This is a genomic window from Modestobacter sp. VKM Ac-2982 (assembly GCF_026967935.1).
Taxonomy (GTDB): Bacteria; Actinomycetota; Actinomycetes; order Mycobacteriales; family Geodermatophilaceae; genus Modestobacter.
In genome coordinates this window covers 312,337-494,560 of the sequence record NZ_JAPVBL010000005.1, presented here as the reverse complement: position 1 = coordinate 494,560, position 182,224 = coordinate 312,337, and the positions used below count along the sequence as shown (strand labels likewise).

171 protein-coding genes, 2 tRNA genes and 1 other RNA gene (1 of these 174 cut by a window edge) are annotated in these 182,224 nt (G+C 73.4%); 100 read left to right on the top strand and 74 right to left on the bottom strand.

The window, feature by feature from the left end:
* Positions 1–97 precede the first annotated feature (97 nt).
* The 3 genes from O2W20_RS19750 to O2W20_RS19740 are packed head-to-tail and all read right to left on the bottom strand — an operon-like array spanning position 98 to position 2,777.
* A complete protein-coding gene (locus O2W20_RS19750) occupies positions 98–916 on the bottom strand; it encodes an SDR family NAD(P)-dependent oxidoreductase (RefSeq protein ID WP_269171477.1) in 819 nt (272 codons plus the stop codon).
* Positions 913–1,974, bottom strand: coding sequence for a zinc-binding dehydrogenase (locus tag O2W20_RS19745; protein WP_269171478.1), 1,062 nt, complete (start codon positions 1,972–1,974; stop codon positions 913–915). The genes O2W20_RS19750 and O2W20_RS19745 overlap by 4 nt, the downstream gene beginning before the upstream one ends.
* On the bottom strand, positions 1,971–2,777 hold the full coding sequence (locus O2W20_RS19740) for an alpha/beta fold hydrolase (protein ID WP_269171479.1): 807 nt from the start codon (positions 2,775–2,777) through the stop codon (positions 1,971–1,973). The genes O2W20_RS19745 and O2W20_RS19740 overlap by 4 nt, the downstream gene beginning before the upstream one ends.
* A 446-nt stretch (positions 2,778–3,223) precedes the next feature.
* On the opposite strand from O2W20_RS19740, the gene O2W20_RS19735 reads away from it, so the two are divergent.
* From O2W20_RS19735 to O2W20_RS19705, 7 genes are all read left to right on the top strand, one after another.
* On the top strand, positions 3,224–4,273 hold the full coding sequence (locus O2W20_RS19735) for a sugar ABC transporter substrate-binding protein (protein ID WP_269171480.1): 1,050 nt from the start codon (positions 3,224–3,226) through the stop codon (positions 4,271–4,273).
* 112 nt (positions 4,274–4,385) lie between these two features.
* On the top strand, positions 4,386–6,014 hold the full coding sequence (locus O2W20_RS19730; protein WP_269171482.1) for a sugar ABC transporter ATP-binding protein: 1,629 nt from the start codon (positions 4,386–4,388) through the stop codon (positions 6,012–6,014).
* The gene (locus O2W20_RS19725; protein ID WP_036341542.1) at positions 6,011–7,018 is read left to right on the top strand and encodes an ABC transporter permease; all 1,008 of its coding nucleotides are present in this window, start codon (positions 6,011–6,013) and stop codon (positions 7,016–7,018) included. The genes O2W20_RS19730 and O2W20_RS19725 overlap by 4 nt, the downstream gene beginning before the upstream one ends.
* A 41-nt stretch (positions 7,019–7,059) precedes the next feature.
* Complete coding sequence (locus tag O2W20_RS19720) at positions 7,060–7,662, top strand: VOC family protein (RefSeq protein WP_269171483.1); 603 nt, start codon at positions 7,060–7,062, stop codon at positions 7,660–7,662.
* Complete coding sequence (locus O2W20_RS19715; RefSeq protein WP_269171484.1) at positions 7,659–8,159, top strand: flavin reductase family protein; 501 nt, start codon at positions 7,659–7,661, stop codon at positions 8,157–8,159. Before O2W20_RS19720 ends, O2W20_RS19715 begins: the two co-directional genes overlap by 4 nt.
* Positions 8,156–9,394: a bifunctional 3,4-dihydroxy-2-butanone-4-phosphate synthase/GTP cyclohydrolase II gene (locus O2W20_RS19710; RefSeq protein WP_269171485.1), complete on the top strand. Its 1,239-nt coding sequence runs from the start codon at positions 8,156–8,158 to the stop codon at positions 9,392–9,394. Before O2W20_RS19715 ends, O2W20_RS19710 begins: the two co-directional genes overlap by 4 nt.
* Positions 9,395–9,482: 88 nt before the next feature.
* Positions 9,483–11,279 (top strand): FAD-dependent oxidoreductase, encoded by a 1,797-nt coding sequence (locus O2W20_RS19705; RefSeq protein WP_269171486.1) that lies wholly within the window; start codon positions 9,483–9,485, stop codon positions 11,277–11,279.
* Between the two features lie 64 nt (positions 11,280–11,343).
* Here the strand turns inward: O2W20_RS19705 and ctlX are convergent, their stop codons facing one another.
* Positions 11,344–12,336 carry a citrulline utilization hydrolase CtlX gene (gene ctlX, locus O2W20_RS19700; RefSeq protein WP_269171487.1) on the bottom strand — a complete coding sequence of 331 codons (993 nt, stop codon included), beginning with the start codon at positions 12,334–12,336 and terminating at the stop codon, positions 11,344–11,346.
* A 205-nt stretch (positions 12,337–12,541) separates the two neighbouring features.
* Between ctlX and O2W20_RS19695 the strand changes: the two genes are divergently transcribed.
* On the top strand, positions 12,542–12,973 hold the full coding sequence (locus O2W20_RS19695) for an Lrp/AsnC family transcriptional regulator (RefSeq protein WP_269171488.1): 432 nt from the start codon (positions 12,542–12,544) through the stop codon (positions 12,971–12,973).
* Positions 12,974–12,988: 15 nt separating this feature from the next.
* Here O2W20_RS19695 and O2W20_RS19690 read toward each other — a convergent pair whose 3' ends face one another.
* Positions 12,989–14,599 carry a glycoside hydrolase family 13 protein gene (locus tag O2W20_RS19690; protein ID WP_269171489.1) on the bottom strand — a complete coding sequence of 537 codons (1,611 nt, stop codon included), beginning with the start codon at positions 14,597–14,599 and terminating at the stop codon, positions 12,989–12,991.
* A gap of 133 nt (positions 14,600–14,732) precedes the next feature.
* Positions 14,733–15,026, bottom strand: coding sequence for a hypothetical protein (locus O2W20_RS19685; protein ID WP_269171490.1), 294 nt, complete (start codon positions 15,024–15,026; stop codon positions 14,733–14,735).
* Positions 15,027–15,133: 107 nt separating this feature from the next.
* Here O2W20_RS19685 and O2W20_RS19680 point away from each other — a divergent pair, with 107 nt between their 5' ends.
* The gene (locus O2W20_RS19680) at positions 15,134–15,388 is read left to right on the top strand and encodes a hypothetical protein (protein WP_269171491.1); all 255 of its coding nucleotides are present in this window, start codon (positions 15,134–15,136) and stop codon (positions 15,386–15,388) included.
* A gap of 9 nt (positions 15,389–15,397) precedes the next feature.
* Here the strand turns inward: O2W20_RS19680 and O2W20_RS19675 are convergent, their stop codons facing one another.
* Positions 15,398–15,688, bottom strand: a complete 291-nt coding sequence (locus tag O2W20_RS19675; RefSeq protein ID WP_269171492.1) for a hypothetical protein — start codon at positions 15,686–15,688, stop codon at positions 15,398–15,400.
* A 233-nt stretch (positions 15,689–15,921) separates the two neighbouring features.
* Positions 15,922–16,119: a hypothetical protein gene (locus O2W20_RS19670; RefSeq protein WP_269171493.1), complete on the bottom strand. Its 198-nt coding sequence runs from the start codon at positions 16,117–16,119 to the stop codon at positions 15,922–15,924.
* A 188-nt stretch (positions 16,120–16,307) separates the two neighbouring features.
* On the opposite strand from O2W20_RS19670, the gene O2W20_RS19665 reads away from it, so the two are divergent.
* The gene (locus O2W20_RS19665) at positions 16,308–17,138 is read left to right on the top strand and encodes a helix-turn-helix transcriptional regulator (protein WP_269171494.1); all 831 of its coding nucleotides are present in this window, start codon (positions 16,308–16,310) and stop codon (positions 17,136–17,138) included.
* On the opposite strand, the gene O2W20_RS19660 is transcribed toward O2W20_RS19665, so the two are convergent.
* Together O2W20_RS19660 and O2W20_RS19655 are read right to left on the bottom strand one after the other, a co-directional pair.
* Positions 17,077–18,300 carry an acyl-CoA dehydrogenase family protein gene (locus O2W20_RS19660; RefSeq protein ID WP_269171495.1) on the bottom strand — a complete coding sequence of 408 codons (1,224 nt, stop codon included), beginning with the start codon at positions 18,298–18,300 and terminating at the stop codon, positions 17,077–17,079. The two genes, O2W20_RS19665 and O2W20_RS19660, sit on opposite strands and share 62 nt — an antisense overlap.
* A 41-nt stretch (positions 18,301–18,341) precedes the next feature.
* On the bottom strand, positions 18,342–18,851 hold the full coding sequence (locus tag O2W20_RS19655; protein ID WP_269171496.1) for a mycothiol transferase: 510 nt from the start codon (positions 18,849–18,851) through the stop codon (positions 18,342–18,344).
* A 212-nt stretch (positions 18,852–19,063) separates the two neighbouring features.
* Between O2W20_RS19655 and O2W20_RS19650 the strand changes: the two genes are divergently transcribed.
* From O2W20_RS19650 to O2W20_RS19640, 3 genes are all read left to right on the top strand, one after another.
* Positions 19,064–20,095 carry a potassium channel family protein gene (locus O2W20_RS19650; RefSeq protein WP_269171497.1) on the top strand — a complete coding sequence of 344 codons (1,032 nt, stop codon included), beginning with the start codon at positions 19,064–19,066 and terminating at the stop codon, positions 20,093–20,095.
* A gap of 75 nt (positions 20,096–20,170) precedes the next feature.
* A complete protein-coding gene (locus O2W20_RS19645) occupies positions 20,171–21,685 on the top strand; it encodes an MFS transporter (protein WP_269171498.1) in 1,515 nt (504 codons plus the stop codon).
* Positions 21,682–23,118 carry a M20/M25/M40 family metallo-hydrolase gene (locus tag O2W20_RS19640; protein WP_269171499.1) on the top strand — a complete coding sequence of 479 codons (1,437 nt, stop codon included), beginning with the start codon at positions 21,682–21,684 and terminating at the stop codon, positions 23,116–23,118. The genes O2W20_RS19645 and O2W20_RS19640 overlap by 4 nt, the downstream gene beginning before the upstream one ends.
* Here the strand turns inward: O2W20_RS19640 and O2W20_RS19635 are convergent.
* Both O2W20_RS19635 and O2W20_RS19630 read right to left on the bottom strand, forming a co-directional pair.
* The gene (locus tag O2W20_RS19635) at positions 23,057–23,416 is read right to left on the bottom strand and encodes a hypothetical protein (protein WP_269185521.1); all 360 of its coding nucleotides are present in this window, start codon (positions 23,414–23,416) and stop codon (positions 23,057–23,059) included. The two genes, O2W20_RS19640 and O2W20_RS19635, sit on opposite strands and share 62 nt — an antisense overlap.
* Positions 23,417–23,520: 104 nt before the next feature.
* Positions 23,521–25,317: a carbon starvation CstA family protein gene (locus O2W20_RS19630; protein ID WP_269171924.1), complete on the bottom strand. Its 1,797-nt coding sequence runs from the start codon at positions 25,315–25,317 to the stop codon at positions 23,521–23,523.
* A gap of 62 nt (positions 25,318–25,379) precedes the next feature.
* On the opposite strand from O2W20_RS19630, the gene O2W20_RS19625 reads away from it, so the two are divergent.
* A complete protein-coding gene (locus O2W20_RS19625) occupies positions 25,380–26,162 on the top strand; it encodes a hypothetical protein (RefSeq protein WP_269171501.1) in 783 nt (260 codons plus the stop codon).
* A 15-nt stretch (positions 26,163–26,177) separates the two neighbouring features.
* Here O2W20_RS19625 and O2W20_RS19620 read toward each other — a convergent pair whose 3' ends face one another.
* A complete protein-coding gene (locus O2W20_RS19620) occupies positions 26,178–26,660 on the bottom strand; it encodes a GAF domain-containing protein (protein ID WP_269171502.1) in 483 nt (160 codons plus the stop codon).
* A 143-nt stretch (positions 26,661–26,803) separates the two neighbouring features.
* Here O2W20_RS19620 and O2W20_RS19615 point away from each other — a divergent pair, with 143 nt between their 5' ends.
* The gene (locus tag O2W20_RS19615) at positions 26,804–27,262 is read left to right on the top strand and encodes a DUF5313 family protein (protein WP_269171503.1); all 459 of its coding nucleotides are present in this window, start codon (positions 26,804–26,806) and stop codon (positions 27,260–27,262) included.
* On the opposite strand, the gene O2W20_RS19610 is transcribed toward O2W20_RS19615, so the two are convergent.
* The 3 genes from O2W20_RS19610 to O2W20_RS19600 all read right to left on the bottom strand — a co-directional run bounded on the left by O2W20_RS19610 (position 27,250) and on the right by O2W20_RS19600 (position 28,665).
* Positions 27,250–27,645 (bottom strand): hypothetical protein, encoded by a 396-nt coding sequence (locus O2W20_RS19610; RefSeq protein WP_269171504.1) that lies wholly within the window; start codon positions 27,643–27,645, stop codon positions 27,250–27,252. The two genes, O2W20_RS19615 and O2W20_RS19610, sit on opposite strands and share 13 nt — an antisense overlap.
* 49 nt (positions 27,646–27,694) lie before the next feature.
* The gene (locus O2W20_RS19605) at positions 27,695–28,087 is read right to left on the bottom strand and encodes a hypothetical protein (RefSeq protein WP_269171505.1); all 393 of its coding nucleotides are present in this window, start codon (positions 28,085–28,087) and stop codon (positions 27,695–27,697) included.
* Between the two features lie 98 nt (positions 28,088–28,185).
* On the bottom strand, positions 28,186–28,665 hold the full coding sequence (locus O2W20_RS19600) for a DUF2505 domain-containing protein (RefSeq protein ID WP_269171506.1): 480 nt from the start codon (positions 28,663–28,665) through the stop codon (positions 28,186–28,188).
* Positions 28,666–28,822: 157 nt separating this feature from the next.
* On the opposite strand from O2W20_RS19600, the gene O2W20_RS19595 reads away from it, so the two are divergent.
* From O2W20_RS19595 to O2W20_RS19580, 4 genes are read left to right on the top strand one after another with little or no spacing between them, the layout of a single operon-like run.
* Positions 28,823–29,848 carry an iron-siderophore ABC transporter substrate-binding protein gene (locus O2W20_RS19595; protein WP_269171507.1) on the top strand — a complete coding sequence of 342 codons (1,026 nt, stop codon included), beginning with the start codon at positions 28,823–28,825 and terminating at the stop codon, positions 29,846–29,848.
* Positions 29,845–30,888: a FecCD family ABC transporter permease gene (locus O2W20_RS19590; protein WP_269171508.1), complete on the top strand. Its 1,044-nt coding sequence runs from the start codon at positions 29,845–29,847 to the stop codon at positions 30,886–30,888. The genes O2W20_RS19595 and O2W20_RS19590 overlap by 4 nt, the downstream gene beginning before the upstream one ends.
* Positions 30,885–31,937 carry a FecCD family ABC transporter permease gene (locus O2W20_RS19585; protein ID WP_269171509.1) on the top strand — a complete coding sequence of 351 codons (1,053 nt, stop codon included), beginning with the start codon at positions 30,885–30,887 and terminating at the stop codon, positions 31,935–31,937. Before O2W20_RS19590 ends, O2W20_RS19585 begins: the two co-directional genes overlap by 4 nt.
* Positions 31,934–32,770, top strand: a complete 837-nt coding sequence (locus O2W20_RS19580; protein WP_269171510.1) for an ABC transporter ATP-binding protein — start codon at positions 31,934–31,936, stop codon at positions 32,768–32,770. The genes O2W20_RS19585 and O2W20_RS19580 overlap by 4 nt, the downstream gene beginning before the upstream one ends.
* 36 nt (positions 32,771–32,806) lie before the next feature.
* Here O2W20_RS19580 and O2W20_RS19575 read toward each other — a convergent pair whose 3' ends face one another.
* Entirely contained in the window at positions 32,807–33,898 is a 1,092-nt protein-coding gene (locus tag O2W20_RS19575; protein WP_269171511.1) for a heparin lyase I family protein, read from the bottom strand.
* Between the two features lie 633 nt (positions 33,899–34,531).
* On the opposite strand from O2W20_RS19575, the gene O2W20_RS19570 reads away from it, so the two are divergent.
* Positions 34,532–35,023: an SRPBCC family protein gene (locus O2W20_RS19570; protein ID WP_269171512.1), complete on the top strand. Its 492-nt coding sequence runs from the start codon at positions 34,532–34,534 to the stop codon at positions 35,021–35,023.
* Between the two features lie 189 nt (positions 35,024–35,212).
* On the opposite strand, the gene O2W20_RS19565 is transcribed toward O2W20_RS19570, so the two are convergent.
* A tRNA-Ile gene (locus tag O2W20_RS19565) sits at positions 35,213–35,289 on the bottom strand.
* 25 nt (positions 35,290–35,314) lie between these two features.
* Positions 35,315–36,790: an arylsulfotransferase family protein gene (locus O2W20_RS19560; protein ID WP_269171513.1), complete on the bottom strand. Its 1,476-nt coding sequence runs from the start codon at positions 36,788–36,790 to the stop codon at positions 35,315–35,317.
* 315 nt (positions 36,791–37,105) lie between these two features.
* Between O2W20_RS19560 and O2W20_RS19555 the strand changes: the two genes are divergently transcribed.
* Positions 37,106–37,606 (top strand): DUF3145 domain-containing protein, encoded by a 501-nt coding sequence (locus O2W20_RS19555; protein ID WP_269171514.1) that lies wholly within the window; start codon positions 37,106–37,108, stop codon positions 37,604–37,606.
* Positions 37,607–37,796: 190 nt separating this feature from the next.
* Here O2W20_RS19555 and O2W20_RS19550 read toward each other — a convergent pair whose 3' ends face one another.
* From O2W20_RS19550 to O2W20_RS19525, 6 genes are all read right to left on the bottom strand, one after another.
* Positions 37,797–39,212, bottom strand: a complete 1,416-nt coding sequence (locus O2W20_RS19550; protein WP_269171515.1) for an acyl-CoA carboxylase subunit beta — start codon at positions 39,210–39,212, stop codon at positions 37,797–37,799.
* 85 nt (positions 39,213–39,297) lie between these two features.
* A complete protein-coding gene (locus O2W20_RS19545) occupies positions 39,298–40,539 on the bottom strand; it encodes a beta-ketoacyl-[acyl-carrier-protein] synthase family protein (protein WP_269171516.1) in 1,242 nt (413 codons plus the stop codon).
* A 65-nt stretch (positions 40,540–40,604) separates the two neighbouring features.
* Positions 40,605–40,850, bottom strand: a complete 246-nt coding sequence (locus O2W20_RS19540) for an acyl carrier protein (RefSeq protein ID WP_166757665.1) — start codon at positions 40,848–40,850, stop codon at positions 40,605–40,607.
* A gap of 100 nt (positions 40,851–40,950) precedes the next feature.
* Entirely contained in the window at positions 40,951–41,919 is a 969-nt protein-coding gene (locus tag O2W20_RS19535) for a beta-ketoacyl-ACP synthase III (RefSeq protein WP_269171517.1), read from the bottom strand.
* Complete coding sequence (locus O2W20_RS19530) at positions 41,916–43,118, bottom strand: acyltransferase domain-containing protein (protein WP_269171518.1); 1,203 nt, start codon at positions 43,116–43,118, stop codon at positions 41,916–41,918. Before O2W20_RS19530 ends, O2W20_RS19535 begins: the two co-directional genes overlap by 4 nt.
* A 149-nt stretch (positions 43,119–43,267) precedes the next feature.
* Positions 43,268–44,434, bottom strand: a complete 1,167-nt coding sequence (locus O2W20_RS19525) for a PucR family transcriptional regulator (protein ID WP_269171519.1) — start codon at positions 44,432–44,434, stop codon at positions 43,268–43,270.
* Between the two features lie 117 nt (positions 44,435–44,551).
* Between O2W20_RS19525 and O2W20_RS19520 the strand changes: the two genes are divergently transcribed.
* Positions 44,552–45,082, top strand: coding sequence for a pirin family protein (locus tag O2W20_RS19520; protein ID WP_269171520.1), 531 nt, complete (start codon positions 44,552–44,554; stop codon positions 45,080–45,082).
* A 38-nt stretch (positions 45,083–45,120) separates the two neighbouring features.
* Positions 45,121–46,335 carry a M20 metallopeptidase family protein gene (locus O2W20_RS19515; RefSeq protein WP_269171521.1) on the top strand — a complete coding sequence of 405 codons (1,215 nt, stop codon included), beginning with the start codon at positions 45,121–45,123 and terminating at the stop codon, positions 46,333–46,335.
* 105 nt (positions 46,336–46,440) lie between these two features.
* Here O2W20_RS19515 and O2W20_RS19510 read toward each other — a convergent pair whose 3' ends face one another.
* Together O2W20_RS19510 and aceE are read right to left on the bottom strand one after the other, a co-directional pair.
* Positions 46,441–47,454, bottom strand: coding sequence for a type IV toxin-antitoxin system AbiEi family antitoxin domain-containing protein (locus O2W20_RS19510; RefSeq protein ID WP_269171523.1), 1,014 nt, complete (start codon positions 47,452–47,454; stop codon positions 46,441–46,443).
* A 228-nt stretch (positions 47,455–47,682) separates the two neighbouring features.
* Positions 47,683–50,496, bottom strand: coding sequence for a pyruvate dehydrogenase (acetyl-transferring), homodimeric type (gene aceE, locus O2W20_RS19505; protein ID WP_269171524.1), 2,814 nt, complete (start codon positions 50,494–50,496; stop codon positions 47,683–47,685).
* A 397-nt stretch (positions 50,497–50,893) separates the two neighbouring features.
* On the opposite strand from aceE, the gene O2W20_RS19500 reads away from it, so the two are divergent.
* From O2W20_RS19500 to O2W20_RS19485, 4 genes are all read left to right on the top strand, one after another.
* Positions 50,894–51,319 carry a DUF3052 domain-containing protein gene (locus O2W20_RS19500; protein WP_164699990.1) on the top strand — a complete coding sequence of 142 codons (426 nt, stop codon included), beginning with the start codon at positions 50,894–50,896 and terminating at the stop codon, positions 51,317–51,319.
* A gap of 14 nt (positions 51,320–51,333) precedes the next feature.
* Positions 51,334–51,798, top strand: a complete 465-nt coding sequence (locus tag O2W20_RS19495; protein ID WP_269171525.1) for a peroxiredoxin — start codon at positions 51,334–51,336, stop codon at positions 51,796–51,798.
* Positions 51,799–51,865: 67 nt separating this feature from the next.
* Positions 51,866–51,937 (top strand) — tRNA-Val (locus O2W20_RS19490).
* Positions 51,938–52,064: 127 nt separating this feature from the next.
* Entirely contained in the window at positions 52,065–54,686 is a 2,622-nt protein-coding gene (locus O2W20_RS19485) for a putative bifunctional diguanylate cyclase/phosphodiesterase (protein ID WP_269171527.1), read from the top strand.
* Positions 54,687–54,698: 12 nt separating this feature from the next.
* Here O2W20_RS19485 and O2W20_RS19480 read toward each other — a convergent pair whose 3' ends face one another.
* The gene (locus O2W20_RS19480) at positions 54,699–56,657 is read right to left on the bottom strand and encodes an FUSC family protein (protein WP_269171528.1); all 1,959 of its coding nucleotides are present in this window, start codon (positions 56,655–56,657) and stop codon (positions 54,699–54,701) included.
* A gap of 103 nt (positions 56,658–56,760) precedes the next feature.
* Here O2W20_RS19480 and O2W20_RS19475 point away from each other — a divergent pair, with 103 nt between their 5' ends.
* From O2W20_RS19475 to nadA, 7 genes are all read left to right on the top strand, one after another.
* Positions 56,761–60,522: an ABC transporter ATP-binding protein gene (locus O2W20_RS19475; protein WP_269171529.1), complete on the top strand. Its 3,762-nt coding sequence runs from the start codon at positions 56,761–56,763 to the stop codon at positions 60,520–60,522.
* 143 nt (positions 60,523–60,665) lie between these two features.
* Positions 60,666–61,160 carry a GNAT family N-acetyltransferase gene (locus O2W20_RS19470; protein WP_269171530.1) on the top strand — a complete coding sequence of 165 codons (495 nt, stop codon included), beginning with the start codon at positions 60,666–60,668 and terminating at the stop codon, positions 61,158–61,160.
* A gap of 36 nt (positions 61,161–61,196) precedes the next feature.
* Positions 61,197–62,315: an L-dopachrome tautomerase-related protein gene (locus O2W20_RS19465; RefSeq protein ID WP_269171531.1), complete on the top strand. Its 1,119-nt coding sequence runs from the start codon at positions 61,197–61,199 to the stop codon at positions 62,313–62,315.
* Between the two features lie 68 nt (positions 62,316–62,383).
* Positions 62,384–63,241 (top strand): Nif3-like dinuclear metal center hexameric protein, encoded by an 858-nt coding sequence (locus tag O2W20_RS19460; RefSeq protein WP_269171532.1) that lies wholly within the window; start codon positions 62,384–62,386, stop codon positions 63,239–63,241.
* A 78-nt stretch (positions 63,242–63,319) separates the two neighbouring features.
* Positions 63,320–64,060: a zinc ribbon domain-containing protein gene (locus O2W20_RS19455; RefSeq protein WP_269171533.1), complete on the top strand. Its 741-nt coding sequence runs from the start codon at positions 63,320–63,322 to the stop codon at positions 64,058–64,060.
* Positions 64,057–65,151: a bifunctional RNase H/acid phosphatase gene (locus tag O2W20_RS19450; RefSeq protein ID WP_269171534.1), complete on the top strand. Its 1,095-nt coding sequence runs from the start codon at positions 64,057–64,059 to the stop codon at positions 65,149–65,151. The genes O2W20_RS19455 and O2W20_RS19450 overlap by 4 nt, the downstream gene beginning before the upstream one ends.
* Before the next feature lie 72 nt (positions 65,152–65,223).
* Positions 65,224–66,255 (top strand): quinolinate synthase NadA, encoded by a 1,032-nt coding sequence (gene nadA / locus O2W20_RS19445; RefSeq protein WP_269171535.1) that lies wholly within the window; start codon positions 65,224–65,226, stop codon positions 66,253–66,255.
* An 86-nt stretch (positions 66,256–66,341) separates the two neighbouring features.
* On the opposite strand, the gene O2W20_RS19440 is transcribed toward nadA, so the two are convergent.
* Positions 66,342–67,097 (bottom strand): sulfite exporter TauE/SafE family protein, encoded by a 756-nt coding sequence (locus tag O2W20_RS19440; protein ID WP_269171536.1) that lies wholly within the window; start codon positions 67,095–67,097, stop codon positions 66,342–66,344.
* Positions 67,098–67,122: 25 nt separating this feature from the next.
* Here O2W20_RS19440 and O2W20_RS19435 point away from each other — a divergent pair, with 25 nt between their 5' ends.
* Complete coding sequence (locus O2W20_RS19435) at positions 67,123–67,497, top strand: DoxX family protein (RefSeq protein ID WP_269171537.1); 375 nt, start codon at positions 67,123–67,125, stop codon at positions 67,495–67,497.
* Positions 67,498–67,586: 89 nt separating this feature from the next.
* On the opposite strand, the gene O2W20_RS19430 is transcribed toward O2W20_RS19435, so the two are convergent.
* Entirely contained in the window at positions 67,587–68,585 is a 999-nt protein-coding gene (locus O2W20_RS19430) for an Lrp/AsnC family transcriptional regulator (RefSeq protein WP_269171538.1), read from the bottom strand.
* A 97-nt stretch (positions 68,586–68,682) separates the two neighbouring features.
* On the opposite strand from O2W20_RS19430, the gene O2W20_RS19425 reads away from it, so the two are divergent.
* The 14 genes from O2W20_RS19425 to O2W20_RS19360 all read left to right on the top strand — a co-directional run bounded on the left by O2W20_RS19425 (position 68,683) and on the right by O2W20_RS19360 (position 84,431).
* On the top strand, positions 68,683–70,203 hold the full coding sequence (locus O2W20_RS19425; RefSeq protein ID WP_269171539.1) for an MFS transporter: 1,521 nt from the start codon (positions 68,683–68,685) through the stop codon (positions 70,201–70,203).
* A 17-nt stretch (positions 70,204–70,220) separates the two neighbouring features.
* Positions 70,221–70,949 (top strand): PIG-L deacetylase family protein, encoded by a 729-nt coding sequence (locus O2W20_RS19420; protein WP_269171540.1) that lies wholly within the window; start codon positions 70,221–70,223, stop codon positions 70,947–70,949.
* A gap of 46 nt (positions 70,950–70,995) precedes the next feature.
* Positions 70,996–71,396: RNase P RNA component class A (gene rnpB / locus O2W20_RS19415), an RNA gene on the top strand.
* 261 nt (positions 71,397–71,657) lie between these two features.
* Complete coding sequence (locus O2W20_RS19410) at positions 71,658–73,367, top strand: GspE/PulE family protein (RefSeq protein WP_269171541.1); 1,710 nt, start codon at positions 71,658–71,660, stop codon at positions 73,365–73,367.
* A 76-nt stretch (positions 73,368–73,443) separates the two neighbouring features.
* Complete coding sequence (locus O2W20_RS19405; protein WP_269171542.1) at positions 73,444–74,610, top strand: type IV pilus twitching motility protein PilT; 1,167 nt, start codon at positions 73,444–73,446, stop codon at positions 74,608–74,610.
* A gap of 20 nt (positions 74,611–74,630) precedes the next feature.
* Positions 74,631–75,878: a type II secretion system F family protein gene (locus tag O2W20_RS19400; RefSeq protein WP_269171543.1), complete on the top strand. Its 1,248-nt coding sequence runs from the start codon at positions 74,631–74,633 to the stop codon at positions 75,876–75,878.
* Between the two features lie 170 nt (positions 75,879–76,048).
* Positions 76,049–76,456, top strand: coding sequence for a type II secretion system protein (locus tag O2W20_RS22700; protein ID WP_331254127.1), 408 nt, complete (start codon positions 76,049–76,051; stop codon positions 76,454–76,456).
* 101 nt (positions 76,457–76,557) lie between these two features.
* Complete coding sequence (locus O2W20_RS19390; RefSeq protein ID WP_269171544.1) at positions 76,558–78,477, top strand: type II secretion system protein; 1,920 nt, start codon at positions 76,558–76,560, stop codon at positions 78,475–78,477.
* Positions 78,474–79,217, top strand: coding sequence for a PulJ/GspJ family protein (locus O2W20_RS19385; RefSeq protein WP_269171545.1), 744 nt, complete (start codon positions 78,474–78,476; stop codon positions 79,215–79,217). The genes O2W20_RS19390 and O2W20_RS19385 overlap by 4 nt, the downstream gene beginning before the upstream one ends.
* Entirely contained in the window at positions 79,214–81,121 is a 1,908-nt protein-coding gene (locus O2W20_RS19380) for a hypothetical protein (RefSeq protein WP_269171546.1), read from the top strand. The genes O2W20_RS19385 and O2W20_RS19380 overlap by 4 nt, the downstream gene beginning before the upstream one ends.
* Positions 81,118–81,897 (top strand): prepilin peptidase, encoded by a 780-nt coding sequence (locus O2W20_RS19375; RefSeq protein WP_269171548.1) that lies wholly within the window; start codon positions 81,118–81,120, stop codon positions 81,895–81,897. The genes O2W20_RS19380 and O2W20_RS19375 overlap by 4 nt, the downstream gene beginning before the upstream one ends.
* A 137-nt stretch (positions 81,898–82,034) precedes the next feature.
* On the top strand, positions 82,035–83,087 hold the full coding sequence (gene pilM, locus O2W20_RS19370) for a type IV pilus assembly protein PilM (protein WP_269171549.1): 1,053 nt from the start codon (positions 82,035–82,037) through the stop codon (positions 83,085–83,087).
* Positions 83,084–83,752, top strand: a complete 669-nt coding sequence (locus O2W20_RS19365) for a PilN domain-containing protein (protein WP_269171551.1) — start codon at positions 83,084–83,086, stop codon at positions 83,750–83,752. Before pilM ends, O2W20_RS19365 begins: the two co-directional genes overlap by 4 nt.
* A 1-nt stretch (position 83,753) precedes the next feature.
* Positions 83,754–84,431, top strand: a complete 678-nt coding sequence (locus O2W20_RS19360) for a hypothetical protein (protein ID WP_269171552.1) — start codon at positions 83,754–83,756, stop codon at positions 84,429–84,431.
* Between the two features lie 173 nt (positions 84,432–84,604).
* On the opposite strand, the gene O2W20_RS19355 is transcribed toward O2W20_RS19360, so the two are convergent.
* On the bottom strand, positions 84,605–84,811 hold the full coding sequence (locus tag O2W20_RS19355; protein ID WP_269171553.1) for a hypothetical protein: 207 nt from the start codon (positions 84,809–84,811) through the stop codon (positions 84,605–84,607).
* 157 nt (positions 84,812–84,968) lie between these two features.
* Here O2W20_RS19355 and O2W20_RS19350 point away from each other — a divergent pair, with 157 nt between their 5' ends.
* The 11 genes from O2W20_RS19350 (at position 84,969) to O2W20_RS19300 (ending at position 92,928) form a co-directional block, all read left to right on the top strand.
* Entirely contained in the window at positions 84,969–85,388 is a 420-nt protein-coding gene (locus O2W20_RS19350; RefSeq protein WP_269171554.1) for a YkvA family protein, read from the top strand.
* A gap of 79 nt (positions 85,389–85,467) precedes the next feature.
* Positions 85,468–85,671 (top strand): hypothetical protein, encoded by a 204-nt coding sequence (locus tag O2W20_RS19345; protein ID WP_269171555.1) that lies wholly within the window; start codon positions 85,468–85,470, stop codon positions 85,669–85,671.
* Complete coding sequence (locus O2W20_RS19340; RefSeq protein ID WP_269171556.1) at positions 85,644–85,859, top strand: hypothetical protein; 216 nt, start codon at positions 85,644–85,646, stop codon at positions 85,857–85,859. The genes O2W20_RS19345 and O2W20_RS19340 overlap by 28 nt, the downstream gene beginning before the upstream one ends.
* A 196-nt stretch (positions 85,860–86,055) precedes the next feature.
* Positions 86,056–86,268 carry a Flp family type IVb pilin gene (locus O2W20_RS19335; protein WP_269171557.1) on the top strand — a complete coding sequence of 71 codons (213 nt, stop codon included), beginning with the start codon at positions 86,056–86,058 and terminating at the stop codon, positions 86,266–86,268.
* A gap of 110 nt (positions 86,269–86,378) precedes the next feature.
* Positions 86,379–86,783: a TadE/TadG family type IV pilus assembly protein gene (locus O2W20_RS19330; RefSeq protein ID WP_269171558.1), complete on the top strand. Its 405-nt coding sequence runs from the start codon at positions 86,379–86,381 to the stop codon at positions 86,781–86,783.
* Positions 86,771–87,745 carry a Tad domain-containing protein gene (locus tag O2W20_RS19325; protein ID WP_269171559.1) on the top strand — a complete coding sequence of 325 codons (975 nt, stop codon included), beginning with the start codon at positions 86,771–86,773 and terminating at the stop codon, positions 87,743–87,745. The genes O2W20_RS19330 and O2W20_RS19325 overlap by 13 nt, the downstream gene beginning before the upstream one ends.
* Positions 87,746–87,754: 9 nt before the next feature.
* Positions 87,755–88,495, top strand: a complete 741-nt coding sequence (cpaB, locus tag O2W20_RS19320; RefSeq protein ID WP_269171560.1) for a Flp pilus assembly protein CpaB — start codon at positions 87,755–87,757, stop codon at positions 88,493–88,495.
* A complete protein-coding gene (locus tag O2W20_RS19315) occupies positions 88,492–89,682 on the top strand; it encodes an AAA family ATPase (protein ID WP_269171561.1) in 1,191 nt (396 codons plus the stop codon). Before cpaB ends, O2W20_RS19315 begins: the two co-directional genes overlap by 4 nt.
* Positions 89,682–91,094, top strand: a complete 1,413-nt coding sequence (locus O2W20_RS19310) for a CpaF family protein (protein ID WP_269171562.1) — start codon at positions 89,682–89,684, stop codon at positions 91,092–91,094. Before O2W20_RS19315 ends, O2W20_RS19310 begins: the two co-directional genes overlap by 1 nt.
* A complete protein-coding gene (locus tag O2W20_RS19305; protein ID WP_269171563.1) occupies positions 91,094–92,035 on the top strand; it encodes a type II secretion system F family protein in 942 nt (313 codons plus the stop codon). Before O2W20_RS19310 ends, O2W20_RS19305 begins: the two co-directional genes overlap by 1 nt.
* 2 nt (positions 92,036–92,037) lie before the next feature.
* Positions 92,038–92,928: a type II secretion system F family protein gene (locus O2W20_RS19300; RefSeq protein ID WP_269171564.1), complete on the top strand. Its 891-nt coding sequence runs from the start codon at positions 92,038–92,040 to the stop codon at positions 92,926–92,928.
* Positions 92,929–92,989: 61 nt separating this feature from the next.
* On the opposite strand, the gene O2W20_RS19295 is transcribed toward O2W20_RS19300, so the two are convergent.
* Entirely contained in the window at positions 92,990–93,334 is a 345-nt protein-coding gene (locus O2W20_RS19295) for a hypothetical protein (protein WP_269171565.1), read from the bottom strand.
* A 175-nt stretch (positions 93,335–93,509) separates the two neighbouring features.
* Here O2W20_RS19295 and O2W20_RS19290 point away from each other — a divergent pair, with 175 nt between their 5' ends.
* From O2W20_RS19290 to O2W20_RS19280, 3 genes are all read left to right on the top strand, one after another.
* Positions 93,510–94,637, top strand: coding sequence for a baeRF2 domain-containing protein (locus O2W20_RS19290; protein WP_269171566.1), 1,128 nt, complete (start codon positions 93,510–93,512; stop codon positions 94,635–94,637).
* Between the two features lie 58 nt (positions 94,638–94,695).
* On the top strand, positions 94,696–94,953 hold the full coding sequence (locus tag O2W20_RS19285) for a DUF2795 domain-containing protein (RefSeq protein ID WP_269171567.1): 258 nt from the start codon (positions 94,696–94,698) through the stop codon (positions 94,951–94,953).
* 64 nt (positions 94,954–95,017) lie between these two features.
* Positions 95,018–95,269, top strand: a complete 252-nt coding sequence (locus O2W20_RS19280; RefSeq protein WP_269171568.1) for a hypothetical protein — start codon at positions 95,018–95,020, stop codon at positions 95,267–95,269.
* 12 nt (positions 95,270–95,281) lie between these two features.
* On the opposite strand, the gene O2W20_RS19275 is transcribed toward O2W20_RS19280, so the two are convergent.
* On the bottom strand, positions 95,282–96,301 hold the full coding sequence (locus O2W20_RS19275; RefSeq protein ID WP_269171569.1) for a LacI family DNA-binding transcriptional regulator: 1,020 nt from the start codon (positions 96,299–96,301) through the stop codon (positions 95,282–95,284).
* A gap of 171 nt (positions 96,302–96,472) precedes the next feature.
* Between O2W20_RS19275 and O2W20_RS19270 the strand changes: the two genes are divergently transcribed.
* The 3 genes from O2W20_RS19270 to O2W20_RS19260 all read left to right on the top strand — a co-directional run bounded on the left by O2W20_RS19270 (position 96,473) and on the right by O2W20_RS19260 (position 99,011).
* On the top strand, positions 96,473–97,657 hold the full coding sequence (locus O2W20_RS19270; protein WP_269171570.1) for an endo-1,4-beta-xylanase: 1,185 nt from the start codon (positions 96,473–96,475) through the stop codon (positions 97,655–97,657).
* A gap of 103 nt (positions 97,658–97,760) precedes the next feature.
* Positions 97,761–98,183, top strand: coding sequence for a ChaB family protein (locus tag O2W20_RS19265; RefSeq protein ID WP_269171571.1), 423 nt, complete (start codon positions 97,761–97,763; stop codon positions 98,181–98,183).
* An 18-nt stretch (positions 98,184–98,201) separates the two neighbouring features.
* On the top strand, positions 98,202–99,011 hold the full coding sequence (locus O2W20_RS19260) for a potassium channel family protein (RefSeq protein WP_269171572.1): 810 nt from the start codon (positions 98,202–98,204) through the stop codon (positions 99,009–99,011).
* Here O2W20_RS19260 and O2W20_RS19255 read toward each other — a convergent pair.
* Complete coding sequence (locus O2W20_RS19255) at positions 98,944–100,266, bottom strand: M24 family metallopeptidase (protein WP_269171573.1); 1,323 nt, start codon at positions 100,264–100,266, stop codon at positions 98,944–98,946. The two genes, O2W20_RS19260 and O2W20_RS19255, sit on opposite strands and share 68 nt — an antisense overlap.
* Before the next feature lie 61 nt (positions 100,267–100,327).
* On the bottom strand, positions 100,328–101,491 hold the full coding sequence (locus O2W20_RS19250; RefSeq protein WP_269171574.1) for a GGDEF domain-containing protein: 1,164 nt from the start codon (positions 101,489–101,491) through the stop codon (positions 100,328–100,330).
* A gap of 189 nt (positions 101,492–101,680) precedes the next feature.
* Here O2W20_RS19250 and O2W20_RS19245 point away from each other — a divergent pair, with 189 nt between their 5' ends.
* Together O2W20_RS19245 and npdG are read left to right on the top strand one after the other, a co-directional pair.
* Positions 101,681–101,869 (top strand): hypothetical protein, encoded by a 189-nt coding sequence (locus tag O2W20_RS19245; protein ID WP_269171575.1) that lies wholly within the window; start codon positions 101,681–101,683, stop codon positions 101,867–101,869.
* 85 nt (positions 101,870–101,954) lie between these two features.
* A complete protein-coding gene (gene npdG / locus O2W20_RS19240) occupies positions 101,955–102,650 on the top strand; it encodes an NADPH-dependent F420 reductase (protein ID WP_269171576.1) in 696 nt (231 codons plus the stop codon).
* A 72-nt stretch (positions 102,651–102,722) separates the two neighbouring features.
* Here npdG and panB read toward each other — a convergent pair whose 3' ends face one another.
* Positions 102,723–103,553, bottom strand: coding sequence for a 3-methyl-2-oxobutanoate hydroxymethyltransferase (panB, locus tag O2W20_RS19235; protein ID WP_269171577.1), 831 nt, complete (start codon positions 103,551–103,553; stop codon positions 102,723–102,725).
* Positions 103,550–105,403, bottom strand: a complete 1,854-nt coding sequence (locus O2W20_RS19230; RefSeq protein WP_269171578.1) for an NAD+ synthase — start codon at positions 105,401–105,403, stop codon at positions 103,550–103,552. Before O2W20_RS19230 ends, panB begins: the two co-directional genes overlap by 4 nt.
* Before the next feature lie 188 nt (positions 105,404–105,591).
* Between O2W20_RS19230 and glnA (O2W20_RS19225) the strand changes: the two genes are divergently transcribed.
* The 5 genes from glnA (O2W20_RS19225) to O2W20_RS19205 all read left to right on the top strand — a co-directional run bounded on the left by glnA (O2W20_RS19225) (position 105,592) and on the right by O2W20_RS19205 (position 112,641).
* Positions 105,592–106,941 (top strand): type I glutamate--ammonia ligase, encoded by a 1,350-nt coding sequence (gene glnA / locus O2W20_RS19225; RefSeq protein ID WP_269171579.1) that lies wholly within the window; start codon positions 105,592–105,594, stop codon positions 106,939–106,941.
* 65 nt (positions 106,942–107,006) lie between these two features.
* Positions 107,007–107,738: a type 1 glutamine amidotransferase gene (locus tag O2W20_RS19220; protein WP_269171580.1), complete on the top strand. Its 732-nt coding sequence runs from the start codon at positions 107,007–107,009 to the stop codon at positions 107,736–107,738.
* 2 nt (positions 107,739–107,740) lie between these two features.
* The gene (locus tag O2W20_RS19215; protein ID WP_269171581.1) at positions 107,741–110,842 is read left to right on the top strand and encodes a bifunctional [glutamine synthetase] adenylyltransferase/[glutamine synthetase]-adenylyl-L-tyrosine phosphorylase; all 3,102 of its coding nucleotides are present in this window, start codon (positions 107,741–107,743) and stop codon (positions 110,840–110,842) included.
* A 67-nt stretch (positions 110,843–110,909) separates the two neighbouring features.
* The gene (locus O2W20_RS19210; RefSeq protein ID WP_269171582.1) at positions 110,910–111,272 is read left to right on the top strand and encodes a CDGSH iron-sulfur domain-containing protein; all 363 of its coding nucleotides are present in this window, start codon (positions 110,910–110,912) and stop codon (positions 111,270–111,272) included.
* A 106-nt stretch (positions 111,273–111,378) separates the two neighbouring features.
* A complete protein-coding gene (locus O2W20_RS19205; protein WP_269171583.1) occupies positions 111,379–112,641 on the top strand; it encodes a hypothetical protein in 1,263 nt (420 codons plus the stop codon).
* Between the two features lie 74 nt (positions 112,642–112,715).
* Here O2W20_RS19205 and O2W20_RS19200 read toward each other — a convergent pair whose 3' ends face one another.
* Complete coding sequence (locus O2W20_RS19200; RefSeq protein ID WP_269171584.1) at positions 112,716–113,729, bottom strand: iron-containing redox enzyme family protein; 1,014 nt, start codon at positions 113,727–113,729, stop codon at positions 112,716–112,718.
* Positions 113,730–113,847: 118 nt separating this feature from the next.
* The gene (locus tag O2W20_RS19195) at positions 113,848–114,903 is read right to left on the bottom strand and encodes a methyl-accepting chemotaxis protein (RefSeq protein ID WP_269171585.1); all 1,056 of its coding nucleotides are present in this window, start codon (positions 114,901–114,903) and stop codon (positions 113,848–113,850) included.
* 262 nt (positions 114,904–115,165) lie between these two features.
* Here O2W20_RS19195 and O2W20_RS19190 point away from each other — a divergent pair, with 262 nt between their 5' ends.
* Entirely contained in the window at positions 115,166–116,725 is a 1,560-nt protein-coding gene (locus tag O2W20_RS19190; RefSeq protein WP_269171586.1) for an AMIN-like domain-containing (lipo)protein, read from the top strand.
* Positions 116,726–116,799: 74 nt separating this feature from the next.
* Here O2W20_RS19190 and O2W20_RS19185 read toward each other — a convergent pair whose 3' ends face one another.
* Positions 116,800–117,633, bottom strand: coding sequence for an alpha/beta fold hydrolase (locus O2W20_RS19185; protein WP_269171587.1), 834 nt, complete (start codon positions 117,631–117,633; stop codon positions 116,800–116,802).
* A 106-nt stretch (positions 117,634–117,739) separates the two neighbouring features.
* Between O2W20_RS19185 and O2W20_RS19180 the strand changes: the two genes are divergently transcribed.
* Complete coding sequence (locus tag O2W20_RS19180; protein WP_269171588.1) at positions 117,740–118,966, top strand: EAL domain-containing protein; 1,227 nt, start codon at positions 117,740–117,742, stop codon at positions 118,964–118,966.
* A gap of 98 nt (positions 118,967–119,064) precedes the next feature.
* On the opposite strand, the gene glnA (O2W20_RS19175) is transcribed toward O2W20_RS19180, so the two are convergent.
* Positions 119,065–120,498 carry a type I glutamate--ammonia ligase gene (glnA, locus tag O2W20_RS19175; RefSeq protein ID WP_269157068.1) on the bottom strand — a complete coding sequence of 478 codons (1,434 nt, stop codon included), beginning with the start codon at positions 120,496–120,498 and terminating at the stop codon, positions 119,065–119,067.
* 181 nt (positions 120,499–120,679) lie between these two features.
* Between glnA (O2W20_RS19175) and O2W20_RS19170 the strand changes: the two genes are divergently transcribed.
* Positions 120,680–121,102: an RDD family protein gene (locus O2W20_RS19170; RefSeq protein ID WP_269171589.1), complete on the top strand. Its 423-nt coding sequence runs from the start codon at positions 120,680–120,682 to the stop codon at positions 121,100–121,102.
* Between the two features lie 4 nt (positions 121,103–121,106).
* On the opposite strand, the gene O2W20_RS19165 is transcribed toward O2W20_RS19170, so the two are convergent.
* From O2W20_RS19165 to O2W20_RS19145, 5 genes are all read right to left on the bottom strand, one after another.
* The gene (locus O2W20_RS19165) at positions 121,107–121,904 is read right to left on the bottom strand and encodes a helix-turn-helix domain-containing protein (protein WP_269171590.1); all 798 of its coding nucleotides are present in this window, start codon (positions 121,902–121,904) and stop codon (positions 121,107–121,109) included.
* 67 nt (positions 121,905–121,971) lie between these two features.
* On the bottom strand, positions 121,972–122,367 hold the full coding sequence (locus tag O2W20_RS19160; RefSeq protein WP_269185520.1) for a hypothetical protein: 396 nt from the start codon (positions 122,365–122,367) through the stop codon (positions 121,972–121,974).
* 187 nt (positions 122,368–122,554) lie between these two features.
* Positions 122,555–123,418: a DUF4191 domain-containing protein gene (locus tag O2W20_RS19155; protein ID WP_269171592.1), complete on the bottom strand. Its 864-nt coding sequence runs from the start codon at positions 123,416–123,418 to the stop codon at positions 122,555–122,557.
* 86 nt (positions 123,419–123,504) lie between these two features.
* Positions 123,505–124,503 carry a lipoyl synthase gene (gene lipA / locus O2W20_RS19150; RefSeq protein ID WP_269171593.1) on the bottom strand — a complete coding sequence of 333 codons (999 nt, stop codon included), beginning with the start codon at positions 124,501–124,503 and terminating at the stop codon, positions 123,505–123,507.
* A gap of 99 nt (positions 124,504–124,602) precedes the next feature.
* Complete coding sequence (locus O2W20_RS19145) at positions 124,603–125,871, bottom strand: hypothetical protein (RefSeq protein WP_269171594.1); 1,269 nt, start codon at positions 125,869–125,871, stop codon at positions 124,603–124,605.
* 162 nt (positions 125,872–126,033) lie between these two features.
* Here O2W20_RS19145 and O2W20_RS19140 point away from each other — a divergent pair, with 162 nt between their 5' ends.
* Positions 126,034–126,963, top strand: coding sequence for an LLM class F420-dependent oxidoreductase (locus O2W20_RS19140; RefSeq protein WP_269171595.1), 930 nt, complete (start codon positions 126,034–126,036; stop codon positions 126,961–126,963).
* Between the two features lie 49 nt (positions 126,964–127,012).
* On the opposite strand, the gene O2W20_RS19135 is transcribed toward O2W20_RS19140, so the two are convergent.
* The gene (locus O2W20_RS19135) at positions 127,013–127,834 is read right to left on the bottom strand and encodes a phosphocholine cytidylyltransferase family protein (protein WP_269171596.1); all 822 of its coding nucleotides are present in this window, start codon (positions 127,832–127,834) and stop codon (positions 127,013–127,015) included.
* A 2-nt stretch (positions 127,835–127,836) separates the two neighbouring features.
* Entirely contained in the window at positions 127,837–128,964 is a 1,128-nt protein-coding gene (locus O2W20_RS19130) for a CDP-glycerol glycerophosphotransferase family protein (RefSeq protein ID WP_269171597.1), read from the bottom strand.
* A 615-nt stretch (positions 128,965–129,579) separates the two neighbouring features.
* On the opposite strand from O2W20_RS19130, the gene leuS reads away from it, so the two are divergent.
* A complete protein-coding gene (gene leuS, locus O2W20_RS19125; RefSeq protein WP_269171598.1) occupies positions 129,580–132,489 on the top strand; it encodes a leucine--tRNA ligase in 2,910 nt (969 codons plus the stop codon).
* 14 nt (positions 132,490–132,503) lie between these two features.
* Here leuS and O2W20_RS19120 read toward each other — a convergent pair whose 3' ends face one another.
* The 3 genes from O2W20_RS19120 to O2W20_RS19110 are packed head-to-tail and all read right to left on the bottom strand — an operon-like array spanning position 132,504 to position 134,858.
* Positions 132,504–132,890, bottom strand: coding sequence for a PPOX class F420-dependent oxidoreductase (locus O2W20_RS19120; protein ID WP_269171599.1), 387 nt, complete (start codon positions 132,888–132,890; stop codon positions 132,504–132,506).
* Positions 132,887–133,528 carry a lipoyl(octanoyl) transferase LipB gene (lipB, locus tag O2W20_RS19115; RefSeq protein WP_269171600.1) on the bottom strand — a complete coding sequence of 214 codons (642 nt, stop codon included), beginning with the start codon at positions 133,526–133,528 and terminating at the stop codon, positions 132,887–132,889. The genes O2W20_RS19120 and lipB overlap by 4 nt, the downstream gene beginning before the upstream one ends.
* 55 nt (positions 133,529–133,583) lie before the next feature.
* On the bottom strand, positions 133,584–134,858 hold the full coding sequence (locus tag O2W20_RS19110) for a protoporphyrinogen/coproporphyrinogen oxidase (protein ID WP_269171601.1): 1,275 nt from the start codon (positions 134,856–134,858) through the stop codon (positions 133,584–133,586).
* A 118-nt stretch (positions 134,859–134,976) separates the two neighbouring features.
* On the opposite strand from O2W20_RS19110, the gene O2W20_RS19105 reads away from it, so the two are divergent.
* Positions 134,977–136,647 carry a serine/threonine-protein kinase gene (locus O2W20_RS19105; RefSeq protein ID WP_269171602.1) on the top strand — a complete coding sequence of 557 codons (1,671 nt, stop codon included), beginning with the start codon at positions 134,977–134,979 and terminating at the stop codon, positions 136,645–136,647.
* Between the two features lie 2 nt (positions 136,648–136,649).
* On the opposite strand, the gene O2W20_RS19100 is transcribed toward O2W20_RS19105, so the two are convergent.
* From O2W20_RS19100 to lpdA, 3 genes are all read right to left on the bottom strand, one after another.
* Positions 136,650–137,555, bottom strand: coding sequence for a TIGR01777 family oxidoreductase (locus O2W20_RS19100; RefSeq protein ID WP_269171603.1), 906 nt, complete (start codon positions 137,553–137,555; stop codon positions 136,650–136,652).
* 86 nt (positions 137,556–137,641) lie between these two features.
* Complete coding sequence (sucB, locus tag O2W20_RS19095; protein ID WP_269171604.1) at positions 137,642–139,510, bottom strand: 2-oxoglutarate dehydrogenase, E2 component, dihydrolipoamide succinyltransferase; 1,869 nt, start codon at positions 139,508–139,510, stop codon at positions 137,642–137,644.
* 89 nt (positions 139,511–139,599) lie between these two features.
* Complete coding sequence (gene lpdA, locus O2W20_RS19090) at positions 139,600–140,982, bottom strand: dihydrolipoyl dehydrogenase (RefSeq protein WP_269171605.1); 1,383 nt, start codon at positions 140,980–140,982, stop codon at positions 139,600–139,602.
* 159 nt (positions 140,983–141,141) lie between these two features.
* Here lpdA and O2W20_RS19085 point away from each other — a divergent pair, with 159 nt between their 5' ends.
* Positions 141,142–141,504, top strand: a complete 363-nt coding sequence (locus O2W20_RS19085; protein WP_269157052.1) for an oxidoreductase — start codon at positions 141,142–141,144, stop codon at positions 141,502–141,504.
* A 42-nt stretch (positions 141,505–141,546) separates the two neighbouring features.
* Here O2W20_RS19085 and O2W20_RS19080 read toward each other — a convergent pair whose 3' ends face one another.
* Entirely contained in the window at positions 141,547–143,061 is a 1,515-nt protein-coding gene (locus tag O2W20_RS19080; protein WP_269171606.1) for a leucyl aminopeptidase, read from the bottom strand.
* A gap of 69 nt (positions 143,062–143,130) precedes the next feature.
* Between O2W20_RS19080 and gcvT the strand changes: the two genes are divergently transcribed.
* Positions 143,131–144,249: a glycine cleavage system aminomethyltransferase GcvT gene (gene gcvT, locus O2W20_RS19075; RefSeq protein WP_269171607.1), complete on the top strand. Its 1,119-nt coding sequence runs from the start codon at positions 143,131–143,133 to the stop codon at positions 144,247–144,249.
* A gap of 16 nt (positions 144,250–144,265) precedes the next feature.
* Here gcvT and O2W20_RS19070 read toward each other — a convergent pair whose 3' ends face one another.
* From O2W20_RS19070 to O2W20_RS19060, 3 genes are all read right to left on the bottom strand, one after another.
* Positions 144,266–145,423, bottom strand: coding sequence for a YihY/virulence factor BrkB family protein (locus O2W20_RS19070; RefSeq protein ID WP_269171608.1), 1,158 nt, complete (start codon positions 145,421–145,423; stop codon positions 144,266–144,268).
* 71 nt (positions 145,424–145,494) lie between these two features.
* Positions 145,495–146,169 (bottom strand): DUF3618 domain-containing protein, encoded by a 675-nt coding sequence (locus tag O2W20_RS19065; RefSeq protein ID WP_269171609.1) that lies wholly within the window; start codon positions 146,167–146,169, stop codon positions 145,495–145,497.
* Entirely contained in the window at positions 146,166–146,609 is a 444-nt protein-coding gene (locus O2W20_RS19060) for a phage holin family protein (RefSeq protein ID WP_269171610.1), read from the bottom strand. Before O2W20_RS19060 ends, O2W20_RS19065 begins: the two co-directional genes overlap by 4 nt.
* A gap of 155 nt (positions 146,610–146,764) precedes the next feature.
* On the opposite strand from O2W20_RS19060, the gene O2W20_RS19055 reads away from it, so the two are divergent.
* The gene (locus O2W20_RS19055; protein WP_269157046.1) at positions 146,765–146,977 is read left to right on the top strand and encodes a hypothetical protein; all 213 of its coding nucleotides are present in this window, start codon (positions 146,765–146,767) and stop codon (positions 146,975–146,977) included.
* Positions 146,978–147,054: 77 nt separating this feature from the next.
* On the opposite strand, the gene O2W20_RS19050 is transcribed toward O2W20_RS19055, so the two are convergent.
* Entirely contained in the window at positions 147,055–148,038 is a 984-nt protein-coding gene (locus O2W20_RS19050) for an aldo/keto reductase family protein (protein WP_269171611.1), read from the bottom strand.
* A gap of 51 nt (positions 148,039–148,089) precedes the next feature.
* Positions 148,090–148,704, bottom strand: coding sequence for a DUF3043 domain-containing protein (locus tag O2W20_RS19045; protein WP_269171612.1), 615 nt, complete (start codon positions 148,702–148,704; stop codon positions 148,090–148,092).
* A gap of 203 nt (positions 148,705–148,907) precedes the next feature.
* On the opposite strand from O2W20_RS19045, the gene O2W20_RS19040 reads away from it, so the two are divergent.
* Entirely contained in the window at positions 148,908–149,264 is a 357-nt protein-coding gene (locus tag O2W20_RS19040) for a HesB/IscA family protein (protein WP_036334939.1), read from the top strand.
* Positions 149,265–149,368: 104 nt separating this feature from the next.
* Here the strand turns inward: O2W20_RS19040 and asnB are convergent, their stop codons facing one another.
* From asnB to O2W20_RS19025, 3 genes are read right to left on the bottom strand one after another with little or no spacing between them, the layout of a single operon-like run.
* The gene (asnB, locus tag O2W20_RS19035; protein WP_269171613.1) at positions 149,369–151,303 is read right to left on the bottom strand and encodes an asparagine synthase (glutamine-hydrolyzing); all 1,935 of its coding nucleotides are present in this window, start codon (positions 151,301–151,303) and stop codon (positions 149,369–149,371) included.
* A gap of 52 nt (positions 151,304–151,355) precedes the next feature.
* Complete coding sequence (locus O2W20_RS19030) at positions 151,356–151,730, bottom strand: DUF3817 domain-containing protein (RefSeq protein WP_269171614.1); 375 nt, start codon at positions 151,728–151,730, stop codon at positions 151,356–151,358.
* A complete protein-coding gene (locus O2W20_RS19025; RefSeq protein ID WP_269157040.1) occupies positions 151,720–152,085 on the bottom strand; it encodes a metalloprotease in 366 nt (121 codons plus the stop codon). Before O2W20_RS19025 ends, O2W20_RS19030 begins: the two co-directional genes overlap by 11 nt.
* A 308-nt stretch (positions 152,086–152,393) precedes the next feature.
* Between O2W20_RS19025 and ctaC the strand changes: the two genes are divergently transcribed.
* Complete coding sequence (ctaC, locus tag O2W20_RS19020) at positions 152,394–153,266, top strand: aa3-type cytochrome oxidase subunit II (RefSeq protein WP_269171615.1); 873 nt, start codon at positions 152,394–152,396, stop codon at positions 153,264–153,266.
* A 33-nt stretch (positions 153,267–153,299) separates the two neighbouring features.
* Positions 153,300–153,701, top strand: a complete 402-nt coding sequence (locus O2W20_RS19015; RefSeq protein WP_269171616.1) for a cytochrome c oxidase subunit 4 — start codon at positions 153,300–153,302, stop codon at positions 153,699–153,701.
* 941 nt (positions 153,702–154,642) lie between these two features.
* Here the strand turns inward: O2W20_RS19015 and qcrB are convergent.
* From qcrB to ctaE, 4 genes are read right to left on the bottom strand one after another with little or no spacing between them, the layout of a single operon-like run.
* Positions 154,643–156,325: a cytochrome bc1 complex cytochrome b subunit gene (qcrB, locus tag O2W20_RS19010; protein ID WP_269171617.1), complete on the bottom strand. Its 1,683-nt coding sequence runs from the start codon at positions 156,323–156,325 to the stop codon at positions 154,643–154,645.
* Entirely contained in the window at positions 156,325–157,437 is a 1,113-nt protein-coding gene (qcrA, locus tag O2W20_RS19005; RefSeq protein ID WP_269171618.1) for a cytochrome bc1 complex Rieske iron-sulfur subunit, read from the bottom strand. The genes qcrB and qcrA overlap by 1 nt, the downstream gene beginning before the upstream one ends.
* On the bottom strand, positions 157,434–158,315 hold the full coding sequence (qcrC, locus tag O2W20_RS19000; RefSeq protein WP_269171619.1) for a cytochrome bc1 complex diheme cytochrome c subunit: 882 nt from the start codon (positions 158,313–158,315) through the stop codon (positions 157,434–157,436). The genes qcrA and qcrC overlap by 4 nt, the downstream gene beginning before the upstream one ends.
* An 8-nt stretch (positions 158,316–158,323) precedes the next feature.
* Positions 158,324–158,938 (bottom strand): aa3-type cytochrome oxidase subunit III, encoded by a 615-nt coding sequence (gene ctaE, locus O2W20_RS18995; protein WP_331253722.1) that lies wholly within the window; start codon positions 158,936–158,938, stop codon positions 158,324–158,326.
* A gap of 135 nt (positions 158,939–159,073) precedes the next feature.
* Here ctaE and O2W20_RS18990 point away from each other — a divergent pair, with 135 nt between their 5' ends.
* Positions 159,074–159,496 carry a hypothetical protein gene (locus O2W20_RS18990; protein WP_269171620.1) on the top strand — a complete coding sequence of 141 codons (423 nt, stop codon included), beginning with the start codon at positions 159,074–159,076 and terminating at the stop codon, positions 159,494–159,496.
* A 4-nt stretch (positions 159,497–159,500) separates the two neighbouring features.
* Positions 159,501–160,547: an anthranilate phosphoribosyltransferase gene (trpD, locus tag O2W20_RS18985; protein ID WP_269171621.1), complete on the top strand. Its 1,047-nt coding sequence runs from the start codon at positions 159,501–159,503 to the stop codon at positions 160,545–160,547.
* A gap of 69 nt (positions 160,548–160,616) precedes the next feature.
* On the opposite strand, the gene O2W20_RS18980 is transcribed toward trpD, so the two are convergent.
* A complete protein-coding gene (locus tag O2W20_RS18980; RefSeq protein WP_269157032.1) occupies positions 160,617–160,907 on the bottom strand; it encodes an Lrp/AsnC family transcriptional regulator in 291 nt (96 codons plus the stop codon).
* Positions 160,904–162,766, bottom strand: a complete 1,863-nt coding sequence (locus O2W20_RS18975; protein WP_269171622.1) for a DEDD exonuclease domain-containing protein — start codon at positions 162,764–162,766, stop codon at positions 160,904–160,906. The genes O2W20_RS18980 and O2W20_RS18975 overlap by 4 nt, the downstream gene beginning before the upstream one ends.
* A gap of 347 nt (positions 162,767–163,113) precedes the next feature.
* Between O2W20_RS18975 and O2W20_RS18970 the strand changes: the two genes are divergently transcribed.
* The 4 genes from O2W20_RS18970 (at position 163,114) to O2W20_RS18955 (ending at position 167,392) form a co-directional block, all read left to right on the top strand.
* Positions 163,114–163,485, top strand: coding sequence for a hypothetical protein (locus tag O2W20_RS18970; protein ID WP_331254126.1), 372 nt, complete (start codon positions 163,114–163,116; stop codon positions 163,483–163,485).
* Positions 163,486–163,793: 308 nt separating this feature from the next.
* Positions 163,794–164,891, top strand: a complete 1,098-nt coding sequence (locus O2W20_RS18965) for a C40 family peptidase (RefSeq protein WP_269171623.1) — start codon at positions 163,794–163,796, stop codon at positions 164,889–164,891.
* Between the two features lie 87 nt (positions 164,892–164,978).
* Positions 164,979–166,262 carry a M48 family metallopeptidase gene (locus O2W20_RS18960; RefSeq protein ID WP_269171624.1) on the top strand — a complete coding sequence of 428 codons (1,284 nt, stop codon included), beginning with the start codon at positions 164,979–164,981 and terminating at the stop codon, positions 166,260–166,262.
* Entirely contained in the window at positions 166,259–167,392 is a 1,134-nt protein-coding gene (locus O2W20_RS18955) for a glycosyltransferase family 4 protein (RefSeq protein WP_269171625.1), read from the top strand. The genes O2W20_RS18960 and O2W20_RS18955 overlap by 4 nt, the downstream gene beginning before the upstream one ends.
* A gap of 31 nt (positions 167,393–167,423) precedes the next feature.
* Here O2W20_RS18955 and O2W20_RS18950 read toward each other — a convergent pair whose 3' ends face one another.
* Positions 167,424–169,157, bottom strand: coding sequence for an AMP-dependent synthetase/ligase (locus O2W20_RS18950; RefSeq protein ID WP_269171626.1), 1,734 nt, complete (start codon positions 169,155–169,157; stop codon positions 167,424–167,426).
* Positions 169,158–169,391: 234 nt separating this feature from the next.
* Here O2W20_RS18950 and O2W20_RS18945 point away from each other — a divergent pair, with 234 nt between their 5' ends.
* The 4 genes from O2W20_RS18945 to O2W20_RS18930 are packed head-to-tail and all read left to right on the top strand — an operon-like array spanning position 169,392 to position 172,505.
* Positions 169,392–169,823: an SRPBCC family protein gene (locus O2W20_RS18945; protein ID WP_269171627.1), complete on the top strand. Its 432-nt coding sequence runs from the start codon at positions 169,392–169,394 to the stop codon at positions 169,821–169,823.
* Positions 169,823–171,004 (top strand): ArsA family ATPase, encoded by a 1,182-nt coding sequence (locus O2W20_RS18940; RefSeq protein WP_269171628.1) that lies wholly within the window; start codon positions 169,823–169,825, stop codon positions 171,002–171,004. The genes O2W20_RS18945 and O2W20_RS18940 overlap by 1 nt, the downstream gene beginning before the upstream one ends.
* Complete coding sequence (locus O2W20_RS18935; protein WP_269171629.1) at positions 171,001–171,474, top strand: hypothetical protein; 474 nt, start codon at positions 171,001–171,003, stop codon at positions 171,472–171,474. Before O2W20_RS18940 ends, O2W20_RS18935 begins: the two co-directional genes overlap by 4 nt.
* Positions 171,471–172,505, top strand: coding sequence for an ROK family glucokinase (locus tag O2W20_RS18930; protein WP_269171630.1), 1,035 nt, complete (start codon positions 171,471–171,473; stop codon positions 172,503–172,505). Before O2W20_RS18935 ends, O2W20_RS18930 begins: the two co-directional genes overlap by 4 nt.
* Before the next feature lie 68 nt (positions 172,506–172,573).
* Here the strand turns inward: O2W20_RS18930 and O2W20_RS18925 are convergent, their stop codons facing one another.
* From O2W20_RS18925 to O2W20_RS18915, 3 genes are all read right to left on the bottom strand, one after another.
* Entirely contained in the window at positions 172,574–173,812 is a 1,239-nt protein-coding gene (locus tag O2W20_RS18925; protein WP_269171631.1) for an ornithine cyclodeaminase, read from the bottom strand.
* Between the two features lie 70 nt (positions 173,813–173,882).
* Positions 173,883–174,575 (bottom strand): hypothetical protein, encoded by a 693-nt coding sequence (locus tag O2W20_RS18920; protein ID WP_269171632.1) that lies wholly within the window; start codon positions 174,573–174,575, stop codon positions 173,883–173,885.
* Positions 174,572–175,363, bottom strand: a complete 792-nt coding sequence (locus O2W20_RS18915; RefSeq protein ID WP_269171633.1) for an alpha/beta hydrolase — start codon at positions 175,361–175,363, stop codon at positions 174,572–174,574. Before O2W20_RS18915 ends, O2W20_RS18920 begins: the two co-directional genes overlap by 4 nt.
* Positions 175,364–175,458: 95 nt before the next feature.
* Here O2W20_RS18915 and O2W20_RS18910 point away from each other — a divergent pair, with 95 nt between their 5' ends.
* The 5 genes from O2W20_RS18910 (at position 175,459) to O2W20_RS18890 (ending at position 180,271) form a co-directional block, all read left to right on the top strand.
* Positions 175,459–176,241 (top strand): lysophospholipid acyltransferase family protein, encoded by a 783-nt coding sequence (locus tag O2W20_RS18910; RefSeq protein ID WP_269171634.1) that lies wholly within the window; start codon positions 175,459–175,461, stop codon positions 176,239–176,241.
* 161 nt (positions 176,242–176,402) lie between these two features.
* Positions 176,403–177,692, top strand: a complete 1,290-nt coding sequence (locus O2W20_RS18905) for a cation:proton antiporter domain-containing protein (RefSeq protein ID WP_269171635.1) — start codon at positions 176,403–176,405, stop codon at positions 177,690–177,692.
* Between the two features lie 35 nt (positions 177,693–177,727).
* Complete coding sequence (locus O2W20_RS18900) at positions 177,728–178,234, top strand: polyadenylate-specific 3'-exoribonuclease AS (RefSeq protein WP_269171636.1); 507 nt, start codon at positions 177,728–177,730, stop codon at positions 178,232–178,234.
* A gap of 27 nt (positions 178,235–178,261) precedes the next feature.
* Positions 178,262–179,473: a PucR family transcriptional regulator gene (locus O2W20_RS18895; RefSeq protein WP_269171637.1), complete on the top strand. Its 1,212-nt coding sequence runs from the start codon at positions 178,262–178,264 to the stop codon at positions 179,471–179,473.
* Between the two features lie 150 nt (positions 179,474–179,623).
* On the top strand, positions 179,624–180,271 hold the full coding sequence (locus O2W20_RS18890) for a hypothetical protein (RefSeq protein WP_269171638.1): 648 nt from the start codon (positions 179,624–179,626) through the stop codon (positions 180,269–180,271).
* Positions 180,272–180,367: 96 nt separating this feature from the next.
* Here the strand turns inward: O2W20_RS18890 and O2W20_RS18885 are convergent, their stop codons facing one another.
* Positions 180,368–182,224 carry the 3' portion of a methyl-accepting chemotaxis protein gene (locus O2W20_RS18885; RefSeq protein ID WP_269171639.1) on the bottom strand. 234 nt of this gene lie beyond the right edge of the window, so only the last 1,857 of its 2,091 coding nucleotides appear in the window; its start codon lies off the right edge, out of view; the stop codon is at positions 180,368–180,370.

Below are 182,224 nucleotides of genomic sequence, written 5' to 3'. Positions count from 1 at the left end.
CAGCCGGGGGTCGAGACCGTCACCCGCCTGCAGGAGGTACAACAGGCGCAGCTCTCGGAAGGCATCGCCGTCGTCGTTCTTCGGCGTGACCGACGGGTCAGAACGCCCCGGCGAGCGCACCCCCGTCGACCGGGTAGACGGTGCCGGTCATGAAGGACGACGCGTCCGATGCCAGCAGGAGGGCCATGCCCTGCAGCTCCTGCCGGACGGCCATCCGCCCGAGCAGCACCGTGTCGGCCCAGGCCTGCTCGATGGCCGGGTCGATCGGGCCACGGCCGCCGATGTTGGTGTGGAAGGGACCCGGGGCGATGCCGTTGACGCGGATCCCGTCCGGAGCGAGGTCGACGGCGGCCTGGCGGACCAGGTTGGCCAGCGCGCCCTTGGAGGCGCTGTAGCCGTAGCCGACCATCGAGTCCGCACGCAGCCCCGCGGTCGACACCGTGACCACGATGCTGCCCCGGCCGACCGGGCGCATGGCCGACGCGGCCGCGCGGACGGTGGCCAGGGTGCCCACCAGGTTGACCGCAAGGGCCGCGTCGAACGCTGCCCAGTCCAGGTCGTAGACCCGGCCCTCGGGGGTGTTGACACCCGGGCCACCGGCGATGCCGGCGTTGGCGAACACCGCGTCCAGCGGGCGCTCCGCGGCGGCGGCCGTGACGACGGCGTGCACCTCGTCGGCCCGGGAGACGTCGCACACCCGCGTCGTCACCGATCCGCCCGCGGAGTCCAGGGTGGCTGCGCTCCGCGCCAGCTCGTCGGCGTCGATGTCCAGCATGGTGACCGAGGCCCCGCACTGCAGGAGGCCCTCCACGATCCCGAGGCCCAGCCCGCTCGCGGCGCCGGTGACGAGGACGTGCCGGTCGTCCATCCGCAGTCGTTCGGGCAGGGACCGGGTGTCGCCGGTGGAGCCGGTCATGCGGGATCTCCTGGATCGTCGGGTGCGGGGGAGGGGCGGAGGTCGATGAGCACCTTGAAGGCCTCGTCGGGACGTTCCTCGAGCAGCTGGACCGCGGCAGCGGCCTCGGCCAGCGGGAGCAGGTGGCTGACCATGGCGTCGGCGGCGGCGGTGTTGCGGGCCACGAGGTCGGCGGCCGCGGCGAACTCCGCCAAGGTGCAGCAGCTGACCCCCAGGACGTCGAGCTCCTTGACGGGCAGCAGCCCCGGGCTGGTCGGTGCCGACTGCGAGGTCATCCCGACCACGACCACACGGCCGCCGTGACCGGCCATCTCCAGTGCGGTCGCGAGGACGGCGGCCCGGCCGGTCGTGTCGACGACCACGTCGGCGCCGTCCGGCCCGGTGTGCGCGGCCAGCAGCGCGGGGAGGTCGGCCGCGTCCGGCGCGGCGGTGCTGAAGCCGAGTGCGGTCAGCAGGTCCCGGCGGGAGGGGACGGGGTCCAGCGCCAGCACCGTGGCTCCCCGGTCCCGGGCGGCCAGGGCGGTGGACACGCCGATGGGGCCGCCACCGAGGACGACGACCGACTCCCCGGGCGCCACCCGCCCGCGGTGCACCGAGTGGACGGCGATGGACACCGGCTCGACCAGGGCGGTCTGGGTCGCAGTGAGGCCGGGCGTCGGCACCAGCGCGGAGGTCTCGGTCTCCAGGTGCTCCTGGAGTGCTCCGTCCCGGTGGACCCCGAGCAGCTGGAGGTGGCGGCACACGTTCTCCCGGCCGGCCCGGCAGGGTCGGCAGGCGCCGCAGGGACGGACCGGCCAGACGGCGACCCGGGTGCCGGCGGCCGGGCCGTTGCCGGTGGGGTCGGCGGCGGCCACGACCGCGGAGAACTCGTGGCCCTGCACGCGGGGGAGGAGCCCGTCGTGCGAGGGCCCCAGGTCGGCCCGGAAGAGGTGGAGGTCGGAGCCGCAGATCCCGACCGTCTCCACCCGCAGCAACGTGCGGCCCGGCCCCGGAGGGCCCGGTTCCGGCCGGTCGTGCAACCGGATGGTGCCGGGACCCTCCGTGACCGCTGCCCTCATCGGGCGCTGGGCCCCGAGGCGGTCAGGAAGCCGATGACCTCGTCGGCGACTGCATCGGGACGCTCGTGGTACAGCCCGTGCGCCGTGCGGGGCACCTCGCGCAGCGTGGAACCGCTGATCGCCTCCGCGTAGGCCTCGCTGTGCGGTCGGGGGATGATCTCGTCCACCTCGGCGGTCAGCACCAGCGTCGATGCCGTGATCTTCGGCAGCCGGTCGGGCAGCTCCGGGTCGTGCAGGAAGGGGTCGCGGGCGAACCGGCCGAACGCGGTCATGTCCCGCTCGTTCTGCGCGATGGCCTCCGGCGTCGGCGGTGCCGAGAGCGCGGCCGTCACGACGGCGTCGTCGTAGAACAGTGCCCGGACCAGCTGTTCCGGGCCCATCTCGAACAGGTTCGCCGGCGGGGCGTCGGGGACGTGCAGCCCGGCGGGGGCCATCAGGACGAGGTGCTCGACCCGGTCGGGGATGGTCGTCGCGAGCTCCGCGGCGATCCAGCCGCCGAACGAGGCGCCGACGACGTCGAGCCGGTCGATGCCGAGCTCGTCCAGCAGTCGCACGTAGTGGGCGGCGATGTCCTGGACGGTGGCGACCTCGGGGAGCTCGTCGCTGAGCCCGAAGCCGGGGTGGTCCGGCGCGATCACGTCGAAGTGCTGGGACAGCTGCTCCAGGTAGGGGTTCCAGGCCCCCGCCCCGCCGGCGGCGTGCAGGACCAGGACCGGGCGCCCGGACCCCTGTCGGAAGAAGTTGACCTCACCGGACCCCATGGGCACTCGGGTCGGGGTCGGGCCGGCACCTGGATCACTCACGCTGAACTCCTGACTCGAGGCCTTCGGACACTTGTCCGCCATCTCGGCTCACCGTGACCCATGCCACGGTGGCTGTCAACGGACTCCTGGCCGGCAGGGTCGCCTACGTCCCTCTGGCGCCATCCGCGGGCGGGTCCTGAGGAGGCGTGGGGCGTCGGACTCCCGGCAGCGGACATCCGTACGCCTGACGGTTGACAACGGTTGCGCGGCGCTGCCAGTGTTCCCTGCGTCACGTTGCGCAGGTCACACAAGGCCGCTCTGCCGACACGTGCCGTCCCATCCAATGACGAAGAGGACGACAGATGTCTCATCGACTTCCCCGCGCCGGACGAGCCCCGCGCTTCGCACCCCTGGCAGCGCTCGCGGTCGCCGGACTGGCGATCGCCGGGTGCGCACCCAGCGAGACCGACACGGGATCGCCGGCTGGTGCAGAAGCCGAAGCAGTCGTGTCGGAGGACGTGCTCGCCGATCTGGAGACCGAGGTCCAGGAGGCCATGGCCGTCCCCGAGTGGGAGTCGCCCGGACCGGCCTTCTCCGTCGCGGGGCTGGCGGGCAAGAAGATCCTGTCGATGCCGGTGAGCAGCCAGCTCGAGGGCTGCGACCGGATGGCGCGCACCGTCGTCGACATCGCCAAGAGCGTCGGCATGACCGACAGCACGTACTTCCAGAACGACGGTGGCCCGCAGGCCTGGGTCCAGGGCATGAACCTGGCGATCAACCAGGGGTACGACGGCGTCGCGCTCGTCTGCGGCATCGACCCGGCAGCGCTGGCCCCGCAGATGGAGGCCGCCCGCGAGGCGGGCATCGAGGTGGTGGACATGCACCTGGCCGACGTGGAGGACCCGGCGAGCGACCTCATCGCCGCCCAGACGAACGGCCAGTTCAACCGGTCGATGGAGCTGGGCGTGGACGCCGCGCTCCTCGAGTCCGAGGGCCGGCCCATCGACGCCCTGGTGATCACGTCGAACGAGAACCCGCCGTCGATCGGGATGGAACAGGCCGTCCGGGACGAGTTCGAGGAACTCTGCGGGGACGAGTGCGAGGTGCAGGCGATCAACATCCCGATCACCGACTACGCCACCGAGCTGACCAGCGCAGTCTCCTCGGCGCTGGTGGCCAACCCCGACATCCGCGCCGTCTTCACCGTCTTCGACGCGCAGACGCCGTTCGTCCTGCCGGCCATCCAGTCCTCCGGTGTCGACGCGAAGACCTACGCCTTCGGCGCCGACCGCACCTTCATCGAGCTGATGAAGGACCCGGCGAACCCGATGGGGACCGACATGGGCCCGAACTTCGACTGGATGGCCTACACCGGCGCCGACCAGCTGTTCCGGGTGCTCAGCGACCAGGAGCCGATCCCGTCCGAAGAGGCCTTCTCGCCCTACCGGTTGTGGGCCCCGGAGAACGCCGAGGAGCTGCAGCCGCCGGACTACGGCTTCGGTGACGCCTACGTGGAGGGCTACCGCGGTCTCTGGCAGGACGCGCCCGCCGCCTGATGGGCCGGGGGGCCTCCGGATCTCCGGAGGCCCCCGCAGCCCCGTTCCACCCAGACCAGCAGGGGTACGGCGTCCGGCCACCCCGCTCCGGCCCAGCTAGGGGAACCGTCGGATGGCGACCACCGCTCTGGAGCTCCACCACATCTCGAAGACCTTCGGCGCCACCAAGGCCCTGCAGGACGTCTCCCTGACCGTCCAGCGCGGGGAGGTGCTCGCGCTCCTCGGCGAGAACGGCTGCGGGAAGTCGACCCTGGTCAAGGTCATGGCCGGCGTCTACGACCCCGAGCCCGGCGGCCGGATGGTCGTCGACGGCAAGGACGTCCCGCTGCCGCTGCACGGGGACGCCGCCCGGCACCTGGGGCTCAGCTTCGTCCACCAGGACCTGGGGCTGGCCCGCCCGCTCACCGTCCTGGAGAACCTGCTCGGCGGTGTCGCCGAGCGGTCCGGGTCACGCACCCGCATCCACTGGCGGGCGGAGGCCCGCAAGGCCGGCGAGATGCTGCGCTCCTACGGGGTCGACGTCGACCCCCTGGCGGTCGTCAACCAGCTGCCGCCGGTGGAGCAGGCGCTGGTGGCCATCGCCCGGGCGGCGGAGGAGCTCAAGCAGCACCGGGAACGCACCGGTGCCTCCTCCTCGGTGCTCGTCCTGGACGAACCGACGGTCTTCCTGCCCGAGGAGGAGGTGCGGTTCCTCTTCGACCTGATCCGGACCATCGTGGCCTCGGGCGCCAGCGTGGTGTTCATCTCCCACGACCTGCCGGCCGTCCGCGCCATCGCCGACCGGGTCACCGTGCTGCGGGACGGGAAGCTCGCCGCGAACGCCCGGATGAGCGACGTCACGGACGCCGAGGTCGTGGAGATGATCGTCGGCCCTGCGGCCGCCGGCCTCAGCAGCCCGAAGCACGGCCAGGCCCACGGTGCCCACCGGCCGGACGCGGAGGAGCCGCGGTCCTTCGACCGCGCACCCGAGGCGGGGCTGCACGTCACCGGCCTCCGCGGTGGCCAGACCAGCGGGCTCGAGCTGCACGTGGCCCCGGGGGAGATCGTCGGCCTCGCCGGACTGCTGGGATCCGGTGCCGAGGAGGTCCCCTACCTCCTCTTCGGTGCGAAGCAGGCCTCCGGCGGTGAGCTCACCCTGCGCGGCCGGAGCGTGCCGTTGACCAAGCAGCACCCCGGCCAGGCGGTCGGCATGGGCCTCGCGCTGATCCCGGCCGACCGCCGTCGGGACGCCATCGCCCCGGCGGTCTCGGTCGCCGAGAACATGATGCTGCTGGTGGTGCGCCGGTTCTCCCGGGGTGGGCGGCTGCGCAACGCGCTGCTGCGCAGCACTGCCGACGAGCGGGCTGGTGCACTCGACGTCCGCCCGCGGCGCACCGACCTGCCGCTGGGCACCCTCAGCGGCGGGAACGCGCAGAAGGTCGTCGTCGGCAAGTGGCTGGAGATCGGCCCGGAGGTCCTCCTGCTGCACGAGCCCACCCAGGGTGTGGACATCGCGGCCCGCGCCGAGATCTACCGGGCCATCAAGCGGGCCACGGAGACCGGCATGGCCGTCGTCTGGGTCTCCAGCGACTTCGACGAGCTGGCCACCGTCTGCGACCGCGTCGTCGTGGTGAGCGGCGGGGTCGCCGTCACCGAGATCGTCGGGCAGGGCATCTCGCCCGCCGCGATCACCGCAAGCGTCTACGGGGCCGACCCGGGCGCGACTCCGAACACCCGCATCGTCGAACAGGTGGCACCATGAGCGCGACGGAGACCGTCGAGACCACGGACCCGCAGCCCGCCCCGAGCGTGGCCCAGGGGAGCGGATCGGTCCGCGGCCGGTGGGGGGAGAAGGCCGCCCTCCCGGTCGCCTGGCTGGTGCTGTTCATCGTCTTCGCCGCCCTGGCGCCGGAGACGTTCCTCTCCATGGGGAACCTGTCCAACATCCTCGGTTCCCAGTCGATCCTGTTCATGCTCGCGCTGGCTGCGCTGCTGCCGACGCGCTCGGGGGACCTGGACCTGTCGCTGGGCAGCATCGGGGGCCTGTCGGCGATCATCGTCGCGGTCCTCAACGTCAACCACGGGGTGTCCGTCCCGGTGGCCTGCCTGGTCGCCGTCGGCGTCGGCGGGCTCTGCGGTGCCTTCAACGGGTTGTTCGTCGTCAAGTTCAAGACCGAGCCCTTCATCATGACCCTGGGGACGGGCACGCTGTTCGGTGGTCTGGTCTTCTGGATCGCCAACTCCACCACCATCGTGGGGGTCGACCGCAGCCTGTCGATGTGGACCTACCTGCGCCAGATCGGCGGCGTGCCGGTGCAGTTCTTCTACTGCCTGCTGGTCATGCTCGTGATCTGGTACGTCATGAACCACACGCCCCTCGGTGTACGGAACCTCTTCGTCGGGCAGTCGCGCGAGGTGGCCGTGCTCAGCGGCATCAACGCCGACCGGATCCGCTTCGGCGCCTTCACGCTCGCCGGGGTCATCGCCGCGCTGGCCGGCGTCCTCTACGTCGGCACCACGGGTTCGGCCGGCCCCACCTCGGTGGAGACCTTCCTGCTCCCGGCCTACGCGGCCGTCTTCCTCGGCGCCACGACGATCCAGCCCGGCCGGTTCAACGCCCTGGGCACCGGGGTGGCCGTGCTGTTCCTGGCCACCGGCACCGCCGGGCTGCAGCTGCTCGGCGCCCAGGACTACGCCCAGCAGCTCTTCTACGGCGGGGCGCTCGTGCTGGCCGTCGCCATCTCCCGCTACCTGCGGCGGAACTGACCGCGGGTGCCACCGCTCCCCGTGCTGTGGAAGGAGAGAACGTGAGAGAGCTCGGCTTCGGCCAGCCGCGTGACGGCATCATCCAGATGGCCTACGTCGTGGCGGACGTCCAGGCGGCCATCGAGCAGTGGACCAGTGAGCTCCGGGTCGGCCCGTGGTTCCTGCTGGACTCCTTCACCGGGGTCGACCCGGTCTACCGGGGGCAGCCCAGCCGCGCCGACGTCGCGATCGCCATGGCCTTCGCCGGGCACATGCAGATCGAGCTCATCCAGCCGAAGGACGAGCACCCGTCGGTCTACCGCGAGGTGATCGAGCAGCGGGGCCACGGCTTCCACCACTTCGGCGTCGTCACCGACGACATCGCCGCCGGGATCGCCGAACTCGAGGCCCGTGGACACGTGCTCGCGTACCGGGCCGGTGTGCCCACGGGCGGCGAGGTCGCCTACCTGGACGGTGGTCACGACCGCCCGGGCATGGTGGAGCTGATCGAGTACGGACCGGGCATGGACGCCGCGTTCACCGCCTTCTGGCGCGCCTCCCTCGACTGGGACGGCACCGACCCGATCCGGCCGTTCGCGGCTCCACCTCCACCCACCAGCGTCCCCGGCTCCGGGCCGGCCCTCCAGGAGGAGACACCCCGATGACCGCTTCCGTCGACCCCGACCTGCAGACCCGGTTCCGCGAGGTGATGGCAGGCGTGCCCACGCCGGTCTCGGTGATCACCTGCCTGGGCGACGGGCTGCCGCACGGCACGACCGTGAGCGCCTTCGCCTCTCTGTCGATGACCCCGCCGATGGTGCTGGTCTCCCTCGACCGCGGCTCGGACCTGCTGGTCATGGTGCGCGAGACCCGGCGCTTCGGCGTCAACGTGCTCGGCTCCCACCAGGCCGCGACGGCCCTGGCGTTCGCGCGCAAGGGCGGCACCGGGAAGTTCAACGGGGTCCGCTGGGAGGTCGACAACGACCTGCCGCGGCTCCCGGGGGCTCCCGGCTGGCTGGCCTGCGAGGTCGAGGCGCTGGTCGACGGCGGGGACCACGTCGTCGCCCTGGGCCTGGTGACCGCGGCCGACACGACCGAGGGGCGGCCGTTGACCTACCACGGCCGCGTCTTCGGGACCCACGCCGCGCTGGAGACCGAGTGAGCCCCCGCCGCACGCCCGCGGAGTCGGTCCAGCGGGTGCTGGCGGCCCTCGCCGCGGGCCAGCTGGTCGTCGTCGTGGACGACGAGGACCGGGAGGACGAGGGCGACCTCGTCGTCGCCGCCGAGCTCGTCACCGAGGAGCAGATGGCCTTCCTGGTGCGGCACACGACCGGGATCATCTGCGCCCCGATGCCGGCCGCCCGCACGGAGGAGCTGCGGCTGCCGCAGATGGTGGCCGAGAACGGCGACTCCCACGGGACGGCGTTCACGGTGAGCGTCGACCACGTCAGCACCGGGACGGGGGTGTCGGCCGCCGATCGCGCCCGCACCGTCCGAGCCCTCGCCGACGGGGCCACCGGGCCGTCGGAGCTCCGGCGGCCCGGGCACGTCTTCCCGCTGCGCGCACGCGCCGGGGGCGTCCTGGTGCGCGCCGGGCACACCGAGGCGGCCGTGGACCTCACCACGATGTGCGGGTTGTCCGGGGTCGGGGTGATCGGGGAGATCGTCGACGACGACGGCTCGATGCGCCGGGGCGAGTCGCTGACCCGGTTCGCGGCAGAGCACGGGCTGCCCGTCCTGGCCATCGCCGACCTCGTCCGGTACCGGCGGGCCACCGAGCAGCTCGTCGAACTGGTCGCCAGCTCCACGATGCCGACCGAGTTCGGCGACTTCCGGGCGATGGCCTACCGCAGCACGGTCGACGGCACCGAGCACCTGGCCCTGGTGATGGGCGACGTGGCCGCCGCCGGGGCTGCGGAGGCCGGCGCACTCGTCCGGGTGCACTCGGAGTGCCTGACCGGCGACATCCTCGGTTCGCTGCGCTGCGACTGCGGAGGGCAGCTGGAGCAGGCGCTGCGCGCGGTCGCCGAGGAGGGCGTCGGCGCCGTGGTCTACCTGCGCGGTCACGAGGGGCGGGGGATCGGCCTGGGCCACAAGATCCGTGCGTACGCCCTCCAGGAGGAGGGGCTGGACACGGTGGACGCCAACACCGCCCAGGGCCTCCCCGCAGACGCCCGGAGCTATGGCGTCGGTGCGCAGATCCTGGGTGATCTAGGGATCAGTCGGCTGAGGTTGATCACGAACAACCCGGCCAAGTACGGGGGCCTCGACGGTTACGGTCTGACGATCGTGGGGCGGGTGGCGCTCCCTGCGGTGGTGACCCCGCACAACGTCCGGTACCTACGGACCAAGCGTGACCGGATGGGCCACCTGGCCCCGCCGGCCGTCGAGGGCTGACAGCTGGCCGGTCGGCGCACCGTTGGACCCCTGAGATGACCCGACCACGTGCGGACCGTCGTCCGCTCGCATCCGAAAGAGGTACTCGATGACCCAGTCCACGCCGGATGGTTCGATCCCCGCTCAGCCCGCCGTGACCACCGACGTCCTGGTGGTGGGCTCCGGCCCGGCCGGGGCGTCGGCAGCGCTGCTCCTCGCCAGCTACGGGACGTCGACGCTGCTGGTCACCAAGTACGGCCGGCTGTCCGACACCCCGCGAGCGCACATCACCAACCAGCGCACGATGGAGGTGATGCGGGACATGGGCCTGGAAGAGCGGCTCATGCAGGAGGCGACGCCCTGGGAGTTCATGGGGAACACGACCTTCTGCACCAGTCTCGCGGGGGAGGAGCTCGGCCGGATCCCCTCCTGGGGCACCGACACCGTGCGGCACGCCGACTACGAGCTGCAGAGCCCGACCTCGATGCTGGACGCGCCGCAGACGATCACCGAGCCGATCCTGGTCCAGGCTGCGCAGGAGCGCGGGGCGCGAGTCCGGTTCGACACCAGCTACGTCAGCCACGTCCAGGACGACGACGGCGTCACGACCACGCTGCAGGACCGGCTGACCGGCGCCCAGTACACGGTCCGGTCCAAGTACCTGATCGGTGCCGACGGCGCGCGCAGCCAGGTGGCCGCGGACCTCGACCTTCCCTATGAGGGCCCGGGCGCGGTCGGTGGCGCGCTGAGCATCGTCTTCGAGGCCGACCTCTCCCGGTTCGTGGCGCACCGGCCCTCGGTCCTCTACTGGATGCTGCAGCCGGGGGCAGAGCGCGAGGGCGTCGGGCTGGGCGTGCTCCGCATGATCAAGCCCTGGAACGAGTGGATGCTCATGTGGGGCTACGAGGTCGCCGGCGGTCCGCCCGACCTCAGCGACGAGGTGGTCCGGGAGCTCGCCGTCGCCCTGGTCGGCAGTGACGACTTCGAGATGCGGGTGAAGTCGCGGTCCCCGTGGACGGTGAACCACCACTTCGCCACCACGATCGCCCGCGGCCGGGTCTTCTGCGCCGGCGACGCGATCCACCGGCACCCGCCGACCAACGGCCTGGGCTCGAACACCTCCATCCAGGACTCCTACAACCTGGCCTGGAAGCTGGCCCACGTGGTGGCCGGGACGGCCGACCCGTCGCTGCTGGACAGCTACGACGCCGAGCGGGCACCGATCGCCCGGCAGGTCGTCGAGCGGGCCAACCAGAGCATCGCGGACACCGGCCGGATCCTCAGCGCGCTCGACCTGGAACACACCGAGGCGGAGGCGCTGGACCGTCAGCTCGCGCTGTGGAAGGCGCCGGGCCCGGAGGGGGAGAAGATCCGCACGGCGCTCCGGGAGGCGATCGCCTACAAGGCGCACGAGTTCGACGCCCACGGGGTCGAGCACAACCAGCGCTACGCCAGCTCGGCGGTCGTCGGCGACGGGACGCCGATGCCGGAGTACCGCCGCGACCCGGTGCTCTACGCCCAGCCGACCACCTGGCCCGGCGCCAAGCTCCCGCACACCTGGGTCACGCAGGGCGGGCACCGGACCTCCACCCTCGACCTGGTCGGCCGGGGACGGTTCAGCGTGGTGACCGGCATCGGCGGGGAGGCCTGGCTGGCGGCCGCCCGGAGCCTCGGCGAGGAGCTCGGCCTGTCGATCACCACCGTCTCGATCGGGCCGGGTCAGCCCGTCGAGGACCCGTACGGCACCTGGGCCGACCTGCGGGAGATCGAGGACGGCGGCGTCCTGCTCGTCCGGCCGGACGGGTACGTCGCCGCCCGCTACCCGTCCACGCCGCCGTCGGAGCAGCAGGCCTCCGACTGGCTGGCGGGTGCGCTGCGCGCCGTCCTCGGCCGCCAGGAGGGCTGAACCCGGCGCGTGCCCCGGTCGTCCGCAGGAGCAACGAGCCTGCGGACGACCGGGGCAGGCGGGGTCAGGGGGCGACGGGCACCCGCACCAGGTCCGGGAGCGAGCCGAACAGCGGCACGCGGGTGAGGTCCGCCGCCCGCGGCGCGAGGTGCACCCCGGCGATCATGCAGCGCACCGACCCGCCCGCCAGCTCGACGGTCGGCACGGCCACCGGCAGCAGCCGGGTGGTCGCCTCGATCCGCCGGCGCTGGGCCGGGGTGAGGCTGGCGGCGGCCCGCGCGGAGAGCGCGAGCACGGGTCCGTCGCGGCCGGTCAGCTCGATGGCGTTGCCGGCGAACTCGCGGACCTGGTGCTCGGAGAGCTCGATGACGTCCCGCCCCGTCGCCGCGAGCCGGTCGACCACCCGGGCGCGGTCGGCGGGCGTGCTGATCATCCCGAGTCCGACGAGCGCCACCGCGCTGCCGACCGACATGAGCACGTTGGTGTGGTAGACCGCCCTGCCCTCGGCGTCGGCCGTGTCGAACAGGAGTGCCTCGTAGCCGAAGGTCGCGCAGAACTGCGCCAGCGCCCGGGGGTGTGCGCGGTGGGAACGGGATACGTAGGCGACCCGATCCTGGTGGTCGAGCACCATGGCGCCGGTCGACTCGAGGAACAGCCCGTCCCGCTCCATGTCGGAGAAGTCCACGACCTGCGTCACGCGGTAGCGGTCCTTGAGCAGCTGGACGACGTCGGCGCGTCGTTCGCTGCGCCGGTTGACGGCGAACATCGGGTAGAGGGCCACCCGCCCGTCGGGGTGGGTCGACAGCCAGTTGTTCGGGAAGACGCTGTCCGGGCGGTCGTGCGCGTGGTCGTCGAAGAGGTGCACGACCACCCCCGCCGCCTCCAGCGCCTCGGCCAGCCGGGTCACCTCGTCCCGCGCCCGGGCGGCGACACCGGCGGCGTCCGGCCCGGCGGGCAGCGACTGGAAGGCGTTGTCGACCCGGGTCAGCTCGTTGGGACGGAAGTGGTGCGGGCGGATGAGCACGACGGCACCCGGTGCCTGTGCGGGCGCTGCCATCAGGCTCCGACCGGGACGACGACGGCGATCGGTGCGGCGAAGAGCCGGCGGATCGTGGTGTGGACGTCGACGAGCGCAGTCATCCGAGCCTTCCTGTCAGCGGTACCTCAAGGCTAGGAACGGACGATGTGCACCCGCAACGAACGAACAGCGCGATCCTGTCTGCTCAGATGAGCACAATTGACGCTGCGATTAGCCTTTCTGCATGGCTACGCTCACCGACCTCGATCGCCGGCTGCTCGCCGTCCTGCGCGAGGACGGTCGGGCGCCCGTCGCGGAGATCGCCCGCCGGCTCGGGGTCACCCGGGCCACGGTGACCAGCCGGATGGACCGATTGGTGGGCGAGGGCGTCATCGTCGGCTTCACCGTGCGGGTGCGGGAGGACGCGGTCGCCGGTGAGGTGCGGGCCGTCACGCTGATCGAGGTGGAGGGCCGCTCGACGGACGCGGTGATCCGGCGGCTGCGGGGCTTCACCGAGATCGACGCGCTGCACTCCACGAACGGGGGCTGGGACCTCGTCGCGGAGCTCCGCACCCGTGACCTGATGGAGTTCGACCGGCTCCTCGGCCGCATCCGGTCGATCGACGGCGTCCTCAACAGCGAGACCAGCCTGCTGCTGTCCTCCGTGCTGCGCTGACCCCGGCCGGCGGCATCAGTCCTCGGTCAGCCAGACGGCGGTGTTCGGCGGCAGGGCGATGCTGCCGGCCGAGGCGTGCACCCGGGTGGTGGAGGCGAGCAGCACCTGACCGCGGGAGCGGACCAGCACCGTGGTCGAGCCCATGTTCACCACGCAGCGCACCGTCTCCTCGTCCCCGACACAGCGGACGGTGAGGACGTCGCCGCGGGTGCTCACCGTCGCCTCACCCGAGCCCAGCGCCGGGTGGGCGGCACGGAGGGCGAGCGCCCGGCGGTAGAGGGTCAGCATCGAGCCGCCGTCCCGGGTCTGGCCGGAGACGGCGTAGTCGCTCCACTCGGCCGGGATCGGCAGCCAGGGCTGGGCCGCGCCGTCGGGGGAGAAGCCGACGCCGGTGGAGTCGTTCCACGGCATCGGCACCCGGCAGCCGTCGCGGCCGGCGCGCTCGCCGCCGCTGCGGAAGAAGATCGGGTCGGTCTTCGCCTCGTCGGGCACCACGGCCTGGGGCAGGCCCAGCTCGTCGCCGGCGTACAGGTAGGCCGACCCGGGCAGCGCCAGCATGAGCAGCGCCGCGGCCCGGGCCCGGGCGGTGCCCAGGGCGCCGCCACCGAACCGGGTGACCTGCCGGTCCTTGTCGTGGTTGCCCAGCACCCAGGAGACCGGGGCCCCCACCTGGCCGAAGGCGTCGAGTGCGGTCTGCACGCCGTCGGCGAACGCGGCGGTGTCCCACGGCGACTTGAGCAGCCGGAAGGAGAAGGACTGGTGCATCTCGTCGGGCCGGGAGTACAGCGCGACCTCCTCCAGGTCGGCCAGGCAGACCTCGCCGACCAGCATGGTGTCGGGGTACTCGTCGCAGACCGACCGCCACTGGCGCCACACGTCGTGCACCTCGGGCTGGTTCCAGGTCATCGCCTGCTCGGGTCCGTGGCCGAACAGGGTGGGGGAGTAGGCGCCCGGGTTGTCTCGCAGGTCGGCGTCCTTGAACAGGCCGTAGGCGACGTCCACGCGGAACCCGCTGACCCCGCGGTCGAGCCAGAACCGCAGCGTCTTCTCGAAGTCGGCGGCCACCGCCGGGTCCCGCCAGTTGAGGTCGGGCTGCTCGGGGGCGAACAGGTGCAGGTACCAGCGGCCGTCCGGGGTCCGCGACCAGGCGGGGCCGCCGAAGAGCGAGCGCCAGTTGTTCGGCGGCTCCTCCGACGGCGGGGCGAAGTGGTAGCGGGCGGCCTCGGGGGAGTCGGGGTCGGCGAGCGCGGCCTGGAACCACGGGTGCTGGTCGGAGGTGTGGTTCGGGACGACGTCGAGGACGACGCGCAGCCCGAGCTGCCGGGCGTCGGCGACCAGGGCCTCCAGGTCGGTGACGTCGCCGTATTCGGGGTCGACCGCCCGGTAGTCGCAGATGTCGTAGCCGCCGTCGGCCCCACCGGAGGGGTAGTGCGGGTTGATCCAGAGGGCGTCGACGCCCAGCCAGGACAGGTAGGGCAACCGGGAGCGCAGGCCGGCCAGGTCACCGATCCCGTCACCGTTGCCGTCGGCGAAGGACCGCAGGTAGACCTGGTAGACCACGGCCGACCGCCACCAGGGCGACGGGGACCGCTGGGCCGCGACCTGCTGCTCGGTCGAGGTCCGCATCGTTGCGAGCCGACGTGACATGTCCTCAACATCGGCAGCTCAGCCGGCGAACTGTGTGGCGCGCGTCACGAACGGCCACCACGGTTTCTGGCGGATCTCGCCAAGTCGGCGCGCCGGGGCCGGTCGGGAGGGCTCAGTCCGACGGGGGGAGCAGGCGAGGGGCGAAGACCTCGTCGATCGGCCGCGGGCCGATGTACTGGCGGCAGCTGCAGGCGACCCAGGTGTGCCCGGCCCACTTGCCGCGCTTGGTGTAGGCGTCCCGGGCGATCTCGGAGTGGCAGGTGCCCTGCTCCGGGTCGTGCTGGCTCAGCGGGTGACCGCAGGCGCACACGGCCTGGGGAACCGACGGGCCAGTCGGACGGCGACGCCCCAGCCGGCCGGCCGCGAAACCGACGGCGATCAGCAGTGCACCCACACCCAGGCTCACCGGGTCCACCTGGACACCCCCTCCAGTCGCCGTCGACGGTAGCGCGGGAGCCGGGGCGACGGGACACCCCATGATTGGCCGAGTGTGGCGTGGGGCACAGGACGAGGGTGGACAGCTACGCCGTCGGATTCGCCCGGCCGGATCGTCGATCCTGGGCCCAGCCGGTCGACCAGCCCAAGTCCTGGCACGCCGTCGAGGCGCACCGGCCCGCCGACGAGCTCGACGGGGAGGTGGAGCTCGCCGTGTGCGGGGCGATCGTGCAGATCTGGGGGTCGCAGCAGTGGCAGCGGATGAGCAGGGGCCGCGACACCTGTGCCGAGTGCCAGCAGCGGACCGCGCCCGCTCTCCGCCGGGTGGGCTGAGCCGGCCGGTCAGTCCGCCGGCACCAGGACCAGGGCCTCCGCGTCACCGCCGCACTCGGTCTGCCGAGTACCGACCGGTCGGTACTCGACGGGCGTGCGGTGCCGAAGGGCCACGGCGCCGCCGACCCGCTCGGTCACCACGATGTCGACCGCGGGTGGGCGGAGCACCGTGGTGATCGTCACCGATGAGTCGGCCGACCCGGTCGCCGGACCGTCCAGGAAGCCACACTCGCTGTCGGCCGGGCAGCTGATGGTGACCAGCAGGTCTCCGGCGGACGGCGGGACCGGCTGGAGGCTCACGTGGATCACCGCCGGGAAGGTCGTGGAGGGGCACAGCGTCCGGTCGCACCCGCCGCACGTGGCGGCCGCCGCGCAGAGACAGCTGAGGGCGCACGCCCAGCTGGGTCGGCGCCGGTGCGCGATCGTCGGCATGACGCTCTCCCGTCGAGGAGTTCCGAGCATGACACCGGTGCGGTGACGGCGGAACGGGGAGCGCCTCCCGGTCGGGGCGACGCGGGAGACGCTCCCGGAGTTCAGCAGGCGCTGCGCGGCATGGCGCCGGCGCAGGTGTCGTAGAAGTACGGCGCGCTCGGGGTCGCGGCGGGGGAGTCGCGTGCGATCAGGGCGACGACCAGGACGAGGGCGGCGACGAAGGCCATCGTCAGGGCGAACACCAGGAAGCGGTGGGTGGCTGCCCAGGCACTGCCCGGGACATGTGCGATGGCGGACATCGGGGGTCCTTCCGGCCGCCGGACGCGGCCACGGTGAGTGGGGTGTGCGTTGCGGTCCGGAGGACCGGCGCACCACCAGGCTGTCGCCGGGGCGGCGGTCGCGGTATTCGCCCTCGGGCGTATTCCGGCGGCGGTCACTCGGGCCTACCGTCGTCCTGGCGGGCCTCGTGCGGCCGCGAGGAGGGGCCATGTCGACGAGCGAGCTGTACGTCGCGGACGTCGAGGCGCTGGTGGGCGTCCTGGACGACGCCCGCACCGACGCCCCAGGCCCGGCGATGCCCTGGGCGTTGCTCGAGGACCTCCAGCGGTTGATCCCGTGCGACCTCGGCGTGAGCTTCCAGCACCACGAGCCCCGGGCGAGCAGGTCGCTGCTCATCCAGGGCGTGGAGGTCGGCGGAGAGCGAGCCGACGTGATGGGGCCGACCCCGGAGGAGCCCGACGACCCGTTCTGGCGGTACTGGTGGCAGAGCCTGTGCGCCTGGCCGCAGCGCACTGGCGACCTGCGGCGCGTCATCCAGACCCGGGACTTCCTGCTCACCGAGCGCGACCGGCTGGCCGACCCGGTGACAGAGGTCCTGCCGGAGCTCCGGGAGACGATGGTCCTCTCGCTGCCCGCCGCGCCCGGAGAGGTGCGACGCATCTGCTTCATGCGGCACGACGGGCCGTCGTTCACCGAGCGGGACAGGCAGCTGGCAACGCTCCTCCGGCCACACGTCCAGGAGATCTGGCTGGACGCCGAGCGGCGCCGTGCCGGGGTGCCGCAGCTGACCGCGCGGGAGTGGGAGGTGCTCGCGCTCGCCGCGTCCGGGATGCCCTACGCCGTCATCGCCGACCAGCTGTTCATCTCCGTCGGCACGGTGCGCAAGCACATGGAGCACGTCCGGGAGAGGCTGGGCGTGCACAGCATCTCGGCCGCCGCGGCCAGGGCGATGCCGCACGCCCCCGGCCACCTGCGGACTAGATCGACTGCGGCGGCTCCGCCGGCTTCTCCTGGGCGCGGGGAGTCCGCCGGCCGGTGATCGCCGAGATGCCGGTGATGTCCCGGCCCACGATGAGCGCCTGCACGTGGTCGGTGCCCTCGAACGTGTAGATCGCCTCGATGTCGGCGTGGTGGCGGGCGATGTGGTGCTCGAGCAGGATGCCGTCGCCGCCGAACAGGTCGCGGGCGTCGGCCACGATCTGCCGGGCCTTCTTGCAGTTGTTCATCTTCGCCATCGAGGCCATCGCCGCGGTCATCCGACCCTCGTCGGCGAGCTTGCTCAGCCGCCAGCTCAGCAGCTGCATGCTGGTGATCTCGGCCAGCATCCGGGCCAGCTTCTCCTGCACCAGCTGGTAGCCGGCGATCGGCTGGCCGAACTGCTCGCGCTGCATCGTGTGCTTCAGCGCCAGCTCGTAGGCGGCCTCGGCGATGCCCAGCGCCCGCCAGGCCACCGTGTACCGGGTGCGGTCCAGGACCACCGAGACGTCCTTGAACGAGCGGCAGTTGGCCAGCTTGTTCTCCGCCGGCACCCGCACGTCCTCCAGGGTGATCTCGGCCTGCCACACCGCCCGCAGCGCGGTCTTGCCGGTCATCCGGGTGGCGGTCCAGCCGATCGACCCCTTGGGGACGACGTACCCGCCGACCGCGCCCTCGGAGTCCCGGGCCCAGATGAGCACCAGGTCCGCGATCGTGCCGTTGCCGATCCACTTCTTGGCGCCGTTCAGCACCCACTCGTCGCCGTCCCGGCGGGCGCTGGTCTCCAGGGCGACGGCGTCCGAGCCGTGCTGCGGCTCGGTCAGCCCGAACGCGCCGATCAGCTCCATCCGGGCCATCGCGGGCAGCCACCGCTCGCGCTGCTCCTCATCGCCCAGGAGCGCGATCGACTGCATGGCCAGGAAGCTGTGCACCCCGTAGAAGGTGCCCAGGCTGCCGTCGGCGCGGGCCCACTCGGCGGCGACCAGCCCGGCGGACACCGCGCTCATGCCGGCCGAGCCGTACCCGGCGACCGTGCCGCCGGCCACGCCCAGCTCGGCCATCTTCGGGATGAGCTCGAACGGGAACTCCGCCCGCTCCCAGTAGTCGTTGATGATCGGCGTGACCTCGCGCGTGCAGAAGTCGCGGACCCGGTCCCGCAGCTCGATCTCCTCCGGCTCCAGGAGGTCGTCGAGGGCGTAGAAGTCAGGGGAAGCGTCGTTGCTCACCGTTGCGAAGCTACTCGCGAGTGGCACTAGGTGCCGTGTGCTCAGCGCCGCTCCAGGGAGCCGCGCAGGAGGGCTGCCTGCCCAGCGTGCTGGAGGTCGTCACCGACGACGCTGAGCAGCCGGACGCCGAGGGTCACCGGCGGGTCCCAGCGCTCGTCGACGACCCGGTCGAGGTCCGCGGCGGTCAGCGTGCCCACGAACTCGGCGGTCCGGCGGTGCACGTCGGCGTGGTAGCCGAGGAGCAGCTGCGGGTCGGTGACCTGGGTGCGTCCGACGTCGGTGCTGCTGAACCCGTAGCCGATGGCACCCGGGTCGAACGGCAGCCCGAACCGGTCGTGCCACCCGGCGTCGGTGTAGGCCTGGGCGCTGCCGGCCACCTCGGCGACGTGGTCGTCCTGCACCCGGGTCAGGTGCCAGACCAGCCAGGCGATCGTGTTCGCCTCCGGGTCGATCCGTGCGGTCAGCAGCTCCGGGTCGATCCCCTCGACCGCCCCGCGGACGGCCTCCTCGACGTTGTCGAACGCGGTCAGCAACAGGTCCCGGCTCTCCATGATCGCCGGGCTACCCGTGCCCCCGCCGGATCACTCGCCGGGCGGCTCGCTGGCCTCCTCCAGGTCCTCGACCTGCTCGGGGGTGGCCTGCTCCAGGGCGATGTCCCGGGGCTCGGGGAGGTCGTCGTCGGTCGGCGTCGTCATGACGACACCCTGACCCCACTCCGACGCGCACGCTAGGTTGCTCGGGACCTCGACCCGGCAGGAGACCCGTGTTCGGCTTGTTCTCGCGCTTCTCGCGGGTGGTCCAGTCGCGGCTGCGCGGCTGGCGGCTGCCGCTGGCCGTGATGGTCTTCGTGTTCCTGACCAGTTGGCCGGCGATGGCCCTGGTGGAGGGCGTCGACAGCGACATCGTCGCGCCGGCCAACTACTGGTGGTACTTCGTCGTCACCGCCGCCACCGTGGGCTACGGCGACTTCTTCCCGGCCTCGGCCGGTGGGCACGTCGTCGGGGCCTACGTGATCATCGGTGGCATCGTCACGCTGACGTTGCTGTTCACGCGGCTGGCCGACTACCTGCAGTCGGTCCGCAGCAGGCGCCTGAAGGGTGTGGAAGAGCTGGACCTGACCGATCACGTCGTCGTGCTGGGGTACTTCCCCGGCCGCACCGAGCGGCTGCTGGCCGAGCTGGCGGTCGAGGGCCGCACCCGGGTCGCGCTGTGTGCCTGGGAGGACGTGCCGGAGGACCCGGTGCCGGAGCGCACGGAGGTGTCCTTCGTCCGCGGCGACCTCAGCCACAGCGACGTCATGACCCGGGCCAACGTGGCCGCCGCCCGCGTGGTGGTGATCGACGGGCGGGACGACAACGAGACGCTGGCGATCGCGGTGGCGGTCCACCACGCCGCCCCCGACGTGCACAAGGTCGCCGCGCTGCGCGACCTGGACCGCCGGGACAACCTCCGCTACGTCGACTCCCGGATCGCCTGCGTGCAGTGGCACATGCCCTTCCTGATCACCGAGGAGGCGCTGGACCCCGGGCTCACCGAGGTGTACGGCGACCTGATGAGCAGCCACGGCCACGGCAACACCTACTCCGTCCGGCTGCCCGCCGGGCACCGGCTGGGCACCTTCGGTGACTGCCAGATGCGCTTCGGGCAGGCCTTCGGCGCGACGGTGCTGGCGCTGCGCGGGCCCGACGGCCTGACGGTCAGCCCGGCCTGGGAGACCCCGGTGGCCGATGGGACGACGCTCTACTACGTCGGCCGCCGCCGGATCGACGCCGGAGAACTGTTCGCCGCCCGCTGAACCGGCTGTTTGCGTCGGCCGAGCACCTCGTCGATGCTGGCCGCCCCGGACCCACCACAGCGAGGAGCGGGCTCGATGCAGCAGTCGGCGACGCAGCCCAGCGGCAGCCGGGCGGGGCGGTGGCAGGCCCGGATGACGGCCGGCGTCGTCGGATACCTGGTGTTCGTCGAGTTCACCAGCGGCGTCCTGCAGGGCTACTACATCCCGCTGCTCACCGACATCGCCCGGCACCTGGGGATTAACGACGCCGACGTCAACTGGCTCGAGGCCGGCCAGCTGATGCTGTCCGCGATCGCCGTCCCGGTGCTGGCCAAGCTCGGTGACCTGCACGGGCACCGCCGGATGCTGCTCTGGTCGGCGGTCGTCGTCGCGGTGGCCACCATCGTGCTGGCGTTCGCCCAGACCTTCCCGGTGTTCCTGCTGGCCTGGGCCGTGCAGGGCGTCTACGCGGCCTGGCTCCCGCTGCAGGTGGCGCTGATCTACAGCCGGTCCCGCGGGCTGCCGGACACCGCGGCTCGTACCCGGCGGGCCACCGGCCTCATCGTCGCCGCGCTGCAGCTGGGCGCCATCGTGGGCGCGCTCAGCGGCGGGGTGATCGGCGACCTCCTCGGAGACGCGCTCTGGTTGGTGCTGCTGGCTCCCGGCGTGCTGGTCGTGGGGGTGGTCGTGGTCGTCTGGAGGCTGGTGCCCGAGGGGACCGACCGGATGCAGGGGGTCGTCGACTCCGGCGGCGCCGCGCTGCTGACCGCGATCCTGCTGGTGGTCACCGGGGGGCTGACGTTCGTCCGGCTCAACGGAGCGGAGCAGGCCTGGCCGTGGCTGGTGGTCGCAGCCGGACTCCTCCTGGTGTGGCCGTTCGTGCGCTACGAGCTGCGGCAGCCCGACCCGCTGGTCGACTTCCGCGTGCTGCGCAGCTCGGCGATGTGGCCGGTCCAGCTGACCGCGGGGCTGTTCGGGGTCAGCGTGCTGGGCGCGCAGGGGCCGCTGTCGACGTTCGCCCGCACCGACCCGGACGTCTACGGCTACGGCCTCGGGCTGTCGACCAGCTCGGTGTCCCTGGTCATCGGTGCCTACGTGATCTCGATGCTGGTCGGCGCCAGCCAGTTCGCCCGGGCCTCGCGGCTCACCACGCCACGGCTGACCCTGATCGGTGCCGCGGCCCTGGTCGCCACCGGCTACCTGCTGCTGGTGCCCTTCCACGACCAGCTCGGTCAGGTGCTGGCCGGCATGACGGTGGCCGGGGTGGGGTCGGGGGCACTCGTCGCGGCCCTGCCCGCCGCAGCAGCCGCGGCCGCACCGGCCGGCCGCACCGCCGTCGCCACCGGGCTGACCAACACGACCAAGGTCATCGGCGGCATGTTCGCGTCGTCGGTGTTCGCCCTCGCCCTCGCCGCCGGTGCGCCGGTGCTGGCCGGCGGGGTCGAGGGCACCGCCGGATCGCTCACCGGCTACGTGACCGTGTGGACCACCTGCGGCACCACGGCGCTGGTCGCCGCTGTCGCGCTCGTGTTCGTCCCGCGGCTGGCCTTCGCCGACCCCGCACAGACCGAGGACCGCACCGTCGCGGCCCGGGAGGAGACAACTGGATGAAGCGGACCCTGCTGACCACCGGAGCCGCCGTGGGAGCCGGCGCGGCCCTCACCCGGGTGCGCCGCTTCCGGCCGCCGGCCAGCCCCGACGTGCCGCACGCGGACGTCGGGGCGGTCGACGCCTGCCGGGCTGCCGACCACCTCGCGCAGCTGATCCGGATCCCGACGGTCTCCCGGCGCGACCCCGAGCAGGTCGACCAGTCGGTCTTCAGCGCCTTCCGGGACCGCCTCGGCGAGCTCTACCCGCACACCCACCGGGAGCTGGAGCTGGAGCTGCTGGGCACCGGGGCGATGCTGTTCCACTGGCGCAGCGGCAGCGACGCACCGCCCCTGGTGCTGATGGCGCACTACGACGTCGTCCCGGCCGACGGCCAGGCGTGGACGCACGACCCGTTCGCGGGGGAGGTCATCGACGGCGTCGTGCACGGCCGGGGCGCCATCGACGACAAGGGCGCCCTGGTCGCCGTCCTGGAGGCGGTGGAGTCCCTGCTGGCCGAGGGGTTCCGGCCGGCCCGGGACGTGTACCTCTCCTTCGGCAACGACGAGGAGGTGGCCGGCACCGGGGCTCGGACGGCGGCCGAGACCCTCGCCGCACGGGGCATCACCCCCTGGGCGGTCGTCGACGAGGGCGGCGCCGTGGTCACCGGGGTGTTCCCCGGTGTCCCGGGGCCGATCGCCGTCGTCGGCATCGCCGAGAAGGGGGTCGTCGACCTCGAGCTGACCACCGAGGACGCCGGTGGGCACGCGTCGTCGCCGGTCCGCGGCGGCGCGACCGCACGGCTGGCCCGGGCACTGGTCCGCCTCGACGAGGACCCGTTCCCGGCGCGGGTCAGCGACGTGGTGCTCGCCCTGGTCGACACCATCGGCCGGCACGCCCCGGCCGGGCACCGCGCGGTGTACGCGCACGCGGCGTTGCTGCGGCCGGTGCTGGCCGGCCTGCTGTCCCGGGCCGGTCGGGAGGCCAGCGCCCTGGTCCGGACGACGGTGGCGATCACCCAGCTGGAGGGCAGCCGGGCACCCAACGTGCTCGCGACCCGGGCCCGGGCGGTGGCCAACGTCCGGGTGGTGCTCGGGGAGACGGCCGAGTCGGCGATCGACCGCATCCGCCGGGTCGTCGACGACCCGAGCGTGCGGCTGGAGGCGACCCGGGCCGACGACCCGTCGCCGGTGTCCCGGACCGACAACGAGGCCTGGGCGACCCTGACCGCGGCGATCCGGGCGGCCCACCCGGGGGCCACGGTGACCCCGTACCTGATGGTGCAGGCCAGCGACGCCCGGCACTTCGCGAAGATCAGCGACAGCGTCTACCGGTTCATGCCCTTCGACCTCAGCTCGGCGCAGCTCGCGTCCCTGCACGCCGCCGACGAGCACCTCACGGTGGCGGCGCTGGCGCGCGGGGTGGCGTTCTACCGCGAGCTGCTGCAGCGGTCGTGACGTGCTCCAGCTCGGCCACGGCCAGCTCGGCCTCCACGGCGGCGACCGCGGCGGCCGGGGCGGGCAGCCAGCCCGAGGCCAGCACCGCCCCGTCGCAGATCAGCGACTCGACCACGATCCCGGCCCGCACCGAGCGCGACAGCGCCGCACCCCGCAGCCCGCGGCGGCGCCCGTCGGCCACCAGGGCCGGGACCAGCCACACCCAGTTCGTCGGCGACACGACCTCGACGGCGACGTCGCGGGGGAGGGCCGCGCGCAGCGCCCGGTAGACCGCGCCGACGTCGTCGACCGGGGGCACGTGCCGGTGCCCGCCGCCCTCGTCGAAGGGACGGGTGGCGCCGCTGCAGCAACCGCCTCCACCCGCGGCGGCGCGCGGTCCCCGGACGAGGACGACCCGGTGCCTCACTGCGGTTCGTCGCGCGAGGTCTGGCCCAGCTCCGTCTCGTCGGTGGGGGACGTCGGGTTGGCCCGGGCGACGGCCGGATCGGAGGTGGGCCGCGCCTCGGCGCCGGGCTGCGGACGCTCCCGGAACGCGGTGCGCAGCGCCATGGCGGCCTCGACCATCAGCCAGATCGCCAGCAGGAAGATGAGCGCGTCCAGCGGGGCGAGCACCCAGTTGTCGGCCTCGATGAAGCGCTGCAGGTTGACGATCAGGGCCCAGGAGGTCATCGCCAGCAGGAACACGAGCGGGATCAGGATGGCCAGCGGGTTGCGGCCCCGGCGGGTCACCCACACCGCGAGGACCGACAACGCCAGCCCCGCGGTGAGCTGGTTCGTCGTCCCGAACAGCTGCCACAGGACGCCGAAGGTGTAACCGGCCTCCCCGCCGCCGGGCAGCAGCGCCATCGCCAGCGGGATCAGCACCGCGACGGTGGTGGCGAGGGTGAGGTTCCGGGCCAGCGCCCGGACCTTGATGATCTCGCCGATCTCCTGCACGACGTAGCGCTGCAGCCGCACGCCGGTGTCCATCGTGGTCGCGGCGAAGCTGATCACCACGACCGCGGCGAAGATGGTGGCCAGGTCCAGCGGGACGCCGATGTTGTTGGCGAACACCGCGACGCCGTTGACGAAGTTGCTGGTGGCGCCCCCGGAGGCGGTGGCGAAGTCGGGGTAGAGCGCCTGCCACTCGGCCTGGGAGGCGGCCACGCCCGCGGTGGCGGCGAGCACGGCGCCGGTGGCCAGGGAGCCCTCGCCGACCGCGCCCATGTAGCCCACGTAGCGGGCGTCAGGTTCGGTGTCGAGCTGCTTGGACGTCGTCCCCGAGGAGACCAGGGAGTGGAACCCGGAGATCGCGCCGCACGCGATGGTGATGAAGAGGAACGGGAAGAAGCTGGGCGCACCCTCCGGGACGTCGTTCACCAGTGGCGCCTGGATGGTGTTCATCCCGACGATCACGCCGACCGCGATGACGGCCAGGGCGATGAAGAGCTGGTGGCTGTTGATGTAGTCGCGGGGCTGCAGCAGCACCCACACCGGGATGCGCGACGCGATCCAGGTGTAGGCGAACAGCAGCACGACCCAGACGTTGCGGGTCTGCTCGACGCCGAGGGCCTCGGCCAGGCCGTCGAGCTCGATCGGGAAGGCGTTGCCGACCAGGATCAGTGCGTACAGCACGATCACGCCGGCGATCGAGGGGATCAACGCCGACGAGCGGGTCCGGTAGATGTACTGGCCGATCGCCATGGCCAGCGGGATCTCGACCACGATCGGGATGACCGCGCCGGGGTTGGCCACGAACAGGTTGCCGATGACCACCGCGAAGACGGCGTTCACCAGGGTCAGCAGGAAGAAGATGATCGCCAGGAAGAGCATCCGGGCCCGGCCGTTGACCACCTCGCCGGCCAGCGTCCCGATGCTCTTGGCCTTGTGCCGCACCGACACCACGAGCGACCCGAAGTCGTGCACGCCGGCGGCGAAGATCGTGCCGAGCACGATCCAGGCCAGCGCCGGGCCCCAGCCCCAGAACACCGCGATCGCCGGGCCGACGATCGGTGCGGCGCCGGCGACGGAGGTGAAGTGGTGGCCGAACAGCACGTGCTTGTTGGTCGGCACGTAGTCGACGCCGTCGTTGAACTCGTGCGCCGGGGTGACGAAGGCCGGGTCGAGGACGTAGACCTTGCGGGCCAGATAGCTCGAGTAGTACCGGTAGCCGAGGAAGAACAGCACCCCGACGACGGCGGCCACGGCGAATGCGGGCACGGGCAACCCCCCACGTCCTGGGCGGCCGGACAGCCGCCGCAGGCGAAGAGTAGACAGTTGCCGTGACCGGCACCACAACACCGAGCGCCGAGGTCCGGGCCGCCGGCGTGGCCGAGCTCCTCTGGCGGCGCGGCGACCAGCCACCCGGCGCCCTCGGGGTGGTGCCGCTGCTGCTGGGGGAGCTGCCGGCGGTCGCGCTGCCCTGGGCGCAGGTCGAGGCGGCGCGCGCGGCCGCCGCGGGTGGCGAGGCCGCGCTGGTGCTGTCGGACCCGCGGCTGGCCGGGCCGGGCTGGCAGCCGCTGGTGGTCACCGGCCGGCTGACCCTGGTGGAGGACGGCGACGGCAGCCTGTTCACCGAGCAGCTGCTGGACCAGGAGCTGCGCAAGCACCCGCCGTCGCGGGCCCTTGCGGACTCACCGATGCTGCGCCGGGAGCACTGGTGGTACCTGCCGCGGCTGGTCCTGCTGCTCGACCCCGTCGACGTCGTCCCCGGTGGGCGGCGCGACGGACCGGCCGACGCGGTGCTGGCGGTCGACGACGACGGGCTGCACGTGCGCACCGTCCGGGTCGCTGACTGGGACGCCGACCCGCTGGAGGTGCGCGGCGCACCGCCCGGCGTCCGCGGGCCCGCCGTGCTGGTCGGTCAGGAGATCTCCGTGCCCGACGCCGAGCGGTGGACCGTGCACGTGACCAGCGGCTCCTGTGCCGACGGCCGGCTCACCGGGGTGCGGCCGGCCGAGCGCCGGGCGCTGGAGCCGGTGCCGGGCCTGCGTGCGCGGGTGCAGCGGCAGCGGGCGCTGGAACGCGGCTGCGTCCAGGCGCTCCGGGCGGCCGGCCACCGGTGACCATCGATCCGGCAGTCAGTCGGTCGGGGCCTCCGGCGCCGGGTCGGGCAGCAGGCTGCTGAGCATCCGCGCGCTCATCTCGACCAGCGGCAGGTGCCGGGTCAGGGTGCGGGGCTGCGCGCGGGAGGCCACGCCGCAGAGGGTGCCGAACACCGCGCCGTCCCGGGTGACCAGCGGGACGCCGATGTAGGCGGCGACCCGCTCGGCGTGCCCGGTCATCAGGTCGCGGTAGGCCGGGGTGGCGGCGGCGACCGTGGCGACCCGGGGGCCGACGCCGCTGACCATCGAGTGGCAGAAGCTCTGCTCCCAGGGCACCACCGTGCCCTGGGGGATGACTTCCTGGGGGTGCGAGTACAGCACCACCTGCGCCGGTTCCTGGAGGTGGGTGATCATCCAGACGTCCAGGCCGACGGTGCGGTGCAGGAAGGCGAGGGAGGCGCGGGCGGCCGCCGTCCAGTCCTCGAAGGGGACGACGTCGTCCACGACGAACTGGACCATGCCCCGATGATCCGCCACGTCCAGCAGGCGTCCAACGTGCACAGACGGTGTCGATCCGGTACCGGGCGATCCCACCTCTCCGTGTTCCCTCGATCACGCCAAGCGACATCCGGGGGAGCTGTGGTGTCGGTACCGTGCAGGCCATGGCCACGAGCAGGTCCGGTGGGCCTGAGACCGCCGATGAGCCGATCCGGCCCGGTCTCCTGCGCTGGCTCTGGTACGCGATGGGCGGCGCGCTGCCCGCGCGGCACGCCGGCTGGGTGCTGCACGACACCACGACCGCGAGCTGGGGCTGGCGGCACGTGCTCCGGGCGGGGGTGCAGATGGCCGTGCCGATCGCGCTGGTCCTCCTGTTCGTCCCCGGCCCGTTCTGGATCCGTGGCATGACCGCCCTCGGCGGGCTGCTGCTCGGGCTGATCTTCTCCCTCGCCTACATGACCGAGACGACCGAGAACCGGGTGAAGCAGGCCGGGTACCCGGTCGGCACCGCCCAGACGGTCCGCGACCGGGCGCAGGTCGGCCGGGACGCCCAGCAGGCCGCGCGGCGGCGGGCGGCCGCGGAGAAGCGGGCCGCCCGGTACCGGGAGCGTCAGGGCCGCTGAGCCCCCGGGGCGTCGAACCAGGCGACCTGCTCGGGCACCGCGGTGAACGGGTTCGCCCACTCCGAGGGGGTGCCGGTGATCGGCTGTGCGTCGGTGACCACGATGAACGGCGTCCCCGGGTAGACGGCGAGCACCCGGGTGGGGGAGGAGAGCTCCTCGGTGCGCTCGATGAGCTCGCCGCGGCGCAGCTGCTGGGTGGTGCGGCGGCCGCGCAGCTCCTCACCGACGGCGGCGACCCACTCGGTGCCGTCCTGGGTGAACGCGATCCACCGCACGCGCTGCCCGGGCGGCGCCGGTTCGCAGCCGGCGAACTCGGCCAGCGCGTCGTAGAGCCGCTCGGCCTGCTCGTCGTCGCTGGCTCGCGGGAGGAAGAAGGCCACCATGGCCGCCATCTTCGCGGCGGGCCCCGACAGTCTCCCGCCGTGGCCCCGGTCAGCCTCCTCCGCTGCTCCGGAGCACGTCGAGGTCGCCGGCCCGAGCCGCCTCGAGGCGGAGGCGCTCGAGCTCGGCCTGCACCGAGGACAGCTCGGCGGAGGACCGCAGCAGCTGGATGAGCGCACCGGCGCTGTCCGCCCGGGCCGCGCGGGCGAGGGAGTCGATGAGCTCGCGCAGCGAGCCGCTGCGCTCACCGTGGTCGAGCAGGCGCGCGACGCCGTTGACCGTGGTGCGCACGTCCTGGACGAGGAACGGCAGCTGGCGCACCGTGTAGCCGATCAGCACGAGCAGGTCGAACGGGAGGCGGACGAGCGCGACGACGGCCGGGATCAGGCCGAACGTCGGTGGCGGGGGCCGGTCGGCCGGACCGAGGTCGTCATCGGGTGTCATGGCTCGCTCCCGTGTGGTCGGGGTGCGGCGTGCGCTGAGCCGGCACCTGGCGGGGATGCCAGGGAGGAGCCACCGGCCCCGCACCCTCGTTCGCCGGGCTACCCCAGTCGCTGCCGGAGCAGCTCGTCCTCCCGGCGCAGCACCACGGCGACCAGCTCCCGGACCGCCCCTTCCGCCTGTCGGCCGATCAGCGGCGCGTCGACCGTGGCATCGCCGGTGACCGTCGAGCGGGTGCCCGTGCCCTCGGGGAGCAGCCGTCGCTCACCGGTGACCTGGACCGTCCGGCCGAAGACCTCGGCCCGCACGTCCAAGTCGGTGCGGTGGCCGCCGGCGCCGTCCGGGGCCCAGTCGCTCTGCTCGACGACCGAGACCGACGAGCCGACGAAGCGGGCGAACACCGGTGGGATGCCCTCGGTGGGGGCGGCGAGCCGCGTGGTGGTGCTCGTGCCGGTCACGGTCAGCTCCTGGACCTGGGCCCCCAGGGCGGCGGCACGGTCGCGCAGGAACTGCTCGTCGGTGAGGAGCGCGAGGACGGCGTCCGGGGTAGCGGGATGGGTGCTGGTGGAGTCGATGGGCACGCCTCCCATCGTCGACGGTGCGCGCCGTCCGCGCCCTGTGACCCCCCGGTGATCGACATCCGACCAAGCACACCCTAAGTTGTGTTAGCCAAGCCTCAGTTGCTCGGCCCGCCCGGACGTCGTCGGGCGAGCACTGCACCACCACCGGAAGGACCCCATGCGCCGCGCCTCGAGACTGGTCGCAGTCTCCACAGCAACCCTGCTCGCCGGCGGCCTCGCCGCCTGCTCGTCGTCCTCGTCCGGCGACGAGGCCGAGGCCGCCGCCGCCGACTTCACCCCGATCACCGTCGAGCACGCCTTCGGGACGACGACGATCGACTCCGAGCCCGAGCGGGTGGCCACGGTCAACTGGGCGAACCACGAGGTGCCGCTGGCCCTCGGCGTCGTCCCGGTCGGCATGGCCGCCGCAAACTTCGGTGACGACGACGGCGACGGCATGCTGCCGTGGGTCTCCGAGCGGCTCGAGGAGCTGGGTGGCGAGACCCCGGTGCTGTTCGACGAGACCGACGGGATCGACTTCGAGGCGGTCGCCGACACCGACCCCGACGTCATCCTCGCCGCCTACTCGGGGCTGACCCAGGAGGACTACGACACGCTGAGCGAGATCGCTCCGGTCGTGGCCTACCCGGAGGCCCCGTGGGCGACCCCGTGGCGGGAGATGATCGAGGTCAACGCCGCGGGCATGGGCATGGCCGAGGAGGGCGAGGAGCTCATCGGCGACATCGAGCAGGACATCGCCGACACCGTCGCCGAGCACCCCGAGCTCGAGGGCAAGTCGACGATGTTCCTCACCCACGTGGACACCGCGGACCTGAGCGAGGTCAGCTACTACACGCCCTACGACACCCGCAGCGCCTTCTTCGAGGACCTCGGGCTGTCCACCCCGTCCAGCGTGGCAGCGGCCTCCACCGACAGCGAGCAGTTCTCCGGGACGGTCAGCGCCGAGCAGGTCGACGTCTTCGACGACGTCGACATCATCGTGACCTACGGCGGCCAGGAGCTGGTCGACGCGCTGAACGCCGACCCGCTGCTGTCGCAGATCCCGGCGGTCGCGAACGGGGCGATCGTGCTGCTCCCCGACACCCCGCTGGGCACGGCGGCGAACCCGACGCCGCTGGCCATCTCCTGGGTGCTCGAGGACTACGTCGCCATGCTCGCCGAGGCTGCTGACAAGGCAGCATGACCTCGGTCCGGCCTGCCCCGGCCCTGGACGCCGCCCCCGTGCGGCGCCCGGGGCCGGTCCGGTTCCTCTGGCTGCTGGTCGTGCTCGGGCTGCTGGTCGCCCTCATGGGCGCCTCCGTCGCGATCGGCTCCCGGGACGTCGGCTGGTCGGAGATCCTGGCGGCCCTCGGTGGCTCCGCGGAGACCATGGGCGAGGCCGCGGTGACCAAGCGGATCCCGCGCACGGTGCTGGCGGTCGTCGTCGGCGCCGCACTGGGGCTGTCCGGTGCGGTCATGCAGGGCGTCACCCGCAACCCGCTGGCCGACCCCGGGGTGCTCGGGATCAACATGGGCGCCTCCCTCGCGGTGGTCGCCGGCATCGCCTGGTTCGGCCTGTTCTCCGCGACCAGCATCGTCTGGGCGGCGATCACCGGCGCCGCCGTCGCCGCCGTGTTCGTCTACGCCGTCGGCTCGCTGGGCCGGGGCGGGGCGACCCCGCTCAAGCTGGCCCTGGCCGGGGCGGCCACGTCGGCCGCGCTCACCTCCTTCATCACCGCCATCGCCCTGCCCCGCGGCGACATCGTGGAGAACGTCGTGTCCTGGGAGATCGGCGGTGTCGGTGGCGCCACCTTCACCGGCATCGGCACCGTGGCGCCGTTCCTCGTCGTGGGGTTCGCCGTGAGCCTGGTGTCCGCCCGCAGCCTGAACTCCCTCGCGCTGGGTGACGAGCTCGCCGCCGGCCTGGGGGAGCGGGTGGCGCTGGCCCGGGGCGTGGCCGCGCTGGGCTCCGTCCTGCTCTGCGGCGCCGCCACCGCGGTCGCCGGGCCGATCGGGTTCGTCGGGCTCGTCGTCCCGCACCTGTGCCGGCTGCTGGTGGGCGTGGACCACCGGTGGCTGCTGCCCTTCTCCGCGATCGTCGGCGCCTGCCTGCTGACCGGCGCCGACGTGCTCGGCCGCATCGTGGCCCGCCCGACCGAGCTGGACGTCGGCATCCTCACCGCCCTCATCGGGGCTCCGTTCTTCATCGCGATCGTCCGCCGGCAGAAGGTGCGCGAACTGTGACCGCCGTCGTCTCGCCACCGCCCTCGACCGTCGACACCGTCGCCCGCGGGCGGGTCCGCCGTGCCTCTCGCCGGCGCCTGGTGATCACCGTGCTCGCGCTCGCCGTCGTCGTCGCCTTCGCGGTGACGCTGATGGTGGGGCGGACCTTCTACCCGCCGGGGGACGTGCTCCGCGTCGTCCTGGGCTCCGACGTGCCCGGCGCCTCCTTCACGGTCGGGCGGCTGCGGCTGCCGCGCGCCGTCCTGGCGGTGGTGGCCGGGCTCAGCTTCGGCCTGGCCGGCGTCACGTTCCAGACGATGCTGCGCAACCCGCTGGCCAGCCCCGACGTCATCGGCATCACCTCCGGCGCGAGCGCAGCGGCGGCCTTCGCGATCGTGATCCTGGGCTGGTCCGGCACGGCGGTGTCGGTCACCGCGATCGTGGCGGCGCTCGGGGTGGCGCTGCTGATCTACACGCTGGCGTTCAAGGACGGCGTCGCTGGGACGCGGCTGATCCTGATCGGCATCGGCGTCGCCGCCATGTGCAAGAGCATCACCTCCTACGTGCTGTCGAAGGCCGGTGCCTGGGACTTCGCGGAGGCGCTGCGCTGGCTGACCGGCAGCCTCAACGGCAGCACCTGGGAGGCCACCGTGCCGACCCTGGTCGCGCTGCTGGTGTTCGGGCCGGTGCTGCTCGGGCAGACCCGGAACCTCTCCGCGCTGCAGCTCGGTGACGACACCGCCTCCGCGCTTGGGGTCCGCGTGGAGCGCACCCGGGTCATCGCGATCGTCGCCGCGGTGGGCCTGATCGCCTTCGCCACCGCCGCCTGTGGTCCGATCGCGTTCGTGTCGTTCCTGGCGGGCCCGATCGCGGCCCGGCTCGTGGGGCCGAACGGCTCCCTGCTGGTGCCGGCCGCGCTGGTGGGGGCGCTGCTCGTGCTCGTGGCCGACCTGTGCGGCCAGTACGCGTTCGGCACCCGCTATCCGGTCGGCGTGATCACCGGGGTGCTCGGAGCGCCGTACCTCATCTACCTGATCATCCGCAGCAACCGCACCGGAGGCTCCCTGTGACCGCCACCCACTCGCTGGCAGCCGAGGACCTCACGCTCGCCTACGGCGACCGGACCGTCATCGAGGGCCTGGACCTGCTCGTGCCCCCGGGGCGGATCACCGCGGTCGTCGGCGCCAACGCCTGCGGGAAGTCGACGCTGCTGCGGTCGATGTCGCGGCTGCTGTCGCCGCGCAGCGGGCGGGTGCTGCTCGACGGCAAGGCGGTGCACCGGCTGCCGGCCAAGGAGCTGGCGCGCACGCTGGGCCTGCTGCCGCAGTCGCCGATCGCGCCGGAGGGGATCACGGTCGCCGACCTCGTCGGCCGGGGACGGCACCCGCACCAGCGGGTGTTCTCCCGGTGGAGCAAGGAGGACGACGCCGCGGTGGCGGCCGCCCTGGACGCCACGGAGACGACGCCGCTGGCCGACCGGGCGGTGGACGAGCTCTCCGGCGGCCAGCGCCAGCGGGTGTGGATCGCGATGGCGCTGGCCCAGCAGACCGACGTGCTGCTGCTGGACGAGCCGACCACGTTCCTCGACGTGGCGCACCAGATCGAGGTGCTCGACCTGCTGACCGACCTCAACCGGACCCGCGGGACGACGATCGTGATGGTGCTGCACGACCTGAACCTGGCCGCCCGCTACGCCGACCACCTGGTCGCGCTGTCCGGCGGCCGCATCCACGCTGCCGGTGAGCCGGCGGATGTGCTGACGGAGGAGTGCGTGCGTGCGGTGTTCGGCCTGGACAGCCAGGTGATCGTCGACCCGACCTCGGGCAAGCCGCTGATGCTGCCGATGGGCCGCCACCACACCGCCCCGCGGGCCGACGTCCTGCAGGGCACGTCCGGCAGCTGACCCGCCGGGCTCGTCGGTGGGCAGGGGCGGCGGTCGTCAGCGGTTGGTGGAGAGCACGACGTCGTCGACGTAGGTGATGCCGGTGGCGGCCTGCGAGTCGCGGTACTGGCCGATCTTCAGGTAGGACCCGGAGTCCATCATCGTGCGGCCGTACTGCCAGCCGGCCCGCTGCACGCCGTCGACCCAGGCCTCCGCCCCGCCCGTGGCCGGGTCGTTGGACATCACGAAGTGCACGTTCACGTCGAACCACTCGCCGAGCTGGAACTCGCCGGCGGGCACCAGGACCTGGCTCTTGCCCTCCATGCCGACGCGGAGCAGCAGGTCGTTGGCGTCGGACAGGCCGAGGGTGATGGCGGGGGAGGAGATCCCGGTGTGCCACTGGGTCAGGATGTAGAACCGGCCGTTCTGCTCCTGCTGCATGGACGGGTCGACCATGAGCCGCTGCTGGAACCAGCCCTCGAAGCCCTCGGTGAGGGCGGTGGCTGACTTGTCGGCAGAGGAGGGGGACAGCTCGGAGCGCTCGCCGCCGGCGGACCGGTCGCCCTGGCGCAGCTCGAACCGGGCGACCCGGTTGCCGTCGATCGTGGGGAACGTCGTGCGGGTGGGCGAGCCCTCGGCTGCCCACCCGGGGCACAGGCTGGACGACGCCGCGGTCTCGTGGTTCTGGACGTGCACCCAGACGCCGCAGTCCAGGCCGCTCTCGAAGTCGTCGGACCACAGCACGGTGTTTCCTGCCGGGCCACGCCCGGCGGCGACCGGCTCCGGCTCCGGCTCCGCAGTCGGTTCCGCAGTCGGCTCGGGTGCTGGCGTGGGTGCCGGTGCCGGTGCCGGTGCCGGCTCCGGCTCCGGTGCCGCGGTGGGTGTGGCGGTGGGCGCCGGGGTCGTGGTGGTCGGAGGCTGCTCATCCACGGGTGCGCTGGTGGTGGGCGCGGGCGGCTCGGTGGCCTTGGGCTTCTTGTTGGCTTGGCCGCGCGAGGCCGCGGGGGTGACCTGGACGTCGGACTCAGCGCTGGTGACGGCGGTCGGGCGGTCCTCGCGGGCCGCGTTCGCGACGGTGGCGCCGGTGAGGAGGGTGGCCAGCGCGAGCGCGCCGACGGCGGCAGCCCGGCGGGTGCGGGGAAGTGGCATGGGGATCCTGTTCAGGGCATGGGGGTGGCCACGCCCGGAACGGGTGGCGCTAGGTACATCGGCGGGGTCGGGCAGGAACCGGAGTGCTCGTCAGGGGGAGACGGCGATGGACGCGGGAGCTCACTCGGTGCTGATCCACGCGGTGACGAGGGCCGGGCGCACGTAGGTGCCGGCCTCACGTTCGGCCTGCGGCCAGGGCGAGGTGCCCGCCTGGCCTGGGACGCCGCCGATCTCATCCCGGCCTCGTCGGGCGGGTGGGGTTCGAATCCAGGACGCACGGCGTGGGCGGACCTGCCCTCGGGCCTCGACTGGGCTCACACCCGGTCCCGACCGCACTCCAGCGCCTTGGCACGACAGCGGACCCATGGCCTGGTCAACGCCCGCGGCTCACGGCGTTGCGTCGTGCGGTCCAGCTACGGCAGCCTGGGCCGCCCGAGGGAACCCCCTCGCTGGGCTGCGTGGCTGGCTCGCACCGTCCGACCTGACATCGTCGCTGCAATGGGTTGACCAGCATTCCTGGCGCCCGTACCGCCCACGAGATCGGCAATCGCGAGCCGGATCTCAGAACTCTCCGTCGAGGAGCAGGACGAGCAGCACAACAGCATGTACTCCCACACCTGAGGATCGCGCGCCATGAAGTTCACCAACTCGATCGAGATCGCCCTGCCGCGGGAAGGCGTGGCCCAGCTGCTCGCCGACCCGGCACATTTCAGGAAGTGGCTGCGGGGCCTGGAGGTGCACGAGCCGCTGAGTGGGACACACGGGCAGCTCGGCACCACGTCGCGGGTCGTGATGCAGTCGGGGAAGCGGAAGATCGAACTCACCGAGACGATCACACGCCGGGATCCGGCAGACCTGCAGGAGATCCCCACAGGGATCGTCGTTCGCTTCGACCGCGAGATCGTCGGCGCGGGCATGTGGAGCGCCGTGCGCGATCGGCTGATCGAAGCCGATCCAGAGACGACGCTCTGGACGAGCGAGAGCGAGTACCGGTTCAGCGGCCTGCTGATGCGACTGGTCGGGCTTCTCATGCCCAGTGCTTTCCACAAGCAGTCGCAACAGCACATGCAGGACTTCAAGGAGTTCGCCGAACAGGGGAAGGACGTCCGCGAAGGGCAGAACTGATCTGCCGCAATCGGCATCGAAGATCTTCGGCGGCGATCGGCAGCTGCTCGGCGCGCCCGGTCACGGGATCGGGTGCCTGGTGAGCGATCCCCTGAAGAACGGACACCTCGGACCGCACGGTCGGCGGGAAGAGCGCCGCGGGGTGTTCAGCTCTCGGGAGAGGGGATCCCGTACCCGCGTATTGCCTGGTGGTGGGGCGGGTGGGGCTCGAACCCACGACCCAGGGATTATGAGTCCCATGCTCTGACCGGCTGAGCTACCGCCCCAGGACGTTCACGCTAGCGGGCGCCCTCAGTCGGTCGGCACGGTGCTGCCCAGCACGCGCCCGTTGGCGTCCAGGGCCTCGACGGCCAGGTACGCCGGGTCGCCGTCCACCGGCAGTCGAGTCTCGAACCCGGACCGGGCGACCGGCTCCCCGGCCTCGGCTGCCACCTCGTCCTCCCCGGCGACCAGTCGCCAGGAGGCGACCTCGGTCGCACCGTTCCAACTGACGTACACGGCTCCGTCGGCGAGCACCGCGTCCGGCGGGTCCGCCGGCGTCGCGCTCCACTCGGCTCGGTACGCGCGGTAGTTGTCGCCGCTGCCCAGTGCGGCGTCCCAGAGCAGCGTGCCGTCGGCGGCGAACTCCGAGTAGTACGGCCGCGACCCCCAGCCGATGAACACGTTGCCGTTGGGCAGCTGCTCCAGGCTGCCCTGGCTGCCGGCCAGCCGGTCGGGGTCGGGCGGCAGGTACTCGGTCACCAGGGTCGCCGTCCCGGCCTGCTCGTCGAGCGCGAGTCGCAGACCACGTGAGGTCGGGCCGATGTCCGGCTCGGACTGGTTGTCGAACAGCGTCAGCGTGCCGTCGGCCTGCCGCTCGGCATCGTGCTGCCAGGCGAACTCCACCCCGTCGCCGAGCTCGAAGTCGCTCTCCTCGCCGCCCAGGGTCCACAGCACCTCGCCGGACTCCCGGTCGACGTCGTAGACCCCCCAGGTGTTCCGCGCCGAGACCAGCAGCGACCCGTCCGCGTCCTCGGCGACCGAGTTGACGTGGAAGTAGTCGAACGGCTCGTCCTCGGTGCCGCCGTCGTCCGAGAGCTCGCTCTTGGTCGCCTCCAGCGGCACGTGGTCCAGCGACCGCCAGGAGAGCAGCACCTCACCGGTGTCGACGTCGACCTCCTGGACGACGTTGTCCCACACCCAGCCGTCCTCGGGGCCGCCGACCGGCGTGAGGTCGATCTGCTCCTTGACGTAGGCGGCGATCAGCGCGGTGCCGTCGGAGGTGAGCCGCCCCTCGTGGATGTCGGCCTGCCCCGGCTCGACCTCTCCGCCGGTGGTGATCGTGGCGATCTCCCGGTAGGAGTCGTCGACGACGACGAACTCCCCGAGCCCCATCCCGACCACCGGGCTGGTGCCCTGCCACCAGGTCAGCACCGGCTCGCCGTCCAGCTCCTGCACGCGGACGTCGTAGCTGCGGCTCTCGGTCGGGTGGATCCAGATCGGCTCCCCCGTCTCGTCGACGATGAGCACCCCGTTGAGCGGTGCGCCCTCGCTCTTCGGTCCGAGCAGGACGACCGACCCGTCCGCCTCCGGTGCGGCGGCCGCCGTGGTGACCTCGATGTCGGGGGCGGTCAGGTCGGGGCGGCTGACGTACGCCGGCACCGCGGGCCCGACCGACACCTCGGCCTCCTCCTCCGCCGCGCCGCCGTCCGCGCCGCAGCCGGCGACGAGCGCCAGAGATGAGAGGCTGGCGCACAGCGCGAGGGGCAGGGACCGGGTCCGCGGCATGGGGGGATCCTCGCAGGGGTCAGGGATCCGCGCAGGGGCCAGAGATCCGCGCACTCGCCGCCGACACCATGGACATTTCTCGCCCAGAATGTCCACGTGTCGCGCCCATCGATGTCCTGACCTGCTGGATCATGCGACTCGTTGGACCACTCGAGTCCCAGACGTCTCATCTGCACCGCTCCGCACTGGCGCAGCAAGGTCACGATCAGGCAAACTGTCGAGCGGTTGCTCCGGGAACCGCCGAAGTACGAACGCAGTCATCACGCGACAGGTCCGTTGGGGAAGACGAACCAGTCGAGTCGATGGAGGTGTGCCGTGCAGCGACGGTCAACCCAGGGTGTCGTCTTCGTGCACGCGTGCCCGAAGGCGCTCTGCCAGCACGTCGGATGGGCGCTCGAGCGCGTCCTCGGCGCGCCGGTGTCCTTGTCATGGGCTGACCAGCCCGTGGCGCACGGGTCCTACCGTGCCGAGATCGCCTGGACGGGCGCACCCGGCACCGGGGCCAAGCTGGTCGCTGCCCTCAAGCAGTGGCCGATGCTGCGCTTCGAGGTCACCGAAGAGGCCAGCCACGGCAACGACGGCGAGCGCATGTCCTACGTGCCCGGGCACGGCGTGCACCGGTCACCGGTCAGCGCCAACGGCGACCTGATCATCAGCGAGCAGCAGCTGCGGCACCTCGCGGCCTCCGCCACCTCGGTGGAGGCCTTCCGGCACGGCGTCGACGCCCTGCTCGGCGCTGCCTGGGACGCCGACCTCGAGGCCTACCGCTACGCCGGTGACGCCACCCCGGCCACCTGGCTGCACCAGGTCGTCTGAAGAAGGACCCTGCCCCACCCGTCGCACGCCCGCGGCGGCGCATGATCGCCGACCTCGCGGGACCGCCGCCGTCCTCACGCTGCAGAGGAGGGGTGGCACCCGTGCGGTGAGGTCGGCGGGTCTGCCCGACACACGAACAGCGGCCCGGCACCCTCCGTGGAGGGTGCCGGGCCGCTGTTCGTGCTGAGCCTCAGAGCGGGATGTTGCCGTGGGCTCCCCGCCCGGACGGCGCCTCCGCCAGCGCGGCGACCAGCCTGCGCTTGGTCTGCGCCGGCTCCACCACCTCGTCGACGACACCGATCTCCCGGGCCCGGTTGACCCCGCCGGCGATCCGCTCGTGCTCGGCGGCCAGCTGGGCGTGCAGCGCCTCGCGCTCCCCGGGCGGGGCGGCGGCGAGCTTCTTGCGGTGCAAGATGCCGACGGCGGCCTTCGCGCCCATCACGGCGACCTCGGCACCCGGCCAGGCGAACACGGCGGTGGCGCCCAGCGACCGGGCGTTCATCGCGATGTAGGCGCCGCCGTAGGACTTGCGGGTCACCAGCGTCACCCGAGGCACGACGGCCTCGGCGAAGGCGTGCAGCAGCTTGGCGCCGCGGCGGACCACGCCGTCCCACTCCTGGCCGACGCCGGGCAGGTAGCCGGGGACGTCGACCAGCACGACCAGCGGCACCCCGAAGGCGTCGCACATCCGCACGAACCGGGCTGCCTTCTCCGCCGACGCGGAGTCCAGGCAGCCACCCAGCCGCAGCGGGTTGTTGGCGATCACGCCCACGGTCCGACCGGCCAGCCGGCCCAGCGTGGTGACCACGTTGGGTGCGAACCGCGGGTGCAGCTCCAGCCCGGGGCCGTCCAGCAGCGAGGCGACCAGCGGCTTGACGTCATAGGCACGGTTGCGCTGCTCGGGGAGCAGGGCACCCAGGTCGACCGCGGGCTCCTCGGCGGCGGGGGCGAAGGTGCCCTGGGCGGCCAGCAGGTCGACGGCCTGGCGGGCGGTCTCCAGCGCCTCGGCCTCGGTCTCGGTCACCACGTGCACGACACCGGAGCGCCGGCCGTGGGTGTCCGGCCCACCGAGCTGCTCCTGGTCGACGACCTCACCGGTCACCGAGCGGACGACGTCCGGGCCGGTCACGAAGACCCGCCCGGCCGGCCCCATGATCACCAGGTCGGTCAGCGCCGGGCCGTAGGCCGCCCCGCCGGCGGCCGCACCCAGGACGACGGAGACCTGCGGCACCCGCCCGGAGGCGCGGACCATCGCGGCGAACACCTCACCGACCGCGTGCAGGGCGGTGACGCCCTCGGCCAGCCGGGCCCCGCCGGAGTGCCAGATGCCGACGACCGGCACCCGCTCCCGCAGCGCGGTGTCGATCGCGTCGACGATGTGCCGGCAGCCGTCGAGGCCCATGGCGCCGCCCATGATCGTGGCGTCGGTGCAGTAGGCGACGGCGGGGGAGCCGGCCACGGTGCCGCGGGCGGCGAGCACCCCGGAGGTGTCCCGGGCGGCCAGCAACTGCATCGAACCGGGGTCGAAGAACCGGGCGAGCCGGTCCTCGGGGTCCCGCGGGTCGACGGTCGGTGTGGTCGGCGGGGCGGCGGAGATGGTGGTCATGAGCAGCTCCTCGAAGCGCAGGTCCGGAGGGTGTGGCCGCGCAGCAGGGCCCCGCCGCGAGCCCGGGGGTGGACGGGGCCCGTCATCACGCCGTCGTGAACACCAGGGCCATGTTGTGGCCGCCGAAGCCGAACGAGTCGTTCAGTGCGGCGGAGAAGGTCGCCTTCCGCGCGTCGCGGCGGACGATGTCGAGGGCCTGAACGGCGGCGTCGTCGTCGGGGTCGTCGAGGTTGGCGGTGGCCGGCACCAGCTGCTCGCGCAGCGCCAGGATGGTGAAGACCGACTCCAGCGCACCGGCCGCACCGAGCAGGTGCCCGGTCTGGCTCTTGGTGGCGGTGACGAGCGGGTGGTCGCCGATCGCGTCCCGGATCGCCGAGGCCTCCGCGGTGTCGCCGATGGGGGTCGAGGTGGCGTGGGCGTTGACGTGGCCGATGTCGGCCGCGGTCAGCCCGGCGTCCCGGATGGCGGCGGTGATCGCCCGCCCGGCCCCCTCGCCCTCGGGATGCGGGGCGACCAGGTCGTAGCCGTCGGCGGTGCCACCGGCGCCGGCCAGCCGGGCGTGGATCTTCGCACCGCGCGCCTTGGCCGCGTCGGCGCGCTCCAGCACCAGGGCGGCGGCGCCCTCACCGAGCACGAACCCGTCACGGCCCTTGTCGAACGGGCGCGAGGCGCGGTGCGGCTCGTCGTTGCGGGTGCTCATCGCCCGCATCGCGGAGAAGCCGGCCATCGGCAGCGGGTGCACACAGGCCTCGGTCCCGCCGACGACGACCATGTCGGCCCGGTCCAGCCGCAGCAGGTCCAGGCCCCAGCGGATGGCCTCTGCCCCGGACGCACAGGCGCTCACCGGGGCGTGCACCCCGGCCCGGGCACCGACGGCGAGGCCGACGGCCGCGGCCGGGCCGTTGGGCATGAGCATGGGGATGGTGAAGGGGGAGACCCGCTTGGGCCCCTTGGCCTCGAGGATGTCGTCCTGGTCGAGCAGGGTGACCGCACCGCCGATGCCCGTGCCGAACACGACGGCGACCCGCAGCGGGTCGACCCCGGAGTCGGCGCCGCCGGCGTCGCGCCAGGCCTCCTCGGCGGCGATCACGGCGACCTGCTGGCTGCGGTCCAGCCGCCGGATGCGCACCCGGTCGAGCACCTCGGCCGGCTCGGTGGTCAGCCGAGCGACGAGCTGGGCCGGGAAGTCCTTGGCCCAGTCGTCGGTGATGCGGCTCACCCCGGACCGGCCGGCCAGCAGCGCGTCCCAGGTGGAGGCCACGTCGCCACCGAGGGGCGTGGTGGCGCCGAGCCCGGTGACGACGACGTCAGCGGTGGGCGTGGTCATGGACGTTCCTCCTGGGACTGGCTGGGCCTGGCCGGACGGCCGGGGGGAGTGCGGGGAGAGCTGGGTCAGCCCTGGTTCTTCTCGATGAAGGAGATCGCGTCGCCGACGGTCTTGATGTTGGCGAGCTCGTCGTCCGGGATCGCCACGCCGAACTTGTCCTCGACGGCGGTGGCGATCTCGACCATCGACAGCGAGTCCACGTCGAGGTCGTCGGTGAAGGACTTCTCGGGGGTGGCGTCGGCGGGGGCGACCCCGGCCACCTCCTCCAGGATCTCGGCGAGACCGGCCTGGATGTCTGCGGTGCTGGGCACGCGGGGTCCTCTCTCTGGCGTGGGTGGCGGGGGCCCGGGAGGGTCTCCGCCTCGTCCGGGACGGGTGTCCCGGGGGTCTGTGGTCGGTCGGTGCCGCGCCTCAGGGGAGGCGTAGCACCTGACCGGCGAAGGTGAGCCCGGCGCCGTAGCCGAGCACCAGGGCCAGGTCACCGGACTTGGCCTCACCGGACTCCATCAGCGCGGTGAGCGCCAGCGGGACGGAGGCGGCCGAGGTGTTGCCCGACTGGACGACGTCCCGGGCGATCACGGTGTCCTCGCCGAAGCCGAGCTTCTTGGCCATCGACTCGATGATCCGCAGGTTGGCCTGGTGCGGGGCGAAGACGTCGATGTCGGCGGCGGTGACGCCGGCCTTCTCCATCGCCTCGAGGAGCGTCTGGGTCAGCTTCGTGGTGGCCCAGCGGTAGACGGTCTGGCCGGCCATCGTCATGGTGGAGCGGCCGGCGGCGATCTCGATGGCGGTGTACTGGTCGCCGTCGCTGCCCCAGGCGACCGGGCCGATGCCCGGCTCGTCGGTGGGCCCCAGGACGGCGGCCCCGGCGCCGTCGGCGAAGATCACCGCGGTGCTGCGGTCGGTCTGGTCGGTGACGTCGGAGAGCCGCTCGACCCCGACCACCAGCACGTTGGTGGCCTCACCGGTGCGGATGGCGTCGTTGGCCACGCTGAGCGCATAGCAGAACCCGGCGCAGCCGGCGTTGAGGTCGAAGGCGCCGGGGCGCGGGATGCCCAGCCGGTGCGCGACCTGCGGGCCGATGCCCGGGATCGGGGCGGTCAGGCTCGCGCTGGCCACGATCACCAGGTCGATCTGGTCGGGGGCCAGCCCGCTCGCTGCCAGCGCCTTGCCGCCGGCGGCGATGGACATGTCGACCAGCGTCTCGTCCTCCGACGCCCAGCGGCGCTCGGCGATGCCGACCCGGGACTGGATCCACTCGTCGTTGGTGTCCATCACCTGGGCGAGCTCGTCGTTGGTCACCCGGCGGCGGGGGCGGTAGGAGCCGAGCCCGAGGATGCTCGCCCCGGCCGCCCCTTCCCGCAGCTTGATGGTGGTCACGCGGACACCTCCGGGTAGAGACGGGCGATCGGGTCACCGGCGCCGACGAGGTCGCCGTCCTGCACCAGCCACTCGGCGAGGACGCCGTCGTAGCCGGTGGAGACGTTGACCTCCTCGCGCCGGCTGTGCACGGAGCCCAGCGGGCTGCCGGCGGGGAGGTGGGTGCCCTCGGCGACCTCGGCCGGGTGGACGGTGCCCCGGACCGGGGAGACCACGACGCGCCAGTCGGGGGAGTGCTCGGCCTCGGCGCGGCCGCGCTCGGCGGAGATCAGCTCGCGAGCCCGGTCGAGGTCGGCCGGGCTGGTCAGGGCCAGCACCTCGATGTCGCTCCCCTTCCACTCGCGCTTGGCCAGGCCGGCCAGCGCGCCGGCGGGCGGGAGCTCCAGCACGGCGGTGACGCCGAGGTCGCGCAGGGTGGCCAGGCAGGCGTCGAAGCGCACCGGGCTGGTGACCTGGCTGACCAGCCGGGACAGCACCGCGGCGCCGTCGTCGACCGCGGCGCCGTCGGCGTTGGACAGCAGCAGCCGGCTGGGGGCAGCCGGTCGCAGCCCGCCGATCAGGCCCTCCAGCTCGGCGCGGGCGGAGGCCATGTGGTGGGTGTGGAACGCCCCCGCCACCGACAGCGGCACGATCCGCGCCTTGGCCGGCGGGTCGGCCTTGAGCGCCGCCAGCCCGTCGAGGGTGCCGGCGGCGACGACCTGCCCGCCGCCGTTGCGGTTGGCCGGGACCAAGCCGTGCTGCTCGATCGCGGCGAGCACCTCGTCGGGGTCACCACCGAGGACGGCGGACATCCCGGTCGGCGTCTGGGCGCAGGAGCGGGCCATGGCCCGGCCGCGGACGGCGGTCAGCGCGATCGCCGCTTCGACGGAGAGCACGCCGGCCAGCGCGGCGGCGGTCAGCTCACCGACGCTGTGTCCGGTGATCACGACGTCCCGCCCGGCGTGCGGGGAGTGCACCACCGGCCCGGGCATCCCGCCGAGCTCGCGGGCGATGAAGAGGCTCATCGCGACGACCAGCGGCTGGGTGACCGCGGTGTCCTTGATGGCCTCGGCGTCACCGGTGGTGCCCAGCTCCAGGAGGTCGGCGCCGGCGATGGCACCGGCCCAACGGAAGAAGGACTCGGCGCCGGGGAGCTCCAGCCAGTCGGTGAGCATCCCGGGCTTCTGTGCACCCTGTCCGGGGGCGAGAACGGCCAACACGTGTTCACCGTGCCAGCCCGAGCGCCCGCGCGGGGCGGCATCGCCCACGAAGATCTACGACCTCCTCTTGGAGGATCCCTCCAAATGGATGCCCGGCAACCCGACATGGTGGCCGCGTGTCGGCCCGATAGACCACAAGAAGGCGACCCTCAGTGCCAGAGGGAGTGGCTGCCCTCCAGCTGCGCGAGGGCCAGCGCCAGCTGCAGCGTCCAGGCCCCGCGGGGGTCGGTGGCCGAGTAGCCGGTGAGCTCGGCGGCCCGCTTGAGCCGGTACCGCACGGTGTTCGTGTGCACGAAGAGCGCCCGGGCGGTGGCCTCCAGGTTGCCCCCGTTGCCCAGCACGGTGCGCACGGTCTCCAGCACCTCTGCACCGGCCGCCTGCAGCGGCGCCGTCACCCGTTCGGCCAGGGCCGCGCGGGCCAGCGGGTCGCCGTCCAGCGCCCGTTCGGGCAGCAGGTCCTCCGCCTCGACCGGCCGGGGCGCGGCGGGCCAGGCCGGCGCAGCGCGCAGCCCGGCCAGGGCCACGGTGGCGGACTCCCCGGCGTGGGCCAGTGAGTCGACCCGCGGGCCGAGCACCACCGGGCCGGGGCCGAACTCCCGGCACACCCGGGAGGTCACCTGAGCGAGGTCGGAGGCGCCACCGAGGACGACGACCAGCTCGTCGGCGTGCACGCCGACGAGCACCTCGCAGCCCAGCGACCGGGCCGCCCGGCGGACGGCGGCGCGGGCGTCGTCCTCACCCGGCGGAGCCGAGCCGACCAGGACGACGACCGGCTCGGTCTCCGTCCAACCCAGGGCCGCGGCCCGACCGGGGAGCTCGTCGGAGCGGTCGCCGCGGACCAGGGCGTCGACGACCAGCGCCTCCAACCGGGCGTCCCAGGCGCCGCGGTTCTCGGCGAAGCTGGCGTAGACGTGGGCGGCGGCGAAGGCGATCTCCCGGCTGAACTGCAGCACGGTCAGCCGCAGCCGATCGGCGTCCCCCGGTTCGGCGACCTGCTCGACCCGGTCCTCGACGACCTCGACGGTGACCTTGATCAGGTCGACCGAGCGCTTGAGCGGCACGGCCTGCATCAGCTCGCGGGGGGCGGCGCCGAACACCTCACCGGTCAGCCGAGGCGGCCGGCCGGGGTTGCGGCACCACTCGACCAGCGAGGCGATGCCGGCCTGGGCGACCAGGGTCACCCAGGAGCGCTGGCTGGCGGGCATCGCCCGGAACCAGGACAGCTCCTCGTCCATCCGGGCCACTGCCTGGGTGGCCAGGGCACCCGAGGAGCGTTCGAGCCGGCGCAACGTCGCCTCCGAGGGCTGTGTGCTCACCGGACCGGCTCCCATCCCACCAGCCTGTCACGGTGCAGCCGACGTACGGGATCGTGGAGCCGTGCACACCGCTCCTCCGGGTCAGTCCGCCCCCGCCGTCCGCCGGGAGACCGGCCGATGAGCGGGCTGGACTCCCGTGTGCTGCTGGCCCCGCAGGACGGGTCGCTGGGCCCGTTGCTGCGGCTGGCCGACGACCGGCTCGGCCCGGCGACCGGTTACGGGCGGCACGCGCACGCCGACGTCGACGTGGTGGCGGTCGTGCTCGCCGGCTCGCTGCGGCACGCCTGGGGGCGCGAGGCCGTGCTGGGTGCCGGGGACGTCGCCGTCCTGCGCGCCGGCCGGGGGCTGGAGCACGACGAGGTGGCCGGCACCGGGGGAGCGCACGTCGTCCAGACGTACCTGCGGGCCGCCGACCCCGGGGCGCCGCCGGCGCACGACGTCCTGCTGCGGCCGACCGGGTGGGTCGACCTCGGCCGGCCCGACGCCCGGCTCTGGGTGGGCGAGGCCGGCGCCGAGGTGCCACCCGGGCTGCGGGTGCTGGTCCGGGACGGCGAGGTGACCGTGGAACCGGGGGACGGGCCGGTCGAGGGCCCGGCGGCCGTGCTGGTCTGGCAACTGGACGCCGCCCGGCCGGCCTGGGCGGACTGACCTACCGCAGGTGCTGAGCCCTGCTACAGACTGGCCGCATGCCTGCCGACGCATCTCTCGCCGCTGAACTGCTCGCTGCCGCCCGGGCCGACGCCGACCGCACCGTGGACCTGCGCCGCCGGCTGCACCGCCAGCCCGAGGTCGGCCTGCAGCTGCCGGCCACCCAGGCGATGGTGCTGGCGGCGCTGGCCGACCTGCCGATCGAGCTGACCACCGGCACCAGCACGACCTCGGTGGTCGGGGTGCTGCGCGGCACCCGCCCCGGCCCCACGTACCTGCTGCGCGGGGACATGGACGCCCTGCCGCTGACCGAGGCCACCGGGCTGCCGTTCGCCTCCGAGGTGCCCGGCGCGATGCACGCATGCGGGCACGACACCCACGTGGCCATGCTGGCCGGCGCGGCCCGGCTGCTGGCCGCGCGCCGGGACACCCTGGCCGGGCAGGTGGTGTTCATGTTCCAGCCGGGGGAGGAGGGCCACCACGGCGCCCGCTTCATGCTGGAGGAGGGGCTGCTCGACGTCGTCCCGGACGCCCCGGTCAGCGGCGCGTTCGCGCTCCACATCTCCACGGTGTTCCCGACCGGCACGATCAACGTCCGGGGCGGCGCCATGATGGCCTCGGCCGACCAGTTCCGGATCACCGTGCACGGGCGCGGCGGGCACGCATCCACCCCGCACCTGGCCGCCGACCCGGTGCCGGTCGCGGCGGAGATCGTGCTGGCGCTGCAGGCGATGGTCACCCGCCGGGTCGACGTCTTCGACCCGGCCGTGGTCACCGTCGGGCACCTGGAGGCGGGCACCAAGGACAACATCATCCCGCCGTTCGCGGTCATGGACGGCACGATCCGCACCCTCTCGCCGGAGCGCCGGGCCGACGTCCTGGCCTCGGTGCAGCGGGTCGCCGAGCACGTCGCCGCCGCCCACGACCTGCGGGCGGAGTTCGTCCGGGTCGAGGGCTACCCGGTGACCGTCAACGACGCCGGGGTCGCCGCCCAGGTGACCGCGGCGGCCGCGCAGCTGCTGGGGCAGCAGGCCAGCGCGGTGATGGCGGCGCCGCTGATGGGCGCGGAGGACTTCTCCTACGTGCTGGAGCAGGTGCCCGGCGCGATGGCGTTCCTGGGCGCCTGCCCGCCCGACCTCGACCCGGCGACGGCCCCGGGCAACCACTCCGACCTGGTGGTCTTCGACGAGGACGCCCTGCCGGCCGGGGTGGCGATGTACGCGTCCATGGCGGCCCAGGCCCTCGCGGGCTGACCCGCCTGGTGCAGCAGTGATCAGGTCACCTGATCACTGACTGTCCCCCCGCACCAGCGTTGCTGCGGGGGGACGGTTCCTGGTGCGGGGGGAGCGGCGGCGGGGTCAGCCTGCGAGGGGCCGGGGTGCCGTCCGCAGTCCGTCATGCCAGTGCGCCGTCCGGTATCGCGGTGGTGCTGCGCGCCCGCGATCCAGCAGCGACCACAGCCTTGCGACCTTCTCGTCCCAGCGCTCCCGCAGGTCCTCCGGGGCGACCCGGACACCGTGCACGTCGAGGTCGAGCAGTGCGTCCTGGCGGCGCTTCTCCTGCCACATGACCTCGGCAGGCGTGCGATCCCGCCACGGGTCGGTGTACTTGATCATGCCGTCGCACTCGACGAAGACGCCGTGGTCGGGCCAGTACATGTCCAGGACGGCGACCAAGCGCGAACCGACGAGGACGGCGCACTGCAGCAACGGCTCGGGCAGGCCGGCGCCGAGCAGGGCCAGTCGGGTCCGGGTCTCGTGCGGTGAGTGCGCACCCACGCGCGCCAGCGAGAACGCCCGAGCGGCGTTGGCGCAGCCGACCCAGTGGGTCTGGGCGAGAGCGGCGGCTCGCAGCGCCGCCGGGGAGGTCCGGCCGTCGGCCAGTGCATCGTCGGCGGCGACCACGGCATCGAGCAGCGGCCATTCCCGGCCGACGTCGGCGAGCGTGCGCGTGACCGTGGTGACCGGCAGCCCTTCGTGGACGACGACGTCCTCAGGAGAAAGAGTCCCCTGGCTGATTCGGTAGCCGCGGCCGACGCGGAACTGCGCGGGATCGGTCAGCCGGACCTCGGTGCCGGCGGCTCGGGGCACGACGAGGCGGTGCAGCCGGGCGGCTGAGGTGTGGCTGACCGCCACGGTCGTGCGATCGAGACGGCGGAGTGCGGCGGCGCACTGGAGCCGGTGCGTCCGCCCCTCGGCCTCGTGGCGGCGCCAGGCCTCGCCGGTCGTGTAGACGCCGTAGCGCACCCGCCGCCAGACGCCCGACCGCACGAGGGGGCCGATGGCGTTGGGGTCGAGGCCGGTGGCCAGCGCATCGGCGGTGCTGAAGACGTCGGCCTGGCGGGCCATCGCGTCGGCGAGGAGAGGATCCACGGCGGCACCGTCTCAACGCCGGAGACGCGGTGTACCGCGCCACCGGCATCTGTGGACGTGGGACAGGGGTGTGGAGGCCGGACCGCGTGCTCGCCTGCCCGCGTGCCAGGACGCTGCCTGGGCGACGTCCGCCCGCACCAACGACTGTCCCCCCGCACCAGCGCTGGTGCGGGGGGACAGTCGGTGATCAGGTCACCTGATCACCGGTGAACGGGAGCTCGGCGGCGACTACGCCTCGGGCTGCTGCTCCGGGGCGGTGCTGGTGTCGGCGGGAGCGGCCTGCACCTCACCGATCTGGTACTTCTCCACCGCCTGCCGGACGACGTCCCGCTCGATCTCGCCGTACTGCGCCAGCGAGGCCAGCGTGCGCACCACGATCGACTCGGCGTCGACCCGGAAGTGCCGGCGCAGCGCCGGACGTGTGTCGGACAGCCCGAACCCGTCGGTGCCCAGCGACGTCAGGCCGCCCGGGACGAACGGGGCGAGCAGGTCCGGCACCGCCTTCATCCAGTCCGAGACGGCGATGACCGGGCCGGGGACGTCGGTCAGCTGCTGGGTGACGTAGGGGACCTTGGGCTCCTCCGCCGGGTTCAGCAGGTTCCACTCCTCGGTCTGGACCGCCTCGCGACGCAGCTCGTTCCACGAGGTCACCGACCAGACGTCGGCCGAGACGCCCCAGTCCTGGGCCAGCAGCTCCTGCGCCCGCAGCGCCCACGGCACGGCCACCCCGGACGCCAGCACCTGGGCCTTCTTGCCGTCCTCCAGCTGCGGGCCCTCGGCGTAGCGGTACATGCCGGCCAGCAGCCCGGTGACGTCCAGCCCCTCGGGCTCGGCCGGCTGGACGTACGGCTCGTTGTAGATCGTCAGGTAGTACATGACGTCGGGGCTGCGGTGTCCGCCCAGCGGGGCGCCCGGGTCCTCGCCGTACATCCGGCGCAGGGCGTCCTTGATGATGTGCCCGAGCTCGAAGGAGAACGCCGGGTCGTAGGAGACGACCGCCGGGTTGGTCTCCGCGAGCAGCAGCGAGTGCCCGTCCTCGTGCTGCAGGCCCTCGCCGTTCAGCGTGGTGCGCCCGGCGGTGGCGCCCAGCAGGAACCCGCGGGTCATCTGGTCACCGGCCGCCCAGAACGAGTCGCCGGTCCGCTGGAAGCCGAACATCGAGTAGAAGATGTAGATCGGGATCATCGGCTCGCCGTGCGTCGCGTACGACGTCCCGGCGGCGATGAACGACGCCGTGGAACCGGCCTCGTTGATCCCCTCGTGCAGGATCTGCCCGGTCGTGGACTCCTTGTAGGCCAGCATCAGCTCGCGGTCGACCGAGGTGTAGTTCTGGCCGTGCGGGTTGTAGATCTTCTTCGTCGGGAAGAGCGAGTCCAGCCCGAAGGTGCGGGCCTCGTCGGGGATCACCGGGACGAAGCGGGGGCCGAGCTCCGGGTCCTTGATGAGCTCCTTGAGCAGCCGGACGAACGCCATGGTGGTGGCGACCTCCTGCTTGCCCGAGCCCCGCCGCACGACCTCGAAGGCCTTGTCGTCGGGTGCCTTGAGGGGCTTGGCCGCGTAGCTGCGCCGGGGGATCGACCCGCCCAGCTGGCGCTTCCGCTCCTCCATGTACTGCATCTCGTCGGAGTCCGGTGCCGGCTTGTAGTAGGGCGGCAGGGTCTTGTCCAGCTGCTCGTCGGGGATCGGCAGGTACAGCCGGTCCCGGAAGTTCGCCAGGTCCTCCGCGGTCAGCTTCTTCATCTGGTGCGTGGAGTTGCGGCCCTCGAAGTGGTTGCCGAGCGTCCAGCCCTTGATGGTCTTGGCGAGGATGACGGTGGGCTGGCCCTTGTGGTCCATCGCGGCCTTGTAGGCGGCGTAGACCTTGCGGTAGTCGTGGCCGCCGCGCTGGAGCTCCCAGACCTCCTTGTCGCTCATCCCCTCGACCAGCTTGCGGGTGCGCGGGTCGCGGCCGAAGAAGTGCTCGCGGACGTAGGCGCCGTCCTCGGCCTTGTAGGTCTGGTAGTCGCCGTCCGGCGTCGAGTTCATCAGGTTGACCAGCGCGCCGTCGCGGTCGGCGGCCAGCAGCCTGTCCCAGCCGCGGCCCCAGATCACCTTGATGACGTTCCAGCCGGCGCCGCGGAAGAAGGACTCCAGCTCCTGGATGACCTTGCCGTTGCCGCGGACCGGACCGTCGAGCCGCTGCAGGTTGCAGTTGACGACGAACGTGAGGTTGTCCAGCTCCTCACGCGCGGCCAGGCCGATCGGCCCCAGCGACTCGGGCTCGTCCATCTCGCCGTCGCCGAGGAACGCCCACACGTGCTGGTCGGCGGTGTCGGCGATGCCGCGGTCGTGCAGGTAGCGGTTGAACCGCGCCTGGTAGATCGCGTTCAGCGGGCCGAGGCCCATCGAGACGGTGGGGAACTCCCAGAAGTCGGGCATCAACCGCGGGTGCGGGTAGGACGACAGGCCACCGCCGGGGTGGCTGACCTCCTGCCGGAAGCCGTCGAGCTGGTGCTCGTCGAGCCGGCCCTCGAGGTAGGCCCGGGCGTAGATGCCGGGGGAGGCGTGCCCCTGGAAGTAGATCTGGTCGCCGCCGCCGGGGTGGTCCTTGCCGCGGAAGAAGTGGTTGAAGCCGACCTCGTACAGCGATGCGGACGACGCGTAGGAGGAGATGTGACCGCCGACGGCGATGCCCGGGCGCTGCGCGCGGTGGACCATGATCGCGGCGTTCCACCGGATGTAGGCCCGGATCCGACGCTCGACGTCCTCGTCACCGGGGAACCACGGCTCCTGCTCCGGCGCGATCGTGTTGATGTAGTCGGTGCTGCGCAACGCGGGTACGCCGACCTGCTGCTCGCGGCTGCGCTCGAGCATCCGGAGCATCAGGTAGCGGGCTCGGCCGCGACCGGCATGGTCGACGACCGCGTCCAGGGACTCCAGCCACTCCTGGGTCTCGTCCGGGTCGGTGTCGGGGAGTTGGCTGGCCCGCCCGTCGGTGATGACCGCACGGGGGCTGCCGATGGTGCGGGCGGGGTCTCCGTCCGACTGCTGCGTTGCGCTCATGGCCACATCGTCTCCTGCCGGGGCGGCGCACGTCACGTCCGCCCCGTGCCGTGTCCCGTCAGACGGGACGCGCGGCGCGACCGTGCCGCCCGGTCAGGGCCTTGCGCCTGCCCGTCGATGCCCTACGCTCCGCTGCAACGGTGGCCCGGACACGTGGGCCCGCACCCCCGCGAGACGCGGGGGACGGGCACGCCAGGGGCCGCCCTCCACCCGGGCAGAGGGGGTCGGGTCGAGTCCACGAGAGGTCCCGACCAGGCAGGCCGGGTCAGGACAGGGCACCATCCCCCCAGGACGATCGCACCGGCGCACCACGCGACGGGGCGGGACAGAGACCGCACAGCAGCACACGACACCGCCCGGACAGACCGGGCAGCGAGCACACGGAGGAACAGCGGGGATGAGCGTCGACTCGGGCAGCACCAGCATGGCTGCCCGGCTGGGGATCAAGCCGGGCATGGTCGTGCAGGAGCTCGGCTGGGACGAGGACGCCGACGAGGACCTGCGCGACTCCGTCGTCGAGCTCTCGGGCGGCGAGATGGTCGACGAGGACTCCGACGAGGTGGCCGACGTCGTCCTGCTGTGGTGGCGCGACGAGGACGGCGACCTGATCGACGCGCTCGTCGACTCGATCGCCTCCCTCGCCGAGGACGGCGTCGTCTGGCTGCTCGTGCCGAAGTCCGGGCGCCCCGGCCACGTCGAGCCCGGTGACGTCACCGAGGCCGCCCCCACCGCCGGGCTCGCACAGACCTCCAGCATCTCCGCGGCGAAGGACTGGTCGGGCATCCGGCTGGTCACCCCGAAGGCGGCCCGCTCGCGCCGCTGAGGCACGATCGGGTGATGACCCTCACCGTGGGCGACGCCGCCCCCGAGTTCAGCCTCCCCGACCAGGACAAGCAGGTCGTCTCCCTCTCCGGGCTGCGCGGTGCTCCGGTCCTCGTCGTGTTCTACCCGTTCGCCTTCTCCGGGATCTGCACCGGCGAGCTGTGCCAGCTGCGCGACGAGCTGGCCACGTACGCCGACGCCGGGGTCCAGGTGGTGGCCATCTCCACCGACCCCACCTTCAGCCTCAAGGCGTTCCGGGCCGAGCAGGGCTTCGGCTTCCCGCTGCTGTCGGACTTCTGGCCGCACGGCGCGACCGCCCAGGCCTACGGGGTGTTCAACGAGCGGGCCGGGATGCCGCTGCGCGGCACGTTCCTCGTCGACGCCGAGGGCACGCTGGTCTTCGCCGAGGTCAACCAGCCCGGCGACGCGCGTGCGCAGTCCGGTTGGAAGGACGCGGTCGCGGAGCTCTCCGCCGCCTGAGCTGCGGTCGGCCGGGAGCCCGTCGAGCGGCGGGGGTGGCGGGGTCCTCCCGCTACCCTGGCCGCACGGGCGCGTAGCTCAGCGGGAGAGCTCTCGCCTTACAAGCGAGCGGTCGCAGGTTCGATCCCTGCCGCGCCCACCCCCCTCCAGCCCGCGGTGCCGTCTCACCCGGACGGGTGCCCGCGGCTCGACCGAGGTCGCGGTCGGGCCGATGCCATGTCATGCCGCCCAGCCCGTCCTCCGCACGCAGGTCGCCGCGCAGAGGCGTGCCCCTCTGGGCCTACCTCGTGGCGCTGGTGCTGGTCCCGTTGCTGGGCGTGGTCGCACTGACCACGGCGATCGTGCGCTCCGCGATGTCCGAGGCGACCACCGCCGAGCGGGCCGAGGCCGCCGTGCAGGCGGTGGCGCAGCTGGACGCCGCCCGCAGCGGGGTGGAGCACGAGGTCGTCCCGGTGCTGTCCGCGACGGTGCTGCTCGACCCGGCCCTGAGCGCGATGACCGGGCTCTCCCCGGAGATGGTGCAGGCCCAGCTGGCGCAGGCAGAGCAGGCCATCGCCCAGGCGCAGCAGGTCACCGACCGGGCGCTGGCCTCGGTGCCCGCCGCCTCCGTGGGCGCCTGGGCCGCCGTACGGGCCACCGCCCGGCTCGTCGACGTCCGGGCCGGCGCGCACTACCGGATGAGCTCGCTGCAGGACACCTACCGGGAGTACCTGGACGTCTCGGCTCAGCTCATGGCAGCTCAGCAGGAGGCGGCAACGGAGGCCAGTGCCCAGGAGGTGACGATCGGGACCTATCGGGCCACCCGCGACGTCGAGCTGGTCGCCGAGCTGACCCAGGCCGCCAGCCGCGTGGTCCCGCTGTTCCTCGGCTCCCAGCTCCGTCTCTCCGGCATCGGGGCCAGCGAGCTGGACTGGCGCGGCGCCTGGGTCGCCTACACCGACGCACAGCGGCAGCTGGACGACCTGTCCCAGCCGGCCCTGGCCGGGGCATGGGACGGCGTCCGCGCGTCCGCGGCGGTGACCGCGGTGGACGACGTCCTCGCCGCGCAGGTCGAGCAGGGCACCGCTGAGCCTCTCCCCATCGAGCAGGTCGCGGCCCTGGTCAACGGGAGCACCGCGCGGGACGCGACCTTCACGGAGCTGTTGGACACCGCGGTCGCCGGCGCCCGGGCGAGCGCGGCCGCCGACCGCGACGCGGCCGACGGTCGCCGGACGGCCACGCTGCTGGCCGGCCTCGGCCTCCTGCTGACCGCAACGGTCGGTGCCGTCGTCCTCGGCCGCAGCGTGTCCCGCTCGCTCGGCGTGCTGGCCGGGCAGGCCGACCAGGTGAGTCGCGGGGAGCTCGTGGAGGTCGAGGGCGGTGGCCCGCGCGAGGTGCGCACCGTCTCCACGGCGTTGGGCGCGGCGGTGGCCAGCCTCCGCCGCATCCAGGACCAGGCCCAGGCCGTGGCCCGTGGGGACCTCGCCGACACCGTCCTGGCCGAGCCGTTGCCCGGTCCGCTCGGTGCGGTCGTGCACGCCTCGGTGCGGCAGATCGTCAGCTCGGTGCGCCAACGCGACGAGCTGCAGTCCGCGCTCGCCCACCAGGCCGCGCACGACCCGCTGACCGAGCTGCCCAACCGGGCGCAGGCGCTGCAGCTGACCGCGGCGGCGCTGTCCCGCGGCCAGCGTTCGGGGGCCATGACCGGCCTGCTGTTCGTCGACCTGGACGGCTTCAAGTCGGTCAACGACACGCATGGGCACGCTGCCGGGGACGACGTGCTGCGGGAGGTCGCCGGCCGGCTGTCGGCGGCGGTCCGGGCGGGGGACGTGGTGTGCCGGCTGGGCGGCGACGAGTTCGTCGTGCTGGTCGAGGCGGTGGAGGACGAGCGCACGCTGGTCGAGCTCGCCGAGCGGCTGATCGCGGCGACCAGCGAGCCGATCCGGCTGTCCCGCCACACGGTGCGGGTCGGCGCCAGCGTCGGCGTGGCGGTCAGCCGGGACGGCGACACCGACGCCGACGTCCTGTTCGTCGAGGCGGACACCGCTGCCTACCGGGCCAAGCGGCACGGTCGCGGTCGCGCCGAGGTCTTCGACGAGGTGCTGCGCGGGCAGCTCGCCGAGCGGGCTGCGCTGGAGGCGGCGATCAGGGTGGGCCTGGCGGACGGTGAGATGGAGCTGCACTACCAACCCGTGGTCGACGTGGCCTCGGACCGGGTGATCGGGTACGAGGCCCTGGTGCGCTGGCAGCGGCCCGGGCACGGGCTGGTCCCGCCGGACCTCTTCGTCCCGGCGGCCGAGGAGTCCCAGCTGATCTGCGAGCTGGACCGCTGGGTGCTGCACGAGGCCACCCGGCAGCTCGCCGAGTGGCGCAGCGCCGCCGGGGTGGCCCAGGACGAGCCGGAGCCGACTGTCGCGGTGAACATCTCCGGTCGGCACCTCACGGACCGTCGGGTCGTGCAGGACGTCGCCGACGCGCTGGTCGCCTCGGGGTTGCCCGCCCAGCTGCTCGTGCTCGAGGTGACCGAGACCGTCCTGGTGGCCGACCCGTCGGCGATGGACCACCTGGCCACCCTGCGGGCCCTGGGCGTCGCCGTCGCCATCGACGACTTCGGCACCGGCTACACCTCCATCGGGCAGCTGGGGCACATGCCGGTCGACACGCTCAAGATCGACCGCAGCTTCATCGGCTCCGGCGACGCCGGCCACGGCGACCTGGTGGCGCTGATGATCCGGGCGGCGCACACCTTCGGGCTGACCGTGGTCGCCGAGGGCGTCGAGGAGCCCGAGCAGCTGGCGCGGCTCCGGGCCGACGGGTGCGACCAGGCCCAGGGATGGCTGTTCCACCGGGCGCTGCCCGCCGCCGAGGCCGGGGCGCTCCTGCAGCAGGGTGTCCGCGCGCCGTCCTGAGGAGCGGGCTGCTCAGTCCTCGGTGCCGCGGACGCCGGACCGCCGGCCCGGGGTGGTCTCCCGGATCAGCCGCCGGGCTGCGTCCACCTCCCGGGCGACCGGGGCCAGCACGCCGTCGGCGTCGATCTCGGCGTCGTCGGGGGCGCGGTGCTCGCGCAGGTCCCGCTCCAGCTCCCGGATCGCCTTGCGCAGCACGCCGACCTGCGCCGGGTCGGGGGCCGGTTCGCCGGCGCGCAGCGCGATGACCGCCTCGGTGACGGCGTCCGACGTCCGCTCCAGCTGCACGATCACCGGCCACCAGGCCGCCGCCCGGCTGCTGATCGGCGGCGGCTCGGCCAGCCGGCGCTGCAGCTGCGTCTGCAGCTCGGTCAGCGCCCGGTAGCTGCCCCGGCGGGCCCGCCGGGTGGCCTCGGGGCCCTGGGTGAACGCGGCGTCGACGAAGCGGTCCAGCGCCAGGGTGGCGCTGCGCAGCGCGTCGTCCAGCGGGGCCCGCCAGGTCTGCGGCCACAGCAGGTAGCCGAACACCAGCACGATCCCGCAGCCGATCAGGGTGTCGACCAGCCGGGCACCGACCAGCCCGGCGCCACTGGGCGTGGCCAGGTCCAGCAGCAGGATGATCAGCGGCGTCTGGAAGACGGAGAACAGGCCGAAGTTGCCGCTGCGGGCCCACGGCAGCGCCCCGGCGGACAGTGCCAGCGGGAGCAGCACCCAGGCATCGCGCTCCAGGAAGGTCAGCAGCAGCGAGCCGATCAGGACGCCGAGCAGCGTGCCCGCGCCGCGCTGCACCGCCCGGGTGAACACCGAGCCGTAGTCGGGCTTGAGCACGATGGCCACGGTCAGCAGCACCCAGTAGGGCCGCTCGATCGGCAGCAGCTGGCGGGCGATCTCGGCGACCGTCATGCACAGCGTGAGCCGGACGACGAACGCCCGGGAGTCGGCGTTGCCCACGGTGCGGTCGAACAGGTCGTGCAGCCGCACCCGCCACTCCAGCTCGGGGCGCACCACCGCCGCCGAGGCCCGCTCCTCCGGGTCACCGACGACGTTCCACACCAGCCGCAGGCCGTGCCGGACCGCCCGGCGCGGCGCGGGTGCGTCCTCGACCGGCGGCGGCCGTTCGCCCAGCACCGGACGGCGGCTGGTGACGGCGGTGGCCAGGGCGTGCGCGGCCCCGATGTCCCGGGAGTCGGCCGGCACCCCGCCCCGGGCGCTGGCCACCGCGCCCTCCACCAGCGGTGCCGCGGCGTTGAGCACCCCGGCCAGCTCGGCGAGTTCCCGGCTGCGGCCGGCCGAGCGGCTGCGCGCGTAGAGGACCCGGTCGTAGCCGGCGTTCAGCGCGAGCGTGAGCTCCCGGCGGGCCTCCTCGGTGCGGTCGGTGCCGATCGCCGCGAGCAGCTCGGCGACCCGGGTGAAGACCGCCCCCACCGCGGACCGGTCGGGGTCCAGCGGTTCGGTGCGGGCCTGCACCAGGACGGCGAGGGCGCCCCACGCCGCCCCGGCCAGGAAGAACCCGAGCTCCACGCCGGCCGACAGCGGGGTCTCCAGCCCGGAGGAGATCGCGGTGTAGATGAGCAGCTGCAGGGCGCCCAGGGAGAAGGCCCCGCTGATCGAGCTCAGCAGGGCGGCGATCGCCGAGACGACGACCATCAGCAGCACCGGCTGCCAGCCGCCGCCACTCAGGCCGTGCCCGACGAGCAGGCCGACCCCGCCCAGCAGCGACGCTGCGGCGACCCGGCGCAGTCGGACCCGGAGCGGGCCCGACTGCGGCGCCAACGTCGCGGCCAGCGCGCCCATGGTGGCGAAGACCCCGGCCCCCACCGCCGCTCCCTGCACGCCTCCGATCGCCAGGGCGAGGGCCAGCGGGCCGGGAATGACCAGGGTGAAGCGGGTGACGTCGCGCCACGGCACGCTCGTGGGGCTGGTGTGCACCAGCTCCTCGAGCCAGGCCGGCGCCCGCAACCCCCGCTCCGCCACGGGAGCAGCCTCCCACCCGGGCGCGGCGCACCGGCCCAGGACGACGCACACTGGACGACGTGCCGTGCCCGGGAGACCACCGCCGCACCGGCCTGGTCCGGCGGTGACGGCCACCGTCCAGCAGACCGCCGCCGCCCGGCCCGCCGAGCCCACCGCACCGGTGCCCGCGGGTGGCTGGTTCCGCCGGCTGGTCGGCTACTGCCTGCGGCACCGGCGTGACCTGATCGGCGCGTTCGGGGCGGCGCTGATCGGCTCGGTCATCGCCGCCGGGGTGCCGCTGCTGACCCGCGAGGTGGTCGACCGGGTCGTGGCCGGCGCCGAGTCGGGGCGCGCCGTGGACGTCACCCCGTTCATCGTCGCGCTCGTGCTGGCCGGGGTGCTGCGCTTCGCGGCCGGGTTCGTCCGCCGCTACCTGGCCGGCCGGCTGTCGCTGGACGTCCAGCAGGACCTGCGCAACGACGTCGCCGCGGCGTTGTCCCGGTTGGACGGGCCGGGGCAGGACCGGTTGCAGACCGGCCAGGCGGTGAGCCGCTCGATCAGCGACATCACCCTCGTGCAGGGGCTGCTGGCCTTCCTGCCCAACCTGACCGGCAACGCGCTGCTGTTCGTGGTGTCCCTGGGCGTGATGGCGTGGCTGTCCCCGCTGCTCACCCTCGTCGCGCTGGCCGTCGGGCCGGCGCTGTGGTGGCTGGCGCTGCGCTCCCGCCGGGACCTCTTCCCGGCGAACTGGGCCGCCCAGCAGCAGGCCGGGGCGGTGGCCGGGGACGTCGAGGCCGCCGTCACCGGGGTGCGGGTGGTCAAGGGCTTCGGGCAGGAGGACCGGGAGCTGGACCGGCTCGACGAGGGCGCCCGCCGGCTGTTCGGCGCCCGGATGCGGGTGGTGCGCTTCACCGCCCACTACAACCCGCTGCTGCAGGCGGTCCCCGCGCTGGGCCAGGTCGGCGTGCTCGCGCTGGGCGGGTGGCTGGCGCTGCGCGGGTCGATCACGCTGGGCACCTTCCTGGCCTTCGCCACCTACCTGGCCGTGCTCGTCTCGCCGGTGCGCCAGCTCGCCGCCGTCCTCACCATCGGGCAGCAGGCCCGGGCCGGGGTGGAGCGGGTGCTGGAGATCGTCGACGCCCGCCCGACGGTGGTGTCCGGCGCCGACCCACTGCCCGCGGGTCCGCTGCCGCTGGAGCTGGACGAGGTGACCTTCGGTCACGGGCCGGGCCGGCCGGTGCTGTCGGGGGTGTCGCTGCGGGTGGAGCCGGGGGAGACGCTCGCGCTGATCGGCACGTCGGGCTCGGGCAAGTCGAGCGTGGTGAGCCTGCTGCCGCGCTTCTACGACGTCTCCGCCGGTGCCGTGCGGATCGGCGGCCGCGACGTCCGGGACCTGGACCTCGGTGAGCTGCGCGGCGCGCTGGGCATCGTCTTCGAGGAGAGCTTCCTGTTCTCCGACTCGGTGCGCGCCAACATCGCCTTCGGCCGCCCGGACGCCGGCGACGCCGAGGTCCGGGCCGCCGCGCGCGCCGCCCAGGCGGACGGGTTCATCAGCGAGCTGCCCGACGGCTACGACACCGTCGTCGGCGAGCAGGGGCTGACCCTCTCCGGCGGGCAGCGGCAGCGGGTCGCCCTGGCCCGCGCGCTGCTCACCGACCCGCGGGTGCTGCTGCTCGACGACGCCACCTCCGCGGTCGACGCCGCGGTCGAGGCCCGGATCCACGCCGCGTTGCGCAGCGCCGTCCGGGGCCGGACGACGCTGCTGGTCGCGCACCGCCGCTCCACCCTCGCGCTGGCCGACCGGGTGGCCGTGCTGGACGCCGGCCGGGTGGTCGACGTCGGCACCGCGGCGGAGCTGGAGGCGCGCTCACCGCTGTACCGGCTGCTGCTGTCCGGCACCGGCGGCGAGCCGGAGGTCGACGACGCGCCACCGGCCGGCACGGTCACCCCGGCCGCCTGGCCGGAGCTCGAGCCGGTCGCCGAGGACGACGGCCCGGCGCAGCCGGCGGCCCCGTCCATCGGCGGCCGGGGCTCGGCGATGGCAGCCGCTGCGCCCACCCCCGCGCTGCGGCAGCTGGTCGCCGGGCTGCCCCCGACGGTCGACGACCCGGACGTGCCGGCCGACCGCGCCCGCGCCGGGGACCGGGAGTTCTCGCTGTGGCGGCTGATCCGGCCGTTCCGGTGGCCGCTGGCCGGTGCGCTGGTGCTGGTCGCCCTGGACACGGCGGCCCAGCTGGCGATCCCCGCGCTGGTGCGGACCGGCGTCGACCGGGGGATCACCGAGGGGTCGACGTCCCTGCTGCTGGGGGTCGCCGGCATCGCGCTGGCCGTCGTCGCTGCCGGCCTGCTGGTCGCACGGGGCGCCGCCTGGCTCACCGGTCGCACGGGCGAACGGCTGCTCTACACGCTGCGGGTGAAGACCTTCGCCCAGCTCCAGCGGCTGGGGCTGGACTACTACGAGCGCGAGCTCGGCGGCCGGATCATGACCCGGATGACGACCGACGTCGACGCGCTGTCGGCGTTCCTGCAGACCGGGCTGACCACGGCGGTGATCAGCGTGCTCACCCTGGTCGGGGTGCTGGTCATCGTCTTCCTCTACGACGTCGTCCTGGCGCTGGTGCTGGTCGCGTCGCTGCCGGTGCTGGCGGTCACCACCGTGTGGTTCCGGTCCCGGTCGGTGCCGGCCTACACCGAGGCCCGGGAGCGGGTCAGCGCGGTCAACGCCCGGCTGCAGGAGGACGTCGCCGGCATCCGGGTGACCCAGGCCTTCGACCGGGCCGACCACTCGACCGCCGTCTTCCACGGGTACGCGCAGGCCTACCGCGACGTGCGGCTGCGGGCCCAGCGGTACATCGCCACCTACTTCCCGTTCGTGGAGTTCCTCTCCGAGGTGGCCGCCGCCGCGGTGCTGGCGGTGGGGGCCGCGCGGCTGGCGGCCGGGGACATCACCGCGGGTGTGCTGCTGGCCTTCGTCCTGTATGTGAACACCTTCTTCTCCCCGGTGCAGCAGCTCTCGCAGGTGTTCGACAGCTACCAGCAGGCCTCCGTGGGGCTGCGGCGGCTGCGCGGCCTGCTGCGGACGCCGACCTCCACCCCGGCCGCGGCCGACCCGGCGCCGGTGGGCCGGCTGCGCGGGGAGGTGCGGCTGGCCGACGTCACGTTCAGCTACCGCGGCGCCCCGGCCCCGGCGCTGCGCGACGTCTCGCTGACCGTGGCACCGGGGGAGACCCTGGCGCTGGTGGGCGAGACCGGGGCGGGCAAGTCGACGGTGGTGAAGCTGGTCGCCCGCTTCTACGACCCGACGTCCGGGGCGGTCTGCGTCGACGGCGCCGACCTGCGCTCGCTGGACCTGCTGCAGTACCGGGCGCGGCTGGGCGTCGTCCCGCAGGAGGCGTTCCTGTTCGCCGGCACGGTGCGCGACGCGATCGCCTACGGCCGCCCCGACGCCGCGGACGCCGAGGTGGAGGCCGCCGCCCGCGCGGTGGGGGCGCACGCGATGGTCGAGGGGCTGCCGCAGGGCTACCGGACGCGGGTGGGGGAGCGCGGGCGGTCGCTGTCGGCCGGGCAGCGGCAGCTGCTCGCGCTGGCCCGCGCGCAGCTGGTCGACCCCGACGTCCTGCTGCTGGACGAGGCGACCGCGTCGCTGGACCTGGCCACCGAGGCGGCGGTCACCCGGGCGGCCGACGTCGTCGCCCGGCGGCGGACGACGCTCGTCGTCGCGCACCGGCTCACCACCGCGGCCCGGGCCGACCGGGTGGCGGTGCTGGACGGCGGCCGGGTCGTCGAGGTCGGGCCGCACGCCGAGCTGCTGGCCGCGGGCGGTGCCTACGCGGCGCTGTGGGCGTCCTACACCGCCGACGAGGACGCCGACCCGCTGATGGACTGAGGGCTCGGCCCATCCGACGCCGAGTGCGCAGTCGTTGCCGCCCGCTCCGGCGTGTCGGCGCGTGTCGTCGACCAGTACTGCGCACTCGGCGTCGGACCAGAAAGAGCGCGGGAATCGACACGTCGACGTGTCAGGGTGTCGACATGTCGGCCGGTGGGCAGGTGCGCGACGCCGACGATGCGGACCTGGCCGAGCTGGCGGCGGTGGAGGCCGCGGCCGACGAGCTGTTCTGGCCGTTGGGCATCACCGACCTCCCACCGCCGGCGCCCGCCGAGGAACGCGCCCGCGCCTGGCGGGTGCTGGTCGCCGGCCGCCCGGTGGCCGGGTTCGCCGTCCTGGAGCTGGTGGACGGCGCCGTCCACCTCGAGCAGCTGTCGGTGCACCCGGCGCACGGCCGGCGCGGGATCGGCACCGCGCTGCTGGCCGCCACCCTGGACACGGCCCGGCGCCACGGAGCCGACCGGGTCACGCTGCTCACCTACGCCGACGTCCCGTGGAACGCCCCGTTCTACGCCCGGCACGGCTGGGCGGTCACCACCGAGCTGACCCCCGGCCTGCAGGCGTTGCGCCGCCGGGAGACCGGGCTGGGGCTCGACCGGCACGGGCCCCGGGTCGCGATGGTCCGGCCGACCACCTGAGGTTGCAGCCGACGGTGGGCGGGGCACAACGGGTCCATGACACCGAGCGCCGCCGACCTGCAGACCGACCGCACCTCCGGTGAGCTGGAGGTGGTGCACGCCTTCACCGAGGGGCCGATGCCGACCGGGGTCTCGGTGTCGCACACCGGCCGGGTCTTCGTGAACTTCCCGAAGTGGGGCGACGACGTGCGCGCCACCGTCGCCGAGATCCGGGACGGCGAGGTCGTCGCCTTCCCCGACGAGGCGTGGAACTCGCCCTCCGGCGACGACGACCGAGGTGCCTTCGTCAGCGTGCAGAGCATCGTCGTCGACCCGGCCGACCGGCTCTGGGTGCTCGACACCGGCTCCCCGCTCTTCCAGCCCACCCAGATCGGTGGCCCGAAGCTGGTCTGCATCGACCTGGGCACCGACACCGTCGTGCAGACGATCGTCCTCCCGCGGGAGACCGCCCTGGAGACGACGTACCTCAACGACGTCCGGTTCGACCTGCGCCGGGGCGAGGCGGGGGTCGCCTACATCACCGACTCCGCCGACTCCGGCGAGAACGCGATCATCGTGGTCGACCTGGCCACCGGTGACTCCTGGCGCCGACTGCGCGACCACCCCTCCACCAAGGCGCAGGTGCCGCCGGAGCTGCTGCTCATGGTGGAGGGCCGGCCGTTCCTGGAGCAGCCCGAGCCCGACGCCGAGCCGCAGCCGGTGGCGATGGGCTCGGACGGGATCGCGATCTCCGCCGACGGCGCGCGGCTCTGGTACTGCCCGCTGGCCGCCCGGCACTGGTACAGCGTGGCCACCGATGCGCTGGTCGACCGCAGCCTGGACGACGACGCGGTGGCGGCGACCGTCGTCGACGAGGGCGACAAGGGCAGCGCCGGGGACGGGCTGGAGACCGACGACGCCGGCAACCTCTACGCGACCGCGGGGGAGCAGAACGCGATCCTGCGCCGCCGCCCCGACGGCACGATCGAGACCGTCGTGCACGACCCCCGGCTGCTGTGGCCGGACACCATGTCGGTGGCCGCCGACGGGCACCTCTACGTCACCGCCAACCAGCTGCACCGGCAGGCCCGCTATGCCGGCGGCGTCGACCAGCGCCGGTACCCCTACCTGCTGCTGCGCACCCCGATCGGGGCCGGGCCGGTCCGCCTCCGGTGACGGCGGTGGCCGGGGAGGGCGCTGCCCTACAGTCCCCTCCCGTGGCAGCCGCGGTGTTGAGGTGGGCGATGAGCGGTCCGGCGATGGGGGAGCCGAGCGGCTCCGGCCGCCCCCTGGGTGCGGTGACCGCCGCGCTGGAGGCCCGGTACGACCCGGCGCTCGCCGAGCCGTGGGACGCCGTCGGGCTGGTGTGCGGGGACCCCGCCGAGGTGGTCCGCTCGGTGCTCTTCGCCGTCGACCCGACGTCCGCCGTGGTGGACGAGGCGATCGACCTGGGCGCCGACCTGCTGGTCACCCACCATCCGCTGCTGCTCACCCCGGTGCACGGTGTGCCCGCCGACGATCCCAAGGGCCGCCTGGTGCACCGGCTGGTCCGTGCCGGCATCGGGCTGTTCGTCGCGCACACCAACGCCGACCGGGCCGCCGGCCACGGCGTCAACGACGCGCTGGCCGCAGCCGTGGGGCTGGTGGACCCGGTGCCGCTGGAACCGGCGGCCGCCCCCGGGGCCGGGCTCGGCCGGGTCGGGGTGCTCCGAGAGGCGACCAGCCTGCAGCGGTTCGCCGAGCGGGTGGCCGCCGCGCTGCCCGCCACACCCGGGGGCGTGCGGGTCGTCGGTGACCCCGGCCGGCCCGTGCGCACCGTCGCCGTCTGCGGCGGCAGCGGCGGGTCCCTGCTGGCCGCGGCCGCCGACGCCGGCGCCGACGTCTTCCTGACCAGCGACGTCAAGCACCACCCGGCGGTCGACGCGGCCGAGGTCCCGGGACCGGCTCTCTGCGACGTGGCGCACTACGCGTCGGAGTGGCCGTGGCTGCCGGTCGCCGCCGACCTGCTGCACCTGGACCTGGGCGGGCAGGTCCAGGTCACCGTGTCCGGCCGGCGCACCGACCCGTGGACGTTCCGGGTCGACGGCCCTCCCCGCCGCTGACCGCACCGGGTCCGAGTCGCTGCGGGCGGGCCGGGCCGGGTGGTCCGGCGGCCCCCGCGGCGCGGGTAGGTTGAGCCCGTGCAGGCTGACCACTTCGACCAGCAGAAGCTGCTGGCCCTCGCTGCGGAGGACGTCGCCCTCGCGCAACTCGCCCACCGCAAGCGCACCCTTCCCGAGCTCGCCGCCGTCGATGCCGCCCAGGAGGCGCAACGGGCCCTCCTCGACGACGTCGTCCGGGCCGAGACCGAGGTGCGAGACCTCGACCGCGAGCAGAAGCGGCTGGAGGGCGACGTCGACACCGTCCGGCAGCGGGCCGCCCGCGACCAGTCGCGGATCGACTCCGGCGGGGCCACCCCCAAGGAGATCACCAGCCTGCAGCACGAGCTGGAGTCGCTGAACCGCCGGCAGGGCGACCTGGAGGACCAGGTGCTCGAGCTGATGGAGCGCCGCGAGACCGCCGACTCCGCCCTCGCCACGGCGCAGGGCGGGCTGGCCGGGGCGCAGGCCGACCAGGAGCAGGCCGAGCAGCGGCGGGACGAGGCGCTGGCGCAGATCGCCGAGGCCACCCAGCAGCACCAGGCCAAGCGCGACGAGATCGCCGCCACCGTCCCGGCCGACCTGCTGAAGGTCTACGACCGGGTCGCCGCGCAGACCGGCAGCACCGGCGCCGCCGAGCTGAAGGCCCGTCAGTGCCAGGGCTGCCGGATCGAGTTCTACGGCACCGAGCTGGCCTCCTACCGCAACGCCGACCCGCACACCGTGCTGCGTTGCGAGAACTGCAACCGGGTCCTGGTCCGCACCGCCGAGTCCGGGCTGTGAGCCGCCGACTCATCGTCGAAGCGGACGGCGGGTCGCGGGGCAACCCGGGGCCGGCCGGGTACGGCGCGCTGGTGAAGGACGCCGAGACCGGCCGGCTGCTCGCCGAGCGGGCCGAGTCCGTCGGCCGGGCCACCAACAACGTCGCCGAGTACGGCGGTCTGGTCGCCGGGCTGCAGGCGGTTCTCGACCTCGACCCGAGCTCGAGCGTCGAGGTCCGGATGGACTCCAAGCTGGTCGTCGAGCAGATGTCCGGCCGCTGGCAGATCAAGCACCCGGACATGAAGAAGCTCGCCGTGCAGGCCCGGGACATCGCCCGGCAGCTCGGCTCGGTGCGCTACACCTGGATCCCGCGGGCGCAGAACGGCGCCGCGGACGCGCTGGCGAACAGCGCGATGGACGGCAAGCCGGTGCGTCGCGACCTGGCCACCGAACCGGTGGTGGTCGAGGACGACACCCAGCCGACCGCCGAGCCGGCGCCGGTCGTCGTCACCGTGACCCACCTGCTGCGGCACGGGCGCACCGAGCACACCCCGGAGCGTCGGTTCAGTGGCAGCAGCGACCTGCCGCTGTCCGAGCTCGGGCGCGCGGACGCCGAGGCCGCGGCCCGGCACCTGGCCGGGCGGGGGATCGACGTGATCGTCAGCTCCCCGCTGCAGCGCACCCGGCAGACCGCCGAGGCGGCCGCGCAGGTGCTCGGCGTCCCGGTCGAGGTCGACACCGACCTGCGCGAGCTGGACTTCGGCGCGTGGGAGGGCCTCACCGCGGCCGAGGCCCAGGCGAAGAGCCCGCTGGCGTTCCGGCGCTGGTCGGGTGCGACCGACGTCCGCCCGCCCGGCGGGGAGTCGGTCGCCGACGTCTCCGCCCGGGTCGCCCGGGCGCGGGCGCGGGTCCTGGAGCGGCACGCCGGGAAGACGGTGCTGCTGGTCAGCCACGTGACCCCGATCAAGCTCCTGCTCGCCGCCGGCCTGGGCGTGGGGGACGAGATCGTGCACCGGGTGTTCCTGGAGGCCGCGTCGCTGTCGACGGTCACCTGGTCCTCCGACGGCCGCACCTCGGTGCGGCTGGTGAACGACACCTCCCACCTCGGCTGACCGCCCGGGAAGCCGTTCCCGGCCCGCACTGTTGGACCTACCGGTACCCGACCCGGCCTCCTGAGGAGCTCTGTGACCGCGACCGTCGCCGCCGCTGACCGCACCGTGCCAGCCGATGAGCGCACCATGTCCGCCGCCGAGTACGAGACGTGGGCGGCGGAGGTCCGCCGGCTGGCCGACGAGCGCGGCGCCGTCGTCCTGGCGCACAACTACCAGGTCCCCGAGATCCAGGACGTCGCCCACTTCACCGGCGACTCGCTGTACCTCTCCCGGGTCGCCGCCGAGACCGACGCCCGCGAGATCGTCTTCTGCGGCGTCCACTTCATGGCCGAGACGGCGAAGATCCTGTCGCCGGACAAGACCGTGCTGCTGCCCGACCACGCCGCCGGCTGCTCGCTGGCCGACAGCATCACCGCCGAGCAGCTGCGGGAGTGGAAGGCCGAGCACCCCGGTGCCGTCGTGGTCAGCTACGTCAACACCACCGCGGCGGTGAAGGCCGAGACCGACATCTGCTGCACGTCGTCCAACGCCGCCGACGTGGTGCGGTCGATCCCGGCCGACCAGGGGATCCTCTTCCTGCCCGACCAGTTCCTCGGCGCACACGTGAAGCGGGTGACCGGCCGGTCGAACATCTCGATCTGGGCGGGGGAGTGCCACGTGCACGCCGGGATCAGCCCGGCCGACGTCCGGTCGCAGATCGCCGCCCACCCCGACGCGGAGATCCTGGTGCACCCCGAGTGCGGGTGCACCACCTCGGTGCTGGACCTGGTCAGCCACGGTGACCTGCCGGCCGACCGCACCCGGGTGCTCTCGACCGGGGGCATGGTCACCGCCGCCGCGGCCAGCACCGCCGGCCAGGTGCTGGTGGCCACCGAGATCGGCATCCTGCACCAGCTGCGGTCGCTGAACTCGACGACCGAGTTCATCCCGATGAACGCCCGGGCAGCCTGCCGCTACATGAAGATGATCACCCCGGCGAAGCTGCTGCACACGCTGCGCACCGGCGAGGGCGCGATCGACGTCGACCCGCAGACGGCAGCCCGCGCCCGGCGGGCGGTCGAGGCGATGATCGCGATCGGCGAGCCCGGCCGCGGCGGCGAGTGAGGCCCACCCGCAGGTGATCATCGGCGATCGGCTGTCCCGGCCGGCGTGCCGTGCAGCCACTCGCCGATGATCAGCGGGAGCTGAGGTCAGGTGCGGAGGAAGAGGTAGATCGACACCCCGATGCCGAACGCGACGATGAGCACGCGCAGCGGCGTGGTCGGGATGCGGGTCGCCACCTTCGCGCCGAGGAACCCGCCGAGCAGGGCAGCCGGGGCACAGACGGCGACGTAGGCCCACTCCACCGGGCCCCAGATGCCGAAGACGACGACGGTCACCGAGGCGGTGACCAGGGAGATCGCGCTCTTCATCGCGTTGGCCAGCTTGAGCCGGCCGAGCCCCAGCCCCAGGACGCCGACCAGGATGACGCCCAGCGCGCCGCCGAAGTAGCCGCCGTAGACGGTGGCCAGGAACAGCGCCACGTACAGCCACACGGGGTCGGCGTGGACGACGCCTTCCGGCTGCTTCTTGAGCCGCTTGGTGATCATCGTCTGGAAGGCCAGCAGGATGCTGGCGAGGAAGACCAGCAGCGGGACGACGGTGTCGAAGGCCTCGGTCGGCGTGGTCAGCAGCAGCACCGATCCCACCGTGCCGCCGAGCACCGCGACCACCGAGAACCGGATCATCCGGCCCCGCTGACCGCTGTACTCCTTGCGGAAGCCGAGCACCCCGCCGATGTACCCGGGCCACTGGGCGACCGAGTTGGTGACGTTGGCCGCGACCGTCCCCAGCCCCAGGCCGACCAGAACGGGGAACAGGATCAGCGACCCGCCGCCGGCGATCGAGTTGATGCCGCCGGCCAGGAGAGCGACCCCTGCGGCGATGAGCAGGTCGACAGGGGACACGGCCGCGGAGCCTACTGTCCGGTTCATGAGGGACGACGTGCGCGCACTGGTGATGGCCGTCGGGATGGCCGGGTCGGGCGCGGTGCACCTGGTGCGGCCGCAGACCTACGACTGGATGATCCCCCCGGAGCTGGGGCCTGCCCGGCCGTGGGTGACCGGCAGCGGGGTGGCGGAGCTGGCCACGGCTGCCCTGCTCGCCGTCCCGCGGACCCGCCGGCTCGGAGGCTGGGCCGCGGTCGCCGTGCTGGTCGGCGTGCTGCCCGCGCACGCCCAGACGCTCCGCAGGTTCCGGCGCGACCCGGCCAGGCTCACGGTCGCGGTGGCGCGGATCCCTCTCCAGGTGCCGATGCTCAGCGCCGCGCTGCGGGTCGCCCGCCCGCGCGGAGGGGCGCAGCGTTGATCAGGTCACCTGATCGGAGACTGTCCCACCGCATCAACGTTGGTGCGGTGGGACAGCGCTGGATCAGGTGACCTGATCGAAGCTGCGGATCAGCGGCCGCGGACCGGGGGCGGCTCGGGGTCGGTGAGCCGCGGACCGTCCATCAGGCTGCCGGCCTGCTTGACCCGGCGCAGCACCGTCGAGGTCTCCAGCGTGCGCACCGGCAGGGCGCCGACCCGGTCGGTGAGGAAGCGGTACAGGTGGGCGGTGTCCCGGCAGGTCACCGCCACCATCAGGTTGGCCGGGCCGGTGACGACTGCGGTGAACCCGGTCTCCGGTGCGCGGGCCAGGGACTCACCGACGTGGGCGATGTCCTGCGGGGCGACGCCCAGCCAGAGCAGTGCGCTCACCGGGTGCCCGAGCAGCTCGGTGGCGATCTCCAGGTCGAAGTAGAGGGCGCCGGCGGAGCGCAGCGCCTCCACCCGCCGGGCCACCCGGCTCTCCGACCAGCCGGTGACCCCGGCGAGCTCGGCCCAGCTGAGCCGGCCGTCGGTGGCGAGCGCGGCCAGCAGCAGCTCGTCCTCCGGGTCGAGGACCACGGGGGTGGGGGCCGCCCGGGACGAGTCCGGGCCCAGGGCGGCGATCTGCTCCGCGCTGAGCGGGTCGTCGAAGTCGGTCCACTCGTAGGCGCCGCCGACGTAGGAGTGCAGCACCGAGAACGCGGCCAGGTCGATGACCTGGACGGTGCGCGGCAGCCGGTCCAGCAGCAGGGCGTCGCGCTGGCGGGTCGTACGGGGCCGCGTCGAGCAGGTGATCTCCGCGCCGCCGGCGGTCAGGCTCACCCACGACACGTCGGGACGGCGGGCCAGGGCGTCCGCCACGGCGCCCGCGGCGGCCGGCTGCACCCGCATCCGGATGTGCCAGCTGGGCTCGGTGGCCTCCGGGGTGGTGAGCCCGAGCACCCGGACCACGCCGTCGGCCCGCAGCCGCCGCCACCGGCGGGCCACGGTCTGCTCCGAGACGCCCAGGACGGCGCCGATCCGGCTGAACGGCGCCCGGCCGTCGACCTGCATGGCGTGCACGATCTGGCGGTCCACTGCGTCGAGCACGGTCGCCATCCTGCACTACGGGTCCTGAGATGGAGGATCCCGTCACCGTGGGCCGGGTGAGCCGGGTTCCGTCCCAGGACCGTTGCACAGTGGCACCATGCGCTCGTGGTTGCCGCTGGTCGCGATCTGCACCGGCACGTTCATGCTCCTCATCGACGTCACGATCGTGAACGTCGCCCTGCCCGACATGTCCACCGACCTGGACACCAGCTTCGGCCAGCTCCAGTGGGTCGTCGACGTGTACGCGCTCGCGCTGGCTGCCCTGGTGCTCGGCGCCGGGTCGCTCGCGGACCTGTACGGGCGGCGGCGGGTCTACTTGATGGGCCTGGTGCTCTTCGCCGTGGCGTCGCTGGCCTGCGGGCTCGCCCCCAGCGCTGAGCTGCTGATCGGGGCGCGGGCGGTGCAGGGCGTCGGGGCGGCGGCCATGCTGGCCACCACGATCGCGCTGATCAACACCAGCTACGAGGGGCGCGACCGCGGGACCGCCTTCGGGATCTGGGGGGCCGTGGTCGGGGCGGCCGCGGCCCTGGGCCCGATCCTGGGCGGCGCGCTCACCGAGCTGGACTGGCGGTGGATCTTCTTCGTCAACCTGCCGATCAGCGTGTTCGGCGTCGTGCTGACCCTCGTCGCGGTGCAGGAGTCGCGCCAGCCGAACGCCCCGCGGCCCGACGTCCCCGGCATCGTGCTGTTCACCCTCGGCGCCTCGGGGATCGTCTTCGGTCTCGTGCGCGCCGCCGCCGACGGGTGGAGCGCCCCGGTCGCCTGGGGCCCGCTGGCCGCCGGCGTCCTCGTGCTGGCCGCCTGGGTGCGCGTCGAGCGCGGTCGCCCGGCGCCGATGCTCGACGTCCGGCTGTTCGGCAACCGCTCCTTCACCGGGATCATGCTCGGCGCGCTCCTGCTGAACGCCGCGGCGTTCAGCGGCAGCCTCTACATCTCGCTGTGGCTGCAGTCGGTGCTCGGGCTCTCACCGCTGCAGGCCGGGCTGGTGTTCATCCCGCTCTCGGCGTTCAGCTTCGTCGTGGCCGCCTTCGCCGGGCGCTGGCTCCAGACGCTGCCCCCGCGGTTCGTGGTCGGCGGCGGGCTGGTCGTCATCGGTGTGGCCGCGCTGCTGATGGCCTTCGTGCAGGCCGACTCCTCGTGGCGGGTCCTGGTCCCGGGGCTGGCCGTGCTGGGCATCGGGGTCGGGGTGGCCAACCCGTCGCTGGCGTCCTCTGCGCTGGCCGCAGTGCCGCGCGAGCGCAGCGGGATGGCCTCGGGTGCGGTGAACACCGCCCGGCAGCTCGGTTTCGCCCTGGGCGTGGCGGTGCTCGGCAGCGTCTTCACCGCGCAGGCGGCCGGCGTGCTCCGGGACGCCGGCGCAGCCGACCCCGCGGACACCGCCTCCGCGCTGACCGCCGGCCAGGCCGGTCAGCTCGTCGGCTCGGCGCCCCCCGCGGACCGGGCCGGCCTCGCCGACCTGCTGGGCAGCGCCTACGCCAGCGGGCTGCGGGAGGTCTTCCTGGTCAGTGGCGGCGCCGGCATCGTGGGCGGGCTCCTGGTGCTGTGGCTGGTGCGCGCCCCGGCCCCGAGCGAGGGCGGGCCGCGGGCGGCGGAGCCGGAGACCGCCCCGGCCCGCTGAGCGGGCAGACTCCGGACATGGCCACCGCTCCCGCCCCGTTCCCCGACGACTGGCAGCGCGCCCTCGTCGTCGCCGCGCACCCCGACGACATCGAGTACGGCCCCGCGGCCGCGGTCGCGGCGTGGACGGCGGCGGGCAAGGAGGTGCACTACCTGCTGGCCACCCGCGGCGAGGCGGGCATCGCCGGGCTGTCCCCGGCCGAGGCCGGTCCGCTGCGCGAGGAGGAGGAGCGCCGGTCGGCCGCCGTCGTCGGCGTCTCGGAGGTGGAGTTCCTCGACCACTCCGACGGCGTGCTCGTCGCCGACCTGCAGCTGCGCCGGGACCTCGCCGGGGCACTGCGCCGGCACCGGCCCGACCTGGTCGTGGTCATGCACGGCGGGGACACCTGGACCCCGCCGGAGGTCACCCCCGGCGCGCTCAACTCCGCCGACCACCGGGCGCTGACCCGGTCGCTGCTGGACGCGGTGGCCGACGCGGGCAACGAGTGGATCTTCCCCGACCTGACCGAGACGCCGTGGTCGGGGGTGCAGTACGTCGCCGTGCACGCGGTCGGGTACCCGCCGCCGCACGTGGTCGACGTCAGCGCCGGCGTCGAGACCGCCGTCGCCTCCCTCGTCGAGCACCGCCGCTACCTTGAGGCGCTGTCCGACGACCCGGTGGAGGAGCAGGCACGCCGGCAGGTCGACATGGCGACCCTGACCGAGGACGGCGGGCGCCAGGTCGGCTTCCGGCTCTACTGGGGCTGAGCCGCAGCCGGCCTGAGCGGCGGGGGTAGGCTGCCGGCACGACGGACGAGTCGGCTGGGCGGTCGCGTCGGTGGGGGAGACCCTGCCGCCGAGGAACGTCCGGGCTCCACAGGGCAGGGTGGTCGCCAACAGCGACCCGGGGTGACCCGCGGGAAAGTGCCACAGAGAACAGACCGCCAGTGCGTGCACTGGTAAGGGTGAAACGGCGGTGTAAGAGACCACCGCACACCGGGTGACCGGTGTGGCTCGGTAAACCCCACCCGGAGCAAGGTCGAAAAGGGACGGCGGTCCGCCGCCGTCCTGCGCAGGCGTTCGAGGGCTGCCCGCCCGAGCCTGCGGGTGGACCGCTCGAGCCTGTCGGCAACGGCAGGCCTAGATGGATGGCCGCTCATCGGGACGCCGCGAGGCGCCCGGGGACAGAACCCGGCGTACAGGCCGACTCGTCCGTCGCCCCCCGCTGAGCTGCCCGGGCCGGGCCGGGCCGGCGGACCCGCCGTCCCGGATGAGCAGCCGTCCCGGAGGAGCAGGCTGCGGTCGAGGTGTCCCTGCGGCGTGGAGGGTCACCTCGCCGAGTCCGGCTCGTCCGCCGCGGGGCCACCCGGCCTGAGGGCTTCCTCACGTCGTGTCACGTTTCCAACCCCACTGCAGGTCGGGGGTAAGGAAAGTCCGCACACCCGCCGATGAGGCAGTGGAGCGAGCGGTGCGCACGTGCGCGGCCGGCTCAGGATCCACGGGGGACTGATGAAGCAGCTCGGAGAGATCCTGGTCGAGCAGGGCCTCGTGACGGAGCTCGAGGTCGCGTCGGCGCTGGGCGAGCAGTCGGTTCGCGGCAAGACGCTCGGTGGCATTCTCGTCGACCTCGGGATGATCACGGGGGCCCAGCTGGTGGCGGCGTTGGCCAGCCAGGTCGACATGGACTTCATCGACCTGTCGGACTACCCGGTCGATCCCAGAGCGGTCTCCCTGGTGCCCCCGGCCCTGTGCCGACGGTACGGCGTGCTGCCGGTCGCAACCGAAGCGTCGTCTCTGGTCCTCGCGATGTCCGACCCGGGGAACGTGGTCGCGGTCGACGACGTGTCGACGGCGACCGGCATGCGGGTCATCCCGATCATCGCCAGCCGCGAGGACCTGGTGAGCGCCATCGAGCGGTTCTGCCGCGCCGACGACGAGATCGACGGCTTGTCCTCGTCGTTCCAGGCGGCGACACAGGTCATGGAGGTGGATGTCCTCAGCACCATGGGCAAGTTCGTCGACGACGACGCACCCATCGTCCGGTACGTGGACCTGCTCGTGACTCAGGCCATCCGGGACCGCGCATCCGACATCCACATCGAGCCGGCCGAGCACGGTCTGCGGGTCCGTTACCGCATCGATGGGGTTCTGCACGAGATGCAGAACGCACCCCAGCACATGCAGGCGCGGGTGGTGTCGCGCATCAAGATCATGAGTGAGCTCGACATCTCCGAGCGGCGCAAACCCCAGGACGGTCGGATGTCCGTCGTCCACCAAGGGCGCAAGATCGATCTCCGGGTGGCGACGCTGCCGACCGTGTGGGGAGAGAAGGTCGCCCTGCGAATCCTGGACAACTCCACCGCCAACCTGGAGCTGAGCGAGCTCTCGTTCCGCGACCAGAACCTGGCCGCCTACCGACGCGCGTACTCCAAGCCCTACGGGATGATCCTGGTCACCGGGCCGACCGGCTCGGGCAAGTCCACGACCCTGTACGCCACCGTCAACGCGGTGTCCCGCCCGGAGATCAACGTGATCACGGTCGAGGATCCGGTGGAGTACCGACTCGACGGGATCAACCAGGCGCAGGTGAACCCCAAGGCAGGCCTGACGTTCGCCAGCGCACTGCGCTCCATCCTGCGGCTGGATCCTGACGTCATCCTGGTGGGCGAGATCCGCGACCGGGAGACCGCCCAGATCGCCGTCGAGGCCGCGCTCACGGGCCACCTCGTCCTGTCGACGCTGCACACGAACGACGCTCCCAGCGCCGTGACCCGACTGGTGGAGATGGGGATCGCGCCCTTCCTCATCGGGTCCGCACTCGGCTGCGTGGTGGCCCAGCGACTGGCTCGGCGGCTGTGCGCCAAGTGCAAGGAGGGCTACGCCGCCGACCCCGAAGAACTCGCCTCGGTGGGCTTTCCGTGGGAGCCCGGCCAGGAGCTGCCCAAGCTGTGTCGGCCGGTTGGCTGCTCGGCCTGCTCCGGAACCGGCTATCACGGCCGCCTCGCCGTCCACGAGGTGATGACCGTGACGGAGGAGATCGAGCGGCATGCGGTCAACCGCTCCTCCAGCGCAGAGATCGCCCGGACGGCCCGGGACCAGGGCATGTCATCCCTCCGCGAGGACGGCTGGGCCAAGGTCCGGTCGGGCGAGACGTCGATCGAGGAAGTCCTCCGCGTGGTCAGCTGAAACAGGTGAGGGATCGATCATCGACCGGTGGACGGCGTGGCCCGACCGCGCGCGGCGAGGGACAGGAGACGTGCACGTGAGCGAGACACCCGGCGACACCCACCCCGAGGCCGGTGACATCGACCTCGACGCGGCGCTGCGGCACCTGGTCGCGTCCGGCGCATCCGACCTGCACCTGACCGCCGGCTCGCCACCCGTTGTCCGGATCCACGGCACCCTCCACCCGCTGACGAGCCTGCCGGTCCTGACCTCGGCGGTGATCCAGCGAACCCTCTACAGCGTGCTCGACCAGCAGCAGCGTGCGAAGTTCGAGGCTGAGCTCGAGCTGGACTTCGCCCACGCGCTGCGCGGCGTGGGCCGGTTCCGGGTCAACGTGTACCGGCAGCGCGACTCGGTGGGCGCCGCGATCCGCGCCGTGCCGAACGAGATCAAGCCGCTCGAGGAGTTGGGCCTCCCGTCGGTGGTGCACACCTTCGCCGGCCTTCCGCGCGGGCTCGTCCTCGTCACGGGACCGACCGGATCCGGCAAGTCCACGACGCTCGCGTCCCTCATCGATCTCGCCAACCGGACCCGCGCGGACCACATCATGACGATCGAGGACCCGATCGAGTTCATGCACCGGCACGCGAGATCCCTGGTGAACCAGCGTGAGGTCGGGTCGGACACCCACTCCTTCGGTGCCGCGCTCCGGCACGTGCTCCGCCAGGATCCCGACATCATCCTGCTGGGCGAGATGCGCGACCTGGAGACCATCTCCGTGGCGCTGACCGCGGCGGAGACCGGCCACCTGGTCCTGGCGAGCCTGCACACCCAGGACGCCGCACAGACCATCAACCGCGTCATCGACGTCTTCCCGGCCCATCAGCAGCAGCAGGTGCGGGCCCAGCTCGCCGGCTCGCTGCAGGGGGTCGTGTGCCAGTCCCTGTGCCGGCGCGCCGACGGTACTGGCCGAGTCGTGGCAGCCGAGGTGCTGGTCGCCACGCCCGCGATCCGCAACCTCATCCGCGAAGGCAAGTCCCATCAGATCTACTCGGCGATGCAGGCGGGGGCTGACTGGGGCATGACCACCATGGACCAGCAGCTGGCCAAGCTCGTGTCGGCAGGGCACATCACGTTCGAGACCGGGCTGGACACCTGCCGCAATGCCGACGACTTCACGCGCCTGACCGGGCGGTCCCCCCTGTCGCGCATCCCTCTCTCCCGCGGCGACACCCGCCATTCCGCTTTCGTTCCGGGGACCTGATCGTGGCGACGACGACCGGCGTGCCCGGGGCGGACACCACGGCCCCCACCCCGAAGACCTACGAGTACACGGTCCGCAACTCGTCCGGCCGGTTGGTCAAGGGACGGATCGACGCGGTCAGCCAGTCCGCCGTCGGGAACCGGCTGCGCGCGCGAGGCCTCACGCCGATCGATGTGCGGGAGGTCAAGGTCAGCGGGCTGCAGCGCGAGATCTCCATCCCGGGCCTCGGCGAGCGCGTGGAACTCAAGGCCCTGGCGGTCATGGCGCGCCAGTTGTCGACGATGATCGGCGCGGGCCTGACGCTGCTGCGCTCCTTGGGCGTGCTCGCCGAGCAGACGGAGAACAAGAAGCTCGCCCGGGTGTTGCAGCAGGTGCGCGACGACGTGGAGAAGGGCACCGCCCTGTCGGCAGCATTCGGCGCACACCCGGAGATCTTCCCGCCCCTCATGCTGAACATGATCAGGGCCGGCGAGATCGGCGGCTTCCTCGACCAGGCACTCGAGTCGCTGGCCAAGAACTTCGAGGCCGAGACGAAGTTGCGCGGGAAGATCAAGTCGGCGATGACCTATCCCATCGTGGTCTTCACCTTCGCGATCCTCGCCGTGATCGGCATGCTGCTCTTCATCGTGCCGATCTTCGAGGACATGTTCGCCGGCTTCGACAGCGCGCTCCCCTGGCCCACACAGTTCCTGGTCGTCCTGTCCGAGGTCATGACGTGGGCCGCCCCCGTGCTCCTGCTGGTGGCCGTCGCCGGCGGGCTCTGGTGGCGCAGGCACAAGAACGACAGCGCGGTCCGCAACGCCCTCGACCCGTTGAAACTGAAGCTGCCGGTGTTCGGCCAACTCTTCCGCAAGGTCGCCGTCGCCCGGTTCAGCAGGAACTTCGGGACGATGCTCGGCGCCGGCGTCCCGATTCTCCAGGCGCTGGAGATCGTCGGCCAGACCAGCGGCAATGTCGTGATCGAGCGGGCCGTCGACGACGTGGGCGAGTCCGTGCGGACGGGGCTGCCGCTGACCGGCCCATTGTCGAATCACCCGGTGTTCCCGCCCATGGTGGTCCAGCTCATGTCCGTCGGCGAGGACACGGGGGCACTGGACCAGATGATGGAGAAGATCGCCGAGTTCTACGACGCCGAGGTGGAGGCGACCACCGAGCAGCTCACTTCGCTCATCGAGCCGCTCATGATCGCCATTCTCGGCGCGCTGATCGGTTCGATCATCGTGGCGCTCTATCTGCCGATCTTCGAGATCTTCAACGTCATGTCCTGACTGCCGTCACCACATCGAGGGACCCGGAGAATGTTCACCCGAAAGTGCTCAAGCCCGACATCTCCCGAGTCGATAGCGATGTCAGTCGGGACACAAGAAGGTTCCCGGCGGGTCACACCGACGCATACACCAACCCGCATGGGAGCCTTTCAGTGGTCACTCAGATCCGCGTGTCCAGCAACGAGAAGGAGAAGGGGTTCACCCTGATCGAGCTTCTCGTGGTCGTCGTCATCATCGGGATCCTCGCGGCCATCGCAATTCCCGTCTATCTCAACCAGCAGAAGAAGGCCCAGAACGCGGCCGCCGAATCGGACACCAAGGTGCTCGCCACCGAGGTCGCCACCTGGTACGTCGACAACACCACCGTTCCGGCCCTTGCGCAGACCGGTGGCCAGTGGACCGTCGGCGGCGTGGTGACGAACAACGTGAGCCCCAACGTGAGCCTGGTGTCCGGGATCGGGACGACAGCCACGGCCGAGACGTGGTCGTTCTGCATCAAGAGCACCAAGGGCACGGGCTCGTTCAAGGCCAGCGCCGCAGCAGGCATCCAGCAGAAGACGAGCGCCGACTGCAGCTGACCGGAGTTCGCAGCCGGGACGGGTGGGGCGACGGGGACGACCCCCTCGCCCCACCTTCAGCACGTCAGGAGCAACGGAACCGGCCAGGGGAGGAGCCTCGGATGAGTGACACGGCGACGAGCCGGCGGCGCCGCCTGCCCTTGGGCGACGAGCGCGGCTTCACCCTCGTCGAGGTCATCGTCGCTGCGGTCCTCCTCGCCGTCCTCTCCACGGCGGCCCTCGGGATCCTCTTCGCTGCCCAGAGATCATCGGTCAACGACCGCAACCGCGTGGCGGCCACGAACCTGGCCGCCCGCGAACTCGACATCGTCCGCCAGCAGTTCAACGCCTCGGTCGACGGCCCCCGCCGGCTGGCCGACGAGGGGTCGGTCACCAATCCCCACCCCCTGGCCGGCGGCACGGCCGGAAGCCCGCTCGTCGTCGACTCCGTGGGCTACACGGTCACGCGGAGCAGCCGGTGGAGTCTGACGGGGACCGGCTCGTCCGCCTGCGAGGGCGGGTCGCTCGTCAGGTACCCGACGCTGATCGTCACGACCAGGGTGACGTGGCCGAACATGGGATCGGTTCGCCCGGTCACCAACAGCACGGTCCTCGCGCCGACGAAGGCGTCCAGCCTGTCGACGGTGGCCTCCTACGTGGCTGTCTCCGTCGTCGACGCCACCGGCGCGGGCAACGCGGGAATCCCGGTCACGGTGACCTCGGGCAGCGAGACACGCACTGGGCTCACGGACACCTCCGGATGTGCCACCGTTCCGGTCACCCCACCGGCCGGCGGGGCCGAGTACACGGTGAGCCTCCATGCCGCCGGCCACGTGGACGTCGCCGGGGTGGCCGAGCCCAGCAAGAGTGTCGGCACGGTGCAGCAGGGCCAGCTGATCGCCGTGACCCCGATGACCTACGACCGGTCGGGCTCCCTCACTGTCCAGGTGACCGGCGCAGGTGTGACGGCGGAGGACGTCGCAGGCATGGAGCTGAGCATCTACAGCTCGCAGAACACCGGGTCCACCTCCGTCGTCCAACAGCCGTTGACCGGCCTGACGATGCAGCTGACCGACCTCTGGCCGGCGAAGTACGGGGCATACCTCGGGTCGACGCAGCCGGCCGACCTGCCGCTCGCCGAGGTGCCGGCCGGCGGTGCCGCCACCCTCACCGTGGCGTACGCGTTCGCCCAGTTCACGGTCACCGACGCGCCTCCCGGCGGGACCGTCCTCGCCGTGCCGGCCGACGACACGTCCGGGTGCAGCAGCCCTCGCGCCCGGACCGTCGACCCGACGGCGGGCTCACTGCCACCCGGTAACTGGTCCTTCTTCGCTCAGGGCGCCGCCTTCGGCTGCGCGCAGGGTCCGGGGGACATCCCGCTCGAGCCCGGCCCGAACCCCGCACTGGCCTGGGCTGCGTCGACGCTGCAGCTGACGAACGTGCCGACCGGCGCCGGGGCGATCTGGGCAGTGTCCGCCACCGCCGCCACCGGTTCCTGCCAGGTGCCGTCGCCGGCCAGCCTGGCGGTCGAGCTCGGCGACGGGACCGCAGCGGCCGTCGGCCCCGTCCCGCTGCCCGCGGGTGACTGGTACGTGTTCGCCGCACCGGCGTCGGGTGGCGGACCTGCGGTGGGCGCCGCCTGTCCCAGCGCGGGAGTCGTGACGGTGCGGTACGGCTACCCGACCGTGCAGACGTGGGAGACGCCCCAGGTCGAGGTGCGGGTGACCGGGGTGGCGCTGGCGCGCTACCTGGTCGCGGCGCCGAGCACCATCAGCTGCCAGCGGCTCGGCAGCACCTACTACTACTCGTACCGGGTCGACGGTGCCACACAGAACCGGACCGACTCGTGGGGCAGCCCGTCCCCGACGACCAGGAGCAGCACCACGGTGACCGGAAACCTCCCGCAGGGGACCTGGAAGATCTACGAGTGGTCGAAGTCCGGCTGGATGGGCTCCTGCTCGTTCCGCGGGACGGTCGTCGTCGGCGTGAACGGTCCGCTCACCCTCAACGGGGCCGGGTCCAACAACTCGGTGGGGCCGTGAGCCGGGGCCCGCGCCGGAGCGCCGCGCTGCGGGGCGAGGAGGGCGTGACGCTGGTCGAGCTCATGGTCAGCATCTTCGTGGCCAGCCTCGTCATGGCGGCGACCGTCACGCTGATCGCCGGCGTGGGACGCACGAGCGCCCGCAACGAGGCCCGTCTGGACCAGGTGAACACCGCGCGCAACTCGGTCGAGGTGATGGCCCGCAGCCTGCGTTCGGCCGTTCGGCAGAGCCAGCTGCTGTCGAGCTGCGCCGGGTGCACGGCCGAGCCGGCTGTGGTGAGCGCCTCCGGATACTCGGTCGTCCTCTACTCGAACCTGGACAACACCGGGAACAACGCCGGCCCCCGCAAGGTCAGCTATGCCGTCGCGACGAGTGGGACGACGGCCGGCCAGCTGACGGAGGTCGTCCAGCGGCCGGACTCGGCGACGCCCGGGGCAGGTGGCTACCAGTTCTGCACCACCGCCGACAGCGCCTGTGCTGCGCGCAGGAGCACGCGGCTCCTCGCGAGCGGCGTGCGCACCGACGGCACGGTTCCGCTGTTCAGCTACCTCGACGCTGCCGGGGCCGCCCTGGCGGGCAGCACCTTGTCCTCGACCCAACGTGAGGCGATCGTCGCGGTCGAGCTCTCCCTGCGGGTCGTCGGGACGAGCCCCAGCGCCCGGGGTGACACCACCTTCATCCAGCGCGTCCTGCTGCCGAACGCACAAGCACTGTTCGTGCAGCAGCAGGAAGGGTCATGAGCGTCAACGGGCCCGACACCGGCGGTGCTGGCGCCGGGCGGGGAACGATCCGGGAGTCCGACGCCGGCGTCGCGATGATCTTCGTGGTGTCGGGCATGCTCGTTCTTGCTCTCATGCTGACCGCCGTGTTGGCCTATGCGATCCCGAGCCAGGACTTCTCGCGCCGGACCCAGGACCATTCCGGTGCGATCACAGCGGCCCAGGCAGGGGTGGACGACTACCTCTCGCGGTTGAACCGCGATGACGCCTACGCGCGGACGGTCGACTGCTCGAACCGGGCCCTGAAGGGACGGACCACCACCGCCAACACCTGCGGGTGGACGACGGCGACCGCCGCCGACTGGCTGCCGGTCGACGTGCGCGACACCACCAACGCTGCGGGGTACTTCCACTACAGCGTCGACGGCAGCAAGCAGGACGCCGAGGGCACCGTCCGGGTCACCTCCACGGGGCGGGTGAACGGCGTGTACCGCACGATCGAGGTGGCCGTCGGCAAGGGTGGCTCGACCGACTACCTCTACTACACCGACTTCGAGTCCATGGACCCCGCGCTCAGTGGGACGACGCGGACCGAGTGCGGCGCGAACGGGAGCAGCTCGGCGAAGTACCACTGGCAGGGCCGCTCGGGTTGCACGGAGATCCAGTTCGCCGCCGGTGACGTCCTGGACGGCCGCCTGTTCACCAACGACTCGGTGCTCAGTGTCGGGGGGCGCTTCTCGTCGGGCATCGAGTCGGCCGACCCCGGCTGCCAGGGTGTCGTCGCGGGCACCCCGAGCACCTGGAACCGGTGCCTGCGCAGCGGGAGCACGTTCGCCGCCAGCGGATCGACCGCGACCTTCGGGCAGGCGCCGTCGTACGCCAACCCCGTGTACCTGCCGGACAACTCGGCGATGTTCAGGGAACTGCCGGGGTGCCACTACCACGGGGCGACCCGGGTGATCTTCAACTCGAACGCCACCATGACGGTCTGGAGCAAGGACTCCGCGGTCGCCGGCCTCGTCCTCGCGGTCGCCTCGCCCACGGGGGGAACGCCGAACTGCGGAACCGGCACGGCGCTGGCGAGCAGCGGCGGCGCCACCGTTCCCGTGGCGTCGGACATGGTGATCTACGTCGACGGCGCGCCGGCCAGCGTGCCCCGGCGCCAGTGCTACGCCGACAGCATCGGTGGGCCCAGCAACGAGCAACTGCCGTTGGGGACCTTCGCCGCCAGCACCCGCACCACGCCTACCGCCGGGAACCAGTCCTACACCTACGACATCCAGATGGCCCGCCCAGAGAAGTACTGCGGCGAGGGCAACGTCTACGTCCAGGGCGTCGTCAAGGGGCGCGTCACGATCGCGGCGGCACAGTCCGTCGTCGTCGCCGGTGACCTGGTCCTCGCCGGCGGGCCCAATGGGAACGACATGGTCGGCCTGGTGGCGACCAACACGGTGGAGGTGATGCACCCCCGCCTCGTCACCGTCAACTCCCAGCAGCAGTGCTCGTGGTGGAGCTGCAGCAGCTGGCAGTGGGGTGACCCGCGGGACGAAGGCGAGGCCGGCGCCGGCAGGTATGACGCGGAGGGCACGTGGCCCACGCGGGTGGCCGACCCGGCGACCGGAGCCAACAACCCGTCCACGGGCCTCCAGATCGCCGCGTCCATCCAGACCCTCCAGCACAGCTTTCTCGTGCAGAGCTGGGCGGATGGTCCGGGCAAGGGTGTGCTGCGGGTGAACGGGTCCATCGCCCAACGCTGGCGAGGACCGGCCTCGACGACCAACGGCAGCGGCTACGACAAGGACTACCTCTACGACGCCCGCCTGAAGGACGCCGCGCCGCCGTTCTTCCCGCGCTGGGCGAACTCCCAGTGGGCGCTGAAGTACAGCGGTGAGATCAAGACACCCAGCTACGTGAAGACGACGTGACCGCACTCCTGCTCGTGTTCCTGGCCCTCCTGGGCGCCGCGGTCGGGTCGTTCCTCAACGTCGTGATCTGGCGGGTGCCGGTGAGCCGATCGGTGGTTGCGCCACCGAGCGCATGTCCACGCTGCGACAGCCCGATCCGGGTCCGCGACAACGTCCCGGTCCTCTCGTGGATGCTGCTGCGGGGACGGTGCCGGGACTGCGCCACGCCGATCGCCGTCCGCTACCCGCTGGTCGAGGCGGCGACGGTCGGCCTCTTCCTCCTGGTGGGATGGCGGTTCGGACTCGTGCCGGAGCTGCCGGCCTTCCTCTACCTGGCCGCGGTCGGCCTGGCGCTCGCCCTGATCGACCTGGACACGCACCGGCTGCCCGACGTCCTCGTCCTGCCGTCCTACGGTGTCGGCGGCGTCCTGCTCGTCGGCGCCTCCCTCGTCGAGGGCGACCTCGGGAGCCTCGTCCGGGCCGCCGCCGGAGGGGGGCTGCTGTTCTCGGCGTACTTCCTGCTCGCGGTCGCCAAGCCGGGCGGCATGGGGTTCGGCGACGTCAAGCTCGCGGGCCTGCTCGGGATGTACCTGGCGTGGCTGGGCTGGGGCCCGCTCGTGGTCGGTTCCTTCGCGGCCTTCCTGCTCGGCGGCGCCTTCGCCGTCGGACTCCTGCTCACCGGCCGTGCGGTACGGACGTCGGGCATTCCCTTCGGTCCCTGGATGCTCGCCGGCAGCGCCGTCGGATCGCTCGCGGGCGAGCAGCTGTGGCAGGCCTACCTCGGGGTGCTGATGTGACGTGGTGCCCCACCCGATCTGCAGGCGCGCGCAGGTCAAGTTCGGGGCCGGCACATCCGATAGAGAGAGTGCGACGTGACCGGTTCTTCGTCCTTCGCGGGAACCACGTCACCGCACGTGGTCAGAGGGGAGTGCGAGTGGCAAGGACCCACGTCGTCGGACTCGACCTAGGGGCCACCCAGGTCCGCGGCGCCGAACTGGAGTTCGGCAAGGAGGGCCCGCAGGCCGACGCCCGGGCCACCCTGGTCCGCTACGGCGCCGTCGACCTGCCGCCCGGCTCGGTCCACGACAGCGAGGTGGTCGACACCCAGGCCGTGGCCGACGCGCTGCGCCGGCTCTGGACCCAAGCCGGCTTCACCACCAAGAACGTCGTCATCGGCGTCGGCAACCAGCGGATCGTCGTACGTGAGATCGAGCTGCCGTGGATGCCGATGGCAGATCTGAAGCGGTCACTGCCGTTCCAGGTCGCGGACCTGCTGCCCATGCCCGTCGACGAGGCGCTGCTCGACTTCGTCCCGACCGAAGAGGTCTCCCACAGCGGTGCCCGGCAGGTCCGCGGCATGCTCGTGGCCGCCCGCCGAGACACCGTCGGCACGAACCTGCGGGCGGTGGAGGCTGCCGGACTCCGTCCGCTGATGGTCGATCTGAGCGCGTTCGCGCTGCAGCGGGCGCTGATCCGCGGCGCCCGCCGGGACCAGACGGTCGCGGTGGTCGACATCGGTGAGCGCGCCACCACGGTGCTCGTCGCGGCCCGAGGTGTCCCGAAACTGGTCCGCATCATCGCCGCGGAGGGAATGGAGGCGGCCGATGCGGTCGCCACCGGGCGGCTGACCGTGGAGGCGGGTGAACGGCACGGGATCGGCGCCGTGCCGACGGGAGTCGGCCTCCGTGAGCCGGCGACCGCTGCGGTCAGCGAGGTGACCCGTTCCCTCGTCGAGTCGATCCGCAACACCTTCGTGTACTACGCGAGCCAGCATCCGGGTGCCGGCATCGATCTCGCCCTCCTCACCGGTGGTGGCGCGGACCTGGGCGGGTTCCGCCGGCGCCTGGCCAGCGAGAGTCGGATGCCCGTCGCCATAGCCGACCCGCTCGAGTGGGTGGACGTCGACGCGGAGCTGGCGAGTTCGCTCGCCGGCCAGCTCGACCGACTCGCAGTGTCGATCGGCCTCGCCCAGGGAGTGGCGTCATGAGCCGCGGCACGGACACCCTGATCCGGCCGGAGGCGCTGCCTCAGGTCAACCTGCTCCCGCCCGAGGTCCTGGCCAGGCGTCGGTTCGTCAAGCTGCGGGCGTGGCTGGCGCTCGGGCTGCTCGTCACGATCAGCGTCTGCGCGGCCGGCTGGGTGCTCGCCGAGGTCCAGCAGGACCGGGCGACAGCAGATCTCGCCGTCGTCGAGGCCAGAGCTGCGGACCTCGCGGCTCAGCAGCAGAGGTTCGCGGAGGTGCCAGAGGTGCTGACGCAGATCCGCGCCATCGAGGCAGCGCGGCTGCAGGTGACCGAGACGGAGGTGCTCTGGCAGCCCTACCTCCGCGCCATTGCTGCCACCGCACCCGACAACGTGACCATCGAGTCGCTGACGGCCGCCGTGAACTCGACCGTGGGAAGCGAGGCCCCTTCGGATCCGACCGTGGTTAGCCCGACCGGCACGATCACGTTCACTGCCAGGTCCGCGAGCCTGCCCGACAGCGCCACCTGGATCGAGCAGCTCGCGGCCGTACCGGGTCTGTCGAGTCCATGGTTCGGCACGGCGTCGATCACCGAATCGCAGGGCGACGTCTACTACATGGTGTCCGCGATGGTCGAGTTCGACTCGATGGCGCTCGCCGACCGATTCACCGACGACGGGGAGGAGTGAGGTGACGACGCTGAGCAACAGATCGCGGGCCGCCGGCGCTGCTGTCGTCGGGCTGGCTGTGCTGGCAGGAGGCTGGCTCCTGGTCGTGGACCCCATCCGCGCCGAGACCGCCTCGATCCGCGAGTCGGCCGAGCTCCTGACGGTCCAGAACGATGCGCGGGAACTCGCGCTCATCGGCCTGGCGGACCAGTTCGAGCACCTCGACGAGCACCGCGCCGAGCTGGCCGGTCTCCAAGCCAGCATCCCGGCCCAGGCGGACCTCCCCGGTCTCACGCGCCGGCTGCAGGAGACGGCTCAGAACACCGGTCTGACGATCGTCCAGCTCACCACGGCGACACCGGTACCGGTGGAGGCGCCGGCACCCGCCGTGGGCGCGGAGGGCAGCACCACCGGCGCGGTGTCGGACGGCAGCACCCCGGCTGTCGCCGTCCTCAGCATGCAGGTGAGCGTCTCGGTCATCGGCTCGTCCGATGCCGTGGAGAGCTTCGTCTCCGAGCTGCAGACCGGCACTGACCGCCTCCTGCTGATCTCGGGCCTCACCGCCACGAGTCAGGACGCGGCGATCGCCGGTGGCGGTCGTCCCGCCACGGCGACCGGCGACGTGGAGGCGTCGTTCACCACGTACGCCTTCACCATGGCCCCGACGGTCGGCGACGCGACGGCGGCCGCCGGCGAGTGAGGCGGCCGCCTCCCGACGTCGGGTCGTGACCCCTTCGTGCCGCGGGCCTGAGGCGCCCGTCGCGAGGGGGTCAGTTCTCAGGCGCCGTCGACACGAGAGTCCGGCCAGGAGACCGAGGGCGCGCACCGTCGCCGACGCGCACCACCTGGGCGTCGCGCCCACACGCCCGGCGGTCAGCGCGCGGCGTCGCCGCCGACCTCGGCGACGATCGCCCGGAACGTGGTGGTGTCCACCTCGTCGTCCACCGTGACCCGCACGATGTCGGTGATCTGCTGGCTGGACGCCGTCCGGCAGGCGCTCACCCGGGCTGCGGCGATCAGCGTCAGCTGCTGCAGGCGGGCGGTCGGCTGGGGGACCGGGGGGAGTCGCTTCGGGCGCATGGCCGGACGGTAGGCAGACCGTCCAGCAGTTCCCCGCAGGTTGCTGCACCGTGTCGTCTCACGGCCGCCCCACAGGGCACACGAGCCGCCTCCGTCCCCCTGGGCCACCCCTGCGGTCGGGTCTCCCGGTCGGGCGGTGGGCTGGGAGACTGCGCGGGTGACGCGCTGGCTGACCTGGGTGGGCGTCGCCGTGGCCGTCGTCCTGCTCAGCTGGGCGGTGCTCGTGCTGCTGGCCCGCACGCTGCCGCCGGGCACGGCTCGGGAGCTGGCCCGGTTCCTTCCCGCCTGCGCCACCGCTCTCCGCCGGCTGCGCCGGCATCCTGCGGTGCCGCGCCGGGCGAAGGTGGCGCTGTTGCTGGCCGGGCTGTGGGTGCTCTCGCCGATCGACCTGATCCCGGAGTTCCTGCCGGTCATCGGGCCACTGGACGACGTCGTGGTGGTCGCCCTGGCGCTGCGCTACGCCGCCCGCCGGGTGCCCCGGGACGTGCTGCTGGACGCCTGGCCGGGTGACCGGCGCATCATCGAGCGGCTGCTCGGTCCAGGTGCGCCGGGGACGCCCCGCCCGACCGGGCACTGAGCCGGGGTCGGTGAGCTGGCCGGACGCGCGGGCTCCCGGCCTGCCGGGTCCAGGAGTGGCGGCGTGCAGGGTGGCCGCCGTGAGCCTGTCCGGTGACCCCGCGCTGACCGCGGTCACCGTCGGCGCCTCGCCGTTCGGTCTGCTCGCCGGAGCACTGGTGAACCGGGTCGCCGGGCGGTTCCATTGGTCGGCCGGCGCGCGACCGGCCGACCTCATGGCCCGGGGAGCGCCGCGGTCCGCCCGCCGGTCCTCGCGGTGGCCACCGGCCTGCTCGCCGGCCTGATCGCGCTGCGCATCGGTCCGACGGCGGAGCTGCCCGCCTTCCTGCTGCTCGCCGTCGTCGCCGTGCTGCTGGCCGTCGTGGACCTGCCGCACCGGCTGCTGCCCGACCGCATCGTGTTCCCCGCACTCGCCGCCGGCGCCTTGTTGCTGCTCGGGGCCCCTGTGGGAGTCGCACTCCCGTTCTCCTGACACAACGCCCGCGGAGCGCGGGGACCGCAACGCTGCGTGACGGTCTCCGGCGATCTTCCCCGGATGGCTGGCGTCGGTACCCCGGACGGGGGGTGTTGCTCAAGTTCGCTCCGGCGGAACTCGATGGTCTCGGTGCAGCCGCGAGGACGGGTCAGCCGACCCGCTCCAGTCGGCACGACCCACAGAGGAGCACCTCGTGACCCAGCTCTACACGACCCTGTTCACGCTCGTCTCCGTCGCCTCCGACCGGCTCAAGAAGGAGGAGAAGGGCGCCACCGCCGTCGAGTACGGCCTGATGGTCGGCCTGATCGCCGTCGTGATCATCGTCGCCGTCACCGCCCTCGGTGGTCAGCTGAACACCCTCTTCACCAGCATCACCACGGAGCTCGGCGGGACCGTCACGCCCTGACCCTGCACGCCTGAGTCCAGTAGCGGCTGCCCGGCGCGGCGGCCTCCTCCGGGGGGCCGCCGCGCCGCTGCACACATGCAGACCCACGACGTACGGATGAGGAGGTGGACATGGTCGGACGCCGGCTGCGCGACGAGCGCGGGGCGAGCGCGGTGGAGTTCGCGATGATCGTCCCGCTGCTCATCACGCTCGTCCTCGGCATCGCCGAGTTCGGTCACGCCTTCTCGGTGCAGGGGACGCTGTCCGCGGCTGCCCGTGAAGGCGCCCGGGCGATGGCCCTGCAGAACGACCAGGCCGCCGCCCGCACCGCCGTCCGCGGTGCAGCCGCCACGCTGGACCCGGACATCACCGACGCGCAGATCACGATCACGCCCGCGTCGTGCCCGCTTCTCGGCGGCATCGGCAGCAGCACGTACGTGAGCGTGACCATCAGCTACCCCAAGCCCTACCTGACCGGGTTCTTCGGCTCGGGTCTGAGCCTGAGCGCCAAGGGGGTCATGCGGTGCAACGGCTGATCTCCCGGGTCACCTCCCGGACGGCGCGCCGGCTCGGCGACGAGCACGGGGCCGCCGCCGTCGTGCTGTCGCTGCTGATGGTCCCGATGCTCGGCTTCGCCGCGATCGCGGTCGACGTCGGTGCGCTCTACGCCGAGCGGGCCCGGCTCCAGGTCGCGGCCGACGCGGCCGCGTTCGCCGTCGCCCAGGACTGCGCCCGCGGAGCCTGCGGTGACATGGTCGCGACAGCTTCGGCCGTCGTGGCAGCCAACGACGGCGACGCCAGCGCCGCCCCGCCGGTGCTGTCGAGCGACCCGCTGAGCGTCAGCGTCACCGGCAGCACCCCGGTGCAGCACTGGTTCGCGCCGGTGATCGGGCACGACGCCACGGGGGTGACCGCCTCGGCCACCGTCGGCTGGGGCAGCCCGGACGCCGGCACGGCGGTGCTGCCGCTGACCTTCTCGTGGTGCGAGTTCGAGCGGCAGACCCACGGCGGTCTGCCGTCGGCGACCACCGTGCACACGATCACCTTGACCAAGGGGACCGCGGACGCGATGTCCTGCACCGGCCCCTCGGGCAACTTCGTCCCGGGCGGGTTCGGGTACCTGGACACCGAAACGGGCACGTGCAGCGTCGCGAGCGCCATCGAGCAGCGCTCGTACTCCTCGACGGGCAACACCCCGCCCTCGTCGTGCTCCGCGGCGGACGTGTCGCAGTGGATCGACCGGACCGTGCTCCTGCCGATCTTCGACGAGTACGACGGCACGGGGAACAACGCGTGGTACCGGGTCTACGGCTACGCGGCCTTCCGGCTCACCGGCTTCCACTTCGGCGGCCAGTTCTCCACCAGCCCGAAGCCGTGCTCCGGGAACGACCGGTGCGTGAGCGGCTACTTCACCCGCTTCGTCGACCTCTCCGAGGCCTTCAGCTACAGCTCCGACGCGCCCGCGCTCGGCACCAACATCCTCCGACTCATCCGATAGGGGCCCTCTGTGAGACGCCGACTGCTGGCCGCCTTCGCGGCCCTGGTCCTCGCGCTCGTCGGCACGGTGGTCCTGGTGGCCTACGTGCGCGGCGCCGACACCCGTGCCCTGGCCGGTGTGCAGACCGTGGAGGTGCTGGTCGTGGACCAACTCGTCCCCGCGGGGACGGCGGCTCCCGAGCTGGCCGCCCTGGTCCGGCAGGAGCAGGTGCCGGCCAAGGCCGCGGTGGCGGGCCGGGTCACCGACCTCGCCGACCTGGTCGGCCAGGTGGCCACCGTGGACCTGCAGCCGGGGGAGCAGGTGCTCGCCGCCCGCTTCGCCCGCCCGGACCAGCTGCAGGTCCCGGGCACGGTCGCCGTCCCGGCCGGCGCGCAGGAGGTCAGCGTGCTGCTCGAGCCCCAGCGCGCCGTGGGCGGCCGGCTCGCCGCCGGTGACACGGTCGGGGTCTTCGTGTCCGTGGGTGACCCGCCCAGCACGCACGTGATCCTGCACCGCGTGCTGGTCACCCAGGTGCAGGGCGCCCCGGCGCCGGTCGGTGAGGCAGCCGACGTCGAGACCGCGTCCGCCGGGTCCGCGGCGCCGGCGGCCAGCCTGATGGTCACCCTGGCGGTCACCGCCGAGCAGGCCGAGGGCGTCGTCTTCGGCGCCGAGCACGGCACGCTGTGGCTCTCCCTGGAACCCGACGGCGCCGACATCGACGGCACCGAGGTCATCACCCCGGGCAACGTGTACGGAAAGGACTGGTCATGAGCCGCGTCGTGCTCGCCGCGTCCGACGACGAGCTGGCCCGGCGGGTCTCCGCCGCCGCCGACGGCGACGTCCACGTGCTGCCGGCCGGCCGGCTGCCCGGCGACCCGGCACGCCTGTTCGAGCAGCTCACCGACGGCGAGCTGCCGGAGGTGCTGATGATCGGCCCGGGGGCGCCGGCTCCCGACGTGCTCGCGCTGGCTGCCCGGATGGACGCGCAGTGCCCCGGGATCAGCGTGGTGCTCGTCACCCGGCCGGAGCCCGAGCTGTGGCAGGCCGCCATGCGGGCCGGCATCCGCGACCTGCTGGACCCCGGCGCCGACGTCGGGGAGATCCGGGCGGCGATCGAGCGGGCCGCGCAGGCCGCGGCCGGCCGGCGGCGTGCGCTGCGCCCGGCCGACGACACCAGCCGCTACACGGGCCGGGTGATCACCGTCGCCTCCCCGAAGGGCGGGGTGGGCAAGACGACGGTTGCGACCAACCTGGCCATCGGGCTGACCGCCTCCGCGCCGCAGTCCACGGTGCTGGTCGACCTGGACGTGCAGTTCGGCGACGTCGCCTCGGCGCTGGGGCTGGTGCCCGAGCACACGCTGCCCGACGCCGTGCACGGCCCGGCGAGCCAGGACACCATGGTCCTCAAGACCTTCCTGACCGGGCACCCCAGCGGGCTGTACGCCGTGTGCGGGTCGGACTCCCCGGCGGCCGGTGACACCGTCTCCGCAGCGGACGTCACCGCGCTGCTCACCGCGCTGGCCCGCGAGTTCCGCTACGTCGTGGTCGACACCGCCCCGGGTCTGTCCGAACAGACGCTCGCCGCCCTGGACCGGGCCACCGACGTCGTGATGCTCAGCAGCATGGACGTGCCCGGGGTGCGCGGCCTGCGCAAGGAGCTCGACGTCCTCCGCGAGCTCTGCATGATCCCGGCCGGCCGGCACGTGGTGATGAACTTCGCCGACCCGAAGGGTGGGCTGTCGGTGCGTGACGTGGAGACGACGATCGGCACCGGCGTGGACGTCGTCCTCCCGCGGTCGTCGGCCGTGCCGGCGTCGACCAACCAGGGCGTCCCCCTGCTGCAGAGCGGTGGCCGGGACCCGATGACCAAGGAGCTGCGCCGACTGGTGGCCCGGTTCGCCGCCACGCCCCTGGTCAGCCCCGGCCGTGTCCGCGCCCGGCACCGGGCGGCGTCCTGATGAACCTCGCCTCCCGCCTGGACGCCGCCCGTGGCGTCGCCGTCGCACCGGTACCGGCCGCGCCGGCCGCGCCGGTGACGACCGCGCCCGCCGCCGGCTTCACGGGTCCACCCGTCCCCGACGCCCTGAGCCGGCTCAAGGACCGGGTCGGCAAGGCGCTGTTCGAGCGCATGGGCAGCCGGATGAACGACCCGAGTCTGAGCGAGGACCAGCTCCGCGCCATCGTGCTCGGCGAGCTCGACGAGGTGGTGGAGGAGGAGAGCGTCCCGCTCAGCAGCGACGAGCGGCAGCGGCTCACCGCCGAGCTGGCCGACGACGTCCTGGGTTACGGCCCGCTGCAGCGGCTGCTCGACGACCCCGCGGTCACCGAGATCATGGTGAACGGCCCGGACTCCATCTACGTCGAGCAGCACGGCCGGCTCAGCCGGACCGCATCGCGCTTCAACTCCGAGGAGCACCTGCGCCGGGTCATCGACCGGATCGTCTCCCGGGTGGGACGGCGGATCGACGAGTCCTCGCCGCTGGTCGACGCACGCCTGGCCGACGGCTCCCGGGTCAACGCCGTCATCCCGCCGCTGGCCTTCAGCGGCTCCACGCTCACGATCCGCAAGTTCTCCAAGGACCCGTTCACCGTCGACGACCTGATCGCCTTCGGCACCCTGTCACCGGAGATGGCCGAGCTGCTCGACGCCTGCGTGGCGGCGCGGCTCAACGTGATCGTCTCCGGTGGCACCGGCACCGGGAAGACGACGCTGCTCAACGTGCTGTCCTCGTTCATCCCCGAGGGCGAACGGATCGTCACCATCGAGGACGCCGTCGAGCTGCAGCTGCAACAGGACCACGTGGTCCGCCTGGAGTCCCGACCGCCCAACATCGAGGGCAAGGGCGCGATCACCATCCGCGACCTGGTGCGCAACTCACTCCGCATGCGACCCGATCGCATCGTGGTGGGGGAGTGCCGCGGTGGTGAGTCGCTGGACATGCTGCAGGCGATGAACACCGGCCACGACGGCTCGCTGTCCACCGTCCACGCCAACACCCCGCGCGACGCGATCGCCCGGTTGGAGACGCTCGTGCTGATGGCCGGGATGGACCTGCCGCTGCGGGCGATCCGCGAGCAGATCGCCTCCGCCGTCGACGTCGTCGTGCAGATCACCCGGTTGCGCGACGGCAGCCGGCGGGTCACCCACGTCACCGAGGTGCAGGGCATGGAGGGGGAGACGGTCACCCTGCAGGACGCCTTCCTCTTCGACTACTCCGCGGGCGTCGACGCACACGGGAAGTTCCTCGGCAAGCCGGTGCCCACCGGGGTCCGCCCGCGGTTCACCGACAAGTTCGACGACCTCGGGATCACGCTCTCCCCGCGGGTCTTCGGCGCTCCTGACGTCCCCCGCCAGCGGAGCTGGTCCTGATGACCTCGGCGTTCCTCGTCCTGGGGGTGTCGGCTGTGCTGGCCGCGCTGCTCCTGACGGCTCTCGTCGTCCTGCCCGCGGGCCCCGCCCAGGTCCCGCTCAGCCGGCTGGACCCGGCCAACGCGCCGCCGTCCTCCGCACTCGCCGGTGCCGGGGCGGCCGCCGGTGCGGCGGTGGGCAGGGTGCTGGAGAGGCGGGGCCGGGCCGCCGCGGGCACCGCCGCCCTGGAGCGGGCTGGGATCGCGACGGCGCTGCCGGACTTCGTCCTGCTGGTCGGCGTGGCCACGCTCGGCCTGGGTGTCACCGGGGCGCTGCTGGGGGGGCCGGTGCTCGGCGTCCTCGCCGCCCTGGCCGGGCCGCTGGGTGCCAGGCTGCTGCTGAAGGTGCGGGCCGCACGGCGGCGGGCCGCGTTCGCCGACCAGCTCGACGACTCCCTGCAGCTGATGGCCAGCAGCCTGCGGGCCGGGCACAGCCTGCTCCGGTCGGTCGACTCGGTGTCCCACGAGGCCGAGTCGCCGACGTCGGAGGAGTTCGCCCGGATCCTCAACGAGACCCGGGTGGGACGCGACCTCAGCGACGCCCTGGACGAGGTGGCCGCGCGGATGGGCAGCGACGACTTCGTCTGGGTCGCGCAGGCCATCGCCATCCACCGGGAAGTGGGCGGGAACCTCGCGGAGGTGCTGGACGCGGTCGGCCACACCATCCGGGAGCGCAACGCGATCCGCCGTCAGGTGAAGGCGCTGTCCGCGGAGGGGAAGCTGTCGGCGACCGTGCTGATGGCGCTGCCGTTCGGCATCGTCGCGTTCCTCTCGGTGACCAACCCGGCCTACCTGGCCAAGTTCACCCAGAGCCTCGCCGGCTACGCCATGCTCGCGGTGGCCGCGGTGATGATGGCCGTCGGCGGCTTCTGGCTCAAGAAGACCGTGGCGATCCGGTTCTGATGATGGACCTGCCCCTCGTCGTGCTGACGGCCGCCGTCGCACTGGCCCTCGCGCTGCCGGTGCTCGGCTGGGCCACCCTCAGTCGACCCGCGCCGGCCGCTGTCCAGGCACGGGAGAACCTCACCCGCGGTCTGGACCTGGGCTCTGCCTCCGCGGCCCGGTCCGGGTCCCGGGCGGGCGCCGGCCTGGTCCGGGCGCTGACGCCGCGCGGCACCGTCGCCCGGCTCAACCGGCTGGCCGGCACCGCCGGCCGCCCGGCGGCCTGGCCGCTGCCCCGGCTCATCGCGGCGAAGCTGGTGCTCGCGGTCGTTGCTGCGGGCCTGGGGCTCGTGGTCGTCTCCGGTCGCCCTGGTCTCCTGCCCGGCCTCCTCGCCGTGGCGGTGACCGGCGTGGCCTACTTCGTGCCGGAGCTGCTGCTGTACAGCCGCGGGCAGGAGCGGCAGCAGGCCATCAGCCTGGAGCTGGCCGACACGCTGGACCAGATGACCATCGCCGTGGAGGCGGGGCTGGGCTTCGAGTCGGCGATGGCCCGGGCCGGGAAGAACGGCACCGGCCCGCTCGCCGAGGAGCTGGTGCGCACCCTCCAGGACATCGCGGTCGGCCAGCCCCGCCGGGAGGCCTACCTCGCTCTCGCCGAGCGCACCGCCGTCCCGGACCTGCGTCGGTTCATCCGCGCGGTTGTCCAGGCCGACCAGTACGGGGTCTCGATCGCCGACGTGCTGCGGACCCAGGCCCAGGAGATGCGCCTCAAGCGCCGCCAGCGGGCCGAGGAGAAGGCGATGCAGATCCCGGTGAAGGTCATCTTCCCGCTGATCCTCTGCATCCTGCCGACGCTGTTCATCGTGCTGCTCGGGCCTGCGGTGATGGACATCGTCGCCGCTTTCAGCGGCTGAGCCGGCCGCCGCCTCGGCGTGCGGTGGCCGGCTCGTCCCCGATCGCCGGAACGGCGCCGGATCAGCCGGTGGAGCGGGGCTGGGCCGGGTTCGTCGGGTCGCCCTGGGACGGCGGGTTGATCTTCGGTCCGGTGGTCGCCTCGGAGACCGGTGATCCGCCGGACGGCGCCGGGGCCTGCTCGGGCTGGACGGCGCCCGGGTCACCCCCGGAGGGCTGGTCGCCGGACCGCAGCTCGCTGAGCCGGTGGTCCATCGCCGAGACGACCTGCACCCGGTTGGCGTGCGACTTCTCGTAGGCCAGCACGGTCTGCAGGCCGTCGGCGTCCAGGGTGCGGATGCGTGAGGTGAGGCTCCCCACGGGCAGGTGGTCGTAGTCGGGCAGCGGGAGGCTGTCGCGCTCGGACATCCCGGCTCCTTCCGGTCGTGGGATCAGTTCTGCCGACGCCTACCCGGGCGGGACGGCCTGACACACCGGGTGTGAGACGGCCGGACCGGTGGGTAGGCCGCGACGACGCACTGATCGGGGCCCAGACCCGGCCCCGTCCGCACACGTCGACCACATCGAAGGAGCCCCCCGTCCCATGGACGTGACCTTCCTGGAGCAGGTGTTCAGCGCGCCCGGCCCGTACGCCACGGTCTGCGCTGACGTCACCCACACCACCGAGAACGCCGACGCCGAGGTCGAACTGCGGGTCCGCGCGGTCTGCGAGGAGCTGGCCGCTGCGGGCGCACCCGAGGGGGTGGTCGAGTCGGTGCGCAGCCAGCTGCTGCAGGCCAACGAGGGTGGTGAGATCGCCACCCTGCGGGGCCGCGCCCTGGTCGTCGCCGCCGACGGGTCGGTCGTCCTCGACGAGGCGCTGGCCGACGTGCCGCGCGACCCGGTCGCCCGCTGGTCGCCCTACCCGGACCTGCTGCCGGTGCTGCGCCAGCTCGCCGGTCGGGTGCCGCACGTGGTGGTCGTCGCCGACCGCGTCGGCGCCGACGTCTCCGTGGCCACCGTCCCCGGCCGCCCCACCGACGAGGAGACCATCGAGGGCGACACCTTCCACATGCGCAAGGTGAAGGTCGGCGGCTGGGCGCACAACACCTACATGCACACCGCGGAGAACCAGTGGGAGGAGAACGCCGGCCAGGTGGCCGACCACCTCCACCAGCTGGTCGTCCAGAGCGGAGCGCAGTTCGTGCTGGTCGCCGGGGACGTCCGGGCCCGCCAGCTGCTCGCCGACAAGGCCAGCAAGGAGGTCGGCGACGTCCTGGTCTCGATGGAGGAGGGCGGCCGGGCCGCCGGGGCCGACCGGGCGCCGGTCGAGCTCCGGGCGCTCGAGCTCGTCGCCGAGCACGAGGCGCACGGGCAGGCGCGGGCCGTCGAACAGGTCCAGGCCGCCTCCGCCCACGGCCTGGCCGTGACGGGCACCGCGCTGGTCGTCGAGGCGCTGCGCAAGGCCCAGGTCGAGACCCTGGTCCTCGCCGACCAGGTCGACGACGAGCAGCTGCTCATCGGCCCCGACCCGTTGCAGATCGGCGTGGACGAGTCGGACATGACCGCCCTCGGGGTCTCCGACGCCGAGCGCGTCCCGGTCGACCAGGCGCTGCTGCGCGCCGCCGTCGGCAGTGATGCGGCGGTCGTCGTGGTCCCGCGGACGGCGATGCCCGGTGACATCCCGGTGGCCGCCGTCCTGCGCTACACCGACGCCTCCACCTCCAGCTGACCCCCGGACCACCCACACACCGGCCGGTCCACGGCCGATCGACACGAGGAGGACCCGCATGACCGATCCCCACCAGCCCGCCACCGCACCCGGCACGGAGCCGGCCGACGTCGAGCAGCGAGCCGCGCTCGCCGAGGCGCTCGGCAAGGAGGTCTGGCCGGCCGACAAGGACACCCTGGTGGCCAAGGCGCAGGAGTCCCACGCTCCCGACCGTGTGCTCGCCTCGCTGAACCGGTTGCCGAGCGGCACGGAGTTCACCAACGTGCAAGAGGTCGCCGAGGCCCTGGGGATCCACACCGAGCAGCAGCGCTTCTGATCACGAGGCACCGCTGCTCTCGATCTCGAGGCATTGCCTCGGGGGACGTGGGTAGGGGAGTTCCATGCCCTCCATGAAGGACCCGTCCCCCGAGGCGATCGCCAACGTCACCGAGCAGAACGTCGAGTCGCGGGCGCGGCTGCTGCCCGAGGAGCAGTCCGTCGAGGGCGACACCGACCCCACGAACGAGGGCCTGGACCCCGAGGTGCAGGCCGCGGTCATCCTCGCCGAGTCCGAGGAGCGCACGATCAACGCCGATCCCGACGACGCCCAGGGTGGGCACCGGCAGTCCGCGGAGACCGCCGACCTCCCCTGAGCTCTGCGCCGCTCAGCCCCGGGGGCGGGGCGGCGCCGTGCTCTCCCGGACGACGAGCCGGGTGGACAGCTCCAGCCGCGGGGTCTCCAGGCGCTCGCCCCGCACCAGACGCAGCACGGTGCGGGCCGCGAGCGACCCCATCTCCGACAGCGGCTGGTGCACGGTGGTCAGCGGCGGTGAGGACCACTGGGCGCCCGGCAGGTCGTCGAAGCCGATCACGCTGACGTCCTCGGGCACCCGCAGACCGGCCCGGCGGACGGCCTCGAACACCCCGAAGGCCATCTGGTCGTTGGCGGCCACGACGGCGGTCGGCGGCTCGGGCAACTGCAGCAGCTCCGTGGCCGCCCGGAAGCCGGCCTCGTGGCTGAAGTCCCCGGCGATCTGCAGGTCGGGGTCGACGGTGAGCCCGGCGGCCTCCAGTGCGGCCCGGTGCCCGTCCTGGCGAGCCCGGCTGCACAGCAGGGTGGGCGTGCCGGTCACGACCCCGATCCGGCGGTGACCCAGCCCGATCAGGTGCTCCGTGGCGGTCAGCCCGCCGGCCCAGTTGGTGGCACCGATCGTCGGCACGTCCAGTTCGGGGACCCCGGCAGGGTCGATCACCACGGCCGGGACGTGCAGCCGGCGCAGCTCGGCGTGCAGCGCCGGGTCGACGTCGCTGGTCACCAGGATCGCGCCGTCGCTGTTGCGCCCGGCGAGGTTGTCCAGCCACGAGCGGGTGTCGCTGGCCCGCCGGTGGATCGCGGTGACGACGGTGCCCACGCCCTCGGCGTGGGCGGCGTCCTCGACGCCGCGGATGATCTCCACGGCCCACGGGCTGTCGAGGTCGTTGAAGACCAGGTCGATCAGCCGGGCAGCGGCGGTGGGCCGGCCCCCGCGACGCCGGTAGCCGTGGTCGCGCAGCAGCCGCTCGACCCGTTCCCGGGTGTGCGGTGCGACGTCGGACCGGCCGTTGAGGACGCGTGACACCGTCGGCACCGACACCCCCGCCTCGGCCGCGATGGCCGCGATGGTGACCGTGCGGGTCTCGGACACGTGTCCCTCCTCGTCGTCGGAGGACTCACCCTACGGCGCTGCGGCGCGCCCATCGGAGATCACCGAGACACGCCGAGGACCTGTTGTCACGGCACCCCTTCGTTCGTAACGTGCCGCGCAGCACTTCCGGAAACTCCCGATATGGCGACGACGCCGACGAGAGGTTGCACCATGGGCTCCCAGCTGTCCCTGTCCCGAACGTTCGTCCGGTGCGCGGTGGGGGTGGGCGTGCTGCCCGTCCTCCTCGGCGCCACCCTCGCCCCGGCAGCGGCCGGGGAACGCGGCCGAGTCCCTGACCAGGCCGTGGAGCAGCGCGTCCACAAGGTCCTCGACCGGCACGGCCTGCGCGACGTGGCGCCGCGCGACCTGGAGATCGGCACCGCCGTCGCCGGGGGCGGGCACCACCTCGAGCAGGACTACCCCGACCCCTTCACCTACGACGAGGAGTACCGCGAGGCGCTGGCGCGCGAGTTCAGCTCGCTGTCGCCGGAGAACCAGATGAAGTGGGAGTTCATCCACCCGGAGCAGGGTCGGTACAACTTCGAGCCCATGGACGCGATCGTCGAGTTCGCCGAGGAGCACGGGCAGGAGGTGCGCGGCCACACCCTGCTGTGGCACAGCCAGAACCCGGCGTGGCTGCAGGAGGGTGACTTCACCCCCGAGGAGCTGCGCGCGATCCTCAAGGACCACATCCAGACCGTGGTCGGCCGCTACGCGGGCAAGATCCAGCAGTGGGACGTCGCCAACGAGATCTTCACCGACGGGGCGAACCCGACCCTCCGGCCGGAGAACATCTGGATCAGCGAGCTCGGTCCGGGCATCATCGCCGACGCCTTCCGCTGGGCGCACGAGGCCGACCCGACGGCGGAGCTGTTCCTCAACGACTACGCGGTCGACGACATCGGGCCGAAGAGCGACGCCTACTACGCCCTGTCCCAGGAGCTCCTCGCCCAGGGCGTGCCGCTGCACGGCTTCGCCACCCAGGCGCACCTGAGCTTCGAGTACCCGTTCCCGGCGACGCTGGAGCAGAACCTCCAGCGCTTCGACGACCTCGGCCTGGAGACGGCGATCACCGAGCTCGACGTCCGCATGCCGCTCGCGGAGGACGGCCGGCCCACCCGGCAGCAGTTGAGCCAGCAGGCCGACTGGTACCGCTGGGCGCTGGAGGCCTGCCTCGGCGTCGAGGACTGCAACTCCTTCACCATCTGGGGCTTCAACGACAAGTACTCGTGGGTGCCGGTCTTCTTCGAGGGCACCGGCGCGGCCAACGTGATGTTCGAGGACTACACCCGCAAGCCCGCCTACTGGGCGCTCGCCGTGACCCTCGCCAAGGCCCGCTGGCTGGGCATCCGGTGACGGCCGGGACCGCCTGAACCCAGTGGGGAGCCCGGTGACTGGCCGGGCTCCCCACCGGGTAGCCGTCCGAGGTCAACCGTCCCGACGACCGAGGAGAACGGCCGTGCCGAAGACCACGAAGAGCGGCGACGCGAAGCAGAGCGAGATCCCCAGCACCCTGCAGCGCTCGGACGAGAAGGCGCAGCGGACCTTCGCCAAGGCGCACGACTCCGCCGCCGAGGAGTACGACGACGCGCAGCGCGCCAACCAGGTGGCCTGGAGCGCGGTGAAGCACACGCACGAGAAGGTGGGCGACCACTGGGAGCCCAAGGACCACAAGGGGCCGAGTGACCCCCAGGCGGAGGGCGGCCGGGACACTGACCGGGAGACCAAGGGCGGCGTGGACGCGAACGCCTCGAAGTCCCACCTCTACGACGTCGCCAAGGAGCTGGACGTGGAGGGCCGGTCGAAGATGGACAAGGACGAACTCGTCGACGCCATCCAGGAGGCCAACGACCAGAAGACCGCCGAGGCGCGCGAGAAGTGACCCGGCGAGACTGACCGGGTGCAGAGGGAGGACATCAGGGCCCGCTACGAGCGGGCCAGTCAGTGGCCGCTGATCGTCATCGCGGTGCTGTTCGTCATCGCCTACGCCTGGCGGGTGCTGCAACCGGACGTCCCCGGGTGGGTGCGGACGGCGCTGCTGGTGGTGACCGTCGCGGTCTGGCCGGTGTTCCTGGCCGACTACGTCGTCCGGCTGGTGCTGGCCGAGCGCCGGTGGCACTTCGTCCGGCGGAACTGGATCGACGGTCTGGCCGTGCTGCTGCCCCTGCTGCGCCCACTGCGGATCATCAGCCTGGTCCGGGTCGCCCGGGTGCTCGACCGCCGGCTCACCGTCTCGCTGCACGGCCGGGTCGCCTACTACGTCACCTCGATCTCGGCCCTCGTCGTCTTCATGGCCTCACTGGCCGTGTACGACGCCGAGCGGGACGCCCCCGACGCCGTCATCACCGACTACGGGGACGCCGTCTGGTGGGGGCTCACCACGATCACCACCGTCGGCTACGGCGACGAGTACCCGGTCACCGGAGAGGGGCGGCTGGTGGCGGCCCTGCTGATGATCGGCGGCATCGCCCTGCTCGGGGTGGTGACCGCGGCGGTGGCCTCCTGGTTCGTCGGCCGGGTCGCCGACGCGGCCCAGGCCCAGGACGAGGCGGACGACGCCGTCCTGCGTGCGCAGCTGGCCGACCTGACCGAGGAGGTCCGCCGGCTGCGCGCGGACCTGGCCGGGCAGCCGGCCGGGGAGCTCAGGCCGGCGGGATCAGGATCAGCTCCGTCTGCCGCTCGTCCAGGTACTCCACCCCGGCAGCGGTGAGCGCGATCCCCTGCTCCAGCGCCATCCGGACCAGCTGACCGCCCCACTCCGCGACCGGCACCCGCACGCACAGCTCGAGGGCGTAGACGGTGTCCGGGTGCACCGGCGCCGAGCCGGCGCCGGGGACGCCGTGCTGCTGGTCCCACATCCCGATCGCCGGGCCGGCCCCGTGGCCGTGCACCCCGACCGGGTGGGAGTAGACGTCGCCGTCGATGCCCGCCGCAGCCGCGGCGGCGCGGGCGGCGGCGAGCACCTCGTCGCCGGTCCGGCCCGGCTGGAGTGCGGCGGTCGTCAGGTCCTGCATCCGGTTGCCGACGCCCAGCGCCGCGACCAGCCCGGCGGGGGCGGCGTGCTCCCCGGGGCGGAGCACGTAGGCGTTGCGCTGGGTGTCGGTCATCAGGCCCAGGCTGGAGAGCCCGACGTCGCAGTGCACCAGGTCACCGGGCTCGATGACCGCGTCGTAGGGGACGCCGGGCAGCACGGTGCCGCGCTCGTCGGTGAGCGGCGTGCCGGCCCGCTGCAGCCCCACCGTCGGCTGGAACCAGGCGTCCACCCCGAGGTCGGCGAAGCGCTGCCGGATCCACCAGGCGACGTCGAGCGCCGTCGTCTCACCCACGGTGACCACGGCCGGGGAGAACGCCTCGGCGATGACCTCGTGGGCCAGCCGGTTCAGGGCGTGCAGTGCGGCGATCTCCTCCGGCAGCCGGGTCTCCAGCCAGCCGACCGCGAGCTGCTCGGCCGACACCAGCTTCTCCGCGTGCGGGCCGAGTGCCCGCACCAGCAGGTCGTGCTCGGTGTGCGCCAGGCCGTCGGCGTGGGCGAAGGTGGCCGAGACGTCGACCCCGATCCTGCGCGGCGCGGCCTGGTCGACGAAGCGGCGGACGGCGGACCACTGCGACTCCTCCGCCGTCAGCCCGGGCTGCTCGTCGGCGTCCCAGGAGCCGAGGAACTGACCGACCGGGTACCGGGAGACCGCCGCGGCCGTGACGCCGTCGTCGCTGCGGTGGAACAGCAGGATGGTCCGCCGCCGGGCCGACAGCCAGGTCGCCGGCAGCAGCGTCGGCAGCACCGGGTCCTCGTTGTACTCGCGGCCGACGACCACCCACAGGTCGATCTCCGCGCGGTCCATCAGCCCGGGCAGCACGTCGAGCAGGCGCTGGGTCAGCCAGCGGTCCCGGACGTCGGCCTGCTCGCGCAGGGGCAGCGGCACGGTGCGGGTGGGGTCAGGGGCCACCCGGTCGGCGGTCGCGGTCATGCAGGGAGGAAAGCAGACCGCCGTCCGGACCGCCCGGGGACGGCGGCGGTGCCCGTCCGGGTCAGGCCGTCGCGCCGCCGGCCGGGCTCCGCCGCGAGCCTCCGGTCACCTGGGGGTGCCGGCCGAGGGTGCTGCCGGCCACGACCACCCGGTCCCGCCCGCCCTGCTTGGCCTCGTACATGGCCGCGTCGGCCCGGTCGACCAGCCGCCACAGCGCATCGCTGGGGTCCTCGCCGTCGACCGGCCCCGCCAGCGCGACCCCGATCGAGGCGGTCACCGCCCGCTGCTGCGCGCGTCCGCTGTCCACGACGGCCAGCCGGAGCCGCTGCGCCAGCCGCCAGGCCTCGTCGGGGTCGGACACCAGCCCCAGGACGACGAGCTCCTCCCCGCCGGTGCGCGCCAGCACGTCCGCGGGGCGCACGCTGGCGGCCAGCGCGCGGGACACCGCACGGAGCACGGCGTCCCCCACCGCGTGGCCGTAGGTGTCGTTGAGCCGCTTGAAGTGGTCCAGGTCCAGCACCAGCGCCGCCACCCGCTGGCCGTCGCGCCGGGCCTGCCGCCAGATCCGCGGCGCCTGCTCGACCAGCGACCGCCGGTTCGCCAGGCCGGTCAGCGGGTCGGTGGAGGAGAGCGCCTGGGTGGCCGCCAGCAGCCGCTCCACCCGGCGGCGCAGCACGAAGACCCCGACCGTGGCGGCGTTGAGCAGGCCGGCGCTGGCGGCCACGGCCACGAGGAGCGCAGCGGTGCCCGGATAGCTGTCGGCCAGGGCCGTCCAGCAGGCCACGACCACGGCCACCATGTGCACCGCCAGCGCCCGGACACCCAGGAACCAGGCGGCGACCAGACAGGTGAACAGCAGCATCAGGGGAGGGGCGTAGCGCAGCGGGTCGCCGGTCGCCCAGGCGAGCACCACGTAGACCAGGTCCCCGAACAGCACGAGGGCGACGGTCACCGCCTCGCCGACCCGTCGACGCACGCCCAGCCAGGCGGCGATCAACAGGCAGGCGCCCAGCGTGACGGCGTAGACGGGGCGGCTGGCGCCGTCCCGCACCGCGCCGTCGACGAAGAGGTTGATCGAGCCCAGGACCGTGAGCACCCCGAGCAGCGCCGCCAGGGCCCAGGCCACCAGGGCGTTCTCCGGACCCCACCCCGTGCGCAGTGGATCGCGCACCGGGCGGGTGGGCTCCCCGCCGCGGCGCGTACCGGGCGTGTGGGCCCCCGCCATGGCCAGCAGCATGCCGCAGCAGCGCGCTCAGCAGAACCGGGTGGAGCGCGCCATTTCCGGAACCCGTTCTGTTGTCGGGGGCAACCGTCGGTCGGCGGCGGGGTCGACCGTCGGGTGCGAGGCTGGGCACCTGAGCTGGACACCAGCGGCTGGAGGACCACCGCTGGACGACCACGAGAGGAGCTGGCGATGGCGCAGGGACCGTGGTTCTACTGCCTGAAGCACCACGCCGTCGAGACGCGGGACGGCTGTGCCGAGCGGCACCGCCTGGGTCCGTACGAGACCCGCGCGGAGGCCGAGGACGCGCTGGAGAAGGTCGCCGAACGCAACGAGGCGGCCGATGCCGCCGACCGCGCCTGGGAAGAGGGCCGGGAGTAGCCCACCCGCTCGGCCGTCCGCGGCCGCTCGGGGCATGATCATCGGCAGGTGCGTCCGGAAGGGCGCCCACAGGACAGGAGGAGCCGTGACGGACGGACGCGCGATGGAGGACCTCGTCGTCGGCGTGATCGGAGGCACCGGGCCGCAGGGCCGGGGTCTGGCGGTGCGGTTGGCCGCGGCCGGGCAGCGTGTGCTGCTGGGTTCCCGGGACGCCGAGCGCGCGGAGGAGGTCGCCGGCGAGGTGGCCACCCGGGCCGATGCGGCCGCCGGTGGCGTCGGGGTGTCGGTCCGCGGCGGCTCCAACGCCGACGTCGCGGGGGCGGCGGACCTGGTGATCGTCGCGGTCCCGTACGCCGGGCACGCCGACACCCTCGCCGAGCTGGCGACCCCGCTGGCCGGCAAGGTCGTCATCGACTGCGTCGTCCCGATGGGCTGGGACGAGCTCGGCGCCTACGTGCTGGACGTCGCCGAGGGCAGTGTGTGCCAGCAGGCCGCCGCCCTGCTGCCGGACAGCTCCGTCGTGGGCGCCTTCCACCACCTCTCCGCCGTCACGCTGGAGGACCTCTCCCAGCCGACGCTCGAGGGCGACGTGATGGTGGTCGGTGACGTGCGGGAGGCCACCGACCTGGTGCAGGCCCTCGCCGGGCGGCTGCCCGGCATGCGCGGGGTCTACGCCGGCCGGCTGCGCAACGCCCGCCAGGTCGAGGCGCTGACGATCAACCTGGTGTCGGTCAACCGCCGCTACAAGGCCCACGCCGGCGTCCGCATCACCGACGTCTGAGCCGAGTCGACAGGCACAGGAGGCTTTTCACCCACTCTTCGGCGTGAGACCGGGTGAAGAGCCTCCTGTGCCTCAGTCGAAGGAGTGCTCGGGCGTCGGGAACGTGCCGTCGCGGACCTCTGCTGCGTACTCCTGGGCCGCCCGGAGGAGCTCGCCGCGCAGGTCGGCGTACTTCTTCACGAACTTCGGCACCCGCCCGGAGGTCATCCCGGCCATGTCCGGCCAGACGAGCACCTGGGCGTCGCAGTCGGGCCCGGCGCCGATCCCGATCGTCGGGATGGCCAGCTCCTTGGTGACCTGCCCGGCGATCTCGGCGGGCACCATCTCCATCACCACGGCGAACGCGCCGGCGTCCTGCACGGCGTGCGCGTCGGCCAGCAGCTGCTCGGCCCCGGCGCCGCGGCCCTGCACCCGGTAGCCGCCCAGGGCGTGCTCGCTCTGCGGGGTGAAGCCGATGTGCGCCATCACCGGGATGCCGGCCTCGGTGAGCAGCTTGATCTGCGGCGCCACCCGGACGCCGCCCTCCAGCTTGACCGCCTGGGCCCCGCCCTCCTTCATCATCCGCACCGCGGTGTCGAAGGCCTGCTGCGGACCGGACTCGTAGCTGCCGAACGGCAGGTCGGCGACGATGAGTGCACGCTTCGTCGAGCGGGTGACCGCCCGGGTCATCAGCAGCAGGTCCTCCACCGTCACCGGCACGGTCGAGGTGTGCCCGAGGACGACGTTGCCCGCGGAGTCGCCGACCAGCAGCACCGGGATGCCGGCCTCCTCGAACACCGCTGCTGCGTAGGTGTCGTAGGCGGTGAGCATCGCCCACTTCTCCCCGCGGTCCTTGGCCTGCTGCAGGTGGTGGACGCGCACCCGGGCGGTGGAGGTGCCGCCGTAGAGGGGGGACTCGGTCATCGGGCCGCTCCTTCGCGGACGCTGGGCAGGCTCTCCCGCCAGCGGTTGGTGATCGGCAGCCGGCGGTCGCGGCCGAAGGCCTTCAACGAGATCTTGGTGCCCGGCGCGGACTGGCGGCGCTTGAACTCCGCCAGGTCGACCAGCCGCAGCACCCGGGCCACCACCTCCGGGTCGTGACCGCGCTCGAGCAGCTGGGCCAACCCCAGGTCACGGTCGACGTAGTCGGCGATGACGGCGTCCAGCTCCTCGTAGGAGGGGAGCGAGTCGCTGTCCTGCTGCCCGGGGGCCAGCTCGGCCGACGGCGGCTTGTCGATCGAGTTCTGCGGGATCGGCTCCACCTCGCCGCGATCCCGGGCGTGTGCGTTCCGCCAGCGGGCGAGGTCCCAGACGAGGGTCTTGGGCACGTCCTTGATCGGGGCGAACCCGCCGGCGGCGTCGCCGTAGAGCGTCGAGTAGCCGACGGCGACCTCGCTCTTGTTGCTGGTGGCCAGCAGCAGGTGGCCGTGCTGGTTGGACAACCCCATCAGCAGCGTGCCGCGCACCCGGGCCTGCAGGTTCTCCGCGGCCACGCCGGACAGCTCCACCGCCGCCTCGAACGCCGTCACCACCGGGGCGATCGGGACGACGGAGTAGTGCATCCCCAGCCGCTGCGCCGAGTCCGCGGCGTCGGCCAGGGAGTGCTCGCTGGACCACCTCGACGGCAGCCCGACGCCGACCACCCGGTCGGCACCGAGCGCGTCGACGGCCAGCGCGGCGACCAGGGCCGAGTCGATGCCGCCGGACATGCCGAGCACCACCGAGGGCATGCCGTTCTTGTCGATGAAGTCACGCAGGCCCAGGACCAGGGCCCGCCAGACCTCCTCGCAGTCGCTCAGCGGCTCGGCCACCGTGCCCGGCTGTGCCGGGTAGGCGGCCACCGGGTGGTCGGACACCAGGTGCCGGGTGACGGTCATCGGCCCGATCCGGCCCTCCCGCCGCTCCGGCACGGCCGCCGGGTCCACCGTCAGGTCGACGGTGAGCAGGTGCTCGACGAACTGCGGGGCGCGGGCGAGCAGCTCACCTGCGGCGGAGACGGCGAGCGAGTCGCCGTCGAAGACCAGCTCGTCCTGCCCGCCCACCTGGTTGCAGTAGACGATCGGGGCGCGCGCCTCCGCGGCGCGGCGCTGCACCAGCGGCAGCCGCAGGTCGTCCTTGGCGCGCTCGTAGGGGGAGGCGTTGGGGGAGACGACCAGGTCGACCCCGGCCTGGCCGGCCACCCCGCACGGGCCGCCCTCGACCCAGAGGTCCTCGCAGATCGTGAGCGCGACGTCGACCCCGTGCAGCCGGACGACCGGCAGCTCGGTGCCGGGCACGAAGTAGCGGGCCTCGTCGAAGACGCCGTAGTTGGGCAGGTGGCGCTTGTGGTAGCGGGCGACCACGGCACCGCCGTGCAGCAGCGCCGCGGCGTTGCGCGGGGCCCCGCGGCGGGGGTTGGCGTCGCCGGGGGCGTCGTCGGCGTCGGTGGGCGGCTCGTCGACCGGCGCCGGACCGGCCCCCTCGGTGTGTGCCAGGTAGCCGACGACGACGGCGGTGCCCCCCAGGCCCTGCTCGGCCAGCGTCCCCGCCAGCTCGACCAGCGTCTGCTCGCTGGCCCGGGCGAAGGACTCCCGGAGCACCAGGTCCTCGGCCGGGTAGCCGGTCAGCGTCATCTCCGGGAACACGACCAGGTGGGCGTCCCGGCCGGCGGCCCGCCGGGTCCAGTCGACGACCAGCTCGGCGTTGCCCGCGAGGTCCCCGACCCGGGTGTCGACCTGGGCGAGGGCCACCCGCAGCTGTCGCACCGACTCCGCCGTCCGCTGCTGATCACTCACACCCGTGAGTGTGGTCGCCGCCCTGCCCGGTCGCCCAGGTGGGGACGCTCCGGAGGAGTGTGGTTCACGCCACACGTCGGCCGGGGCGGTGGGGTGCGTGACCGGTCCCGGGGCGCCTGTTCCGCTCGGCCCCCCTGAGGGGGCAGGCTGGGGGCCACGTAACACCGCTGTCACGACTGGAGTGGAGCATGCCGAGCATGGACCGCCAGCAGGAGTTCGTCCTGCGCACCCTGGAGGAGCGCGACATCCGCTTCGTGCGGCTGTGGTTCACCGACGTCTCGGGCTACCTGAAGGCCGTCGCGGTGGCGCCGGCCGAGATCGAGGCCGCGTTCGCGGAGGGCATCGGCTTCGACGGCTCGGCGATCGAGGGCTTCGCCCGGGTCTACGAGTCCGACATGCTGGCCAAGCCCGACCCGGCCACGTTCCAGGTCATGCCGGGCTCGCGTGGGCAGGCCAGCGAGACCGCCCGGATGTTCTGCGACATCACGCTGCCCGACGGGTCACCGGCCTGGGCCGACCCGCGGCACGTGCTGCGGCGGGCGCTGAGCAAGGCCGCCGACATGGGCTTCACCTTCTACACCCACCCCGAGATCGAGTTCTTCCTGCTCAAGGACCTGCCCAGCGACGGCAGTGCACCGGAGCCGGCCGACGTCGGCGGCTACTTCGACCTCTCCACGCACAACGTGGCGCACGACTTCCGCCGCGAGGCGGTCTTCGCGCTGGAGGCGATGGGCATCTCGGTGGAGTTCAGCCACCACGAGGTCGCCCCCGGCCAGCAGGAGATCGACCTGCGGTACGCCGACGCGCTGTCGATGGCCGACAACATCATGACGTTGCGGCACGTCGTCCGGGAGGTGGCGCTGGCCCAGGGCGTGCACGCGACGTTCATGCCCAAGCCCTTCACCGAGCTGGCCGGCTCGGCGATGCACACCCACCTGTCGCTGTTCGAGGGCGACCGCAACGCCTTCCATGACCCGGCGGACCCGATGCGGTTGTCGACCACCGGCAAGCAGTTCATCGCCGGGCTGCTCACCCACGCCCGGGAGATGACCGCGGTCACCAACCAGACGGTCAACTCCTACCGTCGGCTGCTGGCCGGCACCGAGGCGCCCACGGCGGCGACCTGGGGCCGGGCCAACCGGTCGGCGCTGGTGCGGCTGCCCTCCTACAAGCCGAACAAGGGCAACTCCGCCCGGGTCGAGGTGCGATCACCGGACTCGGCGTGCAACCCCTACCTCACCTTCGCGGTGCTGCTGGCCGCCGGGCTGCGCGGCATCGAGAAGGGCTACGAGCTCCCGCCCGAGGCCGAGGACGACGTCTGGTCGCTGACCGACACCGAGCGGCGGGCGGCCGGCTACGAGGACCTGCCGGTCTCCCTCGGCGAGGCGCTCACCGCGATGCAGGGCAGCGAGCTGGTCGCCGAGACCCTCGGGGAGCACGTCTTCGACTTCTTCCTGCGCAACAAGTGGGAGGAGTTCAACTCCTACCGGCAGAACGTCACCCCCTTCGAGCTGAAGCGCTACCTCCCCGGCCTGTAGCCGTCCCCGCCCGCGACAGAAATGGCCATTTCTGTCGCGGGCGGGCGGGGAACTAGCCTCTCGTCATGGCCCGTCTGCTCGTCGTCGTCCCCTCCGACACCGACCCGCCGACCCGGCTGGGGGAGTGGTTGCGCGATGCGGGGCTGGAGCTGGACGGGCGGCGGCTGTCCCGCGGGGAGCCGCTGCCGGCGGACCTGACCGGGTTCGACGGCCTGCTGGTGATGGGCGGGCCGCAGTCCTCGCTGGACGACGAGCAGACCTCGCCGGAGCTGGTCGGCGTCCGGCACCTGCTCGGCCAGGCGGTCGCGGCCGACGTCCCGACCCTGGCGATCTGCCTGGGCGCCCAGCTGCTGGCCCAGGTCGGCGGCGGCAGCACCCGAGTGGGGGCCGACGGCCCCGAGGTGGGGGCGACGCTGGTGGCCAAGCGGGACCTCGCCGACGCCGACCCGCTGTTCGGTCCGCTGCCGCTGTCGCCGGACGTGCTCCAGTGGCACCACGACGAGGTCGACCGGCTGCCGGCCGGCGCGACCCTGCTGGCGAGCAACCCGCGGTACGCGAACCAGGCCTACCGGGTCGGCGACCACGTGTACGGCCTGCAGTTCCACATCGAGACCGACCCGGACCTGGTGCGGCAGTGGGCCGAGGGCGATGCGGTGGGCGTGGCCGGCAGCGGCCTGGACGTCGAGACGATCTGCGCCCGGGCGAGCGCCGTGCACCCGGACCTCGCCGAGGTGTGGGCGCCCTTCGCGGCCCGGTTCGCCGACCTGGTGCGCGCCCGCGCCACCAGCCGGGGCTGACGGTGGCGGCCGCTCCGCAGCTCGACGACGAGGTTCCCCGCCGGGCCGTCGTCCGGCTGGTGCGCTTCGGGTTCGACGACGGCGCCCGGGTGGCCCGGCTGCTGGCCTCCCCGGCGCTGGGGCTGTGGGACCTGGAGCGCAACGAACCGGCCGACCCCGAGGCCGCCCCGGTGGTCTCCGCGCTGGCCCGCGCCGGCGACCCGGACCTCGCCGTCCGCTCGCTCGCGCGGCTGGTCGAGGCGCTGGACGCCGCCGACTCCGACGGCGAGCTCGCGGCCGCCCTGCTGGCCCGGCTGCGCGGCTCGGCGACCGTGCGTGCCCGGCTGCTGGCCGTGCTCGGGGCCTCCGCCGGCCTCGCCGACCACCTGGCCGCACACCCGACCGACTGGGTGGTGCTGGACACCGCGGACCGCACCGCCCGCCCCAGCCCGCACGAGCTCGAGCAGCAGCTCCTCTTCGCCGTCGGGGCCGATCCGCACGACCCGCCGTGGGGCGTGCGGCTGGGCACGGCGGCACCCGACGCCGACCCCGCCCGGGTCCGCGACCTCCGGCACGCCTACCTGCGCGCCGTCCTCTCGCTGGCCGGCCGTGACCTGGGCGACGGGCTGCCCGCCGACGAGGTGGCCGCCGAGCTCTCCGACATCGCCGGTGCCGTGCTCACCGCCGGCCTCGCCCTGGCCCTCGCCGAGCAGCCGGCCGACGCGACCCCGTGCCGGCTGGCCGTCATCGGGCTGGGCAAGTGCGGTGGCCGGGAGCTGAACTACGTCAGCGACGTCGACGTCGTCTTCGTCGCCGAACCCGTCGAGGGGGAGGACGACGCCGCGGCCGTCGCCAGCGCCGCGCGGGTCGCCGGTGCCCTCATGCGGGTCTGCGGGCAGGCCGCCTGGGAGGTGGACGCGGCGCTGCGCCCGGAGGGCAAGGCCGGTCCGCTGGTGCGCACCGTGGCCGGGCACCGCGCGTACTACGACCAGTGGGCCAGCACCTGGGAGTTCCAGGCGCTGCTCAAGATGCGGCCGGTGGCCGGTGACCCGTCGCTGGGCCGGGAGTACGTGGACCAGCTCTGGCCGCTGGTCTGGAAGGCCGGTGACCGGCCCGGTTTCGTGGCGGACATCCAGGCGATGCGCCGCCGGGTGGAGCAGAACATCCCGGCCGCCCAGGCCGAGCGGCAGCTCAAGCTCGGCCGCGGTGGCCTCCGGGACGTCGAGTTCAGCGTCCAGCTGCTGCAGCTGGTGCACGGCCGGGCCGACGTGTCGCTGCGCGCCGGCGGCACGATCCCGGCGCTGACCGTCCTGGGCGCCGGCGGGTACATCGGGCGCGAGGACGCCGCCACGCTCATCGCCTCCTACCGCTTCCTGCGCACCGTCGAGCACCGGCTGCAGCTGCTGCGGCTGCGGCGCACCCACCTGCTGCCGGTGGCCGACGACCAGCTGCGCTGGCTGGCCCGCTCGCTGGGCTACAAGCCCGACCAGCGTGGCGACTCGGTCGCCGTCCTGCAGGCGGAGCTGGCCCTGCACAACCGGGTGGTCCGCCGGCTGCACGAGAAGCTCTTCTACCGGCCGCTGCTGTCCTCGGTCGCCCGCGTGCCGGGCGAGCACCTGCAGCTGGGCCCGAAGGCGGCGGGGGAGTGGCTGCGGGCGCTGGGCTTCGCCGACCCCGACGGTGCGCTGCGGCACCTGACCGTGCTCACCGGTGGGCTGAGCCGGTCGGCGTCCATGCAGCGCTACCTGCTCCCCGTGCTGCTGCAGACGTTCGCCTCCTGCGCCGACCCCGACGCCGGGCTGCTGGCCTACCGCAAGGTCAGCGAGGCGCTGGGCAACGACCAGTGGTTCCTGCGGCTGCTGCGGGACGAGGGGCAGGCCGCCGAGCGGCTGGCCGTGCTGCTGGGCTCCAGCCAGTACGTCGCCGGCCTGCTGACCCGCACGCCGGAGGCGATGCGCATCCTGGCCGACGACGCCCAGCTGGAGCCCCGCAGCGCCGAGACGCTGACCTCGGCGTGGCGGCAGGCGGTGGCCCGGGCCGACAGCCCGAGCGCCGGGGTGCAGGTGCTCCGGTCCCTGCGCCGCCAGGAGCTGCTGCGGATCGCCTGCGCCGACCTGCTCGGCCGGCTGGAGGTGCTCCGGGTCGGCCAGGCGCTGTACGACGTCGCGGTGGCCACCCTGCGCGCCGGGCTGGACGCCGCGGTGCGCAGCTGGGCCGTCGAGACCGGGCTGGCGGTCGAGGACGTCCCGGTCGACGTCGCGGTGATCGGCATGGGCCGGCTGGGCGGCGCCGAGCTGGGCTACGGCTCGGACGCCGACGTCCTGTTCGTGCACCGCCTGCGTCCGGGTGCGGACGAGAGCCGGGCCACGTCGGCGGCCACCGCCATCGCGCACGCCCTGCGCCGGCTGCTCAGCGAACCCGCACCCGACCCGGCCTTCGAGGTCGACGCCAACCTCCGTCCCGAGGGCCGCCAGGGGGCGATGTCGCGGAGCCTGAGCGCGTTCGCCGAGTACTACGAGCGCTGGGTCTCCACCTGGGAGGTGCAGGCGCTGCTGCGCGCCGAGCCGGTGGCCGGCGACGAGGCGCTGGGCCGGGAGTTCGTCGCCCTGATCGACCCGCTGCGGTACCCGGCCGAGGGGCTGTCGGCCGAGCAGGTGGCCGAGATCCGCCGGATCAAGGCCCGGGTGGACAGCGAGCGGCTGCCCCGCGGTGCCGACCCGGCCACGCACACCAAGCTCGGCCGGGGCGGGCTGGCCGACGTGGAGTGGACCGCGCAACTGCTCCAGCTGCAGCACGCCGCGACGCACCCGGGGCTCCGGGTCACCGGCACGGTGTCGGCCCTGGAGGCCCTGGCGGAGGCCGGTCTGCTGGACGCCGAGCAGCGAGACGCGCTGCGGTCGGCGTGGGAGCTGGCCAGCCGGGCGCGCAACGCCGTCTTCCTGGTCCGCGGTCGGCCGGGTGACCAGCTGCCCCGGCAGGGGCTCGAGCTGAGCGGCGTGGCGCGGGCGTGCGGGTACGGGCCGGAGACCGACGCCGGGCAGTTCCTCGACGAGTACCGGCGGGTCACCCGGCACGCGCGCACGGTCGTGGAGCGCGTCTTCTACGGCCACACCGACGAGGGCTGAGCCGGCCTCGGCGAGGTGGCGGGTGGGCGGTCGGTTGGGCACGGCCGGTCCCGGGCACCCTGGAGCGGTGCCCACCGACCAGACCCCGGCCGCCGTGCCCGACGACCCTGCCGACGTGACCGACGCCCGGGTGCGTGACGAGCCCCCGGCCGACGAGCCGACGGCGACGATCACGCCGTACCGGGACGGGCCGCTGATCGTGCGCGGGAACTTCCAGCTGGTCGACACCGACGGCCAGGAGATCGACCCGGGCCGCAAGACGGTGGCGCTGTGCCGCTGCGGGAAGTCCGGGATCAAGCCCTTCTGCGACGGCACCCACAAGCGCGCCGGGTTCCACTCCGGCAGCGCCCCGTCCCGGCCCCGGCCGGCGGCCCGGCTGTTCCAGGAGGCCGGTCGCGAGTCCGACGACGGGCACCGGCCGCCGACCTGAGCGGACGTCGGCCCCGGTCCACCGCCTGTTCGCCGGTGGGTCACCTGCTGGCCGTGCGGGCGTACCAGGGTCGGGGCGACCCTGACCCGAACTCCTGAGGTGGCCCGTGCTCCGTCCCGTCACCGCCGTGCTCTCGCTCAGCGCGCTCGCCCTGCTGGCCGCCGCCGGCCCGGCCGCAGCCGCACCGGCACGCACCTTCACGCCGCTGGCCACGTTCCCCGTGGCAGGGGAGGTCGCCGAGATCATCTCGGCCACCCCGGACGGGCGGACGGTCGTCTACACCGACTCCGAGCTCGGCCGGATCGGGTTGGTCGACCTGAGCGACCCCAGCGCGCCGCGGGACCGGGGGGCCATCGACGTGGGGGGCTCGCCGACCTCGGTCACCGTCACCTCCAGCGCCCGGTACGCCCTGGTCGCGGTCGACACCACCACCGACCTGACCCGGCCCTCGGGCCACCTGGCGGTCGTCGACCTGCCGCGGCGGGCGATCGTGCGCACCATCGACCTGGGCGGTCAGCCCGACTCGATCGACGTCGGCCCCAGCGGCGTCTTCGCGGCGATCGCGATCGAGAACCAGCGCGACGAGGACATCGAGGTCGGGGACGTGGAGGGCGGCCTCCCGCAGCTGCCGGCCGGCTTCCTCTCGGTGGTGGACCTGCGCGGTCCGGTGAGCGCGTGGACGGTGGGCCGGGTGGAGCTGACCGGGCTGCCGGGTGCGGTCTTCGCCGACGACCCGGAGCCGGAGTTCGTCGACGTCGACGGCCGGGACATCGCCGCCGTCACCCTCCAGGAGAACAACGCCGTCGCGCTGGTCGACCTGGCCCGCCGCCAGGTGGTCAGCTCGTTCTCGGCCGGCACGGTCACCCGCTCCGACGCCGACACCGTCGACGACGACGTCATCGCCTTCGACGACCCGCTGGTCGCCCCGCGTGAGCCGGACACCGTGCAGTGGACGCTGCGCGGCAACCTGGTCACCGCCGACGAGGGCGACCTGGCCGAGGAGCCCGCCGGTGGCCGCGGCTGGACGGTGTTCGCGCAGGACGGCACGGTGCTGCACAGCAGCGGTGGCTCCGCCGAGCGGGCGCTCGCGGCCGTCGGCGCCTACCCGGACGGTCGCAGCGACGACAAGGGCGCGGAGTTCGAGGGCGCCGAGGTCGCCCGCATGCGCGGCGTCGACTACACGTTCATCGGTGCCGAGCGCGGGGATGCCGTGCTGGTCTACGACACCGACCGCGATGCCGCGCCGGAGCTGCTCCAGGTGCTGCCCGTCGGCGACGCCCCCGAGGGGCTGCTGGCCATCCCGTCCCGCGGGCTGTTCGTCACCAGCAACGAGGACGACGGCTCGCTGTCGGTCTTCGGCCTCCGCTGACGGAGGACCCCCTCGGCCCCCTCGCAGGGGCCCGCCGCGAGCTCGCGAGTGGTGGGGGGCGAGGGGGTCCTTCTTCAGGCGGCGACCGGGTCACCCTCGCGCAGGCCGGAGCGGCCGGCCTCCCAGGCGCCCAGCAGGTGCTCGGCGGTGAGACCGTCCAGCGCCAGCGAGCACTGCGCACCGAACAGGACGTCGGCGGCCAGCGACGGGTCCTCGGCCACCAGCGACCCGCACATGTCGACCGAGGCGATCTGCTCGTGGACGGCGTCGGCCTCCACGTGCTCGTCGTAGAAGACGCTGGTCTGCTCGCCGAACCCGAGGCGCCGCAGCCCGGAGGAGTAGCGGCGGCTGGGCTCCGAGGAGGTCATCTCCACCGCGGCCAGGTGGCCGAGGCACGCGCCCCGGAACCGGCGGTGCAGCCCGAACAGCGACATGGTGTTGACCGAGGTGAACGCCACCGCGGGGGCGTCGTCCCAGAGGGCGCCGTAGCCGGTGTCCAGGCCGAGGTCGGCCATCATCCCGGCGAACAGCTGGCTGTGCATCCGCTCGGCCGACCCGCCGCCGTACTCGTCGGCCTGGATCTCCACCATCGCCGCCTTGGCCCGCCCGCTGATCCGCGGGATGGCCCAGGTGTGCGGGTCGCCCTCCTTGAGGTGGTAGACCGACCGCAGCGTGAGGTACTCCTGCCACTGCTCGCGGGTGCCGTGCTTGGCCAGGTACCTGGACAGCGACGGGCCGTCGTCGGCCGCGATCACGGCGCTGAGCTGCTGGTCCACCGGTGCGTCGGTGACCTCGAGGGGCGTGACCAGGGCCCGCAGCGCGGCCAGGTGCCGCTGCTCGAGCACGGCGCGCAGTCGCAGCAGCTCCGGGTCCCACTCCCAGGCGTCGTCCACCTCGTCGAAGCCGCGGTAGTGCAGCTCGTAGCAGATGGCCAGGGTCAGCTGGAGGTCGTCGTCGGTCAGCGGGTCGACCGCCGAGGCGGCCAGCCCCTCGGCCGCGGCCAGCGTGCGGGTGCTGAGGGTCGCCCCGGCGGCGAGGTCCGCGCACAGCGCGGCACTGACGGGGCCCCGTGGCTTGGGAAGGCGCATGGGTCCGGTCATGCCCAGCCGGCCGCCGTCCGGAACCTCCCGGGACGGATCGGTGGTGCGCCATCTGCTGACGGTCCCCGTACCTCGCGGGAGGTGCGGAGCCCGGCGTGCTGCGAGGTCAGACGTGCTGGTCGAAGGCGGAGGCCATCCGGGCCTGCTCCTCCAGCACCTCGCCGATCCGGGGCTGGACGGCGTCCAGCTGACCGATGATCTCCCCGGTGGTGTGGATGCCGTCGGCGACCGCCTTGCTGCTCGCCTGGATCCCGGCGATCTGGTCGGACACCTTCTGCGTCGCGTTGGCGGTCTCCCGGGCGAGGTCCTTGACCTCGCTGGCCACGACCGCGAAGCCCTTGCCCAGCTCGCCGGCGCGGGCCGCCTCGATGGTGGCGTTCAGCGCCAGCAGGTTGGTCTGGTCGGCGATGCCGGAGATGATCCGGATCACCTCGCCGACGGCGGCCGAGGCCTCGTCCAGCGCCTCGACCTCGGTGGTCATCGTGGACGCCTGGCTGACCGCGCTCTCGGCCACCCGGCCGGCGTCGTGCGCGGCCTCCCGGAGCCGGGAGACGGTGTCCAGCAGCTCGCGGGCGTTCTCCGCCGACTCCTCCGTGCGGCGCAGCACGTCGAGTCGCTGCGACACCAGTTGCTGCACGTTCCGCAGCGCCGAGCGGCGGGACTCGGACAGCTCGATCGTCGAGGTGACGAAGAAGTCCATCGTGCCGACGACCCGGCCACCGACCACCAGCGGGAAGCACACGCCGGACTTGACCCCGGCCGTGGCGCCGGCGGTGAGCGCCGCAGCCCAGCGCAGGCACGTCCGCGGGTCACTGTTCCCATCGGTCACCAGCGCCCTCTTGGTGCGGATCGCCTCGCCGCCGTAGCCGTCGGAGGCGGTCATCTGCAGCGCCTGGCCGCCGAAGCCCGCGGCGATGGTCGGTGCCAGGGGGCCGGACTCGTGGGTCAGGTGGAAGACACCGCCGTCACCGGCCAGCCACGCCGCACCGTAGGCGATGCCGAGCTCGTGGACGAGCGTCTCGATGACCACCCGGTGGGCCTGGGGCTCGTCGGTGACGCCCTGGTCGAGGCGGGCGATCACGGCCTCTACGGCCTCGACGTCGCGGGGCATGTGCCCCACGTCGACGCCGTTCGTGACCGGGGTGCTGGTGCGCCGCCTCATCCATGTCCTCCATCGCAGGCTGGGCGCTGGCGAGTCGGGCTCGCGGCGGCGTGCTGAGCTGCCCGGACCCCGACAGCGGTCGGCCCAGCTCGTCATGGACGTCGGCAGGTCTCGGCGGCAGTTGAGCCGGGGGGCAACTCGGTCGTGTGCCGCCCGTCCGGCCGCCCCCGAGACCGTCCCCGATCCACGTTTGCGGCCATGTCGAGTGGCAAGGGCCACAGGACATGGACGAAACAACCACGATCGGATCGGGGTCTGTCTCATGAGAACCTTCCTCGCGCTCTCCTCCGCCGCGCTGCTCGCGACCAGCGGGCTGGTGGGCGGTGCCACCACCGCACCGCCGGCCGCACCACCCACCCCGGCGCCGTCCGCCGGGGAGCCGGCGCCGCCGACGGGCCTCCGACCCGTGGGCACGCCGGGCACCGACCCGGTGCAGGCAGGTGACTTCCCTGCCGTGACCGGGCCGACGGCCCACCTGACCGACGTGCGGACCGCTGGGCACGACGGCTTCGACCGCGTGGTCCTGGAGTTCGCCGGGGACGCGGTGCCCGGTTACCGGGTGTCCTACGTCGAGCCCCCGATCACCGAGGACGGCTCCGGCGCCGAGATCGCGGTGCCCGGTCAGGCGTTCCTCGAGGTGCGGGTCGCGCCCGCCAGCGGCGTGGACCTGTCCGGCTCCGAGCCGCGGGAGACCTACACCGGTCCCGACCGGGTCGCCCCATCCGACGGCGGCGTCGTCACCGAGGTGGTCGAGACCGGCGACTTCGAGGGCCAGTTGGCCTGGACGATCGGGCTGGACCAGCGCGTGCCCTTCGGCGTGGCGATGCTGGAGGACCCGACCCGGCTGGTCGTGGACCTGCACCACGAGCCGGCGGAGTCGATCGAGCCCGTCGGGGCCGGGGACGTTGCGGACTCCGTGGTCGCCGGGACCGGGGAGCCGGTGGTGGTCACCGACGTCCGGTTGGGGGCCCACCCCGGCTTCGACCGGATGGTGTTCGAGGTCGCCGGTGAGGGGGAGGCCGGCTGGCGGATCGGGTACACCGACGACCCGCGCGCACAGGGCTCCGGTGCGCCCGTCGACGTGCCGGGGGACGCTGTCCTGGGCATCACCCTGACCAACATCGCACTCCCCGCCGACGCCCCGGAGGGCGTGCAGCCCTGGGACGGCCCCGATCGGCAGCAGGTGCCCGGGGCCTCGGCCCTGCAGGCCCTGGTGGAGGACACCCTCTTCGAGGGCCAGTACACGTTCTTCGCCGGGCTCGACGCGGAGCGGCCGTTCGCGGTGTCCCGGCTCTCCTCGCCGCAGCGGATCGTCGTCGACGTGCTGGCCCAGGACGGGCTGTCGCCGGTCGACCTCGGCAACCGGTGCGAGCACCCGGACGGCTTCGCGATCAGCTACCCCGGGTCCTGGTCGACCAACGCCGGTGACGTGCTGCCGCCCTGCTCCCGGTTCGCTCCCGAGCCGTTCACCCTGACCGAGGGGACCGACGTCCGGACGGCGCCGATCTCCACCTCGGTGGAGCCGGTCCCGTACGCCCGGGCCAGCGCACCGCAGGAGGGCGCCGAGGAGAGCCGCAGCGGCACCATCGTCGACGGGCGGCAGGGCGTCCGGGTCCAGCGGACCTCGACCGGTGAGGGCCTGTGGCCGGAGGGCACCCCGATCACCACGTACCTGATCGACCTGGGTGCCGGTGGGGCGGACGGCCCGGCCACGCTGGTGGCGAACACCGTCGGGCTGCCGGAGTTCGACTACGAGCGGAACGTCCGCGTCCTCGACCACATGGTGCACACCCTGGACATCACGGTCGGCAACCAGGGTTGATCCACAGAACGGGCTGGCCAGCAGTCGGGTGACGGCCCGCCTCCGCGAGGAGGCGGGCCGTTCTCCGTGCGGGCTCAGGCGCGGTCGACCAACCGCAGGACCGCCTCGGCGACCACGTCGGGGCGGTCGGCCGGCACGAAGTGGCTGGCGTCGTCGACCCAGGTGAGCCGGGCACCGGGCAGGTCGTCGGCCAGCCGCTGGCCGTGCTCGGGCTTCATCTGGTGGTCCTGCCGGCCCCACACCACCTCGGCCGGGACGGTCAGGCGCGACAGGAACGGGGCCACCGTCTGGGTGTAGACGGAGTCCAGGGAGCGGAGGTGCCGGCTCAGCAGCCGGGGCCCGTCCGGCCGCTCCCACGGCTCGACGAACCGGTCCAGGAAGGGCGTCGCGCGCTCCTGGTGGGCGAACAGCGTGCGCAGCGCCGGCCGCAACGCCGTCCCCAGGGCTGCGGGGGGCAGCTGGCGGACCAGTGGCCAGCCGGCCTTCATCGCCCGCACCAGCGGCACCGGCCACGCGTCGTAGCAGACCCCGTCGACGACGCCCAGGCCGGCGATGCGTGTGCTCGCCGTCGTGGCGAGGATCTGCGCGACGCCGCCACCGAGGTCGTGCCCCACCACGATGACCCGGTCCAGGTCCAGGGCGTCGAGCAGGCCGAGCAACCGGGCGGCCTGGGCGGCGAGGTCCACCGGCTGGCCGTCGGGAGCGGGGGAGTCGCCGTAGCCGGCCATGTCCACGGCCAGCACCCGGGCCCGCTGGGCCACGGCCGGGACGACGTCCCACCAGAGCCGGTGGTTGGTCGGGATGCCGTGGACGAACAGGACGGTGGGGCCGTCGTCACCGGCCGTCCAGACGTTCATCGGGCTGTCGCCGACGGGGATGAGCTGGGTCTCTCCGATCGGAAGGTCCATGCGGTCTCCAGTGCCCGTCGATCCCCGGTCTGACCCCTTCGGGTGAGGAGCTTGAGCTCGGGTCGAGGGCGACCGATGAGACGGGCACAGGCCACGAGGAGTGAACGTGAAGAAGAGACGGTCGGAAGCCGACCAGAAGGTCGCCGAGCTGCTCCGGACCGCGAAGGAGTCGCTGCAGCTCTCCGTGGCCTTCCTCAGCCGGCTGGACGGGACGACGCAGCACCTGGAGGTCGTCGAGTCATCGGTGCCCTTCCTGTTCCAGGAGGGCAATCAGCAGCGCCAGGAGACCACCTTCTGCCAGGCCATCCTGGACGGCGAGCTGCCGGCGGTGATCCCCGACGTCCGGCAGCACCCGGTGGCGATGGCGTTGCCGGCCGCCCGGCTGCCGAGGATCCGCAGCTTCGTCTCCGTGCCCGTCGTGCTCAGCGACGGCGAGCTCTACGGCACCTTCTGCGCCGCCGGTCTCACCACGGACAAGGGGCTGACCAAGCGGGACCAGTCGTTGATGACCGTGCTCGCCTCGGCGGCCGCCGTGCTCATCGAGCCCTCGGTGCGCGAGCGGGAGCGGCGCAGTGAGCTGCTGGGCCGACTGGAGCCGGTGGTCTCCGACGGGGGGCCGGTCGTCCTGCTGCAGCCCATCGTCGACCTGGCCACCGGGCTGCGGGTCGGGTCCGAGGCGCTCAGCCGGTTCCCCGCATCGTGGGGGAAGGCGCCGGACGTGTGCTTCGAGGAGGCGCACAGCGTCGGGCTGGGGCACGAGCTGGAACTGCTGGCGCTGCACCGGGCGGCGGACCACCTGGGCGTCGTCGAGGGGTACGTCGCGATGAACATCTCCCCGGCGACGCTCCTGGAGCCGGGGTTCGCGGCCCTGATGGAGACCCTGCCGCTGGACCGGGTGCTGCTCGAGCTCTCCGAGCACGACCAGGTGGCCGACTACGCCGCCCTGGCCGCCGTGCTGAGCCCGTTCCGGGCTCGTGGGATGCGCCTGGCCATCGACGACGTCGGTGCCGGGTTCTCCTCGCTGCGGCACATCGTCATCACCGCACCGGACGTGATCAAGCTGGACCGCAGCATCGTCTCCGGGGTCGACGCCGACCCGGTGCTCACCCGGCTGGTCGCCTCTCTCGTCGAGTTCGGGCACGGCTGCGGGGCGGGTGTGGTGGCCGAGGGCGTCGAGACCGCTCCCGAGGCGGCGGCGCTCCGCGGCCTGGGGGTGGACCTCGGGCAGGGCTGGCACTTCGGGCGTCCCGAGCACCCCGGGGCCGCGGTCGCCGCACCGACGGTGCAGGTCCCGCGCGCCCGGACCCCGGCGGTGCACGTCCCCGCCGGATGAGCGGTTCGAGATGGCCCCACGAACAGGGCCGCCCCCGCCGGGAGACCCGGCGGGGGCGGCACTGCCGTGCAGCTCAGGGCCGGTGACGGCCCCGTCGATCAGATGTCGTAGTACATCGCGAACTCGTGCGGGTGCGGGCGGAGCCGGATCGGGTCGATCTCGTTCTCCCGCTTGTACTCGATCCAGGTCTCGATCAGGTCGGAGGTGAACACGCCACCGTCGAGCAGGTAGTCGTGGTCGACCTCGAGCCGGTCGAGCACCGCGTCCAGCGACGCCGGCACCTTCTCGATGCCGAGGGCCTCCTCGGGCGGCAGCTCGTAGAGGTCCTTGTCGATCGGTGCCGGGGGCTCGATCTTGTTCTTGACGCCGTCGAGGCCGGCCATCAGCATCGCCGAGAAGGCGAGGTAGGGGTTGGCCGACGGGTCGGGCACCCGGAACTCGATGCGCTTGGCCTTCGGGCTGTCCCCGGAGATCGGGATGCGCGTGCACGCCGAGCGGTTGCGCGCGGAGTAGACCAGGTTGATCGGCGCCTCGTAGCCGGGCACCAGCCGGTGGTAGCTGTTGACCGTCGGGTTGGTGAAGGCCAGCAGTGACGGGGCGTGGGCCAGCAGGCCACCGATGTAGTGCCGGGCCATGTCGGACAGCCCCGCGTAACCGGTCTCGGCGTGGAAGAGCGGCTCGCCGTCCTTCCAGAGGCTCTGGTGGCAGTGCATGCCCGAGCCGTTGTCGCCGAACAGCGGCTTCGGCATGAAGGTGGCCGACTTGCCGGCTGCCCAGGCGGTGTTCTTCACGATGTACTTGAACAGCATCAGGCTGTCGGCCGAACGCAGCAGGGTGTCGAACTTGTAGTTGATCTCGGCCTGGCCGCCGGTGCCCACCTCGTGGTGACCACGCTCGAGCTCGAGCCCGGCGTTGGCCAGGTTCACCATCATCGTCGAGCGCAGGTCGCTCTGGTGGTCGTAGGGCTCGACGGGGAAGTAGCCGCCCTTGGGCCGGGTCTTGTACCCCAGGTTGGGGCCGCCGTTCTCGCCGGTGAGCGAGCCGGTGTTCCAGGAGCCCTCGACCGCGTCGATGTGGTAGTAGCCCTCGTTGATCGAGGTGTTGTGCCGCACCGAGTCGAAGACGTAGAACTCGGCCTCGGGGCCGAAGTACGCGGTGTCGGCGATGCCGCTGGCCGCCAGATAGGCCTCGGCCTTCTTCGCCACGTTGCGCGGGTCGCGGCTGTAGGCCTCGCGCGTGATCGGGTCGTGGATGAAGAAGTTGATGTTCAGCGTCTTGTGGATGCGGAACGGGTCGAGGTAGGCACTGCTCGCGTCGGGCAGCAGCAGCATGTCGGACTCGTTGATCGCCTGGAACCCGCGGATGGACGAGCCGTCGAAGCCCAGACCGTCGGCGAAGGTGTCAGGCCCGAAGGTCTCCGCGGGGATGGTGAAGTGCTGCATGACGCCAGGCAGGTCGCAGAACCGGACGTCGACGAACTTCACGTCGTTGTCGCGGATGTAAGCGGTGACCTCTTCGGGACTGTTGAACATCGATCCTCCGGGAGTGGACGGAAAGCCACCCGCAAGTTACGAGCGCGGGGTTGCTCCGGGGTGTCTCTTGTGTTTCGTCGCGGTAACACCGCTCCTGGCGTGTCGCGTCGGTCTCCTGCCGTCACCCGCTGCGATCGTGCGAGTGGCGAGAGGCAGGAGGTCCCTTCACTACGCTGGTGGAGTGGCCGGCAACGACGCTCAACCCTCTCAGGAGCGCCCCCGGGGCGCCGCACTGGGGCTGCCCGGCACCGGCCCCGGCTCGCTGGCGTCCTTCGGGCAGCGGGTGGTCGCCTTCGTCGTCGACGCGCTGGCCGCGGCGCTGGTCGCCGGCCTGTTCACCGCACCGCAGCTGCCGCGCAACTGGAGCCTGCTGGCCTTCGCGCTGATCACCGTGGTCTTCCTGGTGTTGGCCGGCCAGACCCCGGGCATGCGGCTGCTCGGGCTGCGGCTGGCCCACCGCGAGCCGGAACGGCGGCTCGCCCTCTGGCGGGCGGTGGTGCGCACCGGGCTGCTCGTGCTGCTGGTCCCGGCGCTGGTCGTCGACGTCGACGGCCGCGGCCTGCACGACCGGCTGACCGGCACCGCGGTCATCCGCGATCGCTGAACGCTCACGCCCGGGCGGCTGCCTCGGCGAACCACCGCCGGGTGGTCTCGTCCGCCGGCAGGAAGGTCTCGATGGCGAGCTCGCTGGCGGCGACGTCCAGCGGGGTGCCGAAGGTCGCGACGGTGCTGTAGGTCCGCAGGACGGCGTCGTCGACCCGCAGCTCGAGCGGCAGGGCGAAGGTCGGGCCCGCGTGCGCCGGCGCGGCCGAGCGGCGGTCCGGGTAGCCGGCCACCTCGGTGAGCAGGGCCTGGAGGTCCGCCGACGGCGCAGCCGCGGCGTGCCGTCGGACCTGCCGGAGCAGGTGTGCCCGCCAGGCGCCGTGGTTCAGCACCCGGTCCGCGAGCCCGCGCGGGTGCAGCATGACCCGGACGACGTTGACCGGCGGGTCGAGCAGCTCCGGGTCGACCAGGGCCATCAGCCGTTCGACGGCGGCGTTCATCGCGACGACGTCGAAGTGCGCGTCGATCACCAACGCCGGCCACGGGTCGTGCGCTGCCAGGGCCAGGTCCAGCACCTCCAGGAGGTACCGGGTGGCCGTGGCGTCGCGCCGAGCGTCCTGGAACTCCGGCGCGTGACCGGCCGCGAGCAGGACCTGGTTCTGCTCCGCCAGCGGCATCTGCAGTGCCTGGCCGAGCCGGAGCACCAGCTGACGGCTCGGCCGCGACCTGCCCGTCTCGACGAAGGACAGGTGCCGGGTGGAGGTCTCGGCCGCGTTGGCCAGGTCGAGCTGGCTCAGTCGCCGGCGCGCACGCCACTCCCTGAGCAGCGCGCCGGCCACCGAGGGTGCGAGGCTCCCCGTCACGGCAGGACCCCCGGTGGGGTCTCCCAGGAGGGGGGCAACGCGGCGGGGGCCTGCTGCCGGCTCCTGGTCACTGTCGGACTGCCCGCAGCTGGACCAGCGCGAGTGCCCCGATGGCCAGGCCCTGGGCGGCGACGAGGAGCCGACCTGCGGTGCTGAGGTCGGCGAGGGTGGCGACCGCCAGGCTCGCCACCTCCCAGCCGAGGTTGCCGAGCGCGGCAGCCCGCAGCGCCTGCCGGGTCCGGCGGGTGCGGGAGCTGACGAGGAGCACGACGGCGTAGCCGACCAGGGCGAGTCCGACGGCGCGGACGACGCCCGTCGAACCGGTGCCGAGGAGCCCGGCGACCGGACCGGCGGCGATCCCGGTGACCAGCCCCGTCGCGGCGCAGAGCACGCCGTCGAGCCGGAGCAGCCGGGCCGGTGCGGACGTCCCCCTGCTGGTCGGGGGGACGGTGTCTGTGGTCATGGTGGTGTCCTCTCGGTGGAGCTGACGCGGCCGGTCGTCCGGCCGGGACCACCGTCGCCCGTCCGCGGCAGCCCGTCCATGACCTCACAGGTACTGCCTGCGCCGAGACCCGTCCGGGCACCCCCCGGACGCACACCACCCCCGGTCGCAGATCACGACCGGGGGTGGGGGAGCCGGGGGACCGGGCTCAGCGGCGGCGGACCTGCCGCTGGCTGACCGACATCTGCCGGCCGCCGGGGAGCGGCCCACCCGGCACCGGCGGGCGCGGGCCACCCAGCGCCGACATCCGCTTGCCCAGGGCGTTGACCTCGCCGCCGTCCAGGTTGCGCGGCAGCTTCATCACGTGGGCGCTGAGCTTCTTCAACGGCACCTGGCCCTCCCCGTCGCCGACGGTCACGTCGTAGATCGGGGTGTCGCCGACGACCTTGGCGATCCGGCGCTTCTCGGCTGCGATCAGGCTGCGGACGCGCTGCGGGTTGCCCTCACCCACCAGGACGATGCCCGGCCGGCCGAGCACCCGGTGGACGGAGTCCAGCTCCCGGTTGCCGGCGACGCCGGAGCTGACCCGCCAGTCGCCGCGCATGCCCTCCAGGACCCAGGACGCGGCACCCGGCCGGCCCTCGACCTGCCGGTAGGCCGAACCCTGCGCCCGGCGGCCGAAGACGATCATCGCCCCCAGCAGACCGAGCAGGACGGCGAAGGGGAGGAACAAGAACGGCGAGCCGAGCAGGATGCCGACCAGCTCGACCACACCGGCCACCGCCACGAAGACGATGAGCATGATCCAGGGGAGCTTCGGGTCGTTCTTGTAGGTCATCGAGTAGGCCTGCCGGATCATCCCGGCCTGGCGCTTGAGCTTGGCCAGCCGCGAGACCTTCGGCTGGCCGTCCTTGCCCAGCTTCTGCTTCTTGCCCCGCCGGCCCTTGCCCGTCGCGGCCGGTGCGCCGACCGCGGTCGAGCCCTTGGTGCCGCGCCCGGGCGGTGCGCCGGCCGGGCCGCGGCCCGCGGCGCCGGCGGGGGCGGAGGTGTCGGTGGACCTGCTGCGTGCCATGTCCCCCAGGATAGTCGGAGGACCGGCCACCTCCCGCCACGCGCGAGCTCGCGGCGGGACCCCTGTCGCGGGCCGGCGGCTGGGGCTCAGCGCGTCGGGGTGAGCCCGCGGGCCGCAGCGGCCTGCTGGTACAGCCGGCCGGCACGGTAGGAGCTGCGCACCAGCGGGCCGGCCAGGACGCCGGGGAAGCCGATCCGCTCGGCCTCGGCGGCGAAGCCGACGAACTCGTCGGGCTTGACCCACCGGACCACCGGGTGGTGCCGGACGCTGGGCCGCAGGTACTGGGTGATCGTGAGCAGGTCACAGCCGGCGTCGTGCAGCGCCTGCATGGTCTCCACGACCTCGTGCGGCTCCTCGCCCATGCCCAGGATCAGGTTGGACTTGGTGACCAGGCCGGCCTCGCGGGCTGCGGTGATCACCGACAGCGAGCGCTCGAAGCGGAAGCCCGGGCGGATCCGCTTGAAGATGCGGGGCACCGTCTCCACGTTGTGCGCCAGCACCTCCGGCCGGGAGGAGAAAACCTCGGCCAGCTGGTCGGGCTCGGCGTTGAAGTCGGGGATGAGCAGCTCGACACCGCAGCCGGGGATCTGCTGGTGGATCTGACGCACCGTCTCGGCGTACAGCCATGCTCCGCCGTCGGGCAGGTCGTCACGGGCGACGCCGGTGATGGTGGCGTAGCGCAGGCCCATCGTGGCCACGCTCTCGGCGACCCGGCGGGGCTCGTCGGCGTCGAAGTCGGCCGGCTTCCCGGTGTCGATCTGGCAGAAGTCGCAGCGCCGGGTGCACTGGTCACCGCCGATGAGGAAGGTGGCCTCGCGGTCCTCCCAGCACTCGTAGATGTTGGGACAGCCGGCCTCCTCGCACACCGTGTGCAGGCCCTCGCGCTTGACCAGCGACTTCAGCTCGGTGTACTCCGGGCCGGTCTTGAGCTTGGTCTTGATCCACTCGGGCTTGCGCTCGATCGGCGTCTGGCTGTTGCGGACCTCCAGGCGCAGCAGCTTGCGGCCGGCCGGTTCGATCGGCGAGGTCGTCGCCGGGGCCTCCGGCCCTGCAGTCGTGGCTGCCTCCTCCATGCCCAGGCTCATGTCCAGCACGGTACTCCCGCCTGCCCGACTGCTCCGGGGACGCCGGAGGGGGCCCAGCCAGCGGCTGGACCCCCTCCGGGGCGTGCGGTGCGACCGGGATCAGCCGCGGGTGTTGCCGGGCGTGCCGTCCGGGCCGCCGGTGTCGGCGCCATCCGGTCCGGCGGTGGCCACCGGGGTGTCCGGGTCGTTCAGGGTGCTGCTCCCCGGCTCGGGCGTCGACTGGTTGCTCGGCTCGTCCGATCCGGAGGCCGGCTGCGCGGTCAGCGCGCCGACGTCGGTGTCGGTGGGGCTCGAGTCCGAGGGGGCGGTCTCGGCGGTGGAGACCGTCTTGCCCTGGGCCTCGGGGCTCTCGGTCCCGCCTGCAGGGGTGCTCGGGGAGGTGGGCACGGGGTCCTCTCGGTAGCTGGGCACGGGGCCGTCGCCGGTCGGCGCCGGGGTCCATGAGTCGGTCTCGCTCTTCTTGCGCAGCACGACGGCGACCGCAGCGAGGACGGCCAGGACGCCGAGCACCCAGGGCCAGCGCCGGGGCTCGGGCTCGACTCCGACGCGCCGCTTGACCGACGTGACGGTCTTCGTGGTGCGCTTGCCGGCTTCCTTGCGGGCCCGGCCGGCTGCCTTCTCCAGCTCTGCGCGGCGCTTGGCCGCCTTCTTGGAGAGCTTGTCGGCCTTCTTGCCCAGCTTGTCGGCCTTCTTGCCGGCGGCCTTGCGGTTGGTCTCGGCGGCGGCGCGCACCGCCGCGACCCGCAGGGCCGCCTGAGCCCGGGCGGCCTCCGTGGCAGCTGCTGCGTCCTGGCGGACCTTGTCGCCCTGCTTGGCGGTGGCCGAGCCGAGGGTCGCCGCGGACGCGGCGAGCTCGGCGCCGCGGGCGTCCAGTTGGGCCCGTGCCGCCTCGACGCTGCTGGCCAGGCCGGCACGGGCGTTGTCCAGCGCAGGGCCGGCTGCCCCGCGAGCCGCCTCGATCCGGGGGGTCGCGGCGGCGATCGCCGTCTCCAGGTTGGCCCGGGCCGACTTGGCAGCGGCCTCGAACGCCGGGCCGCTGGCCTCCCGGGCGGCCTCGAGCCGTGGGAGCGCAGCGGCCACCGCCAGCTCGAGGTTGGCCCGGGCGGCCCGGGTCGCCGCGTCCAGCCGCGGGACGAGCACCTCGCGGGCCGCGTCCAACTGGGGGGCGAGGGCGGCCACGGCTGCCCCGACCCGAGGGGCCACGTCCGCGGCGTAGGCGCTCTGGGCGGCCTTGGTCGCGGCTGCCACCTGCGGGGCGAGCTGCTCCGCCGTCGCCCGACGGGCCTCGGTGACCGCCGCGCCGATGTGGGCGAACCCCTCTTGCAACTCGGTCCCGATGACCTCTGTCGAGCTCTTCTTGCGGAACACTCCAGCACCTCCGAGTTGATCGCTTCGGCGATCATCCTGCCCGTTGACGCCGCCGGGCACACCCTGAACCCCGACGCGGTCCGGTGGGAGACCACAATCCGCCCGGCAGGCGGGGTGCTGGGTGGCCAGCAGCGGACAGCTGCGCTGACTACCTTCCACCCCGTGCAGCTACGGATCTTCACCGAACCCCAGATGGGCGCCACCTACGACGACCTGCTCGCGGTGGCCCGGCGCACCGAGGAGACCGGCTTCGACGCCTTCTTCCGGTCCGACCACTACCTGACCATGGGCGGGGACGGGCTGCCGGGCCCGACCGACGCCTGGGTGACCCTGGCCGGTCTCGCCCGGGAGACCTCCCGGATCCGGCTCGGCACCCTGATGACGGCGGCGACGTTCCGGCTGCCCGGGCCGCTGGCCATCTCGGTGGCCCAGGTCGACCAGATGAGCGGCGGCCGGGTGGAGCTGGGCATCGGCTCGGGCTGGTTCGCCGCCGAGCACCGCGCCTACGGCATCCCGTTCCCCGAGGTGGGGGAGCGGTTCGACCGCTACGAGGAGCAGCTCGCCGTCATCAGCGGGCTGTGGAACACCCCGGTGGGGGAGACCTTCGACTTCACCGGGGAGCACCACCAGCTCTCCGGCTCCCCGGCGCTGCCGAAGCCGGTGCAGCCCGGCGGCATCCCGATCCTGGTCGGCGGCAGCGGCAAGAAGCGCACCCCGCGGCTGGCGGCGAGGTACGCGGCCGAGTTCAACGTGCCCTTCGCCTCCGCCGAGGACAACGCCCGGCTGTTCGCCGGCGTCCGGGACGCCTGCGCGGAGGTCGGCCGTGACCCGGGCGAGCTGGTCCACAGCTCCGCCCTGGTGCTGTGCGTCGGCCGGGACGAGTCGGAGCTGGCCCGCCGCGCCGCCGCCATCGGCCGGGACGTCGAGGAGCTCCGGGCCCACGGGGTCGCCGGCACGCCGGCCGAGGCCGTGGACACCCTCGGCCGGTACGCCGAAGCGGGGGCGAGCCGGGTGTACCTGCAGGTGCTCGACCTCACTGACCTCGACCACCTGGACCTGGTGGCGGCCGAGGTCGCCCCTCAACTGGGGTGAGCGCTGCGGCACCCCGCCCGTCCGCGCGGACGGGCGGGGCGTCGGGGCCTCAGCCCAGCTCGGAGGCGAACGGCGCCAGGGCCGCCCGGGAGCCCAGCCAGGTGTTCGCCCGCTGCAGGTCGTCGTCGAAGTCGATCTCCACGGCGGAGAACCGGGAGATGTCCAGCGGCTGGAAGCGCACGCCCGACCGCCGGATCGACAGCTCCATGCCGCGCTCGAAGTAGTCGGAGGCCTCGCAGGCCGCCAGCTGCTCGATCAGGGCCCGCTTGTCCGCGCCGGACACGTAGTTGATCCCGACCGCCTCGCCGAGGCCACCGACCACGGTCTTGGACAGCTCGCGGATGAACCCGTCGGCGTCGAGGGTGTACTTGACCTCCTCGTCGGCGACCGTGGAGGTGTCCACGCAGACGAAGCTCTGGTCCGCCTGGACCAGGGGGGCGGCGTGGTCGAGCACCGCCGGGTCGAACACCACGTCGCCGTTCATCCAGAGCACGCCGCCGGCCTGCGAGCTGCGCAGGGCGCGCAGCAGGCTCTGCGACGTGTTCGTGACGGCGAAGTCGGGGTTGAACGCGAACAGCAGGTCCGGCTGTGCCCGCATGACGGCCTTGGCCCGGTAGCCCACCACCGCGGTGATCGGGGCGGCGTCGCCGAAGACGGCGCGGATGCCGTCCAGCTGCTGCTGCATGATGCTGCGGCCGTCCATCAACGGCGTCAGCGGCTTGGGCAGCTTGCGGCCCAGCCGGGTGCCCATGCCGGCGGCCAGCACCACCACCTGGGGGGCGGGGGTGACCGGCTCGGCGGCGGGGACGGAGACCAGGGAACGCGACCGCTGATCGCGGCCCCCGGTCAGGATCGGGTCAGCAGTGCGCATGCTCATCTCCTCGGTTCGTCGTTCGTGGGCACGGGGGTGGAGCCCGGCCGGCCGGGGTGGCCGTCCGGGGGGAAGAACAGCTGGAGCACCCGTTCGGTGGCCGAACCGTCCTCCAGGGAGCAGAAGCGCTCCCGGAACCGGTTGTACCGCGCCGGGGGCTCCCATGGGCGCTCGCCGAGCCCGGCGACGGCCGCCAGTACCTGGTCGCTGGTGGTGAGCAGCGGGCCCGGGGCGATCTCGGCGAGGTCGAAGTAGAAGCCCCGCAGGTCGTCGCGGTAGTGCTCCAGGTCGTAGGTGAAGTGGACGATCGGCTTCCCGGTGACGGCGAAGTCGAACATCGTCGAGGAGTAGTCGGTGACCAGGACGTCGGCGGCCAGGTACAGCTCGCTGATGTCGGGGTGTCGGGACACGTCCACCAGCGGCGCCCGGCCCTGGACCACCAGCTGGTCGGAGACCATCGCGTGCAGCCGGACCAACAGCACGTGGTCAGGTCCGAGGCCACGCGCCAGGTCGCCCAGGTCGACCGGGAAGGAGTGCGCCGGGCCGTCGTCGCTGAGCACCAGGTCGTCCCGCCAGGTCGGCGCGTAGAGCACCGCCGTCACGTGCTCGGCGATCCCGAGGGCCTCCCGCACCCGGGCGCGGCGGCGGTCCCGGTCCGGTGCGCTGAGCACGTCGTTGCGCGGGTAGCCGGTCTCGTGCACCGGCCCGTCGAAGCCGAACGCGCTGCGCAGGTGCGGCGTGCTCGCCGCGTTGGGGGAGAGCAGGTGGTCCCAGCGGGCGATGTCCCGCATCACCATCTCCAGGCGGCCTTCCGGGGCCCAGACCGCGTCCCGGTGCAGCCGCTTGAGCGGCGTGCCGTGCCAGGTCTGCAGGTACGTCGTCGTCGGCTGCTTGTCCCACTCCCGGGAGAGACCGTCGTTGGAGACGATGACGTCGGCGGACTCCACGGCCGCCCGGGCGCCGGGGCCCCAGTGCTCCTCGGTGTGCACCCCGGCCGGGAAGTCGCCGCGCAGCTCGGGGCGGGCCAGCCAGACGGCGTCCATCTCGGTGCCGCGCGCGACGAGGGCCTCGTAGACGGCCCGCGGGTTGTCGTTGTAGCGGCCGCCGAAGCTGTTGAAGACGACCTTCACCGTCGTCGGCCCCGGACGGAGGAGGGGGCGATCACCCGGCATCGGGTGCGCCTCGTGGCCCGCTGCGGGCCTGGGCGTTCTGTCATGCACTCACTCCTCTTCCGTCGGTCCGGCTCGACCGGTGCGTGTGCGCGGCGACCGGCGGCCACGGGTGCGACCTCTGCTGTCCGCCAGCGGGGCAGTGCGGTACGTCCAGGTGCGGTTGCGTCCAGGTGCCTTGCATCCAGGTGCGCCACTGCACCGGGTCGGGGCGGCGGTGCACCCGGCCGGCACCGGGGCTGGTCCTCCGGTCGCGCTGCCGCGTGCCGAGCGGCGCTGCTGAGTTCCGGTGGACCTCGACGTCCCGGTGCGTGCGGGCTGCGGTCGTCCCGCCGGGGCCGTCCCCGCTGGAGTTCCTCGCCCGTCCGCAGTCGAGCCAGTGCAGGCTACGGCCTGGAAGGCCCCGCCGTCGAGCCGGGGGGCTGTGGCGGCGCGCTAGGATCGGCTGCGTGACCGGCGGACTCCTCCTTCCCCAGCCGTGCTGATCTGACCTGATCGAGACCAGCACGGCGACCCCTCCTGTGTGAGGGGTCTTTTTCTGTCCGCCGCCAGATCCTTCCCGTGGGAGCACCGACGATGAGCCAGACGGCCAGCCAGAACACCGATCCCACCGCTGACGGAGTGCCGCCGCACCGGTACACCCCGGCACTGGCGCAGCAGATCGAGCTCGCCTGGCAGGACCGGTGGGAGGCCGAGGGCACGTTCCACACGCCCAACCCGGTCGGCCGGCTGAGCGAGGGCTTCGACCGGGTGGCCGACCGGCCCAAGGCCTTCCTGATGGACATGTTCCCGTACCCCTCCGGTGCCGGGCTGCACGTCGGGCACCCGCTGGGCTACCTGGGCACCGACGTCACCAGCCGCTTCCTGCGGATGGACGGCCACAACGTGTTGCACCCGATGGGCTACGACGCCTTCGGCCTGCCCGCCGAGCAGTTCGCCGTGCAGACCGGGCAGCACCCGCGGGTCACCACCGAGGCGAACATCGCCGCGATCAGCGCCCAGCTGCGCCGGCTGGGCGTCGACCACGACACCCGCCGCACCTTTGCCACGATCGACCCGGGCTACTACAAGTGGACCCAGTGGATCTTCCGGCAGATCTTCGAGGCCTGGTTCGACGAGTCCGCCGACGGCGGCCGCGGCAGGGCGCGGCCGATCCCCGAGCTGGTCGCCGAGCTGGACGCCGGCACCCGGCAGCCGGTCGAGGGCACGCTGCCCGAGGGTCGCAGCTGGGCGGAGCTGTCCGACGTGGAACGCCGCCGGGTCGTCGACGCGCACCGGCTGGCCTACCGGCACCAGGCGCCGGTGAACTGGTGTCCCGGGCTGGGCACGGTGCTGTCCAACGAGGAGGTCACCCCGGACGGCCGCTCCGAGCGGGGCAACTTCCCGGTGTTCCGCCGTCCGCTGACCCAGTGGATGATGCGGATCACCTCCTACGCCGAGCGCCTGCTGACCGACCTGGACCGGCTGGACTGGTCGGACTCGCTGAAGCAGATGCAGCGCAACTGGATCGGCCGCTCGACCGGTGCCCGGGTGCGGTTCCCGGTGTCGGGGGAGACCGTCGAGGTGTTCACCACCCGGCCGGACACCCTGTTCGGCGCCACCTACCTGGTGCTGGCCCCCGAGCACCCGCTGGTCGGCACGCTGACCGCCGACCGGTGGCCCGAGGGCACCGACCCGCGCTGGACCGCCGGCGCGGCCACCCCGGCCGAGGCGGTCGCCGCCTACCAGCGCCAGGCGTCCCGCCGCTCGGAGCTGGACCGGCAGGCCGAGGGCCGGGAGAAGACCGGTGTCTGGCTGGGCGTCACCGCGCGCAACCCGCTGACTCAGGGCCACCTGCCGGTCTTCATCGCCGACTACGTGCTGACCGGCTACGGCACCGGCGCGATCATGGCGGTGCCCGGCGAGGACGCCCGCGACTGGGACTTCGCGCAGGAGTTCGGGCTGCCCGTCGTCCGCACCGTGCAGCCGCCGGCCGACTTCGACGGCGGCGCGTACACCGGCACCGGCCCGATGATCAACAGCTCGAACGAGCAGCTGTCCCTGGACGGGCTGGACAAGGCCGCCGCGATCGCCAAGGTCACCGAGTGGCTGGTCGCCACCGGCGCCGGCGAGGCGACGACCACCTACAAGCTGCGGGACTGGCTGTTCAGCCGGCAGCGCTACTGGGGCGAGCCGTTCCCGGTCGTCTACGCGATCGACGGCGAGGACGCCGACCTGCCGATCGCCGTCCCGGAGTCGATGCTGCCGGTGCTGCTGCCCGACGTCGACGACTACTCGCCCACCACGTTCGCCGACGACGACGCCGACTCCCAGCCCGAGCCGCCGCTGTCCCGGGCCACCGAGTGGACGACGGTCACCCTGGACCTGGGCGACGGCCCGCGCCAGTACCGCCGCGAGACCAACACCATGCCGAACTGGGCCGGCTCGTGCTGGTACCACCTGCGCTACCTGGACCCGGGCGACGACGAGCGGTTCGTCGACCCGGAGCTGGAGGCCTACTGGATGGGCCCCCGGGAGCCCGGTGACGTCGGCGGCGTCGACCTGTACGTCGGAGGTGTCGAGCACGCGGTGCTGCACCTGCTGTACGCCCGGTTCTGGCACAAGGTGCTGTTCGACCTGGGGCACGTCTCCAGCGAGGAGCCGTTCCGCCGGCTGGTCAACCAGGGCTACATCTCCGCCTTCGCCTACACCGACGCCCGTGGCTTCCACGTGCCCGCCGCCGAGGTCGTCGAGGAGGACGGTCAGTTCCGGTACCAGGGCGAGCCTGTCACCCGGGAGTACGGGAAGATGGGCAAGAGCCTGAAGAACGTGGTCACGCCGGACGAGATGATCGCCATGTTCGGCGCGGACACCTTCCGGGTCTACGAGATGTCGACCGGGCCGCTGGACCAGTCCCGGCCGTGGGAGACCAAGGCCGCGGTCGGTTCGCAGCGGCTGCTGCAGCGGGTCTGGCGGGTCGTGGTGGACGAGGAGTCCGGCGCGCTGCGCGTCGGGGACGTCGAGCCGGGCGACGAGACCTCCCGTGCGCTGCACCGGGCGATCGAGGCCGTGCGCGACGGCATGACGACGCTGCGGTTCAACATCGCCATCGCCCGGATCACCGAGCTGACCAACCACCTGACGTCGGCCTGCCCGCCCGGCACGCCGGTGCCCCGCGCGGTCGCCGAGGCCCTCGTGCTGCTGGTCGCGCCGCTGGCCCCGCACCTGGCCGAGGAGCTGTGGGCCCGGCTGGGGCACTCCAGCTCCGTCGCCTGGGCGTCGTTCCCGGTGGCCGATCCGCAGTGGCTGGTCGACGAGACGGTGCAGGTCGCCGTCCAGGTGAACGGCAAGGTGCGGGCCCAGGTGGCCGTGCCGGCCGACGCGGACGCCGCGGCGCTGGAGGCGGCGGCCCGGGCGGACGAGCGGATCGCCGGCTACCTGGACGGTGCGACCGTGCGCCGGGTCGTCGCGGTGCCGGGCCGGCTGGTCAACTTCGTCCTGGGCTGAGCAAGGCCCCCGGGTCAGCCTGCGGGGGTGATCCGGATCATCGTCTGACGTTCCCGTCCGCGGTGCGTGACCCGCGCCGCGATGCGGGAGGTGCCGTAGGTGATCCGCCACTGCCAGCCGTAGCGCCGGGCGAGGGCAGCTCGCGCGCGGGACCACTCGGCGGGGTCGAGGAACTCGGCGACAGCGTCGACGGCAGGGCCCTCGAGTCGGCCACGCATGTCGCACGGCGCGACGGTGACCCGGCTGGTGTGCCGCAGCCGCTTCACCTTGCCGGAGTCCGCCCGCGTCCAGACCACCAGCGCGGCGTCGTCGGGCGCCGCCCAGACCGGGGTGGGCACCGCCTCGCCGGTGCGCCGGAAGGTGGTGAGGCTGACGTACCGGCTGGTGGGGAGCCGGGTCACGCGACGGGGGTGCGGGTGAGCGCACGGCGCATCGCGGTCTCGACCGTGTCGATGACCTGGGCGACGGTGACGTCGCGGCCGAGCTCGACGCTCAGCGAGGTCGCCCCGGCGTCGGGGATCCCGCACGGCACCATGTTGGTGAAGGCGGCCATGTCCGGGTCGCAGTTCAGCGCGAAACCGTGCATCGTGACGCCCCGGGCGACCCGGACGCCGATGGCGGCGATCTTCCGGTCGGGGCCGCGCTCGTCGGCCCGGACCCACACGCCGCTGCGCCCCTCGACCTGCTCGGTGGCCAGACCGAAGCTGCCGCAGACCTCCATCAGGGCCCGCTCCAGCCGGCGTACGTGTGCGACCACGTCGACCGGGTCGGGCAGGGCGACGATCGGGTAGCCGACCAGCTGGCCGGGACCATGCCAGGTGATCTTGCCGCCTCGGTCGACGTCGATCACCGGGGTGCCGTCGAACGGCCGCTCGTGCGGCTCGGTCCGCTTGCCCGCGGTGTAGACGGGCGGGTGCTCCAGCAGTAGCAGCGTGTCCGGGCCGGTGCCGGCGACGCGCTGCTCGTGCAGCTCACGCTGCTGCGCCCAGGCCCGCTCGTAGGGGACCAGACCTGCTCGGACGACCACCAGCTCGCTCATGCCGCCGAGCGTATGCCGTGCACCGCCGCGCGTGCGCCCGACCGCCGATCCGTGCTCAGCCGGCCCCCGGGTCGGTGGTGGTCGGGTCGGTGGGGGTCGGGAGCGGGGTGCCGAGGCGCCGGAGCACGGCCCGCGCGGTGCGTGCCCCGCTCGCCATCGCGCCCTGGATGGACGGGGTGTCGCGGTGGTCTCCGCAGACGAACAGCCCACCGCCCAGGTCGACCGGGCGTCGGTGCTGCAGCGGGGGAGTGGCCGCCGGCTGCGCGCCGCTCACCGTGACGGTGGTGAGGTGCTCGAGGTCGGTGGTGGCGACACCGTGCAGGCGCGCCACCTCTGCACGGACGTCGGGCTCCCGGGTCGGCGCCAAGGTCGAGCTGGCGACGAGCGCCCGGCGGTCGGGGCTGTACGTGGGCTGCGCGTCCGAGACCACCGCGCTGTTCACCAGCTGATCACGGGGTTGCCCGAGCACGATCAGCGGCGCCGACCAGGGCGACTCCGGCAGCACGTGCAGGTGCGTGGTCACCTGCCGGGGCGCCGACGCCTCGACCCCGGGGAGCAGGGCGGCGGCGGTGTCGGGGTCGGTCGCCACCACGACGACGTCGGCGGTCGTGGTGCCGGCGTCGGTGTGGACCGCACGTTCCTCCACGCGCGTCACGCGGACACCCAGGTGCACCCGGTCGGCGGGGAGCCGGCCGGCGAGCTGTTCGCCGATCGACTGCATCCCACCGGCGGGGAGGCCGACCCGGCCCCGGACGAAGCTGCGCCAGACCAGGTCCAGGTAGCGGCTGGAGGTCTCGAGGCGGTCCTCCAGCAGGACGCCGGCGAGGAAGGGGCGGAGGAACACCTCGAGAGCCTGCTCGCCCACGCCGGCGGCACGGAGGGCCTCGTCGGCCGGGCGTTCCCGGGCCGCGAGCAACCGGGACACCGGTGCGTAGCCGGCCCGGGCGGAGAAGGCGGCGAGCGCGGCCGCTCGGTGCGGCCCGCCCAGGGGTGCCCGCAGGGTGTCCACGACGGTGCCCGGGTGCTGGCGGGGGTCGACCACCCGGTGGGCGCGTCCGTCGACCCGGACCACCGCGCCCGTCCAGAACCAGCCCAGGTCGAGCGCCGGCAGGTCGAGGTCGGCGGCCCGCGGGTAGCCGGTGTTGAACACCTGGAATCCGCGGTCGACCAGGAAGCCGTCGACCCGGGAGGTCGACAGCCGGCCGCCCGGGTGCTGGGCGGCGTCGACCAGGTGGACGTCGCACCCGGCGGCGGCCAGCCGGGTCGCCGCACTCAGCCCGGCCAGGCCCGCACCGACCACGACGACCTCGGCACGGGGTGGCAGCGACATGGCCCGAACCTAGGCGGTCCCGGGCCGGGAGGCCCTGCCCCGTGGCGGATCTGTGGACCGGCCCGGAGCCTGTGGACGGGCCCAGCGGGGGACTGCCCGTCGGCCCTACGGTCCCGGCATGCCTGCGCACCCCTCCCCGTCCGCGGCTCCCGTCGTGCCCGGCTACGTGCTCGAGGAGCTCCTGGGCCGGGGTGGCTCCGGGCAGGTGTGGCGGGTCCGGCCGCGGTCGGGTGGCCCGCCGGTCGCGGTCAAGGTGCTGGTGCGGGGGGACCCAGAACGGCAGGAGCGCGAGGCCGGGCTGCTCGGCGAGCTCGACCACCCGCACCTGGTGCGGCTGCACCACGTCGTCCGCCGGGAGGTGCGTGACGGCCCGGCCCAGGTGGCGTTGGTGCTCGACCTGCTCGCCGGCGGCAGCCTCGCAGCGCTGCTCGCCCGGCGGGGACGGTTGCGGCCGGGCGAGGTGGTCACGACGGTGGCCCCGGTGGCGGCCGCGCTGGCCCACGCCCACGAGCGGGGGGTCGTGCACGGCGACCTGTCGCCGGGCAACGTCGTGTTCACGGCCGAGGGACGCCCGGTGCTCACCGACCTGGGCACCGCCCGGCTGGTCGGGGACACCGCACGGGCAGAGGTCACCCCGGCGTACGTCGACCCGGTGGTGGCCCGCGGCGGTGCGCCCGGGCCGGCGTCGGACGTCTTCGGCGTCGCCGCGGCGGCCTTCCACGCGCTCACCGGGGTCGCCCCCTGGAACGCCGCGGACCCAGCGGGCACGCTGGCCGTCGCGGCCGGCGGTGAGATCCCCGACCTGGCCCTCCTCGCCCCCGAGGCTCCCGAGGAGCTGGTGCGCGTGGTCCTCCGCGGGTTGTCGGCCGAGCCCCATCTGCGGGGGTCCGCCGCTGCGTTCGCCCTCGACCTCCGCCACTCCTGCCGGCCGGAGCCGGTTCGCCTCCCGGTGGCCGGTGTGCCCGATGGCGAACTCGGGGCCACGGGGCAGGGCCCACGGACCGAGCTCACCCACCAGGTGCCCGGCCGCCGACCCCGCGCCGCGCACGCAGTGCCGGTTCCCGACGGCCGGTGGGCGCAGCTGCGAGGGCGGCTCGGTGACCGGGTCGCCGCCGCACGAGGGGGCAGCGACGTGGGAGTGGGTCCGCTGGTCACGGGTGCGGTGCGGCGCGCGGCGACGGCCGGCCTGGTGCTCGTCGCCGTCGCGGCCGCGCTGGCCGGGGTGACCTGGCTCGGAGCGAGCTGGGGTGGGTCCAGCGCCGATCCGGTGCCGGCCGCAGGCCGAGCCGCGGCGGGCACCGCGCCCCCTCCGCCCACGGCACCGACCTCCCCGGACGAGCATGCGGATGACGGCTCGGCGTCGCCGGCCGACCGGTCGGCAGCCCCGGTCGGGGACGCCGAGTGGGCTGCGGTGCTCAGCGACCTCTACGTCCGGCGCAGCACTGCCTTCGTCGAGGCCGACCCGACGGTGCTGGCGGAGGTGCACGCGTCCGGCAGCGCACTGTTGGCTCGCGACACCGAGCAGGTCCAGCAGCTGGTCGGCGCCGGCCAGCGGCTGGACGGCTTCGCGCCCCGGCTGGTCCGCCTGGTCGAGGTGACGGCCCAGGGGCCCACCCGGGTGGAGGTGCAGCTGGTCGACGCGCTGCCGGCCTACCGGGTCGTGCGAGCCGGTGCGGCCGAGCCCTCGGTGGTCGCCGAGGTCCCTGCCCGGGGTGAGGCGCCGGTCCGGCTGGTCCTGGAGCGCGCGGCTGACGGCTGGCGGATCGCCGACGCCGTGCTGGGCGGGTGAGCTCAGTGCGCGGCGACGGCGGCGCGCAGTGCCTCTCGGAGGTCCTCGTGGGTGAACTGGAACCCGGCGGACCGCAGCACCTCCGGCACGGCGCGCTGGCCGGCCAGGACGCCCACGTCGGCGAACTCCCCCAGGGCCAACCGCAGGGCGAAGCCCGGGACGGTGAACACCGCGGGCCGGTGCACGACGTCGGCGAGCGCGGCGGTGAACTCCGCGTTGGTGGCCGGGCTGGGCGCGGTGAGGTTGACCGGACCGGACACCGGGGCGGTGAGCAGGAAGCGGATGGCGTCGACCTCGTCCTGCAGGCTGATCCAGGGCATGTACTGCCGGCCCGAGGCGAGCTTGCCGCCCAGGCCGAGGCGGAACAGCGGGAGCAGCCGGCCGAGCAGACCGCCGGGGCCGAGGACGAGGCCGGTCCGCAGTGTCGCGACCCGGACCCCGGCGGCGGCGGCCGGTGCTGTCGCCGCCTCCCACGTCACACAGACCTGGGCCAGGAAGTCGTCGCCGGCCGGCGCGGTCTCGTCGACCACCCGCTCGCCGGTGTCGCCGTACCAGCCGACCGCGGACGCCGACAGCAGCACCCGCTCCCGGTCGGGGTCGGCAGCAGCCGCCTCGACGAGGGCCTGGGTGACCGTGGCCGTGCTGTGGACCCGGCTGGCCAGCACCTGCTTCTTGTGCGCGTCCGTCCAGCGCCGGTCACCGACCCCGACGCCGGCGAGGTTGACCACGGCGTCCACGTCGGTCAGCAACCCCTCAGGGATGCCGTGGTGCGCCGGTTCCCAACGGTGCTCGTCGGCGGTGCGCGGGGTGCGGCGCACCAGGCGCAGCACCTCGTGCCCGTCGGCCACCAGCGCCGGCACGAGCGCGGATCCGATCAGCCCGGAGGACCCGGTGACCGCCACCTTCATCGAGTGCTCCTTCGGATCTGTGCGCGGGCCTGCGTCAGGCGGACGACGAAGGGCCCCGGCCGAAGCCGGGGCCCTTCATCGGTGGATCAGGAGATGCCCAGGTCGCCCTGGAACTGCCCCCCTTCGAGCCGTTCCTTCACGGTGGTGAGGAAACGGGCGGCGTCGGCGCCGTCGACGATCCGGTGGTCGTAGCTCAGCGCCAGGTACACCATCGAGCGGACCGCGATCACCTCGCCGAGCTCCGGGTCCTGGACCACCACGGGGCGCTTCACCACCGAACCGACACCCAGGATGGCCACCTGGGGCTGGTTGATGATCGGGGTGTCGAACAGCGCACCGCGGCTGCCGGTGTTGGTCAGCGTGAAGGTGCCACCACCGAGCTCGTCCGGCGTGATCTTGTTGGTGCGCGTCCGCTCCGCCAGGTCGGCGATCTTCCGGGCGATGCCGGGCACGTTGAGGTCGCCCGCACCGCGGATGACCGGCACCAGCAGGCCACGCTCGGTGTCCACGGCGACGCCCAGGTTCTCGGCGTCGTGGTAGGTGACCGTCCCGGCCTCGAGGTCGACCGAGGAGTTGACCACGGGGTGCGACTTGAGGGCCTCGACCGCTGCCTTGGCGAAGAAGGGCAGGAACGACAGCTTCACGCCCTCGCGGGCGGCGAAGTCGTTCTTCACCTGGTTGCGCAGGTTCGCGATCCGGGTGACGTCCGCCTCGACGACGGTGGTGAGCTGCGCGCTGATCTGCAGCGACTCGACCATCCGCTTGGCGATGACGGTGCGCAGCCGGGACAGCTTCTCCGTGTTCCCCCGCAGCGAGGAGTCCGGGGTGGCGGCCGGCGAGGGGGTGCGCGCACCACCGGAGGCGGCAGCGGCCGGCGCGGCGGCCGGCTCCTTCTTGGACTCCTCGGCAGCGGCGAGCACGTCCTGCTTGCGGATCCGGCCACCGACACCGGTGCCGGTCACCGACCCGAGGTCGACGCCGTGCTCCGCCGCCAGGCGACGCACGAGGGGGGTGACGTAGGCGCCGCCGCCGTCGGGTGCCGGTGCCGCAGCGGGCCGCGATGCGGGCGCGACGGCCTCGGCCGGGGACGGCTGGTCGGTGGGCGACTCGGTCGGCATGCTCCCGCTGGAGCCGTAGTCGGCACCGGGCTGGCCGGTGTCGGTGTTGGCCTCGACGGGCGTCGGCTGGCTCGCCTTCGGAGCCGCCTTCTCCTTCGGCTCCTCCTTCGGAGCCGGCTTCTCCTCGGCGGCGGGCTCCGCCTTCGGCTCGGACTCCGGTGCGGACTCGGCCTTCCCGGAGCCGCCGCCGGAGCCACCGATGACGGCCAGCTCCGCGCCGACCTCCACGGTCTCGTCCTCGGCCACGACGATCTTGGTGAGCACACCCGCCACGGGGGAGGGGATCTCGGTGTCGACCTTGTCGGTGGAGACCTCGAGGAGGGGCTCGTCGACCTCGACCTGGTCACCCTCCTGCTTCAGCCAGCGGGTGACCGTGCCCTCGGTGACGCTCTCGCCCAGCGCCGGCATGGTCACCGAGGTGCCCTCGCCGTCGGAACCACCCGAGTCGCCGTCCTGCTCTGCGGCCGCGGGGGCCGGCTGCTCGGCCGGGGCCTCCTCGGCCGGCTCGTCCTGGGCCGGCTCCTCGGCAGCGGCCGGCTCCTCGGCCGGTGCCTCCTGGGCGGGGGCGTCCTCTGCCGGGGCGTCGGCGTCGCCGCCGTCCTCGCCGCCGATCACGGCCAGCTCCGCGCCGACCTCGACCGTCTCGTCCTCGGCCACGACGATCTTGGTGAGCACACCCGCCACGGGGGAGGGGATCTCGGTGTCGACCTTGTCGGTGGAGACCTCGAGGAGGGGCTCGTCGACCTCGACCTGGTCACCCTCCTGCTTCAGCCAGCGGGTGACCGTGCCCTCGGTGACGCTCTCGCCCAGGGCGGGCATGGTGACGGACGTCGGCATCGAAGGCAGGTCTCCTCAGGTCGTGGGGTGGTGCTGAGCGGGTGCTGTTCGGGTGGTGCGGTTCAACCGGTGGTGCTGAGCAGGTGGTGTCAGTCGTGCGCGTGCAGTGGCTTGCCGGCCAGGACCAGCGCCGCCTCGCCGAGGGCCTCGCTCAGCGTCGGGTGCGGGTGGATCAGCTGGGCCACCTCCTCCGGGAGCGCCTCCCAGTTGTAGACCAGCTGGGCCTCGGCGATCATGTCGCCGACCCGGCTGCCGACCATGTGCACGCCGACCACCGGCCCGTTGCCGGCGACGCGGATCAGCTTGACCGCACCGGCCGTCTTCAGGATCGCGGCCCGGCCGTTGCCGGCCAGGTCGTAGGTGGCGACCTCGATCTCGCCGTGCTTCTCCTTGGCCTGGGCCTCGGTCAGGCCGACGGAGGCGACCTCGGGCTCGGAGTAGGTGACCCGCGGGACGCCCGCGTAGTCGATCGGCACGACCGGCAGTCCGGCGAGCCGCTCGGCGACGAGGATCCCCTCGCCGAAGCCGACGTGCGCCAGCTGCAGGGTCGGGATCAGGTCACCGACGGCGGAGATGGTGGGCACGTTCGTCTGGCAGTACTCGTCGACGAGGACGTAGCCGCGGTCCATGGCGACCCCGGCCTCCTCGTAGCCCAGGCCCTGGCTGACCGGGCCGCGGCCGACGGCGACGAGCACCAGCTCGGCCTCGTACTCCTTGCCGTTCTCCAGGGCGACCTTCACGCCGTCGGCGGTGGTCTGCACGCTGGCGACCCGGCTGCCCAGGGAGAAGTCGATCTTGCGGCGGCGGAACGCACGCTCCAGCAGCTTGGAGGACGACTCGTCCTCCAGCGGGACCAGGTGGGGCAGGCCCTCGACGATGGTCACGTCGACGCCGAAGGACTTCCACGCGCTGGCGAACTCACAGCCGATGACCCCGCCACCGAGGACGATCGCCGACGCCGGCACGCGGTCCAGCTTCAGCGCGTGGTCGCTGGTGATGACCTTGGTGCCGTCGATCTCGATGCCCGGCAGCGAGCGGGCGTAGGAGCCGGTCGCGAGCAGGACGTGCTTGCCCTCGAACGTCTGGTCGCCGACCTGGACGGCGGTGGGGGAGACGAGCTTGCCCTCGCCGGTGACGTAGTTGATCCCGCGGCTCTTGATCAGGCCCTGCAGGCCCTTGTGGTTCTTGGAGATGACGCCGTCCTTGTAGGCGTTCACCCCGTCCATGTCGATGCCCGAGAGCGTCGACTTGACGCCGAACTGCTCGCCCTCGCGGGCGTTGTCGGCGACCTCGGCGGTGTGCAGCAGGGCCTTGGTGGGGATGCAGCCGCGGTGCAGGCAGGTGCCGCCGACCTTGTCGCGCTCGATCAGGACGACGGACATGCCCAGCTCGGCCGCACGCAGTGCGGCGGCGTAGCCACCCGAGCCACCACCGAGGATGACCAGGTCAGCGGGGGTGGTCGGTGCGCTCACGGCTGCTCCTCAGTGCTGGGTGGCCCGGAGTCCTCCGGGCACGGCGATCCTGCGCGTGCTCATCCTGCCACTCCCGGGAACGACGCGTTCGGATGCTCCGTTGCACTCCCCGAGTGCGTCGCGGAGCAGCCCGCGACCGGCGAGGACTGGAGCAGTGCGATGGGGCTGATCGACCGGCTGCGTGGCCGCCGCGGGAGCAGCGGGGCCGCAGGGAAGGGCCGTGGCCGGCGCGGCACGCTCGACCGCGCGTCGGGGTCGGCGGACCTGAGCCACCTGGAGCAGTTCGTCGCCACCCGGCGGGGCGTCGAGGGGTACGTCGAGCCCCGCACCGCGGTGACCGAGACGACGATCCTGCTGGTCGCTGCCGACGGGGAGTGGACGCGGCGGCGGATCGACGGCCCGGAGACCGCCCGGAAGCTGTCCCGGGACCTCACCGTCCCGGTCTACGACGCACAGATCACCGGCTACCCGCAGCGGATGCGCGACTGGAGCGCCCGCCAGAAGGCGGACGACAAGCTGTAGCGGCTGGGCCCCCCGCCTCGTCAGGGGCAGGGGGCCGTCAGCTCACTGGGCCGCGATCAGGCCCTCGATCGTCGCGAGCAGGGTGCGGACCGGGACACCGGTGCCGCCCTTGGGCGTGTAGCCCCAGGGCGCCCCGGTGTTGTAGGCCGGGCCGGCCACGTCGATGTGCGCCCAGGGCAGGCCGGCGGGCACGAACTCGGACAGGAAGTGCCCGCCCACGAGCATCCCGCCCATCCGGTCGGCGTTCGCGTTGACCATGTCGGCGATCGGGGAGTCCAGCCCCCGGCGCAGCTCCGGCGGCAGCGGCATCGCCCACATCGGCTCCCCGCTGCGCCGGCTGGCCGCGACCACGGCGTCCCGCAGGTCGTCGCTGCCCATCACGCCGGCGGTGCGGGTGCCCAGCGCGACCAGCTGCGCGCCGGTCAGGGTCGAGGTCTCCAGCAGGTGGGCGGGGGAGTCCTCGACGGCCCGGCAGATGGCGTCGGCGAGCACGACCCGGCCCTCGGCGTCGGTGTTCGTGATCTCCGCCTTCTTGCCGTTGCGGAACGTCACCACGTCGGCCGGGCGGTAGGCGGTGCCGCTGGGCATGTTCTCGGCGATCGGCACGGTCGCGGTCACGTCGACGGGGAGGCCGAGCTCGGCGACCAGGCAGATGGTGGCGATCACGGCCGCGGCACCGGCCATGTCGCTCTTCATGTCCTCCATCTTCGCGGCGGGCTTGATCGAGATGCCGCCGGAGTCGAAGGTGATGCCCTTGCCGACCAGCGCGACGCTCGTCCTGGCCTTCTTGCCCTTGTACTCCAGGCGCAGCAGCCGCGGCCCGCGGCTCGAGCCGCCGCCGACGGCGAGGATGCCGCCGTACCCGCCCGCGGCCAGGGCCTTCTCGTCGAGCACCTCGACCGACAGCCCCGCCTTCTTGCCGGCCGCGGCACCGCGGGCGGCCAACTCGGCCGGGTACAGGTCGTTCGGCGGGGCGTTGACCAGGTCGCGGACCAGGGCGACGGCGTCGGCGACCGCCCGCACCCGGGCCAGCGGCGCCTTGGCGGCGCCGGCGTCGGGGACGACGAGCTCCACCGAGGACGGCGGGGAGGGGCGGTCCGCGGGGAGGTCGGACTTGTAGGCGGTGTACTCGTACGCCCCGAGCAGCGACCCCTCGCCGACGGCGTGAAGCCGGTCGGCGTCCGGTGCGCCGCCCACGGCGGCCAGCAGGCTGACCAGTGAGCTGCGGCCGGTCAGCGCGCGGCTCGCGGCACCGGCGGCCCGGCGGACCGCCTCGGCAGAGTACGAGCCGTCGGCCTGCGGGGCGCCCAGCCCGGCCACGGCCACGACCGGGAAGGGACCCTGGCCGAAGGTGGGCAGCTTGGTGACCTCGTCCTCGGCCCCCCGGGCGCCGAGATCGGCCAGCGCGGCGAGGAGCCGGCCGCCGAGGAGCCGGTCGACCGCGTCGGCACCGGGCGTGGACACCAGGCCGGCGGGTCCCTTGCCGACCCCGACGACGACGGCGTCGGCGGTCAGCTTCTCGAGCGGGCGGTCGGTGGCGGAGATGGTAGGCGGCACCCGACGATCGTAAGGAGGTGGTGAGGACGGCGTACGACCGGCAGGTCGCCGACCACTAGCGTGCTGACGGTGAGCCCCCTGACCTCCCCGCTGCACGATCGCCACGTCGCCGCCGGCGCGAAGTTCGCCGACTTCGGTGGCTGGTCCATGCCGATCGAGTACTCCGGTGGTGGCGTGCTGGCCGAGCACACCGCCGTCCGGGAGGGGGTCGGGCTCTTCGACGTCTCGCACCTGGGCACCGGCACGGTGCGTGGCCCGGGGGCCGCCGAGTTCGTGAACGCCTGCCTGACCAACGACCTGGGGAAGATCGGGCCCGGTCAGGCCCAGTACACGCTGTGCTGTCTGCCCGACGGTGAGCCGCAGGCCGGGGGAGTGGTCGACGACCTGATCGCCTACCTGCACGGCCCGGACGACGTCCTGCTCGTGCCGAACGCCGCCAACGCCGCCGACGTGCTGGCCCGGCTCTCGGCCGAGGCGCCGGCGGGTGTCACCGTCACCGACCGGCACACCGAGGTCGCCGTCCTCGCGCTGCAAGGTCCGCGTTCACCCGAGGTGCTGGCGGCGGTCGGCCTGCCCGGCGGGCTGTCCTACATGTCCTTCGCGGAGACGCCCGGCTCCGGCGGGGACGAGGTCACCGTCTGTCGCACCGGCTACACCGGCGAGCACGGCTACGAGCTGCTCGTCGCCGCTGACCGTGCCGCCCAGCTCTGGGATGCGCTGCTGGCCGCCGGCGCGCCCGAGCAGATCCGGCCGTGCGGTCTCGGCGCCCGGGACACCCTGCGCACCGAGATGGGCTACCCGCTGCACGGCCACGAGCTGTCGCGGGACATCACGCCCAACCAGGCGCGGTCGGGTTGGGCCGTGGGCTGGGGCAAGAGCGCCTTCTGGGGGCGCGAGGCGCTGCTGGCGGAGAAGGCGGCCGGGCCGGTCCGTCAGCTGTGGGGCCTGCAGGCGCCCGGACGGGGCATCCCGCGGCCGGGGATGCTCGTCCTCGGCGCCGACGGCTCGCGGATCGGGGAGGTCACCAGCGGCACGTTCTCCCCGACCCTGCGGACCGGGATCGCGCTCGCGCTGCTGGACAGGTCCGCCGGCGTCGCCGAGGGGGTCGAGGTCGCCGTCGACGTGCGGGGGCGGCCTCAGGCGGTCGTCGTCCGCCGTCCGCCCTTCGTCCCCTCGCACGTCCGCTGAGGCGCTGCCCGGCCCGTCACTTGGCCGGCACGGGCGGGTCGGGCATCTCGTCGGCGACCACGGCGTCCCGCTTGCCCATCGGCTCCGGGTCGCCCTGGGTGGTGTCCCGCGCGGTCTGGTGCTCGGTCTCGGCGTTGATCTCCGCGCCCAGCAGCACCAGGTAGCAGGTCAGGTACAGCCACAGCATCAACACGATGACGCCGGCGATCGCGCCGTACGTCTCGTTGTAGGAACCGAAGTTGTTCACGTAGAAGCTGAAGGCGACGCTGACGACCGCCCAGATGACGGTGACCACCAGGGAGCCGAGGCTGACCCAGCGGATCTTCGGCGCGTCCCGGTCCGGGGCGACCCGGTAGAGGACCGCCAGGGAACCGACCACCACGGCCAGCAGGAGCACCCAGCGCAGGACCTGGGCCAGGACCGTGCCGACACCGCCCAGCGGGAGCACGTCCAGCACCACCGGGACCACGGCGATGAGGGCGAAGGTGATGAGGATGAAGACGATCGCGCCCAGGGTGAGCACCAGGGAGAGCGCGCGCAGCTTGAGGAAGTTGCGGGTCTCGACCTCGTCGTAGGCGATGTTCACCGCCTTCACCATGTTGTTGACACCGCCGGACGCCGTCCACAGCGCGCCGAGCACCGAGGCGATCAACCCGAAGGTGAGCGCGCCGCCGGCGTTGCTGGTGATGTCGGTCAGCTGCTCGGTGAGGATGTCCTGGGCGCTCTCCGGGAGCTGGTCGGACAGCGACTCGATCTGCTGGGTGACCTGCTCGGGGGAGGCGACCAGGCCGTAGATGGAGATGGTTGCGATCAGCGCCGGGAAGATCGAGAGGAAGGCGAAGAAGGCCACCCCACCGGCGATGATCGGCATGTTGTCGGCGTTGTTCTCCGCCCAGGACCGCTTGACGATCTGCAGCCAACCGCGCTTCGGGATGTCCGTCGGGCGGTCGGCGTCGATGCCCGGCATCTCCTGGGAGTCGGGTACCTCCGGGGCCGGCCGGGCGGCTTCGCGCCGCTCGCCGCGGACGACGGCCGACGACGAGGCGCCGCTGCCCTCGCCGTTGCCGGCGACACGCGCCTCCGCGGCCCGCTGTGCGGCCCGCCGTTCGGCCTTCTCCTGGACCCGCGCGCGGATGTTCTCCACGGCGCTGCCCTGCCGCCCGTCGTCGGCCATCGGTCTCATCCCCTTGTCTCGGGTCTGCAGGTGGAACGGTGGGGCCCGGTCGCCCGGACCCCACCGGCGGCTCAGCGGCTCAGCTCGGCCAAGGTCCGCCGCCACCCGGAGCGACGGCGCGGCAGCCGCCGGCCGGCAGCCCGCTGGGTCGCCGAGACCCGCTTCACCGCGACGCGCTCGCCGGCCCGCAGCCGGGCAGCGGCGGCCTGCTGTGTGGCGGACAGCTGCTTCGAGGCCGCCCGCTCCGCCGTGGAGAGCTGCTTGGTGGCGCTGCGCTTGCGTGCGCTGAGGCTCGCGATCGCAGCCTTCCGGCGCGCCTCGGCCCGCTTCGCGGCCTTCTTCCGGGCGACTGCCCGCTCCTTGCCGGCGCGCTCGGCCGCCTTCTGGGCGGCTGCGCGACGCCGGGCGGCCTCCTTGGCCGCCGCGCGCTCGGCCGCGGTCTGCCGGCGCTTCCGTCGCCAGGCGAGCAGCCCGACGAGCGCGGTCAGGGCCGCCACACCGCCACCGATGACGGCGGGCGGGTTCTCCCGGTAGGTCTCGACCGCCGTGTCCTTGGTCCGGTTGGCGCTCTCCAGCGCCGAGCTCTTGGCCTGGTCGACGCGCTCCTGGGCCCGGGCCGGGACGTCGAGCCGGTGGCTCAGCTCGTCGACCGTGCGGCCGAGCTGCTCCCGGGTCTGCTCGATGTCGGCGCGGATGGCATCGGGGTCGGGCTTGCCCCCCGAGGGGGTCTCGTCGGGTCCGGTCATCGGGACGCACTCTCCTTCACGGTGGCGACGTCGGTCTTGATGCTCGAGATGGCCTCGGTCGGCACCGGCGGCGCTGCCTGTTGGACGTCCTTCTTGCCGATGAGGGCCAGCACGCCGGCGACCACGAACAGCACCACGGCGACGACGACGGCGGCCAGCCAGCCCGGGAGGGCGAGCGCGAGGGCCAGCACTGCGGCGGCGACGAGCACCTGGAGCCCGAGGAAGCCGAACAGGCCGGCACCACCGAAGAGGCCGGCGCCCAGGCCGAACTTCTTCGCCTTGGCGCTGACCTCGACCTGGGCGAGGCGCATCTCGTCCCGGACCAGGGTGGTCAGCTGGTCGGACAGCTGACCGATCAGCTGACCGGTGGATGCGTTCTCGGGCGCGGGCGGAGGTGTCTCCACCCGGCTGGCGCCGGCGCTCATGGTGAGCTGGCTCATTCGTCCTCCGCGGTGTCGGGCGTGGGTGGTGTCCTGCACCATGCCCGGGTGCTTACCGCGTAAACCAAGATCGCCAATGCGTGCACCGGAGCAGTTGGCCCGGAGTCGCTCTGTTCGGGGCTGCCCCGAGGCCGCGGGATCGCTAGCCTGCCGCCATGAGCTGGACCTGGCAGCTGGAAGACCCCTCGGGTGCACCGATCGACCCTGCCGCGCTCGGGGTGGAGGTGCCCGAGTGCGACAACCAGGGCGACGCCGAGTCCTGGCTGGGGGAGGCCTGGCGTGACCTGCTGGAGCGCGGGGTCGCCACGGTGACGCTGCAGGAGGACGGGGAGCGGGTGTACGGCCCGATGGGCCTGGCGGCCAGCTGAACCGGGGCGGACGCCGCAACGACGTCCGCCCCGTGTCCTCGTCCCACTCCCCGTGCTGAGCTCGGGAGGGGGCTCCGTCAGCCCCGCGAGGTCTTGGCGGGGTCGCGGACCACCACGTCGCCCAGGGCCTCGTCGATGCGGGTCATGACCTCCGGCGGCAGCTGGACGCCGGCGGCCTTGACGTTGTCGTGCACCTGCTCGGGCCGGCTGGCGCCGATGATCGCCGCGGCCACGTTGCCGTTCTGCAGGACCCAGGCCACCGCCAGCTGGGCCATCGACAGGCCCAGCTCGTCGGCGATGGGCCGCAACTGCTGGACGCGGGTGAGCACGTCGTCGGTCAGGTAGTCCTTCATCGACCCGCCCACGGTGGCGTGCCCGCCGCGGCTGTCGGCCGGTGGCTGCTGGCCGGGCAGGTACTTGCCGGTGAGCACGCCCTGGGCCAGCGGCGACCAGACGATCTGGGAGAGACCCTCCTGCTCGCTGGTGGGCACCACCTCCGCCTCGATGACCCGCCACAGCATCGAGTACTGGGGCTGGTTGCTGATCAGCTGCACCTTCAGCTCGCGAGCGAGCTCGGCAGCGGCGGCGATCTCCTCGGCGCGCCACTCCGAGACGCCCAGGTAGAGGACCTTGCCCTGCCGCACCAGGTCGGCGAAGGCGGTCATCGTCTCCTCCAGCGGCACCGAGGAGTCGTACCGGTGCGCCTGGTACAGGTCGACGTAGTCGGTCTGCAGCCGCTTCAGCGACGCATTGCAGCTCTCGACGATGTGCTTGCGGGACAGCCCGCGGTCGTTGGCCCCCGGGCCGGTGGGCCAGTAGACCTTCGTGAAGATCTCCAGGCCCTCCCGGCGCTGGCCGGCCAGCGCCCGGCCCAGGACCGACTCGGCCTTCGTGCCGGCGTAGACGTCGGCGGTGTCGAAGGTGGTGATCCCCGCATCGAGGGCGGCCCGGACACAGGCGTGGGCGGCGTCCTCCTCGACCTGGCTGCCGTGGGTCAGCCAGTTGCCGTAGGCGATCTCGGAGATGGTCAGGCCGGAGCGGCCGAGGCGTCGTGTGTGCACGGTCGGGACACTACTTAGCGCGGCTCAACAACCGGGAGCAGCGGCCGTCCCTCAGACCTCGGCGCCCAGCGGGACCTGCGGCTTGGGGAAGCGCCAGCGGCGGATCATCGTCGCGCGGCTGATGCCGTACCAGACCAGGCTGCGCATCTTCTGGTCGGTGTTCGGGAAGCGCTCCTGGACCTTCGCCTTGATCTTGCGGCCGAGGAGGAAGGAGTCCCCGATGATCACGAGGAAGAAGGCGAACCAGACGAACACGGTGTAGCTCTGCACCGCCGGGACGGGGATGAAGTAGCCGACCAGCACGAGTGCAGCCACGGCCAGGAAGAAGCTGCCTGCGTTGCGGCGGGCGTCGACGACGTCGCGGACCAACCGGCGGACCGGGCCGCGATCCCGGGCGGGCAGCGCGCTGTCGTCGCCACGGGCGGCAGCGGCACGCGTGGTGCCACGCCCGGCGGCCTGCTGCTCGCGCATCCGCTTGTACGCCTCCTTGCGCGTGGTCGGCGGCGGCGGCACCGGGCCGGTGCGACGCCCCTGGGCCTGGTTGCGCCGAGGGGTCGGCCGACCCTTGCCCGTCGTGCCGACCGCCGTGGACCCGTGGGGGGTGACGGCGGCGGCGTCCGGCGTCGTGTCGGAGGCGGGACGGCGGCCGGGCAGGCGGAGCTTCACGGCTGCGGAGTCTACGTGGCCGTGAAGCCTCGACGGGGGTCCCGGCGGGCGGTGTCCCTCCGGTGGGCAGTGTGCAGGCCGCCCGTGCTCCGATCGCGCCGTACAGTGGGAAGCAGCTCCGCCCCGGCGGTGTTGGCCGTTCTGAGAGCCCGTCCTCCGTGGCGGGCCGAGCAGGACACCCTCGAGTGTGGGAGGACCACGACATGACCGTGCAGGACACGCAGGCCCCCGGCGCCACCGGCGTCATCCTCAGCGACCCCGCCGCCCTGAAGGTGAAGACGCTGCTGGAGCAGGAGGGTCGCGACGACCTGCGGCTGCGGATCGCAGTGCAGCCGGGTGGTTGCTCGGGCCTCCGGTACCAGCTGTTCTTCGACGAGCGCTTCCTCGACGGCGACCAGACCTTCGAGTTCGGTGGCGTCGAGGTCATCGTCGACCGGATGAGCATCCCGTACCTCAGCGGCGCGACGATCGACTTCGTCGACACCATCGAGAAGCAGGGCTTCACCATCGACAACCCGAACGCGGGCGGTTCCTGCGCCTGCGGCGACTCGTTCCACTGATCGCCGGTTAGCCCGAACGCACGAGGCCCGGCACCCCGCGAGGGGTGCCGGGCCTCGTCGCGTCCGGGGGCTGGGGGAGTGTTCCCTCAGCCCCCGGACGCGGATCACAGCCGGACCGGGTAGACCGGCTCCGGGATCTCCGGGGTGATCCGCTCCTCGACGAAGATCCCGTGCCAGATCATGAAGACCAGCACCCCCCAGACCTGCCGGGCGATCCGCTTGCTGGGCACCTCGGCCGCACGCAGCCGGTCCAGCAGGCCGAGCACGTGGTCGCGGTCGAGCCACTCGTCGGTCTGGCTGTCGCTCACGATGCCCCGGGCCCAGTCGTGCAACGGACCGGCCAGGAACTCCGCCGTCGGCACCGGGAAGCCCAGCTTGCGCCGGTTCATGATCTTCGGCGGGACGATCTGCCGCATCGCCTGCCGCAGTGCGTACTTGGTGGCGTCACCCCGGCTCGGCACCCGCATCTCCAGCGGCAGGCTGCTGGCCAGGGCGAAGACCTCCGGGTCCAGGAACGGCACCCGCAGCTCGAGGGAGTTGGCCATGGTCATCTTGTCGGCCTTGACCAGGATGTCGCCGCGGAGCCAGGTGAAGAGGTCGACGTACTGCATCGCCGTCACGTCGTCGTAGCCGGCCTCGCGGGTCTGCCGGTAGAGGGCCTCGGTGACCGTGACGTGCGAGAGGTCGGGGTCGCGGCCGGGCAGCAGCTGGGCGAGCTCGTCGGCGTTGAGGTTGCGGGCGTTGCCGTAGTACCGCTCCTCGAGCGGGATCGACGCCCGGCGCAGCAGGTCCTGCCCCCGGACGCCCTCGGGCACCAGTCGCGACAACCCGCCCAGTGCGCGGCGGCCGGCGGCCGGGAGCTTCGACGCCCAGGCCAGGCTCAGGGGCTCCCGGTAGATCGTGTAGCCGCCGAACAGCTCGTCGGCGCCCTCGCCGGAGAGCACCACCTTGACGTGCTTGCGGGCCTCGCGGGCCACGAAGTAGAGCGGCACGAGCGCCGGGTCGGCGACCGGGTCGTCCAGGTACCAGACGACCGCGGGGATCGCATCGGCGAACTCCTGCGCGGTGATCTCGACCGGAACGTGCCTCACGCCGAGGATCGCCGCGGACTCGGCGGCGATGTCCACCTCCGAGGTGGCCTCCCGCTGGAAGCCGACGGTGAAGGTGACCAGGTCGTCGTTGTACTTGTGGGCCAGTGCGGCGATCGCCGTGGAGTCGATGCCGCTGGAGAGGAACGAGCCGACCGTGACGTCGGCGCGCATGTGCTTGGCCACCGAGTCGTCGAGCACCTCGGCGATCCGGTCGAACAGCGCCTGCTCGCCTCCCGGGGCGACCGGCTGCGACCGGAACGACGGGTGGAACCAGCGCTTCGTGTGCAGCTCGCCGTCCACGACGGTGAAGCTCGTCCCGCTCTCGATCCGCCGGATCCCCCGGTGGAGGGTGGCGGGCTCGGGGACGTACTGCAGGGTCAGGTAGTGCTGCAGCGACGCCGGGTCGACGCCGCCGGCGCCCGGGGTGCCGCCCAGCAGCTCCAGCAGGGCCTTCTTCTCCGAGCTGAAGACCAGGCCACCGTCGGCCAGACGGGCGGTGAACAGGGGCTTGATGCCGAAGGCGTCCCGGGCGCCGAAGGCCGTCCCGGTCCGGGTGTCCCAGATGACGAACGCGAACATGCCGCGCAGCCGCGGGACGATCGCCTCGCCCCACAGGTGGTAGCCCGCGACGATCGCCTCGGTGTCGCCCTCGGTGGCGAACGTGGCGCCGGCGGCCTTCAGCTCCTCACGCAGCTCGAGGTAGTTGTAGATCTCGCCGTTGAAGACGATCCGGTACCGGCCCTCGGCGTAGGGCATCGGCTGGGGGCTGCCCTCGATGTCGATGAACGCCAGCCGGTTGAAGCCCAGCACCGCGTGCCGGTCCGACCAGACCTCCCGGTCATCGGGGCCACGGTGCCGCAGGCACCGCAGGGCGTGTTGCACACCGGAGACCGTCTGCTCGTCGACCCTTTCGGCGTCGGTGGACAGGTAGGCCAGCAGGCCGCACATGCGGGAGGTCTCCAGGTGGTGGGGGGAGGGAACGGGGCCGACGGCCCCGGGGTCAGACGCGCTCGCCGGCGCGGGTCTTGCGGGTCGCGATCCGCTCGGCGAGGAACGACAGGATGGGCACCGTGCCGGCCAGCAGCACCAGCACCGAGCCCTTGATCGTCCACCGGGCGCGGAGCGCCAGGTCGCAAGCGGTCACGAAGAAGATCGCGTAGAGCCAGCCGTGCGCGGTGCCGATGACCTCCACGGGGCCCTCGACCTCGGCGAGGTACTTCAGCGGGACGGCGACCAGGACGAGGGCGATCAGCAGGACGCCGACGACCCACGCCATCACCCGGTAGCGGCGCAGCGCAGCCGGGACGTCCTGTCCGACCCGGCGGGCGAGCGCGCGCGGCAGACGCGAGGCGGTCGCCGTGCGGTCAGCGGTCACTGCTGCTCCCGGGCCGGAGCGCCTTCTCGTTGAGCTCGGCGAGGTAGGCGTTGTAGGCAGCCAGCTCCGGATCGCCCGTGGTGTCGATCCGCGGCCGCTGGTAGAGCACCAGCGAGGAACCGGGCTCGTCGTCCGCGGGGTCCCGGGCCAGCTCGTCCTTGCACATCTTGAGGTAGAAGCCCAGGCCCATGAACCCGTACAGCGGCCACTGGAGCGCGTAGCTCCAGTTGACGGCACCGCCACCGGCCTCGGCCTTCGTCAACTGCCAGTAGCCGAGGAAGAACGTCATCACGAAGAGCGCCACGACCACCAGGTGCATGAAGAGCCACCCGGGGCTGAGCAGGCGTCGGTACACGCCCGCGACTGTAACCGCCGGGACCGGCGGCAGGCCGTCGCCCAGGGCGTGGTCCGGAGCACGTCGACCCCACGCCGGCGGTCGGCGCCGGGCTCGCCGCCCGCCGGAGTGGACGCCATCGACCGCGTCCGACCAGCGGCCCCGGGCGACCCGCCGGGGCGGTCCTCCCGCCCCCGGAACGACAGGCGGGGTCGGCTAGTCTCGGCGAGACTGTGGTCGGGGTGGGCAGAGCCCGTCGGGCAACCGAGGAGCACCCGCCGGTGAGACCGCGTGGCGTCGCCACGCGGGGGATGAGGAGGCAGCGGGCAGTGGCTCGACGCAGCAAGCTGGCGAAGGTCGCCGGGCTCGGTCTCCTGGGAGCGCTGACGCTCAGCGGGTGCGAACTGACGGGCAGTTGGGTCAGTTGGGGATGGCCTGAGGGCATCACCGACCAGGCCGAGGCGATGCACGACCTGTGGATCGGTTCGACGATCGCTGCCCTGGTGGTCGGCATCGGGGTGTGGGCGCTCATCGCCTACGCGACGATCCGGTACCGGAAGCGCGGGAACGAGCTGCCCCGGCAGACCGCCTACAACCTCCCGCTCGAGGTCGTCTACACGATCATCCCGTTCCTGATCATCGCGGTGCTCTTCTTCTTCACCGTGAACACCCAGAACGAGGTCCGTGACGTCAGCGAGGACCCCGACGTCACGGTGGCGGTCAACGCCTTCAAGTGGAACTGGCAGTTCGTCTACCCGGAGACGGAGACCGAGGCGGGTGAAGCGGTCTCGACCGTCGGCACCAGCACGGAGATCCCGATCCTCGTGGTCCCCACCGACCGGACGATCCGGTTCGAGCTGGCCTCGGCGGACGTCATCCACTCCTTCTGGGTGCCGGAGTTCCTCTTCAAGCTGGACATCATCCCGGGCCAGGACAACGGCCGGGACAACGTCTTCGAGGTCACGGTCCGCGAGGAAGGCGCCTACGTCGGCCGCTGCGCCGAGCTGTGCGGCACCTACCACGCGTTCATGAACTTCGAGCTGCGGTCGGTCACGCCCGACGCATACGAGACCTACCTCGAAGCGCGCGAGGACGGACTGTCGACCTACGACGCCCTGGTGCTCATCGACGAGCCCGGCAATGCGGTCTCCACGCAGCCGTTCGCGCCTCAGCGCGAGCAGGCGGTGGCCTCGGATGACTGACGCGATCACCCCGCACTACCAGGAGGAGCGGCCGTGAAGGTCGAAGCACTCATCTTCAACTTGATCACGGTGTTCTGCCTGGTGACCGCGGTGGTCTACGGCTTCTGGGCGCGTGAGCCGATCGGGACGACGGCGCTGGCTCTGTCGGGTGGCCTCACCGCCCTCATCGGTGGCTTCTTCTGGTTCGTGAGCCGTCGCATCGACGAGCGCCCCGAGGACCGCAAGGACGCCGAGATCGCCGACGGGGCGGGCGAACTGGGCTTCTTCAGCCCGGCGAGCTACTGGCCCTTCGGGCTGGCCTTCTCCGCCGGCATCATGGGCCTCGCGCTGGCCTTCTGGTACCCGTGGCTGGTGCTCATCGGTGCCGTGGCGCTCATCGTGACCATCGGTGGGCTGCTGTTCGAGTACTACGTCGGGCAGAACGCGCACAGCTGATCGCCAGCAGGACCGCACGACTCAGCGGGGCCCCTTCCCAGTCGGGAAGGGGCCCCGCTCGGCGTCCGTACCCGCACACCGACCAGGCGCAGGCTGAGGTGGCCGGGAACTGGTCGCCGGCCGGCCTCCGCTGAGCCAGGAGGACCTCAGAACGTCAGCCGAGCGTCGTGGGTGAGCGGACCAGTTCTCAGCAGGGCCGCCCATCCTCCCGCCAGGGACGTGCATCCTCCGCCAGGGCCGCCCATCGCCGGAGGGAGGCGAACCCGGCCGGGACGCGGTCCAGGGCCCTGGGGGACGCCGCTGCCACCGGAGGGCCCGGGCGTGGAGAGGTCCAGCCGTGAGATGCCCAGCGCGTGCGGATGCCTCCGTGGCGCAGGTGCCCGCGGCGAGGGTGACGCGGCATCCGAGCAGGGCGCCCCACAGCAGGCCTCGGGACCTCGGGCGGCGGAAGGGAGCTGCCGCGTGCCGCGTGCCGCGAGCCGCGTGCCGCGTGCCGCGTGCCGCGTGCCGCGCTGCCGCGTGCCGTGGGGGTGGGCTGAGCAGAGCCAGGCCCCTGCCGGCTACGAGCCGGCGGCAGGGAGTCAGAGGGCACTGAGGGCCACCACAGCGGGCGGGTCACGCCCATCCTGCGGTGTGGTGAGGACCGGCGGCGCCGGAGGGCCTTCACTGGTGACCAGCAGACGGCCGCCTTCCCGACGATCACGGACTGAGCGGGTGGACACGCCGCTACAGATCGGCATGCCGCCCCGTCAGCCCGAGCCCGAGCCCGAGCGCCGGTGCGACGGCGGAGTGTGGGGGTGCCGGCCGGCGGCACGGGCAGCCCCCTGGCCGGCAGCCCCCTGGCCGGCAGCCCCCTGCCCGGTTGGGCCACGGCACCCAGCCGTGAAGACAGCAGGCCCCGACGGAGGAGTCCGTCGGGGCCTGCTGTTCGCTGCGGTGGGTCAGTCGCGCGGAGCCTGCGGCCGCCCGCCCTCGGAGGGACGCCCGCCCTCGGACGGTCGACCAGAGCTGATGGTCTGGCGGTCGGACTGCTCCGCCTCCAGCCCGCGGGCTTCGAGCTCGGCCTGCCGCTGCACCTCGGCCGGCTCCTCGATCGGCTTGAAGAAGCCCTTGATCGCCCGGCGTGCGCCGCCGACCTGGTTCATCTTCTTGGGCACCGAGGCCCCGCCGTAGGCCAGCTGACCGTGACCGTGCTCGTCCACCGGGCCGAGGGGCTGGTGCACCTCGATGAACTCACCACTGGGCAGCCGCCGGATGACCCCGGTCTCGATGCCGTGCTCGAGGACCTCGCGGTCGTGCCGCTGGAGCCCCAGGCACAGGCGGTAGGTCATCCAGTAGGCGAAGGGCGGGAGCACCAGGCAACCGATCCGACCGAACCACGTCATCGCGTTGAGGCTGATGTCGAACTTGTCCGCGATGACGTCGTTGCCACCGGAGATCCACAGCACGACGTAGAACGTCAGCGCCATGGCCCCCACCGCCGTCCGGACCGGGACGTCACGGGGGCGCTGCAGCAGGTGGTGGGACGCCGTGTCCCCGGTCAGCTTGCGCTCGATCATCGGGTAGAGCGCGAGCACGGTGAACATCAGGCCGGCACCGACGACGGTCGGCCAGAACAGCGCCGGGATCGTGTAGTCGCCGGGCAGGTTGATGTCCCAGGCCGGGAAGAGCCGGGTCGAACCATCGAGGAAGCCGATGTACCAGTCCGGCTGCGAACCGGCCGACACCTGCGCCGGGTTGTACGGACCCCACAGCCAGATCGGGTTGATCTGGACGAGACCACCCAGGGCGGCGCACAACCCGAACACGATGAACAAGAGGGCCGTCGCCTTGCCGGCGAAGGTGGGGAAGAGCCGGTTCCCGACGACGTTGTGCTCCGTGCGACCGGCACCCGGGAACTGGGTGTGCTTCTGCTTGACCAGGATCAGCAGGTGCGCGGCGATCAGTGCGAGCAGGATCGCCGGGATGATCAGCACGTGGGCGATGTAGAAGCGCCCGATGATCTCCGTGCCGACGTAGTCGCCGTTGAAGACGGCCCAGTGCGCCCAGGTGCCGATGACCGGGAGCGACAGGATGATCGCGCTGATGATCCGCAGGCCCGTTCCCGACAGGAGGTCGTCGGGGAGGGAGTAGCCGGTGACGCCCATGAGCAGCGCCAGGACGAGCAGGACGACGCCGATCAGCCAGTTGGTCTCACGCGGCCGCCGGAACGCACCGGTGAAGAAGATGCGGATGAGGTGGATGACGATCGCGGCCACGAACAGCAGGGCTGCCCAGTGGTGGATCTGCCGGATCAGCAGCCCGCCGCGGACGTCGAAGGAGAGCCCGAGGGTCGACTCGTAGGCCGCCGACATCTCCACGCCCCGCAGGGGTGCGTAGACGCCCTCGTAGACGACCTCTTCCATGCTGGCGTCGTAGAAGAACGTCAGGTAGGTGCCCGACACCAGCAGGATCATGAACGCGTAGAGCGCGATCTCCCCGAGCAGGAAGGACCAGTGGTCGGGGAAGACCTTGTTCAGCGTCCGGCGGAGCGGACCGGCGACGATCAGGCGATCGTCGACCTCGAGGGCTGCTTGCCCGATCTTGGTCGTCGGCGCACCAGGCGCCGCCGTGGTGGTGGCCATCAGATCCGTTCCCGGTTCCAGTAGGTGGGGCCGACTGCCTCAATGTAGTCGCTCCGTGCCACGAAGTAGCCCTCGTCGTCGACCGTGATGGGCAGCTGGGGGAGTGGGCGGGTCGCCGGACCGAAGACCGGCTTCGCGCCCTGGGTCACCAGGAACTGCGACTGATGACAGGGGCAGAGGATGCGGCCCGTCTCCTGCTCGTAGAGCCCGACCGGGCACCCGGCGTGGGTGCAGATCTTCGAGTAGGCGACGTAGTCGCCGTAGGAGAAGTCGGCCTGACCTTCCCTCGGCTCCTCGCTGAGCTGCTGCTCCGGCCGGAGCCGGATCAGCATGGTCGCCGCGTCTGCCTGGAAGTTGCCGCCGGCGACGGCCGGGAAGACCGTCTCCAGGGAACCGGGCTGCTGGTCGCCGGGGCGGATCGGAGTGCCGTCGTCGCGCAGCAGGCGGACGCCCTCGGCCCACGACGTGGTGCCGAGCGGGTTGCCGGTGTTCGGGTTCTTGATGAGGCCACCGAGCGGGGCGATGAGCATGGCGCCGAACGCGACACCCATCCCACCGATCGTGCCCAGGAGCAGCTTGCGGCGGGGGAGCCCCGACTTGTCCAGGCCGCTCATGAGGGTGGCGCCGGTGGTGACGCGGTCGAAGTGGGAACCGTCGTGCTTGTCCTGGACCGCGGTCTCGTGGGGAAGCAGCTTCTTGACGTACTGGACCAGGCCGATGCCGATGCACAGCAGCGACAGGCCCATCGCCAGACCGAGCAGCGGGGTGAACAGCGCGCTCCAGGGAGCGGCCCCCACCTCCCACTCCCAGTCGGGGAGGAACCACCCGGAACCGGCGTAGACGACCAGGAAGGCCACGGCGAACACCCCGGCGAGGGCGAACCACATCGTCACCTGGCGGGTGGCCTGCTTCTCCAGTGCCGAACCCGGAACGGGGCCGGGTTCGACGTGGAGCACCTCGACGCCGTCGTAGCGGGCACCCAGCCGGTCCAGCTCCGTGCGGTCCATCGCGGCGAGCTGGGCCGGCGTGTACTCGTCGTCCGGGCCGCCGTGGCTGGGTCCGCTGGCGCGGTCCCCGCCGGCCGAACCGGGGTTCTTGTCGGTCGTGCTCACGCCTTCGTCCCCATCCAGAAGATCCCGAACAGCAGGGCGCCGACACCGGCGACCCAGATCACCAGGCCCTCGGCGACCGGACCGGCGCGGCCGATCGGGGCGCCACCGGGGTCGGCCTGGTCCTGGATCGTCTGCACGTAGTCGATGACCGAGCGCTTCTCCTCCGGCGTCAGCTGGTTGTCACCGAAGACCGGCATGTTCTCCGGACCGGTCAGCATGGCCGCGTAGATCTGCTCGTCGGTCAGGCCGTCCAGCGAGGGTGCCCGCTTGCCGGAGGAGAGGGCACCGCCCTCCCCGACGAAGTTGTGGCAGGAGGCGCAGTTGAGGCGGAACAGCTCACCGCCCTCGGCCAGCTCGCCGTCGCGCAGGTCGCCCGAGGGGACGGAGGGGCCGCCACCGTTTGCCTGGACGTAGGCCATCAGCTGGGCGATCTCCGCCTCGGTGAAGATGACCGGGTGCTCGGGCGCCTGGGCCTCCTGGCGGACCAGCGGCATGCGGCCGGTGGAGACCTGGAAGTAGACGGAGGCCGAGCCGACGCCGATGAGCGACGGGCCGCGGTCCTCCACGCCCTGCAGGTTGGAACCGTGGCAGGTGATGCAGCTGAGGACGTAGAGCTCGCGGCCGGCTTCGACGGCGATGGACTCCGTGTCCGACTGTTCGTCAGCGGCGATCGCCCCCGGGGCGAAGGCGGAGTAGCCGACCCCGGTCAGGACCAGGGCGGCCATCAACCCGGCCACGTTGGCCAGGCGGCGGCGCTGCTTGGAGCGGCGCCGGTCACGGGCGGCGGCGGCCGGCGTTCCAGCGGCTGGCCGGCGACGCAGCAACCCGCGGCGGCCGCCCTCGAGAGGGGCTTCGGACGAGGCGTTCGTGGTGGACACCCGGTTCCCTACTTGATCAGGTAGATCGTGATGAAGAGGCCCACCCACACGACGTCGACGAAGTGCCAGTAATAGGACACGACGATCGCCGAGGTCGCCTGGGCGGGTGTGAAACGGCCCATCGTGGACCGGATGAGCACGAAGACGAAGGCGATGAGGCCGCCGATCACGTGCAGGGCGTGGAAGCCCGTCGTCAGGTAGAACACCGACCCGTACGACGACGAGGAGATCGTCGTGCCGTGGTCGACGACCAGGGTGCGGTACTCCCACATCTGGCCGAGCACGAAGGTCAGCCCCATCACGAACGTGATGGTGAACCAGCGCCGCAGTCCGTAGACGTTGCCGATCTCAGCGGCGAAGACGCCGTACTGGCAGGTCACCGACGAGGCGACCAGGATCAGCGTGAAGGCCAGCGCGTACGGCACGTTCAGCTCGGTCGGCTCCGGCGGCCAGCCGTCCTCGGCTCGGGCACGGGCGGTGAAGTACATGGCGAACAGGCCGGCGAAGAACATCAGCTCACTGGCGAGCCAGACGATCGTGCCGACGCTGACCATGTTCGGTCGGGTCAGGGAGTGCACCCGCGAGGTGTCGAAGGTGCTGCTCGCCACGGGGGCCGTTGTCACCGGCTCATCATGGCATCGGGACAGCCGTCCCACGACGCGGGGTGGGTGGGCGTGGCGCGCCCGGTCCGGCCACCCGGGAGCGGCTCGGCACGCCGCCTTCCCGCCCCTCTTCCTCCGGGCACTAGGCTCGCGAGGGTGAGCCCCGACTCCGCACCGGCCACCGTGCTGGTCTTCAGCCAGCGGGCCGAGGTCCGCACCGCCGTCCGGACGGCCCTGGGCAACGCGCCGGCCGCCGACGTGGGACCGCTCACGTACCTGGAGTGCGCGACCGCCGACGAGGTGGTGGCGGCCGTCGACCGCGGCGGCGTCGACCTGTGCGTGCTGGACGGTGAGGCCCAGCCCACCGGTGGCATGGGGATCAGTCGCCAGCTGAAGCACGAGATCGCCGACTGCCCCCAACTGGTGGTGCTCATCGCCCGGCAGGCGGACCGCTGGCTGGCCCACTGGTCGATGGCCGACGCCACGTTGGCCTACCCGGTGGACCCGCTGACCGCGCCCCAGGTCGTCGCCGGGCTGCTGCGGGACCGGGCAGCACAGCGCCCGTCCGTCCGTCGCTGACCCGATGACGTCAGCCAGCCCGACCTGGCCCGGCCTGCTCACCCGGCTCACCCGCGGTGAGCACCTCGGGGTCGAGGACACCCGCTGGGCGATGCGGCAGGTCATGACGGGGGAGGCGACGCCGGCGCAGGTGGCCGGGTTCGTCGTCGCCCTGCGGGCCAAGGGGGAGTCACCGGAGGAGGTCTCCGGGCTCGCCGCCACGATGTTGGAACAGGCCACCCCGGTGCAGCTGCCGATGGACTGTGTCGACATCGTCGGCACCGGGGGCGACGGCGCGCAGACGGTGAACATCTCCACGATGGCCGCGATCGTCACCGCAGCGGCCGGCGTCCCCGTGGCCAAGCACGGCAACCGGGCTGCGTCCTCGGCCTCGGGGACCGCCGACGTCCTCGAGGCGCTCGGGGTCGTCATCGACCTGCCGGCCCCGTCCGTGGCCCGGTGCGTGCTCGAGGCGGGGATCGGCTTCTTCTTCGCGCCCGTCTTCCATCCCGGGATGCGGCATGCCGCCGCGCCGCGTCGGGAGCTGGGGATCGGCACGGTCTTCAACTTCCTGGGCCCGCTGACGAACCCGGCCCGTCCGGTGGCGGCCGCGATCGGCTGTGCCGACACCCGGATGGCCCCGGTGCTGGCCCAGGTGCTCGCCGACCGGGGCACCCGGGCACTGGTGTTCCGCGGGGACGACGGGCTGGACGAGCTCACCACCAGCACGACCTCGGCGGTGTGGGTGGTGCGCGACGGGGAGGTGGTCTCCGAGCGGCTGGACCCGACGGCGCTGGGCATCCCGGTGTCCGGGCCGGGGGCGCTGCGCGGAGGCGGTCCGGAGGTCAACGCCGAGGTCGTGCGTCGGCTGGTGGCGGGTGAACCGGGACCGGTCCGCGACGCGGTGCTGCTCAACGCGGCCGGGGCGCTCGCCGCGTTCGACGCCCGTGGGTCGCGGCTGCACGACGCGCTGGGGGCGGGGCTGGAACGGGCTGCGGCCGCCGTCGACGACGGCAGGGCAGCGGCGAAGCTGGCGGACTGGGTGCGGGTCAGCCGCGCCGCGCGCGGGTGAGCACCAGGTGGCTCTCCGGCCCTGCCCGCCGGGGGGCCCGGAACGAGGGCGCCCGAACCGCGGGGTGAGCTACTGGTCGGTCGACTCGAAGCCGATCGAGAACGCGGCCTCGAGGTCGTGCCGCGAGTAGGCGCGGAAGGCGATGTGGGTGGCGGTGTCGACGACACCGGGCACCTTGTTGATCCGCCCGGCGATGACCTGGGCGATCTCCTCGAACTCGTGCACGCGGACGAGTGCGACCAGGTCGACGTCGCCGGCGACGGAGTAGACCTCGCTGACCCCGGGCAGCGCGGCGACCGCCTCGGCCACCTCGCCGATCGAGTCGGTGGCGGCATCGATCATCACGATGGCGGTGATCACGTCCGGGATGCTAGCCCGGTCGCGACCCGGCCGCGCCGCCCGGCGGCGTGCCGGCCTGCCACCGGCGCACCCGCGGTGACCCGGTCGGGCTGGCTGCGGGTGCTGAGCGACCGGGTGTCGGCGAACGGGTCGCGCTCGGCGAGGCCGGCGTCCACCTGGGCGAGGAAGCCGCTGTAGCCACCCGTGCCCGGGGTGCGGCTGGCCAGGGTGCCGGTCAGGTCGACCAGGCGGGTGCCGGGCTTCTCCATCCAGCGCAGCACCAGTTCCGTCTCGTCGACGGAGGCGGCCAGCTCGTCGTCCGGCCCGGTCGGGGTCTCGGCGGTGGCGCGCAGGTCGGCCAGGTGACCGCGGACGGAGCGCCCGCGTTCGGCGACGCCGGCCGCCACCAGTCGGCCCCGACGGACCACCGCCAGCTGCCAGCCCCCGGCGCCGTCGGGCCGGGCGAGGACGAGCTCGGCCACGGTGGCCAGCGACTGCAGGCGCTGTCGCCGCCGGACCGCCCGGACCAGCACGGCCACCCGGTCGCGCAGCACGGCCGCCTCCTCGTACCGGCCCTCGCCGGCCAGCCGCTCGACCCGGTGCAGCAACGGGGCCACCAGGTCGCGGGGATCGGACTCGACGGCCGCACGGAACACCGCCGCTATCTCGGAGTACTCCTCGCGGGACTGGTCGCCGGTGCAGGGCGCCCCGCACCGGCCCATCCCGGCCAGGGCGCAGGCGCTGCCCAGCACCGTCAGCGACAGGCGGGAGGTGCACTGGCGCAGCGGCAGGGACTCGTGCACGGCGGCGACGGCGGTGTCGGCTGCCCGCCGGTCGGGGAAGGGGCCGAGGAACGCTCCCGCGCCCGGCCGCACCCGGCGCACCACCGACAGCCGGGGGAACGGCTCGTCGGTCAACCGGACCCACAGGGCGCGCTCGGGGAACCGGGACCGCCGGTTGTACCGGGGCTTGTGCTCGGCGATCAGCCGCAGCTCCCGGACGGCGGCCTCGAGGTCGTGCGCGCACGGCAGCGCCTCGACCCGCTCGGCGAGGGTGATCATCTCGGTCATCCGGCTGCGCTGCTCGCCGGCGGAGAAGTAGGTGCGCACCCGGCTGCGGAGGTCGCCCGAGGTGCCGACGTACAGCGGTTCGTCGCGCGGGCCGCGGAAGACGTACACCCCGGGACCCGAGGGCACGTGCTCAGCGAGATGACGCTTGCGGCGACGGCGCGGGTCGACCTGGCGGGTCAGCCCGGTCAGCTCCTCGAGCGAGGTGATGCCCAGCGGCCCGAGGCGCTCGAAGAGCCCGTGCAGGACGTCGACGGTCGCCCGGGCGTCGTCCAGTGCCCGGTGGCAGGGCTGCGTGGAGGTGGAGAAGTAGGGCGCCAGCGTGGCCAGCTTGCAGTTGGGCACCTCGTCACGGCTGAGCAGCCGGCGGGCCAGGACGGCGGTGTCGACCGAGGCGAACACCGGCCAGGGCACCGCGCTCGCCTCACAGGCCGCCCGTAGGAACCCGAGGTCGAACGGGGCGTTGTGGGCCACGAGGACGGCGCCGCGGGCGAACTCCAGGAAGGCCGGCAGCACCGCGTCGATCCGGGGCGCCGCGGCCACCATCATCGAGGTGATCCCGGTCAGCACGCTGATGTAGGGCGGGATCTCGTGACCGGGGTCGACCAGGGTCTGGAACTCGCCGAGCACCTGACCGCCGCGGACCTTGACCGCCCCGATCTCGGTGATCGCGCTGTTCTTCGGCGAGCCCCCGGTGGTCTCCAGGTCGACGACCACGAAGGTGACCCCGGCCAGCGGGGTGCCCAGGTCGTCGATCGTCGCCTGCTGGAAGCGCGGCTCGTCCCGGGCCCCGGGCCGGCCGGGCAGTGCCACCTGTCGCCACGGTGAGGGGGCGGGCGCCGCGGTGGTCGGGGGGACCGGAGGTGGTCCCGGTGGTGCTGCTGGGGGCGGGGCAGGTACGGATGGCACGGCGCGGACGCTAGGTCGGGGGTCCGACAGTCCCCGGGAGGCCACGCCGTAGGGGCCGCTGGCCGGAGCCGTGGGGGCCGCTGGCCGGAGCCGTGGGGGCCGCTGGCCGGAGCCGTGGGGGCCGCTGGCCGGAGCGGTGGGGGCCGCTGGCCGGAGCCGTCCGGGCTCCCCGCCCGGGAGCTGAGCAGAACTGTCGGTGGTCGCTCCTACGGTCCGCGGTGTCTGGACCTCAGGAGACAAGGAGAGCCGCCGTGCTCATCGACTGCGACACCTGCACCGTCCGCGGTCAGGGCTGCGACGACTGCGTCGTGACCGTCCTGCTGGGCGCCCCACCGGACTGGCGGGGGAGCGCGCCCACGGTCGTCCCGCTGACGCGACGCCGGCCCGGCGTCTCTGCCGGGGTCCCGGCCGGCGAGGGCCTGCTGGCGGCCGGTGCCGCGCCGGGGGAGGCGACCGCAGACGGCGAGAGCCGGCCCGGCGAGCGTGTCGCCGAGGCCGCGCGCCCGGTCGTCGAGTGGGACGACGTGGAGCGACGAGCCGTCCGCGCCTTGGCAGAGTTCGGGCTGGTTCCGCCGTTACGTCATCAGGATGCGTCCTCTCACGGCGACCGCCACGTGAGCTGACAAATCGCACTGCTGTGATTTGGCAGGTCCTGGGGTCCATTCGCGGTTTGACGGGGCTAGGTCTCGGTCCGGTCACGGACCTACGTTCGTCGTGTCCGAGCGAGACGAAGTCACCACAGAGGGTGACCTCGGTTGGACACCGCCGAACCGCCGACCCGCGCCCGGGTGGTGGACCGGGGAGCGCCTCGACACCGAGGTGGGTCTCGGGCATCGGGACACCGTGCCAGCGGCCGGGGCTCGTGCAGAGCCCGGCTGCGTCGGGTGACCCGGCAGGCGGTCCGAATCGGAGAAACGGAGTCCCGCCGCCCGTGGCGAGCCCTCAGCCCCGCGCCCTGCCCGCCTCGGCGACCCTCGTCGCCGCCGCCACCCCGGTGCACGCGCGCTGCGGTCGTCTCGCCGGCCGGCTGGGCATCGGGATCGTGGCCGTCGTCGCCGCGAGCCTGACCCTGGCGGTCCTGCCGGGCGACGCCGCTGCCACACCGGGTGGCCAGGTCGCCGAGGCGACGAGCCCGGAGCAGGCCACCCAGCTGGTCGCCGATGCGACCCACGAGCTCGAGGTCGTCACCGAGCAGTTCAACGAGGCACAGGAGACGCTGGCCGAGCAGCAGGCAGCCGCAGCTGCCGCAGGCCGGGCGGTCGCCGATGCCCAGGCGCAGCTGGTCGCCCTGGACGAGCAGGTGCGCCGAGTCGCCCGCAGCGCATTCACCGGGGAGCACCTGTCCCGCTTCAACGCCCTCATGAGCAGTGGGTCGGCAGACGAGTTCCTCTCCCAGGTCACCACCCTGGACGCCATCGCCGGGCACACGGACGACGTCCTCTCCCAGGTCACCGCGGCGGCGACCGCTGCCGCACAGGCCCAGTCGCAGGCGGAGGCCGCCGCCGCGGCCGCGGCCGAGACGCTGCAGGACGTCACCGCCCGCCAGCGCGACCTCACCTCGCGGGTCGACGAGTACCAGGCGCAGTACGACGCGCTGAGCGTGGTCCAGCAGGAGGAGGTGGTCGTGGAGCACGCCGGCCCGGTGCTCGAGGCGCCGGCCGAGGTGGTGGCCACCAGCGCCTCGGCCCAGGTCGCCGTGGACACCGCCATGGCGCAGCTCGGTGACCCCTACGTGTGGGCCGCCGGCGGGCCGGACGCCTTCGACTGCTCGGGCCTGACCCAGTACGCCTACGCGGCGGCCGGGGTGGCCCTGCCGCACTCCAGCCGCCTCCAGTCCACGATGGGGACCGCGGTCTCCCGGAGCGCCCTGCAGCCCGGTGACCTGGTCTTCTTCCGCAGCCCGGTCAGCCACGTGGGCATGTACATCGGCAACGGCCAGATGGTGCACGCGGCCACCTTCGGCGTCCCGGTGCAGGTCACCAGCGTCGACATGGCCGGGTACGCCGGGGCACGCCGCATCCTCGGCTGAGCCGGCGATCCGGCCGTCCAGCCGGGTCACAGGGAGCCTGCCTAAGCTCGGCGTCGTGCACCTCCCGCCTCGTTCGACAGCCCGCGGATGAGCCGGGGAGGAGCCGCCGGGTCGCGGCGCGCCGCTCTGTTCGTGGCCGCGGTCCTCGGCGCCGCCCTGGTCGTCGTGATCGTGGTGGCCACCCCGTGGGACGTGCTGCCGGTGCCGCCGGGGGGCCGCACCCCCGTCGACCCGGGCGCCGCCTTCGACCCGGAGCAGGTGACCCGGGCCGAGGCCTTCGCCGCGGCGCTGCGCCCGGCCTCGCTGACGGCCCTGGTGCTGAGCCTGCTCGTCTCGGCGGTCTTCGGGCTCACCCGGGCCGGCGCGGCGACCGCCCGGACCGTCGCCCGTCCGCTGGGCGGTGGCTGGGTGTGGCAGGTGCTGCTCGGCTCGATCGTGATCCTGCTCGTCGGCCGGCTGGTGACCCTGCCGCTGACCGCCTACGGCGAGGTGGTGCGGCGCCGCTACGGCCTGTCCACGCGGGGGTGGGACCTGTGGGCGCGTGACGTCGCCACGTCCTTCGCCATCTCCGCCGGGCTGACCGCACTGGGTCTGCTGGCGCTCGTGGCTCTCGCCCGGCGGACCCCACGCACGTGGTGGGCGTGGGCGGGTGCGGCAGCCGCATCGTTGGTCGTCGTCGGGTCGTTCCTGTACCCCCTGGTGTTCGAGCCGGCCTTCAACCGCTTCGAGTCCATGCCGGCCGGCCCGCTGCGCACGGAGCTGATCGAGCTCGCCGAGCGCAGCGGCTCGCCGGTCGACGACGTGCTGGTCGCCGACGCCAGCCGGCGCACCACCGCGCTGAACGCCTACGTCTCCGGCTTCGGCTCCACCCGGCGGATCGTCGTCTACGACACGTTGCTGGACCAGCGGCCCGACGAGGAGATCGTCTCGATCACCGCCCACGAGCTCGGGCACGTGGCCAACGACGACGTCCTCACCGGCACGTTGATCGGGGCGCTGGGCGCCGGGGCGGGCGTCGCGCTGCTGGGCTGGCTGCTCGGCTCGACCCCGCTGCTCCGCCGGGCCGGCGCGGAGGGCCCCGGGGAGGGGGCGGTGGTGGGCCTGCTGCTGCTGTTGCTCTCCCTCGGCACCCTGGCCTCGACGCCGGTGCAGAACCTGGTCTCCCGGCACATCGAGGCACGGGCGGACCTGCACGCGCTCGACCTGACCGAGGACGCGGACTCGTTCGTGGCGGTGCAGCAGGCCCTGGGGGGCGCCAACCTCAACGACCCCGATCCGCCCGCGATCTGGCACTGGGTCTTCGGGTCGCACCCCACGGCGCCGCAGCGGATCGCCTTCGCCGCCGACTGGGTGGCGGTGCGCGACCGGTGAGCGGAGGTCGCACGCTGGTCGTCACCAACGACTTCCCGCCCCGGCAGGGCGGCATCCAGACCTTCGTCGCCGCCCTGCTGGCCACCCGGCCGCCGGAGTCGCTGGTCGTGCTGGCCTCGGACCATCCCGGCTCGGCCGTTTACGACGCCGCGCTGCCCTACCCGGTGGTGCGGGCGCCCACCGGCATGCTGCTGCCGACGCCGGGAACCGCCCGGACGGCCGCCCGGCTGGCCCGCGAGCACGGCTGCCGGACGGCGTTCTTCGGTGCCGCCGCACCGCTGGGGCTGCTGGCGCCGGCGCTGCGCCGGGCCGGGGTCGAGCGGCTGGTCGGGGCCACGCACGGCCACGAGACCGGCTGGGTGGCGCTGCCCGCGGCCCGGCAGCTCCTGCAGCGCATCGCCGCCGGCCTGGACGTGCTCACCTACATCAGCGAGTACACCCACGGTCGGCTGGCCCCGGCGCTGGGGGACCGCACGCAGCTGGTCCAGCTCTCGCCCGGGGTTGACGTCGACCGGTTCACCCCGGACGCCGACGGGGCCGCCGTCCGCGCCCGGTACGGCCTCGGGTCCGACCCGGTCGTGGTCTGCGTCTCCCGGCTGGTGCCGCGCAAGGGGCAGGACGTGCTGGTCGAGGGCTGGCTGCAGGTGCTGGCCCGGCACCCCCGGGCGAAGCTGCTGCTGGTCGGCGGCGGCCCGCTGGAGCCGGCGCTGCGACGCAGGGTCGCGGCCCGGGGGCTGGCCGGATCGGTCGTCCTGACCGGGGGAGTGGCACCGGCGGACCTGCCGGCGCACTACGCGGCCGGGGACGTGTTCGCCATGCCGTGCCGCACACGCCGCGGTGGGCTGGACGTCGAGGGGCTGGGCATGGTGTTCCTGGAGGCGGCCGCCGGTGGCCGGCCGGTCGTCGCCGGCACCTCGGGCGGGGCGCCGGAGACCGTGCAGGACGGGGTGACCGGGCACGTCGTGGACCCGCGGTCACCCGCCGCGGTCGCGGGTGTGCTGGCCGACCTGCTGGCTGACCCGGCACGCGCCCGGGCGATGGGCGCAGCCGGCCGGGCGTGGGTGGAGCAACGGTGGTCCTGGACGACGATCGCGTCCACCTTCGCCGACGTGCTCGACCCCGCGCCCTGAGCGCGGGGCCGAACAGGCCGGCTGCCAGGTGCTACCGGGCGTAGAGGGCCTCGACCTCGGCGCCGAACTCCTTCATCACCACGGCCCGCTTGAGCTTCAGGCTCGGGGTGAGGGTGCCGTTGTCCTCGGTGAAGTCGTCGCCGAGCACCCGGAACTTCTTGATCGCCTCGGCCTGCGAGACGGCCTTGTTCGCCTCGGCGACCGCAGTGTCCAGCTCGGCCAGCAGCTCGGGGTCGTCGCGCAGCTGCTCGGGCGTGAGCGAGGCGTCCTTGCCCTGGGCCTTCAGCCACGCGGGCAGGGCCTCGGCGTCCAGCGTGACCAGGGCGGCGATGAAGGGCCGCTGGTCGCCCACGACGACGCACTGGCTGACCAGCTTGTGCGCCCGCAGCCTGTCCTCGAGCACGGCGGGGGCGACGTTCTTGCCGCCCGCGGTCACCAGGATCTCCTTCTTCCGCCCGGTGATCTTGAGGAAGCCCTGGGCGTCGAGCTCACCGAGGTCGCCGGTGTGGAACCAGCCGTCGGCGTCGATGGCCTCCGCGGTGGCCTTCTCGTTCTTCCAGTAGCCGCGCATGACGATCCCGCCGCGCAGCAGCACCTCGCCGTCGTCGGCGATCGCCGCGTCGACCCCGGGCAGCGGGCGCCCGACGGTGCCGATGCGCAGCGCCGCGTCGTGGTTGACCGCGGCGGCGGCGGTGGTCTCGGTCAGGCCGTAGCCCTCGAAGATCGTCACGCCGATGCCCCGGAAGAAGTGGCCGAGTCTCTCGCCCAGCGGGGCGCCGCCGGAGATGGCGCCGGCGCAGCGTCCGCCGAGGGCCGCCCGCAGCTTGCCGTAGACCAGCCGGTCGAACAGCGCGTGCTGCACCCGCAGGGCCAGTCCCGGGCCGCCGGTGTCCTGTGCCCGCGACCAGTCGACGGCCACCTGGGCGGCCCGGTCGAAGACCTTGCCCTTGCCGTCGCCCTCGGCCTTGGCCTTGGCGCCGTTGAACACCTTCTCGAAGACCCGGGGCACGGCCAGCACGAACGTGGGCTGGAACCGGCCGAGGTCCCCGACCAGGTCCTTGAGGTCGGGGGTGTGTCCGATGACCGTGCGGGTGTTGAGCGCGCCCACCTGCAGGACGCGGGCCAGCACGTGCGCCAGCGGGATGAACAGCAGCAGCGACCCGTCGGCGTTCATGAACCGGCTGAGCAGGGTCATGCCGTTGCGGATCTCGAACAGGAAGTTGGCGTGGGTGAGCTCGCAGCCCTTGGGCCGGCCGGTGGTGCCGCTGGTGTAGATCAGCGTGGCCAGGCTGTCGGCGGAGAGGGTGGCCCGGCGGGCGGTCAGCTCGCTGTCGGGCACGTCGGCGCCGGCGGCGGTCAGGGTGTCCAGCCCGCCGTCGTCGATCACCCAGACCGGGCCCAGCTCGGGGGACTCGGAGCGCACGGACTCGACGGTCGCGGCGTGCTCGGCGCTCTCCACCACGACCGCGCGAGCGCTGGAGTCGGAGAGGATCCAGGCCACCTGGTCGGCGCTGGAGGTCTCGTACATCGGGACGACGACGGCGCCGGCGGTCCAGATCGCGTAGTCCAGGACGGTCCACTCGTAGCGGGTCCGGGCCATCAGCCCGACCCGGTCGCCGGCCTGCACGCCACCGGCGATCAGCCCCTTGGCGACACCGGAGACCTCGGCGGCGAACTCCGCGTAGGTGACGTCGACCCACTGACCGGCCTGTTGGCGGCGCAGCCCGACCTCGTCGGGGTGCTCGGCCGCGTTGGTGGCGACCATGTCCGTCAGGGCGTCTTCGGGTCCCACGCTGGCGGTGGGGGGAACGCTCAGTTCGCGCACGCCGTCCTCTCTGTCCTGGCCGGTCGGGGGCTCCGTCGCCCCGCCGCTCCGGACCAGGGTCCGGCACCCAATCTAGTCCGCTCGGCCACCGCGCAGTAGCCGAGCGGCCCCGGACGGGGCAGGTGGCCCGGGAGGAGGCCGGGTCGGAGGTGGGCAGCGACTACCCTCCGCCCCATGGCTGACCAGTCCACCCAGTCGATCGTCGTCGACGCGCCTGCGGCCGAGGTCATGGCCGTGATCGCCGACTTCCCGGCCTACCCGTCGTGGGTGTCGGCAGCCAAGCAGGTGGAGGTGCTGGAGACCGGGGCGGACGGCCGGGCCCGCCGGGTGCACTTCGTGCTCGACGCCGGTGCGGTCCAGGACGACTACGTCCTGGACTACACCTGGGACGACGACCGCCGCGTCGACTGGACCCTGGTGCAGGGTCAGATGCAGAAGCAGCAGGACGGCTCCTACTCCCTGGCCGAGTCCGGTGGCCGCACCACCGTCACGTACTCGATCACCATCGACCTGTCGATCCCGATGCTCGGGATGATCAAGCGCAAGGCCGAGAAGGTCATCCTCGACACCGCGCTCAAGGAGCTCAAGAAGCGCGTCGAGGGCTGATGGGCGCCGTGCAGGTCCTCCTCGTCACCGGCCCCGGTGGCGCCGGCAGCTCCACCGTCGCCGCGGCCACCGCCGCTCGGCTCGCCGCGGCCGGCTCCCGGTGCGTGCTGCTCACCGGTCAGCCGGCCGGGATCGCCGACCTCCCCGACCGGGTGACCGTCGACGTCGCCGCGCCGCAGCCTGCGCTGGAGGAGCTGTGGGCCCGGCACGCCGGGCAGCTGTCCGGGGCGCTGCCCCTGCTCACCGTGCCACCGGCGACCTCGGTCGTCCCACTGCCCGGCGTCGCGGAGTTCGCGTTGCTCACCGCCCTGGCCGGGCACCTCCGCGCCGAGGACGTCGACGTCGTCGTGCTGGACCCCGGTCCGACGGTGGCGGCGACGGCGCTGGTCGGCCTCCCGGGGGCGCTGCGGTGGTGGCTGGCGCAGGCCGCGCCCACCCGGCTCCGGGTGCTCGCCACGCTGCGGGCGGCCGCCACCGCAGGCCGCGCCGGCGTCACCGCCGGATTGCTCGCCGGTGCCGCCGCGACGGAGGAGCTGCTGGACGCCGTGCCGTTGGCCGACCCGGCCCGCACCGCCGTCCACCTGGTGCTGCGCCCCGACGCAGCGGCCGCCGACCACCTCCAGCACACGGCGACCGCGCTGGGCGTCCTCGGGCAGCGGATCGCCTCGGTCACCGTCGCCCGGCTGCTGCCGGCCGGGCCGGGGGAGTGGTGGCAGCAGCGGGCCGCGGTGCAGGAGCAGTCGGTGCGCTCGGTGCGCGCGCTGCTGGACCCGGTGCAGGAGGTCGCCGAGGCCGCCGTCGCGCCGACCACCGTCGCCGACCTGCTCGCGCTGGACGCCGCGGTGCCCGAGACCGCACTGCAGCCGCTGGCGCAGGCCGCGCCCCGCCGGGTGGACGGCGAGTGGCTGCTGGACGTGCCGCTGCCCTTCGCCCGCCGTGGCGAGGTCGAGCTCACCCGCTGGGCCGACGACCTGGTGGTCACCGCCGCCGGGGCACGCCGGTCGCTCGCGCTGGACGCCCTGGTGCGCCGGTGCACGATCTCCGGCGGGTCGCTGACCGAGCCGGGCACGGCCCGCGCGGTGCTGGAGGTCCGCTTCGTCCCCGACCCGGAGCAGTGGCCGGCCGGGCTGCTGGCCGCCGGTGCCGCGGCGGGTGCGCCGGCCGAGGGGAGCGGGACGTGACCGCGCCCGGCCCCGACTGGGTCGAGCAGGCCCGCCGGCTGGCTGCCGGGCTGGCGGCCGAACACGCGCCCGGCGCGCGGTTGACCGACGTGCTGGGCGGTCTGCTCGGCACCCCTGCCCCGCGGCCCGACCCGGCCCACCGACCCGAGGACGACGGTGCGGCCACGCCGCCCCCGACGGCGGAGGACTGCCGCTGGTGCCCGGTCTGCGCCGGTCTGGCAGCGCTGCGCGGACGCCGTCCCGACCTGGTCGAGGCGCTGGCCGACGTGCTCGCCAGCGCAGCGACCGCCCTCCGCGCCCAAGCGGCCCAGCAGAACTGCGCCCACGCGGCCGACCAGAACCCGGACGGCAGCGCTGCCGCGTCCGAGGACCCTGCCCCTGACGTCCGCGCCGCGGACGCACGAGCCCCTTCCGAGGAGACCGTGACCCACCCGGCCCCCGCCCCTGTCCAGCGGATCGACGTCGCATGACCGTCCCCGACCTGCAGAGCCACGGCCCGACCGCGACCGGCCGGGCCGCGCAGCTGCCCGCGCTGGGCATCGACATCGGCGGCACCAAGGTGGCCGGCGGCGTCGTCGCACCCGACGGCACGATCCTGGACACCGCCCGCCGGGCCACCCCGGGCAAGTCGGTGACCGCCACCGAGGACGCGATCTGCGCGGTGGTCGACGAGCTGGCGCAGCGACACGGCGACCCGCTGGTCGGCGTGGGCGTCGGCGCCGCCGGCTGGTTCGACCGCACCGGGGACACCGTGCTGTTCAGCCCGCACCTGGCCTGGCGCAACCAGGCGCTGCGCAAGGACCTCGCCGACCGGCTGCAGCGCCCGCTCTGGGTCGGCAACGACGCCGACGCGGCGGCCTGGGCCGAGTACCGCTACGGCGCGGCCCGCGGTAGCAGCCTGATGCTGATGATCACCCTGGGCACCGGGATCGGCGGCGGCATCGTCGTCGACGGCCGGCTGCAGCGGGGCTCGCACGGCGTTGCCGGCGAGTGGGGCCACATGCGCGTGGTTCCCGACGGCCGGCTGTGCGCCTGCGGCAACCGCGGGTGCTGGGAGCAGTACGCCAGCGGGAACGCGCTGGGCCACACCGCGCGGGAGGTGGCCGACAACTCCCCGGCGGCCGCGGCCGACCTGCTCGACCGGGTGGACGGCAACGCCGCGCGGATCACCGGTGAGGTGGTGGCGCAGGCCGCGGCCGACGGTGACCCGCTGGCGATCGAGCTGCTGTGCGAGGTCGGCACCTGGCTGGGGCAGGGGATCGCCGACCTCTCGGCGATCCTCGACCCGGACGTGGTGGTGATCGGCGGCGGGGTGAGCGTGCTGGGCGAGACGGTGCTGGCGCCGGCCCGGGAGCGCCTGGAGCGGGCCTTGCCCGGTCGTGGGTTCCGGCCGGGGCCGCGGGTGGTGGCCGCCGAGCTGGGTGCGCAGGCCGGGATGGTCGGCGCCGCCGACCTGGTCCGCCGCTCCGTGGCCGACGGCGAGGACCAGCAGCAGGTCTGACGGCGAGGAGCAGCAGCAGGGCCGACGGCGAGGACGGCAGCGGGGCCGGCGGCCCCGCTGCCGGGTGCTCACTCGGGGGCGAGCTCGCGGGCCAGCTGCTCCAGGAACAGGCCGATGTCGGTGACGATGCCCATCGCCTGGGCGCTGCCCCGGTCGGCCAGCTTGGTCACCGTCGCCGGGTTGATGTCCACGCACACCAGCGGCACCGACGCCGGGAGGATGTTCCCGGTGGCGATCGAGTGCAGCATCGTGGCGACCATGATCGCGAAGCCGACGTCGGGCAGCTCGGCGCGCATCGCCCGCTGACCGTCGATGACGTCGGTGATGACGTCGGGCAGCGGGCCGTCGTCGCGCACCGACCCGACCAGCACGAACGGCTTGCCGGCCTGCACCATCGCGTGCATGACCCCGCCGGTGAGGACGCCGGTCTCCACCGCCGCGGCGATCGACCCGGCTGCCCGGATGGTGTTGATCGCCCGGATGTGGTGCTCGTGGCCGTGCGGCACGCCGGAGCCCTTGGCCAGGTCGACCCCGAGCGAGGTCCCGAAGAGCGAGGACTCGATGTCGTGGGTCGCGAGCGCGTTCCCGGCGAAGAGCACGTCGACGTAGCCGGCCTGCACCAGCCGGACCATCGCGGGCGCGGCACCGGTGTGGACCACGGCCGGGCCGCCGACCCACAGCACCCGCTTCCCGGCGGCCTTGACCTCCCGCATCCGCTCGGCGATCTGGCGCACCAGGAGCGCCTGGGGCTTCTCGCTGGAGACCGAGGAGGACATGAACCCGAAGTCGTCCTCGTCGCCGCGGGGGGCCTGTGGCGGCAGCTCCACCCGCACGCCGTGGGCGCCGCAGACCACGGCGTCCCCGGCCCGGACGTCGCTGACCGGAACGGTGCGCACGACCGGTCCGTCGGTGACGACCAGACCGCAGTCCATCTCCGGCTGCTGCACCCGCAGCCAGTCCCGGTCCAGCCGGACCAGGGTCTCCAGGTTGGTGGTCGAGTAGAAGTCCTCTGGGAAGACGCCGTCGGAGGGGGCGGGCCGGGTCGTCGCCGTCCCGGGGTCGACGGCGTTGGCCCCGTGGACCTGCACCCGCATCAGGATCCGGTCCAGCAGCTCGGGCTCGCTCGCGCTGACCTCGACCAGCGCCCGGGACTCGTCCTGGTGCTGCCGGCCCAGGTCCAGGCGGTCGATCCGGTAGTCACCGCCGTACTCGAGGACGTCGTCGAGCACCCGGGCGAGGATCCCGGTGTCCATCAGGTGACCGGTCAGGGTGACGACGGCGGAGTGCGTCGAGGAGGGGGAGCTCATCCCCGTGACGCTATCGGCTCGAGCGGTGTCCGCCGGGAGCTCGCGAGGAACGGGCGCGCGGGGTGCCCCCTCAGACGACCGCGCCGTCGTCCCCGTCGCGGTCGTCGCGGTCGCGCATCCGGGACACCAGCACCCCGACGCCGCCGACCACCGCGGCCACCCCGAGCACCAGGCCCAGGTCCAGCGACAGGCCGACCCGGGTCGGGGCGACGAGGAGCACGGCACCGACGGCGATCAGCAGGAGCGCGTACAGCGAGGCCGGCGCGAGCACCGGCAGTGGCGGGGGCGGGGGCGGCTCGTAGTGGTCGTCGAAGGCCTCCAGCACCGACCGCTCGGCCGGCGGCGGGGGCGGGTCGTCGCGTGGTTCGGCGGCCACGACGTTGCGGCCGTGTTCGGCCTCGAACGCGGCGACGATCCGGGCGAACTCGGCGTCCTCGTCGGTGGCCCGCTCCGACCGGGGCGGCATCGGGCGGGGTGCGGCCGGCTCGTCGGTGTGCGGGTCGACGACGCCGGCGGCCTCGGTGCGCCGCGCCCGGTCGACGAACAACCGGTCCGAGGGCGGGCTGGGGAAGGAGACGCTGCGGGTGTAGGGCTGCACGTCGGTGGCCGGCTCGAGGTAGGCGGCGATCCCCGCCGCGGCCAGCAGGTCGAGCAGGTGCTCACCCACCCGCGGGTCGACGTCGCGCAGCGGGTGCCACAGCGTCGCGTCCAGCCCGTTGTCCCGACGGCCCCGGCCGCGGCCCGGACCGCGGGGGAGCGTCACGAGCTGCGCTCCCGGGCGGCGGGCACGCGCTCCCGGATCCACTCGACGGACCGGGCGAAGAGCATCGTCGCGTCGTTGTCCAGGGTGGCCACGTGCCAGCTCTCGTGCAGCAGCACCTCGGTGGTGTCGGTGCTGCCGACGCCGGCCAGCAGCACCCGGGTGGAGGCGGGTTCCACGACGTGGTCGGTGACGCTGCGGAACACCAGCAGCGGAGCCCGCACGGCGCCCAGGTCGGCGCGGACGGCGGTCCACAGCCGACGGAGTCCCAGCGCGGCCCGGGTGGGCAGCCGCGGGTAGGCCAGCTCGACCGAGCCCGGCTTCTTGATGTCGCCGGCGACCGGCGCCCAGGCCGGGGTGAGCCGGGCCAGCAGCGGGAGCAGCCGGGCGTCGCGCCGTTCGGTGAGCAGCGAGGGGTTGACCAGCACCAGGGCGGCGACGTCGTCCGGACGCCGCTGGGCCAGCCGCAGCGCCAGGGCGCCGCCCATCGACAGGCCGGCCACCACCACCCAGCCGCACCGGGCGCGCAGGTCGTCCAGCGCCGCGGACAGCTCCTGGTACCAGTCCTCCTCGGTGCTGGCGTTGGCGTCCTGCCAGCGGGTGCCGTGGCCGGGCAGCAGCGGGCAGCGCACGGTGAAGCCGGCGGCCGCCAGGTGCTCGCCCCAGAGGCGCAGGCTCTGCGGGGTGCTGGTGAACCCGTGGCACAGCAGCACCCCGACCGCTCCGCCCGGCAGGTCGAACGGGTCGGCGCCGGGCATCAGCGGCCCGGCCTGCGGTGCGACCTGCGGCATCGGTCCTCCGGGGCGGTGAGTGGCCGTGCGGCGGCGGCTGGGATTGTGGGGGTGTTGTGCGCCTCCTTAGTCTGACAGTCGCTGAGGGAGGCGCGTTGTTCTACTGGTTCCTCAAGTTCGTGGCCGTCGGGCCGATCGTCAAGCTCGTGTTCCGGCCGCGCGTCGAAGGTGTCGAGCGCGTGCCGGCGACCGGTGCGGCGATCATCGCCAGCAACCACCTGTCCGCGGCGGACTGGATCTTCATGCCGCTGTCCCTGCGCCGGCGGGTCACCTTCCTGGCCAAGGCCGAGTACTTCACCGGCACCGGGCCCAAGGGGGCCGCGCAGCGGCTGTTCTTCGGCGGCAGCGGCCAGGTGCCGATCGACCGGACCAACGCATCCGCGGCCGAGGACGCGATCCGCACCGGCATCCGCATCCTCAGCCGGGGCCGGCTGCTCGGGATCTACCCGGAGGGCACCCGGTCGCCCGACGGCCGGCTCTTCCGGGGGAAGACCGGCATCGCCCGGATGAGCCTGGAGACCGGCGCGCCCGTGGTCCCGGTCGCGATGGTCTACGAGCCGCGCTCGGTGCCCCTGCCGGGCAGGCTGGGCCGCCGGCTCAGCAAGCACCTGCTGCGGGTCGTCGTGCGGTTCGGTGAGCCGCTGGACTTCTCCCGCTACGACGGTCTCTCCGGCGACCGCTTCGTCGAGCGGTCGATCACCGACGAGATCATGTACGAGATCATGGAGCTCTCCGGCCAGGAGTACGTCGACCTCTACGGCGCCAAGGTGAAGAAGTCGATGGACACCACCGGCATCACCGCCACCGAGGCCGTGTCCCGGCTGCAGCCCCCGCCGCACGAGGCCGCCGACCGGCTGCCGAGCTCACTCGCCGGCTGAGCACCGCACCGAGGCCATCAGCCGCGGGAGGTCGACCGGGCCAGCGCGTCCGGCTCGACCCGTCCGGTGGTGTCGCCGGACGCCGACCCGGGAAGAGCAACCCGATGTGCTCCTGCTCCGATGCCTCGGCGCTGCGGCGCCCGACCGCCCGCTGACCGGGGATGGACCCCACCGGCCTGGCCTACGCCGTCGCCGGGGCGGCGGCCCTGCTCACCGCCCTGCTGCCCCGGTTGCTCCGCCGGCTGCCGATCTCGCTGCCGATGGTGGTCGTGGCCATCGGGGTCGCCGTCTTCGCCGCCGTCGACCGGCTGCCCACCCCGGACCCGCTGGAGCACGAGCTCATCGCCGTCCACCTCACCGAGGCCTGCGTGATCGTCTCGTTGCTGGGCGCCGGGCTCGCTCTGGACCGGCGCCTGGGATGGCGGCGCTGGTCGACCACCTGGCGACTGCTCGGCATCACCATGCCGCTGACCGTCGCGGCCACGGCGCTGCTCGGCGGCTGGCTGCTGGGACTGGGGGCGGCCGCTGCGGTGTTGCTGGCCGCTGCGCTGGCCCCCACCGACCCGGTGCTCGCCACCGAGGTCCAGGTGGACGAGCCGACCGGTGAGGCGGAGAGCGAGGACGAAGCGCGCTTCGCGCTGACGTCGGAAGCCGGCCTCAACGACGGGCTGGCCTTCCCGTTCACCTACGCCGCGGTCGCCATGGCCACCCTGGGTGCGGCGCCGTCGAACTGGCTGGGGGAGTGGCTCCTGTTCGACGTCGTCTGGCGGATCGCCGCCGGTGTCGCCGTGGGCGTCGGGGTGGGCTGGGCCTTGCGTGCGATGTTCTTCTCGGCCGGGCAGAGGCGAGCCGGGCTCGTCGAACGGGCCGAGGGGTTCGTCGCGCTCGCCATCGTCTTCCTCGCCTACGGCGTCGCCGAGCTCATCGAGGGCTACGGCTTCGTCGCCGTCTTCGTCTGCGCCTGCACGATCCGGGCCGCGGAACGGGCGCACGGCCACCACCAGGTGCTGCACACCTACGTCGAGCAGCTGGAACGCCTGCTGACCGTCGTCGTCCTCGTCCTGCTGGGCGGCGCAGTGGCCCGGGGGGCGCTGGCCGGTCTGAGCGGAGCCGAGGTCGGGCTGGCCGTGGTCCTGGTGCTCGTGGTCCGGCCACTGGCGGGCTGGCTGGGGCTGCTCCGCGGACGGACGGGCCCACGTGAGCGCAGCGCCATCTCCTTCTTCGGGGTCCGCGGCATCGGGTCGCTCTACTACCTCGCCTACGGCCTGAGCCAGGCCGAGTTCGCCGGTGCCGAGCAGCTGTGGCGGGTGACGGTCCTCGTCGTCCTGGTGTCGGTGATCGTGCACGGGATGGCCGCGACGCCGGTCATGACCTGGCTGGACCGCCGCCGGCAGCGCGCTGCCGCGGCGGTGCGCGGGGAAGAGGCCGCGGCCCCGGTCACCCCGGTCTGAGCCGACGTCGGTGGGCCGACGCCTACGGTGTGCCGGTGAGCGTGCGGCGGTACTTCTACGACACCGAGTTCATCGAGGACGGCACCACGATCGACCTGGTGTCGATCGGCGTGGTCGACGAGACCGGCCGGGAGTTCTACGCCGTCAGCACCGAGTTCGACCCGGACCGGGCGATCCCGTGGGTGCGCCGCAACGTCCTGGACCAGCTGCCGTCCCCGGCGGACAAGGCGTGGCGCAGCCGGGAGCGGATCCGGGAGGACCTGCTGTCCTTCCTCACCGCCCCCGGTGAGGAGATCGAGCTGTGGGCCTGGTTCGCCGCCTACGACCACGTCGCGCTGGCCCAGCTCTGGGGAGCGATGCCGGCGTTGCCGCGACCGATCCCGCGGTTCACCCGCGAACTGCGCCAGCGCTGGGACGACGCCGGCCGGCCTGCTCTCCCGCCCAAGCCGGCGGGGACGCACGACGCGCTGGTGGACGCCCGGTACAACCTGACCCGTTGGCAGGTGATCGAGGCGGCCGGAGGTCGCGCGGTGGCCCGCTGACCTGCTCGGGGCGCGACACTGGTCCGGGTGGAGGCAGCAGCGACGCCGGACGAGGCGCTGGCCCGGATCGCCCGCGCGGCCGCCGGCGAGCACGGTGCGCCGGCGGGGCTGCTGGACGGCTACCTGCCGGCGGTCCTGGCCGTGGCGCGGACCGGTCGCCGGCTCAGCGTCGCCGAGGAGGAGTCCTGCTGCCGGCTGGGCGGGGAGGCGGCCCGGGCCGGGGTGCCGTTGCCGGCGCTGGTCGACCTCTACATGACGGCGTCCCGGCGGCTGTGGCCCGAGCTGCCCGCGCTGCTGGGGCAGGTGCGGTCGCGGCCGGTGCGGCCGACGGAGCTGGTCGGCATCGGCGAGGCCGTCTGGCGCGCTGCGGACACCGCGCTGGCCGCCCTGGCCAGTGGCTACCTCGACGCCCAGCACGAGGTGGTGCGCCGGGAGGAGGCCTACCGGCGCGAGTTCGTCGACGACCTGTTCAGCGGCGGGTCCGACGTCGGGTCGCTGGTCGAACGGGCCGAGCCGTTCGGCCTCTCGCTGACCGCGACCCACGTGGTCCTCGTGGCCGCGACCGACCGACCGATCGACTCGGGCATGCACGTGGCCGGTGCGGTCGAGGCGGCGGTCCGGGCCCGTGCCGCCGGGCGGGGCCTGCTCGTCGCCGCGAAGGACGGGCGGCTGGTGTGCATGCTGTCCTCGCCGTCCGACGACGGCGGCGCGGCCGACGCGATCGACCCACCGGAGCTGACCGAGGTGGTCGGCCGGGCCGTCGCGCGGCTGACCCACCGGTCCTCGTGGCGGGTGGGGGTCGGGCGTCGGCACGCGGGGCCACGCGGGGTGTTGCACTCCTACCGGGAGGCACTCGACGCGCTGGACCTCGCGGCCCGGCTGGACCTGCCGCAGCCCGTCGTCCACGCGCGCGACCTGCTGGTCTACCGGGTGCTGCTGCGCGACGAGGCGGCCATGGCCGACCTGGTGCAGACCGTGCTCGGCCCGCTGGTCGGCGCCCGCGGCGGGGCGGAGCCCCTGGTGCGCACGCTGGCTGCCTACTTCGCCACCGGCGGGAACACCGCGGCCACCGCCCGGGACCTGCACCTGAGCGTGCGGGCGGTGAGCTACCGGATCGAGCGGGTGCACACGCTCACCGGACACGACGCCGGCGACCCGGCCGACCACCTGCCGCTGCTGGTGGCCGTGACCGGGGCCCGGATGCTCGGCTGGCCCCGGCGCCGACTGGTCGCCGACTGAGGGTCCCAACGGTCTCGGTTGCCGGGAACCGGCAACCAGGGGTGGCGGGACGGTGCCCGGTCCAGCCGGTGCGGCCCCCGGGCCGACGGGCCATCGTCAGCAGATGGCGGGGGCCGAGGCCGGCCTCGCCCGTGGCCCGAGGAGGCTGCCGTGTCCACGCACCCCGGAGACAGCGACGCCACCTGGACCCGGGTCGCCCGGGCGCTGCGACTGCTGCTGGCCGTCCTGTTCGTGGGGATCGCCCTGCCCGGGGCCGTGGTGACCCCCGTCCCGCGGATGCTGCTGCTGGCACCGCTGATCGGTGCCTTCGCCGCCGTCGTCGCCGGTCTGGTCAACCCGGGCTTCCCGGTGCAGCCGCGCGCGCGGCGGGCCGTGCTGGGAGCCTTCGCCGCTGCGGCCCTGACCGTGCCCTTCTCCAGCGGTGTCGCGCTGCTGGGGCCGTCGGGCGCATGGCTGGTGATCGCGATGATCCTGCTGGCCGCCACCGTGGCCGGGATGTGGATCGCCGACTGGGACTCCGCGCCGCTCTCGGTGTCGGACCCGCGGCGGGTGGCGGCGTTGCGCGACTTCGTCGGCGTGCTGCCCACGGAGGCGCTCGTCCGGGAGTGGCGGGCCACGGGCCCACCCCTGCAGACGACGACGGACCCGCAGGAGCGGGCCGCCCTCGTGCGGGTCCGCGGTCTCGTCCTGGACGAGCTCCTCCGCCGGGACCCGGCCGCCATGGCGCAGTGGCTGGAGGACGGCGGACCGGCCGACCCGGGGCCGCACCTGCGCCAGGAGCGGGGCCCGGCGGGCTGAGGGCCGCCGGCGGCAGATCACCGCCGGCGGCCCTCAGGCCCCGCTGCCCCGGTCCCACCGTGAGCTCGCGAGTGTGGTGGGGGGCAGCGGGGTCCTTCAGACCGTGAAGACGTTGATCAGCCGGTTCAGCTCCCCGGAGAGCTGGTCCAGCTCCCGGGCAGCGGCGCGGGCGGAGTCGACGTCGGCGGCGGTGCGGTCGGCGTCGGTGGTGACGTCGTTCATCGTGTCGGTCACCGAGCTGGCCCCGTCGGCCACCGAGTTGACGCTGCGGGACAGCTCGTTGGTGACCGCCGTCTGCTCCTCCACCGCGCTGGCGATGGTGGTCTGGTGGTCGTTCATCTCCCGGATGACCGCGACGATCTGACTGATGGAGCCGACCGCGGCGCTGGTGTCGGCCTGGATCGACTGCACCCGCTGGTGGATCTCCTCGCTGGCCCGCGAGGACTCCTGGGCCAGCTCCTTGACCTCGGTGGCGACGACGGCGAAGCCCTTGCCGGCCTCACCCGCGCGAGCCGCTTCGATCGTGGCGTTGAGCGCCAGCAGGTTGGTCTGCTCGGCGACCGCCGAGATGACCTTGACCACCTCGCTGATCTCCCGCGAACTGGCGCCCAGCGCCGCGATCGCCGTCTCGGTGCTGGCGGCCAGCTCGACCGCGCCCTGCCCGACGTGGCTGGCGTCGCTGGCGCTGCGGGCGATCTCCCGGATCGCCGACCCCATCTGCTCGGCACCGGCGGCCGCCGAGGTGACCCCGGAGCTGATGTCCGCGGCCGCCTGGTGGGCGTGCCGGGCCTGGTCCCGGCTGCGGCTGGCCCGCTCGCTCAGCCCGTCGGCCACCCGGGCCACGCCGGAGGCGGAGACCGCGAGCGACTCGGCGGCGGAGCCGATGTCCCGGATCGTGCCGGCCACCTTGTCGACGAACCGGTTGAAGGCGCCGGCGAGCTCGCCGACCTCGTCCTGTGCCGATTCGTCGACCCGTTGGGTCAGGTCGCCCTCGCCGTCGGCGATCTCGGCCATCCGCTGCCGCAGTGCGTCCAGCGGCGCGGTCAGCCGCCGGCCCAGCCACCAGGCGAGCGCCAGCCCGGCCAGCCCGACCAGCACGGCGGAGACCACCAGCGCGTTGAACATCGCGGAACGGCCCTCGTCGAGCCGGTCGACGGCGGCGGCGAAGTCGCTGTCCTGCGCGTCGACCACCAGCACCCAGTCCCAGGGCGCGTAGTAGCTGACCTGCACCGTGTGCGAGCCGGTCTCGGGGTCGCGGTACCGGACCGTGGCCTGCTCACCCGGCTCCAGCCCGACGGCGGCCGCCACCACCTCCTGGATCCAGGGCTCGCCGTCGGCGTCCTGCGCCTCGAGCAGGGAGGTGCCCTCGGCCTGCCCGTCCTTGCTGATCAGCACGGTGCCGGCCCGGTCGCCGGTGCCACCGAGGGCCCAGACCGTGCCGTTCGCACCGGCAGCGGTGGTCTGCAGGCTCTCCCGCAGCGCGGGCAGGTTCTCCTGCTTCACACCCACGTAGAGCATGCCGATGACCTGACCGCCGGCGTCGAACAGCGGCTCGTAGGCGGTGACGTACCAGGAGTCGACGACCAACGCCGTCCCGCGGTAGGTCTGCCCGCTCAGCACGGCGGACACGACGGGGCTGGGTGCGCCGCCCGCGCCGGTCGCGGGGATGTAGGTGCCGATCGCCCGGGCGCCGGTGGCGCTGACCACGTTCGTCGCGACGCGGAGCATGTCCCCGGCGGGGTTCATCCGCTGGAAGACCGTCGCGGTGCCGCCGACCAGCTCCTGCACCTGGTCCACGACCGGGGTGGGCGCCGCGACGTCGGCGTTCTTGCCCAGCCACGTCCCGCCGACCTCGACGCGGGGAAGCGCGACGGGGACGACCTCTCCGGTCACCTGGTTCTTGGCGTCCCAGGCGACGGTGTTGCGGGTGGCCGGACCGAGCCCGAACCCGCC

Coding starts and splice junctions, on each gene's coding strand:
- O2W20_RS19355 (WP_269171553.1), bottom strand. CDS start 84,811: ATGCGCCCGAAGCGACTCCCCCCGGTCCCCCAGCCGACCGCCCGCCTG.
- O2W20_RS19470 (WP_269171530.1), top strand. CDS start 60,666: ATGTCGGCCGGTGGGCAGGTGCGCGACGCCGACGATGCGGACCTGGCC.
- O2W20_RS19750 (WP_269171477.1), bottom strand. CDS start 916: ATGACCGGCTCCACCGGCGACACCCGGTCCCTGCCCGAACGACTGCGG.
- O2W20_RS19610 (WP_269171504.1), bottom strand. CDS start 27,645: ATGGTGGCCTTCTTCCTCCCGCGAGCCAGCGACGACGAGCAGGCCGAG.
- O2W20_RS19270 (WP_269171570.1), top strand. CDS start 96,473: ATGGGCTCCCAGCTGTCCCTGTCCCGAACGTTCGTCCGGTGCGCGGTG.
- qcrB (WP_269171617.1), bottom strand. CDS start 156,325: ATGGCCACCACCACGGCGGCGCCTGGTGCGCCGACGACCAAGATCGGG.
- panB (WP_269171577.1), bottom strand. CDS start 103,553: ATGACCGAGTCCCCCCTCTACGGCGGCACCTCCACCGCCCGGGTGCGC.
- O2W20_RS19220 (WP_269171580.1), top strand. CDS start 107,007: ATGGCCCGTCTGCTCGTCGTCGTCCCCTCCGACACCGACCCGCCGACC.
- O2W20_RS19645 (WP_269171498.1), top strand. CDS start 20,171: ATGCAGCAGTCGGCGACGCAGCCCAGCGGCAGCCGGGCGGGGCGGTGG.
- O2W20_RS19365 (WP_269171551.1), top strand. CDS start 83,084: ATGAGCCGCGGCACGGACACCCTGATCCGGCCGGAGGCGCTGCCTCAG.
- O2W20_RS19250 (WP_269171574.1), bottom strand. CDS start 101,491: ATGGCGGGGGCCCACACGCCCGGTACGCGCCGCGGCGGGGAGCCCACC.
- O2W20_RS19195 (WP_269171585.1), bottom strand. CDS start 114,903: ATGAGGCGGCGCACCAGCACCCCGGTCACGAACGGCGTCGACGTGGGG.
- O2W20_RS18940 (WP_269171628.1), top strand. CDS start 169,823: ATGGGCGCCGTGCAGGTCCTCCTCGTCACCGGCCCCGGTGGCGCCGGC.
- trpD (WP_269171621.1), top strand. CDS start 159,501: ATGACGTCAGCCAGCCCGACCTGGCCCGGCCTGCTCACCCGGCTCACC.
- O2W20_RS19730 (WP_269171482.1), top strand. CDS start 4,386: ATGGCGACCACCGCTCTGGAGCTCCACCACATCTCGAAGACCTTCGGC.
- O2W20_RS19085 (WP_269157052.1), top strand. CDS start 141,142: ATGGGGCTGATCGACCGGCTGCGTGGCCGCCGCGGGAGCAGCGGGGCC.
- O2W20_RS18960 (WP_269171624.1), top strand. CDS start 164,979: ATGAGCCGGGGAGGAGCCGCCGGGTCGCGGCGCGCCGCTCTGTTCGTG.
- O2W20_RS19305 (WP_269171563.1), top strand. CDS start 91,094: ATGACCTCGGCGTTCCTCGTCCTGGGGGTGTCGGCTGTGCTGGCCGCG.
- O2W20_RS18930 (WP_269171630.1), top strand. CDS start 171,471: ATGACCGTCCCCGACCTGCAGAGCCACGGCCCGACCGCGACCGGCCGG.
- O2W20_RS19070 (WP_269171608.1), bottom strand. CDS start 145,423: ATGGCCGACGACGGGCGGCAGGGCAGCGCCGTGGAGAACATCCGCGCG.
- O2W20_RS19105 (WP_269171602.1), top strand. CDS start 134,977: ATGCCTGCGCACCCCTCCCCGTCCGCGGCTCCCGTCGTGCCCGGCTAC.
- O2W20_RS19435 (WP_269171537.1), top strand. CDS start 67,123: ATGAGGGACGACGTGCGCGCACTGGTGATGGCCGTCGGGATGGCCGGG.
- O2W20_RS19060 (WP_269171610.1), bottom strand. CDS start 146,609: ATGAGCCAGCTCACCATGAGCGCCGGCGCCAGCCGGGTGGAGACACCT.
- O2W20_RS19705 (WP_269171486.1), top strand. CDS start 9,483: ATGACCCAGTCCACGCCGGATGGTTCGATCCCCGCTCAGCCCGCCGTG.
- O2W20_RS19550 (WP_269171515.1), bottom strand. CDS start 39,212: ATGACCACCATCTCCGCCGCCCCGCCGACCACACCGACCGTCGACCCG.
- O2W20_RS19575 (WP_269171511.1), bottom strand. CDS start 33,898: ATGCCACTTCCCCGCACCCGCCGGGCTGCCGCCGTCGGCGCGCTCGCG.
- glnA (WP_269171579.1), top strand. CDS start 105,592: ATGCCGAGCATGGACCGCCAGCAGGAGTTCGTCCTGCGCACCCTGGAG.
- O2W20_RS19465 (WP_269171531.1), top strand. CDS start 61,197: ATGACACCGAGCGCCGCCGACCTGCAGACCGACCGCACCTCCGGTGAG.
- sucB (WP_269171604.1), bottom strand. CDS start 139,510: ATGCCGACGTCCGTCACCATGCCCGCCCTGGGCGAGAGCGTCACCGAG.
- O2W20_RS19330 (WP_269171558.1), top strand. CDS start 86,379: ATGGTCGGACGCCGGCTGCGCGACGAGCGCGGGGCGAGCGCGGTGGAG.
- O2W20_RS19655 (WP_269171496.1), bottom strand. CDS start 18,851: ATGGAGAGCCGGGACCTGTTGCTGACCGCGTTCGACAACGTCGAGGAG.
- O2W20_RS19200 (WP_269171584.1), bottom strand. CDS start 113,729: ATGCGCCTTCCCAAGCCACGGGGCCCCGTCAGTGCCGCGCTGTGCGCG.
- O2W20_RS19595 (WP_269171507.1), top strand. CDS start 28,823: ATGCGCCGCGCCTCGAGACTGGTCGCAGTCTCCACAGCAACCCTGCTC.
- O2W20_RS19590 (WP_269171508.1), top strand. CDS start 29,845: ATGACCTCGGTCCGGCCTGCCCCGGCCCTGGACGCCGCCCCCGTGCGG.
- O2W20_RS19425 (WP_269171539.1), top strand. CDS start 68,683: ATGCGCTCGTGGTTGCCGCTGGTCGCGATCTGCACCGGCACGTTCATG.
- O2W20_RS19640 (WP_269171499.1), top strand. CDS start 21,682: ATGAAGCGGACCCTGCTGACCACCGGAGCCGCCGTGGGAGCCGGCGCG.
- O2W20_RS18950 (WP_269171626.1), bottom strand. CDS start 169,157: ATGGTCGCCACCAACGCGGCCGAGCACCCCGACGAGGTCGGGCTGCGC.
- O2W20_RS19670 (WP_269171493.1), bottom strand. CDS start 16,119: ATGTCCGCCATCGCACATGTCCCGGGCAGTGCCTGGGCAGCCACCCAC.
- O2W20_RS19715 (WP_269171484.1), top strand. CDS start 7,659: ATGACCGCTTCCGTCGACCCCGACCTGCAGACCCGGTTCCGCGAGGTG.
- O2W20_RS19300 (WP_269171564.1), top strand. CDS start 92,038: ATGGACCTGCCCCTCGTCGTGCTGACGGCCGCCGTCGCACTGGCCCTC.
- O2W20_RS19615 (WP_269171503.1), top strand. CDS start 26,804: ATGGCCACGAGCAGGTCCGGTGGGCCTGAGACCGCCGATGAGCCGATC.
- O2W20_RS19190 (WP_269171586.1), top strand. CDS start 115,166: ATGAGAACCTTCCTCGCGCTCTCCTCCGCCGCGCTGCTCGCGACCAGC.
- O2W20_RS19390 (WP_269171544.1), top strand. CDS start 76,558: ATGAGTGACACGGCGACGAGCCGGCGGCGCCGCCTGCCCTTGGGCGAC.
- O2W20_RS19255 (WP_269171573.1), bottom strand. CDS start 100,266: ATGACCGCGACCGCCGACCGGGTGGCCCCTGACCCCACCCGCACCGTG.
- O2W20_RS19135 (WP_269171596.1), bottom strand. CDS start 127,834: ATGCGCACTGCTGACCCGATCCTGACCGGGGGCCGCGATCAGCGGTCG.
- O2W20_RS19665 (WP_269171494.1), top strand. CDS start 16,308: ATGTCGACGAGCGAGCTGTACGTCGCGGACGTCGAGGCGCTGGTGGGC.
- O2W20_RS19620 (WP_269171502.1), bottom strand. CDS start 26,660: ATGGTCCAGTTCGTCGTGGACGACGTCGTCCCCTTCGAGGACTGGACG.
- glnA (WP_269157068.1), bottom strand. CDS start 120,498: ATGTTCAACAGTCCCGAAGAGGTCACCGCTTACATCCGCGACAACGAC.
- O2W20_RS19515 (WP_269171521.1), top strand. CDS start 45,121: ATGCCTGCCGACGCATCTCTCGCCGCTGAACTGCTCGCTGCCGCCCGG.
- O2W20_RS19520 (WP_269171520.1), top strand. CDS start 44,552: ATGAGCGGGCTGGACTCCCGTGTGCTGCTGGCCCCGCAGGACGGGTCG.
- O2W20_RS18945 (WP_269171627.1), top strand. CDS start 169,392: ATGGCTGACCAGTCCACCCAGTCGATCGTCGTCGACGCGCCTGCGGCC.
- lipA (WP_269171593.1), bottom strand. CDS start 124,503: ATGAGCCTGGGCATGGAGGAGGCAGCCACGACTGCAGGGCCGGAGGCC.
- O2W20_RS19545 (WP_269171516.1), bottom strand. CDS start 40,539: ATGACCACGCCCACCGCTGACGTCGTCGTCACCGGGCTCGGCGCCACC.
- O2W20_RS19420 (WP_269171540.1), top strand. CDS start 70,221: ATGGCCACCGCTCCCGCCCCGTTCCCCGACGACTGGCAGCGCGCCCTC.
- O2W20_RS19745 (WP_269171478.1), bottom strand. CDS start 1,974: ATGAGGGCAGCGGTCACGGAGGGTCCCGGCACCATCCGGTTGCACGAC.
- O2W20_RS19040 (WP_036334939.1), top strand. CDS start 148,908: ATGACCGTGCAGGACACGCAGGCCCCCGGCGCCACCGGCGTCATCCTC.
- ctlX (WP_269171487.1), bottom strand. CDS start 12,336: ATGGCAGCGCCCGCACAGGCACCGGGTGCCGTCGTGCTCATCCGCCCG.
- asnB (WP_269171613.1), bottom strand. CDS start 151,303: ATGTGCGGCCTGCTGGCCTACCTGTCCACCGACGCCGAAAGGGTCGAC.
- O2W20_RS19290 (WP_269171566.1), top strand. CDS start 93,510: ATGGACGTGACCTTCCTGGAGCAGGTGTTCAGCGCGCCCGGCCCGTAC.
- O2W20_RS18925 (WP_269171631.1), bottom strand. CDS start 173,812: ATGAGCTCCCCCTCCTCGACGCACTCCGCCGTCGTCACCCTGACCGGT.
- O2W20_RS19160 (WP_269185520.1), bottom strand. CDS start 122,367: ATGACCACAGACACCGTCCCCCCGACCAGCAGGGGGACGTCCGCACCG.
- lipB (WP_269171600.1), bottom strand. CDS start 133,528: ATGAGCGAGCTGGTGGTCGTCCGAGCAGGTCTGGTCCCCTACGAGCGG.
- O2W20_RS19495 (WP_269171525.1), top strand. CDS start 51,334: ATGACCCTCACCGTGGGCGACGCCGCCCCCGAGTTCAGCCTCCCCGAC.
- O2W20_RS19695 (WP_269171488.1), top strand. CDS start 12,542: ATGGCTACGCTCACCGACCTCGATCGCCGGCTGCTCGCCGTCCTGCGC.
- O2W20_RS19560 (WP_269171513.1), bottom strand. CDS start 36,790: ATGCCGCGGACCCGGTCCCTGCCCCTCGCGCTGTGCGCCAGCCTCTCA.
- O2W20_RS19500 (WP_164699990.1), top strand. CDS start 50,894: ATGAGCGTCGACTCGGGCAGCACCAGCATGGCTGCCCGGCTGGGGATC.
- aceE (WP_269171524.1), bottom strand. CDS start 50,496: ATGAGCGCAACGCAGCAGTCGGACGGAGACCCCGCCCGCACCATCGGC.
- O2W20_RS19055 (WP_269157046.1), top strand. CDS start 146,765: ATGAGCTGGACCTGGCAGCTGGAAGACCCCTCGGGTGCACCGATCGAC.
- O2W20_RS19100 (WP_269171603.1), bottom strand. CDS start 137,555: ATGAAGGTGGCGGTCACCGGGTCCTCCGGGCTGATCGGATCCGCGCTC.
- O2W20_RS19380 (WP_269171546.1), top strand. CDS start 79,214: ATGAGCGTCAACGGGCCCGACACCGGCGGTGCTGGCGCCGGGCGGGGA.
- O2W20_RS18915 (WP_269171633.1), bottom strand. CDS start 175,363: ATGCCGCAGGTCGCACCGCAGGCCGGGCCGCTGATGCCCGGCGCCGAC.
- O2W20_RS18905 (WP_269171635.1), top strand. CDS start 176,403: ATGGACCCCACCGGCCTGGCCTACGCCGTCGCCGGGGCGGCGGCCCTG.
- O2W20_RS19315 (WP_269171561.1), top strand. CDS start 88,492: ATGAGCCGCGTCGTGCTCGCCGCGTCCGACGACGAGCTGGCCCGGCGG.
- O2W20_RS19295 (WP_269171565.1), bottom strand. CDS start 93,334: ATGTCCGAGCGCGACAGCCTCCCGCTGCCCGACTACGACCACCTGCCC.
- O2W20_RS19725 (WP_036341542.1), top strand. CDS start 6,011: ATGAGCGCGACGGAGACCGTCGAGACCACGGACCCGCAGCCCGCCCCG.
- O2W20_RS19690 (WP_269171489.1), bottom strand. CDS start 14,599: ATGCGGACCTCGACCGAGCAGCAGGTCGCGGCCCAGCGGTCCCCGTCG.
- O2W20_RS19460 (WP_269171532.1), top strand. CDS start 62,384: ATGAGCGGTCCGGCGATGGGGGAGCCGAGCGGCTCCGGCCGCCCCCTG.
- O2W20_RS19185 (WP_269171587.1), bottom strand. CDS start 117,633: ATGGACCTTCCGATCGGAGAGACCCAGCTCATCCCCGTCGGCGACAGC.
- O2W20_RS19570 (WP_269171512.1), top strand. CDS start 34,532: ATGAAGTTCACCAACTCGATCGAGATCGCCCTGCCGCGGGAAGGCGTG.
- O2W20_RS19285 (WP_269171567.1), top strand. CDS start 94,696: ATGACCGATCCCCACCAGCCCGCCACCGCACCCGGCACGGAGCCGGCC.
- O2W20_RS19280 (WP_269171568.1), top strand. CDS start 95,018: ATGCCCTCCATGAAGGACCCGTCCCCCGAGGCGATCGCCAACGTCACC.
- leuS (WP_269171598.1), top strand. CDS start 129,580: ATGAGCCAGACGGCCAGCCAGAACACCGATCCCACCGCTGACGGAGTG.
- O2W20_RS19155 (WP_269171592.1), bottom strand. CDS start 123,418: ATGGCACGCAGCAGGTCCACCGACACCTCCGCCCCCGCCGGCGCCGCG.
- O2W20_RS19310 (WP_269171562.1), top strand. CDS start 89,682: ATGAACCTCGCCTCCCGCCTGGACGCCGCCCGTGGCGTCGCCGTCGCA.
- O2W20_RS19245 (WP_269171575.1), top strand. CDS start 101,681: ATGGCGCAGGGACCGTGGTTCTACTGCCTGAAGCACCACGCCGTCGAG.
- O2W20_RS19605 (WP_269171505.1), bottom strand. CDS start 28,087: ATGACACCCGATGACGACCTCGGTCCGGCCGACCGGCCCCCGCCACCG.
- O2W20_RS19065 (WP_269171609.1), bottom strand. CDS start 146,169: ATGACCGGACCCGACGAGACCCCCTCGGGGGGCAAGCCCGACCCCGAT.
- O2W20_RS19110 (WP_269171601.1), bottom strand. CDS start 134,858: ATGTCGCTGCCACCCCGTGCCGAGGTCGTCGTGGTCGGTGCGGGCCTG.